Origin of the sequence: Streptomyces sp. NPDC051064 (assembly GCF_044455985.1) — a bacterium.
Classification (GTDB): domain Bacteria; phylum Actinomycetota; class Actinomycetes; order Streptomycetales; family Streptomycetaceae; genus Streptomyces.
Genome location: NZ_JBITFK010000003.1, coordinates 170,119 through 400,804, shown reverse-complemented (window position 1 = coordinate 400,804; position 230,686 = coordinate 170,119). Strand labels below are relative to the sequence as shown.

The window sequence follows — 230,686 nt, the reverse complement described above, 5'->3', positions numbered from 1 at the left end:
AGGTGCGCGGCATCCGCGCCGTCACGGCGCACGACAGCTTCTCCGTCGAACGGGCGGTGCTGAGCAACAACGCGCAGGTCCTCACCATGGGGCAGCGCGTCATCGGCCTCGAACTCGCCCGCCGGCTGGTGCGCGAGTGGCTCGGTTACCGCTTCGACGCGTCCTCGCCGTCGAGCGGGAAGGTCGACGTCCTCGACGCCTATGACACGGCCGAGGCATCCGGTCCCGGGGACAGGCCCGCCGCAGGCTGCTGAGGCTCGCCCCGCACTCCCGTGAGGTCCGCACTCCCCCCGCCACCACTTACAACGACGTAAGGACGCGCCCCCATGCCTCCGCTCGCCCCGCCCGGGACCGACATCCTGGCGGCGACGACCTCGCCCTGGACCGGGCACGACTCCCGGCTCATCGTCATGGTCGCCCTCGCCATCGGCGTGATCATCGCGCTGATAGCGCTGCTCGACTTCCATCCGTTCATCGCCCTCATCGGCGGTTCCGTCGTCCTCGGCATAGGCTCGGGCACCGAACTGGCCGACGTCGTCGACTCGTTCGGTGCCGGTATGGGATCCACACTCGGCTCCACCGGTGGTCTGATCGCCCTCGGAGCGATCCTCGGCAGACTCCTGGCCGACTCAGGAGGCGTCGACCGCATCGTCGACACCATCGGCTCGCGCTCGGGACCCCGTCTGATGCCCTGGTCGATGGCGCTCATCGCCGCTGTCATCGGCCTGCCGATGTTCTTCGAGGTGGGCCTCGTCCTGCTGGTGCCGATCATCGTGGTCATGGCCAGGCGGACGAACACCCCGCTGGTGCTGCTCGCCGTGCCCGCCCTCGCGGGCCTGGGCACCATGCACGCGTTCGTGCCGCCGCACCCCGGACCACTGGTCGCCGTCAGCGCGCTCAGCGCCGATGTCGGCACCACACTGGGCCTCGGCCTGCTCGCGGCCATCCCCACCGTGATCATCGCCGGCCCGTTGTACGGGAAGTTCATCACGCGTCACGTGCGCAGCGAGGCCCCGGCGGAGCTTGTCGCCTCCCTCGTCGAGGAGGCCGACGAGGCGCGGGGCGCGGGCGCGGAGCGCCGCCTGCCCAGCTTCACCACATCCGTCGGCGCGGTCGCCCTGCCTGTTGTGCTGATGCTCGCCAAGTCGGTCGCCGACATCGCCTTCCCGGGAGACGCCTGGTACAACCACCTGCTGGACTTCCTCGGAACACCGCTCATCGCGATGTTCGTCGCCGTCCTCGTGGCCATGGTCGTCTTCGGCTTCCGGCTCGGCCGCAGCCGCGCCGAGGTCCGCACCGTCGTCACCGCCGGGTTGCCGGCCGTCGCCGGCATCCTGCTCATCGTCGGTGCGGGCGGAGGCTTCAAGCAGATCATCGTGGACACCGGCGTGGCCGACGCCATCGGCAAGTTCGCGGCCGAGGCGAACATGCCGCTGCTCGTCCTCGGCTGGCTGCTCGCCGTGCTGATCCGGCTGGCGACCGGCTCGGCCACCGTGGCCACCACCGCGGCGGCGGGCATCATGGCTCCGATGGTGGCGGGCACCCCGCCGGTGGAGGCCTCCCTGATCGCACTCGCGGTGGGAGCGGGATCGCTCTTCTTCTCGCATGTCAACGACGCCGGTTTCTGGCTGGCGAAGGAGTACTTCGGGATGAGCGTCTCCCAGAACATCAAGACCTGGTCGGCGCTGTCGACGATCGTCGCGGTGGTGGGCCTGGGGATGTCCCTGCTCATGTACGCGGTCCTCGTCTGACGGCGGACCGTGACGCGGCCCGCCGTCAGACCCGCGTGCCCCCGGCGGACCGGCCCCGATAAGAGAAGCTGTCCACGCGGCCCACACGCCGTACCCCGCAAGGAAGAAGCATTCGATGTCCCCTGAGATCTCCGTCCCCACCACCGCCGTCCTCGGCCTCGGCGCCATGGGCCTGCCGATGGCCCGTCGCCTCGCCGGTGTGTTCCCGGTCCAGGCCTTCGACGTCTTCGAGGAGCGCCGCGACCTCGCCGCGCAGGGCGGTGCCACACCCGCCGCCACGCCCGCCGAGGCGGCGAAGGGTGCCGACGTCGTGGTCATCGCCGTACGGGACCAGGAGCAGCTGGAGTCCTGTCTGTTCGGCGGCGGCATCGTCGAGCACGGCGCCGCCGAGTCGCTGCGCAGCGGGGCGGTCGTCGTGGTCACGTCGACCGTCGGCGTCGACGCCGTCCAGGAGGTCGCCGCGCGCCTCGCCGAACAGGGGGTCGGCCTGGTGGACGCCCCCGTCAGCGGCGGCGCCGTACGCGCAGGGACCGGCGACCTGCTCATCATGGCCGGCGCGGACGACGCGGCCCTGGAAGCCGCCGGGGCCGTCCTGGCCAGGCTCGGCTCCACGCTGCACATCGTCGGACCGCGCATCGGCGACGGCCAGATCATGAAGACGGTCAATCAGCTCCTGTGCGGTATCCACACCGCGGCCGCCGCCGAGTCCCTCGCGCTCGCACGCGCCCTCGGTATCGACCTGGGCCGTGCCGTCGACGTCCTCGGCCAGGGCGCCGCCGCGTCCTTCATGCTGGCCGACCGCGGCCCGCGCATGGCCCAGCAGTACGAGGTGAAGGCGGACGGCACCGGCGGTCCGGAGCTGCGTTCGCGGCTGGACATCATCCGCAAGGACATGAACATCGTGGTGTCCCTGGCCAAGAAGGCCGGTGTCGCTACCTCCGTGGCCGCCGCGGCCGACCAGCTCTACCAACTCGCCGTCAGCCAGGGACTCGCCGCCGAGGACGACTCGGCGCTGGTCACCCTGCTCTCCCCGCGCACCGCCGGCTGAACAGCCCCGTCGAGGCAGGGGCAGCCGTTCCGACTAGGCTGAGGACGGTCAGCCGGTAGCGTCCGGCGTGTCACAGGGAGAGTCAACGATGGGACCAGCCGGCAGGCAGGTGCGTCCGGCCGGACTCGGCAGGACCGTCCTCATGGACGAGGCGTACGACGCGTTGCTCGCCCTGATCCTCGACGAGGGCCTGGAGCCGGGTACGCCCCTGCGCATCGACACCATCGCCAAGGACTGGGGCGTCTCACCGACGCCGCTGCGCGAGGCCCTGGCCAAGCTGGAGAACACCGGCCTGGTCGTCCGCGTCCCGCACCGCGGCTACACGGTCGCGCCGCTTCTGGACGACGGCGGGTTCCGCGAACTCATGGGCGCCCGGCTGCTGATCGAGCCGTACAGCGCCCGCCAGGCCTGCGAGCGGGACGCGGCGGGGACCGCGCGTGAGCTGGCCGAGAGCCATCGGCTGATGGAAGCGGCGGCGGTGCAGCGCGTGGCGGACGACTTCCGCGCCTACCTCCAGGCGGACTCGGCCTTCCACGCCACGATCGCCCGCGCCGCCGGCAACCGCTTCCTCAGTGCCGCGATCGACCCGCTGGGCGCGCACATACAGCGCTTCCGCCGTTTCACCGGCGGCCGGGTCAGTGACACGGAAGAGGCGCTCGCCGAACACGCCGCGGTCCTGGGCGCGTTCGAGGCGCAGGACGCGGAGGGGTGCGAGACCGCGATGCGCGTGCACCTGGAAGGTGTGGCACACCGGGCGTTCGGCCACTGACACCCGCGTTCCGCGCGGTGGCTCCCCCCAGGCCCGTCTGAGGGCCGAAAGCGGCTGCATGCTGCCCCGAGCGGCGCTGCAGCCGCTCTTCGGCATGCCCGGAATCATTAATTCCGATTCTCTGAGAATGGTGCGAACAACCTCTTGACCTGGCCCTTTTCTCCTGGGCATGCTGCACGCGCCCTTTTGTCAATGGCGTGAACTTATCCGGCCGGCTGTCCGACTCCCGACGCGGTGTGCGGCATCCAGGACCGGGGCCAGGAGACCCATGAATCACTGGAACGACCCTTCGCTCGGCGCCGACGAGCGCATCGAGGCCCTCATGGCAGAGATGACGCAGGACGAGAAGCTCGCCCAACTGGGCAGCTACTGGTCCAAGGCGAACGTCGGCAGCGGCGACGCCCGGGTCGCGCCCATCGAGGAGGCCCTCGCCGCACGGTCCGGTGAGGCCGAGGCCCTCGCCCACGGCATCGGCCACCTCACCCGCCCCTACGGCACCCGCCCGCTCACTCCCGAGGAAGGCCGCGCGGAACTCGTACGCGTGCAACGGCTGCTGACCGACACCACCCGCCTGGGCATCCCCGCCATCGCCCACGAGGAGTGCCTCACCGGCTTCGCGGCATTCGGCGCCACCGTCTACCCCACGCCCCTGGCCTGGGCCGCGACCTTCGACACGGAACTGGTCGAGCGGATGGGCGCAGCGATCGGCCGCGACATGGCGTCCGTCGGAGTCCACCAAGGGCTCGCCCCCGTCCTCGACGTCGTACGGGACTACCGCTGGGGCCGCGTCGAGGAGACCCTCGGTGAGGACCCGTATCTGACCGGCCTCATCGGCACGGCCTATGTGCGCGGTGTGCAGTCCGAAGGTGTCATCGCCACCCTCAAGCACTTCGCCGGCCACGCGGCCTCGCGGGGGGCACGCAACCACGCGCCCGTCTCGATCGGCGCCCGTGAGATGGCCGACGTCATCCTGCCGCCGTTCGAGATGGCCGTGCGCGAGGGCGCCGTGGGCTCGGTGATGAACACCTACACGGACCAGGACGGCGTCCCCGCCTGCGCCGACGAGCACCTTCTGACGACCGTGCTGCGCGAGCAGTGGGGCTTCGAGGGCACCGTGGTCTCCGACTACGGGTCGATCGCGTTCCTCCACACCATGCACCGGGTCGCCGCCGACGAGGCCGAGGCCGCCCGCGTCGCCCTCGGCGCCGGCATGGACGTCGAACTGCCCAACACCCGCTGCTACGGCGGTCCTCTCGCCCAGCAGCTCGACACGGGGCACGTCGCGCCCGAGCTCCTGGACCGCGCCGTGGAACGCGTCCTGCGCCAGAAACTCCGGCTCGGCCTGCTGGACGCCGACTACAGCCCGGAGACCGACGCCGGCACCGGCACGCCCGTCGACCTGGACTCCCCGGCCAACCGCACGCTCGCCCGCGCCCTCGCCGAGCGCTCCGTCGTCCTGCTGGCCAACGAGGGCGCCGCACTGCCCCTGGACGGCGCCCGGACGCCCGGCATCGCCCTCATCGGCCCCGGAGCCGACGACTCCGGCACCTTCCTGGGCTGCTACTCCTTCCCGAACCACGTCCTGCCCAAGCACCCCGGCCACCCCGCAGGCCTCGCCCTGCCCAGCCTGCGCGAGGCACTCACCACCGAGTTGCCGGACATCACCTTCACCTACGAGCAGGGCTGCGCCGTCAGCGGCGACGACCGCTCGGGGCTGCCTGCCGCCGTCCGGGCCGCCGCCTCGGCGGACCTCGTCCTGGTCGTCGTCGGCGACCGCTCCGGGATGTTCGGGAACGGCACATCGGGGGAGGGGTGCGACGCGCCCGACCTCGCGCTCCCCGGCGTGCAGGCACAGCTGGTCGAGGAAGTACTCGCCACCGGTGTGCCGGTCGTCCTGCTCGTCGTATCCGGCCGCCCCTACGCGCTCGGAGGCCTCGCCGAACGCTGCGCGGCCGTCGTCCAGTCCTTCATGCCCGGCGAGGAGGGCGGCCCCGCGCTGGCCCGTGTCCTGTCGGGCCGGACCACCCCGAGCGGCAAGCTGCCCGTCCAGATCCCGGCCACCCCGGGGAGCAGCCCGGGCACCTACCTCAACCCGCCCCTCGGCCGCTACAGCGACGGCATCAGCGTCCTCGACAACACGCCGCTGTACCCCTTCGGGCACGGCATCTCCTACACCACCTTCGGCTACGAGGACCTGCGCGTCGGCCATGACGGGCGCGTCCCCACCGACGGATTCATCGAAATCTCCTGCCTCGTACGCAACACGGGCGAGTGCGCGGGCCGGGAGACCGTCCAGCTGTACTACGACGACCCGGTCGCCCGGGTGGCCCGCCCGACGCAGCAGCTGGCGGCCTTCGGGGCCGTCGACCTCGCCCCCGGCGCGGCGGCCCGGGTCCCCTTCCGGGTGCACGCCGACCAGACCTCCTACACCGCGGACGCCTCGGGCGACGGGCAGCGCATCGTCGAGCCCGGCTCCCTCCGCCTCATGCTCGGCTCCTCCAGCGGCGACATCCGGCTGAGTGCCGACATCGAACTGACGGGACCCCGGCGCCGGGTCGGCGCGGAGCGCCACCTCAGCCACTCGTAAGGCCCGCACCCCCGGCGTATGCCCTGCCCCTCGACAGGAAGCAGTACTCACCGTGACCACGGACACCCTCGGCAGCACCCACGGAGCGCCTCCGCCCGGCGGGCCCTCCGCCACCGCTCAAGACCTTCGGACACCCCGTCCCCGGCTCGTCATCGGCATGGCGGCAGGGCAGCTCGGCCTGTTCCTGGCCCTCCTGACGCCCATCCTGGTCAGCCTGCAGCTCAAGGTGCAGTCGTTCGTCCCCGAGGACGACCAGGTGACCTCGCTGGGCATCATCACCACGACCGGCTCGGTGGCCGCCATGCTGGCGAACCCGTTCTTCGGACGTCTCAGCGACCGCACCACCAGCCGCTTCGGCCGCCGCAGGCCGTGGCTCGTCCTCGGCATGCTCGGCCTGCTCCTCGGACTGATGATCATCGCGACGGCGAACACCGTCGCCGTCGTCACGGTCGGTTTCGTCATCGCCTCGGCGTCCGCCAACGCGGCGCTGGCCGCCTTCGTCGCGACCGTCGCCGACAACGTCCCGGAGCACAAGCGCGGCAAGATCAGCGGGCTGCTCGGCATCATGCAGAACCTGGCGCCCACCGCGGGCACCTGGATCGCCAGGTCCTTCACCGACCAGATGCTGCTGCTCTTCCTGGTCCCCAGCGTCATAGGCGTCCTCCTGGTGATCGGCTACGTCCTGGTGCTGCCGGACAAGCCGCTGGAGGAGAAGCCCGCACGGGAGGGCTTCAGGGCTGTCCTGCACACCTACTGGGTCAGCCCCAAGCAGCACCCGGACTTCGCCTGGGCCTGGCTCTCGCGCTTCCTGCTGACCCTCGCCAACTGGATGTTCACCACCTTCCGCCTCATCTACCTCCAGCACGAGATGCGGCTCACCGCCGCCGAGGCGACCGAGACACTGGCCACCGGCGTCCTCATCTACGGGCTGTGCGTGATGAGCTCCGCGCAGGCCGCGGGATGGCTCTCGGACCGCCTCGGCCGCCGTAAGCCCTTCATCGCCGTCGCCGCGGTGCTGTTCGGCGCCGGGATGCTGATCCTCAGTGGCTCCGACACCATCGCACTGTTCTACTGCGCGGAGATCGTCCTGGGGCTCGGCTTCGGCACGTACCTCGGTGTCGACCTCGCTCTGGTCATCGATGTGCTGCCGGACCCGGAGAACCCCTCCAAGGACCTCGGGATCTTCAACATCGCGATGTCCGCCCCGCAGATCTTCGCCCCCGGGCTCGGGGCCCTGCTCATCTCCGTGGGAGGCGGCCACAACTACTCGATACTGCTGGTCACGGCCTCACTGGTGTGCCTGTGCGGAGCGCTGGCCATCCTGCCGGTGCGCAAGGTGCGCTGAGCCCGACGGCCACCGCACGCACGACGAGGGCCCGGATGCTGGGGAGCATCCGGGCCCTCGTCGATCTGCGTACCGCGGGGTTACGGGAGCTGTGCCGCCCGTGCCTCGCGCCGGTTGTCACGGAAGGTGTTCACCCGCCGCGCCGTGGCGAAGAGCGGGATCACCGCCCCCAGGACGACCTGCAGCGCACAGCCGGTCTGGAGGAGCAGCTGGCCGCCGGGGGCGTCGAACGCCCACGCGGCGAGGAGTCCCATCGCGGCCACGATCCAGCTGAGCATCGCCACCGCGAGGACGCCTCGCGGCTTCGGGTACTCGACCCGGCTGACCATCAGCCACGCCACCCCGACGATCGCGAGCAGCGTCGGCACGAAGGGCAGCTCCAGCAGCACGATCGAGACGACCGTGAGCGCTCCGAAGGGGCTCGGCATGCCCTGGAACATGCCGTCCTTCAAGGTCACGCACGAGAACCGCGCAAGCCGGAGCACCACCGCCAGCAGCACCACGATCGCCGCGAGCGCCGACACGCGCTGGTGTGCGTCGTCCGCGACCATTCCATACACCAGTACGAAATACGCCGGTGCCAGGCCGAAGCTGATCAGGTCGGAGAGGTTGTCCAGCTCCGCGCCCATCGGGGAGGAGCGCAGCTTGCGCGCCACGAGCCCGTCGAACAGGTCGAACACGGCCGCCATGAGCATGAGGATCACCGCGGTCGCCGCGGAGTGCCTGGCCATGCCCGACTCGTCGCTGCCCGTGAGGTGCGGGATGAGGATCCCCGTGGTGGTGAAGTACACCGCCATGAAACCGCACGTCGCGTTACCGAGGGTGAGCGTGTCCGCTATCGACAGCCTCATCGAGAGCGGCATGTCCTCGGCGTCGTCCTGCTCCTCCGCCTCGGGCACCCAGCTCGCCTGGGTATCAGGATCAATCACGGTCAATTCGAGTCACCCCCGCGGTCGTGGCCTGGCCGACCTCGACCGCGACATCGACACCTTCCGGAAGGTAGATGTCCACGCGCGAGCCGAAGCGGATCAGACCGATGCGTTCGCCCTGCTCCACCTTCGTGCCCTGCGGGATGTAGGGGACGATGCGACGGGCGACCGCTCCCGCGATCTGCACCATCTCGATGTCGCCGAGCTCGGTGTCGAAGTGCCAGACAACGCGCTCGTTGTTCTCGCTCTCCTTGTTGAACGCCGGGACGAACCCACCCGGGATGTGCTCCACCGACGTCACGGTGCCGGACAGGGGGGCCCGGTTGACGTGAACATTCAGCGGGCTCATGAAGATCGCGACGCGGGTGCGCCCGTCCTTCCACGGCATGATGCTCTGCACCACACCGTCGGCCGGCGAGATGACGCGGCCCTGGGTGATCTCGCGCTCGGGGTCGCGGAAGAACCACAGCATGCCCGCCGCGAGCGCGGTGGTGGGCACGGCCACGGCCGCCCAGCGCCCGGACCTGCGGGACCGGGCGAGGCTGAGGGCGGCGGTGGCGACGGTCGGGAGGAGCCACGGCGATGCTCCGCGCGCAAGGCGGACCCCGCCGCGGGATGCAGAGATTTGGCTGTCGGGCATGGATGACCTTCGTAGCGGATGATGCCGCGCTGGCAACGGGGGGACGGCGGCTTTCCGGCGATGCTATCGGGTGCGAGCGGCAACTGGGCAAGCCAGCAGCCGAGTCGGACAGCTGAAAGGCTCCCGACGGGGTTGACCGGGTGTGATGTTCTTCGCCACCAAATCACCTCGTAGGGGACATATCAGCCCTGGAACCGGTACTCTTCGAGCAGCCGGCGACCGATGATCATTTTCTGGATCTCGGCGGTACCTTCACCGATCAGCAGCATCGGGGCCTCACGGTAGAGGCGCTCGATCTCGTACTCCTTGGAGAAGCCGTAACCGCCGTGGATGCGGAAGGCGTCCTCGACGACTTCCTTGCAGTACTCGGAGGCGAGGTACTTCGCCATCCCTGCCTCCAGGTCGTTCCGCTCCCCGGAGTCCTTTTTGCGTGCCGCGTTCACCATCATCGCATGCGCCGCTTCGACCTTGGTGGCCATTTCGGCCAGTTTGAACTGAATCGCCTGGTGCTGGGCGATCGGCTTTCCGAAGGTCTGGCGCTGCTGGGCGTACGAAACGCCCAGTTCGAACGCACGTTGTGCGACGCCACAGCCACGCGCGGCGACATTCACGCGCCCGACCTCGACACCGTCCATCATTTGGTAAAAACCTCGGCCGGTCGTGCCGCCCAGCACTCGATTGGCCGGAATGCGTAGTCCGTCCATGATGAGCTCGGTCGTGTCGACGCCCTTGTAACCCATCTTGTCGATCTTCCCCGGGATCGTGAGACCGGGGCGGACCTCGCCGAAGCCCGCCTCCTTCTCCACCAGGAAAGTGGTCATCGACTTGTGCGGGGCGGTGCCCTCGGGGTGTCCTTCGTCACTCCTGCAGAGGACGGCGACCAGCGTGGACGTGCCGCCGTTCGTCAGCCACATCTTCTGACCGTTGAGGACGTACTCGTCGCCGTCCTTGACGCCCTTGGACGAGATCGCGGAGACGTCGGAACCGAGAGCCGGCTCGGACATCGAGAACGCGCCCCGCACCTCGCCCAGCGCCATCCGCGGCAGGAACGTGTCCTTCTGCTCCTGCGTCCCGTGCTGCTTGAGCATGTAGGCCACGATGAAATGCGTGTTGATGATGCCCGACACACTCATCCAGCCCCGGGCGATCTCCTCGACGCACAGCGCGTACGTGAGGAGCGACTCGCCCAGACCGCCGTACTCCTCCGGGATCATCAGCCCGAACAGGCCGAGTTCCTTGAGCCCTTCGACGATGTCCGTCGGATATTCGTCGCGGTGCTCCAGCTGGGTCGCGACAGGGATGATCTCCTTGTCGACGAAATCCCGGACCGTGGAGAGAATCTCCTGCTGGACATCCGTCAGACCGGCGGTCTGTGCGAGTCGGCTCATGGCTACTTCTCCGCGTTCTTGCTCGTCGGCTGATCGATCTCGGGGCGGCCCGGCTGCTCTCCGCCGCGCTCCTTGATGTACGTCCCGGTGGGGACCATCACCTTGCGGCGGAACACGCAGACCAGCGTCCCGTCCTGCTTGTAGCCCTTCGTCTCGACGTACACGATCCCGCGGTCGTTCTTGGACCTCGACGGCGTCTTGTCGAGCACGGTCGTCTCGCCGTAGATCGTGTCACCGTGGAAGGTCGGGGCCACGTGCTTCAGCGACTCCACCTCCAGATTGGCGATCGCCTTTCCGGAGACGTCCGGCACCGACATGCCGAGCAGCAGCGAATAGATGTAGTTTCCGACGACGACGTTCTTCCCGAAGTCGGTCGTCTTCTCGGCGTAGTTGCTGTCCATGTGCAGCGGGTGGTGATTCATGGTCAGCAGGCAGAAGAGGTGGTCGTCGTATTCCGTGACCGTCTTTCCGGGCCAGTGCTTGTAGACGGCACCGACCTCGAACTCCTCATATGTGCGTCCGAACTGCATGATCAGGCCTCCGGAGCTTCGAACTTGGAGGTGCGCTGCATACCGGCGGCGCGGCCCTTGCCCGCGATGACCAGGGCCATCTTGCGGCTGGCCTCGTCGATCATCTCGTCGCCGAGCATCGCCGAGCCCTTCTTGCCGCCCTCCTCCGAGGTGCACCAGTCGTAGGCGTCGAGGATGAGCTCTGCGTGGTCGTAGTCCTCCTGCGAGGGCGAGAACACCTCGTTCGCCGCGTCGACCTGACCGGGGTGCAGCACCCACTTGCCGTCGAAGCCCAGCGCCGCCGCACGGCCCGCGACCTCGCGGTAGGCGTCCACGTCGCGGATCTGCAGGAACGGGCCGTCGATCGCCTGGAGGTCGTGCGTACGGGCCGCCATGAGGATGCGCATCAGGATGTAGTGGTACGCGTCCGCCGGGTAGCCGGGCGGCTGCTGGCCGACGACCAGGGTCTTCATGTTGATCGAGGCCATGAAGTCGGCCGGGCCGAAGATCAGGGTCTCCAGGCGGGGCGAGGCGGCGGCGATGTCGTCGATGTTCACCAGGCCCTTGGCGTTCTCGATCTGCGCCTCGATGCCGATCTTCCCGACCTCGAAGCCCATCGTCTTCTCGATCTGGGTCAGCAGCAGGTCCAGCGCGACGACCTGCTGGGCGTCCTGGACCTTCGGCAGCATGATGCAGTCGAGGTTCGGACCCGCGCCCTCGACGACCGTGATGACGTCGCGGTACGTCCAGTGCGTCGTCCAGTCGTTCACCCGCACGACCCGGGTCTTGCCCGTCCAGTCGCCGTTGTTGAGCGCGTCGACGATGTGGTGCCGGGCTCCCTCCTTGGCGAGCGGCGCACACGCGTCCTCCAGGTCAAGGAACACCTGGTCGGCCGGGAGGCCCTGGGCCTTCTCCAGGAACCGCGGGTTCGAGCCCGGCACGGCCAGACAGGAGCGGCGCGGGCGCAGACGGTTCACGAGGGCAGTCATGCGGGGACCTCCAGAGGGTCGAGCTTGTTCGCTTTCCGGATCTCGTCGACGATACGGCCGATGATCTCGGTGATGCCGAAGTCCTTCGGGGTGAAGACGGCGGCGACGCCGGCTTCGATCAGGGCACGCGCGTCGGCCTGCGGGATGATGCCGCCCGCGATGACCGGGATGTCCGGCGCACCGGCCTCGCGCAGCCGGTGCAGCACGTCCGGCACCAGCTCGGCGTGCGAACCGGACAGGATGGACAGGCCGACGCAGTGCACGTCCTCGGCCAGCGCGGCGTCGGTGATCTGCTCGGGCGTCAGTCTGATGCCCTGGTAGACCACCTCGAAGCCCGCGTCCCTGGCGCGTACGGCGATCTGTTCGGCGCCGTTGGAGTGCCCGTCGAGGCCGGGTTTGCCGACCAGCAGCCGCAGCCGTCCGACGCCCAGGTCCCCGGCGGTGCGGGTGACCTTCTCGCGGACCAGCGCGAGCGGCGTCCCCGCCTCCGCGGCGACGGCCACCGGCGCGGACGAGACACCTGTCGGCGCCCGGAACTCGCCGAACACATCGCGCAGGGCCCAGGACCACTCACCGGTGGTCACGCCGGCCCGTGCGCACTCGACGGTCGCCTCCATCATGTTCGCGGTGCCCGCGGCGGCCTTCTTCAGGGCCGTCAGCGCCTCGGTGGCGCGGGCCTCGTCGCGGTTGTCGCGCCACTCGTGCAGGGCCGCGACGACCCGGGCCTCGTTCTCGGGGTCCACCGTCATGATCGCGGTGTCGAGGTCCGCGGTGAGCGGGTTCGGCTCGGTCGTCTCGTAGATGTTGACGCCGACGACCTTCTCCTCGCCGCCCTCGATCCGGGCCCGCCGCGCGGCGTGCGAGGAGACGAGCTCCGACTTGAGATAGCCGGACTCCACGGCGGCCATCGCGCCGCCCATCTGCTGGATCCGGTCGATCTCGGCCAGCGACTCGGTGACCAGCTCGTCGACCTTGGCCTCGATGACATGCGAACCGGCGAAGATGTCCTCGTACTCCAGCAGGTCGCTCTCGTGCGCGAGCACCTGCTGGATACGGAGCGACCACTGCTGGTCCCAGGGGCGCGGCAGCCCGAGCGCCTCGTTCCAGGCCGGCAGCTGCACCGCGCGGGCGCGGGCGTCCTTGGAGAGCGTGACGGCCAGCATCTCCAGCACGATGCGCTGGACGTTGTTCTCCGGCTGCGCCTCGGTGAGCCCCAGGGAGTTGACCTGTACGCCGTAGCGGAACCGGCGCTGCTTGGGGTTCGCGACGCCGTACCGCTCGCGCGTCACGCGGTCCCAGATGCGGCCGAAGGCGCGCATCTTGCACATCTCCTCGATGAAGCGGACCCCCGCGTTCACGAAGAAGGAGATGCGGGCGACGACGTCACCGAACTTCTCCTCCGGCACCTGGCCGGAGTCGCGCACGGCGTCGAGTACCGCTATGGCCGTCGACATGGCGTACGCGATCTCCTGGACCGGAGTGGCCCCCGCCTCCTGCAGGTGGTAGCTGCAGATGTTGATCGGGTTCCACTTCGGGATGCGGTTGACCGTGTACGTGATCATGTCGGTCGTCAGCCGCAGCGACGGGACCGGCGGGAAGACGTGCGTCCCCCGCGACAGGTACTCCTTCACGATGTCGTTCTGCGTCGTGCCCTGGAGCTTGTCCGGGTCCGCGCCCTGCTCCTCCGCGACCACCTGGTAGAGCGCCAGCAGCCACATCGCGGTGGCGTTGATCGTCATCGAGGTGTTCATCTGCTCCAGGGGGATGTCCTGGAACAGCCGTCGCATGTCACCGAGGTGCGAGACGGGCACGCCGACCCGGCCCACCTCGCCGCGGGCGAGGACGTGGTCGGGGTCGTAGCCGGTCTGCGTCGGCAGATCGAAGGCGACCGAGAGACCCGTCTGGCCCTTGGCGAGGTTGCGCCGGTAGAGCTCGTTGGACGCCTCCGCGGTCGAGTGACCGGCGTACGTCCGCATCAGCCACGGCCGGTCCTTCTGACGTTCGGTCATCGTGGACCTCAGACGTTACGGAAGCGGTTGATGGCGTCGATGTGCTGCTCGCGGAGCTCCGTGTCGCGCACGCCCAGGCCCTCACGGGGTGCCAGCGCGAGCACGCCGACCTTGCCCTGGTGCAGGTTGCGGTGCACGTCGTACGCCGCCTGGCCGGTGTCCTCCAGGGAGTAGACCTTGGAGAGCGTCGGGTGGATCTTGCCCTTGGCGATAAGCCGGTTCGCCTCCCACGCCTCGCGGTAGTTGGCGAAGTGCGAGCCGATGATCCGCTTCAGCGACATCCACAGGTAGCGGTTGTCGTACTCGTGGTTGTAGCCCGACGTCGAGGCGCAGGTGACGATCGTGCCGCCCTTGCGGGTCACGTACACGCTGGCGCCGAAGGTCTCGCGGCCCGGGTGTTCGAAGACGATGTCCACGTCCTCGCCGCCGGTCAGCTCACGGATGCGCTTGCCGAAGCGCTTCCACTCACGCGGGTCCTGGTTGTGCTCGTCCTTCCAGAACCTGTAGTCCTCGGCGTTGCGGTCGATGATCGCGGTGGCGCCCATCTTCCGGCAGATCTCCGCCTTCTGGTCGCTCGAGACGACGCAGATCGGGTTGGCGCCGCCGGCCAGCGCGAACTGCGTGGCGTAGGAGCCGAGTCCGCCACTGGCGCCCCAGATCAGCACGTTGTCGCCCTGCTTCATGCCGGCGCCGTTGCGCGAGACGAGCTGGCGGTACGCCGTGGAGTTGACCAGGCCCGGGGAGGCCGCCTCCTCCCAGCTGAGGTGCTTGGGCTTCGGCATCAGCTGGTTGGACTTGACGAGTGCGATCTCTGCCAGGCCGCCGAAGTTGGTCTCGAAGCCCCAGATGCGCTGCTCGGGGTCGAGCATCGTGTCGTTGTGGCCGTCGGAGGACTCCAGCTCCACCGAGAGGCAGTGCGCGACGACTTCGTCGCCCGGCGTCCAGGCGTTGACGCCGGGCCCGGTGCGCAGGACGACGCCCGCGAGGTCGGAGCCGATGACGTGGTACGGGAGGTCGTGGCGCTTGCTGAGGTCGCTGAGCTTGCCGTACCGCTCCAGGAAGCCGAAGGTCGAGACGGGCTCGAAGATCGACGTCCACACGGAGTTGTAGTTGACCGAGCTGGCCATGACCGCCACCAGGGCCTCGCCCGGGCCGAGCTCGGGCACGGGCACGTCCTCGACGTGGAGGGACTTGCGGGGGTCCTTGTCGCGGCTGGCGACGCCGGCGAACATCTCGGCCTCGTCCTTGTGCACGGTCACCGCGCGGTACGACTCAGGGATGGACATGGCCGCGAAGTCCGCGGCCGTGCTGTCCTGCGATTGGATCGCGTCCAGGATTTCCTTCACGGTGATGCCTCCGGCAGATCGGGTCTCCGGCGTCGAGGGAAACGCTCGGAGGCCCCTGTGGTCAGGGGAGCGGTGCGGTGTGGAGGTGTGCCGTCGGTTCGGCGGGGTGGTGCTCTGTGCCTGCTCGGTGGAGCAGAAGGGGTTGCCTGTGACGCAGGCGTCCGGGCGCGCGGACACGTGGTCTGCGGGGACAGCCGGCGTACGAGAGATCTCTGCACGCCGGCCGCCCGGACACCTTCAACGTATGGCACTGCGTGACAGGTGACAAGGCACCCAGTGCCAACAATTTCTCTCAGTTGTCATCTCGTAGGCACGCATGAGCAACATCATGGTCGGTATGTCGCATTACTCCGCCTTTTGCGGCGGCTACGGCGCGGTGCGGTACACGTACGGCGTCGTCGTGCTCAGGGCCGTGAAGCCGAGCCGCCGCAGGATCGGGGCGGAACGGTCCGTCGCGTCGACCTGGAGGAAGCGGTAGCCGAGCCCGGCGGCGATACGGGCCCGATGGGCGATCAGGGCGCGGTAGATCCCCCTGCCCCGCCATTCGGCCGCCGTACCGCCGCCCCAGAGCCCGGCGAAGCCGGTGCCGGGGTGCATCTCCATCCGGGCCGAGCTCACGGGCTCGTCGCCGGCCAGGGCGACCACCGCGACGAATGTGTCCGGCGGGGCGTCGGCGAGACGGGCCAGGGTCTGATGGCGCAGCCGGGAGCCGTCGGTGCCGAAGGCGAGCTCATGGGCCCGGACCATCAGCTCCACCCCCGCGGCGTCGGTCACGTTCCGCAGCCGCACCCCCTCGGGGAGTTCCACCGCCCCGGCCTGGTCCGCGACCGGTGCCACCAGCAGCGTCTCCGGCGGCTCCGGCGCGAACCCGGCCGCGGTGAGGAGGGCGCCCAGCCCGGGCGGGCCGTCGTGCGCGTACAGCTTCCACTCGAACTCGCCGGTACCCCGGGCGGTGTAGTGCCCCACCTGCGCCGCGATCTCCGACTCCGCGCGGGCGGGGGAGAGGTCCGGAGCCGTCCACACGACGCCGTTCCAGTCGTCCGGGCCACCGGTCTGCCGTACGACGTCACCGACCCGCTCGACGCGCGTGCCGGGGCCGTCCGGGCGGGCGTGCTCGCGCATCTCGTGGTCGAAGAGGGCCAGCATCTCGTCAGGTTCCATGTGCGCATCCGAACACGCCCTCCCCGGCCCGGCCACCGGGTTTTCTTCCGACGGGGCGTCAACCGGCGGCCGTGGGGCACACGTAAGTGATCTTGATAGGGCCGCAACGGACAAGGGGTGGGTACGCGATGGGTATACGGACGCGCGGAACGGCCCGGAAGGGCCGCAGGCCCGAATTCGACGTCAGGCGGACGGCGTTCGGCTTCGCGTTCCTCGCGCTCCTGATCTGCGGCGCCGGACTCGCGGTGCGCACGGCCCTCAGGAGCGCCGAACGGCACCCGGTGGTCGCCGTCGCCTCGGCCGTCGCGCTGGTGGCCGCGGTCGTGGTGCTCCTGCGCCTGCGCCGCAGCCGCAGGGCGGCCGCCAGGACCGCCGCGGCAGCCGTCGAGACCGCCTACGAGGCCGTGGACGCGGCCCTGGAGGAGCTGCCGGAACCCGACGCCGTGCCGCCGCCGCGCCCCGAGCCGGTGCGGACGGCCGACTACGAGGCCATGGACCCGTACGACTTCGAGGAGGCCGTGGCCGCGCTCTGCAGGCGGGACGGCTGTCTGGACGCCGAGGTCGTCGGCGGCGCCGGCGACCTGGGCGCCGACGTGGTGGGCACCACGCCGGACGGCCGCCGCCTGGTCGTGCAGTGCAAGAGGTACACGAGCGACAACAAGGTCGGCTCGCAGGACCTCCAGCGCTTCGGCGGCACCTGTTACGCGGTGCACGGCGCCGAGGCGGCCGTCGTCGTCACCACCGGCGAATTCACCGATCCGGCTCTCGAGTACGCCGAGGAGTGCGGCATCGTCTGTGTCGGTCTCGACGGGCTCACCGCGTGGAGCGAGGGGGCCTCGCCGCCCTGGTACGCGAGCGCGTCCGTGCAGCCCGCCGAGGGGTGAACCCCGCCGGGGCGGGGCTCAGTGCTCCTTCAGCGCCCGCTGGATCGTGCGCATGATCTCGTCGAGCGGTGCGTCGGTACGGGCCACGGTGACCAGCACCTCGCCCTCCCTCGACACGGAGGCCGCGGGGGTCTTCCCGGTCTCGCCCCCCACGGTCCGCCCCGCCCCGATCCCCGTGCCGAAGGTCTCCCGCACGATCGCGAACGCGTGGTCGAGCTGGGACTCCACGTCGCCCTGCCCGTCCGCCCGCAGCCAGCGCCGCAGCACATGGTTGTGCGCGGTCACGACGGCGGACGCGGCGACCTCGGCGAGCAGCGGGTCGTCATTGCCCACCTGGTGGTCACGCTCGTCGAAATGGCCCAGAAGATACCGCGTGAACAGCCGTTCGTAGCGGGCCACCGAGGCGATCTCGGCCTCGCGGAGCGTGGGCACCTCACGGGTCAGCTTGTAGCGCGCCACGGAGACCGCCGGCTTCGCCGCGTACATCTTCATGACCTCCTTGATGCCGCGGCACACGGTGTCGAGCGGGTGCTCGTGCGCGGGGGCGGCGTTGAGGACGGCCTCGGCCCTGACGAGGGTGTCGTCGTGGTCCGGGAAGATGGCCTCTTCCTTGGAGCGGAAGTGGCGGAAGAACGTACGCCGGGCGACCCCGGCCGCCCCCGCGATCTCGTCGACCGTCGTCGCCTCGTACCCCTTCGTGGCGAACAGTTCCATGGCCGCTGCGGCCAGTTCGCGGCGCATCTTGAGTCGCTGGGCGGCCGCCCGGGTGCTCGCGGCACTCTCAGGGGCGTCCGCCGAGGCGGAGGAACGAGGGGACTTGGCGGGTTGGGACATGAGGTGAACGTAACCCATCGGCGCACGGGAGTGCGCCTGTGGGGGCGGGTCGCCCGAGGGTCCCAGCAACCCGCCCCACCCCGCCCCGATGTCAGCGGCGGGCATACTCGCGGAAGCCGCGCCCCGTCTTGCGGCCGAGGCAGCCCGCGGCCACCAGATGTTCGAGCAGCGGCGCCGGGGCGAGGCCCGGGTCACGGAACTCGCTGTGCAGAACCTTCTCGATGGCGAGCGAGACGTCCAGGCCGACGACGTCCAGGAGCTCGAACGGGCCCATGGGGTAGCCGCCGCCCAGCTTCATCGCAGCGTCGATGTCGTCGAGCGTCGCGTAGTGCTCCTCGACCATCTTGATCGCGTTGTTGAGGTAGGGGAACAGCAGCGCGTTCACGATGAAGCCCGCCCGGTCACCGCAGTCGACCGGGTGCTTGCGCACCTTCACGCAGACCGCGCGGACCGTGGCGTGCACGTCGTCGGCGGTCAGCACCGTGCGGACCACCTCGACCAGCTTCATCGCGGGCGCCGGGTTGAAGAAGTGCATCCCGATGACGTCCTCGGGACGCGAGGTCACCCGGGCGACCGCCACGACCGGCAGCGACGAGGTGGTCGTCGCGAGCACCGCACCCGGCTTGCAGACCTTGTCCAGGGTCTGGAAGAGCTCCCGCTTGATCTCCAGGTCCTCGGCGACCGCCTCGACCGCGAGATCGACATCGGCGAAGGAGTCCAGGGAGCCCGCCGGGGTGATCCGGGCGAGGGTCTCGTCCCGCGCCTCCTCCGTCAGCCTTCCCTTGGAGACGGAGCGGCCCAGGGACTTGGCGATCCGGGCCTTGGCCGTGTCCGCCTTCTCCTGGCTGCGCGCGGCGAGGACCACGGTGTACCCGGCCTTCGCGAAGACCTCCGCGATGCCCGAGGCCATCGTCCCCGACCCGGCCACCCCGACCGAGGAGACCTCGCGCCCGGTGACCGCGCCCGTGCTCTCCACCGGTGTCAGGGCGTCCGGCACCACGGTCTGGCCGCCCGGGGCGTCGTACGTGTAGAAGCCGCGGCCCGCCTTGCGGCCGGTCAGACCGGCCTCGCTGAGCTGGCCGAGCACCGGCGCCGGCGCGTGCAGCCGGTCGTGGGAGGCGGAGTACATGGCCTCCAGCACCGTGCGGGCCGTGTCGACGCCGATCAGGTCGAGCAGCGCCAGGGGGCCCATCGGCAGCCCGCAGCCCAGCTTCATGGCGGCGTCGATGTCCTCACGGGAGGCGTAGTTGGCCTCGTACATCGCCGCGGCCTGGTTGAGGTAGCCGAACAGCAGACCGTCCGCGACGAAGCCGGGGCGGTCGCCGACCGCGACCGGCTCCTTGCCCAGCTCACGGGCGAGCCGGGTGACGCTCTCCACGGCGGACGGGGCGGTCAGCACGGAGGAGACCACCTCGACGAGTTTCATCGCCGGCGCCGGATTGAAGAAGTGCAGGCCCAGGACACGCTCGGGGTGCTGAGACTCGGCGGCCAGCCGGGTCACGGACAGGGCGTTCGTGCCCGTCGCGAGGATCGTGGTGGGGGAGACCACCGCGTCCAGCTCCCGGAAGACCTGCTGCTTGATCTCGTAGGTCTCCGGCACGACCTCGATGACCAGCTCCGCCTCCGCGGCGGCCTGCAGATCGGAGAACGTACGGAACCGGGCGAGGATGTCGCGCCGCTCCTGCTCCGTGATCCGCTCGCGGCGCACGGCGCGCTCGGTCGAGGCCTCCAGGGTGGCGACGGCCTGCCGGGCGGCGGCTTCGTCGATGTCGATGCCGATGACCTCGCGGCCCGCCCGGGCCAGGACCTCGGCGATGCCGGTGCCCATGGTGCCGAGGCCGACGACGGCAATGGTGGTGAGCGGGGTGTCCATCACGGGACTCCAGGGTGAGTGACGACTGTGAGGAGCACGGCGGCGCGCAGGGTCGGAATCAACCGGCGCTCGGTGTGCGGGAATGTGCGGGAACTGCGTGTCGTGGTGCACGGTTCCGGGCGCTCGGGCGCACCGGGGGGAAGGGTGACGGGCTCTGTCCCGGAGCCACGTCTCACGAACTGCCGAACCGACAAGCACTCCGGGTGGCTGCGTCACCAGGCCACCGGAGCCGGCGGGTGTGTGTCCCGCTCACCTGAGCCTAACCGGCGAGTAACGAGCGCGCCAGTCCTGGCGGCCTGTGCACTGGCACACAGTTCGTCAACCACAGCGCGTTCACCACCCTAAACTCAGCGTCATGGATGAGGAGTTCCGCTCGCTTACGGACAGGCTCGGGGACGAGGCCGGTGAACCGGAGGTGTTGCGCCGGCTCATCACCACCGAGGACGACGAGGAGCTGGCCAGGGTCCTCGTGGAACGCGAACGCCCTCTCTGGGCCCGCGAGATCGCGGCGTTCCGGCTCGGCTGCCGGGGCGACCGCCGGGCCTTCGAGGCGCTGGTCCTCCTCCTCAACCACCGCGATCCCGAGCGCTGCGTATCCGCCGCGCACGCCCTCCGGCTCCTCGACGACCCCCGGACCCCGAGAGCGGCCGCCGCGCTCGCCACCAACAGCCTCCGGACGGGCTATGCCCTGCATCCGGTGCGACTGCTGACCGACCTGCGCGCACCCGAGTCGGTGCCCGCCCTGGTCAGCACCCTGCACCGGCTGCTGACCCCCGACGAGCCGCACTGGCGCGTCGCGCTCGCCTGCGTCGAGGGGCTGGGGAGCCTGGGGGACGTCCGGGCCCGCCCGGTCCTGGAGGCAGCCCTGCCGCACCCCCGGCTCGGCACGGCGGCGGGGGAGGCGCTCAGCCGGCTGCCGGCGGGGTGAGCGGGCGTACGTACCGGAGTTCGGGGATCACCGCCCCGCCCGCCTCGAAGGTTTCCTCCGTGCCGTCCGGGCGGAAGCCCGCGCGCTCGTAGAAGCGCCGGGCCCGCGTGTTCTCCTTCAGCACCCAGAGGGACATCCTGGCGAATCCGTCCGCTCGGGCCCGCGCGGTGACCTCGGCCAGCAGCGCGCGCCCGGTGCCCGTGCCGATGCGGTCCGGGTGGACGTAGAGCGTGACCGGCTGGGCCTGTTACGGACCCCGCCGCGACGAGAGCGGTAGGCCCGGGAGCGCTGCCGACCGTGCACCCGGATCTCCGCCACGGCGGCGCAGTCGTCGACGGTCATGTCACATATACGTACGCCGGGGGCGTACGCCGGATCGGGGCGTGGGGTCACGCGGTCCATCCTGGCGTACGCCCCGACCTGGGGCCCGGAGTTTTCTCAGCCGCGGAAGCCGAGTAGGCCGTGCAGGGTCCTGCCCTTCATGTTCGCGCCGGCCTTCGTGGCGGGGGCGGGCTTCGGCTCCGGCTGGGCGTCGCAGACGGCGTCCGCGCCGCTGCCGCCGCCGGTCGGGAGGGTGCCGTCGGTGAGGTAGTCCACCAGGTGTCCGTCCAGGCAGTCGTTGCCGCTCAGGGTGATGCCGTGGTTGCCGCCGCCCTGCTCGACGACGAGGCTCGACCCCTTGAGCCTGCGGCTCATGGTGACGCCGCCCTCGTAGGGCGTGGCCGCGTCGTCGGTGGCCTGGAGGATCAGCGCGGGCGGGATCTCGTCGTTGGTGACCCGCACGGGCTCCAGAGGCTCCACCGGCCAGGTGGCGCACGGGGCGTTGTACCAGGTGTTGTTCCAGGACATGAAGGGCGCCTTGCGGTGCGCCTGCCAGGTGTCGTTGCGCCAGATGCTCCAGGTCCGGGGCCAGCCGGCGTCGCGGCACTGCACGGCGGCGTAGACGGAGTAGCCGTTGTCGCCGCTCCTGTCCACGGCTGCGAAGTCCTCGTACGCGGTGGCCAGAGCGTCCTGGTCCTTGTCGTTGACGTACGCCGCGAACGTCTCGGCGAGGCGCGGCCAGTAGCCGTTGTAGTAGCCGCCCGGCATGAAGGTGTCCTCGAGCTCACCCGGCCCGACCTTGCCGTCCGCGGGGTGCTTCTTCACCGCGTCGCGCATCCGGTACCACGCGGCTTCGACCGCGGCCGGGTCCTTGCCGAGTTCGTACCGCGCGTCGTTCTTCGCGATCCACGCCATCAAGGCCTTGTGGCGGGCGTCGAACGCGTGGTCCTGGCCGAGGTTGTCCTCGTACCAGACGCCCTCCGGGTCGACGACCGAGTCCAGCACCAGGCGGCGTACGCGCTCCGGGAACAGCTTGGCGTAGACCGCGCCCAGGTAGGTGCCGTACGAGTATCCGAAGTAGTTGATCTGCTCTGCGCCGAGGGCCCCGCGGATGACGTCGAGGTCCTTCGCGGCGCTGACGGTGTCCATGTACGGCAGCAGGTCGCCGTGCTTCTCACCACACGCGGCGGCGAAGGAGGCGGCTCGGTTGCGGGCGGTCTTCTCCGCCGCGTAGGAGTCCGGCACGGAGTCGGGGCGCACGGGCTCGAAGTACTTCGGCACGCAGTCCAGGGCGGGGGTGCTCTTCCCGACCCCGCGTGGGTCGAACCCGATCACGTCGTACTGCGCGGCGAGCTTCGCGGGCAGTGAGGACGCGACGAAGCCCGCCATGGAGAGCCCGCTGCCGCCGGGGCCGCCGGGGTTGACCAGCAGCGGCCCCTGTGAGGTCTTCGCCGTGTGCGGGATCCGGGAGAGGGCGAGGGTGACCTGTCTGCCCGACGGGTTGTCATGGTCGAGCGGGGCGCGGACGGTTGAGCACTGCAGGGCCGGATACGTCTTCGTCCCGCAGCCCGTCCACTTGAGCGGCGCGGCGGCGCCCGGGGCGGCCGCACCCGTCCCGGCGGTCGCGGTGGACGGCGCGGACGCGGTGGACGGCACGGCGGTCACCAGACCTGCGACCGTGGCGCCGACAGCGACCAGAATTCCTGCACGTTTCGTCATAGGGCCTCCCGGGTCGGGGAACGCGGCTGTGGGTGGCACAGCCCCCGCCGCATGCTTCCCGGATCCGGCCCGGGCAGGTCACATGTCGTCGATAGTTGACCCGTTCGGGCAGGGAGACCGGTGCGGTCAGAGCAGGGTCAGCTGGGTGGGGCCCGGCGCGTGACCGTCCGTGAGGGCCGGCGGGGTCTCGCGGGCGAGGCGGCGGGCGCCGCCCCGGTCGGCCGGGCCGATGCCGAACTCGGCCGCGAGCTCGTGGACCCGGCGGGTGATGGAGCGCTGGTACCAGGTCGGCGCGTACGCCCCGTCCGCGTACATCCGTTCGTACCGTCGCACCAGGTGGGGGTGGTGCTGTGCGAGCCACCGCATGAACCACTCGCGGGCGCCGGGCCGCAGGTGCAGGACGAGCGGCGTGACGGAGGTGGCCCCGGCGGCGGCGATGGCGCGGACAGTGGCGCGCAGCTGGTCGGGGTGGTCGCCGAGGAAGGGGATGACCGGGGCCATCAGGACCCCGCAGCCGATCCCGTTGTCCGTCATGGCGCGGACGACGTCGAGGCGTCGCTCGGGCGAGGGGGTGCCCGGCTCGACCGTGCGCCACAACTCGGGGTCGGTGAATCCGACGGAGACGGAGACGCCGACCTCGGTGACCTCGGCGGCCTGTCGCAGCAGGTCGAGGTCGCGCAGGATCAGAGTGCCCTTCGTGAGGATGGAGAAGGGGTTCGCGTGGTCGCGTAGCGCCGCGATGATGCCGGGCATCAGGCGGTAGCGGCCCTCGGCCCGCTGGTAGCAGTCGACGTTCGTTCCCATCGCGATGTGCTGGCCGTGCCACTGGCGGGAGGCCAGATGACGGCTCAGCAGCTCGGCGGCGTTGACCTTGACGACGATCTGGGAGTCGAAGCCGAGACCGGTGTCCAGGTCCAGATAGCTGTGGGTCTTGCGGGCGAAGCAGTACACGCACGCGTGCGTGCAGCCCCGGTACGGGTTCACGGTCCATTCGAACGGCATGCGGGAGGCCCCGGGCACCCGGTTCACGATCGAGCGGGCCCGGATCTCATGGAAGGTGATTCCCCTGAATTCCGGGGTGTCGAAGGTGCGCGTCGTCACCGCGTCCGCGGCGAAGAGCGCACCGTTACCCGTCTTTGTGGTGTTCTCTGCCAGATTGTCCCAGCGCATGAACGCCTCCTTGGTAGCACTCCGCAGAGAATAGAACATGTGTTCCCTTGATCGTGCGCGGTAGAGCGCGGGGCCCGATTTTGAGGGGCCCTACCCGAGGTGGTTGGCTCAGCAGCACCCCGAACAACCGAGTGCTGGAGGAGCAGGCATGGCGCAGGTCGAGGCCACGACAGAGCGGATCATCGCGGCGGACGCAGAGGCGGTGTTCGATGCGCTGGCCGACTACAAGGAGGTCCGGGGCAAGGTGCTGACCGGGCACTTCAGCGAGTACGAGGTGCGCGAGGGCGGGGACGGTGAAGGCACCCTCGTGCACTGGAAGCTCCAGGCCACGAGCAAGCGGGTCCGAGACTGCCTGCTCGAGGTCACCGAGCCCACCGACGGGCAGCTGATCGAGAAGGACCGGAACTCCTCGATGGTCACCACCTGGACCGTCACCCCGGCCGGTGAGGGCAGGTCCAAGGCCGTCGTCTCGACGGTGTGGAACGGCGCCGGCGGCATCGGCGGGTTCTTCGAGAAGACCTTCGCGCCCAAGGGACTCGGCCGCATCTACGACGAAGTGCTGCAGAACCTCGCCACCGAGGTGGAGAAGTAACGCTGCTCCCCCTGCTGTTGGCGTCGCGGCCGGCCTCACCGGAACGGGTGGTTTTCCGGGGTGGCCGGTTGTGCGTCGCAGTGCCTCCCACCGGCGCATAAGCCCTCTGAATGCGCCCTGCGTGCGCCCGGTCGCGTTTGCCCCGCCTTGCCGCCTGATGCGAGAAATGGGCGGCGCAGCTGCGACGAGGGGAGCGTTACGTGGTGGGTGGGATCACTCTGGTGAAGGACGAGCCGGGAGGCACGGAGTGCGGGGCGCCTGGTTCCCGGGCGGCGCCCGGCACCGAGGCGGAGTACGAGCCGCCCCCGCCGCCGTCCGCCGCCGGACCGTCCGCGCCGCCGGACGGGATCAGCCCCCGCAGGCTCCGGCTGGTCTTCCTCGGGCTGATGCTCACCCTGCTGCTCGCGGCGCTCGACCAGATGATCGTCGCCACCGCCCTGCCGAAGATCGTCGGTGAGCTGCACGGCCTGGACAAGATGTCCTGGGCGGTCACCGCCTATCTGCTCGCCTCCACGATCGGTCTGCCGCTCTACGGGAAGCTCGGCGACCTCTTCGGCCGCAAGGGCGTCTTCCAGTTCGCGATCGTCGTCTTCATCATCGGCTCCGCCCTGGCGGGCTGGTCGCGCACCATGGACGAACTCATCGCGTTCCGGGCCGTCCAGGGCATCGGCGGCGGCGGACTCATGATCGGCGTCCAGGCGATCATCGCCGACATCGTCCCGGCCAGGGAGCGGGGCCGCTACATGGGCCTCATCGGGGCCGTCTTCGGCCTCGCCTCGGTGGCCGGACCGCTCCTCGGCGGCTTCTTCACCGACCACGCCTCCTGGCGCTGGTGCTTCTACATCAACGTGCCGTTCGGCCTCGTCACCCTCGCCGTCATCGCCCTCGTGCTGAAGCTGCCCAAACCGGCCGTCCGCCCCCGCCTCGACGTGCTGGGGGCGCTGCTGCTGGCCGTCGCGTCGACCTGCCTGGTGCTGCTCACCAGCTGGGGCGGGACGGAGTACGCCTGGGGCTCCCGGACCATCCTGGGGCTCGCCGCAGGGGCTGCCGGAACGACGCTGCTCTTCCTCGTCGTCGAACACCGGGCCGCCGAACCCATCATCCCGCTCCGCCTGTTCCGCGACTCCGTCTTCAACATCACCTCGCTGGTCGGCGCGGTCGTCGGCGTCGCCCTCTTCGGTGCGGCCAGCTATCTGCCGACCTACCTCCAGATGGTCGAGGGCGTGTCCGCCACCGAGTCGGGGCTGCTGATGCTGCCCATGATGGGCGGCATCGTCATCTCCTCCGTCGTCTCCGGACAGCTGGTCTCGCGTACAGGCCGCTACCGCGTCTATCCGCTGGTGGGCGGAGCCGTGTCGGCCGTCGGCATGTGGCTGCTCTCCCTGCTCGACACCGGCACCTCGGCGCTGGAGTACGGCATCTGGCAGGCCGTCCTGGGCATCGGGATCGGCCTCGTCATGTCCATCCTGGTGCTGGCCGTGCAGAATTCCGTACGCCCTTCCGACCTCGGCACCGCCACCAGCGCGCACAACTACTTCCGGCAGATCGGCGGCAGCGTCGGAGCCGCGATCTTCGGCACCCTGTTCGCCGGGCGGCTCGGTGACGCGCTCGGGGTGCGGCTCCCCTCCGGCGCCGATCTGCCGGACGCCGAGTCGATCACCCCGCAGCTGGTCCACTCCATGGAGCCCGCACTGCGCGACGCCTACATCCAGGCGTACGCCGACGCGATGCCGCGGATCTTCCTCTACCTGGTGCCGGTGCTCCTGCTCGGCCTGTTCCTCGCCTTCTTCCTCAAGGAGAAACCGCTGGTGTCCCACCACACCCCCCAGACGGCCCCCGACCCGACCGAGGCGCACTCCACGATCCCCGCGGCCCGCACCGACCCCGGCCCGCCGCAGCCCGGCCCGCTCCCCGGGGTCCCGGTGTGCGGATGCGTCCAGCACCCCGACGGCACGAAGGTGGGGCGGGCCGCGCTCACCCTCATTGACGTCCAGGGACGGCAGGTCGGACGCGGAGCGAGCGCCGACGACGGGCGGTACGCGCTGAGCGCGCCAGGAGCGGGGGCCTATGTGCTGATCGCCGCCGCGGGCGGGCACCAGCCGCAGGCCGTCAGCGTCACCGTCAGCGACCGGCCGGTGGAGCTCGACGTGGTCCTGGGCGGGGCGGGACGGCTCGCCGGCGCGGTCGTCACACCCGACGGAGCCCCCGTCCGCGACGCGGCGGTCACCCTCACCGACGTACGGGGCGAAGTCGTCGCGACGACCCGGACCGGACGCGAGGGCGCCTATGTCATCAGCGAGCTGGTGGCCGGTGAGTACACCCTCGCGGCCAGCGCGCCGGCCTTCCGCCCGGCCGCTCTCCCGGTCAGCGTGCAGGCCGCCCGGGAGACCAGGCAGGACATCGAGCTGGCGGGCGGCGCCGTGCTCCGCGGGATCGTGCGCGCTCCCGGCGGGCGGGCCGTCGAGGACGCCAGGGTCACGCTGCTGGACGCGGCGGGCAACGTGGTCGACACCCTGACCACCGGCTCCGACGGGGCGTTCCGGTTCGTCGACCTGTCGACCGGCGAGTACACCGTGATCGCCGCCGGCTATCCGCCGGTCGCCACCGTGCTCCAGCTCCCCGGGGGAGGCCGCACCGAACGCGACCTCCAGCTGGGCCACGAGGACTGACCGTCCGTCCGGCCCGGGGCGGGTGTGCGAGCGGCACACCCGCCCCGCTCACGGCAGCAGCCGGGGCTTCCGCCTCGCCGCGACGTCCTCGGCCCAGCCGAAGCACACCAAGGCTGCGGCGATCAGCACCCAGGCGACGCCGAACTGCCACCAGGGACCGTCCAGCGGCAGGCGCCGCTCCAGCGCCGGCACCTCCCACATGAGGTCGATCAGCGGCACCGCGGCCATCAGCGTGGGCCGCCTTCCGCGACCAGGAGTGCGGCTCGGGCGAGGACACGGAGACAGCCTCGGACGCCTGCAGCGGAGTCGACCAGCAAGCGGGAGCGTTCGCCGAAGCGCTGAGCGGCTGAGAGGCGGCCGGGGTCAGCGCAGCGGAGCCTCCCGGACCAGCGTCATCAGCGCCTTCGCCCCCGGGGTCATGGCCTGGGCCGGCGGGAGGACCACGACACTCTCGTAGGCCGGCCGGTGCGCTCCGTCGAGTTCCACCGCGACCAGGCCCCGGGCCTCCGGCTTACGGGAGAAGTGGTGCGGCACGACCGCGATCCCGAGGCCCTCGTGCACCAGCTCCAGCAGGCTGTGCACGTCGTTGACCTCCAGTGCCACCGTGCGGCGGACCCCCGCCGCGGCGAACGCCTCGTCCGCCGCACGCCTGGGCCCCCAGTCCGGGTGGAAGTCGATGAACGACTCGCCGCGCAGATCGCCCCACGCCACCCGTACGTCGTCCTGGGCGAGCCGGTGACCGGGGGCGCACAGGAGAACCATGGGCTCCCGGGCCAGCGGCACGAGTTCGCCCCGCCACTCCGGCGGGCTCACGGTCGCCGCGAACGCCAGGTCGAGCCGCCCGCCCGCCACCCCTTCCAGCAGGCTGGACGTGCCCTCCTGCCGGAGCCTGATCTCCATGTGCGGATGCTCCCGGTGGAAGGCCGCGAGCAGCCGCGCCGTGCTGACCCCGGCCACGCACTGCTCCACCCCCAGCGTCAGCGTGCCGCGCAGCAGCCCCCGTACGGCGTCGACGGCGTCCCGCGCCGCCCTGGCACCGGCCAGCGTGCGCTCCGCCTCCACCAGCAGGGCAGCCCCCGCCTCGGTGAGCCGGACCGTGCGTGTCGTACGGCTGAACAGCGGCGTCCTCAGCTCGTGCTCCAGCGCGCGGACGGAGGCGGACAGCCCCGACTGGGAGACGGCCAGACGCTCGGCCGCCCGGGTGAAGTGCCGCTCCTCGGCGACCGCGACGAAGTGCTCCAGCTGACGCAGTTCCATGATTGAGCAATCTAACCGATGAATCCCAGCGGAATCTCCTGTTGGACCGCTGGATCGTTCTCCGTCAGTCTTGGGTACGCGCACCGGTCCTGGCGCGCCAGTCCGTGCCCCGTGGAGTGCCCGTATGTACGTTCCGTCCGCCGACCGCTACGCCGCCATGCCCTACCGGCGCACCGGACGCAGCGGCCTGCTGCTCCCCGCGCTGTCGCTCGGGCTCTGGCACAACTTCGGTGGCGACCGTACCCCCGAGAGCCAGGGCGAGATCCTGCGCAGGGCCTTCGACCTCGGCATCACCCACTTCGACCTCGCCAACAACTACGGCCCGCCGCCCGGCTCCGCCGAGACCGCCATGGGCCGCGCCCTGAGGACGGACTTCGCGGGACTCCGGGACGAGATCGTCATCTCGACCAAGGCGGGGTACCACATGTGGGAGGGGCCGTACGGGGAGTGGGGTTCCCGCAAGAGCCTGCGCTCCTCGCTGGACCAGAGCCTGACCCGGCTCGGCCTGGACTACGTCGACATCTTCTACTCGCACCGTTTCGACCCCGACACCCCGCTCGAGGAGACGATGGGCGCGCTCGACACGGCGGTGCGGCAGGGCAAGGCGCTCTACGCCGGCGTCTCCAACTACTCCGCCGAGCAGACCCGCGAGGCCGCCCGCATCCTGAACGAGCTGGGCACGCCCCTCGTCATCCACCAGCCGCGCTACTCCATGCTCGACCGCTGGGTCGAGGACGGACTGCTGGACGCCCTCGACGAGCTCGGCACCGGCTCCATCGCATACTCCCCGCTGGAGCAGGGCATCCTCTCCGACCGCTATCTGAACGGCATCCCGGAGGGGTCGCGCGCGGCGGGGAGCAGCCCCTTCCTGTCGGCCGAGGCCGTCACCCCGGACCTCGTGAGCCGACTGGGCGCACTGAACGAGATGGCCCGCGAGCGCGGACAGTCCCTCGCCCAGATGGCGCTCGCCTGGGTGCTGCGCGGCGGCCGGGTCACCTCCGCGGTCGTCGGCGCGAGCAGCGTCGCCCAGCTGGAGAACAGCGTGGCGACGGTCGGCAACCTGGAGTTCGGCGAGGACGAACTCGCCCGGATCGAGGAGCTCGTCAAGGGCTCCGCCCGCGCCTGACCTCCGAGCCGTCCGCCGCCCGTGCGGCGGACGGCTTCACCGGACTGGACCAGTGGCAGATCACCGACGCCCTGGTCCGGCGCTGTCCCGGCGCGTACCGTGATGCGGCACGAAGATCCTCTTCCCGGGAACGGGCGGGGGAGCGACCGACCAGCGACAGGACCGCGTACGTGAAGATCCTCGTCAGCGCCGACATGGAGGGCGCCACCGGCGTGACGTGGCCGGCCGATGTGCTGCCCGGCACCCCGCAGTGGGAACGGTGCCGTTCGCTCTTCACCTCCGATGTGAACGCCGCCGCACTCGGCTTCTTCGACGGGGGCGCCGACGAGGTCCTCGTCAACGAGGCCCACTGGACCATGCGCAACCTGCTCCTGGAGCGGCTCGACGACCGCGTCCAGATGCTCACCGGCAAGCACAAGTCCCTCTCCATGGTCGAGGGCATCCAGCACGGCGACGTCGACGCCGTCGCGTTCGTGGGCTACCACACGGGCGCCGGCACGGAGGGCGTGCTCGCCCACACCTACCTCGCCAACTCCATCACCGGGGTCTGGCTGAACGGGGTCCGCGCCAGTGAGGGCCTGCTCAACGCCCATGTCGCGGCGGAGTACGGCGTGCCCGTCATCCTGGTCACCGGCGACGACCTGACCTGTGAGGACGCCCAGGGCTACGCCCCCGAGGCGCGTACGGTGGCGGTGAAGGACCACGTCTCGCGGTACGCCGCCGTGTGCCGGACCCCGGCCCGTACCGCCGCCGACATCAGGGCGGCCGCCGCCGGGGCGACCGCGCTCGCCGGCCGCCGCACACCCGTGACGAGCGGCTCGTACACGGTGGAGCTGGAGTTCGACGCCGAGCATCTGGGGGCCGCCGCGACCGTGGTCCCCGGCGTGGCGCCGAGCGGCGAGCGGCGCGTCGTCTATACCAGCGGGACGATGTACGAAGGTATTCGCACATTCAAGGCGGTGACGACGATCGTGTCGGCCGCCGTGGAGGAGCAGTATGGCTGAGGCGGGCAACCCCACCGGACCGGTCGACGAGCGGGCGCTCGAAGAATCGGTGACGTTCACCTCCGAGCTGATCCGGATCGACACCACCAACCGGGGCGACGACACCTGCCGGGAACGACCGGCCGCCGAGTACGTCGCCGAGCGGCTGGCGGACGCCGGACTGGAACCGGCCCTCCTGGAGCGCACGCCGGGACGGACCAACGTCGTCGCCCGGATCGAGGGCACCGACCCCTCCGCCGACGCCCTCCTCGTCCACGGTCACCTCGACGTGGTGCCCGCGATGGCGGAGGACTGGACCGTGCACCCCTTCTCCGGGGAGGTGCGCGACGGCGTCGTGTGGGGGCGCGGGGCCATCGACATGAAGAACATGGACGCGATGGTCCTCGCCGTCGTCCGTGCCTGGGCACGTGCGGGCGTACGCCCGCGCCGCGACATCGTCATCGCCTACACGGCCGACGAGGAGGCCAGCGCGCACGACGGCGCCGGCTTCCTCGCCGACCGGCACCCCGAGCTCTTCGAAGGCTGCACGGAGGGCATCAGCGAGTCCGGGGCCTTCACCTTCCACGCAGGACCCGGCATGTCGCTCTACCCCGTCGCGGCGGGGGAACGCGGCACGGGGTGGCTGAAGCTGACCGCCGAGGGAAAGGCCGGCCACGGCTCCAAGGTCAACAGGGCCAACGCCGTCAGCAGGCTCGCCGCCGCCGTCGCCAGGATCGGCGCGCACGAGTGGCCGGTGCGGCTGACCCCGACCGTACGGGCCGCGCTCACCGAGATCGCCGCGCTCCACCACATACGTGTCGATCCCGACGCCCCCGGGTTCGACGTGGACGAGCTGCTCGGCAAGCTCGGCCCCGCCGCGGCACTGATCGAGCCGACCGTGCGCAACAGCACCAACCCGACGATGCTGGACGCCGGTTACAAGGTCAACGTGATCCCTGGTCACGCCACCGCCCAGATCGACGGACGCATGGTCCCCGGCGGCGAGGACGAGTTCCGCGAGACCCTGGACCGGCTGACCGGCCCCGGCGTCGACTGGGAGTTCCAGCACCGGGAGGTCGCGCTCGAAGCCCCGGTCGACTCGCCGACGTACGCGAAGATGCGCGCGGCCATCGAGCTGTTCGACCCGGACGCCCACGTCGTGCCGTACTGCATGTCGGGCGGCACGGACGCCAAGCAGTTCTCACGTCTCGGCATCACCGGCTACGGCTACTCCCCGCTGAAGCTGCCTGTCGGCTTCGACTACCAGGCGCTGTTCCACGGCGTCGACGAGCGGGTCCCCGTCGACGCCCTGCACTTCGGCGTCCGGGTCCTGGACCACTTCCTGCGCACCGCCTGACGATCCGCACCGCCCGACCGAAGAGGGGGAAACCGACCATGGCGTCCACAGCGGCGTACGGCACATGGCCGTCACCGATCGACGCGGCGCTGACCGCGGCGCACGACGGCAGGCCGGAGTTCGTCGGCACCGTCGGAGACGAGGTGTGGTGGACGGAGCCGCGCCCCGCCGAGGGCGGCCGCCGCGCCCTCGTACGCCGGAGGGCCGACGGCAGCACCCGCTCCGTGCTTCCCGAACCGTGGAACCCCCGCAGCCGCGTCATCGAGTACGGCGGAGTGCCGTGGGCCGGTGCGGCACGGGAGGAGGGCGGGCCCCTGGTCGTCTTCGTCCACTTCCCCGACCAGCGGCTGTACGCCTACGCGCCGGACGGGCCCGGCGAACCGTGGCCGCTGACCCCCGTGTCGGACCTCGGCGGCGGACTGCGCTGGGTGGACCCGCAGCTGCGCCTCGGACGCGGTGAGGTGTGGTGCGTGCTGGAGGAGTTCACCGGCCCGTCGCCCACCGATGTACGGCGCGTGATCGCCGCCGTGCCGCTTGACGGATCGGCTGCGGGGGACCGCGGCGCCGTACGCGAACTCACCGACGACCGGAACCGGTTCGTCACCGGGCCCAGGCTGTCGCACGACGGCCGCCGGGTCGCCTGGATCTCCTGGGACCATCCGGAGATGCCGTGGGACGGCACCGTCGTGAAGATGGCCGACGTCACGGCCGACGGCGACTTCACCGGGGTCCGGCCCCTGGTCGGCGACATCGACGAATCGGTCGTCCAGGTGGAGTGGGACCGCGACGGATCGCTGCTCTTCGTCTCGGACGTCGGAGGCTGGTGGGAGCTCCAGCGCCTCAGGCCCGACGCCGTCGCCGGAGCGGTCGTGCCCACCAGCCGCCTCTGCGGCGGCCGGAGCGAGGAGTTCGGCGGGCCGCTGTGGAAGATCGGACTGCGCTGGTTCCAGCTCCTGGACAACGGGCTGATCGCCGTCATCCACGGCCGGGGCACCACCGCGCTCGGTGTGCTCGACCCGGAGACCGGTGAACTCGTCGACGCCGTGGGCCCCTGGACCGCGTGGGCGGAGACGCTCGCCGTGCAGGACACCAGGGTCATCGGTATCGCCGCGAGCCCCCACAGCTCGTACGAGGTGGTGGAGCTGGACACGGCCACGGGGCACACCCGGACCATCGGCGCCCCCCACCAGGACGCGGTCGACCCCGCCTACCACCCCGAACCGCAGATCCGCACCTTCACCGGACCGGCGGGCCGCGAGATCCACGCCCATGTGTACCCGCCGCGCCACCCCGACCGCACCGGACCCGGCGGCGAGCTGCCGCCCTACGTCATCTGGGCGCACGGCGGTCCCACCGGCCGCGCCCCGCTCGTACTCGACCTGGAGATCGCCTACTTCACCTCCCGGGGCATCGGCGTCGCGGAGGTGAACTACGGCGGTTCGACCGGCTACGGCCGCGCCTACCGCGAACGGCTCCGCGGACAGTGGGGCGTCGTCGATGTGGAGGACTGCGCCGCCGTCGCCCTGGGGCTGGCCGAGGAGGGCTCGGCCGACCGTGACCGGCTGGCGATCCGGGGCGGAAGCGCCGGGGGCTGGACCGCCGCCGCCTCCCTCACGCGCACCGATGTCTACGCCTGCGGAGCGATCAGCTACCCGATCCTCGACCTGGAGGGCTGGGCGACCGGTGAGACGCACGACTTCGAGTCGCAGTACCTGGAGTCGCTCGTGGGTCCGTACGCCGAGGTGCCCGAGCGCTACCGGGAGCGCTCGCCCGTCAACCACCCGGACGGGATCACCGCCCCGTTCCTGCTGCTCCAGGGGCTCGACGACCCGATCTGCCCGCCCGTCCAGTGCGAGCGCTTCCTCGCCGCGACCGAGGGGCGCGGGATCCCGCACGCCTACCTCACCTTCGAGGGGGAGGGGCACGGCTTCCGCCGCGCCGACACCGTGAGGCGCGCGCTGGAGGCCGAACTCTCCCTGTACGCCCAGACGTTCGGAATCGACCGCCCCGACGTGCCGCGGCTGGAGCTGCAGAAGTGACCCTGGAGCCCCTCGCCCGCCCGGCCCGGCTGCGGCCCGGTGCCAGGGTCGTGGTCGTCGCCCCCAGCGGCCCCGTGCCGCTCGAACGGCTGGAACGCGGCCTCGACCTGCTGCGCGGCTGGGACCTCGACCCCGTCGCGGCGCCCCACGTGCTCGACACGCATCCGGAGCTGGACCACCTCGCCGGCACGGACGAGAACCGCGCCCGGGACCTCCAGGAAGCCTGGTGCGACCCCTCCGTGGACGCCGTGCTGTGTGCCAGGGGAGGGTTCGGCGCCCACCGCATGGTCGATCTCCTGGACTGGCCCGCGATGCGGGCGGCCGGGCCCAAGGTGTTCGTCGGCTACAGCGACATCACCGTGCTGCACGAGGCCTTCGCCGTGCGGGCCGGGTTCTCGACCCTGCACGGCCCGATGGTCGCCACCGAGGTCTTCCTGAAGGACGTGGACACCCAACAGGCCCTGCGTTCCACCCTGTTCGAGCCCGAGTCGGTGCAGACCCTGGGGCTGGACACGGCGGTCGCGCTGGTGCCCGGCACGGCCCCGGGGGTCACCTACGGCGGCTGCGCCACGCTGCTCGCCGCCGACGCCGGAACCCCGCGCGCCCGGACCTCGGTCCAGGGCGGGCTGCTGATGCTCGAGGACACCGGGGAGGAGCCGTACCGGCTCGACGGCGTCCTCACCCGGCTGCTGCGCATCGGCGCCCTCGACGGGATATCCGGTGTGGTGTGCGGCTCCTGGGAGGGCTGCGGCCCCTACGAAGGGGTGCGGGCCGTCCTCGCCGACCGGCTCGGGGGGCTCGGGGTTCCGGTGGTCGAGGAGCTGGGCTTCGGCCACGGCCCCACGGCGCTGACCGTCCCTCTCGGTGTGCCGGCGGTGCTGGAGGCCCCGGCCGACGGCGGCCGTTGCACGCTGACCTCCCAGGTCCCGGCGCTGGTCTGACGGCCCGTCGGGCCGGGCGCGGTCGCGGGTCCCTCCCGGAAAACTCCGCCCACGCGCGTTGACAGCGGTATGAGGTGTGTCACAACATGGGCCTGGCCCGGTACTTACCGGTCGGTAATGTGTCCTCGGTGTGGAGGTCCATGTGTCGCGAGCTGTGCCCAGATTCCGCCGTCCACGTCCACTCGCCCTGCTCGCCGGGGCGGCGCTTCTCGCCCCGCTCGCTCTGACCGGCGCCCCACCCGCGTCCGCGGCCGACCAGTACACCGTCACCCCACTGGAGTTCACCGTGCGGGCCGGCGACCGGTCCTGCACGGTCGACGCCGACCTCTACCGGCCGGCCGGAGCCGACGCGCAGCACCCGGCCCCGGCCGTCCTCGCCACCAACGGTTTCGGCGGCAGCAAGTCCGACGGCTCCACGGACGTCATCGGCAAGGCCTTCGCCGAACGCGGCTACGTCGGACTCGTCTACTCGGGGCTGGGCTTCGGCAAGTCCGGCTGCCTCATCACGCTCGACGACCCCGCGATCGACGGCAAGGCGGCCTCCGGGCTCGTCGACTTCCTCGCCGGTACCCGCGCCGCCGACGACGGCACCAGGGCCGACTACGTCACCACGGACGCACCGGGCGACCCGGTGGTCGGCATGATCGGCGGCTCGTACGGCGGAGCCATCCAGATGGCGGCCGCCTCCGCCGACCACCGCGTGGACGCGCTCGTCCCGCTGATCACCTGGAACGACCTGGCGTACTCGCTCGCCCCCAACGCCGCCGGAGCGACCCGGGGCGTCTCCTCCGACACCCCCGGCGTCTTCAAGTGGCAGTGGACCAACGGCTTCTACCTGATGGGCGAAGGGCAGCCGCTGCTGGTCCCCGGCCTCGACCCCTCGCGCTTCGGCAGCCTCGGCTGCCTGCACTTCGCCGCGCAGGCGTGCGACATAATCCGGCTCCTGAACTCCGGCCGCTATCCTGCCGACGCGACCGAGAAGATGCTGACGTACGCCCGGAGCGTCTCACCGGCCTCCTATCTGTCCGGCGTCACCGCGCCCACGCTCCTCGTCCAGGGCCAGGCAGACAGTCTCTTCAACCTCAACGAGGCCACGGCCACCTACCGGGCGCTCGAGGCCCAGGGCACCACGACGAAGATGATCTGGCAGGCCTGGGGCCACAGCGGGGGCTCCGTGCCCGGCGAACTCGATCTGGCCACGGGCAATCTGGGGACCAGCTACGTCGGGCAGCGCATCCTCGCCTGGTTCGACCGCTACCTCCACCACGACGAGTCCGCCGCCACCGGACCCGAGTTCGCCTACTACCGCGACTGGGAGAGCGGTTACGGCACCGCGGCCGCCGTCCCCGCCCTGTCCCGGACCATGTACCTCTCCGGTGACGGCGCCCTGGTGGACAGCCGCTCCAAGGTCACGCGCGGCAGCCGGCAGTACACCAACTGGCTCCTGCCGACCAGCCACTCCGAGAGCTCTCTCGCCGGACTCATCGGGCTGACCGACCCGGCGCCGTACGACACCAAGGGCACCTACCTCGGCTGGACCAGTGAGCCACTGACCGCGCCGGTGGATGTCGTCGGCGCGCCGAAGGCCACCCTGAAGGTCGTCTCCCCGAAGACGGAACGGGTCCAGAACAGCGGCGACGCAGCGGACAAGCTGACCCTGTTCGCGAAGGTGTACGACGTGGCACCCGACGGGACCCAGAAGCTGGTGAACCGCCTGGTCGCCCCCGTCCGCGTCCCGGACGTCACCCGCGCCTTCACCGTCGAGCTGCCCGGCATCGTGCACCGGTACGAGACCGGGCACCGGCTGCGGTTCGTGATCGCCGCGAGCGACACGGCGTACTTCGGCAACCGGGGCATCAAGCCGGTCACCGTGGTCAGCGCCCCGCAGGACACCGGCGTGCTGGAGCTGCCCGTCATCGGCTGACCGTCACCCGTACGGCCCTGCTCCACAGCTCCCCGGACCCGGGACCGCGCCATCCTGGGTCCGGGGACCGCCGTTCCCGGCCCGGCACCAGGACGAGCGAAAGGGCAGTGCATGAGCCCCAAGGACGTATCAAGCGGCACCACGAGCGCCTTCGCGCCGGCCCGGATCGCCGTCATCGTGCTGGCGATTCTGACCATCGTCTTCATCTGCGTGAACACCGCCGAGGTCACCATCCGCGTCATCATCCCCAAGGTCACGATGCCGCTCTGGGCGGCGCTGCTGGGCGTCTTCCTGGCGGGCGGGCTCTGCGGGGCCTATCTGTTCCGCAAGCGGGCGGCGCGCTAGAAGACAGCGGTCCGAACGGCTCGCGGCGCCGACGGCCATCCTCTCCGTCCTCGCACCACCGGGCCGAGGTGCGGCAGCCTGAAAGGTGTCGCCGGGGGTACGCGCGCCTCATCACCCGCTACGCGTACCGGATGGCAGCGGGCGGCTGAGGAGGATGCGAACGTGCGGACTGTCGGTGTCGAGGAAGAACTGCTGCTCGTCGACGCGGAAAGCGGTGACGCCCGCGCGCTGTCGACGGCGGTGCTGGCCCTGGCGGAACGCCGGGCCGAGGGGGACTCCGTCTTCGAGTCCGAACTGCACGACCAGCAGCTGGAGTTCGCCACCGAGCCACGCGGAGTGATGGACGATCTGGCTGAGGAGATCCTCCGCTGGCGGGCGGAGGCCTCACGCAGCGCGGCCGAGGCCGGCGCCGCCGTGGCGGCCCTGGCGACCTCACCGCTGCCGGTCAGCCCCTCCATCGGAGAGGATGAGCGGTACCGGTGGCTGGCGGAGCGGTTCGGCCTGACCGCACAGGAGCAGCTGACCTGCGGGTGCCATGTGCATGTATCGGTGGAGTCGGACGAGGAGGGCGTCGCCGTACTGGACCGGATGCGGCCCTGGCTTCCGGTCCTGCTGGCGCTGAGCGCGAACTCCCCCTTCTGGCAGGGACAGGACACCTCGTACGACAGCTACCGGAGCAGGGTGTGGGGCCGCTGGCCGTCGGCCGGCCCGGTGGAGGTGTTCGGCTCCGCCGACCGCTACCACGAGCAGGTCCGGCAGCTGGTCGGCACCGGTGTCCTGCGCGACGAGGGAATGATCTACTTCGACGCGCGGCTCTCGCACCGCTACCCCACGGTGGAGGTCAGGGTCGCGGACGTGTGCCTGGACCCGGCGGACACCGTGCTGCTCGCCACGCTCGTGCGCGGCCTGGTCGAGACGGCGGCCCGCGCCTGGCGGGCCGGTGACCCGCCGGACCCGGCCCCGGTGAGCGCGCTGCGCATGGCCGCCTGGCAGTCCGCCCGCTCGGGCATGGAGGGGCCGCTGCTCCATCCCCTCACCATGCGCCCCGAGCCGGCCGCCGATGTCGCGGGCGCACTGCTCACCCATGTGGGTGACGCGCTGGAGGACAGCGGTGACCTCGCGTCGGCGGACAAGGCCCTGCGGACCCTGCTGGCGCGGGGGACCGGGTCCCGGGCCCAGCGTGCACTGCTGGCGGGCTCGGACAGCCTCCGGACCGTCGTGACCGAGTGCGCGGCCAGGACCCGAGGCTGACCGCCCGCGCGTGCACGGGGGCGACCGCGGGCGGTCACCCGGCGGGCTGCCCGCCCTCCGCATGGCTGTCGACCGCCTCGGCCAGCCGTCTCAGCATGGTGCGGTGTCTGATCTGGAGGACCGCGTCGAGGGCGACGTTGTGCAAGGTGCCGCCGAGCCCTTGCAGCGGGTGTTCGTCGAGCAGTACCAGGGTCTCGTCACCCCAGGGGCGGATGTCGAACGCGATGCGCGCCGTGCCCAGGAACCCGCTGTGCACCTCCAGCTCGAGCGCTCCGGGCCGCTTCAGACGGCGCACGGTGGTACGGCCCTGGAAGTCCTTCGGGCCGAGCCGCAGGGTGTACTCGATGGAGGAGCCCACCTCGGGCCACCGGCCTTTCAGGAGGCGGGAGTCATGCGTTCCCACCACCCATTTCCCGTACTGCTCCGGTTGTTCCAGTACCGCCCACAGAGCCGAGGGCGGGTGGTGAATCAGCTGGTGGCGAATGGCCATGGACGCCTCCACACACGGACATCGGACGGGTGGGAACGGCGGTGGGTTCACCGGAAATGCTACGTGTCCCGCCCGCAGCCGACATGTCGGAGCCGGTCCCCCCGGGAAGCCGTCCCGGAACTCACCCGAACGGCCTAACGGGGCTCCGGCCGCCCCATCGGCGGGTGGCCGCGCCCGTGCGGCCGCGGCCACCGGTGATCCGCCCGGAGTCCTGTTCACCGTACGAGCGGGCGGGCAGTAGAACGGAAAATGCACCATGCCGGCGAACCCACCCGGAAGAACTGAGGAGGGCGCATGCGCGCACTCACCTGGCAAGGACGGCGGGACGTCCGTGTGGAGACGGTCCCCGACCCCGTGATCCAGGATCCGACGGACATCATCGTCCGGATCACGTCGAGCGGTATCTGCGGATCGGACCTCCATCTGTACGAGGTGCTCGGCCCCTATCTCACGCCGGGCGACATCCTCGGGCACGAACCGATGGGCGTGGTGGAGGAGACGGGCCGCGAGGTCACCGCCCTCAAGCGCGGGGACCGCGTCGTTGTCCCGTTCAACGTCTCCTGCGGTGACTGCTTCATGTGCGACCAGGGGCTCCAGTCGCAGTGCGAGACCACCCAGGTCCGTGAGTACGGGAGCGGCGCCGCCCTGTTCGGATACACCAAGCTCTACGGGCAGGTGCCCGGCGGACAGGCCGAGCTGCTGCGCGTCCCCTTCGGCAACACCCTGCCGGTCAAGGTCCCGGACGGCCCGCCGGACGACCGGTTCGTCTATCTGTCGGACGTCCTTCCGACCGCCTGGCAGGCCGTGGAGTACGCGGCCGTGCCACCCGGCGGCAGTGTGACGGTCCTGGGGCTCGGGCCGATCGGCGACATGGCGGCACGCATCGCCCTGCACCGGGGCGCCGGCCTGGTCATCGGCGTGGACCTGGTCTCCGACCGCCTGCAGCGGAGCGCCGCGCGGGGCGTCCGGACCCTGGACCTGCGGGAGCACGGCAAGAACCTCGGAGACGCCGTGCGCGATCTCACCGACGGACGCGGGACCGACGCCGTCATCGACGCCGTCGGCATGGAGGCGCACGGAGCGCCCGTGGCCAAGGCGGGGCAGTGGGCCGTGGGCATGCTGCCCGACACGGCGGCCCGCGCGCTCATGGAGCGCGCGGGCATCGACCGCCTCAGCGCCCTGCTGACCGCGATCGATCTGGTGCGCCGGGGCGGCACCGTGTCCGTCTCCGGCGTCTACGGAGGCGCCGTGGACCCGCTGCCACTGCTCAAGATGTTCGACAAGCAGATTCAGCTGCGGATGGGGCAGGCCAACGTCAGGAACTGGGTGCCCGACCTCCTGCCGCTGCTCGTCGACGACGATCCGCTCGGGGTGGACGGCTTCGCCACCCACCACCTGCCGCTGGCCGACGGACCGAAGGCGTACGAGACTTTCCAGCGGAAGACGGACGGCATGGTGAAGACCCTGCTCAGGCCGTGACCCCCCGACTCGGGGCAGGAGGAGCGATGACGAACGCACCCCGGGGCCGGCGCGTCGTGGTCACCGGCGCCACCGGAAACGTGGGCACCAGTGTCGTCCGGGCGCTGGCGGAGGACCCCTCCGTGGCCTCCGTCCTCGGCCTGGCGCGACGGCGCCCGGAGCTCGCCGTGCCCGGTGTGGAGTGGGGCACGGTGGACCTCGAACACGGCGACAGCCCACGAAGGCTGGCGGAACACCTGGCCGACGCCGACGCCGTCATCCACCTGGCCTGGCGCTTCCAGCCCACGCACGATCCTGTCGTCACCTGGCGGAGCAACGTCGAGGGCTCACTGCGGGTCTTCGGCGCGGTCCGGGACGCGGGCGTGCCGGTGCTGGTCCACGCCTCGTCGGTGGGCGCCTACTCGCCGGGGCCGAAACAGGAGCCGGGGGTGGACGAGCAGTGGCCCACGCACGGGTGGCCCGATGCGGCGTACTGCCGGGAGAAGGCATACCTGGAACGGGTACTGGACACCTACGAGCTACGGAACCCGGGGATCAGGGTGGTGCGTATGCGCCCGGGGTTCCTGTTCAAGAGGACGGCGGCGAGCGAACAGCGCCGGATCTTCGGCGGCCGCCGTCTGCCGGGCGTCCTGCTCCGCCCCGACCTGCTGCCGTTCGTCCCCGATCTGAAGGGGCTGCGCTTCCAGGTGCTGCACACGGACGACGCGGCCGAGGCGTACCGGCTCGCCGTCACGAACGACGTCCGGGGCGCCTTCAATCTCGCCGCGGACTCCGTGACCGACGCCCGGCAGCTCGGCGAACTGCTCGATGCCCGGGTCGTGCGCGCCCCGACGGCACTGGTGCGGAGCGCCCTGGCCGCCGCGTGGCGGACCCACGCCGTGCCCGCCTCCCCGCACCTGTTCGACGCCGTGCTGCGGCTCCCGGTCATGAACAGCGCCCGGGCCCGGGAAGAACTGGGCTGGCGGCCCGCGTACTCGGCCACCGAGGCGCTGACCGCCTTTCTGCACGGAGTCTCCCGGGGCGAGGGGGAGGACACCGCCCCGCTGGCCGGCAGCCGGTGGGGATGAGCGCACCGGTCTCCGCCGGGCCACTCCTCCGAGGTGACGGAGTGCCGGGGTCCGGCCTCCCGTCGCCGCCCGGTTGCTCGGCTGAGCCGGCCTTTCACGCATCGGGAGACACGCGTGGGCCGGAGCGGTAAGGATGGGCCGCATGCGCACACGTGTGGTCCTCGACGCCCCCTCGAACCTCGGGCTGCGGCCCCCCGCACCCGGCACCGTGCCCGGCTGTTACAAACTGGCCGGCGCGCTCCGTGAGCAGCGGATCGTGCAGCGGCTCGGAGCGTTCGAGGGCGGTGTCGTCGTACCGCCGCGCTACGACCGCGGCGACTGGCAGGAGGGCGACGGCGTCTTCAACGCCGCCGCCATCGCCCGCTACACCAGGACGCTCGCCGACCGTATCGAGGGGCACGTCAGGGCCGGTGAGTTCCCGGTCGTCCTCGGCGGCGACTGCTCCATCCAGCTCGGCGCCACCCTCGCCCTGCGCCGCATCGGACGGTACGGGCTCGCCGCGATCGACGGTTCGGCGGACTTCCGGCACCCGGGCAACAGCGACCGGATCGGCGCGGCGGGCGGCGAGGAACTGGCCCTGTCCACCGGACGGGGTCAGGCCGATCTCACCGACCTGGAAGGGCTGGGGCCGTACCTCAAGGACGAGGACATCCGGCTCTTCGGCATGCGTGACCACGACGAGGACCGCGCCGAGATGACCGCGCTGAAGATCTCCAACGCGACGGTGGGGGAGATCAGGGAACGGGGGCCCGCCGAGATCGCCCGCGCCGTGGTGCAGACCCTGGAGGTCCCCGTCCTCGACGGCTTCTGGGTGCACCTCGACGCCGATGTGCTCGACCCGGGCGTGATGCCCGCCGTCGACAGCCCCGACGACGGCGGCCTGTTCCCCGACGAACTCGCCACGCTCCTGCGGACCCTGGTCCGGTCACCGCGCTGCGTCGGTCTCAACGTCACGATCTACGACCCCGATCTGGACCCGAACGGCACAGCCGGCGCGCTGCTCACCGACCTGGTCGTCGGCGCCTTCGCCGAGGAGCCGGCGGGCTGAGCACGTCAGGCGGGCACGTTCCGGTCGACGTACTCGAAGACCGAGCCGTCCGGGTGCAGGGCGATCAGATTGCGGCCGGCAGGGGTGGGCACCGGGCCCGCGACGACCTTCGCGCCCACCCGCGTCAGCGCCGCGTGCGCCTCGTCGACGTCCTTGACCGCGATGGTCGCCGACACCTTGCGCAACACCTCCAGCTGCGACTCGGGGCCGCTCATCAGCAGGAAGCAGCCGATCGCGGCCACCGAGACCCCGCCGCGCTCGAAGCGCTGTGCCGGAGTGCTGGTCAGGCCCTCGTAGAAGGCCACCGCGGCCTCCAGGTCGTCGACACAGATACGCAGCGTGGTTCCCAGGATCTCCATGCGCACGAGGGTAGTTGCCGACCCCGCCGGATGTGATCGATTCCCGGCGCCGTTGCGCGGATCACGCCCGGCAGAGCACCTCGCCGTGGGGCACCATGAACCACGCGTCGGGCTCCTCGCCCCATGCGCGCCAGGCCTCCGAGATCGCCGTCAGCTCTCCGGCGCTCGCGTGCCCGCCGTCCACCGCCAGCTTCGCGTACACCGACGCGGTCGTGCGGTCCGCCCACAGGCCGCTCCACCAGGCGCGGTTCTCCGGGGTGGCGAAGCACCAGGCCGCCGCTGTCGGGGTGATGTCGGTGAAACCCGCCTGCCGCGCCCAGGAGAGCAGCCGGCGTCCGGCGTCCGGCTCGCCGCCGTTCGCGCGGGCCACCCGGCCGTACAGCTCCAGCCACTCCCGCATCCCGGGCACCTCAGGAAACCAGGTCATGGCCGCGTAGTCGCTGTCGCGGGCCGCGACGATGCCGCCCGGCCTGCAGACCCGCCGCATCTCGCTCAGCGCCAGCACGGGATCACCGACGTGCTGGAGCACCTGATGGGCGTGGACGACGTCGAAGGAGTCGTCGGGGAAGTCCAGGGCGTGGACGTCAGCCGTGGTGAACTCCACGTTGTCCACGCCGCGTTCGGCGGCGTTCCGCGCCGCGCGCTCCAGTACGTCGCTGCTGGTGTCGACCGCCGTCACCCGGCCGGGCGTCACCAGTGACGCGATGTCCGCGGTGATGGTGCCCGGCCCGCAGCCCACGTCCAGAACCGCCTGGCCCGGGCGGAGTTCGCCGATCAGGTAGGCCGCCGAATTGGCGGCGGTGCGCCATTGGTGCGAGCGCAGCACCGACTCGTGGTGGCCGTGTGTGTAGACCGCTGGTTCTTTCGGCATGGCCGTACGTCCTCTCTCGGACCTCAGTCGCAGGCGATGAGTCGACGGTACGCCGCGATGTCGCATCCTGAGATAGGCGTCTCATGATGTGGTCGTCGGTGGTCGCTCGCTACACCGGCATCGGGCAGTACACCGTCAGCGCCTCGGGCAGCTTGTCGATCAGCAACTCCGTTCCGGAGTGGGCCACTTCGCCGTCGTACGCGTAAGGAGTCCCCGGCGTGAGGCCGGCGAGCCGCACCCTGCGGCGCCGTACCGCGGCGTGGACGGGCGACCGGCTGAGCGGTCCGGCGATCGCTGCGGCGAGCAGCCGGAGCCCTGGGGTGCGGCCGCCGTGCACCACGCGAACGTCCAGCAGGCCGTCCGCCAGATTGTGGCGGCGGCCCGGGGCCGGGCCCACCCGCTGGAAAAGCCCGTTGCCCACGAACAGCAGCCACAACGGCCGCCGCCTCCCCTGGAGTTCCGCCGTCAGCGGGCGCGAACCGCGCAGCGCCTCGAAGGCCGCGAGCACCCCGGCGGGCCAGCCGCCGATGCGGGGGGCCCAGTGCTCCCGGGTCCGCACGAGCTCCGGATAGACGCCCAGGCTGAAGGCGTTGAGGAAGTAGCCGTGCGCTCCGTCCGGCCCCTGTGGCCCGGGCCGGAAGCGGCCCAGGTCGACCCGGACCGCGTCGCCCGTGATGAGCGCCGTCACGGTGTCCTGCACGGTCTCGATGCCGAGGTCGTACGCGAAGTGGTTGAGAGTCCCGCCGGGGAACACGGCGAGCGGCACGCTGTGGGTCGCCGCCACGGCCGCCGCCATGTTGACCGTACCGTCGCCTCCGCAGACACCCAGGGCCCTGCCCTGCCCCGCCGCCTTCTCCAGGCATCCCGGCAGATCGGCGGGCGCGCACTCCACCGTCTCCGCGAGCGGCAGCGCGTCGCGGATCATCGTCGCCGCCGCGGTCGCGGAGCCGGACTCCCGGTTGACGACCACCACAAGGCCTCGGCCCGCCGCCAGAGCGGGGGCATCGGCCGGCGGGCGGCCCGGGGCCGGGAGCTGTCCACGGGTCGGTACGACGCCCCGCAGTGCGAACGCGGCTCCTATGCCGAGCGCCGCACCGGCCAGCACATCGCTCGGATAGTGGACCCCCGTGTAGACGCGGGAGGCCGCCACGGCCGCCGCCACCGGGGCGACGACCGCGCCCCAGCCCTTCGACTCCATGGCGACGCCGGTCGCGAAAGCCGCCGCGGACGCGGCGTGTCCCGACGGGAAGGACGTGGTGAACGGCTGCCGCTTCAGCTGCCTGATGACCGGAACCAGATCCACTATCGGGCGCTCCCTGCGCACCGCGCCCTTGCCCACGGTGTTGATGGCGGCCGAGGCGACGGCCAGCGAGGCGACCCCGCGCAGCGCCGCCCTGCGGGACCGCGCGCTGGAGCCCAGCGCCGCCATGCCCGCGGCGGCTCCGAACCACAGCAGCCCATGGTTGGCGCTGCGGCTCAGCCGTGGCAGGACCGGCTCGGCGCCGGGCCAGTGTCTTTCGGCCACGCGCTGGAACGCGGCGAGATCGCGCTGGTGGAACCAGGCCCGCCAGTGGCCGGGGGAGGAGAGACTGCGCGTTGTCGACATGGGACAGCGAATACCCTGCGACCGGGCGGTGAACCAGGAGGCGCGCACAGCGAGCCCCGTCGGATCCCGGCGGAATCGGGTGAGATGCGGGGAATCATCCCCGCCCCGCCCGCTCCGTGGCGCCGAGCACATTGCCCGGACAAGTTTCCTGCGGCTAGCCTGCGTTCGTGATTCCGGTCATTGACCGGAGTGTCGAACGAGATTGGCGGGCGATCATGGGGCGACTCGTCCCTGCGGTGACCAGGGCGCTGGATGTTCTCGAGCTCTTCCTCCAGGGCGAGGGAACCCTCTCGGCTCCCGAGGTCACCCGCAAGCTCCAACTGCCGCGGACCACCGTGCACGAACTGCTCACCACGCTCGCCGCGCGGTCCTACCTGGTCACGGTCCCCGAGCAGCCGGGCCGGTACCGGCTGGGCGTGCGCACCTACCAGCTGGGCAGCCGCTACGCCGAACAGCTCGACCTGGCGGCCGAGGGGCAGCAGGTGGCCCGTGAGGTCGCCGAGACCTGCGGCGAGACAGTACACGTGGCGATCCTGGAGGGCACCGAGGTCATCTACATCGCCAAGGTGGACTCCACCCACGCCGTCCGCATGGTCTCGGCCGCGGGCCGGAAGCTGCCCGCGCACTGCACCTCCGTCGGCAAGCTGCTCCTCGCGGCGCTCCCGGAGGCGGAACTCGACGCCCGACTCGACGGACGCGAGCTCATCGCCATGACCGACAACAGCCTCACCGACGCCACGGAGCTGCGGGAGGCCCTCGCCGTCGTCCGCAAGCGGGGCATAGCGGTGGAGCACCGGGAGTCGAACCCGGACGTGAGCTGTGTGGCCGCGCCCGTCCGGGACCGCTCCGGTCGTGTCGTCGCCGCGCTCTCCATCTCGGTGCCGATGATCCGCTGGAGCGAGGAGCGCGAGGCGGAACTCGCGCAGCTCGCGGCGGGCGGTGCCGACGCGCTGTCCGGCCGGCTCGGACACCACCGGCCGCAGATATGAGGCCGGCCCTGGAGGTGGCCGTGCGTGAGCAGGCCGAGCTGGGTGAAGGCCCCACCTGGGACCCCGCCACCGGGCGGCTGATCTGGGTCGACATCCTCTCGGCCCGCGTCCACACCTACGACCCGTCGACCGGCCGCCGTACGGTCATGGCCACCGGCCAGCACGTCGGGGCGGCGAAACCCCGGGCGGGCGGCGGCCTCGTGGTCGTCCTGCGGGACGGAGCGGGACTGTACGACGCGGCGGGTGCCTTCTCCTGGCTGGTCCACGACCCCGTCCCCGGCCGGCGCGGCAACGACGCGGCCGTGGCACCGGACGGCGCGCTCTGGGCGGGCACCATGCGCTACGACGAGGCGGAGGGGGGCGGCACCCTGTCCCGGATCGCCCCGGACGGCACGGTCAGCCGCGCCCTGGACTCGGTGACCGTCAGCAACGGCACCGGATGGAGCCCCGACGGCCGGCTCATGTACTACATCGACACCCCCACACGGCGCATCGACGTCTTCGACGTGGACGGGGAGCGCGTGCTGAACCGGCGCCCCTTCGCCGGCGTCGAGCAGGGTTCCGGGTGGCCCGACGGGCTGACGGTGGACGCCGACGGCTGTGTCTGGGCCGCCTTCTGGGACGGCGCGGCGATCCGGCGCTACACCCCCGACGGCCGGGTGGACCGGGTCGTGGACCTGCCGGTCCGCCGGCCCACGGCGTGCGCGTTCGGCGGGCCCGGCCTCCGCGACCTGTACGTGTCCACCGCCCGGACGGGCCTGGATTCCCCGCACCCGCTGTCGGGCTCCCTGCTCGTGCTGCCGGACATGGGGCAGGGGCTGCCGGGGACGCCGTTCGCCGGATGAGCGGCGCGGGTGGACGGCGTGCGTATTTCTGCCGCCTCCCTGCCGGTGCGCGGGCGGACCCCGGGGAACCTCCGTATAAAGGGGCCAGAGGGACGCAGGCGGAGGGAGGCCCCGGGATGCACTGGAGCGAGCGGCAGCAGCCCCGCCCGCCCGGGGAGGACCACGGGCCGGTCCGGTACGGGCCGCCCGCCCCCGACCCCGGCCTCCCCGTCCTGCCCGAGCTCGCCGGCGTACTGGCCGCGTCGGCCGCGCGGACCCGGCCCGAGCCGCCCGGTGGCGGAAGGCTCCTGCGCGAGGCGGCCTGCGCCTACTGGGGGCGTCGGGGCCTCCACGGCGGCCCCGAGGATATCGCGGCGGCCCCGGGTGCCCAGCCGCTCCTCCTCGCCCTGATCGCGGCGCACGGCGGCGACGTGCTCATGCCCCGGCCCTGCCCCGCCACCTGGATGCCTCAGGCACGGCTGCTGGGCCGGCCCGCCTACCACGTGCCGACGCCCGCCGAGTGCGGCGGCATCCCCGACCCGTACGCCCTGCTGGAGACCGTGCGCAGGGTGCGCGCCGAGGGCGGCAGGCCCCGGCTGCTCCTGATCTCCGTGGTCGACGACCCGACCGCGACCCTCGCCCCGCCGGAACTGGTCCGCGAGGCGTGCGAGGCCGCCGTCTCCGAAGGGCTGCACATCGTCAGCGACGAGACCTGGCGCGACACCCTGCACCGGCCCCACGACACCGTCCTCCTCAGCCCCGCCGAGATGTGCCCCGACGACGTCACCGTGCTCTCCGACCTGGCCGGAGCGCTCACCCCCTCCGCCTGGCCGGTGGCCGTCGCACGCTTCCCGCCCACCGCGCGCGCCGCCGCGCGCCGCGCCCGGGTCCTCGACATCCTCACCGCGCTCGGCGCCCTCGTGGCGGAGCCGGTCGCCCGGGCCGCCGCCCACGCGCTGGGCGAACCCGAGGCCGTCACGGCCAGGATCCGGCAGGCGGCGCACCTCCAGTCCCACGTGGCCTCCGCCGCCCACCGTGCCGTGCTCACCGTCGGCGCCCTCGCCAGGCCGCCGCAGGCCGGCCGCCACCTCTACGCCGATCTCGGACCGCTGCGCACCCGGCTGGCCGCCCGGGGCGTCACGGACTCCATGGAACTGGAGGAATACCTGACGGAACTGCTCGGTGCCCCGGCCCCCGGCGGGCACCGGTTCGGGGACGAACTGGGGGCGCTGCGGGTGCGGCTGAGCACCGGACCGCTCCTCGGCTCAACCCCGGAGCAGCAGACGGAGTCCCTCACTGCGGTGGAGCCCTTGAAATTGCCCCATGTCGCCCGAGCACTGAGCATTTTCGCAGCAGCCCTCGATGAACTCCGATGACAGGAGCCTCTCGATGACGGAACAGACCCAGCGTCCGTTCGCCGGAACCGGCCGCGCTCCCAGCCGTCCCGTCGACGCTCCACGCCGCCTCGGTGAGCCGCGGACCTGGCCCCGCAGCTTCGCCGACCGCCTCACCGCCCCGCTCCCGGGTGTCAGGGGCATGACCCGTCTGGCCAGGGAGCGTGCCCTGCGGCCCAACGCCGAGGGGCTCCGGGGCGTTCACCGGCTGCCGTACGCCCCCCAGCCGCTCCCGGTCACGGACACCGGCACGACGGCCGTGACCTGGGCCGGACACGCCAGCTGGATCGTCCGCATCGGGGGACTCACCGTCCTCACCGACCCCGTCTGGTCGCGGCGCATCCTGGGAACCCCCGCCAGGATCACCCCCGTCGGAGTCCCCTGGGAGGCGCTGCCGCCCGTCGACGCGGTTCTCATCAGCCACAACCACTACGACCACCTGGACGCCCCCACGCTCCGCAGACTCCCGAGGGACACCCCACTCCTCGTCCCCGCGGGTCTCGGCCGCTGGTGCCGGCGCCGCCGCTTCACCTGCGTCACCGAGCTCGACTGGTGGGAGTCGGTGGAACTGGGCGGAGTCCGGTTCGACTTCGTGCCCTCCCACCACTGGTCCAAGCGCACCCTCCTGGACACCTGCCGGTCCCTGTGGGGAGGCTGGGTGCTCGGCGACGCACAGGGACGGCGGCTCTACTTCGCGGGGGACACCGGCTACGGCCACTGGTTCAAGGAGATCGGCCTCCGCTATCCCGGCCTGGACCTCGCGATGCTGCCGATCGGGGCGTACGAACCGCGCTGGTGGCTCTCGGACGTCCACACCGACCCCGAGGAGGCCGTGCAGGCGTACGAGGACCTCGGGGCCCGCGCCATGGCCCCCATGCACTGGGCGACGTTCCTGCTCTCCGCCGAACCGGTCCTCGAACCGCTGACCAGGCTCCGTACCGCCTGGCAGCGGGCCGGGCACCCGCGCGCCGACCTCTGGGACCTGCCGGTCGGCGCCTCACGCGTCCTGGAGTCCTGACCGGTGCCCCGCCGGCGCACCGGAGACTCAGTCGGCCGTCCGTGCCCGCAGCCGCTTCCAGAGCGCCGGCGTCCCGCTGATCAACAGCGTCAGCACGACCGCCGCGAGCACGCCCTCCCAGGGCTCGGCGAACAGCGAACCGCCGAGGATCCCGATCAGCTGGTACGTCGCCGCCCAGGCCAGACACGCGGGTACGTCACCACGGGCGAACTGCCGCAGCGGCATCTCGCCGAGCAGACAGGCCAGCATCACCGGTATGCGCCCGGCCGGCACCAGCCGGGACAGGACCAGCACCATCGTGTCGTGCTCGTCCAGCTTCCGCTGTGCCTGCGCGAGCCGTTCCGGAGCGGCCCTGCTGGTGATCGCCTCCAGCCACTTCGAGCCGTTCCTGGACCGCACCCCGCGCTGCCCCAGCCAGTACAGGCATATGTCCCCGAGGAACGCCGCGCCCGACGCCACCGCGAACACCACGAGCAGCGCGAACGGTGACGTCTGGTGGAGCGTCACCACGGCCGCCGTACTCACCAGCGCCCCCGTGGGCACCACCGGCACCAGAGACCCCAGCGCCACGAGCAGGAACAGCGACGGATAGCCGACGGCCTGCTGCGTCGACTCCGTCGGCAGCTGCCCCAGCACTTCCTCTATCACCTACGGGCCTCCGGCCTCACATGCTCGCCGTGCCCCAGCCGGTGCACCGCCACTTCCGGTGCCACCCGCGCCGCCTGCCGCACGAACTCATCGCCCGGCGTATGGAACTCGTGCGGCTTGACCCCGTCCATCCCGATCGGCCAGTACGTGCCGTAGTGCACCGGCACCGCGGACCGCGGCTCCAGCATGGTGAGCACCTGAGCGGCGCGGGCCGCGTCCAGATGGTGGTGGCCCAGATTGGGTCCCCAGCCGCCCACCGGAAGCAGCGCCACGTCCACCGGTCCCACAGCGTCGGCCATGCCCTCGAAGAGCCCGGTGTCCCCCGCGAAATAGGTGCGGGCCTCGCCCTCGACGACGTATCCGAGAGCGGGCACCCGGCGCGGGCCGACCGGCAGCCGGCGCCCGTCGTGCAGAGCCGGAACCGCCCGGACCAGGACCTCGCCGACCCGCACCACGTCCCCCGGCGCGACCTCGGAGATCCGCAGCCCGCGCGCCCGGCGCAGCAGCCGGAGGCCCGGGACGGCCCCCACGGCGCCACGGGGCACGATCAGCAGGCTGCCGGGGGCGAGACGGGCCAGGGAGGGAAGATGCAGATGGTCGGAGTGCAGGTGGGAGATCAGGACCGCGTCGGCGACCGCGGCCTCCGGCGGCGGGACCTCGCCCCGGCGCCGGCGCAGATGCGCGAAGCGCCGTGCGAAGAGCGGGTCGGTCAGGAACCGGACTCCGGTGTCCTCGATCGTGCAGGTGGCATGACCCCACCAGGTGACCTCCACCGCCCTGCCTCCTCGTCCTCTCCGGCCCCGTACCCGTACCCGTACGAGAGTAGGCGCTCCGCGCTCCTCCCACGCCGGAGTGCTCCTTCGCGCCCGGCTCGGCACGCCTGCGGGCGATTACGGAGGGCTACCGCAGGGGTAGGGTCATGGCCGGCATCCGAGCCCCGGAGACGGCCCGGGGCCTGGGAAGATCCCGGAACGGCTATGACAGGCTTGATGCGGGCCCATGCCGAACACGGGGCCCGGACGTGAGGTGGAACGGCGTGAGTGGCGGGCGATGGCGCAGGGCGGGGGGAACCCTCATACGCGTGATCTCGGTGTGGGCCGTCTCCACGCTCACCATGCTGGCGCTGGCGGGGATCCTGCCCGACTTCCAGCTCCAGGCCGACGACGGGGACACCGTCACGAGGACCGCCTTCACCGCGGCCTGGGGCGCGGGCGCCTTCGGTCTGCTGTCCGCCCTGGTGTGGCCGGTCCTCGTCAGATCACTGCTCATCGTGCCCGCCCTGGTGCTGGGCGCCCTGGTCTTCTTCCTCAACGGCTCGCTGCTGCTGATCGCCCTGCGGCTGATCCCGGACGGGCGCGGAGACGCGAACCCGGAGACCGCCGTCGTCGTGGCCGCCGTCATGTCGGCCGTCGCCTCCGCGACCTCCACGGCCCTCGCGGTCCGTGACGACGACGCCTACCGGCGCAGACTCTCCCGCCTCGCGGACCGGCGCCGCAGACGCAGCGGCACGCCGCAGACCATGGACGGCGGCCGTGGCGGCCCGCCCGGGATCGTGTTCGTCCAGCTCGACGGTGTGGGCCACGACGTACTCGAACAGGCCGCGGCCGACGGACTCATGCCGACGGTGGCGGGCCTGCTCTCCGACGAGGCGGGCCACCGCCTCACCCCGTGGACCACGGACTGGTCCAGCCAGACCGGCGCCAGCCAGCTCGGCATCCTGCACGGCAGCAACTTCGACGTGCCGGCCTTCCGCTGGTTCGAGAAGGAGACCGGCACCGTCATGGTCTCCAGCAGACCGGCGAGCGCACTCGAACTGCAGCGCAGGGCCATCGCCCGCACCCACGACGGCGGCCTGCTGACCGTCGACGGCGCAAGCCGGGGCAACCTCTTCAGCGGCGGCGCGGACCAGCTCGCCCTGGTCCTGTCGATGGCGGCCAGGCTCGGCAAGGGGCGCCGCTCGCGCGCCGGCTACTTCGCCTACTTCTCCGACCCGGCCAACGCGGTCCGTACAGCACTGTCCTTCGTCGCCGAGGTGGGCCGCGAGATCGGCCAGTCCGTCCGGGCACGGGTGCGGAAGGAGAACCCCCGGGTCAAGCGCGGCGGGCTGTACCCCTTCATCAGGGCCTTCGCGACCGTCGTGGAACGCGACGTGGTGGTCGCCGCGGTGATCGGCGACATGTTCGCGGGACGCACCGCGGTCTACGCCGACCTGGTCGCCTACGACGAGGTGGCCCACCACTCCGGGCCGTTCAGCAGGGACGCGGAGAAGGTCCTGACACGGCTCGACCGTTCGCTGGGGCTCATCCTCAAGATCGCCGACCGCACCCCGCGCGACTACCGGATCGTGCTGCTGTCCGACCACGGCCAGAGCCCGGGGGAGACCTTCGCAGGACGCTACGGCCTCACACTCAAGGACCTCGTACGGGCCGGCTGCGGGCTGCCCGTGCCCCGCAGCGCTCAGCGCACCCGCAGCGCCTCCGAGGCCCGCGACGCCGTGCGCATCGCGCTGCACAGGCCGGTCGCCGGGGAGCAGGAGGCGGAGCACCCGGCCAAGACCTCCGACCCGGTGGTGCTCGCCTCCGGAAATCTCGGGCTGCTGTCGTTCCCGGACATCGAGGGGCGGGCCACGCGCGAGCAGCTCGACCGGCGCTACCCCGCACTGCTCGGCACGCTCGCCTCCCATCCGGGGATCGGCTTCCTGCTCGTGCGGAGCCAGAGGCACGGGTCGGTGGTGCTCGGGCCGGGCGGGGCGGAGGTCCCGGTGGCGGAGCTGACGGACGGGGAAGGGCCGATGGCCGTCTTCGGGGCCGGCGCGGCGGACGCGGTGCGGCGTACCGACGGCTTCCCGCATGTCGCCGACGTCATGGTCAATTCGATGTACGACCCGGAGACCGGCCGTGTACACGCCTTCGAGGAGCAGATCGGCTCGCACGGCGGACTGGGCGGTGAACAGTCGCGGCCGTTCCTGCTGTGGCCGCGGACGCTGACCGACCCCCTCGACGCCGTGGCGGCGGATGCTCCTCAGGGGGCGTCTCAGGCCGGTCCGGTGGGCGTTCCTCAGGCCGGTCCGGTGGGCGCGGAGGCGGTGCACCGGGTGCTGGCACGCTGGCTGAGGGAGCTGTCCGGGCCCCAGGTGCCGCTGCGGCAGGAGGGCTTCACCGGAGCGGTGCGGGTGGACGAACCGTTCCCGGACGGACAACCGTTCCCGGTCGGACCGCATTCGGAGGGGCCGGCCGGCGCGGATGTCCCACTCCGCGCCGATGTCCCGGACCCCGGTGACGCGGTCCCGGGCCCACGCGGGTGAGGCGCCCCTGGCGTCAGGCGGACTCGCGCCGCACCAGTGTCGGGTGGAAGACCACGGGGGGTTCGGGGCCGGCGCCCGGTTTGCCGATCTGCTTCAGGAGGAGCCGGGCCATCTCGGAGGCCATCTCCTCCACCGGCTGACGTACGGTCGTCAGCGGCGGATCGCACGCCACCGCCGCGTTGCTGTCGTCGAAACCCACCACCGCGACGTCCCCCGGCACGTCCTTGCCCGCCCGGAGCAGCACGGGCAGGGCGCCCAGCGCCATCAGGTCCGAGGCGATGAACACAGCGTCCAGATCCGGCCGTTCACTCAGCAGCCGGCGCATCGCCGAAGCCCCGCCCGACTGGGTGAAGTCCCCTTCGGCGGTCACCACGTCCCCGATGCCGTGCTGCTCCAGCGCGTCCAGGAAGCCGGTCAGACGCACCTGCCCCGCGGGCATGTCCTGCGGGCCCGCCACCGTCCCGATACGCCTCCGGCCCAGGGCCGCCAGGTGGTCGGCCGCCATCTGGGCCCCCGCCCGCTGATCCGCCTCGACGTAGGTGAGCGGCGAGGGCCGTCGGGGCCGGCCGGCCAGCACGGCGGGCAGCCGGGTGTCGTGGAGCAGCCCGGGCAGCGGGTCGTCGGCGTGCGAGGAGATCAGCACCACCCCGTCGACGTGCCCCTGGCGGAGGTACGACAGGAGTTGATTGCGGGAGACCTCGTCGTCGGAGAGCATCAGCACCATCTGGATCCCGGCGGGGCGCAGCACGTCCATCAGCCCGCCGACCACGCGTCCGAAGTGCGGGTCGGAGAACATCCGGCCGATGAACGGCTCGGAGACCGGGCGCCGTTCACGCTCGGACACCACCAAGGCGATCGAATCGGTGCGCCGGGTCACCAGCGAACGCGCCGCACGATTGGGGACGTAGCCGGTGGCGGCCACCGCCTCCTCCACGACCCGCCGCAACGCCGGGTCCACCGTGGTCGCGCCGTTGATCACACGGGACACGGTCGCCCGGGAGACGCCCGCCACCGCGGCCACGTCCTCCAAGGTGGCGGGGCGTACGGGCGGCGATACGTCGGCAGTCATGCAGTCTTTATACAAGGTGATCCGACGGGCACGCGAAGGCTTCCGGCACGTCAGCGGGTGTGCTTTCCCGCGTGCAGCGCCGTCAGGGCGGTCAGTTGCTGTAAGCATGTCAAGACTCCGTGCAGAAGCCTCAATTACCTGCTGATTGAACGGAGTTACTGGAATCGAGCATGGGAGAGCGGTTCCCTCGCCGATGGCTCCGGATGGTGCCCGGAGGGCGTTGTCAGTGGTGGACGGCAGGATGGTGGTCATGACGACGAACTCAGTCGGTGTGCTCGCCGACACCGCCGCCTACGCGGCCGCCGTGGAAGAAGCCGAGCGTGCCGCCGCCGCGTATTACGCCACAGGTGAGAGCACGCTCGACGACGACGCGTACGACCGCCTGGTGCGCGGGATCGCGGCCTACGAGGAGGAGCACCCGCAGGAGGTGCTGGACACCTCGCCGACCGGGAAGGTCGCGGGCGGGGCGGCCTCGGGGGACGTGCCGCACACCGTCCCGATGCTCTCGCTGGACAATGTCTTCTCCGCCGAGCAGTTCGTCACGTGGACTGCCTCCGTGGAGCGTCGTATAGGCAGGTGTGTCGCCGCCTGGAGCGTGGAGCCGAAGCTCGACGGTCTCGCCGTCGCCGCACGCTACCGGCAGGGCCGCCTCGACCGGTTGATCACCCGAGGCGACGGGACGGCCGGGGAGGACGTCTCGCACGCGATCGGTACGGTGCTCGGCCTGCCCGAGCGGCTCGGGGCTCCCGTCACCCTGGAGGTGCGCGGCGAGATCCTCATGACCAACGAGCAGTTCGAGCAGGCCAACACCGTGCGCACGGAACACGGAGCCGCCCCCTTCGCCAATCCGCGCAACGGGGCGGCGGGCACCCTGCGGGCCAAGGACCGTCCTTACCGCGTGGAGATGACCTTCTTCGCCTACGGCGCGCTCGCGCTGCCCGAATCCGGCGAGCCGACAGCCACCCTGGCCGAACTCCCGCACAGCGAGGTCCTGGAGTACGTCGCGGGGCTCGGCGTGCACACGGCCGCGGACACCGCGGTCGCCCCACGCACCGTCACCACGGTCGAGGAGGTGCAGGCCGGGGTCGAGGACATCGCGGCCCTGCGCGCGTCCTTGCCGTTCGGGATCGACGGCATCGTGATCAAGGCGGACCTGGCGGCCGACCAGCGCGACGCGGGATCGGGCACGCGGGCGCCACGCTGGGCCATCGCCTACAAGCTCCCGGCGGTGGAGAAGGTCACCCGGCTGCTGGGCGTCGAGTGGAACGTCGGCAGGACCGGCATCATCGCGCCCCGCGCAGTGCTGGAGCCCGTCGAGATCGACGGATCCACCGTCAGCTACGCCACGCTGCACAACCCCGCCGACATCACGCGCCGCGATCTGCGCCTGGGCGACCACGTGATGGTCTACAAGGCGGGCGACATCATCCCCCGCATCGAGGCCCCGGTCGCCCATCTGCGGACGGGTGAGGAGAAGCCGGTCGAGTTCCCCGAGGTCTGCCCCCGGTGCGGGTCGGAGATCGACATGAGCGAGCAGCGCTGGCGCTGCGTCCGGGGCCGCGACTGCCGCCTGGTCGCCTCCATCTCCTACGCGGTGGGCCGTGACCAGCTCGACATCGAGGGGCTCGGCGCGACCCGGGTCGTCCAGCTCGTCGACGCGGGCCTCGTCCAGGACTTCGCCGATCTCTTCACGCTGGAGCGGGACCAGCTGCTCTCGCTGGAGCGGATGGGGGAGACCTCCACCGACAATCTGCTGGCGGCCATCGAGACGGCCAGGAGCCGTCCGCTGTCCCGTGTCTTCTGCGCCCTCGGTGTGCGAGGCACGGGCCGCTCCATGTCCCGCCGGATCGCCCGCTACTTCGCCTCGATGGACCGGATCGTCGCGGCGGACGCGGAGACGTTGCAGAAGGTCGACGGAATCGGCAAGGAGAAGGCGGCGGCGGTCGTCACGGAGCTCGCCGAGCTGGCGCCGCTGATCGGCAAGCTGGTGGCCGCGGACGTCAATATGACGGAGCCCGGTGCGACTCCTCCGCCGGAGCCCGGTGCCGAGCCGGAGGGCGGAGCCGAGGACGGGACGGCGGCCGGCCTGCCGCTCGCCGGGATGACGGTCGTGGTCACCGGAGCCATGACCGGGGCTCTGGAGGAGCTCTCGCGCAATCAGATGAACGAGCTGATCGAGCGGGCCGGCGGGAAGTCCTCCTCCAGTGTCTCCAAGCGCACCAGCCTGCTGGTCGCCGGCGAGAAGGCAGGGTCCAAGCGGACCAAGGCCGAGGATCTGGGAGTCCGGATAGCCGCGCCCGAGGAGTTCGCCGAGCTGGTCGAGAGCTACCTCGCCTCGGAGGCGTGAAAGGTAAACGCGGACCCAAGCCTTGGAATTGTCAAGAGAGTGGCGTTTCCATGCCTTGTATTGCATAGTGAGGACTCGATCATGCCTCGCTATCGGCGGTCGGTGAGTACGGGCGGCTGGGCGGCAGACCTGAGGGTGAGGGCCCGATGCGTTCTTCGCGTGATGGACGGCGGCGCGGCCGGCCGGTTCTCCGGCAGCGGGTCGCACACGCAGGAGCGGTGCACCGTCCCGGTCGCGTCAGGGGACTGGCCATCGACCTGGGCAGCTCCGGGGCCCGTGCCTGGGTCCCCGGGCGGGGTCTTGTCCCTGGCGGACCGGCCGGGTGGGAGGACCACGTCGGCCGGCCGGTCCGGCGGGGGCGCATCGTCGACGCGGCGTCCTGCGCCGGACTGCTGAGCCGCCTGGCCGACACCGCGCTCGGCGATCACCGGCAGGACAGTGTGATCGTGCTGAGCCACCCGGTCCTGGCCGGACGGGAACACCGCACGCTGGCGGGGGAGCTCCTCGCCGCTCTGGGCGCGTCCGGGGCCCTGGTCCTGAACAGCGCCAGCGCCGTGGCCGCGTCCGCCGGGCTGCTGGGCAGCGGTCCCGTGCTGGTCGTCGACATGGGTGCCGAGCTGACCGAAGTCGCCCTGCTCGTGGACGGAAGGGTCGTCGACGCCCGCCAGGCCGACGCGGGACTCAGCGATCTCGAACCTCGGACGCTGCCGGCGGAACTCGTCCGTAGCGTCCTCGATATGATCACGTCCATGTGGCGTGAGGACCAGCACGGCGCGGTGCGGGGAGCGTTGCGCCGTGGGCCCGTGCTCACCGGTGGCGGAGCGCTCCGCCGCGACGTCACCGACCTGATCGCGGGCTGCCTCGGTGTGCCGGTGCGCATCGCCCCCGACCCGTCGACCGCCGTCGTGCGGGGCGCCGCACTGATCCTGGCCTCGGTGCCGGCCCGCTCCGGTGCGGGTGCGGTGTCCTTCCGCCCGGTCCGGCTGAGGTGAGCCCCCTCCCGGGGGCACCCCGGGGGAACGCGCCCCCGAGGGCGCCGCACGGCACACGACCGCACGAGGCGCGGACACTCGGCACGCGACCGCACGACGCGCGAGCGCATGGCACGCGACCGCCCGGCACACCGCGGCACGAGATGCGGCACCTTCTTGCCGCGCTGCTCCTCACCGCCCTGACACTCCTCGGGGGCGCGTCGGCCGCCGCCGGAACAGCACTCCCCTTGCCCGGCCCCGGCGCCGCGCATGCCGTCACCGGCCTCGCGCACGCCGCCCCCGCCGAGCACATCGCCGATCCCGCCGTCGGCCTGGTGCCGCGTGCGGGCGCCGACCGCCCCCACGCCCCGCACCACGTTCCCCCGCCCGGCCACGGCGCCCTGCCACCGCGCCCGCAGGGCCTCCCCCTGCCTCGGGGCATCGCGCCAGGAGCAGTGGGCGCGGGCCCCTTCACCGTCGTCAGGGCGGGGGCGGCGCTTCCCGGTGTGCGGGGTCCTCCAGGGGTGACGGCCGGTCAGCCGGCCCTTCGCCGGTCCTGTTCCACAGACCCGTCGCCCCGCCCTCCCCTCTGAGGCCAGGGCGGACGACGCCCACTCAAGGGGACTCCCATGACTCGCGCCACCACGGTGCGAGCGGTTCTGGCTGCCGCCGTTCTGCTCGTCTCCGTGTTCATCACGCTGACCATGTCACCCAGACTCGGCCTCGACCTCCAGGGCGGCACCCGGATGGTGCTGCAGGCCAAGGACTCCGGCACCGCGAAGGCGGACCGGGAGAGCACCGATCGCACCCTGGAGGTACTGCGGCAGCGCATCGACTCACTCGGCGTCGCCGAACCCGTGCTGACCCGCTCGGGCGAGGACCGGATCATCGTCGAACTGCCCGACGTCCAGGACCCGCGCGAGGCGGCCGAGGTCATCGGCAGAACCGCCCAGCTCAGCTTCCACGCCGTCCAGGGCCCCGGGACCCAGGCGCAGAAGGACGCGGAGACCGACGCGGCCGGGGACGGGCCGACCCTCCCCGACGAACAGGGCGGGCTCCTCGATCTCGGCCCCACGCAGCTCTCCGGCGCCGGAGTCAAGGACGCCACCGCGAACTTCGACGCGCAGCAGGGCACGGGCTGGAGCGTCTCGCTCGACTTCCACAAGGACGCGGGCAGGAAATGGACGGAGCTCACCGGGGAAGCCGCGTGCAACCCGGCCCAGGACGAACGGCGCCGCGTCGCGATCGTCCTCGACGGGAAGGTCATCTCCTCGCCGCAGGTCGACCCGTCGGTCGGCTGCAAGGCGGGACTGCCCTCCGGGTCCACCCAGATCACCGGCTCCTTCAGCGCCGACGAGGCACGCGACCTCGCCCTGCTCATCAAGGGTGGTGCCCTCCCCGTCCCCGTGGAGATCGTCGAGCAGCGGACCGTCGGCCCGACCCTCGGGGCGGCCGCCATCGACGCCAGCGCCCAGGCCGCCCTCATCGGCGCCGCGGCCACGGCGCTCTTCATCACCTTCATGTACCGGCTGTTCGGTGCGCTCGCCGCGCTCGCCCTCGCCGCCTACGGAGTGATCTCGTACGCGGCGCTCGTCGTCCTCGGCGTCACCCTGACCCTGCCGGGACTCGCCGGCTTCGTCCTCGCCATCGGAATGGCGGTCGATGCCAACGTCCTTGTCTTCGAACGGGCCCGGGAGGAGTACGCGGAGCGGCGGAACGGTTCACTGCGCTCCGCGCTGAGCGCCGGATTCCGTAACGCCTGGAGCGCCGTCGCCGACTCCAACGTCACCACACTGATCGCCGCCAGCCTCCTCTTCTTCCTCGGTTCGGGGCCGGTCAAGGGCTTCGGAGTCACCCTCGCCATCGGTGTCCTGGTCTCGATGTTCTCCGCGCTCGTCATCGCCCGGGCGCTCACCGAGATCGCGGCGGGATCCCGGTTCGTCGGTGACTACGCGGGTGTGAACGGCATCGCACGGCCCGGCCGCGTACGCACCTGGCTCAACGCCCGCGACCCCCAGCTGTTCCGGGCTCCGCGCCGCTGGCTGATGATGTCCGCCGCGCTCGTCCTCGTCGCCGTGACCGGCATCCTCGTGCGTGGAGTCGATCTGGGGGTCGAATTCACCGGCGGACGGCTGGTGGAGTACTCCACCAGCCGTCCCGTCGACGTCGAGACCGCCCGCGACACGATCGCCGCCGCGGGATTCGCCGACGCCGAGGTCACCACGGCGGGCGAGCACGACCTCTCCGTACGCACCGGGAAACTGGACAACGACGGGGAACACGCCCTGCGGGCCGCGCTGGCCGAGGAGGGCGGCGAGGCCACGAAGGTGCGCGACGAGCTGATCGGCCCCAGCCTGGGGGACGAACTGCGGCGCAACGCCCTGATCGCCCTGGGCGTGGCCGTGTTCGTGCAACTCGCCTATCTCGCGGCCCGCTTCCGCTGGACGTTCGCCGTGGCGTCGGTCGGGGCCCTGGTCCACGACGTCGTCATCCTGGTCGGCGCCTTCGCCTGGCTCGGACGCCCCGTCGACGGGATCTTCCTGGCCGCCCTGCTCACCGTCATCGGTTACTCCGTCAACGACTCCGTGGTGGTGTTCGACCGGGTACGGGAGCTCTGGGCCAGGAACCGGCGCACCCCGGTCGCCGACGTGGCCAACCGTGCCGTCCTGCAGACCGTCCCACGTACCGTCAACACGGGGACGGGCGCCCTGTTCATCCTGGTCGCCCTCGCGGTGCTGGGCGGTGACTCGCTGGCGGACTTCGCGCTCGCCCTTCTCATCGGCATCTGCGTGGGGACGTACTCCTCGGTGATGACCGCCGTACCGGGAGCGCTCCTTCTGGAGAGGAGCAGCAAGGCCCCGCCGCCCGCCCGCAAGCGGGCACCGGGGCGCAGGAAGGCGGTCGGCAAGCCGCGCCGGGACCCCGCCGACAACGGGGCACGCGTCTGAGGCTCCGTTGTCACCGCGGCGCGTACGGAGAGCACGACTGCCGGGCTGGGGCACAATCCTGACCACCTCGAGTGATCGGAGTGTGCCTCTCATGCCCCTCGTGCTGCGTGAGGCCCGGGACACGCTCGTACCGGACATGGGCGGTCCGCACGGTCCGCTGCCGCCGGTGATGCTCGTCCTGACCGTGCTCACCGGGCTGGTCGACGCGTTCAGCTATCTGCTCCTCGGGCATGTCTTCGTCGCCAACATGACGGGCAACGTCGTCTTCATGGGATTCGCCGTCGCAGGCGCGGCGGGCTTCTCGACGCTCGCCTCGATCGCGGCGCTCGTGTCGTTCGGGGCCGGGGCGCTGGCCGGCGGCATCACCGTCCACCGGGCGAGGGCGCACCGGGGCCGGCAGTTGCAGCACGCGCTCCTCGTCGAGACCGTCTTCGTCACCGCCGCCATGATCGTCACGCTGGTCTCGGGCGGACCGTACACCGGGGGAGTCCGGTTCACCCTCATCGTGCTGCTCGCCCTCGGGCTCGGTGTGCAGAACGCCGCGGTCCGGGCGCTCGCCGTACCCGACCTCACCACCACCGTGCTGACCCGCACCCTGACCGGCGCCGTGGCCGACAGCCGGTTCGCCAAGGGGCCCGGCAGCCGGGCGGGGCGCCGGCTCCTCTCCGCCGCCGCCCTGCTGGCCGGTGCCTTCATCGGTGCTCTGGTCCTGCTGAACGGGCACCCGACGCTGCCGCTGGTCCTCGCCGTGGTTCTCCTGGCCGTCATGAGCACGGCGGCGACCCTGCTGGCCCGGACCGACGCCCCCTGGACGCGGCCGCGCGACGGGGCATGAGGCGGGCCCCGGCCGGCAGCGGCAGCCCGCCCCGTGTCAGGCGCGACAGCCGGTGCACCCGGACCGTAACGTCACAGGCACCCGTCAACCGCACCCGTACGCCCAGGAGCCGCCGAATGCCCGCTGAACCGCTGTCCGCAGACGACATCGAGGCCGGCCTGCGCGAGTTGCCCGGATGGCAGCTGGAGGGGGACCGGATCACCCGTACCTACCGGCTGCCCTCCCACTTCGCCGCCGCCGGGCTGACCGTACACATCGCCCAGATCCAGGATGAGCTCAACCACCACTCGGACCTGACGCTCGGTTACCACACGGTGGCCCTCGCCGTGCACACGCATGACGCGGGTGGCGCCGTCACACGCAAGGACCTCGCGCTGGCGGCGCGGGTGGAGGCGGTCGCCGCCGGGCACGGGGCGGAGTAGGCAGGCATCCTCACGGAGCAGGGCCGAAGCGGGGGTGTGCGGCCAGCCAGTTCGCGTAGCTGTCGCTGCGCCGCACGGCCTCCGCGTACGCCGCACAGGTGTGCCCGCCCACCCGCGGCGGCCGCGGCGCTCGCCGCGGGGGACCGCCGGTCCAGCAGATGGTGCCAGCTCTCAGCGGCGAACCCGCGAGTGGCCGGGTCAAAAGGCCCGGGGCGGCGGGAACGTGGCGCGGCACAGCCCGATCGCCCGGCCCACCTGGACCGGATGCACCACGGACGCCGTGTCCGTCTCGTACACCGACGCCGGGGTGAGGGGGCCGCCGAGCGCCTTCTCGATCCGCCGCAACTGGGCGCCGATCGCGGGCTGCGCGAGCCCGAGAGCCGCCGCGGCCTTGGTGAGATGCCGGTGTCGGCTATCGCCCGTACGGTGCCAGATGGCGTAACTCCAGCTCCATGCGCGCACGTTATGGCCGCCGGCACCCACCGGCAATACGTGGAGCGTGCTCCAGGCCCGTATTCATGAGGCGCTTGGCCGGTCCGTCAGCCGTTCCGGCCCGCGGAGTGCCGGAGCGCGTCGACGACCAGGTCGAGGAGCTGACCGGTCCTCTCCGGCGAGTCGCTCGCCGTGGTGGAGAGGAACACCCCGAGCAGCATCATCGTGACGTCCTCCGGATCGACGTCCGCACGCAGTGATCCGGTACGCGCGCCGCGGTCGAGGATCTCCGCGATGGCTGCCGTGATCCGTTCCCGCGTCGCGGGCGTGGCGATGCTGCCCGACGCCCAGCCCGCGCGCAGCGTGGCCGACATACCGCGCTTGACCTGGAAGAACGCAGCGTACCCGTCCATCCACGCGCGGAGCGCGGCTTCGGGAGGCAGTGCGGAGAGCAGTGCGGGCGCGCTGGAGACCACCTTGTCCAGCTCCGTCGAGTAAAGGGCCTCCACCAGCGCTTCACGGGTCGGGAAGTGCCGGTAGAGCGTGCCGATCCCGACACCGGCCTCGCGGGCGATCGCGTCCAGAGGCACGGCCTCGGCCGTCGAGGCGAAGGCGGCTCGGGCGACGGAGAGGATTCTGTCGCGGTTGCGCCGCGCGTCGGCGCGTACCGGTCGGCCGGGCGCCGCGGCGCCGCGGTCCGTGGCCGGGGATTCGTGCTCTGACAAAGCGGAGGGCCTCCGTTTACTGCTAGTCTGGACTAAGCGGAGTGACTCCGCTTAATTCATCGTCTCACGAGAACGGGACACCGTCATGGCCTCTCCCACCCGATCTCTCCAGCACACGGCCTCCGGCGCGCGGCGCCCCGGAGGGCCCGGACAGCTCGCCGGCCGCACCGTCTCCCGCGTCGGCTTCGGCGCGATGCAGCTCGAACGCCTCGCGGGCGACCGCAAGGCGGCCGTGGCGCTGCTGCGCCGCACCGTCGAGCTGGGGATCGACCACATCGACACCGCCCAGTTCTACGGCCATGGATTCGTCAACGACGTGATCCGCGAGGCCATCCGCCCCGAGGACGACGTCATGGTGGTCAGCAAGGTCGGAGCAGCCCCCGACCCTGATGGCCCCCTTCCCCTGCGCCTCGCGCAGCGTCCCGAGCAGCTGCGCGCGGGTGTCGAGGACAACCTGGCCGCCCTCGGACTCGAACAGATCCCCCTCGTCAATCTGCGCCGTGCGGACAACGGGCCAGGCCTGCGCGCCGAAGGCGACCAGGTCGTCGACCTCGACGACCAGCTCGCCGCGATGACCGCACTGCGCGACGAGGGCAAGATCGGTGCGATCGGCCTCAGCAGTGTCACGCTCGACGGGCTGCGCAGGGCCCTCCCCGCCGGCATCGCCTGCGTGCAGAACGCCTACAGCCTGCTCACGCGCGACGACGAGGACATGCTGCGGCTGTGTCTCGCCGAGGGCATCGCCTGGGTGCCGTACTTCCCCCTCGGCAGCGCCTTCGACGGCCTGCCGAAGGTGTCCGACGAGCCCGCCGTGAGCGCCGCCGCCCGCGACCTGGCGGTCACTCCCGCACAGGTCGGCCTGGCCTGGCTCCTCAGCCACGCCCCGAACCTGCTGCTGATCCCCGGGACGGCCGACCCGGATCACCTGGAGGCGAACGTCGACGCGGGAGCGGTCACGCTCGACGAGGCGACGGTCGCGGCACTCGACGCGGTCCCGCCTCGCCGGGGGGACATCACGCTCGGCTGAGAGAAGCCCGGACCGGAGGTGACGGGCGCCCCCTACTGTGACCGGGAAGGTTCGCCGGGTTGAGAGCGGACAAGCAGTTGGAATGGGCTGGGCAGCCTGTGCACTGGGCGTGGGAACATCGCGCCGTGACTATCGCCCTGCAGGTGAAGCAGAGCTCGACCCTGTTCCGGTCGGCCCAGCGGCGGATCCGCCGGTTCAAGTGCGCGGACAGGTTGTCGAGGATCACGTAGTTCGGGGCGCCGTCCGGGCAGGCCGCGCGGATCGATCGCGAAGGCCGAGTACCAAGACCTCCTGACCCGGCTCACCGCCCGCGTGCCCCGAGTTGACCCAACTGGTAGCCCACATCCGGACCTTCGCCCCACTCCTGAAGCCTCAGCCAGAAAACGCCGACACCCTCGACCAATGGGTCACCGAGGTCCGAGCAGCCGATCTGCCGTATCTGCACGCCTTCACCCGCGGTCTCGAGCGAGACCGCGACGCTGTAATCGCCGCGTTCACACTCCCGTACAGCAACGGCCCGACCGAGGGTGTCAACACCAAGACCAAGCGCATTGCCCGCCAGATGCACGGACGAGCAGGCTTCACCCTCCTTCGCCACCGCATCCTCCTCGGATAACACCACACAGAGTCACCACCGAATGTGAGACAGAGCCGAACGTTTTACAGTCCCTGTCTCAGGCTGGCGCGCATGAGTCTGCGCTTGACGGTCCGGGTTGGCTGGCCGAGGTCGGCGGCAGCGCGGCGAATTCGATCAGGACACTGCGCGTACCCAGTCGCTGCATTGCGACGTCTCGTTGACGCAGACACGGAACTCGACCCCGCGGTCCTCCGGGATGTCACCGCTGCCGTCTGGGGACCCCAGATTGTGCGTCTTGTTGCCGTCGGCCGACGCGACGTAGATCGTGTCCCTGTCCGCGACGAACGCGCTGTCGTAGTAGAAGCCCTTGTAGACGATCATCTCGATACGGTTCGCGTGCCCGTCCGCCATCCGGTCCCACGCCGTCAGGACTTCGCCGTCCGGGTTGAACTTAGCGCCGTACAGGGAGCTATCGTCGGCGATCAGGTGAGCCTCAGCCCACCTGGCGGAGCCAGCATCCGTCAGGCTCTCGCCCGACAGGGTGCGCGACTGATAGACAACTCCGGCGTGGGCCGTACCTGGCATAGCGCACAGGCCTATCGCCGCCACCACCGCGATCGACGATAACGCCTTGGCCGTCCCTCGTATGGTCATGGGAGAACTCTCCTGTTCTGGATCGTGAAACAAGCCGAGAGGCTGGGCCGGTCACGCACAACCGCGGCCCCGCTCTGACAACGCAGCAATGATGCCGTGACGCGATAGCCCTAGCCAGGCTCTTTCGCCACAACGCAAAAGCACAGCTCGCGGGCATGGTTGCGGCCGCGGAAGGGGTCCCACAGGCAACGCTGCCCGCCGCGAAGGGCAGCGGGCGGCGTGTCGCCTCGCCGGGGGGACATCACGCTCGGCTGAGAGAAACCCGGACGGGAGGCGACGGGCGCCCCCTAGGGTGGCGTCGTGCTGGATTACGACACGGAAGCCCCCCGCTACGACAGGACCCGCGGTGGGGAACCCCGGGCCGAGGCCGCCGCGGGCGCTGTCCTCGGACTGCTGCCACCGTCCGCCCGTACGCTGCTGGACATCGGCTGCGGGACGGGGCTGGTCACCCGGCGGATCTCCCAGGGCCGCCCGGCGCTCCGGGTGTTCGGCGCGGACGCCTCGTACGGCATGGCACGGCTGGCCCGGCAGCGGATCGGGGCGGTCGCACTCGCCGACGTACGGCGACTCCCCCTGCGCACCGCCTCGGTCGACGCGGTCAGCGCGGTCTGGCTGCTACACCTGCTGCGCGGTGACGGTCTCGTCCGCGAGGTGGTGGCCGAGGCGGCCCGGGTGCTGCGGCCCGGCGGGGTGTTCGTCGCCACGGTCGACAAGGACGCCGGACACGACGTGGACAGCGACATCGACGCGGTGCTCACCCCCTACCGCAGCTCGCAACCGGCCGACGCGGCGGACCTGGTCACCGGTTACGCGCGATCCTGCGGCCTGGAGCCTGCGGGCGAGGCCGGCTTCACCGGACACGGGCAGGGGCGCTCGCCCCTGCGCACCGCACGGGGGGTGCTGCGGGGCGACTACGCCTCGCGACTGGCGCTGCCCGGAACGGCGGCCACCCGCCTCGCGGCCGAACTCACCGCCCTGCCCGACCCGGACCGCCCACGGGCCGACCCCTCGTACCGGCTGCTGGCGTTCCGGGCGCGCGGCTGACGAGAAGCGCCCCGACCGCCGTTGCCGGAGCCTGGACGGCGGTTCCCCCGGCGGCATCACAGGCAGCCGCAGCCTGTGGCGTAAAGCAGCAGGAACGCCGCCGTCGCTGCGACCAGGGTGAAGCCGGCTGCGGCCACCGCGGTCCAGCTCCGTCGGCGGCGGCCCTTCACGGGATGGCGGAAGGTCCCCCAGGCGCCGTGAGCGAGGAACAGGCCGAGCAGGCCGGCACCCGCGACGGTCAGGAGCGGGCTGAAGGACCAGCTCAGGTAGGCGATCAGAGCCAGACCGGCGAGCAGGGCACAGGCGAGCAGGCCGAGGATCACCTCCGCGACGGCTTCCCCGACAGTCTCCGCCAGGAACTCGCCGACACCCTTCGCCGCTCTGCCAATCCTCAGGACATTCCTCCGGCCTCACGGGCGAGCAGGCCTCGCACGGGGCCCGGGGGAGAGACCCGCGAACGGCCGGAACGGTTGCTCGGGAACACCCTCTGGTGCGGTGAGCGCCGCCGGCCGTGGAGGCAGGACCTTCCGGTCACCCTGCCGGCACTGCTCCCGCCCCGCCCCCGCCGTCCCGCGCCGCCGCCGTGCTGCCCCGCTCGATCAGCCGGGGAAGCGGAACCTGCACGGTGCGGGCCGGCCCGCCGTCGAGCAGTACGGTCAGCTCCCTTGCCGCGAGCCGGCCGAACGCGACCGGGTCCCGGGAGAGCGCAGTCAGCCACGGTGCGGTCAGCCGGCAGAGTGCCGAGTCCTCCCACGACACGACCGATACGTCGTCGGGGACCGCGAGGCCGAGGCCCGTGGCGACCGCGGACCCCGCCGCGGCCATCACATCGTTGTCGTAGATCAGGGCCGTCGGTGGCACCGGCTGCTCCAGCACCTTCCTGGTGACCGCCGCCCCCTCGATGTCGGAGTAGTCCGTGGTCACCGAGTGCGCCTCGGCCAGGCCGCGCCGGTCGGCCTCGATCCGCAGGGACTCGATGCGCCGGTCGGTGTGGGCGAGGCTGGACAGGCCCGCGATGTGCACGATGCGGCGGTGCCCCAGCTCGTGCAGACGGCCGACGACCGCCGCCATGGCGCCCGCGTCGTCCGCGCGGATCTGTGAGAGCCCCGGGTGCGGGCCCGTGTCACCGCCGGGCAGCGTGCCGATGACGACGGCCCGCAGGCCCAGTTCGTCCAGCAGGTCCGCACGCGGATCGTCCGTACGCGGGTCGACCATCAGCACACCGTCGACCCGGTGCTCGGCCCACCAGCGCCTGTAGACCGCGCACTCGGCGGCCACGTCCTCCACCACCTGGAAGAGCAGGCCGAGTTGGCGTTCGGCGAGCACCTCCTGGATTCCGGAGATCAGCTGGAGGAAGAACGAGTCCACGCCCAGGTTGGCCGCCGGACGGGCCACGACCAGCCCCACGGTGGCCGACCCCTCCCCGGACAGTGCCCGCGCGGCTGTACTCGGCCGCCAGCCCAGCTGTTCGGCGACGCGCCGGATCCGGTCGCGGGTGATCTCCGAGACACCCGGACGGCCGTTGAGCGCGAACGAGACGGCGCTCTCCGAGACGCCGGCGCGCTGCGCGATGTCCTTCATGGTCGGCCGGCGTGCCGGTGTGCGTCTGGCCGGTGAGATGTCCTCGGCCGACGGCCCCTTCGGTATCACCCGGTGCCTCTTTCCCGCGTTTCCCCGTGGTCCCCAAGTGAGGTCGGCGCCTTCGCCCGGCCCCGGGGCAGTGTAAGCCTTGCCGAGGGCTGGGTCGAGTGAAGCCAACGGACAACTAATGCGCTTGAGTTGCAGGAGTCTAATGCGCTTTAGTGCACTACGGGGAGTGAGGCATCATGGCCGTCTGACCTGCATGTATCCCGAAAAGTTCGTTCAATCTTCGATGAATGTATTGACTTTCCCTCAGGCGCCTTGCAGTCTCAGCCGAGCGAAGGCGGCCGAGGGGTTCACCACTCCGCTTCCCTTCGCATGCCTGGTCCGAGCAAAGGAGCCGTTCACCGTGCGCATCTCCCGCAGAGCAGCCGCCGCTGCCGTCGTACTCGCCACAGTCCTTCCGTTGAGCGCCTGCGGGGGCGGCTCCGGAGCGGGCTCCACCGACGCGTCGGGCAAGGTCGAAGGGAAGATCACCTTCCAGACCTGGAACCTGCAGGCGAACTTCAAGGACTACTTCAACGGTGTGATCGCCGACTTCGAGAAGAAGTACCCCGGCACCGAGGTCAAGTGGGTCGACCGTCCGGGTGAGGGTTACGCGGACAAGATCAGCGCCGACGCGGCCGGCGGCACCCTGCCGGACGTCGTGAACGTCTCGCCCGACCTGGTGGCGCCGTTGGCCGAGGCGGGTATCGCCCTGGACCTCGACAAGGCGGCGTCGAAGTACCGCGGGGAGTACCTGCCGGAGGCGTGGGCCAGCCATCAGGTCCCGGGTGCGGAAGGTACGTTCGCCTTCCCCTGGTATCTCAACACCGGGCCGATGTTCTACAACAAGCGGCTGCTGGAGAAGGCCGGGCTCGACGCGGCGAAGCCGCCGTCCACCTATGACGAGGTCTTCTCCGTCGGGCTGAAGCTGGCCGAGGCGAGTGACGGGAAGGTCGCGGCCCTCGCGAACGTGCCCACCATCGAGGACTTCGGCCGCTACGGTGGCGGGCTGATGAACGACGAGGGCACCGGCTTCACCTTCAACGATGCCAAGGGCGTCGAACTCCTCACGAAGTACAAGCAGTTGTACGACGCGAAGGCGCTCGACCCGCAGGCGCTGACCGCGACACCCGAGTCCTCGGGGCACAAGTTCCTCACCGAGTCCGTGGCGATGAACCCCGGCAGTGCGCTGGACCTGGCCAACTTCAAGAAGCAGGCCCCGGGGCTCTACAAGAACATCGGCATCACCGACCAGGTCAGCAACACCGGCAAGGCCAACATGTACGTCATGGGGCTCATGGTGAACGCGCAGACCGAGCAGAAGCCCGCCTCCGTGGCCTTCGCCCACTACGTCACCGACGCGACCCGGCAGATGCAGTTCGCGAAGAAGGTCGCCATCTTCCCGAGCACCGCGGGATCCCTGGACGACCCCTACTTCACCGAGGAGGACGGCACGGACGAGACCCGCGTCCGGATAGCCGCGGCCAAGTCGCTGAAGACGGCCGTCAACTACACGCCGGTGCTGTTCAGCGAACAGATGAAGACCGAGCTCCGCAACCAGATCGCCAAGGCGCTCCAGGGGAAGCAGAGCCCCGAGGAAGCCCTTGACAACGCTGTCAAGGCCTGTGACCGGCTCCTGCAGCAGAGCTGAGACCTGATGAAGACCCCTGTCACCCCCTGCGCCGCCACGCGTGCGACGGCCGACGGCGTCCCCGGGCCCCGTACCGCCCCGGCGGCGAGCGGGGCCGCGGCCCCCGGCGGCGGCCGGCCGGCCCGCCGGATCAGCCGCCATCTCCCGCTGAGCCCATGGCTGTTCGCGGCGCCCGGACTGCTGGTCGTCGGCGCCTTCAGCCTGTACCCGTTCTTCAGCACCCTGGTCAACGCCTTCACCGACCGCCGGACGCTGGTGCCCGGCACATTCGTCGGCCTGGACAACTTCCAGGAACTGCTGCACGACGAGATGTTCTGGATCGGCCTCCGCAACAGCACGCTCTACGTCCTCGGCGTCGTACCCGCGCTCGTGATCCTCCCGCTGCTGCTCGCGATGCTCGTCCAACGGCACATCCCGGGCATCACCTTCTTCCGCTCCGCCTTCTACACCCCCGTCGTGGCCTCCATCGTGGTCGTCGGTCTGATCTGGGTGTGGATGCTCGACGACCGCGGGCTGATCAACTCCCTGCTGGAGGCGGTGGGGATCGGCAAGGTCGGCTTCCTCAGCGACCAGTGGCTGCTGCTGCTGAGCGCGATGACGGTCACGGTCTGGAAGGGCCTCGGCTACTACATGATCATCTACCTGGCGGCCCTGGCGAACGTGCCACGGGAGCTGCACGAGGCCGCGTCCGTGGACGGCGCCGGAGCGGTACGCCGCTTCTTCACCGTCACCGTTCCCGCCGTCCGCTCGACCATGGTGCTGGTCGCGGCGCTCGCCTCGGTCTCGGCCTTCAAGGTCTTCTCCGAGGTCTACCTGATGGCCGGCCCCTCCGGAGGCCCGGCCGGCGAGGACACCACGCTGGTGATGCTGGTCCAGCGGGTCGGCACCGGACTGACCGGACGCGTCGGTTACGCCTCCGCGATCTCGGTCGTCATCTTCGTCGTCACCGTCGGGCTGATGCTGCTGGTGCTCCGCGCCGACCGCAAGGAGGACGCGTGAGCATCCTGAGGACCACAGACGCCGAGGGCCGCCGCATCCCGGTATGGCAGCTCGTCCTGCGCTACGTCCTGCTGCTCCTCGTGCTGGCCCTGACCGTCGGGCCGTTCCTGTGGCAGCTCTCGACCTCGCTCAAGGGCCCGGGCGAGGACATCTTCAGCTCCCCGCCGAAGTTCTTCCCCAGCGACCCGACCCTGGACAACTACACCCGGGTCGCCGACACCATCCCGGTCTGGGAGTACGCGCTGAACTCCCTGAAGGTCGCCTCCGCCAACGTGGTGACCAACTGCGTGGGCGCCGCCCTGGCCGGCTACGCGCTGGCCAGACTGCGCTACCGGGGGCGCCGGGCCGCGACCCTGGCGTTCATCCTCGCCATGCTGGTCCCCGTGGAGGGCATCATCATCGCCCAGTTCACCACCATGCGTGACCTCGGCCTGAACAACACCCTGCTCGGGGTGCTCCTGCCGGGCTCCATCGGAGCGATGAACGTCCTGCTGATGCGCAACGCCTTCCTGAACCTCCCGCTGGAGGTGGAGGAGGCCGCGTACGTCGACGGAGCCAACGTCTGGCAGCGCTTCCTGCGGATCGCCCTGCCCTCGGTCAAGGGCACCCTCGCCGTCGTCGCGATCTTCGCCTTCATGGGCGCCTGGGACGACTTCCTGTGGCCGCTGATCGTGCTCAGCGACCCGGAGAACTTCACCCTGACCATCGGGCTGAACTACCTGCACGGCACCTTCGCCAACGACGAACGGCTCGTTGCGGCGGGCACGATCATCGCCGTGGCCCCGCTCATCGCGCTCTTCGCCTGTCTGCAGCGCTTCTTCTTCCGGGGAGTCGGCGAAGGCGCCGTCAAGGGCTGACCGTCCCCCGCCCCCCACCACAGAACCAGGATCACCCGTTCCCATGAGCTCCACCGTGCCGCGTTTCGGCGCCAACTACACGCCCAGCCAGGGCTGGTTCCACCACTGGCTGGACTTCGACCTCGACGCCGTGCGCGCCGACCTGGACTCGATCGCCGGTCTCGGCCTCGACCACATCCGCGTCTTCCCGCTCTGGCCGCTCTTCCAGCCCAACCGCACGCTGATCCGCCCGCGCGCCGTCGAGCAGCTCGTCGAGCTGGCCGACGCCGCGGCCGAACGCGGCCTCGACGTCAACGTGGACGGGCTGCAGGGGCACCTGTCGAGCTTCGACTTCCTGCCCGCCTGGACGCAGACCTGGCACCGCCGCAACCTGTTCACCGACCCGGACGTCGTGGCCGGCCAGGCCGCATACCTGCGGACCCTCGCCGCAGCCCTCGCCGACCGGCCCAACTTCATCGGCATGACCCTGGGCAACGAGATCAACCAGTTCTCCGGAAGCCCGCACCCCGACCCCGACCCCATCACGCCCGCTCAGGCCGCCGACTGGCTGCGGACCCTGCTCGGCGCGTGCGAGGAGGGCGCCCCCGGGAAGCTCCATCTGCACGCGGAGTACGACGCGTCCTGGTACCAGGACGACCACGCCTTCACCCCGGCGCACGCGGCCCGGATCGGTGCGGTCACCGCCGTCCACTCCTGGGTCTTCAACGGCACCGCCCAGCGCCACGGACGTGACGGCACGGCGACCGAGCACCACGCGGCGTACCTGATCGAACTCTCCAAGGCGTGGGCGCACGACCCCCACCGACCGGTGTGGCTCCAGGAGGTGGGCGCCCCCGCGCCCCTGATCCCCGCCGGCCACGCCGCCTCGTTCACGGAGGCGACCGTCGCCAACGCCCTGGACTGCGAGGACGTCTGGGGCGTCACCTGGTGGTGTTCCCACGACGTCTCACGCTCCCTGGCCGACTTCCCCGAACTGGAATACGGCCTCGGGCTGCTGACCAACGACCGGCAGGTCAAGCCCGCCGGGCAGGCCATCGCCAGGATGGTCGAGGAGCAGCGAGCGGCCGCCCACCGCCCGGCGCCCCGGACCACCGCGCTCGTCGTCGACACGGGGGACGACGACGCGGCGCCCCGTCGGTCGGTGTGCGCGCCCGGCGGCGCGGTCTTCGAGGCGTTCGCCCGGCTCACCGCGGACGGCGCCCGCCCCACCACGGTCCTCGCGAGCCGTGCCGAGGACCGCCACCACCTCGCCGACCGCGGAATCACCGAGGTCGTCACCCCCGGCCAGGTCCTGTGACCTGCTGACGCCCCGCCGCCCACCCAGCACCGGAATCGCACCTCGCACGATACGGAGCAGACCATGACCCAGCCTCACCCACGACCCGCCGCCCTCAGCCGGCGCACCGTCGTCCTCGCGGGCGCCGGTACCGCGGCCGCTCTTCTCGCCCCCGCCTTCCCCGGACGGGCCGCGGCCGCCACCCCCGGAGAGCTCCAGCCCTACGCCTCGTACTGGTTTCCCGACTCGTTGCCCCCCGGCACCCCCGGGGACGGTGTCACCTGGCGCAGCCTGAAGAGCTGGCGTGCCGAGGACGACCGGGACCTCGCGTTCAACACCGCGACCGTCCCGCTCGCCGACCGCTTCACCCCCGTTCCGGTCAACACCACCGCCCGGACCGGTCAGGCACGCAACACCTCGCTGGTCGCCTTCGGGCACACCGCGGGCAACCCCTCCCAGGGTTCGGCCACCGCCGACCACTACGCGCTGAGCCAGTGGGCCTACCTCGACGAACTCGTCTTCTGGGGCGGCTCGGCCGGCGAGGGGCTGATCCTCGCGCCCAACGCGCCGGTCGTGGACGCCGCCCACCGCAACGGTGTGCCCGTACTCGGCACCGTCTTCCTTCCCCCGGTCCACCACGGCGGTGACCTCCGCTGGACCCGCGACCTCGTGCAGCGGGACGCCGCGGGACGCTTCCCCCTGGCCGCGAAGCTGGTGGAGGTCGCCACCGTGTACGGCTTCGACGGCTGGTTCCTCAACGCCGAGACCGAGGGCGGGGACGCCGGACTCGGGGCCGACATGCTGGCGTTCGTCACCGACCTGCGGGAACGCGGGGAGGCCGCCGGGCTCCGCACCACCTGGTACGACGCCATGACGGTCAGCGGCCAGGTCGGCTGGCAGGGCGCCCTCAACGAGGAGAACGCCGCGCTGTTCCAGCAGGCGGACTCGATGTTCGTCGACTTCCGCTGGACCCCGGACACCCTCACCGCGTCCGGTGAGCGGGCCGACGCCATCGGACGCAGCCGCTACGACCTGTGGGCCGGGGTGGACGTCGAGTCCACCGGGTGGAACAAGGCGGTCGACTGGGACGCGATCGTCCCCACCGCCCGCCCGCACACCGTGTCGTACGGCTTCTACCGCCCCGAATGGACGCTGAACCACCTTCCCGAGGGCCGCACGCCCGGCCAGTTCCACGCCGCCGACCAGCGGTTCTGGACCGGCAGCTCGCTCGACCCCGCCAGGCCGGGCCCCAAGGAGGAGTGGCGGGCCCCGGCGGCGGTGCTCGCCGACCGCTCGACGGTCGACCGGCTTCCCTTCGCCACCACCTTCAACACCGGGCACGGCCTGCGGTGGTACGAGAACGGGCGGCCGGTCTCGGACACCGCGTGGAACCACCTGGGGCTCCAGGACCGGCTCCCGGCACGCCGCTGGGTCGTCCGCACCGAGGGAAGCAGGCCCTCCGTCGCCTTCGACTTCGCCGACGCCTGGCGTGGCGGGAGCAGTCTCCTGGTCGACGGCGACCTGAAGGCCCCGGCCACCGTCGAGCTGTTCGGGACCCGGCTGCCGCTCTCCCGGCGTACGGTCGTCGAGCTCACCCACCGCATCGATCCGGATTCCGGTCCGGTCACCGTGGAACTGGCCGTCGCCCCGCACGAACCGGACCGGGCGGGCGACCCGTACGCCTACACCTATGTGCCGGCCGGAGAGCTGATGCCCGGCGCGGCCGGCTGGACCACCGCGACGCTGCGGCTGGGCTCCCTCGGCGGCACGGTCCACGCACTGGGCATCCGGCTCACGGGCACGGGCGCGGTGCGGTGGCGGCTCGGTGCGCTGGCCGTACGCGATACCGTCAGGAAGCCGCACGCGCCGACCGCACTGCGCGTCACCGACGCCGCCGCCGACGGCACGGAGCTGCGCCTGCGCTGGCACCCCGCACCCGGCCCGGTGCGTCACTACGAAGTGCACCGGATCCTTCCCGACGGCACCCTGCGCTTCCTCGGAGGCACCTGCCAGACCGCCTTCTTCCTGTCCGGCATCCGCAGGGAGGCGGACGAGAGGTCCGCGCGCTTCCAGGTCCGGGCCGTTGACGAGCTCTACGACCTGTCCGGCGCCGCAGTCGCCGCGCACCGCTGGTAATCCGCCCGCACCCGCCCCCACATCACAAACGGAGTCACCCTCATGCACGACGACCGCAGCCTGGTGGAAGCCCGTCTGAAGCGTGTCCTGGACGAACGCATCCGCCCCGCCGTGTACCCGGAGTCCGTCCCACTGGACGTCGCCGTCTGGAACGCCCCGGGCGAGCCCGTCCCGGTCGCCGAGGGCCTGGCCGGCCCCGTCGAGCCCATCGCGGTCGGCGACCGGTGGGGCGCCCCGTGGAGCACCTGCTGGTTCCGTGTCTCCGGTACGGTCCCCGCGCACTGGGCGGGCCGCACCGTCGAGGCACTCCTCGACCTGGGCTTCGACGAGAACATGCCGGGCTTCCAGTGCGAGGGCCTGGTGTACCGGCCCGACGGCACCCCGGTGAAGGGCCTCAACCCGCGTAACCAGTGGGTGCGGGTGGGGGCTCCAGTCGAGGGCGGCGAAGAGGTCCTGCTACACGTCGAGGCCGCCTCCAACCCCGTCATCCTCGACTACCACCCCTTCCTCCCGACCCGTCTCGGCGACAAGGAGACCGCCGGCAGCGAGCTCCAGTACACCCTCGCCCGGATGGACCTCGCCGTCTTCGACGAGCACGTGTGGAACCTCGTCCAGGACCTGGAGGTGCTCGGGGAGCTGATGGCGGAGCTGCCCGTCGAGGGTGCCCGCCGCTGGGACATCCTGCGCGCCGTCGGCCGGGCGCTCGACGCGGTCGACCTCCAGGACGTCAACGGAACCGCGGCGGCCGCCCGCGCGGAGCTGGCCGAGGTGCTCGCCACCCCCGCGCAGTCGTCCGCACACCGCATCAGCGCGGTGGGGCACGCCCACATCGACTCCGCCTGGCTGTGGCCGCTGCGTGAGACCGTCCGCAAGGTGGCGCGGACGACGTCCAACATGACGGCCCTGCTGGAGGACGAACCGGAATTCGTCTTCGCGATGTCCCAGGCACAGCAGTTCGCCTGGATCAAGGAACACCGACCCGAGGTCTACGCCAAGGTCAAGAAGGCCGTCGCGGAAGGCAGGTTCGTGCCCTCCGGCGGCATGTGGGTCGAGTCCGACACCAACATGCCCGGCTCCGAGGCGATGGCCCGTCAGTTCGTGCACGGCAAGCGCTTCTTCCTCGAAGAGTTCGGCATCGAGAACGACGAGGCCTGGCTGCCCGACACGTTCGGCTTCGCCGCCGGACTGCCGCAGATCATCAAGGCCGCCGGTTCCAAATGGCTGCTCACCCAGAAGATCTCGTGGAGCCAGACCAACAAGTTCCCGCACCACACCTTCCGCTGGGAAGGCATCGACGGCACGCGGATCTTCACCCACTTCCCGCCGGTCGACACGTACAACTGCTCCATGAAGGGCAGCGAGATCGCCCACGCGGCCGACAACTTCAAGGACAAGGGGGTCGCCCGTCACTCGCTCGCTCCCACCGGCTGGGGCGACGGCGGCGGCGGTACGACCCGCGAGATGATCGCCAAGGCCGGCCGGATGCGGAGCCTGGAGGGCTCGGCCACCGTCGAGTGGGAGAAGCCCGCCGACTTCTTCGCCAAGGCCGAGGCCGAATACCCGGACGCGCCGGTGTGGGTCGGCGAGCTGTACCTGGAGCTCCACCGCGCCACACTCACCAGCCAGGCGAAGACCAAGCAGGGCAACCGCCGGAGCGAACACCTGCTGCGGGAGGCCGAGCTGTGGGCCGCGACCGCCGCCGTCCAGGCCGGATTCACCTACCCGTACCAGCAGTTGGACCGGATCTGGAAGACGGTGCTGCTCCACCAGTTCCACGACATCCTGCCGGGGTCGTCGATCGCGTGGGTGCACCGCGAGGCCGAGAAGACCTATGCGGCCGTCGCCGGGGAGCTGAACGGCATCGTGGACGCCGCGCAGCGCGCACTGGCGGGTGACCCCTCCGCAGGGCGCGAGCTCGTCTTCAACTCCGCCCCGCACACCCGTGCCGGGGTCCAGGCGGGCGCGGCCGGTGCCGCACACCCCGGCAGCGAGGGACAGCTGGCCCCGCGTGAGGGCGGCGGCTTCGTGCTCGACAACGGACTCCTCCAGGTGGAGATCGACGCGAGGGGCCTGGTCGTCTCGGCGTACGACATCGGTGCCGAGCGCGAGACCGTCGCACCGGGGCAGGCGGCCAACCTCCTCCAGATCCACCCCGACTTCCCGAACATGTGGGACGCCTGGGACGTCGACGCGTTCTACCGGAACACCGTCACCGACCTCACGGACCTCGACGAGCTCACCCCGGTCGAGGGCGAAGACACGGTCGGTGTCCGGATCGTACGGAGCTTCGGCGCCTCGAAGGTCACCCAGCTGCTGACCCTCGCCTCCGGTGCCAAGCGCCTCGACATCGACACCGAGGTCGACTGGCACGAGACGGAGAAGTTCCTCAAGGCCTCGTTCCCGCTGGACGTGCACGCCGAGCGCTACGCATCCGAGACCCAGTTCGGGCACTTCTACCGGGCCACCCACACCAACACCAGCTGGGAGGCGGCCAAGTTCGAGGCGTGCAACCACCGGTTCGTCCACGTGGAGGAGCCGGGCTGGGGCGTGGCACTCGTCAACGACTCGACGTACGGGCACGATGTGACCCGCACGGTGCGCGCGTCCGACGCGGGCACCACCACCACGGTGCGCGTCTCGCTGCTGCGCGCCCCGCGGTTCCCCGACCCGGAGACCGACCAGGGCGTGCACCGCTTCCGCCACGCCCTCGCGCCGGGTGCGGCGATCGGTGACGCGGTGCGTGAAGGCTTTCGCATCAATCTGCCCGAGCGTCGCGTCACCGGAGAGCGCGAGGTCGCCCCGCTGGTGACCGTCGACGACGACGCCGTCGTCGTCAGCGCGGTCAAGCTGGCCGACGACGCGAGCGGTGACCTCGTCGTCCGTCTCTACGAGTCCACCGGGGGCCGGGCCCGGGTCCGCCTCGCCACCGGGTTCGACGCGGCAGACGTCGCGGTCACCGACCTGCTGGAGCGGCCGCTGGACGACGTGACGGCGCCCGTACTCACCGAGGAGGGCGTGAGCCTGTCACTGCGCCCGTTCGAGCTGGTGACGCTGCGGCTGGCCCGCCGCTGAACCGGTGCGTGGGGGCCGGCGTCCGGCCCCCACGCCGCTCCGGAGCCTGAGGCGGCAGGATCAGGCGTCCTTCCCGGCCGCGGCGCGGCGCTGCCGTTTACCGAGGGGCGCCTGGGAGAGGTCCTCGGCGCTGCTCCTGAGGTTCTTGTAGCCGTAGCCGCGTTCGGCCAGCCACGCCCTGGCCGCGTTCTCGGCGCGTTCGGTCGCCTCCAGGATGTGTTCTTCCTCATCGCCCGAGTCCTGGAAGCGGAAGGTGAGGCCGAGCGTGCGGCCAGGTCGTAACTCAGGTGTCCCTCAGGGGTGAAGGCCGCACGCAGGACGTCATGCTCCGCAGCACGGGACAGGAGCTCGGCCCGCTGGGCGGGCCCGAGCCCGTCGAAGACGCCGCGGACCGTGATGCGGAAGGTTCGAGTACTCATCCGGCGACCTTAACCAGCCTGATCGGCGCGGTTCCACCGCGTTTCCCGCGCACCGCTCTCCTGGCCGCGCGGACACAGACGCGCGGGCACACACCGGCGCCCCCACCGGAACGTACAGCGGTGGGGGCGCCGGGGGAGAAGCGGGGGTCAGGCGCCGGCGTTCATCTCGGCCGGGTGGGATCCGATGCGCTTGCCCTCGTCGAGCGCGGCGAACGCGGCGAGGTCGTCGGCGTCCAGCTCGAAGTCGAAGACGTCGATGTTCTCCGCGATCCGCGACGGCGTCACGGACTTGGGGATCACCACGTGGCCGGTCTGCAGGTGCCAGCGGAGCACCGCCTGCGCGGGGCTCCGGCCGTGCTTGTGCGCGACGGCGACCACCGTCGGGACCTCCAGGAGGCCCTTGCCCGAGCCCAGCGGCGACCAGGCCTCGGTGACGATGCCGTGCTCGGCGTGGACGTCGCGCGACTCGGCCTGCTGGAGCTGCGGGTGCAGCTCGATCTGGTTGACCGCGGGAACGACGGAGGTCTCGCCCATCAGGCGCTCCAGATGTTCCGGGAGGAAGTTCGACACACCGATGGCCTTCGCGCGGCCGTCGGCGAGGATCCGCTCGAAGGCCTTGTACGTGTCGACGTACGCGTCCTTGGCCGGCGTCGGCCAGTGGATGAGGTAGAGGTCGACGTAGTCGAGGCCCAGCTTGTCCAGCGACACGTCGAACGCGCGCAGCGTCGAGTCGTAGCCCTGCTCGCTGTTCCACAGCTTGGTCGTGACGAACAGTTCCTCGCGGGCCACACCCGAGGTGGCGAGGCCCTTGCCGGTGCCCGCCTCGTTCCCGTAGACCGCGGCGGTGTCGATGCTCCGGTACCCGGCCTCCAGGGCCGTGGCCACGGCCGTCGTGGCCTCGTCGTCAGGCACCTGCCAGACACCGAAGCCGAGCTGCGGCATCTCGAGGCCGTTGTTGAGGGTGATGGTGGGGACCTGGCTCACGAGCGGTCGATCCTTACGTTGTGGGTGGGTACTCCCAGAGGGAACGATCGGAAAAGCCTAACCATTCCCACCTGCCCCGATCCGGTGAACCGGGGAAAGAGTGCACCTCTGACGGCTCGTCAGGATCGGCTCCGGCTCACCGGTAGAGAGCGTCGACCTCGGCCGCGTACGCCGTCTCGATCGCCTTGCGCTTCAGCTTGAGCGACGGGGTCAGCAGGCCGTGTTCCTCGGTGAACTGCTGCGCCAGGATGCGGAAGGTGCGGATGGACTCCGCCTGGGACACCGCCGTGTTCGCGGCCACCACCGCCCTGCGCACCTCCATCTCCAGGTCGGGGTCGCGCACCAGATCGGCGGGACGCATCGACGTACGGCCCTGCATGGCGAGCCAGTGCTCCACCGCCTCGTGGTCCACGGTGACCAGGGCCGCGATGTAGGGCCTGTCGTTGCCGACGACGATGCACTGCGCCACCAGCGGATGCGCGCGCACCCGTTCCTCAAGGCCGCTCGGAGCCACGCTCTTGCCCCCGGAGGTCACCAGGATCTCCTTCTTGCGCCCGGTGATGGTCAGATAGCCGTCCTCGTCGAGCGCGCCCAGGTCGCCGGTGGCCAGCCACCCGTCGTGCAGTACGGCATCCGTGGCCTTGGGGTCGCCCAGGTAGCCGGAGAACACGTTCGCGCCGTGCACCCAGATCTCGCCGTCCCGGGCGATGTGCACCGAGGATCCTGGGATCGGCTGGCCGACGGTGCCGTAGCGGGTGCGCTCGGGCGGGTTGGCCGCCGCCGCGGCGGTCGTCTCGGTGAGTCCGTAGCCCTCGTAGACCGTGACGCCCGCACCCGCGAAGAAGAGCCCGAGCTGCCGGTCCATGCCGGAGCCGCCCGACATGGCGTGCCGCACCCGGCCGCCCATCGCGTCGCGGACCTTGCGGTAGACCACCTTGTCGAAGAACTGGTGCTGCATCCGCAGCCCGGCGGACGGTCCGGGGCCGGTGCCGAAGGCCCGCTCCTCCATCGCCTCGGCGTACTTCACCGCGATGTCCACGGCCTTGTCGAACGCCCCCGCGCGGCCCTCCGACTCCGCCTTGCGCCGTGCGCCGTTGAAGACCTTCTCGAAGATGTACGGCACCGCCAGGATGAAGGTGGGCCGGAAGGCCACCAGGTCCGGCATCAGCGCCTTCGCGGACAGCTCCGGCTGGTGCGCCAGCTTCACCCGGCCGCGCAGCGCCGCGATCTCCACCATACGGCCGAAGACATGGGCGAGCGGCAGGAAGAGCAGCGTCGCCGCCTCCTCGCCGGGCTTGGAGAGGAACACCGGATGCCAGCGGCCGACCATGGTGTCGGCCTCGAACATGAAGTGGGAGTGCGTGATCACACAGCCCTTGGGGCGTCCCGTCGTGCCGGAGGTGTAGATCACGGTCGCCACGGAGTCGGGGGTCACCGCGCGGCGGTGCCGGTGGACGACCTCGTCGTCGATCAGCGCGCCGGCGTCGACGAGCTCGGTCACCACGTCGGCGTCCAGCTGCCAGAGTCTGCGCAGGTTCGGCAGCCGGTCTATCACCGAGCCGATCGTCATCGCGTGATCCTCGTGCTCGACCATGACGGCCGCGACCTCGGCGTCGTGCAGCATCCACAGGACCTGCTCGGCGGACGACGTCGGATAGATCGGCACGGACTGGGCGCCCACCGCCCAGAGGGCGAAGTCGAAGAGGGTCCACTCGTAGCGCGTGCGTGACATCAGGGCGACCCGGTCGCCGAACCGGACGCCGTGCGCGATCAGCCCCTTGGCGAGAGCGAGCACCTCGTCGCGGAAGGTGGCCGCCGACACGTCGTGCCACCGGCCCTCCGCGTCCTTGCGGCCGAGGGCCGTGCGGTGGGGGTCCTCCTCCGCATAGTCGAAGACGGTGTCGGCGAGACCGCCGACTTGAGGGGCAGCGGCCATGGGTGGGACAGTGAACTCGCGCAATGACCTGCTCCTTGTGGCGCTCTCCACGGCGCCGCGACGCTACCTCACCGTGCGAGGGTGCGGGAGGATCCGAAGTCTCCGGAAAACGTGGCATCTGGCCATGCCAACCGCAGAAATCGGGCCAGATGGGCAAGGCTCGGGCGGAGTTCTGACCGCGGGGTAAGTAGCTCGGGCGGGAATCTCCACCGAATCTGTACGCGGCACTCACGCCGATTCCGGGTGTGAAGGCATGACCGGACCGCGGTGGAGACGGTCGCCGCCCGCCAGGATCGCGGCCGCGAGGGCGTCCGCCGCCTCCTGGGCGGTGTCCCTGCGGCGCCCGTGCAGCAACACGAAGTCCACATCTCCGAGCTCCGGCAGACCTGCCCGGGACGGGACCGGCACGAGCCCCGGCGGGATGAGCCCCCGGGTGTGCGCCATCACCCCCAGACCGGCACGGGCCGCCGCCACGAGTGCGCTCAGGCTCGCACTCGTACACGCGAAGCGCCAGGACCTGCCGTGCTCCTCCAGCACCTCCAGGGCGCGCGCTCTGGTGATGCCGGGAGGCGGGAAGGCGATCAGCGGGAGGGGACGCTCGGGATCGATCCGCAGTTGCGGGGCGCCGATCCAGGCCAGGGTGTCCTGCCAGACCAGCTCCCCGTGGGTGTCCCCGACGCGGCGCTTGGCCAGCACCAGGTCGAGCCGGCCGGCCGCGAGCTGCCGGTGCAGTGCACCGGACAGCTCCACGGTGAGCTCCAGCTCGACCTCGGGGTGCTCCCGCCGGAAGGACTCCAGGATCTCCGGGAGCCGGGTCAGCACGAAGTCCTCGGAGGCCCCGAAGCGCAGCCGTCCGCGCAGCCTCGTGCCGGTGAAGAACGCCGCCGCCCGCTCGTTGGCCTGCAGGATGGTCCGCGCGAAGCCCAGCATGGCCTCGCCGTCCTCGGTGAGATCGACCCGGTGCGTGTCCCGGTCGAACAGCTGGCGGCCGGCCTCGGACTCCAGCCGGCGGACGTGCTGGCTGACTGTGGACTGCCGGACGCCGAGCCGGCGTGCCGCCTGCGTGAAGCTCAGGGTCTGTGCGACGGCCAGGAAGGTGCGGAGCTGGACGGGGTCGTACATGGGCCGATGCTATCGCGAACCGTGATGACAGTCAGTGCGGTGTACGGGATTCCCGATCGCGGGGATCAGGAGCACGATGGGGAGGGCACGATTCCACCGAGAGAGCACGGAGCACATGAGCCGCCGCACCAGCCGCCGTATCCCCGCACTGCCGTCCTGGCTGCCGGTCGACCCCTACATCCTGGCGCTGATCGGCACGGTGGTACTCGCGGCGCTGCTGCCCGTCTCCGGGACCGGCGCGGACGTGGCGGGCGGCGCGTCGACCGGCGCGGTGGCCCTGCTCTTCTTCCTCTACGGAGCGCGTCTCTCGACCGCCGAGGCGCTCGACGGCCTGAAGCACTGGCGGCTCCACCTCACCGTCCTGGCCTGCACCTTCGTGGTGTTCCCGCTGTTCGGGCTCGCCAGCCACGGGCTGGTGCCCTATGTGCTGACCCCACAGCTCCAGGACGGCTTCCTCTTCCTGTGCCTGGTGCCCTCGACCATCCAGTCGTCGATCGCCTTCACCTCGATCGCCCGCGGCAACGTGCCGGCCGCCATCTGCGCCGGCTCCTTCTCCAGCATCGCCGGGATCCTGCTCACGCCGCTGCTGGCGGCCGTGCTGCTCGGCGGGAGCGGGGGAGGGTTCTCCGCGGACTCGCTGGTGAAGATCGTCCTCCAGCTGCTGGTGCCCTTCCTCGCCGGGCAGCTGCTGCGACGCTGGGTCGGAGGATTCATCAGCCGTCACCGCAAGGTGCTGGGGTATGTCGACCGGGGCTCGATCCTGCTCGTCGTCTACACGGCCTTCAGCGAGGGCATGGTGGCCGGGATCTGGCACCAGGTCACCCCGCTCCGGTTCGGCGCGCTGCTCGGCGCCGAGGCCGTGCTGCTCGCCCTCATGCTCGCGGTGAGCTGGTACGGGGCGAGGCGGCTGGGCTTCGGGCGGGAGGACCGGATCGCCATCCAGTTCGCCGGGTCGAAGAAGAGCCTGGCGGCCGGGCTGCCGATGGCCAGCGTCCTGTTCGGCGCGCACGCCAGTCTCGCGGTGCTGCCCCTGATGCTCTTCCACCAGATGCAGTTGATGGTCTGCGCGGTGATCGCCAAGCGCCGCTCCCGCGACCCGCTGCCGGCCGGCGAGGCGGCGTCGGAGCAGGCCGTACCGGTGGGCTGACGCGGGCAGGCGAGTGCTCCTACGGACTCACCGGCCGTACGGCTGACCCGTGGGCGCTCCGACGAACCTCCGAATCGGGTGGTGGCGGCCCCGGAGCCTGTTGACCAGAGGGGCTGCGACCCCCATGAGTGTCATGACCGAGGCGGCGACCCGGTACCGCCGCCCTTGCCCCGACGTCAGTACCGCCACCGCTCCTACCGCGGCGCCGACGCTCAGGCTCATAGCCGGCCACCACTCGCTGCGGCGCAGCAGACCGGGGACGGAGTACATCGTCACGACGAATCCGTCCGGAGTGCCGACTGCGTCGTCAGGACGATTCGGTCAGCAGAGGGTGGAACCCTGCCGCGCGCCGCGGCGACGTCGGCGGGGCCACCGCGAAGTCCTGGCCGGCCGTCGGCTGATGCGCACGAGAGGCCCGGCCGGCGCAGGGGGCGCTCCCCGCCGGCCGGGCCCTGCCCCGTGCAGCGGGGCGGGCAGTCTCAGCCCCGGCCCACCGTCGCCTCGAGGGCGATGCGGTGGTCACCCGCGTACACGTTCATGGACTGCCCCCGCAGGAAGCCGACGAGGGTCAGACCGCTCTCGGCCGCGAGGTCCACGGCCAGCGACGACGGCGCCGAGACCGCCGCCAGCATCGGAATCCCCGCCATCACCGCCTTCTGCGCCAGTTCGAAGGAGGCCCGCCCCGACACCAGCAGGATCGCCTGCGAGAGCGGCAGACGGTCGTCGGTGAGGGCGCGCCCCACGAGCTTGTCGACCGCGTTGTGGCGGCCCACGTCCTCCCGGATGTCGAGCAGCTCGCCCTCCTGGGAGAACAGCGCCGCGGCGTGCAGACCCCCGGTCCGGTCGAACACCCGCTGCGCCTCGCGCAGCCGGTCGGGGAGGGCGGCGAGCAGTGCGGGCGTCACCCGGACCGGGGGAGCGTCGGCGACGGGATGGCGGGTCGTGGTGCGGACGGCGTCGAGGCTCGCCTTGCCGCAGAGTCCGCAGGACGAGGTGGTGTAGACGTTGCGTTCCAGCGTGATGTCGGGGACCACGACGCCGGGCGCGAGCTTCACGTCCACCACGTTGTACGTGTTCACACCGTCGGCCGTGGCCCCCGCGCAGTACACGATCGACTGCACCTCGGAGCCCTCGCCGATCACGCCCTCGCTCACCAGGAAGCCCGCCGCGAGCGCGAAGTCGTCGCCCGGGGTGCGCATCGTGATGGCGAGCGGCTTGCCGTTCAGCCGGATCTCCAGGGGCTCCTCGGCCACGAGGGTGTCGGGGCGGGTCGTGACCGCCCCGTCCCGGATGCGGATCGTGCGGCGACGCTCGGTGACCCGTCCCATAACCGTCAATCCCGATTCTGTACGTGTTGGTAGCCGAAACGGCCCTTGATACAGAGGTTGCCATGGGTCACGGGGTTGTCGTGCGGCGAGGTGACCTTGACGATCTCGTTCTCCTGCACGTGGAGGGTCACGTTGCACCCCACACCGCAGTAGGCGCAGACGGTCGTGGTCTGCGTCTGGGCGGCCTCGTCCCACGTCCCGGCCGCCCGCATGCCGAATTCCGTGCTGAACGAGAGCGCGCCGGTCGGGCACACCTCGATGCAGTTCCCGCAGAAGACGCAGGCGGAGTCGGGAAGCGCGGCATCGTGCTCGGTGGAGATACGGGCATCGAAACCGCGTCCCGCGACTGCGATGGCGAACGTGTTCTGCCACTGCTCCCCGCAGGCGTCGACGCACTTGTAGCAGAGGATGCATTTGTCGTAGTCGCGGACGTACAGCTCGTTGTCGATCTTCGGCTGTTCGTTCATCCGGGCGGCGTCCGCGCCGAAGCGTTCGGGCTTCGCCTCGTACTCCTTGATCCACTCCTCGGCCCGTGGCGTCGTGGACAGGTCCGTCGACGACGCGAGCAGCTCCAGGACCACCTTCCGGCTGTGCCGGGCCCGCTCCGTGTCCGTACGGACCGTCATGCCCGGCTCGGCGCGCCGGGAGCAGGCCGGGGCGAGCGTGCGGGAGCCCTCCACCTCGACCACACACACCCGGCAGGCGTTCTTCGGGGTGAGCGTGTCCCCCTGGCACAGGGTCGGGATGTCCTTGCCCGCCGACCGGCAGGCGTCCAGGATCGTCGATCCCTCAGGGACGCGGGTCTCCTCGCCGTCCAGCGTGAAAGAGACGAGTCGGCGCGGCGGCTGAAGCGGCACAGTGGTCACTTGTAGACCCCCAGACGGTCGATGGCTGACTCCACGGCGTTCCACGCTGTCTGGCCGAGACCGCAGATCGAGGCGTCCCGCATGGCCTGCCCCACCTCTCTCATGAGCGCGATGTCCTCGGCGGCCCCGGCGCCCGTACGGTCCACGATCCGGTGCAGGGCCTCCTCCTGGCGGACCGTCCCCACCCGGCAGGGCACGCACTGGCCGCACGACTCGTCGCGGAAGAACTCGGCGATGCGCAGCAGCACGCGGGGGAGTTCCACCGAGTCGTCCAGGACCAGGACCACCCCCGAGCCGAGCGTCGTCCCCGCCGCGCGGGTGCCCTCGAAGGTCAGCGGGACGTCCAGCTCGTCGGGGCGTACGAAGCCGCCCGCCGCCCCGCCGAGGAGCACGGCCCGCAGCCGCTCGGGCGGACCCGCGAGGTCGAGCAGCTCCCGGAGGTTCGCGCCGAAGGGCAGTTCGTAGATGCCGGGGCGGGCCACCTGGCCTGAGACGCAGAACAGCTTGGTCCCGGTGGACGTCTCCGTGCCGGTCGCGGCGTACGCGGCGGCGCCGTGCTCCAGGATCGGAAGCACGTTCACCAGCGTCTCGACGTTGTTGACCGCGGTCGGCTTGCCGAAGAGGCCCTTCTCCACCGGGAACGGCGGTTTGGAGCGCGGCTCGCCCCGCTGGCCCTCGATCGAGTTGAAGATCGCGGTCTCCTCGCCGCAGATGTACGCACCCGCGCCGCGCCGGATCTCGATGTCGAAGGCGTACCCCTGCCCGAGGACGTCGGGGCCGAGCAGCCCGCGGGTACGGGCGCTCGTCAGGGCGTGGTCGAGCCGTTCGTACGCGCGGGGGTACTCGCCGCGCAGGTAGATGTAGCCCTGGTGGGCGCCGATGGCGTATCCGGCGATCGTCATCGCCTCGACCAGGGCGTACGGATCGCCCTCCATCAGCACCCGGTCCTTGAAGGTGCCGGGCTCGCTCTCGTCCGCGTTGCACACCAGATAGTGCGGGCCGTCGGCCTGCTGGGCGGTCGCCTGCCACTTGCGTCCGGTGGGGAAGGCGGCGCCGCCCCGGCCGACGAGTCCGGCCTCCAGCACCTCGCGGACCACCCCGGCGGGGCCGAGCGTGAAGGCGCGGCGCAGTGCGGTGTAGCCGCCGGTGGAGCGGTAGTCGTCGAGCGAGGCGGGGTCCACGGTGCCGATCCGCCTGAGGAGCACGAGGGCGGGGTCGCCGGCCTGGGGGACGGCTGCGGCGGCCGGGGGCTCGGCGGGGGCCGACTCGGGGGCCCGGGCGGCGGTGACGAGGGCGGGTGCGGTGGCGGGGGCGAGCACGGCGGAGCAGCGGACGGCGCCTGCGGCGGGCTCCTCCCCTCCCCTCCCCTTCCCGTCGCCGGGGGCTCCGCCCCCGGACCCCCGCTCCTCAAACACCGGAGGGGCCGGATCTGCCCCCGCCTGGAGCAGCAGCGCCGCCGGGGCCCGTTCGCACAGGCCGAGGCAGGGGCTCTCCTGCCAGACCGTGCCCTCGGCCGGGGTGCCCGGAGCACCCAGGCGCTCGGTGAGATCCGCGCACACGGCCGCCGAGCCGCGGGCGGCGCAGGCCAGGTCCGTACAGACGTGGAGCACCTTCGCCGGACGGGGCCGCACCGAGAACATGGCGTAGAAGGTCGCGACGCCGTACGCCTCCGCCGGGGCGACCGTGAGCCGCCGGCAGATGTAGTCCAGGGCGCCCTCGCTGATCCAGCCCACGCGGTCGTTCACCGCGTGCAGTGCGGGCAGCAGCTGGTCCCGGCGGTCCTTGGCCGCGGCGGCACCGCCCCTCGCCCAGCGGAGGTCCTCGTCGGTGCGCTCGGCGGCGCCCTCCCAGCCGGACGGCGGAGGGCCCAACAGGGCGTCCACCGCTTCCCGTTCGGCGTCGGACGGGGCCGCGTCGGTGTACCTCAGGTCCATGCGGGCACCAGCTTCTCTATCCGTACGGCGGAGGCCTTGAATTCGGCGGTGCCGGCGATCGGGCAGTTCGCCTCGATGGTCAGCTGGTTGGTGTCGACCTCGTCGGGGAAGTGCATCGTCATGAAGGCCAGACCCGGCCGCAGCCCGGGGTCGATCCAGACGGGCGCGGTGACGCTGCCCCGCCGCGACGAGACGCGCACCTCCTCGCCCACGGAGACGCCGTACGACTCGGCGTCCTCGGGGCACAGCTCGATGTACTCGCCCCGGCGCAGAGGTGACGCGTAACTCCCGGTCTGTACACCGGTGTTGTACGAGTCCAGGCGCCGCCCGGTCGTCAGCCGCAGCGGGTAGGACTCGTCGGTGAGGTCGACCGGAGGATCGTGCTGCACCAGACCGAAGGGGGCCGCGGGGCCGCGCCGGTCCGGATCGGTCTCCCACAGCCGGGCGTGCAGGAAGCTCGACGGCAGCTTCTCCGTGTCGGGGCAGGGCCACTGCAGCCCCTGGTGCTCCGCGAGCCGTTCGTATGTCATCCCGAAGTGGTCGGGGGAGAGGGATCGCAGCTCGTTCCAGACAGCCTCGGAGTCCTCGAACTTCCAGTCGTGGCCCAACTGTTCAGCCATGGCGCAGATGATGTCGATGTCCTCGCGGGCCTCGCCCGGCGGCACGAGCGCGGCCCGGACCCGCTGCACGCGCCGTTCGCTGTTGGTCGTGGTGCCGTCGGTCTCGGCCCAGGCGGCGGTGGCGGGCAGGACCACGTCGGCCAGTTGGGCGGTCCTGGTCAGGAAGATGTCCTGCACCACCAGATGGTCGAGGGCCTCCAGCCGGCGCACCGCCTGGTCGCTGTCGGCCTCCGACTGCGCGGGGTTCTCCCCGATGCAGTACACCGCGCGCAGTTCGCCGGTCTCCATGGCCTCGAACATCTGGGTGAGGGTCTTGCCGTACCGCGGCTGGATGACGGTGTCCCAGGACCGTTCGAACTTCTGCCGGACGGGTGGGTCCAGGATGTCCTGGAAGCCGGGGAGTTTGTTGGGGATGGCGCCCATGTCGCCGCCGCCCTGCACGTTGTTCTGCCCGCGCAGGGGCTGGACCCCGGAGCCGTACCGCCCGACATGGCCGGTGAGCAGGGAGAGGTTGATCAGCGCGCGGACGTTGTCGGTGCCGTTGTGGTGTTCGGTGATGCCCAGGGTCCAGCAGAGCTGGGCCCGTTCGGCCGTGGCATAGGCGTGGGCGAGGTCCCGGATCGCCTCGGCCGGGACCCCGGTCACCTTCTCGGCGGCGGTCAGGGTCCAGGGTTCGACGAGCGCGGCGTACTCCTCGTACCCGCTGGTCGCGCGGTCCACGAAGGCCTTGTTGACCAGCCCCGCGTGGATGATCTCGCGGCCGATCGCGTGGGCGAGCGGGATGTCGGTGCCGACGTTGAGACCGAGCCAGCTCTCCGCCCATTCGGCGGTCGAGGTGCGGCGCGGGTCGACGACGTGCATCCGGGCGCCGTTGCGGATGCCCTTGAGCACGTGGTGGAAGAAGATCGGGTGCGCGAAACGGGCGTTGGAGCCCCACATCACGATCAGGTCGGTGTGCTCCACCTCCTCGTACGAGGACGTGCCGCCGCCGGAGCCGAAGGCGGCCGAGAGGCCCGCGACGCTCGGGGCGTGGCAGGTGCGGTTGCAGGAGTCGACGTTGTTGGTGCCCATCACGACGCGGGTGAACTTCTGGGCCACGTAGTTCATCTCGTTGGTGGCCCGGGCGCAGGACAGCATCGCGAAGGCGTCGGGACCGTGTGCCTCGCGGGTCTGCCGGAACCCGGCAGCCGCTCGGGCCAGCGCCTCCTCCCAGCTCGCCCGGCGCAGCTCGCCGTCCTCCCCGCGGACGAGGGGGTGGGTGAGGCGTTCGTACGTCTTCGGCTGCCGGCCCTTCCGGCTCCGGCCGCCTGTGCGTTCGGTCTTCATGGTGCGCTCCCTGCCGGTGCCGAGGACGTGGTGGCGAGGAGATCCGCGAGCGCGTGCACGGCGCGCAGCGTCGGTACGGGCGTTCCGGCCAGCTCGGCCAGCTCGACGACGGCCGCGAGCAGCACGTCGAGTTCGAGGGGTTTGCCCTTCTCCAGGTCCTGGAGGGTGGATGTCTTGTGATCGCCGACGCGCTCCGCGCCCGCGATGCGCCGCTCCACGGAGATCTCGGGGCGGCAGCCGACGGCCGCCGCCACTTCGAGGGTTTCGCGCATCATCGACTCCACGAGTGCGCGGGTGTCCGGATGGCGGCAGATCTGGCCCATGGTGGCGCGGGCCAGCGCGCTGATCGGGTTGAAGGAGATGTTGCCGAGCAGTTTGATCCAGATGTCGTTGCGCAGGTCGGACTCCACGGGGCACTTGAGTCCGCCCGCGACCATGGCCTCGCTGAAGTCCAGACAGCGTCTGGACACCGTCCGGTCCGGCTCGCCGATGGCGAACCGGGTGCCTTCGAGGTGGCGCACCACGCCCGGTGCCTCGATCTCGGTGGCGGCGTAGACCACGCAGCCGATGGCGCGTTCGGGCGGCAGCGTGGCGCTCACCGAGCCCGCCGGGTCGACGCTGTGGAGCCGGCGGCCGGTGTACGGGCCGCCGAGGCCGTGGAAGTACCACCAGGGGATGCCGTTCTGGGCGGCTATCACCGCGGTGTCGCGGTGCATCAGCGGATGGACCAGCGGCCCCGACACCGCGTACGAGTTGGCCTTGAGGCCGAGGAACACATAGTCGACGGGCCCGACCTCCGAGGGGTCGTCGGTGGCGGCGGGCCGTGCGGTGAAGTCACCGCGGGGGCTGAGCACGCGCACACCGTCACGGCGCATGGCCGCCAGATGCGGGCCCCGGGCGATGAGATGGACGTCGGCGCCCGCGCGGTGGAGCGCGGCCCCGACATAGGCGCCTATTGCTCCGGCGCCGACAACTGCGACTTTCACGGGGCTCTCCGTTCGGTGAGAGGACCGAGCGAGGGTGTCAAGTCGACAGAATATTGTCTACAGTATGCCTTCAGGGAGGGTCAATACTCGTGACAGCGGGTGCCTGGCCCGTACGCGATTCCGGCAGGTACTCCGGAGTGTCCGCGAGAGTTCCCGGGGGGCTGTTCGAGACGCTCCAACCTCGGGCCCGTATTCCTGTGGGGTTAGGTGCCCCCGTACCGGTCGGTAGCAACCAAGACTGGATAGTTCCTGCCAAACGTAGCGAGGGGAACCCGTACATGACCGGCTCACGTGTCGTGGCGCTCGGCCACTACCAGCCTGCCAAGGTCCTCACCAACGACGATCTGGCGGCCATGGTCGACACCAGCGACGAGTGGATCACCAGCCGGGTCGGCATCAGGACCCGGCATGTGGGCGGGCCCGACGAACCCGTGGACGATCTGGCCGCCCACGCCGCGGCCAAGGCCCTCGCTTCGGCCGGACTCCAGCCGGCGGACATCGACATGGTCCTGGTCGCCACCTCCACGGCCATCGACCGGTCGCCGAGCATGTCCGCCCGGGTCGCCGCCCGCCTGGGCATGGGCTCACCGGCCGTGATGGACATCAACGTGGTCTGCTCCGGGTTCACCCACGCGCTCGCCACCGCCGACCACGCCATCCGGGCCGGAGCCGCCACCCGGGCCCTCGTCATCGGCGCCGACAAGATGGGCGACATTGTCGACTGGACGGACCGCTCCACCTGCGTCCTGATGGGCGACGGTGCGGGTGCGGCCGTCGTCACCGCCGACCCCGAAGGGGGCGACAGGCCCGGGATCGGCCCCGTCCTGTGGGGTTCGGTGCCGGAGATGGGCAACGCCGTACGGATCGAGGGCACGCCCCCGCGATTCGCGCAGGAGGGGCAGTCCGTCTACCGCTGGGCCACCACGCAACTGCCGCCGATCGCCCGCGCGGTCTGCGAACGGGCCGGTGTCACGCCCGAGGACCTCGCCGCGGTGGTGCTGCACCAGGCCAACCTGAGGATCATCGAACCCGTCGCCCGGAAGATCGGGGCGGTCAACGCCGTCATCGCCCGGGACGTGGTGGATTCCGGCAACACTTCGGCCGCTTCGATCCCGATGGCCCTGTCCAAACTGGTGGAAAGAGGCGAGGTCGAGAGCGGTGCGCCGGTCCTGCTCTTCGGCTTCGGCGGAAATCTTTCGTACGCGGGTCAGGTGATCCGCTGCCCTTGAGGCCCCCGGCGTGGCATTGTGCTCGGTAGACTGTAGACGATAAGCAATGGCCCGGGCGCCCGGAGGGGGACCGCGATGTTGTCCGCAGGACTGCCGCAAGGAACGGTGCCGAAGCTGGAGCGGCCGGGACCGTTGCGCGAGCGCGTCTACGAGGCGCTCCTCGAGCTGATCACCACGCGCGCCCTCAGCCCCGGCCAGCACCTGGTCGAGAGCGAGCTCGCGGGCCATCTGGGAGTGTCGCGGCAGCCGGTGCGCGAGGCGCTCCAGCGGCTGAACACCGAGGGCTGGGTCGATCTGCGCCCCGCGCAGGGCGCGTTCGTCCATGAACCCACCGAGGAGGAGGCGGACCAGTTGCTCTCGGTCCGCACCCTGCTGGAGGCGGAGGCCGCCCGGCTGGCCGCCGCCCACTCCGGACGGCCGGGCATCGAGGCCCTGGAGGAGCTGTGCTCAAAGGGGGAACGGGCCGTCGCCGCCGACGACGTGGACCTCGCCGTCGCCACGAACGCCGCTTTCCACGCCAAGGTCATGGAGCTGGCGGGCAACGTCGTCCTGTCCGAGCTCGCCGCCCAGGTGGACCGCCGGGTCCGCTGGTACTACACGCCTGTGGCCCGCCAGCGCGGCACCCAGTCCTGGATCGAGCACCGGGAGCTGATCGCGGCGATCGCCTCAAGGGACGAACAGCGGGCGACCACGATCATGCGGGCACACACCGAGCACACGCGCCAGACGTACCACCGGCGCGAACAGGCCTGATCACCGTCCGACCGGACACCACCGCCTGACCGAAGGCCGGGGCAGCAGGACGCCCCGGCCTTTTCGCGCGCTCCCGACCCGGCACCCCGCACACCGGGGTCATCGGATGCTGCTCGCGAGCCGCATCTTTGTCCTGAGTGTGGAGAAAGTTGGAGCGGATTCATGCGCAACTTCTTCCCACTCCGGTAAACCGCTGCTACGTTCCCCTCGAAAGCCCGACGGACTGGCCGATGTGGCGGGGAGGGACACGTGAGACGTATGACGGCACGACCCGCGAACACGCACCAGGCGCGACTGCTCCGGCTGTTGCGCGACGGAGGGCCCAACTCCCGCGCACAGCTGGGCGATCAGGTCGATCTCTCACGCTCCAAGCTCGCCGTCGAGGTGGACCGGCTCCTGGAGACCGGACTCGTCGTGGCCGACGGGCTCGCCGCGTCCCGCGGCGGGCGCAGGTCCCACAACATCCGGCTCGCCCCGGGACTGCGCTTCCTCGGCGTCGACATCGGTGCCACGTCCATCGATGTGGCTGTCACCAACGCCGAGTTGGAGGTCCTCGGGCACCTCAACCATCCGATGGACGTACGGGAAGGACCCGTCGCGATCTTCGACCAGGTGCTGGCGATGGCGGCGAAGCTCCGGGCCTCCGGGCTCGCCGAAGGCTTCGACGGCGCCGGTATCGGGGTACCGGGACCCGTCCGCTTCCCCGAAGGCGTACCGGTCGCTCCGCCGATCATGCCGGGCTGGGACGGCTTCCCGGTCCGCGAGGCGCTCAGCCAGGAACTGGGCTGCCCCGTCATGGTGGACAACGATGTGAACCTGATGGCACTGGGGGAGCAGCACGCGGGCGTCGCCCGTTCCGTGGGCGACTTCCTCTGCGTCAAGATCGGTACGGGTATCGGCTGCGGCATCGTGGTGGGCGGAGACGTCTACCGCGGCACGACGGGCAGCGCCGGAGACATCGGACATATCCAGGTGGAACCGGACGGACGCGCCTGCGCCTGCGGCAACAAGGGCTGCCTGGAAGCCCACTTCAGCGGCGCCGCCCTCGCCCGCGACGCCGAGGACGCGGCCCGGGCCGGACGGTCCCCGGAGCTGGCGGCCCGGCTGGAAGCTGCCGGAAAGCTCTCGGCCATCGATGTGGCCGCCGCGGCCGCGGCCGGCGACCCCACGGCGCTCGACCTGATCCGCGAGGGCGGAAACCGGGTCGGTCAGGTCATCGCCGGACTCGTCAGCTTCTTCAACCCGGGCCTCGTCGTGATCGGCGGCGGGGTGACCGGGCTCGGCCACAACCTGCTGGCCAGTGTCCGCACCCAGGTCTACCGGCAGTCCCTGCCGCTGGCCACGGGCAACCTCCCCATCGTCCTCGGTGAGCTGGGGCCCGTCGCCGGGGTGACCGGCGCGGCCAGGCTCATCAGCGACCACCTGTTCTCGCCGGCCTGATGTCCGGGCCGGCGCGCCGTTCGGCACGCGTTCCGCAGTCACCTCCGTAAGCAGCCTGTTCCGAGCTCCGCCCGCAGGACCGCACAGCACGCGCACAGCGGTACCACCCAGCAGTTCCGTCAGCAGTACGGCACCGCCGGCACTGCCCCCTGCCCGCTCACCGGCCTTCCCCGGAATCTCGGCCTCGTCCGAGCAGGGGAGAACCCACCCGCCGAGGGGATTCGTCATGGCACCAGAACCACCTCTGCTCACGATGTCCGGCATCACCAAGTCGTTCCCCGGTGTGCGCGCCCTCGACGGCGTGGACCTGGAGGTGCTGGCCGGTGAAGTCCACTGCCTCCTCGGCCAGAACGGTGCCGGCAAGTCCACCCTCATCAAGGTGCTGGCCGGGGCCCATCAGCCCGACGACGGCGCCATCACCTGGCGCGGCGAGCCCGTCCAGCTGTCCTCGCCGATCACCGCGATGCGGCTGGGAATCGCCACCATCTACCAGGAACTCGACCTGGTGGAGGGCCTCTCGGTCGCGGAGAACGTCTTCCTCGGCCATGAACCGACCAGCGCGGGCTTCGTCGTCCGGACCCGGGAGGCCCGCACCACGGCCGCCGCGCTCCTGAAGCGGCTGGGACACCCGGAGATCGACCCGGCCCGCCTGGTCGGCGACCTGTCCGCGGCCCACCAGCAGATCGTCTCCATGGCGCGGGCGCTCTCCCACGACGTACGGCTCATCGTGATGGACGAGCCGTCCGCGGCCCTTGACCCCGACGAGGTCGACAACCTCTTCCGCATCGTCGACGGGCTCACCGCCGACGGGGTGGCCGTCGTCTACATCTCGCACCGGCTGGAGGAGATCCGCCGCATCGGCGACCGGGTGACGGTGCTCAAGGACGGCAGGGCCGTCGCCGTCGGGCTGCCCGCCCACTCCACCCCCACGAACGACATCGTCGCCATGATGACCGGCCGCAACGTCGAGTTCGTCTTCCCGGAGCGGCCCGGCCCCGGCACCCGGGCCACGGCCGAACCCGTACTGAGGGTCGAAGGCCTCTGCCGCAAGGGGGAGTTCGAGCCCGTCGACCTGGAGCTCATGCCCGGTGAGATCGTCGGCCTGGCCGGCCTCGTCGGCTCCGGGCGCTCCGAGATCCTGGAGACCGTCTACGGTGCGCGCAAGCCGACCGCCGGCCGTGTCGTCGTCGACGGCACTCCGCTGCGGGCCGGCAGCGTCCGGGCCGCCGTGGCCGCAGGAATCGGCCTGGCCCCCGAGGAACGCAAGGCGCAGGCGCTGCTGTTGACGGAATCCGTCACCCGCAACGTCTCGATCTCCTCCTTGTCCCGGTTCGCCCGCGGCGGCTGGCTCGACCGGGGCGCCGAGCGCACCGCAGCAAGGACCGCGACCCGGGAACTCTCCCTGCGGCCCGACAACCCGGACGCCGCTGTCCGCACCCTCTCCGGCGGCAACCAGCAGAAGGCGGTCCTGGCCCGCTGGCTGCTGCGCGGCTGCCGGGTCCTGCTGCTCGACGAACCGACCCGCGGCGTCGACGTCGGCGCGCGCGCCGAGCTCTACGCCGTGATCCGCCGGCTGGCCGACGAAGGCCTCGCCGTTCTGCTCGTCTCCAGCGAAGTGCCCGAAGTGCTGGGCCTCGCCGACCGGGTGCTGGTGCTCCGGGAGGGCCGTGTCGTGCACACGGCCGATGCCAGGGAGCTCGACGAGCACCGTGTCCTCGACCTCGTCATGGAAGGGAGCCCGACGTCATGACACAGCCCGCACCGTCGGCGCAGCACCAAGGGCCCGACAAGGGGACCGCGACCGGCCCCGTGGCCGCGCCGCCCTCGAAGCAGGGCGGCGGACCGCGCGCACTCGGCCTGCGAGCCGATGTCCGAAACCTGTCGCTGCTCGGCGTACTCGCCGTCCTGGCACTCGTCGGCGGCATCACCGAACCCGACGCGTTCCTGGACACCGGGAACCTCCAGCTGATCCTGACGCAGTCCTCCGTCATCGGGGTCGTCACCGTCGGTATGACCCTCGTCATCATCGGCGGCGGCATCGACCTCTCGGTCGGCGCGATGGTGGCCCTCGCGTCCGTCTGGGCCACGACGCTCGCCACCCAGGATTTCGGCTTCGCCGGTATCCTCTTCACCGCGGTGATCGTCGGCCTCGCCGCCGGGCTCGTCAACGGGGTCCTCATCGCCTACGGGCGGATGGTGCCCTTCATCGCGACGCTCGCCATGCTCGCGTCGGCCCGTGGACTCGCCCTTCTGATCACCGACGGCAAGACACAGATCGTCACCGTCCAGTCCGTCCTCGATCTGGGCCTGCCCGACTCGTACGTCCTGGGCATCCCACCGCTGGTCCTGGGCTTCGCCGCGGTCACGGTCGTCGGCTGGCTCATCCTGAACCGGACCACGTTCGGACGCCGTACGGTCGCCATCGGAGGCAACGCGGAGGCGGCCAGGCTCGCCGGCATCGACGTACGCCGCCAGCGGCTCTACCTCTATCTGCTCTCCGGCGTGTGCTGCGGCATCGCGGCCTTCATGCTGATCATCCTGTCCGGCTCCGGGCAGAACACCAACGGCAATCTGTACGAACTCGACGCCATCGCAGCCGCGATCATCGGAGGCACCCTGCTGAGCGGCGGCAGGGGCACCATCGTCGGATCCGTGCTCGGGGTCCTCGTCTTCACCACGATCACCAACATCTTCGCCCTGAACAATCTGCAGAGCGACGTCCAGCAGATCGCCAAGGGCGCCATCATCGTCGCCGCCGTCCTCGTCCAGCACCGCACACTGCGCGGCGGCGAGACCTGAGTTCCCCCTGCCTGACAGAGCACTGATCACCCACCCGCTGTTCCGTACGTATCGCACCGGATGAAGGGTTTGACAGCCATGCCAGAAACCAGCCGCAGAGGACTGCTCTTCGGCACCGCGGCCGTCTCCGCGGGAGCCCTCCTCACCGCCTGTACCAGCAACGAGCCCAAGGAGAAGGAGACAGCCCAGAACAACCAGCCCGCCGCCGACGACAAGCCCGGCAAGCCCGTCACCATCGGCTTCGCGGGACCCCAGGCCGACCACGGCTGGCTCAACGCCATCAACGTGAACGCCAAGTCGCGGGCGGAGAAGTACTCCGAGGTGACCCTGGAGATCACCGAGGGATCCAACGACACCGCGGCTCAGATCGGCCAGGTCAAGACCCTCATCAACAAGAAGGTCGACGTCCTCGTCATCCTCCCCGCCGACGGCAAGGCACTCACCCAGGTCGGCCTGGAAGCGATGAAGGCGGGCATCCCCGTCGTCAACCTGGACCGCGTCTTCGCCTCACCGCAGGCCTACCGCTGCTGGGTCGGCGGCGACAACTACGGCATGGGCCTCAACGCCGGGCACTACATCGGTGAGCAGCTCAAGGGCAAGGCGAACGCCAAGGTCGTCGAGCTCGCCGGCATCGACAACCTGGAACTCACCAAGCAGCGCAGCCAGGGCTTCGCCGACGCGCTGAAGAACTACTCCAACATCAAGCTGGTGGCCCGTCAGGCCGCAGACTTCACCGTGGAGTCGGGCCAGGCGAAGATGGCGCAACTCCTCCAGGCGCAGAAGCAGTTCGACGCGATGTGGAACCACGACGACGACCAGGGTGTGGGCGCGCTGCGGGCCATCCAGCAGGCCGGCCGCGACGAGTTCATCATGGTCGGCGGTGCGGGTGCCAAGTCCGCGATGGACGCCATCAAGGCCGACAACAGCGTCCTGAAGGCCACCGTGCTCTACCCGCCCACGATGGCCGCCTCCGCGATCGACCTGGCGCGCGCACTCGGCCAGGGCAAGGGCGTCGCCGGCCTCTCCGAGATGGAGATCCCGACCTCGCTGACCCTGTACTCGGCCGTGGTCACGAAGGACAACATCGACCAGTACCTGCCGACGGGCTTCAGCTGATCCCGCACCGCCGCAGCCACCGAACCACCGACGAGGAGGAAGCCCGCATGGCCCGCAGGGATGAAACGGAGCAGGAGACCGAGGGGCCGCCGCCGACGGCGACGCTCGGTGTCGGCATGGTCGGATACGCGTTCATGGGTGCGGCCCACTCCCAGGGGTGGCGCACCGCGGGACATGTCTTCGACCTGCCGGTGCGACCCGCTCTCGCCGCGATCTGCGGACGTGACCGGACGGCCGTCGAGGCCGCGGCCGTCCGGCACGGGTGGGCTGCCGCGGAGACCGACTGGCGCGCCCTGATCGCCCGGGACGATGTGCAACTGGTCGACATCTGCACCCCGGGCGACAGCCACGCGGAGATCGCCATCGCCGCCCTGGAGGCGGGCAAGCACGTCCTCTGCGAGAAGCCGCTCGCCAACACGGTCGCCGAGGCGGAAGCCATGGCTCAGGCCGCGGAGCGGGCGGCGGCCCGCGGCCAGGTGGCGATCGTGGGCTTCAACTACCGCAAGGTGCCGGCTCTCACCTACGCCCGCCGGATGATCGAGGAGGGCAGGCTGGGCGCCCTGCGGCACGTACGGGCCACCTACCTCCAGGACTGGCTCGTCGACCCCGGATCACCGCTCACCTGGCGGCTGGAGCGGGAGCGCGCCGGATCCGGCGCACTGGGAGACCTCGGAGCGCACATCGTCGACCTCGCCCAGTACCTGGCCGGGGAGACGCTGGTCGGGGTGTCGGCGATGAGCGAGACCTTCGTACGCGAGAGGCCCGTGCTCGCCGGGGCCGCCGCCGGGCTCTCAGGGGTCGGTGACAGTACCGCGCGGGGAGCGGTCACTGTCGACGACGCGACCCTGTTCACCGGGCGGCTGGCGTCGGGGGCCCTGGCCTCCTTCGAGGCGACCAGGATGGCCGCCGGGCGTAAGAACGCCCTGCGCCTGGAGATCAACGGGGAGCTCGGGTCGATCGCCTTCGACCTGGAGCGGCTCAACGAGCTCTCCTTCCACGACCACACCGAACCCGCGACCAGCGCCGGCTTCCGACGGATCCTCGTCACCGAACCCCAGCACCCCTACCTGGAGGCGTGGTGGCCGCCGGGCCACGGTCTGGGCTACGAGCACACCTTCGTGCACCAGGCCCATGACGTGGTGCGCGCCATCACCGAAGGGCGCGCCCCCGTGCCGTCGTTCGCCGACGGGCTTCAGGTGCAGCGGGTGCTCGCCGCCGTCGAGGAGAGCGCCGCCAAGAACTCCGTATACACCCCGGTTCCCTTCTAGGAGGTTCCGCGCATGCCCCGTCCCTTCACTCTCTTCACCGGCCAGTGGGCCGACCTGCCGCTGGAGGACGTCTGCCGGCACGCCCGGGACTTCGGTTACGACGGGCTCGAACTCGCCTGCTGGGGCGATCACTTCGAGGTGGACAAGGCGCTGTCGGACCCCGGCTACCTCGACGGCCGGCGACAGCTCCTCGACAAGTACGGTCTCACATGCTGGGCGATCTCCAACCACCTGGTCGGCCAGGCCGTCTGCGACAACCCGATCGACGAACGCCACCAGGGGATCCTGCCCGCCCGCGTCTGGGGGGACGGGGAGCCGGAAGGCGTCCGGCAGCGGGCCGCCGAGGAGATCAAGAACACCGCCCGGGCGGCGGCGGCCTTCGGCGTCGACACGGTCATCGGCTTCACCGGGTCCTCCATCTGGCACCTGGTCGCCATGTTCCCGCCGGTCCCGCCGCACATGATCGAACGCGGCTACGAGGACTTCGCGGAGCGGTGGAACCCGATCCTGGACGTCTTCGACGCCGAGGGGGTGCGCTTCGCCCACGAGGTGCATCCGAGCGAGATCGCGTACGACTACTGGACCACGCACCGCGCCCTGGAGGCCGTGGGCCACCGGCCCGCTTTCGGGCTGAACTTCGACCCGAGCCACTTCGTGTGGCAGGACCTCGACCCGGTCGGCTTCCTGTACGACTTCCGGGACCGGATCTACCACGTGGACTGCAAGGAGGCCCGCAAGCGCCTCGACGGCCGCAACGGGCGCCTCGGCTCCCATCTGCCCTGGGGCGATCCACGGCGCGGCTGGGACTTCGTCTCGGCCGGGCACGGCGACGTTCCCTGGGAGGACGTCTTCCGGATGCTGCGGTCCATCGGGTACGAGGGGCCGGTCTCCGTGGAGTGGGAGGACGCCGGCATGGACCGGCTGACGGGGGCGCCCGAGGCGCTGGCGTCGCTGAAGCGGTTCGACTTCGACCCGCCGAGCGCGTCGTTCGACGCGGCGTTCGGCGGGGGCGACTAACCGGGGAGAGGGGCGGGGCTCTCTTCGAGGGCTCCGCTTCCCGACCCCGCGCCTCGCCACCCCCGCGGGCCGGTCCGCCCGGCGGGGCGGTCAGCCATGCCCTGGACCGCCTTTGTCCTGACGTGGGTAAAAGTTCAACTCGGCACCTGCGCAAGGGCTTTCCGTACGGGACGAACACAGCTACGGTCCCCTACGTGTACACGACATGACTCGCGTCACCGGGGGTCCCGTAAGGAGCCCCCGGAGGCCGGCGCGGCAGTCCCCGCGCGGAACGGCACAACGCACCCGCCCGTACAACCGGCACACTCCGGAGGACGCACGTGCACAGAAGCAGCAGACGGCTCCGCGCCCGAAAAACACTCGCTCTCTTCACCGGCGGGCTCCTCGCCGCCGCCACCCTCACCCTGGGCTCCTCGCCCGCCGCCACCGCCGACGCCCCGAAGGCGACGGCCGCGCAGGCAGCCGCGGAGGACTTCCAGCAGGTCACCCTCGCGAAGGGTGCGGCCGAGACCGGCGAACCCATCTCGCTGGCGGTGCTCCCCGACCGCAGCGTGCTGCACACCTCGCGCAGCGGCGAGCTGCGGATCACGGACAGCGCCGGCAACACCCGGGTCTCCGGCACCATCCCCGTCTACTCGCACGACGAGGAAGGCCTCCAGGGCGTCGGGATCGACCCGGACTTCGCGGAGAACCGCGCGATCTACCTCTACTACGCGCCCCCGCTGGACACCCCCGCCGGCGACGCCCCGGAGAACGGCACCGCCGCCGACTTCGCGAAGTTCGACGGCGTGAACCGGCTCTCCCGGTTCGTCCTCAAGGAGGACGGCACCCTCGACAACGCCAGCGAGAAGAAGGTCCTCGACATCCCGACCACGCGCGGCATGTGCTGCCACGTGGGTGGCGACATCGACTTCGACGCGCAGGGCAACCTCTACCTCTCGACGGGCGACGACTCCAACCCGTTCTCGTCCGACGGTTTCTCCCCGCTGGACGACCGGGCCGACCGCAACCCCGCCTTCGACGCCCGCCGCACGTCCGGCAACACCAACGACCTCCGCGGCAAGATCCTCCGCATCAAGGTCGCCGACGACGGCTCGTACACCGTCCCCGAGGGCAACCTCTTCGCCGCGGGCACGGACAAGACGCGCCCCGAGATCTACGCGATGGGCTTCCGCAACCCCTTCCGCTTCAGCGTGGACCAGGCCACCGGCATCCTGTACGTCGGTGACTACGGCCCCGACGCGGGCGCGGCGGACCCGAACCGCGGACCGGCCGGGCAGGTCGAGTTCGCCCGGGTGACGAAGCCCGGCAACTTCGGCTGGCCTTTCTGCACCGGTGACAACGACCCGTACCGGGACTACGACTTCGCGACGCAGACCTCCGGACCGGCCTTCGACTGCGCCGCCCCGAAGAACGAGTCGCGGTACAACACGGGCCTGGTCGACCTGCCGCCGGCGCAGGCAGCCTGGATCCCGTACGACGGCGCGTCCGTACCCGAGTTCGGCACCGGCTCGGAGTCCCCGATGGGCGGGCCCGTCTACCACTACGACGCGGACCTGGACTCACCGGTGAAGTTCCCCGAGGAGTACGACGGTGACTTCTTCGCCGGGGAGTTCGGCCGGCAGTGGATCAAGCGCATCGAGCAGGACGCGGACGGCGCGGTCCAGTCCATCAACGACATCCCGTGGACCGGCACCCAGATCATGGACATGGCCTTCGGCCCCGACGGCGCGCTGTACGTCCTGGACTACGGCCTCTCCTGGTTCGGCGGCGACGAGCACTCGGCGCTGTACCGCATCGAGAACGCCACCGGCGGACGCTCGCCCATCGCCGAGGCGTCCTCGGACAAGACCTCCGGCACCGCGCCCCTCAAGGTGAAGTTCTCCTCCGAGGGCACGACCGACGGGGACGGCGACGCGCTCACGTACGCCTGGGACTTCGGCGACGGCGGCACGTCCACGGCCGCCAACCCCACGTACACGTACAAGAAGAACGGCACCTACACCGCCACCGTGACCGCCGAGGACCCGACGGGCCGCACCGGTTCGGCGAGCGTGCACGTCACCGTCGGCAACACGGCGCCCACCGTCGTGCTGCAGGCTCCGGCCGACGGGCAGCCGTTCGAGTTCGGCGACGAGGTGCCCTTCAAGGTGACCGTCACCGACCCGGAGGACGGCACCATCGACTGCTCCAAGGTCGAGGTCAAGTTCACCCTGGGCCATGACAGCCACGGCCACGACATCACCAGCGAGCACGGCTGTGAGGGCACCATCAAGACCGCCATGGAAGGCGGCCACGACCCGAACGCCAACATCTACGGCGGGATCTCGGCGTCCTACACCGACGGCGGGGGCGGCGGACAGGCCGCGCTGACCGGCCGTGACGGGGCGAAGCTCCAGCCCCGCCACCGCCAGGCCGAGCACTTCGACAACTCCTCCGGTGTCACCACGCCGAGCAAGACCAGCGCGCACGGCGGCAGGACCGTCGGTGACATCGACAACAACGACTGGATCTCCTTCACCCCGTACATCCTCGACGGCTCCACCAAGCTCACCGCCCGGACCTCCTCGGCCGGCGCGGGAGGCTTCCTCGAGGTGCGGGCCGGATCGCCCACCGGCAAGATCCTCGGCTCCGCGCCCGTCCCGGTGACCGGCAGCTGGGACACGTTCCAGGACATCGACGTGCCGCTGCGCGGCGCACCCAGGAAGGCCACCGAGCTCTTCCTGGTCTTCAAGGGAGGCTCCGGAGCCCTGTACGACGTCGACGACTTCGAACTCTCGAACAGCCCGGCCGACCGGACAGCGAAGCGCGTCCTCGTCTTCTCGAAGACGGGCGGCTTCCGGCACGACTCGATCCCCGAGGGCATCTCCGCGCTCAAGGAACTGGGCAAGGACACCAACATCACGGTCGACTCCACCGAGGAGGCCGGACAGTTCACCACCAGCAACCTGGCGCGCTACGACGCGGTCGTCTTCCTGTCGACCACCGGTGACGTCCTGAACGCCGACCAGAAGAAGGCGTTCGAGAACTTCGTCTCCACCGGCGGCGGTTACATGGGCGTCCACGCCGCAGCCGACACGGAGTACGACTGGGAGTTCTACGGTGGGCTCGTCGGGGCGTACTTCCACTCGCACCCGCAGATCCAGCCCGCGACCGTCCGTGTGGAGAACCACGACCACCCGGCGACCGCGCACCTGGACGAGGCGTGGGACCGTACCGACGAGTGGTACAACTACCGCACCAACCCCCGGGACAAGGCCCAGGTCCTCGCCACCCTGGACGAGACGACGTACACCGGCGGCAACATGAAGGGTGACCACCCGATCGCCTGGTGCCAGGCGTACCAGGGCGGCCGCTCCTTCTACACCGGCCTCGGCCACACCAAGGAGTCCTACGCCGAACCCGCCTTCCGGCAGCATCTGCTGGGCGGTCTGCGCTACGCGGCCGGGCAGGTGAAGGCCAACTGCCAGCCGGACACCGGCTACCGGTCGATCTTCAACGGCAAGACGCTCGAAGGGTGGAAGCAGGCCGGCCCCGGGAAGTTCGCCGTGGCCGACGGTGAGCTCCGCTCCGAGGGCGGCATGGGCCTCCTGACCTACCAGGCCAAGGAGCTGAAGTCCTACTCGCTGAAGCTCGACTGGAAGATGGCGGGCGACGACAACTCCGGCGTCTTCGTCGGCTTCCCCGAGTCGGACGACCCGTGGTCCGCGGTGAACAACGGCTACGAGGTCCAGATCGACGCCACCGACGCGGCGGACCGCACGACCGGCGCCGTCTACACCTTCAAATCCGCCAACATCAAGGCCCGTGACCAGGTTCTGCGGCCGCCCGGCCAGTGGAACAGCTACGAGATCAAGGTCCAGGGCGAGCGGCTCCAGGTCTTCCTCAACGGGGTGAAGATCAACGACTTCACCAACACCGACCCGGCCCGCAGCCTCAAGAACGGCTACATCGGCCTCCAGAACCACGGAGCCGACGACCAGGTGTCCTTCCGTGACATCCAGCTGAAGGAGCTGCCCTCCACGTAGGGCGGCGACCTCCTGCGCCGGTGGTGGGCGGGGAAGCGTTCCTCTTCCCCGCCCACCGTCCACCATCCCTCTTCAGCCCCCAGGGAGGCAGCCCGTGACCGCACGTGCCGTTCGTACCGGAGTCTGGTTCATCGGAGCACGCGGCTCCGTCGCCACCACCGCCACCGCCGGGTGCGCGGCCGTCGCGGCAGGGCTCCACCCGCCGACCGGCATGGTCACCGAGACACCACCCTTCGCCGACAGCGGGCTGCCACCGCTGACCACCCTCGTCTTCGGCGGCCACGACACCCTCGACTGTCCCCTGCCCAAGCGGGCCGAGGCCCTGGCGGCCGGGGGAGTGCTCCCGCACGGGCTTTCCTCCGCCGTCGAGGCCGAACTCACCGCCGCCGACGCGGAGATACGCCTCGGAGGGCCGCTCCAGGGTGACACCCGCACCGACGAGGAGCTCATCGCCGCCTTCGCCGCCGACATCGAGGACTTCGCGCACCGCCACGAGCTGGCCCGCACGGTCGTCATCAACGTCGCCTCGACCGAACCGGCCCCCGGCGAGGACGACTCCCGCCTGCCCGCCAGCTCCCTCTACGCGGCGGCCGCGCTCCGCGCCGGCTGCCCGTACGCCAACTTCACCCCCTCCACCGGGCTGCGCAGCCCGCACCTCCAGGACGCCGTCGACTCCTGCGGACTTCCCCACGCCGGACGCGACGGCAAGACGGGCCAGACGCTGCTCCGCTCCGTGCTCGCACCGATGTTCGTCCAGCGCGCACTGCCGGTGCGGGCGTGGTCGGGCACGAACCTGCTGGGCGGCGGGGACGGGGCGGCGCTGGCCGACCCGGCCGCGGCGGCCGCCAAGAACGCGGGCAAGGAACGCGTGCTCGCCGACACGTTCGGGTCGGCCCCCGAGGGCGAGGTCCACATCGACGACGTACCGGCGATGGGCGACTGGAAGACGGCGTGGGACCACATCGCCTTCGACGGCTTCCTCGGCTCGCGGATGATCCTCCAGACGATCTGGCAGGGCTGCGACTCCGCTCTCGCCGCACCGCTGGTCCTGGACCTGGCCCGGCTGCTGGCACGCTCCCACGAGGCGGGCCTGAGCGGGCCCCGGCCCGAACTCGGCTTCTACTTCAAGGACCCCGACGGCGGACCGGCCGCACTGTCCGAGCAGTACGCCGAGCTGCTGGCCTTCGCCGAACGCCTGCGGGCCGCCCGGTGAAGGCGCTGCGGCTGCTCGCGGCGGTGACCGGCGCCGCGCGGCTGCTGGGCTCCCGCCCGGCGGCGCCCCCGTACAGCCTGTCCGGTGCAGGCGGGACTGCGCCCGCACCGGACAGGCCCCCCGCCCGCGCGCGCCTGCGGGCCTGGGCGGAGCTGCTCCGGGTGTCGGCGCTGTTCACCGTGCCCGGTGACGCGCTCGCCGGGGCCGCGGCCGCGGGGCGGCGTCCCGGCCGGGGCACGGCACTCGCGGTCGGTGCCTCGCTCTGCCTCTACGAGGCGGGCATGGCGCTCAACGACTGGGCGGACCGGGAGGAGGACGCCGTAGACCGCCCGCACCGGCCGATCCCCTCGGGCCGTGTCGCGCCGGAGGCCGCCCTGGCCGCCGCGGGCGTCCTGACGGCGGCGGGCCTGGCCCTTGCCGCACGGGCGGGCCGCCCCGCACTGGCGGTGGCATCCGGCCTGGCGGCCACGGTCTGGGCCTACGACCTGCGCCTCAAGCACACGAAGCTCGGGCCGGCCGCGATGGCCTCGGCCCGCACCCTGGACCTGCTGCTCGGCGCGACCGCCGCGGTGGCAACGATGTCGAAGGCGACTGCTGCCGGGGGAGGGACAGCCACGGCCACCCGGCCCGCACCCGGCCGCACCCCCGCCGCGGCGCTCCCCGCCGCTCTCCTGCTCGGCGCGCACACCTACGCCGTGACCGCAGTCTCCCGCCACGAGGCGCACGGCGGATCCACCGCCGCACCGCTGGCGGCGCTGGCCGGTGTCGCCGGCCTCGGGGCCACCGTCCTGCGCGGCCGGACAGCTCCGGGGGAGCCAGCAGGCCCTCCCGCCCACGCCGTACGGCTCCTGCTCCCGGCCTTCGCCGGTGCCTACCTCCGCACCTCCGCGGTCCCCCTTCTCCACGCCGCACTCAACCCCTCCCCGCCCCTCACCCAGCGCGCCGTCGGCGGCGGTATCCGGGCGATGATCCCGCTGCAGGCAGCGCTCGCGGCCAGGGCCGGGGCGCCCGTCAACGGGCTCGCGGTCATGGGGCTCGTCCCCCTCGCCCGCGCGCTCGCCCGGAAAGTGAGCCCGACATGACCCTCCGCCTCGGTTACGGCACCAACGGGCTGACCGACCTCCGGCTCGACGACGCCCTCGGGCTCCTCGCCGACCTCGGTTACGACGGGGTCGGCCTGACCCTCGACCACATGCACCTCGACCCGCTCGCGCCGGACCTCGCCGCCCGCACCCGCCAGGTGGCCCGCAGGCTCACCGGACTCGGCCTGGGCGTCACCGTCGAGACCGGGGCGCGCTACGTCCTCGACCCCCGGCGCAAACACGGTCCGTCCCTCCTCGACCCCGACCCGGACGCCCGCGCGGCCCGCACCGCCCTGCTGGTCCGCGCCGTCGAGGTCGCCACGGACCTCGGTGCGCACGCCGTGCACTGCTTCAGCGGCATCACCCCGGCGGACACCCCCACGGACACCGCGTGGCAGCGGCTGGCCGAGGCCCTCGCCCCCGTACTGGAGGCCTCCGACCGCGCGGGTATCCCGCTCGCCGTCGAACCCGAACCGGGCCACCTCCTCGCCACGCTCGCCGACTTCCACCACCTCCGCACCCTCCTCGGCGACCCGGGCCCGCTCGGACTCACCCTCGACATCGGCCACTGCCAGTGCCTCGAGCCGGCCTCGCCCGTGGACTGCGTGAAGGAAGCCGCCCCCTGGCTGCGCCACGTCCAGATCGAGGACATGCGACGCGGCGTCCACGAACACCTGCCGTTCGGTGACGGCGAGATCGACTTCCCGCCGGTGCTCGAAGCGCTCGCCTCCACCGGATACTCCGGCCTCACCGTCGTCGAACTGCCCCGGCACTCCCACGCGGGCCCCGAACTCGCCCGTAGCTCCATCGACTTCCTGCGCCGGGCCACCGGGGCGACGAGCGGAGCCGGACCATGCTGATCAGCCGTAAGGAACTCGACGACCGGCTCCCGGGGGCGGCCAGGGCCTGGCTGGACGAAGCGCTCGCCGAGGCCGCGCACGCAGCGGCACACCCCGGTGCGGACAGCGGCAACCCGCCCTGGGAGCTGCGGTTCGCGTCGGCGGGAAGGCACTGCGGCCTCGAGCACGCCGACTCCGTGCGCGCACTGCTGCTCGTCGAAGCCCGCGCGGGGCTGCGCGCCGTGACCAGGCTCTACGAGCAGGGCACCGCCGCCGAACGCCGCGCGGTCCTCCTCACCCTGCACCGACTCGACCTCGGCGCCGCCGCGCTCCCGCTCGTCGAGGACGCCCTGCGCACCAACGACACCCGGCTGGTCGCCGCGGCCGTCGGCCCGTACGGCGCGGCCCACCTCGACGCGCACGGCTGGCGGCACGCCGTCCTCAAGTGCCTCTTCACCGAGGTCCCCGTCGAAGCACTCGACCGGCTCGGCGAACGCGCCCGCGGAGACGCCGAACTCGCCCGGATGCTCGGCGACTTCGCAGCCGAACGCACTGCCGCGGGGCGTGCCGTCCCCGCCGGTCTGCGGACCGTCCTCGACCTCACGGCCCCGGCGCCCGCCACCGCCCCCACGTCCACGGAGGAAGCCCGATGAGGATCTTCGACCCCCACATCCACATGACCTCCCGCACCACGGACGACTACCAGGCGATGTACGACGCCGGAGTCCGCGCCCTCGTCGAACCCTCCTTCTGGCTCGGCCAGCCCCGCACCTCGCCCGCCAGTTTCTTCGACTACTTCGACGCCCTCCTGGGCTGGGAGCCCTTCCGCGCCTCCCAGTACGGCATCGCCCACCACTGCACCCTCGCCCTCAACCCCAAGGAGGCGAACGACCCCCGCTGCACCCCCGTCCTGGACGCGCTGCCCCGCTACCTCGTCAAGGACTCCGTCGTCGCCGTCGGCGAGATCGGCTACGACTCGATGACCCCCGCCGAGGACAAGGCACTCGCCACCCAGCTGCAGCTCGCCGCCGACCACGGTCTTCCCGCGCTCGTGCACACCCCGCACCGCGACAAGCTCGCCGGCCTGCACCGCACCATCGACGTCATCCGTGAGTCGGTCCTCGCCCCGGAGCTGGTCCTGCTCGACCACCTCAACGAGACGACCGTGAAGGACGCGCTCGACAGCGGCTGCTGGGCCGGATTCTCCATCTACCCGGACACCAAGATGGACGAGGACCGCATGGTCACGGTCCTGCGGAACCACGGCACCGACAGGATCCTCGTCAACTCCGCAGCCGACTGGGGGAAGAGCGACCCGCTGAAGACCCGCAAGGTCGCCGACACCATGCTGAAGGCCGGATTCGACGAGGACGACGTGGACAAGGTCCTCTGGCGCAACCCCGTCGCCTTCTACGGGCAGAGCGGCCGGCTCCAGCTCGGCCTCGACGCACCGGGCCCGCTCCACGAGGGCAACTCCATCCTCCGCGGCGGGGAGTGAACCATGCGCTTCCGCCACCCCGACGGCTCGACCGTGCACCTCGCCTACTGCACCAACGTGCACCCCGCCGAGACCCTCGAAGGAGTCCGCGCCCAGCTGCGTGACCACTGCGAACCCGTACGCAAACGGCTCGGGCGGGACCGGCTCGGGATCGGACTCTGGCTCGCCAAGGACGCCGCACGTGCCCTGATCAACGACCCCGCCGCCCTGCGCTCCCTGCGCGGCGAACTCGAACACCGCGGCCTCGAAGTGGTTACCCTCAACGGCTTCCCGTACGAGGGCTTCGGGGCCCAGGAGGTCAAGTACCGCGTCTACACGCCGGACTGGACCGATCCCGAGCGGCTCTCCCACACCACGGACCTGGCCCGGCTGCTCGCCGCGCTGCTCCCCGACGACGTCACCGAAGGCACCATCTCCACCCTGCCGATCGCCTGGCGCACCCCGTTCGCCGACGACCCCACGGCCGCGGTCACCGCGCGGAAGGCGTTCACCACGCTCGCACAGCGGCTCGACGCCCTCGACGAGCTGACCGGCAAGGCCATCAGGATCGGCCTCGAACCCGAACCCGGCTGCACCGTGGAGACCACCGCCGACGCCATCGGCCCGCTCACGGCGGTGGGCCACGACCGCATCGGCATCTGCGTCGACACCTGCCACCTCGCCACCTCCTTCGAGGACCCGGACACCGCTCTCGACGCCCTGCGCGCGGCCGGTATCACCGTCGCCAAGGCCCAGCTCTCCGCGGCACTGCACGCCGAACACCCCCATCTGCCCGAGGTGCGTGCCGCTCTGGGAGCCTTCGCCGAGCCCCGCTTCCTGCACCAGACCCGCACCCTCACCGGTGCGGGCCTCCGCGGGACCGACGACCTCGACGAGGCGGTCTCCGGCGGTGCGCTCCCCGACAGCACTCCCTGGCGCTCCCACTTCCACGTCCCCCTGCACGCGCCCCCCGCACCCCCGCTCACCTCCACACTCCCCGTGCTCCAGTCCGTGCTGAACCGGCTCGTCGGCGGACCAGCGCCCCTCACCCGGCACCTCGAGGTCGAGACGTACACCTGGCAGGCGCTCCCCGCCGAGCTGCGGCCGCGCACCCGCACCCAGCTCGCCGACGGCATCGCCGCCGAGCTCACCCTCGCCCGCGACCTCCTCGTCGACCTCGGACTCAAGGAGCTCCCATGACCGCGCCCGGCGCCGGAACGCGCCCCACCCCGCTCCTCGTCCTCGACGTCGTCGGACTCACCCCCCAGCTGCTCCAGCACATGCCGAACCTCCAGGCCATGGCCGGAGCCGGCGCGCAGGCCCCCCTCTCCACCGTCCTGCCCGCCGTCACCTGCGCCGCCCAGTCCACCTTCCTCACCGGCACCACCCCCTCCGAACACGGCATCGTCGCCAACGGCTGGTACTTCCGCGAGCTCGGCGACGTCCTCCTGTGGCGCCAGCACAACGGGCTCGTCGAAGGGGACAAGCTCTGGGACGCCGCCCGGCGCGCCCACCCCGGCTACACCGTCGCCAACATCTGCTGGTGGTACGCGATGGGCGCCGACACCGACTGGACCGTCACCCCCCGCCCCGTGTACTACGCCGACGGCCGCAAGGAGCCCGACTGCTACACCCGGCCCCCGGCGCTGCACGACGAACTGACCGAGAAGCTGGGCACCTTCCCCCTCTTCCATTTCTGGGGCCCCGGCGCCGACCTCGTCTCCTCGCAGTGGATCATCGACGCCACCCGGCACCTCCTCACCACCCGCAGCCCTGACCTGGCCCTCTGTTACCTCCCGCACCTCGACTACGACCTCCAGCGCTACGGCCCCGACGACCCCCGCTCCCACCGGGCCGCGGCCGACCTCGACCGCGCCGTGGCACCCCTGCTGGACGACGCCAGGGCCGAGGGCCGCACCGTCGTCGCCCTCTCCGAGTACGGCATCACCCGCGTCGACCGGCCCGTCGACATCAACCGCGCCCTGCGCCGCGCCGGACTCCTGGAGGTGCACACCCAGGACGGCATGGAGTACCTCGACCCGATGGCCTCCCGCGCCTTCGCGGTCGCCGACCACCAGCTCGCCCACGTCTACGTACGCCGGCCCGAGGACCTCGACGCCACCCGGGAGGCCCTCGCGGACCTCCCCGGCATCGCGGAACTCCTCGACGACGAGGGCAAGAAGGCGAACCACCTGGACCATCCCCGCTCCGGCGAGCTCGTCGCCGTGGCGGAGAAGGACGCCTGGTTCACGTACTACTACTGGCTCGACGACGACCGCGCGCCGGACTTCGCGCAGCTCGTCGAGATCCACCGCAAACCGGGCTACGACCCCGTGGAGCTCTTCATGGACCCCCAGGACCCCTATGTCCGGGTCAAGGCCGCCTCGGCGGTCGCCCGCAAGAAACTCGGGATGCGCTACCGCATGGCGGTCGTCCCCCTGGACCCCTCACCTATCCGCGGCAGCCACGGCCGCCTGCCCACGAGCGACGACGAAGGTCCGCTCATCCTCTGCTCCACCCCCCACGCGTTCAACGGCCGAGTCCAGGCCACCGAAGTGAAGTCCTTGCTCCTCCAGCTTGCCGGACTCCACTGACAATCCGCCCCGCCCGCACGTTCACAGGGAGATTCGTGATCATGAGCCGCACCCCGAAGGACCCGGAGCTCGCGCGCAGACTCAGCCGCCGCAACGTCCTGGGCGTCGCCGCCGGAGCCACGGCCGCGACCCTCCTCAGTGGCGCCGCCGCCCAGGCGGCCGGCCCGCACAGCGGCCAGGGACACGGCAAGGGCCGCGCCGTCCTGCCTCCGGGCCGCCTCGGCATCCAGCTCTACAGCCTCCGGGACAAGGTCTCCACCCTCGGCTTCGCCCCCGTCTTCGCCGAACTCGAGAAGTACGGCTACGACGAGATCGAGTTCGCCGGATACACCCAGGGCTCGGCCGGAGCCATCACCCTCGCCCAGCTCAAGAGGCTGGCCAAGGACCACGGGCTCAACCCCATAGGCAGCCACGTCAACTACTACGACGACAACAACCCCGACGCCTACTCCTTCGCGCAGAACCTCACCAAGGTCCTCGACGAGGCGGAGGCCCTCGGCCTCAAGCACATCGGCACTGCCTCCGGCCCGTTCCGCTACGGCGCCACCGTCGACGGCTGGAAGCGGGCGGCCGAGGACTTCAACACCTACGGCGCCGCCGCCCGTGAGCGCGGCATGAAGTTCTACCAGCACAACCACGCGGAGGAGTTCTCCTTCGCCACCGACAAGCCGAAGGTGCGCCTCTACGACGTCCTGCTCGCCGAGACCGACCCCGACCTGGTCTACCTCGAGATGGACATCTACTGGGCGTTCTGCGCCCAGTTCCGCTTCGGCAAGCGCGTGGACGGCACGCCGGCCCCCTTCAACCCCATCGACTACGTACTCAAGCAGCCCGACCGCTACCCCCTCTTCCACGTCAAGGACGGCACCCGCAACGACGCCGCCCGCGACGGCTACGACATGACGGACGTCGGCGACGGCGACATCGACTACAAGAACTTCCTGAGCCGGGTCACCGCGCGGACCCACCGCGGCCGTACCTATCACCACTGGCAGACCGAGCACGACAACCCGGTCGAGTCCTTCGCCTTCGCCCGGAAGTCCAGCGAGCACCTGCACTCGCTCCGGGAGAGCCGCTGCGGGGACTGAAGCCCGACAGCACACAACGCGTGGGGCCCGGTTCAGGAGGAACCGGGCCCCACGCGTGTGCTGCGGTGTGCGATCAGTCGGTCTCCCGTATGGGCGGGGCCGTATGCGCCTGCGCCAGCGGGTTGCCCTTCCGGTCGCGGCCGGGGGCCGCGAGGAACAGCGCGAGGAATCCCGCGAAGAACGAGATGCTGCCCGCCAGGATGAACGCGCCGTTGAGCCCCCAGGCATCGACCACCAGGAAGCCCATGCCCGCTCCGAGGCCCGAGACGAGCTTGGAGCTGTAGACCATCCCGTAGTTGGTGGCGTTGTTGTTCTCACCGAAGTAGTCCGCGGTCATCGCCGCGAACATCGGGAAGATGGCGCCGCCGCCGAAGCCGGAGATCGCGGAGAAGAGCAGGAACAGGGGCAGGCTCTTCATCTCGGCCGACCAGATGATGCCGAACTGGGCGAGCCCCAGGATCACACAGACGTAGAGCAGGCACTTCTTGCGGCCGTAGAGGTCGGAGAGCCAGCCGATGACGCCGCGCCCCGTGCCGTTGACGATCGCCTTGAGCGACATGGCCGTGGCCACGATGCCCGCGGCGAAGCCCGCGTCCTGGCCGATGTCGACCTGGAAGGCGATACCGAAGATGTTGACGCCGGAGGTACAGGCGAGGCAGCACCACATCAGCGCCACGCGGCCGGTCCTCCAGGCCTCGCCGGGGGAGTACTGCTTGATGGCCGGAGGGTTCTTCTCCAGCGCACGGCGGGCCCGTGGGTCCTCGGGCGGGTTGAGCGGGTCGATCTCCGCCGGCCACCAGTTCTTCGGCGGGTCCCGGAAGAAGAAGCCGGCGCAGGCCACGAGCGCGGCGAGGAAGAGGCCGGCCGAGACCAGGACCCACCGGAAGTTGGTGATGTCCATGTACCCGGTGAAGATGAAGACGAACGGCACCGAACCGTAGGCGAAACCGCCGTTGACGAAGCCCGTCTTGCCACCCCGGCGCTCCGGGTACCACTTGCCGACCATGTTGACGCAGGTGGCGTACACCATGCCCGCGCCCATGCCGGAGAACACACTGAAGCCGATGTACGCGAAGATCACATGCGGCGCGTACGCCAGTGACAGATAGCCGAGGAGTGTGCCCGTCGCACCGAGCATCATCGCCCAGCGGGCCGGCAGCCTGCCGGTCTCCCTCAGTCTGCCCGCGGGCATCGCGACCGCGGCCTGGAAGAACACCCAGACGGTCATCATCCAGTAGATGTGACCGCTGTCCCAGTTGTGCGCGTGGTGCAGCGTGTCCTCCGCCGACGCGAAGGCGTACTCGGCCGAGCTGATGCCCATCATGCCGACCCACGGCAGGATGACCATCCACTTGCGCTTGCGCCCCATGATGTCGATGTCGCTCTCGCCAAGGCGGTAGGTCCTGCCGTTGGCGTCCGTCACCTCCCTGTAGGGGACGGAAGTCGAGATGTCGGTTGTCGCCATGTAGATCGAACCCCTTGCGTGGAAGAAGTCTGGCCAGCGCCCCCTGCCCGTTCTCACTTCGCGCGGGGGTCCGCGGCCGAGCGGTACGCCGCAGACCCCGTGGTTCGAGCCGTCGTCATCAGGTCATCGGCCACCGCCCAGCAACCCGGCGGCCCTGGCCCACCTGTACTTCGCGCCGAGTACGGCGACCGGGCGCTCCGTGGTGTACGGATACGCCACGACGCCCCTCTCGAACAGGTATGCGCACGCCTCCTCGACCTCCGTGTCACCGGCGAGCGACGCCACCACCGGCTTCTCGATCCCGCGCGCCCGGAACTCCGCCACCACCCGGGCCGTGAGCTCCGCGAAGACCATCGGCGGGGTGACGATCGTGTGCCAGTAGCCCAGCACCAGCGCGTGGATCCGCGGATCCTCCATCCCCAGCCGGATCGTCGCCTCGTACGTCGACGGCGGCTCACCGCCCGTGATGTCGATCGGGTTCCCGGCCGCTCCGAACGGCGGGATGAACGCCTTGAACGCCGTGTCCAGGTCCGGCGGGATCTCCATCAGCGAGAGCCCGTTGTCGACGATCGCGTCCGACAGGAGCACCCCGGAACCGCCCGCCCCCGTGATGATCACGACGTTGTCGCCCTTGGGAGCCGGCAGCACGGGCAGCGCCCGCGCGTACTCGAGCATGTCGTTCAGCCCCGGGGCCCGGATCACCCCCGCCTGCCGCAGGATGTCGTCGTACACGGCGTCGTCCCCGGCCAGCGCGCCCGTGTGGGAACCAGCCGCCCTGGCGCCCGCGCTCGTCCGGCCCGCCTTGAGGACCACGACCGGCTTCTTCGGCACGGTCGCCCGCGCCGCCTCCACGAACGCCCGCCCGTCCTTGAGGTCCTCCAGGTGCATCGCGATGCACTTGGTGTTCGGGTCCTCGCCGAACCAGGTCAGCAGGTCGTCCTCGTCGATGTCCGACTTGTTGCCGAGCCCGACGATCGCCGACACTCCCGTCTTCGTCGACCGCGCGAAGCCCAGGATCGCCATGCCGATGCCACCGGACTGCGAGGTCAGGGCCACCGGGCCCTTGACGTCGTACGGGGTGCAGAACGTGGCGCAGAGGTCCTGCCACGTCGAGTAGTAGCCGTAGATGTTCGGCCCGAGAAGCCGCACACCGTACTCCTCGCCGATCGCCACGATCTCGTCCTGGAGGGCCTGTTCGCCCGTCTCGGCGAAGCCGGACGGAATGAGCACGGCGTTGGGGATCCCCTTGCGGCCCACCTCCTGGAGCGCCGACGCGACGAACTTGGCGGGTATCGCGAAGACCGCCACATCCACCTCACCGGGAACGTCGGTGACACTCTTGTACGCCTTGCGGCCGAGAATGTCATCGGCCTTGGGGTTCACCGGATGGATCTCGCCCGCGAATCCGCCGTCGATGAGGTTGCGCATCACCGAATTGCCGATCTTCCCCTGCTCGTTGGACGCACCGATGACCGCGACCGAACGCGGCTCCATCAGCCGGCGCATCGATACGAGGATCTCCTCCCGGCTGTAGCGCCGCCGCGCCTTCACCTCCTCCGTCGTCAGCAGGATCCGGATGTCGGCGGCGACAGCGCCGTCCGGAGACGCGATGACGGGGTTGAGGTCGACCTCCGCGATCTCCGGGAAGTCCGTGACCAGTTGGGAGACCCGCCGGATCTGCTCCGCCAGCGCCCACCGGTCCACGGCCGGCGCTCCGCGCACCCCCTTGAGGATCTCCGCGGCGCCGATCGAGTCGAGCATCGACCGCGCCTCGTCCGCCGTCACCGGTGCCAGCCGGAAGGTGATGTCCTTGAGTACCTCGACCAGGACACCGCCGAGGCCGAACGCCACCACCTTCCCGAACGTGGGGTCGGTGACCGCCCCGACGATGACCTCCTGGCCGGGCGGCACGAGCTGCTGCACCTGTACGCCCTCGATCCGCGCGTCGGCCGCGTAGGCCTTCGCGTTCTTCACGATGGTGCAGAACGCCGCGCGCACCTCCTTGGCTCCCGACACACCGACCACGACGCCGCCCGCATCCGTCTTGTGCAGGATGTCGGGGGAGACGATCTTGAGGACCACCTGCCCGCCGAGACGGTCGGCCAGCGCCACCGCCTCGTCCACGTCCCGGGCCAGGCCCTCGCCCGGCACCGTGATCCCGTACGCGTCGGCGACGACCTTCCCCTCCGGCGCGGTGAGCGCGCTGCGCCCCTCACCCCGGACACGGTCGAGCAGTGCCCTGACGCGCTCATGCTCCTGGTTCTCGACTGTTCCGGCCATGCTCAGATGACTCCGTTCGTCTTGAGAAGCCGCAGTTCCTCGTCACCCAGGCCCAGTTCGCCGACGTAGACCTCCGCGTTGTGCTCACCGAGCAGCGGGGAGGTGACGATGTCGACGGGGGAGTCGGACAGCTTCAGCGGGCTGCCGACGGTGGTGAAGGTGCCGCGCTCGGGGTGTTCGACGCGGACCACCATCTCGTTGGCGGCGAGGGACTCGTCCTCGACGATCTCCTTGGTGGAGAGGATCGGACCGCACGGGATGTTGTGCGCGTTCAGCTGTCCCAGGACGTCCCACTTGGGGAGCGTCGCCGACCACTCCTCGATCAGCTGGAACATCTTGCCGAGCTTCGGCAGCCGGGACTCGGGCGTCGCCCACTCGGGGTCGTCCGCCAGCTCCGGCCGGCCGATCAGTTCGGACAAGGGCTTCCAGCCGACCGGCTGCACGATGACGTACACGTAGTCGTTGGGGCCGCCCGGCGCGCACTTCACCGCCCATCCCGGCTGGCCGCCGCCGCTGGCGTTGCCGCTGCGCGGCACCTCGTCGGCGTCGGCGGTGTCCTGCGCGTTCGGGTACTCGGCGAGCGGCCCGTGCTCCAGGCGCTGCTGGTCGCGCAGCTTGACCCGGCAGAGGTTGAGCACCGCGTGCTGCATCGCCACGTTCACCCGCTGGCCGCGTCCGGTGTTCTCCCGCTGGAAGAGGGCGGCGAGGATGCCGGCGACCGCGTGGATCCCCGTACCCGAGTCGCCGATCTGGGCGCCGGTGGCGAGCGGCGGGCCGTCGGCGAATCCGGTGGTGGACATCGAGCCGCCCATGGCCTGCGCGACGACCTCGTACGCCTTGAAGTTGGTGTACGGGCCCTCGCCGAAGCCCTTGATCGAGGCGTACACGATCCGGGGGTTGATCTCCTGGATCCGCTCCCAGGTGAACCCCATGCGGTCCACGGCGCCCGGGCCGAAGTTCTCCACCATCACGTCGCTGCGGCGGATGAGCTCGGTGAGGATCTCCTTGCCGCGCTCGCTCTTGGTGTTGAGGGTGATGCTCCGCTTGTTGCAGTTGAGCATCGTGAAGTAGAGGGAGTCGACGTCGGGCAGATCGCGCAACTGCTTGCGGGTGATGTCACCGCTCGGTGCTTCCAGCTTGACCACGTCCGCCCCGAGCCAGCCGAGCAGCTGGGTGGCGGAGGGACCGGACTGTACGTGCGTCATGTCGAGGACGCGCACGCCCTCAAGAGCCTTGGTCATGCCAACCGCTCCTCTGTCACTTGTACATGGTCTGGTTCATCGTTCCGGGGGCGTACGCGTCCGGGTCGACCCAGACGTTGATGAGCGAGGGCAGACCCGATTCACGGGCCCTGCGCAGCGCGGGTGCGATGTCGGCGGGGTCGCGTACCTCCTCGCCGTAACCCCCCAGCATCTGGGCGAACTTGTCGTAGTGGACGTCGCCGAGGGTGTTGCCGACCCGCTCGCGCTCGTCGCCGTACTTGGCCTTCTGGCCGTAACGGATCTGGTTCATCGAGGAGTTGTTGCCGACGATGCCGACGAAGGGCAGGTTGTAGCGGACCAGCGTCTCGAAGTCCCACCCGGTGAGGGAGAACGCGCCGTCGCCGAAGAGCGCCACGACCTCCTTGTCGGGCCTGGCCTGTTTGGCTGCCAGCACGAACGGCACCCCGACCCCGAGCGTGCCGAGCGGGCCCGGGTCCATCCAGTGGCCCGGGGTGCGGGGCTGGACGACCTGTCCGGAGAAGGTGACGATGTCGCCGCCGTCCCCGATGTAGATGGAGTCCTCGGTCAGGAAGTCGTTGATCTCGCTCACCAGCCGGTAGGGGTGGATGGGCGAGGCGTCCGACTTCAGCTGGGGGAGCCGCTTCTCGATCGACGTCTGCTCGGCGGCCCGCAGTTCGTCCAGCCAGGCCTTGCGCAGTGCGGATCCGCCGTTGAGCCGGCCGCTCGCCGCCTCCGTGACCGCCTTCAGGACGAGCGAGGCGTCGCCGACGATGCCGAGGTCGACGTCGCGGTTCTTGCCCACGGTGCGGTAGTCCAGGTCGATCTGGACGACGGTGGCGGCCGGGGAGAGGCGCTTGCCGTAGCCCATCCGGAAGTCGAAGGGGGTCCCCACGATCACGATCAGGTCGGCGTTGGAGAACGCGTAGCGCCGCGAGAGCTGGAAGTGGTGCGGATCGCCGGGCGGGAGAGTGCCGCGGCCCGCCCCGTTCATGTACGCCGGGATGTTGAGCGTCCGGACGAGCTCGGTGGCGGAGTCCGTCGCGCGGGTCGTCCAGACCTGACTGCCCAGCAGGATGGCGGGCTTCTCGGCGTGGACAAGCAGATCGGCGAGCTTCTCGATGTCGGCCGGATCACCCGCCCCGCGGGTGGACGCACGGTACCGCCCCGCCTCGGGGACCCGCGCCCGGTCCGCCGGGACCTTCGCGTCCAGCACGTCGCGCGGGATCTCCAGGAACGACGGGCCGGGCGCCCCGTGGTAGCACTCCCGGAACGCCATCGACACCATGTCCGCCGCCCGCGCGGTGTCCGGCACGGTGGCCGCGAACTTGGTGATGGGGGTCATCATGTCGACGTGCGGCAGGTCCTGGAGCGAGCCCATCTTGTGCTGGGTGTGCGCTCCCTGACCACCGATCAGAAGCATCGGTGACTCGGCACGGAAGGCGTTGGCGACACCCGTGACGGCGTCGGTCGTCCCGGGGCCCGCGGTGACGACGGCGCACCCCGGCTTCCCGGTGATCCGGGCGTAGCCGTCGGCCGCGTGGGCGGCCACCTGCTCGTGCCGTACGTCGACGACTTCGATGCCCTCGTCGACGCAGCCGTCGTAGATGTCGATGATGTGGCCGCCACAGAGGGTGTAGATGCGTTCCACCCCCTCCGCCTTGAGTGCCTTGGCGACCAAGTGCCCACCGGAGATGAGGTTCTGGCTGTCCTGGCTGTCCTCGGGCATGGCGATGTCCTGTCCCTTCGTAGGGGGTGCGGGAGCCGCTCCGCCGCTCTCGCGGTACATTGCATACAGTCGACGAATACTGTATGAAGCTTGTTATCCCGCATCCGGTGGGTGGTGTCCAGGGGGCGTGCGGCACTTTCACAATCGGCACGATCGGGAGTGGCTATGGATCTGTACGAGCACCAGGCAAGGCAACTCTTCGCGGATCACGGCATCGCCGTACCGGACGCCGAGGTCGTGGACCACCCGTCCGCAGTGCACGCCGCGGCCGAACGGCTGGGCGGCCGGGTCGTCGTCAAAGCGCAGGTCAAAGTGGGTGGCCGGGGCAAGGCCGGCGGGGTGAAGGTCGCCGCGGACCCGGCGGCAGCCGTCGTCACCGCGCGCGGCATCCTCGGCATGGACATCAAGGGTCACCTCGTCCGGACCGTGATGCTCGCTCAGCCCGTGGACATCGAGGCGGAGTTCTACGTCAGCTACGTGCTGGACCGGGCCGCCGGGACCTTCCTCGCCATCGCCTCGGCAGAGGGCGGCATGGACATCGAGGAGGTCGCCGCCACCCGGCCGGAGGCCGTGGCCCGGATCCCCGTGGACCCGGCCGAGGGGGTCACGGCGGCCAAGGCGGCGCAGATCGCTCAGGCGGCCTTCCTCCCGCCGGAGACCGCACCCGTGCTCCAGGCGCTGTGGCAGGTGCTCACCCAGGAGGACGCCCTGCTCGTCGAGGTCAATCCGCTGGTCCGCACCACGGACGGCCGGATCCTCGCCCTGGACGGCAAGGTCACCCTGGACGACAACGCCGCCTTCCGGCAGAGCCGTTGGGGTGCGGACACCGCCGACCCCCACGGGGACCCGCTGGAGACGGCGGCCGCCGCCAAGGGGCTCAACTACGTCAAGCTCGACGGCGAGGTCGGCATCATCGGCAACGGTGCCGGACTCGTCATGTCCACCCTCGACGTCGTCGCCGGCTGCGGAGCGCGCCCGGCCAACTTCCTCGACATCGGGGGAGGAGCGTCGGCCCGTGTCATGGCCGACGGACTCACGGTCATCCTCTCCGACCCGTCGGTGAAGTCCGTCTTCGTCAACGTGTTCGGCGGCATCACCGCCTGCGACGCGGTCGCCGACGGCATCGTCCAGGCCCTCGACTCGGTCCACCTGACGAAACCGCTGGTCGTCCGCCTCGACGGCAACAGCGCGGCACGCGGGCGGGCGATCCTCGACGACCGTGCGCACCCGATGGTCCAGCAGGTCACCACGATGGACGGCGCGGCGGACCGAGCAGCCCGACTCGCCCTGGGAGGGCACTGATCATGGCCATCTTCCTCAGCAAGGAGAGCAAGGTCCTCGTCCAGGGCATGACCGGCGCCGAGGGCATGAAGCACACCAGGAGGATGCTCGCTGCGGGCACCCAGATCGTCGGCGGCGTCAATCCGCGCAAGGCGGGCCGCACCGTGGACCTCGACGACCGTACGGTCCCGGTCTTCGGCTCCGTACGCGACGGCATGGACGCCACCGGCGCCGACGTCACCGTCGTCTTCGTCCCGCCGCCATTCGCCAGGGCGGCCGTCGTCGAGGCGGCGGACGCGGGCATCGGTCTGGCCGTGGTCATCACCGAGGGCATCCCCGTCCACGACGCCGTGGCGTTCCACGCCCACGCGAAGGCCCGCGGCACACGCGTCCTCGGGCCCAACTGCCCCGGGGTGATCAGCCCGGGGCAGTCCAACGCGGGCATCATCCCCGCCGACATCGCGACGAAGCCCGGCCGTATCGGCCTGGTCTCCAAGTCGGGCACCCTCACCTACCAGCTGATGCACGAGCTGCGCGAGACGGGCTTCTCCACGGCGGTGGGCATCGGCGGCGACCCGGTGATCGGGACGACACACATCGACTGCCTGACGGCCTTCGAGAACGACCCGGACACCGAGCTGATCGTCCTGATCGGCGAGATCGGCGGCGACGCGGAGGAACGCGCCGCGGCCCACATCGCCCAGCACGTCACCAAGCCGGTTGTCGGCTACATCGCCGGCTTCACGGCCCCCGAAGGCAAGACGATGGGTCACGCCGGAGCGATCGTCTCGGGGTCGAGCGGCACGGCCGCGGCGAAGAAGGAGGCGCTGGAAGCCGCGGGAGTCGCGGTGGGCGCCACCCCGACGGAGACGGCCCGCCTGGCGGAGGACAGGCTGCGCGGCTGAGAACCAGGTCCGTCCTCCCGACCCCACGCTCGCAGAGCCACCGCAGTGCGGCCGCACATATTTCAGCCGGTCCGGCGTGTGCGGGCCGTGTCGGGAGCAGAGCCGCGCACATTCAGCCCGTCCGGCGTGTGAGGACCGGGGTCCGGGGCGGAGCCCCGGTTACGGGAAGGGCGGACAGGGGAACAGGTCCGCCGCAGGCGCCCCCGCCCGCCCCGCTCCACCCGCGCCCGTTCCACCGCACCCCGCACCCAGAGCGGAGACCCGATGACACAGACACCAGCACAGTCGCCCACCCCCACCCCTCTCACCCTCAAACCAGGAACCGCCTGGCAGGACGCCTGGAACCGCTGCCTCACCGCCGTCCCCGAGGCCTTCCAGGACGACCGGGCCCGCAACCTCTGGGCCGCCACCTGGCACCGGGACGGCCGCACCCTCCCGGCCACCAGCCCCGTCGACAACACCCCCATCACAGGCCCGCCCCGCCTGGACGCGGATACCGCCCGAATGGCCGTACGAGCGGCTCTCGACTCCCACCGGGCCTGGCGCCACATCCCGCTCCCCGAACGCCGTGCCCGCGTCTCGGCCACCCTCGACGCCCTCACCGAGCACCGCGAGCTCCTCGCACTCCTCCTGGTCTGGGAGATCGGCAAGCCCTGGCGCCTCGCCCAGGCCGACGTGGACCGCGCCATCGACGGCGTCCGGTGGTACGTCGACCACAGCGACCGCCTCCTGGCCGGCCGCACCCCGCTCGCGGGCCCCGTCTCCAACATCGCCAGCTGGAACTACCCCATGTCCGTGCTGGTCCACGCGATGCTCGTACAGGCGCTCGCCGGCAACGCGGTGATCGCCAAGACGCCCACCGACGGCGGTGTCTCCTGCCTCACCCTGGCGTGCGCGCTCGCCGCCCGCGAGGGCGTCCCGCTCACCCTCCTCAGCGGCAGCGGAAGCGAACTGTCGGAACCGCTCGTCCGGTCGGCCGAGATCGGCTGTGTCTCCTTCGTCGGCGGCCGGGACACCGGCGCCCGGATCGCCACCACCGTCGCCGACCTCGGCAAGCGGCACATCCTCGAACAGGAGGGCCTCAACACCTGGGGCATCTGGAACCACACGGACTGGCCGTCCCTCACCGCGGTCATCCCGAAGCTCTTCGACTACGGCAAGCAGCGCTGCACCGCCTACCCCCGCTTCGTCGTCCAGCGCACGCTCTTCGCGGACTTCCTGGCGGCCTACCTCCCCGCCGTACGGTCTCTCCGCACCGGGCACCCCCTCGCCGTGGAGCACCCCTCCGACCCCCTTCCCGTACTGGACTTCGGCCCTCTGATCAACGCCGCCAAGGCCAAGGAGCTGCACGACCAGGTCACGGAGGCCATCGACCGCGGGGCCGTCCCCCTCCATCAGGGATCCGTGGCGGACGCCCGCTTCCTCCCGGGCCAGGACACCAGCGCGTACCTCCACCCGGTCACGCTCCTCAACCCGCCCCCGTCCTCCCCGCTGCACCACGCGGAACCCTTCGGCCCGGTCGACACGATCGTCCTGGTCGACACCGAGGCCGAGCTCCTCGCCGCCATGAACGCGTCCAACGGCGCCCTGGTCGCCACCCTGTCCACCGACGACCCGGCGACGTACGCGCGACTGGCCCCGCAGATCCGCGCCTTCAAGACCGGTCACGGCAAGCCACGTTCCCGAGGTGACCGCGAGGAGCTCTTCGGCGGCTTCGGAGGCTCCTGGAGAGGCGCCTTCGTGGGCGGCGAACTACTCGTACGGGCCGTGACCGAGGGCGCGCCGGGGGAGCGGCTGCCGGGCAACTTCCCCGACTACCACCTCATGCCCTGACCGATCGCGGTGGCCCTCGCGGCGCGGGGGCCACCGCCCTCCGGCCATGCCGCGGCCGGGCCCGCTACAGCACGCCCGCCTCCCGCGCCGTCCACACCGACGGGATCAGCGGGCGGTAGCCCAGTTCGTGACGGATGCGGGTCGTCGACATCACGCCGTGCCAGGGGTCCGGGACCTCCATGTCGAGCGCCTCCTGGGGCACCGGCAGCCCATGGAACTGGAAGAGGTCGACCATCGCGACCGGGGCGTCGTCGGCGATGTTGTAGACGCCGTGCGCCCCGGGTGCGTACAGCAGCCGCCGCAGGCCTTGCGCCACGTCCACGTGGTGTCCCATGTGCAGGCGCTGCATGGCGGGCCACTTCGGCGCCCACTTCATCACGTCGGCGAGATGGGGGTCCCCGTCGCCGTACACGAACGGCAGACGCCCGATGCGGAGGTCGTTCAGGCCCTCCATGGATCCGAGCGCCTGCTCGGCCTCCCACTTGGACTCCGGGTAGGCGCCCCACAGGTGGGTGCCGGGCACCGTCTCGTCGCTCTCCACCAGCGCTCTGCCCTGCCCCGCGCCGTACGCGAGTCCGGTGCTGACCTGCACGAAACGCCGCACGCCGGAGGCCACCGCGGCCCGGCCGAGCTCGATGGCCGCGTCGCGGTTCACCGCCCGTGCCTCCTCGTCCGGCACCCCGCGGAACGCGGCGGCGACGTTCACCACCGCGTCCACGCCGGCCGTCGCCTTGGCGAGCACCCCCGCGTCGCGCAGATCACCGACCAGCACCTGCGCGCCCAGCTCGGCGAACCGCTCGCCACGCGCCGCGTCACGCACCAGGACCCGCACCTCGTCGCCGGCCGCCGCGCTCTGCAGCAGCCGCGGCACGAACCGTCGCCCGACCTGGCCCGTCGCTCCTGTCACCAATGTCAGCATGGCCGCCTCCTCGTCTTCGTAGCCATGCCGCCACCTTGGGCGAGCCGCGGTGACGACGGGAGAGACGCGTCTGTCCAGGGACCGGCACTCCCTGGATACGGGTCCGGATCCGAGGGATCCTGAAACGGTGGACCGAACCGAACTCGCGGACTTCCTCCGCCGCGCCCGTGCCCGGCTGACCCCCGGCGACGTGGGCCTGAGCGCGGGCCCGCGGCGCCGCACCCCTGGCCTGCGCCGCGAGGAGGTGGCGCAGCTCGCCGGGATGTCCACGGACTACTACACGCGGCTGGAACAGCGCCGCGGTTCCCACCCGTCGCGGCAGCTGCTCACCGCCCTCGCCCGCGCCCTGCGGCTCACGGACACGGAGCGCGACCACCTGTTCCACCTGGCCGGCGAGGAGCCGCCCCGGCCGGGCGGCTCCTCCGACCACGTCCGCCCGGGACTGCTGCTGATCCTGGACCGGCTGCACGACCTCCCGGCGATGGTGGTCAGCGACTGGGGCGAGGTGCTCGCGCAGAACACCATGGCGGTGGCCCTGGCCGGTGGTGACCACACCGGGACGAATCTGATCCGCCGCTGGTTCACGGTGCCGGGTGCACGGGAGCTGTCCCCGCCCGAGTACCACGAGCAGCACGCCCGCGCGCACGCTGCGAGCCTGCGGTCGGTCGTCGGGGCCCGTCCCGACGACCCCGGCCCGGCCGCACTCGTGGCCGAACTCCGGGCCGCATCGGAGGAGTTCGAAGCGCTGTGGAAGTCGCACGACGTCCTGGCGCGGCGTCCGTCGCCGAAGCGGTTCCTGCACCCGGTGGTCGGCCTCCTCGACCTGGACTGCGATGTCCTGCTCAGCGACGGCCACAGTCAGCAGCTCGTCGTGCACTCTGCGCGGCCGGGCACGCCGACGTACGAGCGCCTCGAACTCCTGCGGGTCATCGGCCTCCAGGACCTGAGCCCCGGCCCGCAGGAGCAGCCGCCGCCCCGTCACCCGATCCCCTGACGGTCCGGCCGCAGCGCGAACGCCCGCCCGGCGGCCTCGGGGACCGTGCGCTCCACCGCTTCCACGAGGAGTACACGGTGTCTGAGCAGCGGTTCCTTCCGCTCCTCGGAGGCGAGGAGCAGCAGATCGTCGAGCCCGGCCAGCAGCCGCCGCGTGACCTGAGGGCTCGCGGCGGCGCACCACCGGATCTCCTCGAACGCGAGATCCACGAGGTCCGTCCACCCCGGCACCTGCTGGACGAGCCGCACGTAGCCCCGCCGGTCCCGGTGGTGCAGCGGGGTGAGCGGCAGACGGACGGCGACGGCGAGGTACTGCACGATGCGGTCCAGGCACTGCACCGCGGTGGTCGGATCGTTCATTGAGGACGACAGGGCACGCAGAGCGATGTCGGACAGCTGCCGCAGACCGAACGCGGGGTCCTGGAACAGGGTGCGCTCGACGCCGACCGAAACCGTGTACCTCAGGGCGCGCCGGGACGGCGCCGCCCCACCGTGCACGGCCAGCACCGGCGTGCCCGGCACCAGGAAGTCCCCGGTCCGGGGCACCAGCCGCAGCACGACCCCGTGCCGACGCGCGGCCCGCACCAGTCGTGGGACCGCCACGCCCCGGAGCACCCCCGCCCGGTCCCGGTGCGCCACGTGCGCGGTGACCGGGCCCAGCGACAGCTCGTCCACCGTCCCTTCCGGCTGCCGCACGAGCGCACGGAGCGACTCGCCGGCGATGTGGTCCAGAACGGGCCCGACCTGCATCAGCCGCAGGGTGGAGGAGACGTAGGCGACGAACAGCAGCAGACTCAGTCCGACCAGCCCGAGAGTCAGCAGGCTCTGGAGCAGGGGCGCCGACGTCACCCGGTGGGGATCGGGCTCCGCCCCGCCCTCGTACGAGGTCAGCACCAGGAGCGAGAACGCGAAGGTCGCGAGGAACACAGCCAGCGTGAGCTTGCTGATCCTGCTCCGTACGAAGATCCGGACGACACGCGGGGTCAGCTGCCCGCTCGCCATCTGCACCGCCACCAGCGAGATGCTGAACACGACACCGATGAACGTCATCATGGCGGCGCTGACCGTGGTGACGATCGTCCGGGCGTCCCCGGCGAACGTGAGAAGGTCCCCGAGCTCCTGGTAAGCCCCCTCCTCCTTGAGATGCGCGACGATCCGCGTGTCCAGCTCGGAGAGGACCAGCCACAGCGCGAAGGCGCCCACGAGCCCCGCGGCCGGCGCGCACCAGAAGGTGTCCCGCAGCCGCTCCCGCAGCGAGGCCAGGGCGCGGGGCGCCCGCGGGACGGACGCGCTCGTGCCACTCGTGCCACTCTTGCCGCTCATGCCCGCGAAGGTAGCCCGGCGGCACGCCGCGTACACGGCACGCCACGGAGTGTACGCAACGTGACGTCAGGGGCGCTCGGGCGTGCCGGCACCGCACTGACCACCTAAAACGCAGGTGAGAGGCACCCCAAACCCCTGGTATTGTTTTCTTTGTCGCCACGGGGAGGACCCCGGGACGACAGACACCTTGTCCGGGTGGCGGAATGGCAGACGCGCTAGCTTGAGGTGCTAGTGCCCTTTATCGGGCGTGGGGGTTCAAGTCCCCCCTCGGACACATATCCGTACCGTGCGGTTCACGCGCGGACGGCATCGACGCCCGTTCCCGGCCTTCGGCCGGGGCGGGCGTTCGTCGTTTCGCGCTCCTGCCCGAGATCGCCCCGAGGTCGAGCCCGGAGCCGGCCGATGGAGTGCAGGCTCCCACAGTGCGACGCATGCCGGGGCTGCGCGTTCGGAGATCGAACACCCATTGTGCGGGCGAGAGTTGGCTGTTAGCCTCCCGGGCGATCGGTCGTTTGTTGCGGAAATGATAAGTGGGGTCCGCGACTTCGGGGGAGGATCGTCACCGTGGGGGGTGGAGTGGATCCGCGTTGTGTTGCCGGAATTCTGAACTTCGAACGACATGTGGTCCCTGCCGTCGACCGGTTCAGGGACGCCCAGCACGACCCAGGCGCGGAACGAGCGCTGGCTGATGTGATCGGAGCGGTCGCAGGACTGTCCGGCCTCATGCCCGACTCTCAGCTCGCGGCAACACTGCGGGACTTGACGGCATGGCAGGAGTCCGGGTGTACCGGCGTACCGGACTTCGATGCCACGCGGGACGCCGTGCCTGCTCCGCAGGACGGTGAGGCGGCCGCGTTCGTCGGGCCCGTGATCCTTCCCAACAGCGACCGCCGCGAGGTCAAGCTCGAAGCGTTCTCCGTCGTCCGGCAGGACCCCGACTGCACTCCGTACCTCCAGGCCGCGTATCCGCACCCGAAGGCGATGTTCCAGTCCACCCGCCTGCTGTCCGCCTCCCGAGGTCTGCGGGAGGGGAACTGCGTGGTGTTCTTCCCCGAGAACATTCCGGCGGCCACGCCCTGCACGCAGCAGAACTTCGCATGGTTCTTCTTCAGCCGGCACGTGGACATCTACGCCGACACCCTGGCGATCACGAGCCGGCTGTGCGGTCCCGGATCACCGTTCGCCGGTGAGTCGCGGCTGGTCTCCGCGGAGGTCGACCCCGAGGACGTCTACCAGGCCCGGTGCATCTGGGGTTACCTGCACGACTACTTCCACCACACCGGCCCCCGGCCTCTCGACCAGCACCTGGCGTTGAAGACGACCTGGCGTCCCGGGCTCCTCGAGGAGCTCAAGGTCGACATGAAGTCGGCGATCGCCTGCTTCGAGGAAGAAGTGCCTTTCGGGCCCGTCGTCTTCGAGTACATCCTGCTGGAACGTCTCTTCCGCTACCCGGCGCAGCCCGACCCGCTCCGCAACTTCGACGCGGGCACCGGCTTCGCGCTGGGTACCTGGCTGGCCGAGCACGGACTGTTCACCGACGACGGCCGCGGCCGGCGCACGCTGGGCCCGAAAGCGGAGATCGTGGCGAGCGTCCGCGAACTCATCGGCCTGATCGAGGAGATCGAGACGATCGAGGAGGACGACGCCTACCGGAAGGCGGCCGTCGACTTCCTCTACGGGAAGCTGCTACGCCGTCCCGAGACCAAGCCCTACCGGTACGGTGGCCCCCTGGCACCACTCAGTCTCTGGGGTGCCGAGGTCCATGTCTGACGAACCAAGGTCCAGCACGGCCGAGTTGGACCGTATACGCCAGGACCCGGGCTTCTGCCGCTACCCCACGAGCCATATGGCCGTGGTGGAGTGGGACGCGGACACCGGCTGGTCCGGTCCCGCCGTCGAGCCGTACGGCGCGTCTGCGATGGACCCGAGGACCCTCGGCCTCCACTACGGACTGGCCGTCTTCGAAGGACTGAAGGCGTTCCGAGGCCAGGACGGGTCGGTGTCCCTGTTCCGCCCGGACGACCACGGCAACAGGCTCGGGCGCTCAGCCGAGCGGCTGGCCATGGCCGAGATGCCCGCCGACCTCTTCACCCAGGCCTGCGCCCGCCTGGTCGCCACCGTCGAGCACTGGGTGCCGGGTGGCTACGGGCAGAGCCTTTACATCCGGCCGCTGCTGCTCGCCACCGAGGCCGAGCTGGGTCTCAGGCCGTCGCGGAACTACCGCTGCGTCTTCCTGGCCTACCCCGCCGACCCCTGCTTCGGCGCCGGCTTCCGTCCGCTCGCGGTCACCACCGCGACGGAGGAGGTACGCGCCGTGCGCGGCGGCACAGGTGAGTCGAAGTGCGCCGGCAACTACGCCGCGAGCCTCTACACACGAACGCGGGCCCAGGCCGCGGGCTACGACGAGGTCCTGTGGCTCGACGGACTGGAGCGCCGGTGGGTCGAGGAACTCAGCACCATGAACGTCTTCCTCGTCTGGCGCGACGAGCACGGCACGCGACTGACCACACCTCCGTGCGAGGGAACGATCGTCCGGGGTCTCACACGTGACTCGCTGCTCACACTGGCGGGGGACCTCGGCCTGCCCGTCACGGAGGAGCACACCGCGATCGACGCCGTACGCGAAGGAATCCGCTCCGGCCGCCTGACCGAGCTGTTCGCCTGCGGGACGGCCGGCGTGGTCATCGCCGTGGGCCGCCTCGGCACCGGAGGCGAGGACATGACCATCGGCGACGGCGACGAGGGCCCGGTGACCGGACGTCTCCGGGGCGCCCTGCTCGACGTACAGCAGGGACGCACACCCGACAAGCACGGGTGGCTGTTCCGTGTCACCGGAGCCGCTGCCACCACCACCCACACAGACGAGAGCGGAGGGCGGCACACATGAACCACCGCTCGGGAGCGACAGTCGACCTCGACCGCACACTGTCGGGAGTCACCCGGATCCACACACTCGGCCCGACCGGCACGAACCTGGAGAAGGCGGCCCACCACTGGTTCGCCGACCGGCGGGTCACCGGCACGGTCGTCCTCCACGCCGAGGTGGAGGACGGACTCGACGCCATGAACTTCGACGGCACCGAGGCCATCCTCGCGTGCGCCGTCTATCCGCGCCTGCATGACCTCGTCTTCGGCAACCTGCACCGCCTGGAGATGGTGGACAGCTTCATCCTCGACACCCACGACATGGTCCTGGCCAGCCGCCCGGACCAGGGGACGGTCACCACGATCGTCACCCACCCGGCCCCCAGCTGCCTGGTCACAGGACGAGGTAACGTCTCCCTCACGAGCAGCAACTCCCGCGCGGCCGCCCTCTGCGCCGCAGGGGAGTTCGACGCCTGCGTCACCACCGACGCGGCAGCCCTCGCCGAGGGGCTGCGGGTCGTCCAGAACTTCGGGCCGGTGCCCATGGTCTTCACACTGCACTCGGGCAAGGCCGTCGAGGGCCCCCCGCCCGGGGCGGCGTGATGCGGAGCACCGCCTCGCCGTCCGGCCGCCGTATGCCCGGGGCCTTCCGGGCCCTCATGGTGAGCGAAGCCGTGTCCTCGGCGGGCTCGCAGTTCACCCTCGTCGCGCTGCCCGTGCTCGCCGCGGCGGGCCTGGGCGCGTCCCCGTCGCAGATCGCTCTGCTGAGCGGGGCGCAGTTCGTCCCTGTCCTCATCGTCACGCCCTACGCCGGGAAACTGGCCGACATGCGGGACCGGGCCCCTCTGCTGTACATGTCCCACTTCGCGCGCGCCGTCGTCCTGCTCCTCGTGGTGACGATGTCCGCGGCGGAGTTGCTGAACTACGGGACGCTCTTCGCGGCCGCCGTACTGCTGGGTGCCTTCACCGCACTGTTCGACACCTCCCTGCTCGCCTACGTCCCGGACACCGTCGACTCCCCGGAGCTGACGCGGGCCAACGGACAGCTGGCATCGGTCAACGCGGTCTCCCAGACCGCGGGGCCGGCCGTGGGCGGTCTCGTCGTCTCCGGGTTCGGCCCGCTGCTCGCCGTCGCGCTGGACGCCGTCTCCTACCTGGTGGGCGGAGCGGCCCTGCGGATGCGTCCGAAGCCTTCCCGGCACCGGGCCCTCAAGGAGGACGCGACCATTCGCGCCGGGTTCACCGCCGTCGCCGCGTCGGACCCGCTGCGCCGCCTGGTGGCATCCGGCTCCCTGTTCAACCTGGCTGAACAGGTCGCTCTGAGCGTGCTGTTCATTGCCGTCGTGCAGGAGGCGGACCACTCCGTCGCGTTCCTCGGCTTCGGCTTCAGCGCCGCCGGCATCGGCAGTGTGATCGGCGCCAGAGCGACATCCAGGTACGGAGGCGGTGACGCCGGCCGGTCCTGGGTGTGGGCCCTGCTCCTGTCACAGGCCGCGTTGCTCGCCGCTCTCTGGTCACTCGGCCTGGGCGTCTGGGGCGCCGCGGCGTTCATGGCGGGCATGTTCGTGTACGGCACCGCCATCGCCTACTACAACGTACACGCCCTGACTCGCCGTCAGATCGTGTCGCCCACAGGGATGCTGGGCCGCGTCAACGCCGTCTACCGCACGTTCGCCTTCGGTGCCATCCCCGTCGGATCAGGCCTCGCCGCGCTCCTGCTGCTCTTCACCGACGCTCCGACGGCGGCCACTCTGGTCGCCGTGCTGAGCGTGGCGGCCACCTGGATCCTCATCAAGGGGAACTACTCGATCGAGAGGAGGGACGAGGCATGGACCACCGGCTGACCTCCTTCGTGGTGAGCGAGCGGTCGCGGCTCGACGCCTCCGGCACCGACGAGTCGTGGCTCGACGAGGGCGGTTTCTACACCTCGCGACGCTGGACGGTCTCCCAGGAGGGCGACCGCGGATTCAGCACGGCCTATCTGGTCGGACACGACGAGGAGACCGGCCGGACCGCCGCGCTCGTCCCCTTCCACATGGCTCACGGCGGCGACAGCAACCCGCTCTACAACGAGACCACACTGCTGGGGCGGACCCCGGACATCCAGCTGCTCGCCGGCTCGCGCACCGGGTACGACAACCGGATGCTGCTGCGCCCCGGCCTGTCGGGCGCCGACAGGTCCCGGCTCATGACCACCCTCTGCACCCGGCTCCTGGAATGCGCCGAGGAGTACGGGGCCCGGCACGTGTCCTGGTGGTACCTGCCGGACGAGGAGGCCCGTGAGCTCGGGGAGCTGCCCGGGTTCGCCACGGTCACGACACCCTGCCTGCCGACCGCGGCGGTCCGCCCGCGCGGCGCGACGTTCGACGCCCACGTCGCCGCCCTGCCGGCCTCGCGGCGCTCACTGGTCCGGCGCGACCTGAAGCGGCTGACCGCGGGCGGCTACCGGACCCGGACCCTCCCCGCCGAGTCGGTCCCCCTGGAGAGGTACGCGCCTCTCGTCGTCCAGGTGCAGGTCCGGCACGGCGAGGAGCTGAGCGAGGAGGGCGCGGTCCGCTACCTCCGCCGCTGTCTGAGTATCGGCTCCGGCGACGACGTGGTGATCACCGAGGTGCTGGACAAGCAGGAACGCCCTGCCGCCTTCGCGCTGGGGATCATCCATGGCGGGACGCTGCACATGCGGGTGTTCGGCTGCGACTACCGGGCCGGCCACGGCACCAGCGGCGAGTACTTCGAAGCGACCGTGTACGAGCCGCTGAGGATCGCCCTGGAACGGGGCCTCGACGCGGTCCACCTGGGGGTCACCTCCTACCGGGCGAAGTCACTGCGGGGCGCCGAACTGCGGCCACGCCGGACGCTGTTGATGTCCCGCTCGGAGCAGGACCTGCCCACGCCCGCACCCGACTGGAGCTTCCTCGGGGACGATGAGCGATTCCTCGCAGGCGGACCATCGGAGGTCATCCCGTGCTGATCGTCGTACAGCCCCTTTCCGCCGGTGCGCGCCTCGTCTCCAGAGTCGTGCAGTCCGGGGTCCCCTGTCTGATCCCCACCCAGTTCCCCGAGCTGCTGCCCCCGGAGGTCACCGCGGCCGCCACCGTCGTCGACTGGCACCCCGACCAGGGGGTACCCGGTCTGCTCCGCTGCGTCGAGGAGTCCGGGGGCCGGCCCACCGGCGTCGTCGCGGGCTTCGAGTACGTGGTGCCGGAGAGCGCGGAACTGGCCAGGTCGCTGGGGCTTCCGGCGCTCGGCGCGGACGCGGCGGAAGCGGTCCGTCAGAAGGACGTGATGCGCCGGCGGTGTGCCGAGCGGGCCGTCTCCTTCCCCCGCTCCGTCGCCGTCCCCCCTGAGGCCGCGGGGCCGTGCCCGCTGCCGTTCCCGGTCGTGGTCAAGCCGGTCGACTGCGGGGGCAGCCTGCTGGTGAGTCTCTGCCGCGACCAGGAGGAGTACGAGCAGGCCTGCGCGTCCGTGCACTACCCCGGGGAGGTGAAGTTCCACCCCAGCCCCCGGCGGATCGCCCTCGTCGAGGAGTACGTCGAGGGACCGGAATTCTCTCTCGACGGCTGGGTGGACGCGGGCGGGCCGCACGTCGCCAGTGTCACGACCAAGTTCGTCTCGGACCCGCCCTACTTCTTCGAGACGGGCCATATAGCCACCGCTCCGGCACATTCCCCGTACGGCGAGGTCCTCGAGGAGTTCGCACGGAGCGTCGTGGCGGCGTTCGACCTGTCGGTCGGTCCGTTCCACATCGAGACCCGGATCGACCGTGAACGCGGGCCCGTGCTGATCGAGGTCGGGGCCCGGCTGGCCGGCGACAACATCCCCGAACTCGTGCTGGCCGGACCCGGGGTGGACCTCTGCGCGGCGGCGGCGGACGCCGCCCGTGGCCGGCGGCACCCGGAACCGCCGGTGTCGCCGGTCAGCGCGGGCCTCGCCTTCGTCACCACCGCCCGGCCCGGCCCGTACGCCGGCACGCTCACCGGCTTCGAGCCGTTCCCCGAGGCCCCGGAATTCCGGGGCCTCGTCCCGGAGGCGGACCCGGGAGCGGTGCTCGACCCGGACGACATCTTCAGCAACCGGGTCGCCCGGATCCACTTCGAGGGAACTCTCGACCGGGTCGAGCACCTGGTCGCCTCGGTCATCAAGGACGTCATGGTCGACATCGAGGTCGACAACGAGAACGGTGATCTCAAGAAAGAGGAAGCTGCCCGCGTATGAGCAACGAACTGACCGTCACGCCGACCGCCGCCCCCCGCCCCAAGCCGGAGGCGGGCTCGTCCACCGGGACGATCCTCACCGACCACGCGTTCTTCATGCGCTCCGGGAAGCGCCGCAGCTGGCAGGGACTGACCGTCGCCGACCGGGACGCCATCCCGGCGCTGCGGCCCACCGCCGCTGCCCTGCAGGGCGGCCAGGTCGTGGTGGACGGGCTCAGGGCATACCGGATGACGGACGGGACGGTCTCCGTGTTCCGCCCCGACAGCCACATCAAGCGGCTCAACAACGGCGCCCGTCGGCTGGCCCTGCCCCAGGTCGACTTCGACCGTGTCTGGAGCTCCGTACGTGCCCTGGTGCAACTGGACCAGGAGTGGCTCCCCCAGGAGCCGGGCGGAGCCATGGACCTGCGCGCGGTGCTGGCCGCCAACGGTACGGGACTGACCGCGGGCCCCGTGGACGACTGTCTCTTCTACGTACTGGCATCCGTGGCGGACCAGGACGAGGCGGGAGGGAAGGCCGTACGGGCGATGACGCTCGACGGCTACGTCCGCGCCTGGCCCGGAGGTTTCGGCGACATCAACGCCGTCGGCACCCTCGCGATGGGCGTGGTGCCGGGCGAGATCGCCGCCAACTACGGCTACGACCACGTGCTGTGGCTCGACGGTCCGCAGGGCCGCCTCGTCCAGCAGATCGGGAACCTCAACGTCTTCTTCGTGATCGACGGGGCGCTGACCACGCCGCTGCTCGACCGTTCCGTCCTTCCCGGAATCACGCGCGACTCCATCGTCAAGCTGGCGCGCGACTCCGGGACGAGGGTCGTCGAACGGCCGGTGGAACTGGCGGAGGTCCTCAAGGGCATCGCGGACGGCACCGTCACCGAGTGCTTCGCCGCCGGGACGGAGGCCGGGGTGGCGCCGGTGACCTCGCTCGGTCACCAGGGCGAGGAGTACCGCCTCGCCGACGCGGCGGGTCCCGTCACCACGCGCTTCCGCGATCTGCTCCAGGGCCTCCACCGGGGTGAGGCGGTCGACCGCTTCGGGTGGATGCGCCGGGTGACCGAGATCGCGCCGGTCCATGCCTGAGGGCGCCCCTGTTTCCTGTGGTGAGAGCCGCACCGAGAACGACCTGGAAGAAGAAGCCTGGAGGTACCGCTGACATGGCCTATGTCGTCACCGACGAGTGCATCGGCTGCAAGTACACGGACTGTGTGGACGCCTGCCCCGTGGACTGCTTCCACGAGGGCCCCGACATGCTCTACATCAACCCCGAGGAATGCATCGACTGCAACGCGTGCGTCGCCGAATGCCCGCCCGAGGCCATCTGGGCGGACGTCGACCTGCCGGAGGACAAGCTCCAGTGGATCGAGATCAACGGAGAGATGAGCGGCACGTACCCGGTCCTCTTCGAGAGCCGTGGTCCCAAGGGACAGCCAGAAAGCCAGCCTTCCTGACCAGAGAGCGGGAACCGACGTCATGACGACCCAAGTCGAAAACCCCTTCATGCTCGGACTGGACTCGAACTTCTACCTGAAGGACGAGTTCGAGAGCCCGGAGAAGCGCACCAACGTCACCTGGTTCTACCCGAAGATCTGCGGCTTCCAGGACGCCCTCGACGACGAGGCGAAGAAGGCGGAGTACTTCTCCTTCCTGGACCGTCAGTCCCACCCGGAGCAGACCGACATCCTGCTCTACTTCCACATCCCCTTCTGCGAGGCGTTCTGCAACTTCTGCGCGTGCTTCAAGGAGTCCGCGGCGAAGTACCAGGGGGAGCGGCAGAAGCGTTTCGTCAAGGCGATGGTGCGGGAGATCGAGCGTAACGCCCGGTCGAAGTACTTCCAGGGTACGAAGATCAAGTACGTCCAGTTCGGCGGCGGCACGCCCTCCGCGCTGGAGCAGGAGTCGATGGCCGACATCCTGGAGGCCGTGCACCGTGAGTTCGACCTCAGCGAGGTCGACGGCATCTCCCTGGAGGGCAGCCCGCTCGGCCTCTCCAAGGACGGGTACATCGAGATGCTCAAGTCCCTGGGCATCACCCGTATCTCGTTCGGCGTGCAGACGCTGGACGAGGAGATCCGGCGGAAGCTGACCATCAAGGCCACCGTCGAGCAGGTGCACCAGACGGCCGAGAACATCCGCCGGGCCGGCATCCGCACCTTCGCGCTGGACCTGATGTACAACCTGCCGGGGCAGGACGACGAGGTCCTCGCCCGGGACCTGGAAGGCATCTGCGCCGAGCTGCGGCCCAGCTTCGTCCAGACCTACCGCTTCAACCAGTGGGAGGGGACGCGGCTCGACCAGCAGATCCGCGCGGGCAAGGTGGCCGACGTCAAGCCCTCGGGCAGCATCGAGCGGGTTCAGTACCGGCAGATCAAGGACGGGCTCGCGGCCTACGGCTACGACAAGCAGCTCCTGATCAACTTCTTCACCCACCTGGACGACCCGGGCGAGATCGGCCTGAACCACGCCTGCGGAGGCAACGGCTACCGCGCCAGCTACACGCTGGGCATCGGCCCCGCCGCCGAGAACTACATGGGCGAGCGGAGCTACCGGAACCACACCGACGTCGAGCGGTGGATGCGTGACGTCGAGGCCGGGATCCTCCCCATCGAGCAGGGCCGGATCTGCAGTGACGACGAGGTCGAGAACCGCGTCATGGTCTTCTTCCCGGTCTTCGGCAGCGTCCGCAAGGAGGACGTCGCCAACTTCGAGAAGTACCGCCGGGAAGTCGACTGGCTGGTCGAGGGCGGCTACGCCGTGGAGACCGACGAGGAGCTCACCCTGACCGAGTCCGGCCGGGAGAACGCGGGCAACATCGCCTTCCTCTTCTACTCCGACGAGGAGAAGGCCAGGGCCCGCCGCACCATGTACCTCTCGCTGAAGAACAAGCGGAACCCGTTCCACCAGGACCAGCAGAACATCCCGCGGACGCCGCTCTTCCTGCAGACCCGCCCCAAGACGCAGGACGAGAAGCCTGCCGCCCCCGAGAGGAGCTGAACCGAGGGTGAACGACCGCAAGACCCAGGCGGATATCGAGAACGACCTCCGTGAGGTCATCGCCCAGATCTTCCCGCACCAGAAGGTCGACCTGACCTCCAGCACCCCGCTCTTCAACGGCGGGCTCTCGCTGAACTCGACCCAGATGATCGAACTCACCCTGGCCTTCGAGACGTTCTACGACATCGAACTCGAACCGGAACTGCTGACGGTGGAGAACTTCGCGTCCCTGGGCTCCCTGTCCGAGCTGATCCAAGAGCTCCTGGACGACGAGGTGTCCACTGTCTGACATCGCCACGACGGGACCGGCGGAAGCCGGTTCCCGCTCTCCAGCGGACGTGCGGATCGTCCTGATCCACGGAAACGCCGGGGCGAGCGTCGAGGGCATCTGGTTCCCGTACCTCAGACGGGAGCTGGAGGCCCTCGGCCACCGGGTCGTGGCCGAGACCTTCCCCGACCCCATCAAGGGCCGCATGCGGTACTGGCTTCCGTACCTCACGGACGTCATCCGCCCGGACAGGAACACGGTGATCGTCGGGCACTCGTCCGGGGCGCTGACCGCCTTCCGGTACGCGGAGACGGCGCCGCTGCTCGGCACCTTCGCCGTGGCCGGCCACCACAACGACTGCGGCTTCGAGCTGGAGCGCCGCAGCGGGTTCTTCGACCGGCCGTGGGACTGGGACGCGATCCGGCACAACCAGCGATTCATCGCACAGTTCCACTCGAAGGACGACCCCTGGGTCCCCTTCGAGGTGGCGGAGGAGCTGCACCGTCTGACCGGCAGTGACTTCACGGTGATGGACGACATGGGTCACTTCGGCTCGTACGACCAGCAGATGGACACCTTCCCGGAGTTGCTGGACGCCATCCGGTGCCGGCTGGAGGACCCCTTGACCTGGCAGGAGGAAGGATGAACGGCTTCGAGGACGGCACCGTCCCGCGGCTGGCGGACGGCATCCTGGAACGCCGGTGCGGGAGCGATGCCACGGCGGTGGTGGACCTGAGCACCGGGGAGCAGGTCTCCTACCGGACCCTGGCACGGCGGACCCAGGCGCTGGCGGACCTCCTCGCCCGGCACGGGGTCGGCAGGGGCACGACCGTCGCCATGGTCATGGACAAGTCCGCCGCCTCCGTGGCGGTCATGTGGGCCGCCCTCCGGCTGGGCGCCCGCTACGCGCCGGTGGACGAGTCACTGCCCTCGGCGAGGGTCGCACTGCTGCTCGGCATGTGCGCACCCGCCGTCACCCTGGTCCACCAGCGGCACCGCGGCCTGCTCGACGGCGCGCCCGCCGGTACGGTCCTCACCGTCGGACCGGAGTTTCCCGAGGAACCCGGCGGCAGGCAGTGGGACCCCGCGGCCGAGACCGACGTCCGCCCCGCGGACTCCTCGGACCGGAGCCCCGAGGACCACGCCTATGTCGTCTTCACCTCGGGATCGACCGGCCTTCCCAAGGGGGTCGTGATCAGCCACCGCTCCCTGTGCGCCCTCCTCGAAGGAGTGCAGCGGGTGGTCGGCTTCGACGACGGCATGCGTTTCCTCAACGTTGCGCCGCTCTTCTTCGACGCATCGGTCGTCGACCTCTGGTCGACCTTCCTGGTCGGGGGCAGCGTCCACCTGCTGCCCCGGCTGCGCGTGCCCTCACAGATCACCCGGGCCTGCGAGGAGTGGCGGATCACCGACACCCTGCTCGTCTCCTCCGTGGTCCGCATGCTGGTCGGCCGTTTCAGCGATGCCGGCCGCCGGGATCTGAGCTCCCTGCGACGGCTCTGGTTCGGCGGCGAGTCCTGCCCCGTTCCGGTGCTGCGCGCGTTCGCCGCCCTGGTGCCCGGACTCACCTACGTCCACGGGTACGGGCCGACCGAGACGACACACAGCGCGACGCTCTTCCTCACCGACGACATAGCCGGTTACGACGAGGAGTTCCTGCCCATCGGAAGCCCCCTGCCGTCCGTCGACCTCCTGGTCGTCGACGACAGCCTCCGGCCGGTGCCCGACGGTGAGGCCGGGGAACTCCTGATCGGCGGACCGCAGGTGATGACGGGTTACTGCGGCGACCCGGAACGCACCGAACGCGCCCTCGTCAGCCCTCCGGACTCCGGCGGCGCCCGCTACTACCGGTCCGGCGACTACGTCCGCCTCCGGGACGACGGTGCTCTCATGTTCCTGGGCCGGCGCGACGACGCTCTGAAGATCAACGGCAACCTCGTCCACCTGTCCGAGGTGGAGGCGGCGGCACTCGCCGTGGAGTGGGTGACGGACTGCTGCGCGGTTCCGGCCGAACACCCCGTGGCAGGGAAGGTGATCGGCCTGTTCGTCCTGGGCCGACGGGACGGCACGGGCCCGGACGAGGAAGAGCTGCGCCGGGAACTGGCTCTGCGGCTGCCTCCCTACATGATCCCGGCCCGGATCGACTTCCTGTCCGACGAAGACGTCGACCTGACCGCTTCCGGCAAGCTCGACCGCACACGCCTGCGGGAACTCACGAACAAGTGAAGGGAAGTCACCACATGGTGGAGGACGAGCTCGCCTCCTTCGGGCGGCGCGGCACGGTGACCGTCGTCCCCCGCTCCGCCAGGGGCCTCAGCCTGGGCGACGACCCCGCACAGCTCCTGCTCCACCCCGTGGAGGACTTCCTCCCGGAGCCGGCCGTGGTCGACCGGCTGGCCGACGCCTTCACCCGCGAAGGGCTGACCGTCGAGGCGCGCTCCGACGCCGGCCTCACCGTCAGCGGTGAGAACGGACTGGTCGAAGAGGTCTTCGGCAGCACGGTGGTACCCGTACGCAACAAGTACATCAGGGAGTCGGTCCGCTACGAGCTGTCCGCGACGGGCACGCTCCGGCCCCGTCTGCACCCCGAGCTGATCACCGAGGTCCGGGCGCCCCGCGCGGGCTTCGAGCTGGCGCCGAGCGCCGTTCCGCCACCGCCGCACACCGCCGGGTACCTGAGACTGCCCGAGGACGCCGCGCGGCTGGCCGGTGCCGACCGGCTGCACGCGTCCGGCATCCGGGGCGACGGCGTCCGGGTGGTGATGGTGGACACCGGACTGTACGACCACCCGCACCACCGGGCGCACGGCTACACCACGGCCGTGGTCCCGGCGCTGACTCCGCTCGACCCCCGCAGCGACGAGCGAGGCCACGGTACGGCGATGTCGGCGCTGCTCCTGGCAGTGGCTCCGGGGGTGTCGCTCACCATGGTCAAGATGGCGGGCGAGGCGTTCTCCTTTCCGGTCGCGGCCTTCCAGCGGGCGGTGCAGCTGGAGCCGGACATCATCTCGTGCAGTTGGGGAACCCTGCGGGAGGAGCCCCACCTGCACCTGGAGGTGGCCAACGCGGTCCGGCGGGGGATCACCGTTCTGTTCGCCGCCGGAAACGGCTCCACCGACCGGCGTGAGGCCATGTTCCAGTCGGTGGCGACGCCCGGGGTTCTCACGGTCGGCGGCGTCCACGTGGGCCCCGGCGGGGAGCTGCGCGCCTCCGATCTCGCCTCCAGCTACCGGTCGGCGGTCTTCCCCGGCCGGACCGTACCGGACGTGTGCGGCCCCTGCGGGATGCTGCCCCACGGCGACTACATCGTGTTCCCGACCCAGCCGGGCTGCCTGTTCGACCGGCGTAACAGCAGCTACGACGGAACGGCTCCCGACGACGGCTGGCTGGTCTCCAGCGGCACGTCGGGGGCGACGGCCTACGCGGCCGGTGTGGCGGCGCTCGCCGTGCAGCAGGGCATCGGCCAGGGCCGGGCCCTCAGGACGGAAGACCTGGTGAGCGCCTGCCTCCCGGTGACCCGAGGGCGTTCGATCACCGGGGACGACTGCGGCGGAGTCTGCCCGAACCACGCGGTCGGCCACGGCCTCCTCACCGTCTGAACCGCCCGGCCGCCGACAGCGGCCGGGCGGTCGCACCGCGAGTGCCGGGGGATGTCGGACGAGGCGCCGCATCCACCCATGGGGGTCGTTCGCCCGGCCGAACTGGATGTCCACCAGCCGCCGGCGCAGACGCATGGTCACCGAGTCCTCGGCCCCCGTGTCCGGCGCGGTCACCTCGCCGTCCCTCCAGACCAGCCGCCCCACGGGAGTCACGGCGGCGCCGGTGCCGCAGGCGAACACCTCCCGGATCGCTCCCGTCCGCGCGCCCTCCTGCCATTCGGAGATCTCCACCGGACGTTCCTCCACGTCCAGCCCGATCTCCTTGGCGAGGTCGAGGATCGAGGCCCGGGTGACACCTTCCAGGACGGTTCCGAGCTCCGGGGTGAGCAGACGCCCGTCGCGCGTGACGAGGTAGAGGTTCATGCCGCCCAGCTCCTCGACGTAGCGGCCCTCCGTCGCGTCGAGGAAGCAGACCTGGTCGCAGCCGTGCTCGGAGGCTTCCAGCATCGGCGCCAGGCTTGCCGCGTAGTTTGATCGACACCGGCTGCACCCCGCCGGAGAAGTACGGGCCGACCGGCGAGGCGATGACCATGTACGTCACCTCGGCGGCGGGCCGCACCCCCAGGAAGGGCTCCGAAGCGAACATGAACGGCCGCAGATACAGGCTCTGTTCGCCCTCGGCCGGCACCCACGCCCGGTCGGCGCGGACGAGCTCACGAACCGATTCGAGGAGGAGGGACTGCGGGAGTTCGGGAAGCGCCAGGCGCCGGGCGGAACGGGCGAACCGCTCACCGTTGGCTTCCGGACGGAAGGTCCAGACAGACCCGTCGGAGTGCCGGTAGGCCTTCATCCCCTCGAAGATCTCCTGCGCGCCATGCAGGACCGCCGCGGCCGGATGCATGGGAATCGGAGCGAACGGGACCACAGCGGCGTCGTCCCAGCCACGTTCCTTCGTCCACACCGCCCGGGCGATGTGGTCGGTGAAGTACCGGCCGAACCCGGGGTCCGCCGGGATCTCGGCGCGCCGGGCGGGGCTCGCCGGGTCGGGGTTGGGCTGAACAGTGAACCGCAGACTCATCGCGGAGATTCCCCCGGTCGTCATTCAGGATCGTGGTGGTGGCCCATCATGGAGTGACGGTTCGGAACCCCAGCGGTCGATCAGTTTGCGGAGCAAGAGAATTGGATCTTGGAATGGCGGGCGGTCGGGCCACCGGGAACGAGGACGTCAGAGGGCTCGGAGAGGCCGCCGCCGCTGCCGCCGCCGGTCTCGTCGGCAGGCCGGTGCTGTGTGTGGGGACCGACCTGGTCGACGTGGACGAGATGCGGGCCACCCTGGCCCGCCAGCCCCGCTTCGCCGGTCATGTCTTCACACCCGCCGAGCGCGCCTACTGCGAGATCCCCGACGACTCCGCCGAGCGCTATGCCGTGCGGTTCGCCGCCAAGGAGGCGGTCCTCAAGGCCCTGGGCGTGGGCCTCACCGGTTCGGTCCTGACCGAGATAGAGGTGCTGCACACCCGGTCCGGCAGCCCGGCCCTCCAACTCACCGGCCGCGCGGCGACGTTGGCCGAGGAGGCCGGTGTGCGGTCCTGGCTGGTCACTCTCACCCACAGCCGGAGCCTGGCGCACGCCTTCGTCGCCGGCCTCCCGGGCTAGGCCTTTCGTCCGGATCAGGCCGGATCACGATCCGGTCTCGGGCGACCCTCAGGGTCTTGCTTTCGGTCGTGTAATCGATTCCAATCATCCGTGTAATCGATTCCACGGCTCGTTCCGCTGGTCTCGAGGGTCACGGAAACCACAAGGAGGTGGTCCGGAAATGGCGAGCATCAAGGATGTCGCGGCCCAGGCGGGAGTCTCTGTCGCCACGGTCTCACGCGTCCTCAACAGTCATCCCTCCGTCAGCCCGGACGCACGCAGACGTGTCCTCGCCGCCGTCGACGCCCTCGGCTACCGGCCCAACGCCGTGGCCCGCTCGCTGCGCACCGACCAGACACGCACGCTCGGCCTCGTCATCAGCGACGTACTCAACCCGTACTTCACCGCGCTGGCCCGCTCCGTCGAGGAGGAGGCGCGCGGACTCGGCTACAGCGTGATCATCGGCAACGCCGACGAACGGCTCGAACAGCAGGACCACCACGTCCGTACGCTCCTGGACCGCAGGATCGACGGGCTCCTGGTCTCGCCCGCCGACGGCGACTCCCCGCTGTTGCTGGACGTCGCGCGCACCGGCACCCCGATGGTCTTCGTCGACCGCTGGATCCCCGGGGTGGACATCCCCGTCGTGCGCGCGGACGGACACCGGGCCATCCAGGACCTGGTCGCCCATCTGTACGCCCTCGGCCACCGCAGGCTCGCCATCATCGCGGGCCCGGCCGCCACCACGACCGGCAACGAACGCGTCGAGGCCTTCCGGGTAGCGATGCGGGCCCACGGCCTCGCCCTGCCCGACGCCTACATCGGGCAGGGCGACTTCCAGGCCGCCAGCGGCCGGCGCGCCACCGAGAGCTTCCTGTCGCTGGCCGAACCGCCCGAGATCGTGTTCGCCGCAGACAACCTCATGGCGCTCGGCGCCCTGGACGCGATCCGCGCACGCGGTCTCCGTGTCCCCGAGGACATCGGGATCGCGGCCTTCGACGACATCCCGTGGTTTCTCCACACCGCCCCGCCGATCACCGCGATCGCCCAGCCGACCGGCGATCTCGGCCGAGCCGCCGTGCGTGCGCTGATCGACATCGTCGAGGGCCGGCCCCCGCAGTCCGTGACCCTGCCCGCCCGCCTCGTCGTACGCAGCTCCTGCGGCGAGCGCCCCTCCACCCCCGGGAGCAACGAGTGAGCGAATCAGTCGAGTTGCTGCGCATCGAAGGCGTACGCAAGACCTTCCCCGGTGTCGTCGCCCTGGACAGCGTCGACTTCGACCTGCGCGGCGGCGAAGTGCACGTCCTCCTCGGTGAGAACGGTGCGGGCAAGAGCACCCTCATCAAGATGCTCTCCGGCGCCTACCGCCCGGACAGCGGCCGGATCTTCGCCGGCGGCCAGGAGGTGCGCATCCACGGAGCGCAGGACGCCGAGAGGCTCGGGATCGCCACGATCTACCAGGAGTTCAACCTGGTCCCCGATCTCACCGTCGCCGAGAACATCTTCCTCGGCCGCCAGCCGCGCCGCTTCGGCATGATCGACCGCGGGCGCATGGAGGCCGACGCCGAGGTGCTCCTGCGCCGTGTCGGCCTGCACGTCTCGCCCAGGGCCAGGGTCCGTGAACTGGGCATCGCCCGGCTGCAGATGGTCGAGATCGCCAAGGCGCTCAGCCTGGACGCACGTGTCCTGATCATGGACGAGCCGACCGCGGTCCTCACCTCCGAGGAGGTCGACAAGCTCTTCGCGATCGTGCGGCAGCTGCGCGCGGACGGCGTCGGCGTCGTCTTCATCACCCACCACCTCGACGAGATCGCCGCCCTCGGCGACCGCGTCACCGTCCTGCGCGACGGCCGTAGCATCGACCAGGTGCCCGCCTCGACGCCGGAGGCGGAGCTCGTCCAGCTCATGGTGGGACGCAGCATCGACCAGCAGTACCCGCGCGAACGCCCGGAAACGGGGCCGTCGTTGCTCTCCGTGCGCGGGCTCACCCGGGACGGGGTCTTCCACGACATCAGCTTCGAGGTGAAGGCCGGTGAGGTCGTCGGTCTCGCCGGACTCGTCGGAGCCGGCCGCACCGAGGTCGCCCGCGCGGTCTTCGGCGCCGACCCCTACGACGCCGGAACCGTCGAGGTGCGCGGCGAGCGGCTGGGCAAGCACGACGTGACCGCCGCCATGGGCGCCGGGATCGGCCTCGTCCCCGAGGACCGCAAGGGCCAGGGCCTCGTGCTCGACGCCTCCGTCCAGGAGAACCTCGGCCTGGTCACCCTCCGCTCGGCGACCCGCTCCGGAATCGTCGACGTCAAGGGCCAGCGCACCGCCGCAGCCCGCATCGCCGAGCAGCTCGGCGTACGCATGGCGGGCCTCGGTCAGCACGTCCGCACCCTGTCCGGCGGCAACCAGCAGAAGGTCGTCATCGGGAAGTGGCTCCTGGCCGACACCCGGGTCCTGATCCTCGACGAGCCGACCCGTGGCATCGACGTCGGCGCGAAGGTCGAGATCTACCAGCTCATCAACGAGCTGACGGCCTCCGGCCACGCCGTCCTGATGATCTCCAGCGACCTGCCCGAGGTCCTCGGCATGAGCGACCGGGTCCTGGTCATGGCCCAGGGCCGCATCGCCGGAGAACTCCCCGCCCACGAAGCCACCCAGGACGCCGTGATGGCCCTCGCCGTCAGCGCCGCGCCTGTGACCGACCCCACCGAGCACGCAGAGAACGCAGAGGAGAGCCCCCGTGGCCACTGACACGCATCCGAGCAAGACGGGCGCGGGCGGCGCCGGACACGCCCTCCGCCGCCTCCTGCTCGACAACGGCGCGCTCAGCGCGCTGGTCGTCCTCCTGGTGGCGATGTCGCTGCTCTCCGGCGACTTCCTCACCACCCAGAACCTGCTGAACGTCGGTGTCCAGGCCGCGGTGACCGCGATCCTCGCGTTCGGTGTCACCTTCGTCATCGTCTCGGCGGGCATCGACCTCTCCGTCGGCTCGGTCGCCGCCCTCTCCGCGACCGTCCTCGCCTGGTCGGCGACGTCCGCGGGTGTACCCGTCTGGCTGGCGGTCATCATCGCCGTGGCCACCGGCATCGCGTGCGGCTTCGTCAGCGGGGCCCTCGTCGCCTACGGCAAGCTGCCGTCGTTCATCGCGACGCTGGCCATGCTCTCCGTGGCGAGGGGGCTGTCCCTGGTCATCTCCCAGGGCCGGCCGATCCCCTTCCCCGACTCCGTCTCCGTGCTCGGTGACACGCTCGGCGGCTGGCTGCCCGTCCCCGTCCTCGTGATGATCGCGATGGGCCTGATAGCGGCACTCATCCTGGCCCGCACCTACATCGGCCGCTCCATGTACGCCATCGGCGGCAACGAGGAAGCGGCCCGGTTGTCCGGACTGCGCGTCAAGAAGCAGAAGCTGGCCATCTACGCCCTCTCCGGCCTCTTCGCCGCCGTGGCCGGCATCGTCCTCGCCTCCCGTCTGGTCTCCGCACAGCCGCAGGCGGCACAGGGGTACGAACTCGACGCGATCGCCGCGGTCGTCATCGGCGGCGCCAGCCTCGCGGGCGGCGTCGGCAAGGCGTCCGGCACCCTGATCGGCGCACTGATCCTCGCCGTGCTGCGCAACGGTCTCAACCTCCTGTCCGTGTCCGCCTTCTGGCAGCAGGTCGTCATCGGCGTCGTCATCGCCCTCGCGGTGCTGCTGGACACACTGCGCCGCAAGGCGGGGTCCGGCGCGTCCGCAGGAGGCGCGTCCGCCGCACCCGGATCACCCGGAAAGGGCCGCAAGGGCGCGATGCAGCTGGGCATCGCGGTGGTCTGCCTGGCCGCCGTCATCGCCGCCGTGACCTTCTTCAAGTCCGGTTCCTCCGGCACCACCACCAAGGTGGGCATGTCGCTCTCCACCCTGAACAACCCCTTCTTCGTCCAGATGAAGGAAGGCGCGCAGCAGGAGGCCGAGAAGGCGGGGATCGACCTCACCGTCACCGACGCCCAGAACGACGCCTCGCAACAGGCCAACCAGCTGGAGAACTTCACCAGCTCCGGGGTGGACTCCGTCATCGTCAACCCGGTGGACTCCGACGCGGTCGGCCCCGGTGTCCGCAACGCCAACAAGGCGGACATCCCGGTCGTCGCCGCGGACCGGGGCGTCAACAAGGCGGAGACGGCGACACTCGTCGCCTCCGACAACGTCGCGGGCGGCAAGCTCGCCGCGAAGACACTCGCCGACCGGCTCGGCGGCAAGGGCAGCATCATCGTCCTCCAGGGCACCGCCGGCACCTCCGCCAGCCGTGAGCGCGGCGCGGGCTTCGCCGCAGGCATGAAGGCGTACCCGGACATCAAGATCGTGGCGACGCAGCCGGCCGACTTCGACCGCACCAAGGGCCTGGACGTCATGACCAACCTGCTCCAGTCCCACCCGGGCATCAACGGCGTCTTCGCCGAGAACGACGAGATGGCGCTCGGCGCGGTCAAGGCACTGGGCAGCAAGGCCGGGAAGTCCGTCCCGGTCGTCGGTTTCGACGGAACCCCCGACGGCCTGACGGCTGTCGAGGCGGGCACCCTGTACGCCTCCGTGGCCCAGCAGCCCGGGGAACTGGGGAAGATCGCCGTACAGAACGCCGTCAAGGCTGCCGACGGCAAGAAGATCGACAGCATGGTGAAGGTGCCGGTCAAGGTCGTCACCCGGCAGAACGTCGCCGACTTCTCCTGATCACGAAAGGCACTGCCCTGATGCACGCGACCGATGCCTCCGCAGCCTCCGCACCCTCCGGGCACGACCTCCTGGTCGTCGGGTCTGCCAACGCCGACCTGGTCGTCGGTGTCGACCGCCGCCCCGGGCCGGGGGAGACGGTGCTCGGCTCCGACCTCGTCGTCCACCCCGGCGGCAAGGGCGCCAACCAGGCGGTCGCCGCCGCCCGACTCGGCGCCCGTACGGCGCTCCTGGCCCGGGTCGGCGACGACGCCCACGGGCGGTTGCTGCGCGCCTCGCAGCAGGAGGCGGGTGTCGACACCGGCGGAGTACTCGTCGGAGGGGCGCCCACCGGCGTGGCCCTCATCACCGTCGACCCCTCGGGCGACAACAGCATCGTCGTCTCCCCGGGCGCCAACGCCCGGCTGACCCCCGATGACATCAGGGCCGCGGGACCGCTCTTCGCGTCGGCCCGCGTGGTCTCCGTACAGCTGGAGATCCCGTTGGACACCGTCGCGGCGACGGCCCGTGCCCTCGGCCCGGGCGCGCGGCTGGTCCTCAACCCCTCCCCGCCCGCGCCGCTCCCCGACGAGGTGCTGGCCGCCTGCGACCCGCTGGTGGTCAACGAGCACGAGGCGCGTTACATCCTGGGGGAGGGCGCGGGCAGCACCCCGGAGTCCTGGGCCCGTGGACTGACCGCCCTCGGCCCGCGATCGGTGGTGATCACCCTGGGTGCCGAAGGCGCGCTGGTCTCCGACACCCGTGGGGGCGACCCCGTACGCGTACCGAGCCCCCGGGTCGACGCCGTGGACACGACGGGCGCGGGCGACGCGTTCACCGCGGCCCTGGCCTGGCGGCTCGGCCTGGGCGAGGAACTCGCCGAAGCCGCCGCGTTCGCCGTGCGGGTCGGCGCGGCAGCCGTCACCAAGGAGGGCGCGCAGGCGTCCTTCCCGACAGTGGAAGAGGTCGCCGCGCTGTGAAGAAGTCAGGCATCCTGAACCGCCATCTGGCGGGAGCGCTGGCCGAACTCGGTCATGGCGACGGCGTGCTGATCTGCGACGTGGGCATGCCCATCCCCCGGGGGCCCCGCGTGGTCGACCTCGCCTTCCGGGCGGGCGTCCCGTCCTTCGCCGAGGTCCTGGACGGCCTGCTGGACGAACTGGCCGTGGAGGGCGCGACGGCGGCCGAGGAGATACGGGAGGCGAACCCCGAAGCCGCCCGCCTCCTGGCCGCCCGCCTCCCGGACCTCACACACGTGACCCACGAACAGCTGAAGGCGCTCACCGCGTCCGCCCGTCTAGTGGTGCGGACAGGGGAGGCCCGGCCGTACGCCAACGTGCTGCTGAGGTGCGGCGTCTTCTTCTGACACCGGTCCCGGCCGCGGCCCTTGCTCCGGTGGGGCCAACCGGTCGAGGATCTCGAGGTGGGCGGGGGTCAGACGGACACTCCCCGCCGCGGCGTTCTCCTCCAGGTGGTCGATCCGGGCCGTGCCCGGGATCGGGAGGACGACCGGCGAGCGGTCGAGCAGCCAGGCCAGGGCGACCTGTGTGGGGTGGCCTCCAGCTCGGCCAGTTCCTCGTTGGCGCCGCCGCCGTACATGTGCGCGGTGTCGATCAGTGTGATGCCCAACTCGACCGCGTGGCGGGCGACCGAGAGACCGGTCTCGCGGGCGGTCCCCGGTTCGGTCGGCAAGCGCATGGCTCCGAATCCGAGCCGCCGTACCTCTGGATCCCCACCGATGCGAAACGGTGTCGCTGTCATGTGCCGCGTAGATCCCTTCGATTCAACGTGACACGCCAGCAGCTCAGTTGGCCGGATCGGCCGGGACTGCGAGCGTGCTCGTCGTGCGTCCCCAACTCCGTTGCGGCCGGATTCCCGAACCCTTAGGGTCGGGCCTGTGACTGCCGGGTCGGCCTTGGGCCATGGACGAGAGAGAAGCCCGGCTCCCGCATGAGCGCGTGGCGGGCGCGAGCCCCGCCACCCTGTCGTGTTCTCCCGCCCGGCGCCCTGCGTGGCGCCCCCTTCCCAGCGGAATCCACGACACGGAGAAGCAGCAGACATGTCCCACACACAGCAGCACGACCCGCACGGAAGCGAGCAGGGCGTCGACGTCGTCCAATTGGACCACCACGCCGTGTTCGCCAGAGACCGCAACCTGTCGGCGGAGTTCCTCGCCACCGTCCTGGGCCTTGAGGTCGGCCGCCCGTTCGGGGCGTTCCTCCCCGTCGACCTGGGCAACGGCGTGACGCTCGACTACTACGAACTGCGGGGCGAGCCGGTGCAGTCGCAGCACTACGCCTTCCTCGTCCCCGACGCGCAGTTCGACACCATGGTCGCCCGGCTCGGGGCGCTCGACGTCACGTATTACGCCGACCCCCATCACAAGGAACCCGGCCGTATCAACCGGCTCTTCGGCGGCCGCGGGGCCTACTTCAAGGACCCGGACGGCCACAACATGGAGATCATGACCCGGCCCTACGCCCGGCCCAGGTAGCCGCCGCCGTCATGCGTCCGTGAGCCCGTCGACCAGCGCGGCCAGCGCCGTGGCCAGCGCGTCGAGCCCCGGGCCGGCCGGGCCGCCCGGCTCGCTCATGTACAGGTCGCGCCGGATCTCGATCATCAGCGCGCCGACCCGCCGGTCCGCGCCGTAGTGCTTGAGCGGCACGTACGTACCGGGGAACGGGCTGTTCAGCCCTGTGCCGCCGAATCCCGCGAACGCCGCCTCCGCCCGGGCCAGAAGCCCGGGCGGAGTGTGGAAGCCGTCGGTGCCCAGACAGACCGGAGGCCGCGGGCCGGTGCCGTGCAGCTCGTACGGGAGCGCGGTGGTCGGGTAGGAGTGGACGTCGATGACGACGGCACGACCCGTGGCGGCCAGCCGTCCGTCGACGGCGGCGGTCATCGCCCGGGCGTACGGGTGGAAATAGCGGTCGAGCAGCGGCGCCGGATCCGCACCGGGCGGGCGGAGCCGCTCCCGGTGCGTGGTGCGGGTGTAGACCGCGCCCATGCCCACCGCCAGCATCTCCTCCCGGTCGTCGGGGAACCGTTCCGGGTCGACGACCAGCCGCGACAGGCCGTTGACGAAGCGCCAGGGGGTCACAGCGCAGGCCGCGGACGCCCTGGCGGCCAGGTCGGCCGTATGGGAGTCCGTGATGTGGTCGAGTTCGGCGCCGAGGGCCTCGTCGTCGAGCACGATGCCATGGCGCACGCGCTCGGGGACGATCCGGGAGGAGTGTGGGACATGCAGCAGCACCTGAGACCCGGCGGCGCCGGGCAGGAGCTGGAAGGGGGACGGCTCGGGGCTCAAGAGTCGGTCCTCGTACGTGAGGCCTCGGGGTGGGGGGCGGTCGCGTAGCCCGCGAGGGCCGGTTCCAGCAGATCGAAGGCGGCGGCGGCCTCTTCCCCGATGATCGCGGCGATCTCGGGGTTGCCCCTGCCCGCCAGTGTCAGTTCCTGGATGCGTCGGAACAGGACGCGGTGCACCCCGCCGAGCAGGGTGGCCGCCGTGCACGGGGTGATGTCGTCGGCGGAGGTGCCGGTCGCCTCGGCGAGCACCTCCGCCAGGGCGTCCTCGCGCCGGTCGTGCAGGCCGCGCAGGCACGTCGAGAGCGTCGGGCTGTCGGCGATCATCCGGGAGAACCGGCGTCCGGCGAATCCCGCCACCGGGTCCTGGGCCGCGGCGGAGGCCAGGAAGGCGCGACGGAGCGCGGCGAGAGCCGATTCACCGGCGGCGCGGCCGGCGACCGTACGCGCCAGGCTCGCAGCGAACTCGTCCTGGTGGTCCAGCGCCAGATCCTCCTTGCGCGCGAAGTAGTTGGTCACCGTCTTCTTCGCGACCCGGGCGGCGGTGGCGATCTCGGCGATCGTCGTCCGCTCGAAGCCCTGCTCGACGAAGAGCCTGGTCGCGTGGTCGGAGATCGACTGCCGCGTCTCGCGCTTCTTCGACTCGCGGAGTCCGACGGTCTCGGTGCTCGCCTGGATGCTCATGAGTGAAGTTTATACTCGTCGTATCTTTCTGCGCCGACCGGTGTGGGGCGCGGCGCGTGCGGACGGAGAGATCAGTTCGCCCAGACCTCGGCGTCGTCGGCCGGGACGGTGGTGGCGAGCTTCAACTCCTTGCGGGCGGCGACCGTCCCGTTCGGGTCGATGCCGGTGAAGGCGAGGTCATAGGCGATGTAGAAGTCGTCGATGCTCCCGGCCGAGGCCGCCTCCTCCCATGCGTCCGCGGTCTCCTTCAGCCGCGTGCGGAGCTTGGTGGTCTCCGGCTGTTCCATGCTCTTCAGGCCGGTCACGTGGGCGTTCAGAGCCGCGGACACGGCCTCGGCCTGCTCCTTGTAGCCGGCAAGGTCGTCCTCGATCTGGTCCGCCTCGGGCTGGTTGTTCCAGAGCGCCTCGTAGACGGCGTTGGAGCCCTTCAGGTAGGCCAGCTGGTCGGCGTTCAGGGACTTGTTCTCGAGCGATCCGGAGAACGTGCCCGACTCCTTGGCGTACGTGCAGCTCACCGCCCGGTCGCCGGTCTTCCAGGTCTCGCTGGTGGGGTAGTAGTAGAAGAGGCCGACGCCCGCCGGGACCGCCCAGGTGTCGGAGATGAACTTCTGCGTCTCCACCGGGCACTGCTTGTCGGCGATCTTCGTCGCTCCGGCGTCACCGGGGTATGCCGACTCTCCCTTGATGGTGAACTCGCCGACGACCTGACCCTTGTGCGCCTCCCCGCACGGGACGATCTCGACGCTGAATTCCTGGCTCGCCGTCGCCCCGCTGTTCGGGTTGTAGCAGTCGCCCGGAGTGAGGGAGAAGACCGACCGCTGACGCATCGCCTTCTTGGCACCGGCCTTGGCGCTGTCGATGGCATCGCCGCAGCCCACCGCGCCGATCGCGAGAAGGGCGACGGCGGCGGATATGCCGCGCGCTGAACGGGACGTGACACCGAAAAACATGACGTGGGCATCCTCAAGCGGAAGAGCTGTGAACAGATGTGCGCATCGTATGACATGCGTGTGACGGCTCTGTGCGCAGGTTGAACTTACGCTCGTAGCATTTTTATGTTGACCGACTGTGTGCACCGGAGCTAAAGTTATGCCCATGGTAAATATGCTCTCGTCGTGAAGCGCAGGGAACGGCCCCGGCGGGCGTCAAGGCCCCCCCGGTCGTCCCCTAACTGACGTGCCGTCGTTTTACCGCCCACTCGCACGACTTCGGCCCGGGAGCCCGCATGCAGATCACCACGTCCACCGTTTCGCTCACCGTCGACGACGTCGCCGCGTCCAAGGCCTTCTTCACCACCCACCTCGGGTACAGCGAGACCGTCGCCACCGAGGACTTCGCCTCCCTCGCCCGCGAGGACGCCGCAGTCGATATCGTTCTCCTGCGCCGCGGCATCGACGTCCTGCCCGACGCCCAGCGCGACCAGCATGCCTCCGGACTGATCCTCGCCTTCACCCTCACCGGTCTGGAGGACGAGGAGAAGCGGCTGCGCGCGGAAGGCGTCGAGATCACGATGCCGCTGCGCGAAGAACCGTGGGGCGAGCGCCTGTTCCAGATCACCGACCCCAACGGGGTCGTCGTCCAGTTCGTCGAGTGGGCCGCAGCGCCGGATTCGGAGCACGCATGAGAACACTGCAGACCGTGGCACTTCTCGCCTCGGCCGTAGGAGCGGCCCTGATGGCGGGGCTGTTCTGCGCCTTCTCCTACGCCGTCATGCCGGGCCTGTCCCGTGGCGACGACCGGGCGTTCGTCCAGAGCATGCAGCGCATCAACCGGGCCATCGTCAACGGCTGGTTCCTCACCCCCTTCCTGCTGCCGCTGCCGCTGCTGGTGCTGGCGACGGTCCTCGCCGCGAAGGGGCACAGCGGGGGAGCCCTTCCGTGGATCATCGCCGCCCTGGTGCTCTACGGGGCGGCGTTCCTCGTCACCGGAACGCAGAACGTCCCGCTCAACGACACACTCGACAAGGTGCCGCTCGACTCGGCCCCCGACCGGCTCAGGGAAGCCCGCGCCGCGTTCGAGGACCGCTGGGTCGCATGGAACACCGTCCGCGCCGTCCTCCACACCGCGTCCCTCGCCGCCCTGCTGTGGGCGCTCTACGTCCATGGCACGGCCGTACGGGAGTTGAGCTCGTAGGGGATCCACGCGGCCCGGGGGATCAGGCCGCGATCACGACCGCCGGCCTGGTCAGGGCGGGGGAGTCCGACGGCACGGGAGCCTGGGTGAAGACGACCATCCGCAGCAACGCGAACCGCCCGACCCCGGCCGCCGCGGACGCCGACAGATAGACGGTCTGCTCGACGAGCGCGGAGGGGGCGGACTGCGCGGCGTGCAGCACGAGCAGCGCACCGGTGGTGAACGCGTAACTCACCACCACCGTCAGCCCGGACTGCAGGTGGACCCGCCACCCCCTGCGGTCGCTCCGGAAGGAGATCCGGCTGTGCAGCTCCGTCGCGATCACCGTGGAGACGACGGTGATCACGGCGTTGGCGAGGACCAGCGGTATCCGCCCGCCCAGCAGCACCAGCGCACCACTGGCGGCCAGTCCGACTCCGCCCCCGCAGACGACGAAGCGCACGAACGCCGCGACCAGCGGATGGGCGGTGCGCTTCGTCGGCAGGTGCGATCGGGCGGTCACGGGGTTCCTCCGGGAGGAGTGCGGGGACGGTCCTCTGATTCCACCCCACAAGCTGGGGCCGGCACGTCCCCCCAGCGATGCAGCCAGGCCCCGACTTATATGGGGGGTATCCCCCAGGGCGACTGGGGGACACCCGTCCCACCGCCGGTCATGGCGCACAGCACCGACACCCGGTCATGGCGCACCCCTCCGCGTGACTCCCGGCGTACCTCTCTCGTTGACCAAGGCCGCGCACCTCCGCCCTGCGGCCCCGGTGAGGAGAGGAGCGGTCATGCACGAATGCCCGCCACTGAGCCCGTCGCAGAAGACGCCGGCCGCCCGGCCGAGCCCGCGGGCATCCGGCCCGCTGCCGTGGCTGACGGCGGTCGCATCGGTCTTCGCCGCAGTGCAACTCGCCTTCGTCGTACCGGGTTCAGGGCTGGCGTGGGACGAGACGGTCTACGTCAGCCAGGTCGGCGGCAACGCCCCTCCCGCCTTCTTCAGTGCCCCCCGCGCCCGGGGGATCTCCTACCTGGTCGCTCCGGTCGCCGCACTCACCCCATCCACCACCGCGCTCCGGATCTACCTCGCCCTGCTGTCCGCCGCCGCACTGGTCCTCGCCCTGTGGATCTGGCGGAAGGTGCTGCCCACGCCCGTGCTCGTAGGCACGGGCGCACTGTTCGGGGGCCTGTGGCCGACCCTGTTCTACGGCCCCGCGGCCATGCCCAACCTGTGGTGTGCACTGGGGGCACTGGCCGCGACCGGATGGGTGGTGAGGGCCCTGCGCGAGGGTGCCGGGCCGACGGAGACGGCAGGCGCGGGGGTGGCCGTGGCGCTGGTCGCGCTGATGCGGCCGGCCGACGGCTTCTGGCTCGCGCTGCCGCTGGCCCTCGCCGTCTCCGTGGTACCCGGCCGACGCCTGCCACGCATGTGCGCCGCGCTCGTCGGCGGACTCGTGGCAGGCTGCGCGCCCTGGGCCGCCGAGGCGTACGTCCGTTACGGCGGCCTCCGCGCCCGACTGCACCGGGCCGGTGAGATCCAGGGCGGGCTCGGGTGGAACTTCGCGGTCGACGACCACCTGCGTTCGCTCGCCGGCCGGACCCTGTGCCGCCCCTGCGACATCGGCTGGGAGAACCCGGCCACGGCCGTGTGGTGGGTGGCGCTGCCCCTGCTCACGGCCGGCGGGATCGCGGCGGCCCGGCGTGCGGGCCGAGGTGCCACGGCACTGCTGGCGACGGCGACGGGCCTCTCGACGGCTGTTCCGTATCTGTTCCTGGTCGAATACGCCGCGCCCCGATTCCTGCTGCCCGCCTACGCGTTGCTGGCCGTGCCCGTGGCGGAACACGTGGCGCACCTCTACGCCCGGACACGGCACTCACGCCGCCCCGCGGGAGCCGCCGCGCTGACGCTGGCCCTGGCCGCCCATCTCACCGTCCAGCTCTCCGTGCTCAGTCATGTCGTCCGCATCAGCCACGCCACGACCGCGGAATTCGCCGCCGTCGCCGGGGCGTTGAACCGGCTGGGCGTGCGCCCGCCCTGCGTGGTCAGCGGGGACCACGCCGTACCGATCGCCTACTACGCCGGCTGCGCCTCGCGTCAGACCGACGGGCACGACGCGAGCATCACCCCCGAAACCCTCCACGACCTCGCGCGGCGCGTACCCACGGCTGTCCTGGCGCCCCAGGGCGGCGCACCGCCCCCGGGCGCCGGCGGCACGCGGGTGGTCCCCCTGCCGGCCGGCCGTGGCCCCGGCCCCCACCGGACCTATCTGCTGCCGGGCCCCGCCACCGGCCGGCCGGCGGCCACCGGACAATCCAGCTGACCTGGCCGCCGGACTCGCCTATCGTCGACGTGTTTCCCACCGGGAAGCCATGTCACGACGTGGAGGATGACTGTGCGTTATCGCAAGCTGGGGCGTAGCGGACTCATGGTGTCGGAGATCGGATACGGCGCCTGGGGTATCGGCGAGTCCAGCTGGGTCGGGGCCACCGAGGACGAGTCCGTACGCGCCCTGAACCGGGCCGTGGACCTCGGAGTGAACTTCATCGACACGGCGCGAGGCTACGGCGAGAGCGAACGCATCGTCGGCCGGGTCGTCCGCGAACGCACCGGCGACGACGTGCTGGTCGCGACCAAGGTGCCGCCGAAGAACAGGGTGTGGCCGGCGCCCGACGGGGTGGACCCCGCCGAGGCGTTCCCCGGCGAACACATCCGTACGAGCCTGGAGACCAGCCTCCGCGCCTCCGGCCTGGACCACTTCGACGTCCTGCAGTTCCACGTCTGGAACGACGAGTGGATGGGCCGCGGGGACTGGCTGGAGACCGTCGCCGACCTGAAGCGGGAGGGCAAGATCCGCCTCTTCGGCGTCTCCGTCAACGACCATCAGCCCGACACCGCCCTCGCGCTCGTCCGCAGCGGCGCCGTCGACAGCGTCCAGGTCATCTACAACGTGTTCGACCAGGCGCCCGCCGACGCGCTCCTGCCGGCCTGCGAGGAGCACGGCGTCGGCGTCATCGTGCGGGTGGCCCTGGACGAGGGCGGGCTCACCGGGCGGATCACCGCCGGCACGACCTTCCCGGAGGGCGACTGGCGCAACCGCTACTTCCGGGGCGACCGCCCCGCTCAGGTGGAGCGGCGGGTGGCCGCGATCGTCAGCGACCTCTCCATCGCACCCGACGAGATCGCCGAGAACGCGCTGCGGTTCGTGCTGAGTTCACCGGCGGTCTCCACCGTGATCCCGGGCATGCGCTCCGTACGCAACGTCGAGCGGAACACCGCGCTGAGCGACGGCCGCACCCTCACGGAGGACCAGCTCGCGATCCTCGCCGAGCACCGGTGGCAGCGCGACTTCTACGCCTGACGTGACCGGGGACGGCCGCCGCTCCGCGACCGGCCTGCCCCGGTCATGCGCGGCCCAGCTCTCCGGGGGCGTCCGGATGCGCTGCCCGCCACGCAGCCATCGAGCGGTCCCACTCGTCCCCGGAGAGCGCCGTGAGGGAGGCCGGAAAGAGGCCGTCCTCCTCCTTGGTGATGTGGCGGTGCAGCTCGTCGACGGCCTCCCGCAGCTGTACGACGTCCTCGGCGCGGCCCAGATCGACCCGGTCGAGGAACGCGGCGAGCTCGCGGTGCTCCCGCATCAGCGCGTCGACGTATCCGGCGTACTCAGGGTCGCCGCCCATCACCGCGAAGAGCCCGTCCTCCTCGCCCTGCCAGTGGGCGAGGAGCTCCCGCTCCATCCGGGCGACCAGCTCCCCGGCGAGTGCCGGATCGCCGTGGTCGAGGGCGCGCACGGCGTCCCCCGCGGTGTCGGTGACGGACTCGTGCTCCGCGATGAACTCCTTGATCAGCGGAATCTCACGGCAGCCGCAGTAGTGGCACATGCGGCCACCGTAACCGGGCCCGCGGCTGACGGGCGGCACGTGGGGGCATGCCCCTATGAGCCGGTCGCCTCCGGCTGTTTCGCGACGATCGGGTGGATCCGCGCCTCCACGCGACGGAGATGGTCCCGGTAGTCCCGCGTGTCCAGGGCCAGGGAACGGTCGAGCCGCGCGGCGTTGAAGTAGATCTCCTCGTGCTCCAGGACCCCCGGGTCCACGACGAGTTCGAGATCCGGGTGGAAGCTGAACGGCAGAATGGTGCCGCTGACGCTCCCGGACAGCGCCTCTGCCCGGTCCGGTGAGGCGAACGACACGTAACTGCCCTCCGCCAAGGCCTTCAGGCCCGGCAGGTCGACCCGTGCGTCGCCCGGGACGACCGCGAGGAAGTACCGCTTGGTGCGCTTGCCCGTCTTGACCATGACGACCAGGCACTTGGCCCCCTGCGCCACCGGATGCCCCCGGTACCGGCTGACCTCCTCGGTGCGCCCTTCCGGGGCGTGGTCGATGACGCGGTACCGCGCACCGCTCTCGTCGAGCAGCGCGATGAGCCGCAGATAGGCGGCGTCGCCGCCGGGGTCTTCCGCCGGCTCCTGCGAGACGGACGCGAACTGTTCGGGCACGTGCACCAATCCTTCGTCGGACATGCGCTTGTTCGGTGATGAGTCGCTGCCACGCCGGCAGCTCAGGATGTCGCCTTGCCTGTCGAGGTGAAGGCCATGAGCCCCTTCGGGCCCGTGACGTACACCAGGCCGTCCCCCGCGAAGAGCGGAAGCTGGCCGTAGGTCACGGCGGAGTTCAGCTCGGCCTTCCAACGGGCCTTGCCGTCGCCGGCGTCGAGAGCCCACAGCCAGTCGCCCGTGCACAGGTAGACCGTGTCGTCGGCGCACTGCAGATGCGGGAGGCCGGAAAGGTCGTCGAAGAGGGAACCTGCCCAGCGCACCTCGCCGCTGTGGGCGTCCAGGGCGTAGACGACCATCGCGGCGCCTGTGCCGGCGGCCGCGTAGACCGTCTTCCCGTCCGGGCTCGCGACCACGGCTTTGAACGCGACCTCCGGCGACTTCCAGGCCACTTGCCCATTGGCCGGGTCGATGGCGTAGAGCCGGTCGGTCACATGGAGGAAGAAGCCGCCGGCCCAGGAGTGCGGCCCGTCCCGCCACGGCCCGTAAACCCCCTGGGACATCACGTCCATGGTGCTCGCCCCGCCGCCGGGCGAGGGCTGTTCCCATACGACCTTGCCCTTGGCCCTCGCGTCGAGGCCCGCGATGGTAGGGGCGCTCCCGTCGGTGTTGGCGCTCGCCCACAGCAGACGTGTCCCCGAGGACGGCAGGAAGAGGTCACCCTTGTTCGCCTGCGTCTCGGTGCTCCTGAGCACCATCTGCCAGCCGACCTTCCGCTTCTTCGGGTCGACGGCACACACGAACGTCCCGTTCTTGGCCATGTCCTCAGGATCGAGGGAGGGGTCGAGAGTGAGGGACAGCCAGTTGCCCGTGACGTAGACCTGCCCGTCGAGGATGCCGGGCACGGTCACGCCGGAGGCCGACTGGTGCGTCAGCTGCAGCTTCCAGGCGACGGCCCCCGTGTCCAGCCGGATGGCCCGGAGAGTCCGTTTCTGCTCGCCGGCCCCATCGCGTACGACGCTGTACACGAAGCCGCCGCCGACGGCGGCCACCAGGCCACCGAACGTCGTGTTCACCGGGTCCGGCAGGTTGGCCAGCGGACCCCACAGGCGCTTGCCCGCCCGGTCGAACGCCCAGGCTCGCTTGGCGCTGAAGCCGACGACGGTTCCGTCCTCGCCGCAGACCTGCACAAGAGGTTCGGACACCGCGGCCGTCCACAGCGGGGTGGCGGAGACGTCGGTGTCGAGAGGGCGCTCTGCAGCGGTGAGACCGGGAGCATCCGGCTTCGCGTCCGCCGGGGGAGCGGGGGAGTCGTCTCCTCCCAGCCACATACCCAGGGCTGTGCCGCCCCCCGCCAGGGCCACCGCTCCCGCCGCGAGCCCCACGATCAGCCCGCGACGGCTGGGTCCGGCGGCCGGTCCCGGCGGAAAGGACGGCGGTGGGTATGAGGGCGGCCCCGGCGGCGAGGCCATGACGAACGGCGCGGCGGCGTCCACCGGCCGCGCGCTCACGGACGGTGCCATCACCGCCGTCGCCTCCTCGATCGCGTTCATCACGGCGGGCGGCAGCCACGGCCCGTCCGTGCGCGGGGCCGCGCTCCGCTCCACGTACTCGACGATCTGACGCGGGGCGGGCCGGTCGGCCGGGTCCTTCGCCAGGCACGCGGCCACAAGGAGACGCAGGCTGTCCGGCATGCCCGTCAGGTCCGGCTCCCCTCGCACCACCCGCCTGAGCACCTCCACGGGCTGCCCGCCGTCGAACAGACCTCTGCCGAGGGCGGCGAACGCGAGCGTCGTACCGAGCGAGAACACGTCGCTCGGCGGGCCCACCTCGCCGTCCGTGGCCTGCTCGGGCGACATGTACGCCGGGGTGCCGAGGATGGTGCCCGTGGCCGTCAGCGCCGTACCGTCGGCGGCGCGCGCGATGCCGAAGTCGATGACGTGCGGGCCGTCGAGGGCCAGCAGCACGTTGCCCGGTTTCAGGTCGCGGTGAGTCAGTCCCGCCGCGTGGATCGACGTCAGGGCTTCGGCGATGCCTGCCGCAAGTGCCCCTAGCGCGGGCGCAGGCAGTGGCCCCGTGGAAGCCACCGCGGCGCCCAGCGAGACACCCGGTACGAAGGCCGTCGCCAACCACGGCACCGGGGCGTCGGGATCCGCGTCGACCACTGGAGCGGTGAAAGCACCGGAGACCCTGCGGGCCGCCGTCACCTCGGCGCCGAAGCGCGCCCGGAAACCCGCGTCGGAGGCCAGTTCCGGCCGTACGGTCTTCACGGCGACGGTCCGGCCGCCGGCGGAGCGCCCGAGATACACGGTGCCCATGCCGCCGGAGCCGAGCCTGCCGAGCAGCGTGTACGGGCCGGTCCGACGCGGATCCGACGATTCCAGCGGCTCCAACGCTGCCATGTTCAAGCTCCGTTCGCGTTCAGGGCGGCAACCGTCGAGGTGTTCGGTTTCGATACGCAGAGCCTGCCGTCACCGGCACTCCAGGCGAGATCCATCGGATTGGTGCCCTTCCAGCCGGAGTACTTCCACCGGGGCTTGCCGTCCGACGCACTGAAGGCCCACACCACTCCGTCCGCCCCCATCCGGTACACGTTCCCGTCCGCGTACAACAGCCGGGAGCCCAGGTAGGCCGAGCCCTTGGCGTCGGCAGGAACCGGCGCCTTCCACCTGACCTCGCCCGTCGCGCAGTCGAGGGCCCCGAGCGAAAGACCGCCGTCGTCGTCGTCGCTCCACAACGCGTACAGAACCGTGCCCTTCGCGTCGGTGGCGATGCCGTCACCCCGGACAGAGGCGCCGACGACGCCCTCCGCCTTCCACGTCTGCCGCCCTGTCTCCGGTTCCCGGGCGGACAACGTCCCCTTGCTGTCGATCAGCACGAGGTAGGGGCCGGCCGCGGCCAGGCCGGTCGTCCTCATCTGCTTCGACCAGGTGACAGCGCCCTTCTCGCCGAGCGCGACCACCCGGTCCACACCGGCGTACACCACGCCTCCTCCTGTGGCGGGCAGCGCATAGGAGACGGGCGTCGCCCGTGCCGGCTCGTACCACGCGGTCCGGCGGGAGGAGAGGTCGACGGCCCACACGCCGAACCCTGACGCCCCCGTGCCCTGGTCCGTCATGGCGATGACGTGAGCGCGGCCGTCGCGTACGCCGCAGAAAGCGGAAAGCCCCATGCCGCCCGTCTCGGTCAGCGTGGCCAGGCGCGGATCCTTGCCGTCGGACACCCGGAAGCCGAGCAGGGCGGCCCGGGTGGTGGCCTGCGGGTCGGACAGCGTGACATCGGGCATCACGCTCAGACCGACGTGGAGGCGGCCGTCGTGCAGTCCCGCCACCGGCCTGGGCACATTGCCGACCGCGGAGAAGGCGAGCCCGTGGTCCTGTGCCTTCACCGTCCATTTCGTGCTGCCGCTCCCGTCGATCCCCGTGACCTGGCTCAAGGACACGCAGGCGACGACACCGCTCGCGGAGAGCACCTGTGTGGCGGCCATGGACTGGCGTACCTGCCAGGCCAGTTTCGCGTCCATGACGTCGTCCGCCGCAGGGCGTGAGGGCGCGCCCTTCCCCTTCCCGGACGTGGCGCCCCTGCCCTCACCGGTGGTCTTGCGGTTCCGGAGGAGCGCCCATGCCGTTCCGCCTCCGGCGGCCGCGGCCGTGCCGCCGGCCAGCCCGAGAAGCAGCGTGCGCCTGCTCGGACGCCTGCCGGGGCCTTCTGGGGAGTCCGGGACGCCCGGGAGTACCCCGGTCGGGCCGGTCAACGGCACGGTGGGAGCGGGGGTGGGAAGCGCCGTGAGGGCCGCCCGCACCGCGAGCACGTCCGCCGCCACCGGTTCGGGGAGCCAGCCCGCCCAGCCCTCCGACGGGCGGGCGCGCTCGGCCAGTTCGGCGTACGTGATCACCTCGCGCGGGCCCGGCCGCTCGCGGGGGTCCTTGGAGAGGCAGCGCCGGATCAGTGGACGCAGGCTCTCCGGGACGAAGGACAGGTCAGGTTCGGTGTGGACGACCCGGAAGAGGACGGCGGCCCCCGCGCCGTCCCCGAAGGGGCTGGCGCCCCCCGCGGCGAAGGCGACCGTCGAGGCGAGGGAGAACACATCGCTCGCCGGGGTGAGTTGCTGCCCGACCGCCTGCTCGGGCGACATGTACGGCGCCGACCCGATCACCGAGCCGGTCGAGGTGAGGACCGTCCCGTCGGTCGCCCGCGCGATGCCGAAGTCGATGACGTGCGGCCCGTCGAGAGCCAGCAGGACGTTCGCCGGCTTCAGGTCCCGGTGGATCACGCCGGCGCCGTGCACGGAGAGCAGCGCCTCCGCGAGTCCGGCCGTCAGCATCCGGAGCGCGTCCTCGGGCAGCGGGCCGTGCTCGGCCACCGCGGCGTGCAGCGAGAGGCCGACGACGAACGACGTGGCCATCCAAGGGATTTCGGCCTCCGTGTCGGCGTCCACGACGGGAGCCGTGAAGGCCCCCGACACCTGCCGCGCCGCCGACACCTCCCGCTGGAACCTCACCCGGAAGGCCGGGTCGTGCGCCAGATCCGCGCGCACCACCTTCACCGCCACGGTCCGGCCACCGGCCGACCGTCCGAGATACACCTCGCCCATCCCGCCCGCACCGAGCTTCCCGGCCAGCGCGTACGGCCCGATCCGTACCGGATCGGCGGCACCAAGTGGCTTCATGAGACGGTCTCCTCCCCCGTGGCCCCACAGATTAGTGGTGCGGCCACGGGGCCGGCCCCGATCTCTGTCTGTTCCACCCGGGAACAGCACCTGAATTCCGCCGCGACGCGCCCCCACCCGGGGGACGCGCGCGAACGGAGTGATCGGGTCCGGCGGAGCCGGCGTTACGCCTTGCGGGCGACCCCGCACCACATGGGCAGGGCGTCGTCCGGAGTGTCGGACGGCCCGGGACGCCAGCGGGTCAGGGTGACCACGCCCGGTTCCAGGATCTCCAGGCCGTCGAAGAAGCGTTCCACTTCCTTCTGCGTGCGCGGGGTCGCGGAGGCGTGGCTGGCGGCCCGCTCGTTGTAGATCCGCATGGATTCGGCGACCTCGGGAGCGGTGACGTCGGCGGCCGGGTGGGACAGGACGAGGTGGCTGCCCGGGGCGAGGCGGTTCAGCAGCCGGCGGGTGATGTCCCACGGGTCCTCGGCGTCCTTGATGTACTGAAGGATCGCCACGAGCATCAGGCCGACCGGCCGGTCCAGATCCAGGGTGCGCGAGGCCGCGTCGAGAATCGTGTCGACGTCCCGCGCGTCGGCCTGCACGTAGTCCGTCTGCCCCTTGGTACCGCTGACCAGCAGCGCCCGGGCGTGGGTGAGGACGATCGGGTCGTTGTCGACGTACACGACACGCGATTCCGGAGCGGCCTGCTGGGCCACCTCGTGCGTGTTCGCCGCGGCGGGAATGCCCGTACCGATGTCGAGGAACTGGCGGACCCCGGCCGCCGCCAGGTGATGCACGGCACGGCCGAGGAAGGCCCGGTTCGCCCGGACCGACGGCACGATGGTGGGGTTCGCCGCCGCGGCGAGTTCGGCCGCCTCCTGGTCCACCGGGTAGTGGTCCTTGCCGCCCAGCCATGCGTTGTAGACGCGGGCGGGATGCGCGTCCGTGGGATGGGGCGTGGGCAGCGGGTATGCGTTCATCGTGCGTCACCTCGTGCGGCCAGGAGGCCAGGTCGGACTCGTGTGCGATCACGGTACTCCTTGACCGGCTGTCCGACGGAGACCGAGGACCACCGCGACCGCACCGCCAAGTCCGGCGGCACGTACGCGTGCTGACCGTCGGCCGGATCCGGCGGACGCGCAGTACGGTGGCCGGATGTGCTTCTACGGCATGACCTCCTACAAGGTGCACTACGCCTGCGTCCCGTGCCGCGTCAGCTTCAAGCAGCACGCGTACCAGGGACGGGAACACCGATGCCCGAACTGTGCTCGGCCCCTCACCTGCGCCGGCCACGACTTCGCCCCGCCGCCCAGGCGCGATGTCCGCGGCTGGTCCGTGGTGGCCGCCGTCCTCGGGGAGGGCCTGCGCTACGAAGGGCGGTCGGCCTGCGGGTGCGACAGGGAGCCCCGTTACCGCCCGCGGACGCGCGCCGAACTGCGCGCGCGCCGGGCCGCCGCCGCCCGGGACGCGCTGCCCCTGGCCGAGGCCCTGTCCCGGCCGGATCCGCTGGTGCCGACGGCCCGCTGAACCGGCGCGGTCCCTTCGGCGGCCCTTCGACTGACATCGCCCGCCCGACGCGGCGGCGCTGGAGGCGGCGGTGCGGCGTCTCGCACAGGGGGGCCCGGAAGGTACGTGCGAAGTGGGCCGGGGACACATGGGCGATCCGGGCCGGCGCCGGGACGTCCAGCGGCTGCGCGTACGCGCGGTCCATCGCGTCCCGGGCGCGAGCATACGGCGATTGGTGTCCTCCACAGCGCGGCTCACGGCACCATCGCGCCACCGCGGCCGGGCAGGGGACGCGTCACGGCTTGCGGGCGAGACCTCCGTGCTCACCGATCGGCCGGGGCGTGGGCGCGGACGGGTCCGGGCGCCAGAAGGGCACCGACACGACTCCCGGTTCCAGGAGTTCGAGGCCGTCGAAGAACGCCGTGATCCTGTCGACGGGGCGCAGGAAGTACGGGATGGCCCCGGTTTCGTTGTAGGCGTCCTGGGCCTGCTCGTAATCGGCGTCGACACCCCGTGAACCGTCGTTGATGGAGAGGTAACTGCCGGACGGCAGCCCGTCCATCAGGCGGGAGACGATCGTGCGCGCCTGTTCGTGGTCGGCGATGTGGCCCAGGATGTTGCTGAGGATCAGGGCGGTGGGACGGCTCAGGTCCAGTGTCCCGGCGGCGGCCGACAGGATGCGGTCGGGGTCGGCCAGGTCGGCGTCGATGTAGGCGGTCGCGCCCTCGGGGGTCGAGGTGAGCAGGGCGCGGGCGTGCGCGAGAACCAGGGGATCGTGGTCGACGTAGACGATCCTCGCTTCCGGGGCGAGGCGCTGGGCGACCTCGTGGGTGTTGTCCTCGGTCGGCAGTCCCGTCCCGACGTCCAGGAACTGACGGATGCCGGCCTCGGTGACCAGGTGGGCGATGTTACGGCCCAGGAAGGCGCGGCTGCTGCGGGCCACGGTCACGATGCCGGGGAAGACGGCGCTGTACGCGTCACCGGCCTGCTCGTCGACGGGGTAGTTGTCCTTCCCGCCCAGCCAGTAGTTCCAGATCCGGGCCGAGTGCGGCACCGAGGTATCGATCTCCTGCTCCGCGGAGCCGGGCACTGTCGCGTGGTCGGTCATGAGTACCGTTCCGTCTTTCACCGAGGCGTGAACCGTTCATCGCACAACCTACGCCCCCAACGACCGTGATGGGCACGCCAGTTCGCCTGGGCGGCAGGTCAGGACGGCGGTACGGCAGGAGACCGGCCGGGGTCCCCGGCGGGGCGGGCTCCCGGTGCGTCCACGCTCTCGGCCGCCGGTGGGGACGAGGGCGGCCTGACCAGCCGGCGCTGTGCGCAGGCGACTTCGCGGACGCACTCGGTGAGTCACAGGTGGTCTACGGCGGATAGGCACGGCCCGGCAGCCCGATCGGCCGGGACGGCGCGCCGGACGAGCAGCGACAGCAGCGCCGCCCCGGCGCACAGCGCGCCGAGCGTCACCCAGACGGGAGCGTACGAACCGAAGGCGTCGCGGGCGGCGCCGCCTCCGTACGCGGCCGCGGCGGCGCCCACCTGGTGCGCCGCGCCGACCCAGCCGAAGACCACGGCGCCGGCGTCCCCGTAGAACTCACGGCACAGCGCGATGACCGGCGGGACGGTCGCGAGGTCGAGCAGGCCGAAGGCGACGACGAAGACCATCATCGACGGCTGCACCGTGGCGCTCATGAGCAGGGGCAGGCACATCAGGAGCAGGCCGCGCAGGGCGAAGAACACCGCGAGCAGCCGTCGCGGGTCGCGCCGGTCCGTGGCCCAGCCGGACGCGACGGTGCCGATCACGTTGAAGACCCCGATCGCCGCGAGCAGCGAGGACGCGGTGGTGGCGGGCATGCCGTGGTCGTGGGCGGCCGGGGTGAAATGCGTCCACATGATGCCGTTGGTGGAAGCCCCGCAGATCGCGTACGCGACGGCCAGCAGCCGGAACGGGGCGGTGCGTGCCGCGTCGCGCAGCACGGCGACCGCCCTGCGGCCGGCGCCTTCGGCGGGCAGGGGCTTCGGCACATGACGTGCGGCGCCGTAGGGCTCGCGGCCGACGTCGGCGGGGTGGTCCCGCAGCACGAGCCACATCAGCGGCGCGGTGGCGCACGCCGCGAGCACGAGGGTGACGAGGGACGGACGCCAGCCGTGGTGGTCCACGGTCCAGGACAGGGCGGGAAGGAACACCATCTGCCCGAAAACGCTGCCGGAGGCGAGCGCACCGGTGACCAGCCCGCGCCTCCGCACGAACCAGCGCTGGGTGACGGTGGCGCCGAAGGCCGTGGCCATGGAGCCGGTGCCCAGGCCGACGACCATGCCCCAGAACAGGGTGAACTGCCAGGCCGTGGTCATGGCGGTGGTGAGTCCGGCCCCCGACGCGATGACCAGGAGGGCGGCGACCACGACGCGGCGGATGCCGAAGCGGTCCATGAGCGCGGCTGCGAACGGGGCGGTGAGACCGTAGAGCACCATGTTCACCGAGGCCGCCAGGCCGATCGAGCCCCGGGACCAGCCGAACTCCCGGTTCAGGGGCCCGGTGAGCAGGCCGGGCAGGGTCGAGAAGGCTCCGGCCACGACGATGGCGAGCAGCGCGGCGGCCGCCACCCACCAGGCGCGGTGCCCGAGGCGGCTGCGCTGCGAGAGGCCCTTGACTGCATCCATGCGTTCGATCGTCGACGTGTCCAGGGGGACCGACCACTGGCGAGATGGACGACTTCTGCAAGAATCTGGCCATGACGTTCTTGACCCAGGAGAGGCATCGGGTGGTCGTGCTCGTGCGGCCCGGGCTGCTCCCGATGGAGCTCGGGATCGTGCACCGGCTGTTCGGGCAGGCGGTCTCGGACTCCGGCGAACCCCTGTACGAGGTCGTCACGTGCACACCGAAACCGGGCGTCGTCCCGACGGACACCGACTTCACCGTCAACGTGGCCATCGGCCCCGAGGCGCTGGAGAACGCGGACACCGTCGTCGTACCGGCCGCCGAGGAGGACTACGAGCCGCAGGAACGCGGTCGGATAAGGACCGATGTGGAGCGGGCGCTGGCCCGTGTCCCCCGGGGAGCGCGGGTGGCGTCGATCTGCACCGGCTCGTTCGTCCTGGCGGCGGCGGGGCTGCTGGCGGGGAGACGGGCCACGACGCACTGGAAGTCGTGCGAGGAGTTCCGGACGCTCTACCCGGAGATCGAGGTGGACGCCGACGTGCTGTACACCGACGACCGCGGGGTCCTGACCTCGGCCGGTGTGGCCTCGGGCATCGACCTCTGTCTCCACATGATCCGTACCGACCACGGTGCGGAGGTCGCCAACCGCGTCGCCCGGGGGACCGTCGTACCACCGCACCGGGAGGGCGGCCAGGCCCAGTACATCGACCGCCCGGTCTCCCCGCCCGAGCAGTGCTCCACGGGCCCGGCCCGGGAGTACGCACTGCGCAACCTGGAGCGGCCCCTGAAACTGGACGAGTTGGCGGGGCGAGCGTCCATGAGTGTGCGTACGTTCAACCGCCGCTTCCGGCAGGAGGCCGGGCTCACGCCCATGCAGTGGCTCACCCAGCAACGCATCGACAGAGCAAGGCAGTTGCTGGAACGGACCGACCTGCCGGTGGACCGCGTCGCCGCCGACGCCGGATTCGGGACCGGCACCGCCCTGAGGCAGCACTTCCACGCGGCGCTGGGGGTGTCGCCGCGCGCCTACCGCCGCACGTTCAGGGGTGCGGCCGGCGGCCCGGTCACCTGAGGGGGAAGGCCGGCGGCCTGAAGGGGTCAGCCGGCGGAAGGGGTGCGGATGGCGGCGATGTCGAACTGCAGGCGGAGCCTCTCGCTGACCATGGCACCGCCCTCGGCCAGGCGGGCGTTGTAGGTCAGACCCCAGTCGGAACGGTTGATGGTGGTGGTCCCGTCGAACCCGACACGCTCGTAACCGAACGGGTCGGTGACGTAACCGATGTACGTGAGGTCCAGGACCACGGGGTGGGTGATGCCCCGGATGGTGAGGTCGCCGGTCATGCGGTAGACGTCCTTGCCGATGAGCTGTACGACGGTGCTCACGAAGCTGATGCGCGGGTACTTCGCCGCGTTCAGGAAGTCGCGGCCGACGAGGTGCGCGTCGCGCTGCTCGACCCCGGTGTCGACACTCGCGGTTGCCAGTGAGATCTCTGCCCGGGAACGTGCCGGGTCGCGCCCGTCGAAGTAGAGGCGGCTCTCGTACTCCAGGAACGCGCCGCGCACCGTGGTCACCATGGCGTGCCGCACGGAGAAGCCGATCCTGCTGTGCGCGGGGTCGATCATCCACTGTCCGGAGAGAGCCGCCAGCCGGGGATCGGTCTGAACCGAAGTACCTGCGGCCGCCGGGGCGGGGGAGGGCTCCTCCGTGCGGGGCTCCGGACGGCGGAGCAGGGAGCTGCGGCTGAAGAGGTTCATGAAACGTTAGTTACTCTGAGCTAAGTGACGCCCGCAAGAGATGATCAAGGAACCCGAACATTCGTGGTCAGACCTTCACAGCGTGGCGCGTCGGCGAAGCAGTGGTGGTCGCGGGGCGTCAGGTCGCGGTTCCGTCGAGGCGGGCCGACAACCGGTGGGCGGCGGTGACCACCGCGTCCACCACCTTCGGCACCGCGTCCGGCGGCAGCCGGAACACGGGGGCGGAGACGTTGAGCGCGGCGACGACATCGCCTCGGTGGTCGCGCACGGGAGCGGCGACCGCGATCAGACCCGGCTCCATCTCCTCGACGGCCATCGCATGACCACGCGCCCGCTCCGTGCGCAGGCGTTCCGGCACGGCCGGTACGTCACGGGCGCGAGAAAACCCCTTCTCCGCCAGGAATTTGAGGGTCCGGGACACCTGTGTCTTCTCCCGGCCCACCGCCTCGGCCACCTCCTGGACACCCAGGGGCCCCTGCCCGAGGACGCGCAGCCATCCAGTGCTCTGCGCACGCTGCTCAGGTTCTCGCTCACCATGACACCCACTCCGGCGTGGCCGTGCGTATGCAGCAACTGGCGTCGTTCTCCTCGCACCGACCCCTCCATGGTCTACGGCAGGTGCGGAATCGCAGCGATATACAGCCCCCAGGAAGACATCCACACCGAGTGCGCCTGCTCGGCCGCGGAGGAGATGCTCGACCGGCCGGCCCACCGTGGTCCGGATGACCGCGGGACGCGGACGGCCGGCGGCCACGCCTGGCTCGGACACCGCCGAACTGCGCGCCTTCACGCCCGAGGTGCGGCCGAGGGCCGAGATCTTCCCGCCGGGTCACCGGTGGTCACCCGAGGAGGCCTGCGGCGTTTCGCGGAGCCGGTCCCCGAGCACGCCGGAGCGGCGGACCGGAGCGGCGTGCCGCAGGAGGTCGCCGAGAAGGCCACGTTCGAGGCCGTCGCCGACGCCGAACGGTGAAGAACGACTCCCAGCTGATGCGTTCGTCCCGCCCAGTGCTACGGCGAGGTGGGCAGGTGCGGTGAGCGGAGCACGAGCAGGGTGATCTCGCTGGGGGCGAAGACGCGGAACGGCGGGCCCCAGAAACCGGTGCCGCGGCTGGTGTAGAGGAGAGTGCGGGCGCCGTGGCGGCTGAGGCCGGCAAGGGCGGGCTGGTCGATGCGGACCAGGTGGTGGAAGGGCCAGATCTGGCCGCCGTGGGTGTGGCCCGAGAGCTGGAGGTCGACGCCGCCGGCTGCGGCCCGGTCGACGAACTTGGGCTGGTGGGCCAGGAGCAGGACGGGCAGGTCCGGGTCGGCACCGTTCAGGGCTCCGGCGAGGTGGGCGCGGTGGCCGGCCAGGCCGGAGGACTCGGCGGTGACGTCATCCACGCCGGCGACCACAAGGGTGTCGCCGCCGCGTTCGAGCAGCAGGTGACGGTTGCGCAGAGGCTCCCAGCCCAGCTCGTCCATCAGGTCGACCCAGCCCTGGGCCTCGCTGTAGTACTCGTGGTTCCCGGTGACGTAGACCCGGGCCCGAGTGGCTCGCACGGTGCCGAGCGGAGCGGCCTGGGCGCGGCGGCGCCGAGCCGTGCCGTCCGCGATGTCGCCGGTGTGGCAGACCAGGTCGGCCTCCAGCGTGTTGACCTTCGCGCAGACCCGCTCCGACCAGCGGGCGCGGTCGAGCGGGCCGTAATGGGTGTCGGTGATGAGGACCACGCGGGTGCCGTCCAAGCCAGCTCCCAGGCGCGGGAGTTGTACGTCGAGCCGGCGCACCCGTGGCACCCGGCGTGCCTCGGCGTACCCCCAGGCGAGCAGCACGGCGGCTACGCCGAGGACCGCACAGGTGACGATCCGGGCCCGGTTCTGCCCGTCGCCCACGCCGGCCACGGTCAGGGCGAGCCGCAGCAGGACGCCGAACAGGACGGACCAGGTGAACAGTACCCAGCCGGCCCCGAGGAGGGTGTCCCCGACGATCGCCGCCCGGTCCTGCTGGCGCCTGCCGTGGCCGCGCACCATCGCGAGCGGCATGGTGACCAGACCGAGGACGAACAGGGCGGTGCCGCCCAGCGCCACGGGGAGCGGCCAGTGCTGGCCGGCGTGCAGCAGCACCCAGCAGGGCACAGCCCACAGCAGGATCGGGGCGATCAAAGGGATGAAGCGCATCAGGCGGCTCAGTCGGCTCTGCTGGGTCGCAGGAGCCGCACCGTCCGCGGATCGGGCTTCGTCGGTGTCGGTCACGCTTCCCCTCCTCAGGAACCAGGCTGCCGGCGCGCACTGTACCCGGTCGTCCTGGTGACCTGAGTCGGAGCTCAGTCGGCGAGCTTGTCGATGACCGCGTGGTGCGGGCCCGTACGAGGAAGCGGAGCTGCCCGGACTGATTGTCACTGGGGGCGCCTAGAGTCTCTCCCACTCGTCACGGTGCGTTGCCGCCGACGGGTCTCATCAGCGTGCCGCCGGTTCGGTGGCCGTCCGTACAAGGGGGAGAACAGCGCATGGGGTGGGTTCCGGCGGGCGACTACGAAGTCGCCCTGGAGGCGGGCAAGGTGGTCTGCCGCAACGGGAAGGGCCGGCGGCTGAAGTCCGTCCCGGCCAGATTGAAGGACGACCCGGCGGTCGTCGGACTCCGGCAGTTGACCGAGTGGCTGGAGCGGCACGAACGCCGGTGCCTGACCGACGTCGAGCAGTGGATGGTGCGTTCGCTGCCCGTCCCCACGGCCGTGCTCGCCCGGGTCTGGCCCGACCCGGCGTGGCAGACGGCCCTGCGGGACGTGGTGGTCACCGGCCAGGACGGCGGGGTCGCCGGGTTCCTGCGCGATGTCGACCCCGACCGCGGTCTCGGCCTCGTCGACCTGGACGGCGACACGGTCCGCATCACCCCGGACGTCGTCAGCGTTCCCCACCCCGTCCTCCTCGACGACCTCGACGACCTGCGGGAGTTCGCGGTCGAACTGGGGGTGCGCCAGAACGCGGAGCAGTTGTTCCGCGAGGTGTGGCGCCGTCCGCAGGGCCTCGCCCCGGACACCACCTCCGTGGACACCTATGCCGGCGGCGTGTTCAAGGAACTGCGCTTCCTGCACGGCCGCGTCACCCAGCTCGGGTACCGGTCGCGCGGCGGATACGCGGTCTGCCCGGTCGTCGAGGACGGCGGCACGGCCGAGGCGCGCATCTGGATCGGCGAGCACGACGGATACGACGAGTACGGCACCGAGACGGGCCCCCTGGGCTGGACCGACCCCACGGGGCGCGCGCTGACGGCAGCCGAGGTCGGCCCCGTCGCATGGTCCGAGGGCATGCGCATGGCGGCGGCGCTCCATGCCGGCCGCGACGTGGAGGACGAGGAGCGGGCGGCATGAGCACCACGACGACGAACACCGACACGAACACGGCGGCAGCGGGCACGGCGCCCGTTCCCCGACAGGCCCGGGGCGAGGCCACCTCCACCCTCGCCGCCGACGCCCGCGCGGCGGCTCTGCTGGACGCCGGCGCGATCCTCGCGGCGGGCACCACCGACGCGGACGACGCCGACACGCTGACGGCCCGCACCTACACCCACCACACCCTCGGCGACCGCCCCGTGGTCCGGCTCGTGCCCGGCACCCTCGGCGAAGCCGAGGACCTGGCCCTGGAGTTCCTCGGGCTGGCCCGGACCACCGAGGCCCCCGTCGTGGGCCAGGTGCGTCGCGAGACGCTGGGTTTCCCGGCCTGGGCCCTGGTCAACGACCCGGCCAACGGGCATCACGCCCTGGCCCTGGTCAAGGACATCGAGCGGCTGGGCCGGCAGGCCAGGACCCGCGCCGGGGCGGCCAAGGACGGCTTCGACGCGCTCGGCACCCGTCTCGGCCGGGCCGTGCCGCACTTCCTCCCCACCTACTACGAGCAGGTGGCACGCCTCTTCCTCCAGGCGGAGAACACGACGTACGCCGCCTCCTTCTTCGGCAAGGCCCGCGAGGCCGAGCGGGTGCACGGGCTGGTCGTGGACGAGGACCGGCAGCGGGCCGTCTTCCTGGAGTTCGCCTTCGCCGGCGCGTTGACGGTCAAGGCGCTGCGGCAGTACGTGCGGGACTTGGTGGCCCGGCTCGCACCGGCGGACGCCTGGGCGCAGTTCCGCCGTCTGCTGGTCGAGCGCTGCGCTGCCGGCATGCCCCCGTACGCGGCGCTGCCGCAGGACGTGCGCGCGCTGGTCAAGGCCGCCGGGCTGGACCGCGAGGCCGCCGAACGCGACCTGGTGGCCGATCTGATCGGCTCCCCGGGGATCGTCCGCGCCCCCGCTTCGTTCTGGGCGTCCTACCGTTCCGCACTCATCGCCCTCGCCCGGCGGGACGCGGCCGTGCGGGCGAGGCTCCTCGGCTTCTTCCCGGAGACCTTCAGCGAGAGCGGCCGGGACACGGACGGTGAATCCGGCTGGCTCGCGCTGCTGGCCGAGGCTGGTGCCCAGGACCTGCTCACCGCTCTCCCGGACACCTCCGGCCACGCTCCTTCCGGCTCTGCCGCCCCCTCCGACACATCCGTCTCCCCGGCCGACTGGCTCGCTCGCTGGGAGGCCCACCGCCGGCGCAACCGTGTCACCTCGGGCCGCAGCACGCAGACCCTCGGTCTCGCCGCCCGGATGGCGGACCGGCTGCGCGCCGACGGGCGCCCCGTCGAGCTGTTCCAGGGCCGCTGGCAGCGCACGGCCGATCTGGACCTCCTCGACCTCTGCCTGGCCTCCGGCGTCCCCGTCGCCGAGCCGGCGGACCAGGACACGGGCGCACAGCCCCTCGGCGTCTCCTTGGGCCCGTGGCTCACCGACACCACGCCCGGCGCGCGGGATCTCACCGCCGTCGCCGGACGGCCCGTCTTCCGCGCCCTGCTGAGCCGGACCGTCGGCGGACTCGGTGGCGGACGCGGACAGCAGCTGGGTGACGCCGGCATGGCGAAGCTGGCGGAGCATCCGGTGCTCTCCGTAATCCTGCGGGAGTGGCTGACCGCCTGCGCGGCGGAGTACACGGCCGCGCGGGGGCTCCCCGGGCTGCAAACCGCTCTCCACAAACTCTCGGCGTTCCGCTCCGTGGTCGCGGACGTCGCTCCGGAGGCCGTGCGGCTCCTCGAGGGCCACGATGTCGTGCCGCTGCTCGCTTCCACGCTGCGCACCGGTGTCCTCGACGAACTGGGCTGGTCCGCCCTCGACGAGGCCTACGCCGAACTCGCCGCCGAGGCCGCCGCCGCGGGTCCGCGGCACCGGCGCTCGGAGGGCGTCGGCGTCACCGGCGCCTGGCCCGCGCTGATCCTGAACACGCTCGTCCGGGCCGTCGTCGTCGGCCCGGACGGCGTTCTGCTGCGGCACACCCTGCGGCTTCCCGCCACCGTGGACCACTGGCGGATGCTCGCCTTCCGTCACGTCGACGGCGAGTTGCTGGTCATGTGGTGGGAGGACGGCAAGCGGCGCGGCTATTGGTCGCACCGCCCCGCCGAGGTGTTCACCGTGGGCGGCGAGCAGATCCCCCGCTGGGGCGGTTCCGGCGCCTCGGACGAGGTCTGTCTGCCGCTGCCCGGCGGTGGCCGTGCCACCGGTGGGAAGGCCCTCCATGCGGGCGACACCTCCCTCCCGCCCCAGCGCGCCGTCATCGCCGACGGCACGGGCCACTGGCGGGAAGGCCACCAGGGAACGCAGCGGGTGTGGCTGGAGTACGACCCGGCCGGTGGCACGCACGGCCGCGCGTCCCTCCCCGCCTTCCTCCGATCCGGGGTGCGGGACGGCAGCCGGCTGCTCACCGAACACTGCCAGGTGCTGCCCCTCCAGCCCGGTCTGGAGACCACCCCGTTCGGCACGGACGGCACGGTCCTCGGCCGTTGGGTCCGCCGCACCGTGACCGAGCCTGGCACGGCCGCCCCCGCCGACGGGCACCGAATCGCCGTCGGCACCCCCGACGGCCACACGGTCACACTGCCGCACCCGCTGCCCGACGGTGGCTCCCCGGTGCCGCTCGGCGCCCTCACCCTGCCTGGTGGGTCACGGCCGGTCGTGGCCCTGCGTCACCGCTCCGTCGAGGCGCACCCGGCGGACACGGACGGCATCGGCGGCGGCCTGTGGTCCGTCAGCCCGGGCTCCTCCGGCGGGAACGTCGCCGCGGGCACCCCCTACCTGCCTCCCGTCGCCTACTGGCACGCCCTGCGCCCGAGGGACGAGCGGGGCTCCGCCGCCCTGCGCGACATGACGGACTCCCGCGCGGACGAGCTGTTGAAGGTGGTGGTCGACGCGGTCGCCCAGCACACGGAGGCATTCCGGGCCGCCGAGGAGTACACCGGGCCCTCGGCGCGGGAACTGAGCCAGGAGGCCGTCGCCCGGGTGCTGCCAGAGGTGTCCGACGCACGGCTCCTCGCGGGCGTCACCGCGCTCGTCCGCAACGCCGTGGACCGGGCTGTCGCAGTCCTCCGGTATCTGGAACCGCCCCTGCCCGCACAGCCGGCCACCCCCCGGAACACCGCGCGCACCCAGGGCATGTTCTTCGACCACTCGCCCGAGCACGGCGACGACATGACCCTGCGGAACGCCTCCGCCTGGGGCTCCGAGCGGATGCACGGCAGCTGGTGGGGAGGCGGGCTCCGGTGGACCGCGATCCGGCAGATCCTCGCCGTCAACCATGTCCTCGGCGGCGAACCCGCGTTCGGCCCGCCCACGCCGTCCAAGGTCCCGTTCACCCCTGCGGACGGCTGGCAGCGGGACGAGTACACCGTGCCCGGCGACGCCTCGGCCTGGACCTCCCTTCTCGACAAGCTGCCCGAACTGGCCTACCGGGCCGCCTCGGCGACCACCTCGCCCGAGCACCGCACCGGTCTCCTCGTGCTGCTGGAAACCCTCGCCGCAGGCCCGCTGGCCGACCCGGCGGGCACGGTCCGGCAGGTGGAGCTCGTCGAGCCGTTCGTCGGAGGGGCACCCGGACCGGGACGCCCCGAGGCCGTGCACCGGCTCGGCCAGGTGCTGCGCAAGGGCGCCCGCACCGTCGTGGTCGTCGCCAACCGCGGCCGGAACTCCCGGAACGACGCGGAACGCTGGCTTGCCCTGGACCACGACCCGACGGGCGCCTTCGGCCCCGTCCCCGGCTTCACCCTGGACCACGAGCACGTTCACCGGCAGGGCATCGCCCGAGACCGGCTCACCCGGCTCACGGCCCTGGTGCGGGAACAGGGCCCGGCACCCTGGCGTCCGGAGGCCGCAGAGGCGTTCCACACGGCCACCGGAATCGGTCCCCTCCAGTCCGCCGCCCTGCTGTCGGCAGCCGTCGAGGAGCCCGGTGCCGAGGCGCTCGCGCTGCTCGGGGCGAAGACACGTGCCTTCGAGGGGACCCAGGCCAGGCTGGCCGCCCTGCCCCGTGACGACCGGCACGCCGTTCTCCGAGCACTCCTGCCCGCGGACCCGGCCGAGCTGTGGTCCACGGGTCCCGACGTCCAGGCCGCCGCCGAGGTCTGGCAGAAGCGCCTGGCCTCCCTCGTCCGTGTCCCCGAGGAACTGGACCTCGACCTCACGGGCACCACTCCGGGCGCCGTCGATCTGATCCTCAACGCGGGCCACCGGACCTGGCTCGCCCACGGCACCGACGTCCAGGACGGCACCGGTCGCCCGGGCCTGCGCCGGGTGAGCGCATGCGGTGCGGTCCACGCGGCCCTGACCGCCCTGCGCACCCTCGCCTACACGCTGCCGTACGGGCACCCCCTGCGGGCGCACCTGCCCGTCGGGCTCGCGGCCCTGCGTGGGCGCCTCGCCGACCAGGACCTGGTGCTGGACCTCGGTCTGGACTGGAGCGACTCGGGGGGCTCGATCGGCTCCGCGGTCCGTGCCGCCCACGGGCTCCCCGAGTCCGGCGGTGCCGACGCCGACGGTCTGGTCCGGGCCGGCACGGCGCTGCTCCTCGCCCCCGGCCACGGCAGTAACGAGAAGCTGCTGATTCGCCCGGCCGGTCTGACAGGCCCCGACGACCCGGCGTTCGGCCTCGTCGAGGGCACCGTCAGCCCTTACAGCACCGGCGATCTCCTCGCCCTGCGCGCGCTGCTGGGCCAGGAGACCGACGCGTTGGTCTCGGCGGGCGCCACCGACGGCTCCCCGCACCACCCGGCCCAGGACCCGACGCGTGCGGTGCCCGACCTGGTGGCCGAGGTCGTCGACGTCCTCGGCCTGAGCGCGGACACCGCCGCTCTTTACCTGATGCTGCTCGCCCTGCCCGACCCGACGGACCGCAACTGCGTCCGCTGGACCGGGTGGAAGCCGGCACGGGTCAAGAAGGCCAGGGCTGAGCTCGCCGCCACCGACCTCGTGGTGGAGGCGAAGCGCTCCCGCGCCGGCCGCACCCTGTTCCTCCCCTGCGGCTGGCTCGAACGCGGAGCCCCCGGGCTGCCGCTGGAGACCTGGAAGGAACGCCTGTACCCCGTGGCCGGGTCCACCCGGATCCTGCCCCACCTCCCCGTGCCCGCGCTGTTCGCAGCCGCCTGGGCACGGGTCCGGGGCGGCGACGCCCCCGCCTTCGAAGAACTGGACACCCGCGCAACCCGGAAGGGCCGCCGCCGATGACGAACGACACCACGACCACCCTGGACAGCACCACCACGGGCCGCGTCCCGGACCAGGCGACGGCGCCCGGCCGGGAGCACCGCCAGATCACGCCGCCCGAGGACAGGTACGCCACCGAGCTGGCCTTCCTCGCCGCCCACGACTCCGGGCCCCGCCCACCCGGCTGGCTGCTCACTCCACGCGCCGTCGTCACCTTCGTGATGGGCAGCGCGGGCGAGGCACTGAGCCTGCCGAAGGGCGCCCTGCCCGGAGACGGGGTGCCGCGCCGCCTGGCGATCGAGCAGAAGTTCGTGGGCGAGCGCGCCCTGGTCGAACGGTGCGTGGTCACCCTCGCCGGAGAGCGCGGACTCCTCCTCGTGGGCGAACCCGGCACCGCCAAGTCCATGCTTTCCGAGCTGCTGTCGGCGGCCGTCTGCGGGACCAGCGCGCTCACCGTGCAGGGCACCGCGGGCACCACCGAGGACCAGCTCAAGTACGGCTGGAACTACGCACTGCTGCTCGCCCAGGGCCCCACCGAGCAGGCCCTGGTGCCCTCCCCGGTACTCACCGCCATGACCCGGGGCGCCGTCGCCCGCGTCGAGGAGGTCACCCGCTGCCTGCCGGAGGTCCAGGACGCCCTCGTGTCGCTGCTCTCCGAGCGGCGGATCGCGGTCCCCGAACTCGCGGGCGGCAAGGGCGCCCAGGTGCACGCGGCCCCAGGGTTCACCCTCATCGCCACCGCCAACCTGCGGGACAAGGGCGTCTCGGAGATGTCCGCAGCGCTGAAGCGGCGCTTCAACTTCGAGACCGTGGGCCCCATCGGGGACGTGGACGCCGAGACCGCGCTCGTCCGGCGCCAGTCGCGGGCCGCCGTCGAACGCGTGGGCGCCGCCTACCAGGTGGACGACGCGGTCCTCGAAGCTCTCGTCACCGCCTTCCGGGACCTGCGGGAGGGCCGCTCCGTGGAGGGCTGGGAGGTCGAGCGCCCCTCCACGGTGATGAGCACGGCGGAGGCGGTCTCCGTCGCGGGCTCCCTGGGCCTGGCCGCCGCGTACTTCCCTGGTGACCGGGACGTGCTCTCCCTTCTGCCCGGGCATCTGCTCGGCGTCGTACGGAAGGACGACCCCGCCGACGCGGCACGGCTGCTGGGGTACTGGGACGGGCCGGTGCGCAGGCGCGCGGAGCAGGGGTCGGCCACCTGGCGTGCCCTGTGGGACCTGCGCGCGGTGCTGGAGAACTGACGGATGAGAGAGTCGACCACCCCCGAGACGCGGTCCGCCCCCGAGACGCGGTCCACCCCCGAGACGCGGTCCACCCCCGAGGTGCCGCCCACCATCGGTGCGCCGGACGCTTCCCCGGCGCAGGACCCGGCGGCAGGGGCCGCCACCCCGGAGGCCGCGGTGGCGGCCCTCGCGGCGGCCGGCCCGGGGTCACCGTTCCTGATCGGGGTGCGCCACCACGCGCCCTCGCTGGCGGCCGCCCTCCCGGCCCTGCTGGACACGGCGGCCCCCGACGTCCTCCTCGTCGAACTGCCCGCCGAGTTCCAGCCCTGGCTGGGCTGGCTCGCCCACGAGGAGACCGAGGCCCCGGTGGCGCTGGCCGCCGTGCCCGCCGACGGCCCCAGCTCGGCAGGCGAACGGGCGCCGGCCTTCTACCCGTTCGCGGACTTCTCGCCCGAACTGGTGGCTCTGCGCTGGGCGGCTGGGAACGGGGTCCCGGCCGTGGCCTGCGATCTGCCGCTGGCCGACCGCGCGTGGGCGGGGGGCGGCCCGGACACCCCCGCCCCTGTCCCGGGCGCCGACTCCGCGCCCGTGCCGGGGGAGGGGCACGGGCTGTCCGCCGCGCTCCGGTCCCGGCTCACCGGCCGGGACGGTGACGACCTGTGGGACCGGCTGGTGGAGGCCCTCGCGCCCGGTTCGACACCCGAGGCGCTCCGCCGTGCCGCCCTGCTCACCGGCTGGGCGCTGCGGTACGAGGCCGAGGCGCGGGGCGGGGTGAGCAGCACGGACCTGGCGCGCGAGGCATGTATGCGCGGACATGTCGCCGAGGCCCTGGCGAGCGGTCGGCGGCCCGCCGTGGTGGTGGGAGCCTTCCACACGCCGGCGCTGCTGCCGTCCGCCGCCGGGGGCCCCGCGCCGGACCCGCCAGGCGCGTCCGGTGCCGCGCCCGAGCCGGGCGCGGACGGCCACGTGAACGGCGCTGCCGGGACGGCCGCGTGCACGGTCTCCCTGGTCCCGTACACGTACCCGCTGCTCGACTCACGGTCCGGCTACCCGGCCGGCATCCGGGACCCGGAGTGGCAGCACACCGTCCTGGGCGCCGCCGGGGACCCGGCCGCGCTGCACGAGGCGCTGATCCGCACCGCGGTCCGCGTCTGCGCCGCCCTGCGCGAACAGGGCCACCCCTACGGCCCGGCGGACGGCCGGGAGGTCGTCCGGGTGGCCGGTGACCTCGCCCGTCTGCGTGACCTGCCCGCCCCCGGCCGCGGTGAACTCCTGGAGGCGGTGCAGACGGTGCTGGGGCGCGGCGAGACCTACGGGACGGGCCGCGCCGTCGCCCAGGCCCTCGAACGCGTACTCGTCGGAGCCCGCACCGGACGGCCCGCGCCCGCCGCTCCGCGCAGCGGACTGGGCCCCGCCGTCGAGGCCGAGACCGCGGCGCTCTCCCTCCCCGGCCCGGAGGACGCGTACGAGAAGACACCGCGCGACCTCAGGCTCGACCCGGCCCGCTCCACCCTGGACCGGCGCCGTGAACTGCTGCTGCGCAGGCTGACGGTGTGCGGCATCCCTTACGCGCGGGAGCAGGGGGTGACCGGCGCGGCGGGCTCGGAAGGACTCACCACGCGCTGGCAGGTGCGGTGGACCCCGGCGACGGCCGCGATGCTCACGGCGGCGGGGGCCCGCGGCGTCACCCCGGCCCAGGCGGCCGAGGGCGTGCTGCGGCAGCGCCACGCGGCCGAGCGTGCTGAGGGCGGCCCGACGGCTGCCCAGGTCGTCCGCGGACTCACGGAGGCCGCCGGGTGCGGGCTCCCCGCCCTGGCCGACGAACGGCTGACGGAACTGGCGGCCGTACTCCCCACGAGCGGCACCCTTCCCGAACTCCTCACCGGGCTCGACCTGCTGGATCGCATCGACGCGGGCCACCTGCCGGGCCTGGCCGCACCCGACGACCCCTCGGCCCCGGACGCCACCTCCACTGCCCGTGCCGCCGACACCGCGCGCGCGGCCGAACTCCTGACCTCGGCTGCGGTCCGCCAGGTCGACGGCCTGACCGGCTCCGAGGAGCCCGAGGACGCCCGGGCGCTGCTCGAACTGGCCCAGCGGGCCGACCGGGTGGGCGGCATCCGGCTCACCGACGCCCTCGCGCGGCTGGCCGCCGACGGCACCCCACTGATCGCCGCAGCCGCCGGTGGAGTCAGGGTGCTCACCGGCTACGAAGAGGCCGAGACCTTCGGGAGGCGCGTCGCCTCCTGGGTGGACGGAGCCGTGGACAGCGCCTCCCGGGCCGCGCTCACCGCCCGCCTCACCGGCGTCCTCACAGTGGCGGGCCCGCTCCTGACCGTCGGCGCCGGCGCCCTGGACCCGCTGCTGCACCGGGTCGTCGAGCTGGACGACACCGCGTTCCTGGCCCGGCTGCCTGCCCTGCGCGGCGGCTTCGACACGCTGAGCCCGGCCGCCCGGGACCGGCTGCTGGACACCGTCGAGGAGCGGCTGGGCGAACGGGTGGACACCCTCGACGCGGACGATCCGGCCGAGCAGGCACGTCGAACGGCCGCCGACCTCGCGGCCCGTGAACTCCTGACCGGCCTCGGTCTGCCCGTTCCGCCGCCCGCGTACGACGACCGGTTCCCACCGCTGTCCGGCCACCCCGCCGCGACGCGCCCCACCGCCGCACCCTCCACCGAGGCCACCCCCGCACGGACCATCGCGCCCGCCGACCGGTGGCGGCTCGTGCTCGGCCGACGTCCCGACCAACTGCCGTCCGGCGCCGTCCGCCTGGCGACGGCTCTGGACGAGCTCTACGGCGCGGGACACGGCGAGGGATCCCGCAGCGGCCTGCCCGGCCCCGGTCATGGTGGCGGCGGCCGGGAACCGTCGTTCCCCGGCGTCCGCGAGTGGTCCGAGGAACTGGCCGCGCTGTTCGGCCCCGGCGTCCGCGAGGAGGTCCTCGCCGCCGCAGCCATGACAGGGCGGCAGGACGTCCTCACCGAACTCGACCCGGCGGCCGCCACTCCCTCCGTGGAACTGCTCCGCACGATCCTGAGGTACGCCGGCGGCCTCCCCGAAGCCCGCCTCGCGGCGCTCCGGCCCCTGGTCCGCCACCTGGTCGACGAACTGACCCGGCAGCTCGCCACCCGGCTGCGGCCCGCCCTCACCGGCACGATGTCGGCCCGGCCCACCCGCCGCCCCGGCGGCCGGCTGGACCTGCCGCGCACGGTGCGCGCCAACCTCGCCACCGCACGCCGGGCAGCCGACGGAACGGTCCAGGTGATCCCCGAGAAGCCGGTGTTCCGCAGTCGCGCACGCCGGTCGGCCGACTGGCGCCTGATCCTGGTCACCGACGTCTCCGGATCCATGGAGGCGTCCACGATCTGGTCCGCGCTGACCGCCTCCGTGCTCGCCGGGGTGCCGACCCTGAGCACCCATTTCCTGGCCTTCTCCACGGAGGTCGTCGACCTCACCGGCCATGTGCACGATCCCCTCTCCCTCCTGCTGGAGGTGAGCGTGGGCGGGGGCACGCACATCGCCGCCGGGCTGCGGCACGCCCGCAGCCTGATCGAGGTGCCCACCCGCACCCTCGTCGTCGTCATCAGCGACTTCGAGGAGGGCGCGCCGCTCGGCGGACTGCTGGCCGAGGTGCGGGCTCTGGTGAACAGCGGCTGCCACGTCCTCGGGTGCGCGAGCCTCGACGACGCCGGCCGGCCCCGTTACTCGACGGCCGTCGCCGGGCAGCTCGTGGCCGCCGGCATGCCCGTGGCGGCCCTCAGTCCACTCGAACTGGCCCGCTGGATAGGGGAGAAGACCGCATGAACGCCGACCGGTTGCCACCCGTCGCACCGGAGGTCACGGCCACGCTCGTGGAGGATCTCTCGCCCCGGCTGCGCAAGCGGCTGGACGCGGCGGTCACCAAGCTCGGAGCCCGCCCGGCGCACCGCGACGGGGACACGGTGACGATCGCGGTCGACGACGAGACCGAGTTGCGCCTGCATGCCCCGGGCGGCGTGGTGGCGACGGCGGACGCCATCACCTGTGGTTGTCTCCTCGCCCCGGCATGCGTCCACCGCGCGGCAGCCGCCTGCGCCGCCCCCACGGCGGACCCGGCGCCGGAGCCCGCCGATGAGCCCACCCGGGCGTTCCCCGGACCCACCTCCGCAACGGACCCCGCCCCCACCCCGGACTCCGCCCCCTCGCCAGAGGTGGCGAGCCCGGCGCAGCGTGGAGCGGCCGATGCCCTGTGGTCGGCGGGCGCCGCCGTGCTGGAGGCCGGCGTCGACGGGGCCGGCGCCGTCACCCAGTCGGCCCTCCTCCGCGCCGCGCACACCGCCCGGCTCCGGCACCTGCCGCGCGCCGCGGGCACAGCACTGTCCGTTGTCACGCTGCTGCGCGCGGCCCGCGCCGGGGACCCGTCCTACCGCACCGCGGACCTCGTCACGGCCCTGGCCGAACTCCTGGGCACAGCACACCGGGTCGGGACGACGTCCGGGGCGGAGCTGGCCGCCGTCAGAGGCCGTGTGCGCCGTCCGTACAGCCCGGACGGCTCGTTGCGCCTGTACGGCCTGTTCACCGAACCCGTGGTCACCGACTCGGGGCACGGCGGCGTCCGAACCTGGGTCGCCGGGGCCGACGGCCGTCTCCTCACGGTCGGCGACGTGGCACCCGGCGGCGTCGGGCGCGCCCTGGGCGTGGCCGACCGGGCCGTGCGCCTGGGGGACAGCGCGCTCACCCACCGGGAGCTGGGCCGTGCCGGCCTGGCGGTCTCCGGGGCGACGGTCTCGCCGGACGGCAGACTGGGCGCCGGGAAGGGCGTCAAGGCCGTTACCGCCCGGGGTGCGGCGTGGACGGAGCCGCCGCTCGCCGCCCTGTGGGAGACGCCGCCGTCCGAACAGGCCGCCCGCGCCCTGCGGTCCACCTCCCGCTACGCGGACCCGGACGGCGGCGGCAGCGACCTGCTCTTCCTGGACGTCGAACTCCTCGGCGCGGTCAGGGAGTCGGGCGGCACCTGCCTGCTCGCGCTGTGCGAGGGAGGCATCCGCGTCCGGCTCACCGTCGCCGACGACGACCCCGCGCTGGCCCACCGCGACAACCTGATGCTGCTGGCCACGGCGCCGGGCACACGGCTGAGGATCGTCGGCCGCCTGGTGACCGCCCAACACCCCCGGCTCACCCTCCTCGCCTGCTCGCACCCCACCGGCGAGGGCACGGTCGACCTCGGCCTCGACCGCCTGCGCCGAGCCGACCTCCCGGACCCGGCTGCCCCCGTGCACCCCGCCCCGCCAGAGCCCGGAGGGGCCGGAGCGCACTCGCCCCTGTATCTCCTGGAGCGCAGGGTCGAACAGACGGTCCCGGCGGGCCGCGCCGCCCTCGGCATGCTGGGCGACGTCACCGCCGAGACCCGCCGCATCCGCCGCGCGGGACTTCCCACGGCCGCCGGACTCCTCACCGCCCTGTGCGCCTCGGCGGCCCGACGCGATCGCGACCTCTTCGGCCGCCTCCTCCCTGCCGACACCGACGGCTTCGCCACCCACTGGCTCGCCGCCGCCCGTTACACGGCCGCCGTGGCCGAGTCCCTGTGCGCGGCGGCCTGGGAACCGGCGCAGGACGCGGTGTCGGCCCGCGGGCTCAGCCGAGGCCGGCGACCAGCAGGGTGAAGGCCGCGATGATGACGGCGACGCGGACGTAGTGGAAGCGGTCCCAGCGGTTCATCTGCTGCTTCCAGTCGGCGGGGCGGTTGTCAGGGGTCCACGTCTTGCCCCGGTTGTTGATCGGGACGAGCAGCAGGACCGACATGATCACGCTGAGGAGCAGCAGCGCGCCGGCGGTGACGACGAGGCCGGCGCCGTGGTGCTGCCATCCGGCGACCGCCCATATCGCGACGAGGACGAGCGAGGTGATGTACCAGACCGGCATCACGGCGCCGAGCATCCGGCCACCGTGGGCCCGGCCCAGCTGGCCGCTGTCGTCGGGGAGTGCGTTGAAGATCCGGTTCATGACGAAGGCGACGGAGAACTCCACCCCCACCATCACGCCGACGACCACGGTGGTGAAGACCTCGAGTGCGTTGAGCATGGGTGATCCCTCCCGACATCTAGCGCTGACAGCCGATGTGGCAACGCTAGACCTACTGCCGCTCAATTGTCTAGCGGTGCTAGGATCTAGCCATGTCGGTACAGGAACGCAAGGAGCGCGAACGGGCGGCCCGCGAACGGCTCATCTTGGCGACGGCCCGCGAACTAGCCGAGCAGCAGGGCTGGGACGCGGTCACCACCCGCCGGCTCGCCGAGCGCATCGAGTACAGCCAGCCGGTCCTCTACAGCCACTTCCACGGCAAGCGGGAGATCATCGGCGCCGTCGCCCTCGAAGGCGCCGCCGAGATGGCTGCGGCGCTGAGAGCCGCGGCTCGTGCCGCGGACGGCCCACGCGCCCGGGTCACCACCCTCGCCCGCGCCTACCTCGACTTCGCCGAACGCAACCCGGCGGTCTACGACGCGATGTTCCAGCTCGACGGCGGCCTGGCCTTCGCGAAGGAGGACACCCCCGAGCCTCTCAAGGACGCCTTCGCCGCCCTGCTGGAGAGTCTCGGCGAGGTCGCCGGGGACGGCGTCCACCCGGGGCTGTTCACCGAGGTGTTCTGGGCGGCCCTGCACGGCCTTGCGACCCTGGCCCGGGCGGGACGACTGCCGCCGGAGGACACCGAGCGGAGGATGGAGCTGCTGGTGGACCGGCTCGCCATGGTCTGACGTACCGCCCCGGCGGGCACGCAGCGGGAGCCCTCGGCCCGGCCGGCTGCGCTCGAGATGCGGTGCCTGCCGGGAGGCGGTATCGCTGAGTATCCGGATCCGGTTCCGTGTGACGCGGAATGATGTGGAAGGACCACGGCATGGATGACTATCCGCTGCTGAATCTGTTCCTCACGATGCTGTACTTCTTCCTGTGGGTGATGTGGTTCTTCCTGCTCTTCAAGGTGATCACGGACCTGTTCCGGGATCACTCGTTGAGCGGATGGGGCAAGGCGGCCTGGCTGATCGCCGTCCTGGTCCTGCCCTACCTCGGCGTTTTTCTCTACCTTGTCCTGCGGGGGCGGAGCATGCGGGACCGGGACATCACCGAGGCGAAGGAGCAGGAGAGGGCGTTCCGTTCGTACGTGAGGAAGGCCGCCGGGCCGGGCGGCAGCGAGCATGTGGAGGAGCTGGCCAAGCTCGCCGAGATGAAACGGAACGGGGATCTGAACCCGGAGGAGTACGAGAGGGCGAAGGCGAAGGTCCTCGCCTGAGCCTGGGCCGCCCGTCGAGGAGGCCGACACCGACCCGCCGGAGCTACGGGCGACGTCCCGTCCCCGCCTCGCTATGGACGCAGTTCCAGGGATATGCGCGGGGACAGGGCGCGGAGGAAGTCGGGTGCGTCGAAGATCTCTCCTGCTGATACGACGCCGACCGCGCGGGTCCGGCCTGTCAGTACGCGGCCGAGCGCTTCCACCACGAGGGGAGCGGTGACCGCGTAGATGTCCTGGCCGCGAGCCACGGCGCGGCGTTCGGTGCCGCCCGAGCGCACCACGACGTCGACGAGGAAGGTCTGGGCGGACCGTCCGTGCTCGTCGACCGCGGTCGGTGCCGGGGTGTCCGGGCCGACCTGTATGCGACCCGACGGTCAGCAGGCCGCCGAAGTCGCGACTCGGTTCCTGGCTGATGAGCTGCAACCCCACGTCGCCTGCGGCCCGCAGGACGCGCTCGCGCTGCCGGCCCGTGGGGCATGCAGAGTGTTCCTCGTGATGGCCGCAGCAGACGCACCAGAGCTTGAGGTCGTGGGGGAGAGCCGTGCTGGTCGCGCCCCAGCCGACCAGACGGACACCGGCTCGTTCGGCGGCGCCGGTGACGGTCGTTGACGGGTTTCGGTCGTGCCGCACGACGTCGGCCAGGCCGGCGCCCGGGACCGCCGTCCGTGACGGACCCAGGCGCCTGCTTGCGGCATCGATGGTCGAGCGGGTGCGCCCTGCCGGACAGGGTGAGGAGCATGGCGCCCCTGCTACCCGGCGCCCGTGTGCGTCACCGTGCCGCAGGTGGTGACGACCTCATCGCGCCTCCCGCGCGTACGGCGCGACGGTGATCCGGTCGATCAGGGGTGCGTAGCGGGAGCGAAGCAGCACGCCGGGGAAGGCGTCCGAGGCGTAGGTGGTGCCGTCGAAGTTCGGCAACTCCTCGGAGCTGAAGGAGACCGTGTTCTGTCCCTTCTTGAGGTGGACCGGGATGGTCAGCTCCCAGAAATTGTTGCGGTGGAAGCTGTGCGGAAAGCCGACGCGCCGTTTCTCGCCGCCGTTGACGGTGATGTCGGCGTGGCGGGCGAGCGGGTCCGGGTTGTAGTGGGTGGCTTCGGACTGTTCGGGGTTGGAGTAGCGGACGCGCAGCGCGTACAGGCCGGCCCGGTCGGCGCCGACGGTGAACGTCGCGGTGTTGCCGTTGCCGGGTTCGCCGCCGATTCCGGTGACGGCCGTGTTGTCGGTGGCCAGGGAGAGCGGGGCGAGCGTGGCCGAGCCCGCGAGTTTGGCGTCGCCCGCCTCGTACGTACGCGTCGGAAGCGCGCCCTTGGTGGGCGTGACCGTGAGCCGGTCCACGAGCGTGCTGGACGAACCTCCGGTCAGAGTCACCTTGTTGACGCCTCCCGAGAGGGAGACCGCCACGCTGTTCTTGCCCTGGGACAGGCGCAGGACATCGTGCCCGTTGACGGCGAGCCGGGCGTTCGCGCTGCCGAGAGTGTCGACCTTGAAGGTGGCCTCGCGGTCGGCGGGTGAGTAGACCCAGAACGTAGCGGTCTGGCCCTTCTTGAGTTGGACCGCGCCCGAGCCGGTGGCGGGGGCTTCGGCCTGCTTCGGCAGCGTGTACGTGGGCTGTGCCCCGCCGTGCAGCCAGGCCAGCTCGCCCTCGTACACCTGGGTGGTGGCCGAAGCCCCGGGAAGGGAGAGGAGGAGGCGGTCGATGATGGCGTCACCCTGGGTGGCGCGCTTGCCGTCGGCGCTCTTCGCGGCGAGCGTCAGGGTGTGCTTGCCCTTGGTGAGCTTCACCTTGGTGTCGGCGTGGTCCCACACCACCCACTTGTAGCCGAGCGGCAGGTGCACCTCCTGCTCGCTGTCCGCCTTGCCGTCGACGCGCAGGAAAACGTTGGTGGGGCCCTGTTCCTTCACCTTGTCGAAGGTGTTGAGGGAGTTGGCGAAGACACTCAGGTCGTACGTGCCGTCCTCGGGAACGTCCACGGTGAAGTCGAGCGTGAGGTCCGAGCCGGTGCGCAGGCCCCCCACGCCGTAGCCGCCGGAGGTGTAGAACTTCGACACGTCTCGGGGCGAGCCCTCCGGGCCGTTCTTCGAGTAACCGGACCCGGTGTGGGCGGCGTCCTCCGCCTCGTACGACGACTTCCAGCGCGTGGACGGTGACTGTGTGCCCGCGGTCTTCCCGGCCGGGCTGAGGATGATCTCGTACGACGAGGACTCCTTCAGCTCGGGCAGTCCGCCGTCGCCGAAGTCGACGACGACCGTGCCGTCGTCACCGACCTGCACGTCCTGCTCCGCGAGCAGCTGCGGCCCGGGGGAGTCTCCCAGCTGGCCACTCCACTCGATCTCCCGCACCCAGGCGTGCACCCGGTCGCCGAAGATCTTCGCCGGTACGTTGTCGAAGGTGATGTGGCCCTTGCCGGTGGACCCGCCGAAGAGCAGCCGGGACTGCTTCTTCTTCTCGTCGAGCGTGGCGACGCCCTGCATGGTGTAGTTCTCGCCGGCGAACGGCGGGGCCACACTCACCGTGTGCCCGCTCATCGAAGCGTACGAGTTGAGCAGCCACCACTGGCCGTTGCCGCGGTTGGACTGCACCGCGGAGTCGGAGAGATTGCCGTCGATGTTCCAGTACGCGATGTCGGCGTCGACCTTGGACTCCTCGATCGCGGACACCCACTGGACCATCTGGCCGGGCACGGAGGTGTGGTAGTTGAACGCGTACTCATTGATGTTGATGGGGAGTCGGGTGCCCTCCTCGGCGGTGCCCTTGAAGAGGTCCTTCTCCCACACCCGGTACTTGGCGACGCTCTCGCGCACCGCCTCCGGGTGGCTCAGTTCGTGCCAGGTGATGACGTCCGGGAGAGTGCCGGCGGCCTGGGCGTGCGTGAGGAAGCCCTTCACCTGGTCGAAGAGGATGCTGGTGTTGGGACCCGCGATGCGGGCGTCCGGCATCTTGCTCTTGATGAGCTGGTGGAAGTCGTCCCAGGCGGCGAAGTAGTCGTCCGGGTCGTCGAGCCAACTGACCTTGTCGTAGCTCCACTCGCCGGTGCCGAACATGTTGCCCTCGGGCTCGTTGAACGGCACGAAGACGACGTTGTCCTGGTACTCCTTCGGCAGCTTCAGGACCTGGTCGACCTGCTTGACGATCTTCTCCCGGTAGAGCTTGAGCTTCTGTTCGGGGGTGTCGCCCGGCCACTGGTACGGGAAGCCGCGGTGGATGTCGGTCATATAGATGTACACGTCACCGTCGGTGGAGTCGGCCAGCGGCTTGACCACCTCCAGGGCGTCGGCGCCGGGGTGCTGCGGGCCGTCCTGCGCCTTCGTGGAGACCGTGCGCAGGCCCATGCCCTCCATGAGGTTGTTGGTGGGGACGTCCGGTCCGTACACGCCGTAGAGGGTGCCGGAGGCGCCGCCGTGGAACGCGCCGGTGTCCGAGCCGAGGTCGACGGTGAGCTGCCCCTCGCGGACCACGGTGACGGTCGCCTTCACCGTGCGCCCGGCTGCCGTTCCCGCCACGGTGAACGTTCCCGGCCGGGCGTACTTGTCGGCCGGTACGTCGTCCCAGGTGACCGGTGTGTCGCGGTCGTAGTCGTCGGAGAAGGAGGAGCGGACGGCGGCGGGGAGGGACGGAGCGGTCCCGGACGTCGTACGGACCTCGAAGGACGTCTTCGAGAGCTCCTTGAGGGTGGGCAGGGTTCCGACCGTGCCGGCCACCTGCTCGGCACTGAGCGCCGCGTGCCACACGGTGAAGTCGTCGATGGCGCCCTTGAACAGGGGATCCGGATAGAAGGACTTGCCGATGTAGCCGGCCGTCGTGGCCGAAGCGTCAAGCAGCTCCTCGGCCTTGATGCTGGTCGCGGCGGAGGAGACCGCCACACCGTCCAGATAGGTGGTGACCCGGCCGGCGGTGGAGTCGAGGGTGACGGTGACCGTCCGCCACTCGTCTGCAGGCAGCATCGCGTACCCGCGGGTCTGCGCCTCCGCGCCTCCTCCGCCGGTGGTCACCGAGGTCTGCAGCACGCCGCTGTTGTTGGACGGGGTGGCGAAGAGGTACTTCGTGTTGTTGCTGCCAAGATCGAAGATCCGCTGCCAGGCCGACTTGTCGCCGACCCACTTCACGCGGGTGGACACAGTCAAGTCGTGTGTCCCGCCCACCACTTCGCGAGGCAGGCGGACGTACGCACCCTCGGAGGTGGGTGCCCCGCCCGGCAGGGCCAGCGCCTTGCCTCCGTCGGTGCCGGTGACGGACTGCGCGGTGGATCCGTTGAGCAGGCTCGCGGTCAGACCGTTGCCGGAACTGTCGCTGATCTTTCCGGAGGCGAGGTCGTCCTGGTCGAAGGTGTAGTGGGCGGCAGGCCGGGGTGCGTCGGCCGCCTGCGCCGGCGCGGCGGGTGTGGCCAGCAGGCCCGCGCCGAGAGTCAGGGCCACGGCGGCCGAGCTTCGGCGCCAGGCGGATCTGTCAGCGGATGGCATGGATTGCGTCCTCAATCCTTCAGTCAGGGGTTCCGGTCGGCCCTCCTCGGTCGGCAGCTCGCCCATGTGCCGTTCCCGTGCGGAGAGTCTGGGGAGGAGTACGTCGAACCCGTTTGGTCAGCTGCGCTCCAGGGAGCGGAAGGGCAGTTCCAGGCTCCGGGTTCCGCGGAGGATACGGATGGGGCCCAGGGAGTTCTTGCCCCGTCGGTTCGCCGGAAGGATCGCTTCATCGAACCGGTTCGGCGAAGCTAGCACCGGACATAGGGGCCAGCAATCCCCTCGACGCAAGGAACTTTCCCTTCCCCTGACGGGATTTGGTGAAGTGCGTCCCGGGTGTTGACAGCCGCTCCGGCGGTTCCTACCTTCGCTCCATGCGAACCGGTTCGATAAAGGAGTCGCCGTGAACATCGGTGAGATCGCCCGCCGGGCCGGTGTCTCGCGGAGCACCGTGTCCTACGCGCTGAGCGGCAAGCGTCCAGTCTCGGAGGGCACCCGCAGGAAGATCCAGCAGGTCGTCGACGAGCTGGGCTACCAACCCAGCGCCAGCGCCCGCGCCCTGGCCAACGGGCGGACCAGCACGCTCGGGCTGGTCTTCCCGCCGGCCGGGAACCACTACACGGGCATGCAACTGGATTTTATCGGCAGCGTGGTGGAGGCCGCTGCGGCCTGCGACTACGACGTACTGCTGTCCCCCAGCGGGGTGGACAGCGACCGCTCCTTCCAGCGGTTGCTGGGGGAGCGGCGGGTCGACGGCGCGATCCTGATGGAAATCCGCCTCGAGGACGACAGGGTGAACCCTCTGGAGGCTGTGGACTTCCCGTTCGTCGCCATCGGCCGTACCGCGCGTCCCGAGGGCGGCTGGTGGGCGGGCCTCGACCACACCGCGCTGGTGGAGGCGTGCGTGCACCATCTGGCGGACCTCGGCCACCGCCGAGTCGCCTTCGTCAACCGCCCCGAGCAACTGCTGCGGACCGGGTACGAGTCCGCGCACCGCGGTCTGGACGGCTTCACGAAGGCGGCGGCCGAGCGCGGGCTGACGGTCCGGACGTACTGCTGCGGGGACGACCCCGCTTCGGGCCAGACGTGTCTGGAACAGATCCTGCACGACGATCCGGCCACCACGGCCCTCGTCACTCTGAATGAGGCCGCGCTCGGCGGCCTCTACCGAGGGCTGGTCGAGGCCGGCCTCCATGTGCCGCGTGACTTCTCCGTCACCGGCGTCGTGGCCAGCCGCTGGGCCCAGACGGTGACCCCGCAGCTCACCGCGGCGGACGTACCGGCGGCGGAGTTGGGCCGTCTCGCCGTCGACCTCCTGGTCGAGCGGCTCGACAACCCCGGCGCACCGCCCCGGCACCACCTCCTTGTGCCACCGATTTCCCTGCGGGCCAGCACCGGGCCGGTCGGCACCACGCCCCCGGCGGACACTGGGCCCCGTACGCCCTGACCACGCCCCACGCGCCACACCACTGGACACCCGAACCGGTCATCCGCGCCGTTCGGCATGCCCGCGCTCTCCACCTGCTCACCGCCCTCGGCACCCGCATGCTCAAGACAAAGGAACCCGCGATGAACAGCTCCGCCAGAAAGCGCCGTCTGACGACCGCGGCTGCGACCGCCCTGGTCGTCGCCCTCAGCGCCACCGCCTGCGGCTCGGGAGGCACCGGGGCGAAGAGTGCCGACGACGGCACGTACACCGTCTGGGACCCCTACCCGCAGTTCGCCGAGGGCTCGGCCTGGGGCAAGCTCCTTGATTCCTGCGGCGCCAAGGCAGACGTAAAGATCAAGCGGACCGGCTTCGACACCAGTGACCTGGCGAACAAGGCACTCCTTGCCGCGCAGCAGGACAACTCCCCGGACATCCTCATCGTCGACAACCCGGTGGTGTCGACCCTGGCCGAGGCGGGCGTCCTCACGACCACCGACGAGAACAAGCTCGACACCTCGGGCGTGAACCCCAACCTGCTCGAGGCCGGCCAGTCGGAAGGCAAGACCTACGGCACTCCGATCGGGGCCAACACTCTTGCCCTGTACTACAACAAGGAGGTCCTGAAGGAGGCCGGGGTGGAGATCGCCTCGGTCAAGGACTGGCCGACCATGACGGCGGCGCTGGCGAAGGTCAAGAAGGCGGGCAAGAAGGGCATCACCTTCTCCGCGATCGGCACGGAGGAGGGCAGCTTCCAGTTCCTGCCGTGGTTCTGGGGCTCGGGCGCGGAACTGACCGACATCGACTCCTCCGCGGCCGTCTCCGCGCTGTCCCTGTGGACGGACTGGCTGGGGAAGGGCTACGCCCCCAACTCCGTACTCAACAACACCCAGACCACCAGCTGGCAGGAGTTCGCGACCGGCGACTACGCATTCGCCGAGAACGGCACCTGGCAGCTCGCCAACGCCAAGAAGGCGGGATTCGACTACGGCGTCCTGCCCATACCGGGCGCCGACGGCGGCAGCGCCGCGGCCCCGACCGGCGGCGAGTTCGTCACCCTCCCGGTGCACAGCGACGCCGGCCGCTACACCACCGCGCAGAAGCTCGCGGCCTGTCTGACCAGCACCCAGAACCTGTACGACACCGACACCACCCTCTCCTACGTCGCCCCCACCACCGAGGTGCAAGGCAAGCAGATGGCGGCCGACCCCGAGCTCAAGCCGTGGGTGGATGCGGTCAAGGCGGCCAAGGGCCGCACCAGCGACGAATTGGGCACCAAGTACCCGAAGATCTCCGAGCAGTTGTGGAAGGCCGTCCAGTCCGCCCTCAGTGGCTCGAATTCCCCGAAGGACGCGCTTGCCGCCGCCCAGTCCGCCGTCAAGTAGCCGAATCTCAGGGTCTGTTGATGAGTCACGTGACACAAGTGCCGCTTCCCGGGTCCGAGACCGGCCCCGGCGAGGCGGCCCCTGCCGCACCGTCCCGGACACGGCGCCGCCCCATCTCCCAGCAGTGGGCCGCCTGGGCCTTCCTCACCCCGGTGACCCTCTACCTCATTCTCTTCTACGCCTATCCCCTCTACCGCAACATCGACCTGAGCCTGCGTAACTACACCGTCCGCTCCTTCGTCCAGGGCGACGCCCCGTTCACGGGCCTGGAGAACTACAGGACCGTCTTCGCCGACGCGACCTTCCTGCCCGCCCTGCTCCACACCGTCCTCTTCACCATCGTGTGCCTGGCCTTCCAGTACGTCATCGGGCTGGCGCTCGCGGTCTTCTTCCACCAGCACTTCCGGCTCTCCGCCACGCTGCGGGCCCTGTTCCTGGTGCCCTGGCTGCTGCCCCTGATCGTGTCGGCCTCCACCTGGTCGTGGATGTTCAACAGTGACTCCGGCATCGTCAACACCGCCCTGCACGGGGTGGGCATCGACCCGGTGAACTGGCTGACCTCGCCGAGCTGGTCGCTGACCTCGGTGATCATCGCGAACATCTGGATCGGCGTACCGTTCAACCTCGTTGTGCTCTACAGCGGCCTGCAGTCCATTCCGGCAGGGCTGTACGAGGCCGCGGCCCTGGACGGGGCGGGCGCCTGGCGGCGGTTCTGGAGCATCACATTCCCGCTGCTGCGCCCGGTGTCCGCGATCACCCTGCTTCTTGGCCTGGTCTACACACTCAAGGTCTTCGACATCATCTGGATCATGACCAAGGGCGGCCCTGCGGAGTCCTCCACCACCTTCGCCACCTGGTCCTACCAACTCGGATTCGGCAACCTGCTCCCCGCCTTCGGCCCGGGTGCGGCCGTCGGCAACCTGCTGGTGGTCGCCGCCCTGGTCTTCGGCGTGGTGTACATCCGGGTGCAGCGAAAGCAGGCATGGTCATGAACCGAAACACCACGCACACCCGGGGAAAGAGTAAGCGCACCTGGGGAAAGACGGCCGTCGGTCTGCTGCTGACCGGACTCATGCTCTTCCCGGTCTACTGGATGCTGAACGTGTCCTTGACCCGCGACCAGAACATGCGCAAGAGCCCACCGGACCTGTTCCCCGTCGACGGCACCCTGGACGGCTACCGTACCGTCCTCGCCGAGCAGTTGCCCTACCTGGGCACCAGCCTCGTCATCGGCCTGGGCACCGTCGTCCTGACCGTGGCCCTGTCCGCTCCGGCCGGCTACGCCCTGGCCAAGCTGCGCCCGCGCGGCGGCGGCGTCCTCGGCTTCGTCCTGCTGGTCGCCCAGATGATCCCCGGCATCATCATGGCGATGGGCTTCTACGCCATCTACCTCAGCCTCGGCCTGCTCCAGTCCGTCCCCGGCCTGATCGTCGCCGACTCCACCCTGGCCGTTCCCTTCGCGGTGCTCATCTTCACCGCGTTCATGTCCGGCATCCCCGGCGAGCTGATGCAGGCGGCGAAGACGGACGGCGCCGGGCCCCTGCGTACCTTCTGGTCGATCGTCGTGCCGATGAGCCGCAACGCCGTCGTCACAGTGTCCCTGTTCGCGTTCCTGTGGTCCTGGTCCGACTTCGTCTTCGCCGGAACCCTGGTCAACGGCGGCCCCCACGAGCCGATCACCCTCGGCATCTACCACTACATCGGCAACAACAACCAGGAGTGGAACGCCATCATGGCCACCGCGGTCGTGGCCTCGCTGCCGGCCGCGGTCATCCTCGTCCTTGCCCAGCGCTACGTAGCTGCCGGGGTGACCGCCGGTGCCGTCAAGGACTGACCCCTTTCACCACTCCTTCCCCCTCGCCACGGCCGTGCCGTCCGCCGGACGGCCGGCACCCCCTGCCCGAGAAACGAGTGACATCTCATGACCGCCGCCCGATCCGGCCCGGCCTTCTCCGTCCAGGACATCCCGTTCAGCACGTACGGCTCCTGGTTCGACATCTCCCCGGTGCTGGCGGAGAAGATCTGGGCCGAGGACCTCCACCTCGTCTCGCACCAGAACGGCATGCACGCCGTGTTGAGCCTCGTGCCGCTGGACGCCGCGACGGGGGAGCGGGCCGAGACCTGCGTGGCGGCGACTCCGGGCCTGCTGAGCTGGATCGGCGCCGCCGACCGTGTCGATCTCGCCTACGAGTCGCCGGACACGGTGCGCCTGCGCGGTGCGGGGCTGGCGCTACGCGTCTCCGCAGCGGCCCGGACGCTGACCCCGTTCAGCGGCACCTACTTCTTCCACGACGCGTCCGCCGACGCGCACGTGTTCACCTCGTACGAGACCGGTCGCCGTTACCGCGTCACCGTGCTCTCCGGCATGGTCACCGACACTTTCGGCAGCCAGGCCCTGGGCAGCGGTGAGCGCGGCCTGACCGTCGCCGCCGACGCGGACGGCCCCTGGGAGATCGCGATCGAGGAACTCGACACCGCCCGCCCCGCGTACGCCCGGGCGGCAGCCTTCGACAAGATCGTCGAAGCCGCGCAGAGTTCCTTCGCGGACTTCGTCGACACGGTGGCCCCCTGGCGGTCGTCCGCCACCCCGGCCGCCGAACTCGCCGCCTACGTCGTGTGGTCCGCGACCGTCCACCCGGCGGGGTTGGTTACCCGGCCCGGCGTCCTCATGTCCAAACACTGGATGGACAAGGTCTGGAGCTGGGACCACTGCTTCAACGCCCTGGCCCTGGCACCCGGACAGCCCGAACTGGCGTGGGACCAGTATCACTTGCCCTTCGACCACCAGGACGGGACCGGGGCACTGCCCGACTCGGTCACCCACTCCGAGGTCCTCCGCAACTTCGTCAAACCGCCCATCCACGGCTGGGCGTTCGGCCACCTGCGGCGTCGGCTGACCATGCCACCCGGCCCGGCGGAGCTGGCCGAGACGTACGACAGGCTGACACGCTGGACGGACTTCTGGCTCACCACACGCCGTGAACCCGGGGCCGCACTGCCCCACTACCAGCACGGCAACGACAGCGGCTGGGACAACGCCACCACCTTCGACCCCGAACGCGTGGTCGTCACCGCGGACCTGGCTGCCTTCCTTGTCCTCCAACTCCGTGAACTCGCCGAGCTCGCAACGTACTTGGGCATACCGGAGGACGTCCATCGGTGGACACGAGCCGCCGAGGCGACGCAGGCGGCGATGCTCGACCAGCTCTGGAGCGGCGACCGATTCGTCGCCCGAGGAGTTGACAGCGGCAACACCTGGCACAGTTCCAGCCTCCTCGACCTGATGCCCATCGTGTTGGGCGAGCATCTGCCGGATGACGTCAGCGGCGTGCTGGCCGCCCGCATCGAGGCCCACCTGACCCCGTACGGACTGGCCACCGAACTGCCGGCCTCGCCGCACTACCTCTCCGACGGCTACTGGCGCGGCCCGATCTGGGCCCCCGCCACGGTCCTCATCGAGGACGGGCTGCGCCGCGCCGGGCAGCACCGGCTGGCGGACGAGATCAGCGCCTGCTTCCGCGCCCTGTGCGAGAACCATGGCTTCGCCGAGAACTTCGACGCCCTGACCGGAACGGGCCTGCGGGACCGCGCCTACACCTGGACCGCCAGTAGCTACCTCCTGCTCGCCGAAGCACACGTGAGCCGCAGCGGCGACTCGTCGGTGCCCGTGTCGAGCACGTCTTCGCCCGGATGAGGCACCGCAAGAACCTCCGCGACTGCCGACAGCTCGACCGGCGCCGCGCCGTCCGGGCATTCCTCAACGTTGCGGCACCATGCCCGAATGTGACCAGGGGTAACGCGCTGTCACGGAGTGGCTGTACGTGGCGCGCGCAGGGCCTGTACGCAGGCGGGGCAGGCGGCGGTGACCCATCCGGGTGTCCCGCCTCTGCCTCTCCGATGGTCAGACCTTCGGCTGGGTGAAGCGGAGGTTGTTGCCGAAGGGGTCGCGCAGGCCGCAGTCGATCCCGTACGGGCGCTCCGTCGGTTCGTCGGTGAACTCCACGCCACGGGCCAGGAGTGTCTCGTACGTCTTGCGGCAGTCGTCCGTGGTGAGGATGAGCGCGGCGCCCATCGCGCCCTTCGTCACCAGCTCGCGGACCTGCTCGGCTGTCTCCTCGGACAGCGCCGGCGGGCCCGGCTTCTCCAGCAGGACCTGGCGGTCCGGATGGCCGGGGACACTGACCGTGAGCCAGCGCATGAAGCCCATGTCGACGTCGGCGTTGACCTCCAGACCGAGCTTGCCGACGTAGAAGTCCAGGGCCTCGTCCTGGTCGAGGACGTAGATCTGTGAGTGCGTGATTGCGTTGAACATGTGCATCACGCTAATCGGCAGGCCGGGCGAAAACTTATCCGAAACTGCTCAGCCGACGACCGGGTGCGGTGCCTCAGTCGTTCGGCCGCGTCCACGCCTTCGTGAAGCACGTGGGTACGTTCGCGGGCGCCGCTTCCTTGCGGTACGTCCGCGGTGACCGGCCGACGATGTCGCTGAACGTGCGGCTGAAGGTTCCGGTGCTGCCGAATCCGACCTCGTAACAGATGTCCGTAACGCTCCTGTCCGTCTCGCGCAGGAGGAACATCGCCCGCTCGACGCGGCGGCGTTGCAGATAGCGGTGCGGCGTCTCGCCGAAGGTGGCCCGGAAGGTACGCGCGAAGTGCGCCGGGGAGACGTGGGCGATCCGCGCCAGGGCCGGCACGTCCAGCGGCTGCGCGTAAGCGCGGTCCATCGTGTCCCGTGCCCGGAGCATGCGGCGGTTGGTCTCCTCAACGGTGCGGCTCACGTCACCATCCCACCACAGGGAAAGCCCGGTGCCGGTCGGCTCTGTCGTACCCCCTCGCTACGCTCGGACCATGAGCGTCTCCCTCTACTACTGTGCGAGCCGGGCCACGCCGCTGACGGATGCGGAGACGGCCGCTGTCGAGCGCGTCGTCGCTGCCCACATGGCGTCCTTCCCGTACGAGGACCAGGAAAGCCTGTACCTGTACGACAGCGATGACAGCCGACCGGACGAGGTCGTTGCCGGGTCCACCAAGATGCCGTTCGACCCGGGCAAGGTACTGCCGGTGCTCGACCATGTGCTGGGCTCGGTCACCGAGTTGCGCCGTGCTCTGCCAGGAGCGGAGTGGCGCGTGCACATGGACGACCTCGACGTGCCGTGGGACGAGACCGAGGGCTACGCCTTCCCCGGCATGCGCGATCCGGACCTCGCGGCCGAGCTGGGCGGCCTCTGAGGTCCCGGTCCGCCAGGAGGCAGCGTCCCGGAGCGACGGCCGTCGCAAGGGCTGGGCTGCCGGCCACGCGCGGCGGCAGCTTGTCGGTGAGACGGCGGCGTACGAAGCCGACGGGGGAACCGACCTGGGCGGGGAGGCCCGCCGTCAGGGCCTGGGTGGGTTCAGGGGCGAGGCCGGGGTCTCTGGAGCGGCGTCGGCAGGCGGGGGAGCGGGCGTCGCTTCCGGCGTGGGGTGGCTGCCCTCGGTGGTCGGGAACGCGTCCCACCACTCGTTGTCCCGGGCGGTACGCGACCAGTAGGTGCGGGAGACCCAGCGAACTTGGCTCCCCTCGCCGGCCAGGCAGCGTACGCGCCGCAGGTGCCCGGCCACCCCGAGGGCCTTCAACGCGCTGGTGACGGCCATCTGGCCGTACAGCGGCAGGTGTTCGGCCGGCGACTTGATGTCCATCGCCCCGCCGTCGGGGAGCCGGTCGATATAACCGGCGATGTGCCGCTCGCGCTCCGGCATCAGGGCGAAGTCGTCGGCACGGGGCGTTCGTTGATCCGGTGCGGTCCGTTTGCCGTAGCCGGGGCGCGCTTTCGCGTACCGAACCGCGCCGCCATCATGGGCGGGAGCCTTGCGTCAGCTCAGCGTCCGGCCGTGCGGTCCAGGGCGCCGGTGTGCTCCAGGATCGCGGCGGTCAGTGGGGCGTGGACCTCTCGGGGAAGTGCGTGGCCCATGCCGGGGATCTCGACCGTGCGCGCCCCGCGGATCACCTGGGCGAGATGCTGCGGGTGCGGGGGAGGGAAGACCGGTTCCGCCGGGGCCGAGATCACGAGCGTGGGCACGTCGGTCCTCGCCAGTTCCTCGGTGCGCAGCATGCCGGAGGTGTCGGCGCGGCCGTGCGCGGTGCTGGAGGCGTGATGGCCGGTGTGTTCGATGATCCTCCGCTCCAGTTCGCGGGCGCTCTCCGCGTCGAACGGGAGCTGGTCGCCCGCCAGTGCCCGCCAGTGCGCGACGCGGGCGTCGAGCTCGCCCTCCGGGCCGCGCTCCTCGGCCGGCCGGGACCAGATCTCCAGCACGTGGGGTGCGATGCCGGGGAGTTCCTCGGGCGGGACGTGCGTTCCGTCCGGCCGCACGTACGGACTGGTGCTGAGCGCGGACGTCCCGATCAGGGTCGCGCTCAGCAGGCGGTCAGGGTGGTCGGCGACCAGCAGCTGGGTGAGCATTCCGCCGAGGGACATGCCCACGACGTGGGCACGGTCGACGCCCAGGCCGTCCAGGACCGTGATCGCGTCTTCGGCGAGGTCGGTGACGGCGTACGGCTGCTGGTCGAAGGCCCAGGTGGACCGGCCGGTGTCACGGTGGTCGTAGCGGATCACCCGATGGTGCGCGGCGAGTGCTTCCACCAGGTCGTCCGGCCAGCCGAGGCCGGACGTCTGCGCACCCATGATCAACAGGAGCGGAGGGGCCTCGGCGGACCCTCGCTCCTCCGCCCACAGACGCACACCGGGTGCCGCGTCGATGGAGTGGTGGTTCAGGTTCATGGTGCTCCTCCTGCCACGGAACGCATTAGATAAGCCGAGACGTATCGTCTCGTTTCTACTGTAGCGCACGTGCTGCCTCGTCGGGGGTGTCATTCGGGCCGTGGGGTCTCCCGTGTCCGGGCCTGGTGCCGACGGGCTTTGAGCCGGTTCCCGCAGGTCTTCATCGAGCACCACCGTCCGGCGTTGGCGCGACTGCGGTCCAGGAGGAACAGGCGGCACTCGGGGTTCTCGCACGGCCGCAGGCGGCCGGGCATGCGCTCCTCGACGTCCGCCCACGCGAGCACGAGTTCGACGGCCAGCCGGCGCTCCGGCTCCACCTCCAGGTGCCACTCGATGCCTGGCGCGCTGAACTGCGGCACTTTGCGAACGCCGGCAAGAATCTGCTGCAGGTGGGGTTCCGTCGATGTGCCCGAGGCCAATTCCTGGAGCGCGTCCCGGGCGGTGCGGAGCCATCGGCGCTCCTCCTTGTCGCCGCCGAGCCCTCCATGCTCGCGCGCCCACCTGTCCATCTCATGGTCGTCACGCCACAGGTCCTGACGTCGGCCGTCCGCGACAGGAGTGCTGTTCAGGGCCTGCAGCAGTGCCTGGTCGTCCAGCATGGGCCACACCTTCTCAACTAACTCCATCAAGCCGTTTGACAGGTTACCCCAAGAGCGGTCTACTGAGTGGCGAGAGGTAACCGTCATGATGGATCGAAGGGGTTAGTCATGGTTGAGATTCTTCACCGATACGCGACGGTCCAGGGACACCGCGTCTTCTATCGCGAGGCTGGAGCCCGCGAGGCGCCCACGCTCGTACTCCTGCACGGGTTTCCCACCAGCTCACGCATGTTCCGCCACCTCATTCCGGCGCTGGCCGATCGATTCCACGTCATCGCTCCCGACCACCTCGGTTTCGGCAACTCCGATGCCCCGCCGGTGGACGCGTTCACGTACACCTTCGATTCCTTGACCGACATCACCGAAGCCCTGCTGACCCACATCGGCGTCACCCGCTACGCCTTGTACGTCCAGGATTACGGTGCACCCGTCGGCTGGCGGCTGGCCCTGCGCGCCCCGGACGCGATCACCGCGGTGATCACGCAGAACGGCAATGCCTACGAGGACGGCTTCGTGCCGGACTTCTGGAAGCCCGTGTGGGCGTACTGCGAGAACCCGGGCCCCGTCACCGAACCCGCCGTCCGCTCCGCCCTCTCGCTCGACGCCATCCGCTGGCAGTACCTGCACGGAGTGGACCGGCCCGAGCTGGTCGACCCTGATACCTGGGCCGCTGACCACCGCGAGGTCAACCGGCCGGGCAACGACCTGGCGCAGCTCGCCCTGTTCCGCGACTACGCCACCAACCCGCCCCTCTACCCCCAGGTGCACGCCTACTTCCGGGAACGCCAGGTTCCGCTCCTCGCGGTCTGGGGTGCGGGCGACGAGATCTTCGGCCCGGACGGAGCGCGCGCCTTCACGAGGGACCTGCCGGACGCGGAGATCCACCTGGTTCGAGGAGGCGGACATTTCCTGCTCGAAAGCCACCTGGACACCGTGGCCGGCTACATCCGCGGCTTCCTGACCGCCACCGTCCCGCCGGCGTGAGCCGCGCGGCGTCGCCCTACCCGGTCGTCGGGAGGTTGGTGACAGGCAAAGGGGCCATTCCGGGCGTGATTCCGTCCGTGGCCTCACCATGACGACCGCATCGCCCCCCCCGCGTGGCTACTGGGCGGCCGTCATCCACAGCTCGACGTCGGAGATGATCAGGCGCCCCGGCCGCTGGGTGGCGCTGTCGGGGACGACGGCGCGCACCAGCGGCTGGTCGCCCTTCTCCACGGTCACCTTCGTGCCGTCGAACTTCGGTGACTCGGCGCTGACGACCGCCCGCAGGTCGGACTCCAGACTGCTGGCCGCCGCATCGTCCTTGACCACGAAGCAGAGGATCTCGGTGTTCTCGGCCGCAGAGGACGCCTGCTGGCCCAGAGCCGCCAGGCGCACCGGGTTGGGGGAGCTGAGCGGGTTGAAGTCCGCGCGGTAGACGTCCCCCAGGCACTCGGCGGCCCGGCGGAACTCCTTGTCGTCCGCCAGGGAGGAGCCCTCCTTCGGGTCGACCGCCGCCATGGGGTCGGAGTCGCGGGTGGAGTAGGAGATCTCTTCCTCCGAGACCTGGAGTGCCGCCCCTGTGCCCCCGGGGTGCGCCCAGACCTTAGGGCCGTCCTTCTCACTCTGCGTATAGCCGCTGGACTTCAGCGACTTGGTGACCGCCGCCGCGTCGAACGACCCCGACCAGTGCCCGGCCTCGCCGGTGTCGATCGCGGTGTTGATCCGGGTGACCTTGAACTGCTGTCCCAGGAGACCGGGCTGGTACGGATTCAGCAGGGGACTGGCCGGCTGCGAGACATGGATGAACCGCTTGGCGTCGCCCTCGCTCAACTTCCGTACGCGGGCGGCGTCGAGGAAGGTCACCTCTTTCGTGCCGCTGTCGTCGGCGAGGCTTCCGAGCGCGGTGAGCAGCTTGGAGCCGTTCTCGCCGTCGGAGGGGCCGGAGGACGAGCAACCGGTGACCGCGACGAGCAGGACAGTGACGAGAGCGGTGGCGCCGGCGGCCGGCCCGCGTGCTGGTATGCGCATGATCAGGCAGCGTATACCGATGCCCGGCCGGGGTACACGTGCGACGAAAGGGCCTGCGGCCAGTGGTGGTACGGCGGGCAGGGACCCGCTCCCGCGGGTACGGAAGCCGGCGGGAGGCACGGTGGCCGACCGCGCCGCGACTACGCGCGAAGGAGTCCGATCATGGCCCTGGTGCAGCTCGATCTTCCCGACCCGATGGCGTTGCGAGGGCGTTGGGCGGCTCTCGCCGCCGTGCAGGCCGCCTCAGGGCACGGCGAGCGGTGCCGGGCGCTCTGGCCTTTGTGGCATTACGGCGACGGGCATGGCAGCTGGGCCGACCTGCACCACCTCGACGAGGGCCGTGCGGTGTTGCTCGGACAGGACCGGAACGACTCCGAGACCTATTACGCCGAGGCGTCCGACTTCTTCGAGGAGAAGGAGACCGACCTGCTGGCCGGTGCGCCCGAGTGGTGGGAGCCGCCCGTCCGCCGGGTCCGGGACGCGGAGCTCTTCCTCGGGTTCGTGTACGGCTTCGACGGCAGCGCCTGGTATCGCGCCGAGTACGAACTCGACGACGGGTTCACGAGCGTGGGGCTGCCCGTGCTGGCCACAGCGTTGACCCGGGGAAAGATCGTCGCCACCGTCCAGCGTATGCCGGGCTCCGAGGGCGGCCGGCCCGCCTACGAGGCGATCGACGCGCTGATCGCCGCCGACGGCGAGGCCGATGCCGGCCTGGTGGCCGCTGTCGCCCCCTCCGCGGGCTGGGACGCCGAAGCCGGGGCGGCGGCGGCGCGGGCGTTCCTCGCGGTCTGACCGGTGGGTTCGCGGAACCTCGAACGGCGGGTCCGGCCGGGCGCGCTGCCCGGCCGGACCGTGTCACCGGGTCACCAGGCCCGGAAGGTGGCGTCGGGGCGCTCGGCGGCGGGGACGCGCTCGGCGTACAGCAGTGCGTCGCGGTGCCGCAGGTAGTGGCCGGGTGCGCTGTAGGACTCGAAGGATGCCAGGGACCGGTCCGAGAGCCCGGGCACGCGTCGCCACGTCGCGTCCGCGCGGAAGCGGGCGTCGTCCGTGCGCGTGTCGATCCACACCTCTCCGTCCCGCTGTCGCAGGAAACTTCCGGGGAAGTTGACCGACTCCAACGACACGGCCGACGGGTCCGCCAGGCCGGGGACGACCTTCCACTGCATGTCGGCGTACGGCGTGACATCGGGATCGACCCGGCCGCGGCTCCACGCGTGACGGATGAACCGGTTCGGGGCGTCAGCGGCCTCGAAGCTGAACACGTCGGAGCGGATCGAGACGTTGTCGAAGCGCGCGAGGGGCTTGCCCGGCGCTGCCGTACCCGCCTTCGGCGACAGCCGGCCGGCGTGTACGCCGTTGGAGCCTGAGGCGAACGTCGAGTCCGTGGTGCTGATCCTCGGCTCGGCCATGTCGTCGACGTAGACCTTGATGGATGACCCGATCGCCTCGATCTTCACCCGGTGGGTCCCGCCGACCGCACCCGCGAGCCGCGCTGTCGCCAGGGGCGTCCGTTCGTCGCCGGTCGCCCTGCCGAGGACCAGGCCCTTCGCGGTGAGGTCGGCGTAGTACCCGTGGAAGCCCTCGGTGCCGGCCTCCGGTGGGGTGGCGCGGAAGGCGAGGCCGGATTCGCTCCGGCCGTGCCGCAGGGTCACGTCGGCCTCGTAGATCAGGTCCGAGAAGTCGGTGTCCTGCAGGGCCACACCGCCGGAGGACGATGTGACGGAGTAGGCGCCGTGTTCCGCGGCCCAGTCGGCGTCGCCGTAGGTGCGCCAGCCGACGGCGTTGCCGTCGTCGAAGTTGTCCTTGACCTTCATGGTGACCGGCCGGATCGTGCCGTCCTCGTTGAAGTGGATCCGGTCGTAGGCCAGAGCCCGGTGGTTGCCGTCGGTCTCGCTCAGCGGGCGGCGGTGGTAGACGATGTACCAGATGTCGGTGCCCGGCACGTTCAGGACCGAGTTGTGCCCGGAGCCGCGGGCGACGGCGGGGTCCTGGGACAGAACCCTGTCGATCTTCTTGAACGGGCCGGTGGGGGAGTCCGACATGGCGTACGACACGGAGTAGTCCGGGCCGGTCCAGCCGCCCTCGGACCACATCATGTAGTAGGTGCCGCCGCGCTTGAACATGAACGAGCCCTCGGTGTAGTTCTCCGGGGTGATCTCCTTGTAGGTCGACCCGTCGGGGAAGGTGCCGAGGCTGGTCATGTCCGGATTCAGCTTGACGACGTTCGCGTGGCCCCAGCCGCCGTAGTACATGTACGCCTGGCCGTCGTCGTCGATGAAGACGTCCTGGTCGATCGGCTGGGCGCCGTTGTGGAACGCGTCGATGAGGGGCCCGCCGATGGCGTCCTTGTACGGGCCCTCCGGGCGGTCGGAGACGGCGACGCCGATCCCGCCGAGCTCGGAGTCGTCCTGGATGTCGTTGGCGGCGAAGTAGAGGTAGTACTTGCCGTCACGGAATACCGGCGCCGGTGCCCAGAGCGCGTACTTCGCCCAGGGGACATCGGCGATGTCGAGCACCTTCGGGTGCTTGGTCCAGTGCACCATGTCCGTCGACGAGAACGCGTCCATGAAGGTCTGTTCGCCGTAACCGCGGGACGTGGTCGGGTAGATCCAGAAGCGGTCGCCGTAGACCGCGACATCCGGATCGGCGTACCACCCCTCGACGATCGGGTTCCCCGCCTCAGCCGTGCTCTGTGCCGGTGGGGCGGTGGCCCGGGGCGCGGCCGGTTGCCCGGCACCCGCGGGGGAGGGCCCGAAGCCGAGCAGCAGCGCGGCGGCGGCCAGGACGACGGAGAGCTTGCGGAAGGTGCGCACCATGAGGACGGAGAGCCTTTCTCGTGTTCGACAACGTTGTCGGGTGAGGTGCGTGGCAAGACGTCGGGCGTTCTCAAGGGGTGAGGCGGGACGGAGGTGAGGAGCCGTCACTTCGGGGCGGGCCCGCTTCTACTACGTTGGAAATTGAAGCGACGTGCAGCATGAGAACATGGGTGTGGAGCGCTGTCCACCCCGCGCGTGCCGGAAACCCGGGGCCTCATGGCCGGGTTTCGCCGAGGGAGTCAGGGCCGGCATCCTCATGGCTCACAGAGGTCCCGCCGCCGTCCTGCCGACCGATACAGCGGGAGTCGCCGCCATCTCCGCGTTCCCCCGGCGGCCACGGCCCCTCCCCGTGCGCGGTGGTCAGTCGTGAAGGACCGACGGTCCGATCAGTGCCCAAAGCTTCACTCAACCTCCCTATAGTGGTGCCGCGTTGATCGTATGGCCGCAACGCGCGAAGCCGTCTCCCAGGAGTCCGTACGATGACGACCCCCTCCTTATCCGCCGCGTCCGCCCCCGGCGGTGGCTGCCCCGCGCATCCGGCCACCACGCCCGTGCCGCTCAGCGGGCCCGCGTTCCACACAGAGCCGCAGGCCCTGTACCGGACGATGCGCCACTCCTACGGGCCCGTCGTGCCGGTCGAGCTCCCTGGCGGGTTCCCGGCCTGGCTGGTCGTCGGATACCGCGAGCTCCACCAGGTCACCAGCGACGGCGAACTCTTCCCCAGGGACGTCGGGCTGTGGAACCAGTGGGAGCACATACCCGAGGACTGGCCGCTGCTCCCGATGGTCGGACGGCCCATGCCGTCGATCTACTTCACCGCGGGCGCCGAGCACCGGCGCCATTCCGAGCTGGTGGTGCCCGCGCTCGAGGCCGCGGACCCGTTCGAGATCCGGGGGCACTGCGAGCAGCTGGCCGACCGGCTCGTCGACGGCGTCTGCGCCCGAGGCACCGCCGATCTCGTCGCCGACTTCGCCGAGCCGCTCCCGGTGCTCGTCCTCGCCCGCCTCGTCGGCTTCCCCGACGCGGAGGGTACGGACATCGCCCGGGTCCTGAAGGACCTCGCCGACGGGGGACCCGGCGCCCAGGAGGCGTACGGCCGCTTCGGCGAGCACATGCGGCGGCTGGTGGAGGCCAAGCGGGCCGTGCCCGGCGACGACATCACCTCCCGGATGCTCGCGGACCCGGCGCCCTTCACGGACGAGGAGTACGCCCTCGACCTCATGGCCATCACCGCGGCCGGGCACCTCACCACCGCCGACTGGATCAGCAACTCCCTGCGGCTGATGCTCACCGAGGACCAGTTCGCCGACTCCCTCGCCGGCGGGCGGCGCAGCGTCGGAGACGCGATGAACGAGGTCCTCTGGGAGGAGAGCCCGACCCAGATCCTCGCCGGCCGCTGGGCGGTACGCGACACCCGGCTCGGCGGCCGGACCATCCGTGCCGGGGACATGCTCCTGCTCGGCCTGGGGGCGGCCAACACCGACCCGCTGATACGCCAGGAGGCGGTCTCCGGGGGTGCGGGGCAGCACGCGGCCAACGGGGCGCACCTGGCGTTCAGCCACGGGGAGTACCGCTGCCCCTTCCCGGCGCAGGAGATCGCGGAGACCATCGCCCGTACCGCGATCGAGGTCCTCCTCGACCGGCTGCCCGACCTCGAACTCGCCGTTCCCGCCCAGGAACTCGTCAGGCGGCCCTCCGCCTTCCTGCGGGGCATGAACGCGCTGCCCGTCCGGTTCGCTCCCGTACACACGACAGGAGACCTGCTGTGAACTGCCCGCACGCGACCGTGGTGATCGACCCCATGGTCCAGGACCTCGACGGTGAGACGGAGGCGCTGCGGGCTTCCGCCCCCCTCGCGCGCATCGAGCTCCTCGGCGTCCCCGCATGGACCGTCACCCGCCACGCCGAAGCACGCCAACTCCTCGTCGACACACGCCTGGTGAAGGAGCTGAACGCCTGGAGCCTCTGGCGGAGCGGGGAAGTCACCCACGCCTGGCCGCTGATCGGCATGATCGACGCCGGACGTTCCATGTTCACCGTGGACGGTGCGGAGCACCGCCGGCTGCGGACGAAGACCTCCCAGGCACTCACCCCGCGCCGGCTGGAGGCCATCCGCCCGGCCATCGAGAAGTTCACCGAGGAGTTGCTGGACGCGCTCGCCGCGCAGGGCGAGGACGGGGTCGTCGACCTCAAGGCCGTGTACGCACAGCCGCTCCCGATGAAGGTCGTCGGTCTGCTGATGGGGGTGGACGAGGCGCTGCACCCCATGCTGACCCGGCAGTACAAGGCCTTCTTCTCGATGCTCACTCCGCAGGAGGACCGGCTGGCGCTGATCGCCGAGCTCGATGTCTTCTACGCCGAACTGGTGCGGGAGAAGACCGCCCACCCCACGGACGACCTCACCAGCGCGCTGATCCTCGCCGACGAGGGCGGGGAACCACTCACCGAGGAGGAGGTCGTCGGCAACCTCAAGGCGATGGTGGCTGCCGGGCACGAGACCACGATCGGGCTCATCCTCAACGCCGTACGCGCCCTGCTCGCCCACCCCGACCAGCTCCGCAAGGTGCTGGAGGGGGAGATCCCGTGGGACACGGTCGTCGAGGAGACGCTGCGCTGGGACACGCCCACCACCCACCTGCTGATGCGGTTCGCCACCGAGGACATCCAGGTCGGCGACCAGGTGATAGCCAAGGGGGAGGGCGTGGTGATCTCCTACCGGGCCATCGGCCGTGACGTCACCCAGCACGGCGACGACGCCGATGCCTTCGACGTCACCCGGCCGACGCCGATCCGGCACATGACCTTCGGCCACGGGCCGCACATCTGCCCCGGTGCCGCGCTGTCCCGGGTCGAGGCCGGCATCGCGCTGCCGGCGCTGTTCGGGCGATTCCCGGAGTTGAAGCTCGCGATCGCCGACGACGAGATCCGCAAGCTGCCCGTCATGACGCAGAACGACATGGAGGCATTCCCCGTGCTGCTCCACGGCTGACGGCCGGCGGGGGAGAGCTTCAGGCCGGACGCGCGCCCCGGACGGGCGGTGTCCGGCCGTGCGACTCATCGGGCACGTGGGGTCGTTCGGGATATCGGACGGTGTCCGGCTCTTCGAAGAAAGTGGGTGGCGCGCGGCAACCGATGTGGTGCGGGCGGCGACTGCGGGATGCACCCCCATCCCCGACCCTCGAAGGAGTTTCCTCGTGAGCCGCACTCTGAGGAGAAGCCTCGCCGTACTCCCCGCCGCGCTCCTGCTCGCCCTCGTGCCGGGCAGCGCTTCCGCCTACCCCAACCCGGGTGTCGTCAACGGTGACATCGTCGTCCACGACCCCAGCATGATCCGCGGCTCGTCCGGCCAGTACCTGCTCTACTCGACCGGTGAGGGCATCCAGCTCCGCACCTCCACCGACCGCACCGCCTTCGGCCGCTCCGGGAACGCCTTCACCACCAAGCCGAGCTGGTGGAAGAACTACTCCTCGGCGTCCGACCCCTGGGCCCCGGACATCTCGTACCAGGGTGGCAAGTACCTGATGTACTACGCCGTCTCGTCCTTCGGCTCCAACACCTCCGCCATCGGCCTGGCGGCCTCCACCACCGGTCAGGCCGGCAGCTGGAGCGACTACGGGATCGTCTACACCTCGAACTCGTCGAGCGACTTCAACGCCATCGACCCCAACCTGTTCGTCGACGACGACGGCAAGTGGTGGCTGTCCTTCGGTTCCTGGTGGACCGGGATCAAGATGATCCGCATCGACCCGTCCACGGGCAAGCAGTACGCCGGGGACACCGCCCGCCGGTCGCTCGCCTCCCGGCCCACCGGGACCAAGGCCGTCGAGGCGCCCTCCATCGTCAAGCGCAACGGCTACTACTACCTCTTCGCCTCGTACGACACCTGCTGCGCCGGCACCAGCTCGACGTACAAGATCAAGGTGGGCAGGGCGACCAGCGTCACGGGTCCCTACAAGGACAAGAGCGGCGTCAGCATGCTCAGCAACGGCGGCACACCCGTCATGGAGTCGCACGGCCGCTACATCGGCCCCGGCGGCCAGTCGATCCTGGCGGACTCCGACGGCGACCTGCTCGTCTACCACTACTACGACGGCCAGGACAACGGCACCCCGAAGCTCGGCGTCAACCTTCTGAACTGGAGCAGCGGATGGCCCGTCGCCTACTGACCCTGCTGAGCGCCCTCCTGCTGGCGCTCGCCCTGGGGCAGCCCACGTCCGCGTCCGCCGCCGAGGGCCGTCCCTACACCAACCCGGTCAAGGCGCAGAAGGGCGCCGACCCCTGGATCTCGTACCACGACGGCAACTACTACCTGGTGTCGACGAGTTGGACCGACGTCATCACCATGCGGAAGTCGCCCACGCTGGCCGGGCTCGCCACCGCGCCGAGCGTGCAGGTGTGGCAGGGCGACTCCGCGTCGCGCTGCTGCAACATCTGGGCACCCGAACTGCACTACTCGGGCGGCCGCTGGTACCTGTACTACGTGGCCGGGCAGAACATCACCGACTACAACCCCACACAGCGCGTGCACGTGCTGCAGAGCGCCGGGTCCGACCCGATGGGGCCCTACACGTACAAGAACCAGCTCGGCAGTACCTGGATGCTCGACCCCAGCGTCCTCACGCTCAACGGCTCGATGTATCTGCTGGGGAGCGCGAGTGGCGGCGGGACGCAGAATCTCGTGATCGCGCCGATGTCGAACCCGTACACGCTCAGCGGGTCGTTCTCGACGATCTCCACACCCACCTACGCCTGGGAGAAATCCGGAGGCACGGTCAACGAGGGGGCCGAGGTGCTCCAGCGGGGCGGGAAGACGTTCATCGTCTACTCCGCCAGCGGCTGCTGGACCCCCGACTACAAGCTGGGGCAGCTCACGCTGACCGGGTCCAACCCCCTCTCCGCGTCCTCGTGGACGAAGAAATCCAGTCCGGTCTTCCAGCGGAACGACGCCGCCGGGGTCTACGGGCCCGGGCACAACGGCTTCTTCACCTCGCCGGACGGCACGGAGAGCTGGATCGTCTACCACGCCAACGACTCGGCGTCCGACGGCTGCGACAACGGGCGTACGGCGCGGGCGCAGAAGTTCAGCTGGAACTCCGACGGAACACCGAATCTGGGCACGCCCGTCGCCCTCGGCACGACACTGGCGGGGCCCTCCGGCGAGACGGCGGCGACCCCGACCGCGTACACCGTGGTCAACCGGGCCACCGGGAAGTGCCTCGACGTGAGTGGTGCGTCGACCGCCGACGGGGCGAACGTCCAGCAGTGGACGTGCGACAGCAGCGCGAAGCAGCGCTGGCGCATCGACGACCGGGGAGATGACACGAGCAGGCTGGTGAACGTCGCGTCGGGCAAGGTGCTCGACACCGCGGACTGCTCGACGGCCGACGGCGCCGACCTGCGGCAGTGGTCCTGGCTCGACAACACCTGCCAGCGCTTCCGCTTCGTCACCACCGAGGCCGGGGGATGGGTGCGCATCGTCAACCAGGCCACCGGGAAGGTCGCCGACGTGGCGGACTGCTCGACGGCCGACGGCGCCGACGTACGGCAGTGGACCTGGCTGAACAACACCTGCCAGCAGTTCAAGCTCGTCCCGGCCTCCTGAGGACGCCCCGGGCTGGATCCACGTCCGCCGCAGCTCACGGGACCAGGCGCCCGTGAGCTGCGGCGGCATGGCTGCCCTCCTCGCCCTCGCCCCCCACCGGCGCCCGGGCGCGGGGTACGCGGTTCCGGCGGCAGGGGCCTCGGAGCGTCCGGCAACCTTCGAGGAGGCTGCGGCGACTACCGCGTGGAACCCCACTTTCCCCGACGAACGGATCAGGCCATGGCAGCCAGTCGACGACGCACCTCCCACCGCCCGGGGCCGCGCACAGCGATGACGGCGGGTGTGGCGGCGCTCCTGGCCGCCGCCTCGGCCTTGACCTCCGGGCCGGCGTCCGGGACCGAGGCGGCGACCACCGTCACCGTCGCCAAGGACGGCAGCGGGCAGTACACCACCGTGCAGGCGGCGGTCGACGCGATCCCCGCGGGGAACACCGCACGGGTCGTCGTCTCCATCGAGCCGGGTACCTACCGCGAGCTGGTGAAGATCCCCTCCAACAAGCAGAACGTCACCCTCCAGGGCAGCGGCTCCAGCCGCAAGGACACCGTCATCGTCTACGACAACGCCTCCGGCACCCAGAAGCCCGACGGCTCGGGCACCTACGGGACCAGCGGCAGCGCGACCGTCGCCGCCGAGGCCGACGGCTTCCAGGCCCGTAACCTCACGATCTCCAACGACTTCGACGAAGCCGCCCACCAGAACATGAGCGGGCTCCAGGCCGTGGCCCTGCGCACCGCCGCGGACAAGGTCTTCCTCGACTCCGTGATCGTCACCGGCGACCAGGACACCCTGCTGCTCGACACCGCTTCCAAGGCGACACCCGGCCGCGTCTACATGAAGAACTCCTACGTCATCGGCAACGTCGACTTCATCTTCGGACGCGCCACCGCGGTGATCGACGCATCCGTCATCACCCTGAAGAAGCGCTGGGACGGCAGCTCCGCCGGCTACATCGCCGCACCCAGCACGGCCGCCGGCCGCAAGGGCTTCCTGGTCACCGGATCCACCGTCAACGGCGATGTCTCGGCGTCGTCCTTCTACCTCGGCCGGCCGTGGCACGCGGGCGGGGACGCCTCGCTCGACCCGATGGCCACCTTCCGCGGCACGACACTCAGCTCGGCGGTCAGGTCCGCCCCGTGGACGGACATGAGCGGATTCTCCTGGAAGGACGACCGCTTCGCCGAATACAAGAACACCGGGCCCGGATCCGGCTCGGCGAGCAGCGACCGGCCGCAGCTCACCGAATCCCAGGCCGCGGAGCAGGAGACCGCCGACTGGCTGGCAGGCTGGACACCCTCCGCGTCCTGAGCCACGGTGGGTGGCAGCGAATCGCTGCCGACGATGCGGTCGAAGCGCTTCGACTCCCACTCTGGACAGTCCCTGTGAGCGAGTCTAGGCTCCACGGTGTCTGTGCATGTCAGAGTGCGAAGGGGAGCACCGCGCGGCGCTGTCGAAGCGCTTCACCCGCTCTCCCCTCCGGTCGCCATCTGTAGGGGAGAAGCCGAATGGTCACGCTTGCCGAGGTCGCCCAGCACGCCGGAGTCTCCGCGAGCACGGTGAGCTACGTCCTCAGCGGCAAGCGGTCGATCTCGGCATCCACCCGGGAGCGGGTGGAACACAGTATCCAGCAGCTGGGGTACCACCCCAACGCCGGTGCGCGCGCCCTCGCCAGCAGCAGGTCCAACATCGTCGCACTGATGGTGCCCCTGCGTACGGACATGTATGTGCCGGTGATGATGGAGATCGCCATCGCCGTCGCCACCAGCGCGCGCACGCACGGTTACGACGTCCTCCTGCTCACCGGGGAGGAAGGGCCGGCGGCCGTCCGGCGGATCGCGGGCAGTTCGCTGGCCGACGCGATGATCCTGATGGACGTCGAACTGCACGACGAACGGCTGCCGCTGCTCCGTGACTCGGGCCGGACCGCCGTCCTCATCGGCCTGCCCGCGGACACCTCCGGGCTGACCTGTGTGGATCTCGACTTCGAGGCCACCGGGGCGCTCTGCGTGGACCACCTCGCCGGCCTCGGCCACCGCGAGGTGACGGTGATCGGTGAAGCGGCCGCCGTCTACGAGCGGCACACCGGTTTCGCCGAACGGACCGTGGACGGCATACGGGCCAAGGCGCAGGAGACCGGGATGCGGATCCTGCACCGCCCCTGCGAAGGCGGTTACGCCGCGATGGCCGGCACCCTGGGGCGGATCTTCGACGAGCGGCCGGGGACGACCGGCTTCATCGTCCAGAACGAGGCCGCCGTCGAGCCGCTGCTCAACCTGCTCCAGCAGCAGGGGCGGGCCGTGCCGGAGGACGTGTCCGTCGTGGCCATCTGCCCGGAACAGGTGGCCACGCAGGCGTCGGTGCGGCTCACCTCCGTGGCCATCCCGGCACAGGAGATGGGGCGCCGGGCGGTGGAACAGGTGGTTGCGAAGCTCGCGGGCCGGGGCACGGACGAAGTGGAGCTTCTGGAGCCGGTCCTGACGGTGCGTGCGAGCTCGGGACCGGCGCCGGTGTGACCGGTGAGGGGCGGCGCTCACTCCGTCCGGGTGGAGTGTCTCCCGGGCGCCCTGCCATGGGCCCGCCGGGGTGCGGCGAGTGTGTGTCACAGGTGGTCAACAGGGCCTGTAGTGAACCTGGTTGCTGAATATCCGGCGTGATAACTTCGCGATCTGTCATGAAGGTGGTACCGGCTCGACGGGGGTGGTCGGTGGTGGGGAACGGGCTGTCCGGAGGGGATGGGCCGGGCGAGGCCAGGACGCGACTCATCGTCGCGCTGGTCGACTTCCTGTGCGAGCAGGACTTCGTGACCGACCGCGACCAGTGCGGACAGTTCATCGCCTTCGCCGCGGAGCATGTCGGCACGGAGATCGTCTACCGGCGGCAGAACCCGCGGGCCGACATGCTGTCCTTCCTCCGGGAACTGCTGAAGCACGAGAAGGGCCTCGAAGCGCTGATCTCCGCCGTGCGCGCCATCGCCGGCCACGAGTGCGCGACCCAGCTGACACGGATCGTGGAAGCCGCCCTGTCGGCCGAGGAGTTCACTCCTGAGGCGGTGCGGGAGGCCCACCGGCTGCTCGGAGAGGTGTGGCGCGTCGACGAGGCCCGCCTGCACGCGATCCTGAACCACGAACTCGGGGCCGACGTGCCGTTCGGCCGGACGCCGGTCCAGCTCTTCGACCACCTGTGCACCGTGAACACCCAGGCCGACGGTCTGCCCCCGGCGCTGGTGCTCGTCGAGGCCACCGCGTCGCTGGCCCAGCCGGTGCTTCGCGAGGAGCTCAGGGACTGGTCGGACGCGTGGGTCCGTGAAGCCGGCCCGGACACCGTGCGGGCGCTGGAGGAGCGGAGGCGCGCGATGGCTGCCCGGCCGGCGGCCGACCCGTACGTGTCACGTTGTCTCGTCGTGATGGTGGAGCCCGCCGACGACAGTTCGGCTGATGTCTATGTACGTCACTGGGTCAATGCCGCGCCGGGGTACTGGGAGCCCGTGGCGGGAGACATCGAACGCACCAGCCTCGACGCCCTGGCCGGTGCGGTCGAACGGGCGATCAGCCAGGGCGCCTCACGCTGGGCGGATGTCTCGGAGAGCGAGAACGATCCCCCGGTGCAGATCGAGTTCGTCCTCCCCCTCCAATTCCTGAATCACGACATGGCGGGCATCACATTGGGTACGCGGTCTCATGTCCGGATGCCGATCGCCCTTCGCTACCATGTCCATCTGCGGAGCCTCGAGCGCATGAGGGCCCGTGACACGGTGGAGCTCGGCCGGTGGCGGGCCCGGTGGACACAGCTCAAGAAGGTCGGCGTGGCGGAGACCCACCGGTGGCACGGGCAGCAGGGTGACCGTCTGGAGCACTGGCATGCCAGACTCGCGGGGAACCCGCGTCTGACCGCGGTCATACTCGATGTTCCCGCCCTGCCGGGCCACGGTATGGACGCGCTCAGCATCGCCATCGAGCAGGGGATCGGGCTGGCGGCCTGGGACCGCAGACCGGACAGCCCGGACCTGTGCGGCCAGGTGCTGACCCTCCTGCTCGCACATCCGCCGGCCCAGCTCCCGTCGAAAGTCAGTCAGATCCGTCAGGAGGCCGAGGAGTTGGGGCGTGACAGCCTTTCCGTGGGTAAGTACATGGCGTTCTTCTGGGACGACCCGTACCGCCTGGTCGACTGCGAGGAGTTGACAGCATGACCGAGCAGGCCTCGGCAGCGCAGTCCGTCACGCCACCCTCCTGGAGGGTGTTCCACGCGACGGGGCAGCCCCCGGCCGGTGAGCCGCCGGAGCTGCCGCAGCCGCCGCCCTGGCGGGTGTTCGCCGGAAGCCCGCTGCAGCAGGACCCCCCGGACGACGCGCAGTCGGCGCTGCGCCGGCTCGGCACCGTGCAGGAGGGCCCGCAGTTACGCGAGGAGGAGATCAACGCGGTCAACGCCGCGCTTCTGCTGCGGCGCCCCCTGCTGATCACCGGGCCTCCCGGAGTGGGCAAGTCGACCCTCGCGTATCTGATCGCCCAGGAACTGGGGCTCGGCCGGGTGCTGCCCTGGAGCATCGTCAGCCGCACCACACTGCGCGGCGGGCTCTACGAGTACGACGCCATCGGGCGTGCCCAGGCCATCGCCGCATGGCGTGCCGGAGGCACCCCGGAGGCGGAGAGCGGCACGGGCAGCGCCCCCGACCTGGGGGACTTCGTGACCCTCGGCCCGCTCGGCACGGCCCTGCTCGCCTACGGACGCCCCAGGGTGCTGCTCGTCGACGAGCTGGACAAGAGCGACATCGACCTGCCCAACGACCTGCTCCACGTCCTGGAGAACGGCAGCTACGAGATCCCCGAACTGGTACGCGCCGGCGTGGCCGAGCTGTCCGTCTTCACCGACGACCCCCAGGGCCGGGCCGTGATCGAGGCGGGCCGGGTCGAGTGCGCGGAGTTCCCCGTGGTCGTGATCACGAGCAACGGCGAACGTGAGTTCCCGGCCGCCTTCCGGCGCCGGTGCCTGCCGCTGGAGATGCGCCCGCCCAGCCGCGAACACCTCGTGTCCATCGTCATCAGCCATCTGGGCCGGCGCCCCGAAGGCGTCGACGGCCTCGTGGACGACTTCGTCAGGCGCCTGGAAGGCGGAGGCACCCAGTCCGTCGACCAGCTGCTGAACGCCGTCCAACTCACCACGGCCCACGGATTCCGGGACGACAGTGACGGGCGTAAGCTCATCGAGATGCTTCTCCGCGACCTCTCGAAAGGCCGCTGATGCACGGCTCGCCACGGGAACGCGCCCCGGACACGACGCCCGCGCCGAGCGGCGGCGGCGACCTCCACCATACCGACGGCGAGGCGAGCTGGCAGGACCTCGCCGACGCCGTCTGGCTCGCGGCGGCCTGGCACCGCGCGGGCGGTGGAGCGGACGGGGGGACCGACCCGGACCCCGCGCCCTTACCGGACGATATGGACAGTGCCCTCCCCGAGGTCGCGGCTCCTCCGTTCGAGCAGGGCGCGGAGGACACGGTGCCCGCCGCGAGCCACCCGGGAGCCGACCCGCGGGACATCGAACTGCTCGACGCCTTCGCATCGCGGCAGGGCCGGCCCGACACCCTCGCTCCGGATGATGCGCGCCCCACGCGGCGCGTCGTCCCGCTGCCCCTGGCCAAGGCCCTGCGAGGCCTGGGCCGGCGCGTGCCGTCGCGCCACGAAAGCCGGCTGGACGAGGCCCGCACCGCCGAGAACGGTGTGATCGACGGACTGTGGATCCCCTACCTCGACCCGGTCCAGGAACGCGCCTTCGACCTGATGCTGCTCGTGGACAGGGCGCCCACCATGCCCGTCTGGGACAGCTCCTTACGTCAGCTGACCGACGAGGCGGTCCGCAGCGGTGCCTTCCGGGACGTCCGTACGGTCGATGTCCTGCTGCCCGGCGCGGCACCGCCCGAGCTGCGCTGGCCCGGCAACAGGAGGGCCGACCCGGCCGAACTCCTGGACGGCAGGGGGACACGGCTGTTCCTCGTCGTGACCGACGGGCTGGCACCCGGATGGGCCGAGGGCGGCGCCGACGAACTGCTGGGGCGGCTCTCCGCGGCCGGGCCGACGGCGCTCGTCCATCTGCTGCCGCCGTACCTGCGCCACCGCTCCTCGGTCTACCCCTTCCGGGCGCGGCTCGACGCCGCCGGATTCGGGGCGCTCAACCGCCACTTCCTCTGCCACCCACCACACGGAGTACCGGAGCACGCGCACATCCTGCCCGACACGGGTGACGGATCCGTGGCTGTACCGGTCCTCAGCCTGCGCCCCGGCTCGTTCCGCGCCTGGGCGGACCTGGTCACCGGCGAACGCGGCGTGCGGCGGACACTGCCCGTGGTCCTGGCCGGCGCGATGGCCAAGGGAGTGGCGGCGGCCGGGCTGCGGGCGCCGAGGATCGAGGGCCCGCGCGAGGCGGCCGACGCCGTCCGCAGATTCGTCGCGCTGGCCAGCCCGCTCGCACGGCACCTCGCCGTCCTGCTGGCGGTGGCGCCCCTGCGCTTCGACGTCATCGAGGAGCTGCGCGCCCAGGCCTTTCCCGAGTCCCGCCCCGAGCACCTGGCCGAGGTGATGATGGGCGGCCTGATCGACTGGGAGCGGGACGGAGAAGGCGGTCCCGACTTCGCCGACGGCATTCGCGAGGCACTGCTGGCCACCGGGAACCGCACCCAACTCGCCCGGGCCGTAGGCCTGCTCGCGGAGTCGCGGGCCAGCCGGGCACAGGGCGTACGGCTGCGCGCCGCGCTGCGCGATCCGGCGCAGGCCGCGCTTCCGGACGCGGGGGGCGGCCCCGCGTGGCTGCGCATCGAACTGGCCGTACTCCGCGCGCTGGGAGGCATGCCGTACCGGAGGCGCGCGGCGCTCGTCAACAGCGAGCTGCTGCACGGCGCGGGAGGGTCGGCGGGGGCGACAATAGATGATAAAGAGGCATCTGATGTGAACGAGATCGGCCCCGCTTCCCCGTCGCATCCGACGGTTCCACCAGGAGGATCTGTGTCGTCGACGACACCACCCGTAGACACCGAGCAGGATCGGGTCGAGGCGGGCACGCGCGCCCTCACACCGGAGCTCCGGTTCGTCCGTACGGGCCAGCCGAAGATCATGGGCAACGTGCCCCCGAAGAACCCGAACTTCACCGGGCGGGAGAGTCTTCTGGCGGCAGTGGAACGGCAGTTGCGGGAGGACGAGACCACAGCCGTTCTCCCGCACGCGCTGCACGGCATGGGCGGTGTCGGGAAGTCGCAGATCGCCGTCGAATACGTGTACCGCCACAGCGGCGAGTTCAATGTGATCTGGTGGATCCCCTCGGAGCAGGAGAACCTGATCCTGGGCGCTCTCGCCGACCTGGCCCGCAGCCTCGGCCTGGAGGTGGGACCGCAGGCCAACGCCGCCGTGCCCGCCGTGCGCGAGGCCCTTCGTACGGGCAAGCCGTTCGACAACTGGCTGCTCGTCTTCGACAACGCCGAGGACATCGAGGCCGTACGCTCCTACTTCCCCAACGGCGGGCCGGGGAAGATCATCGTGACCTCACGCAACCGCGAGTGGGAACGCGTCGCCACCCCCCTGAGCGTCGACGTCTTCGACCGCGAGGAGAGCATCGCACTCCTGCAGCGCCGCGCCCGCGGCCTCAGCTCCGGGGACGCGGACCGGCTCGCCGCCGCGCTGGGCGACCTGCCCCTCGCGGTCGAGCAGGCGGGCGCCTGGCACGCCGCCACCGGGATGCAGGTGGACGAATACCTCACCCTCCTGGACGAACGCCGGCCCGAGATCCTCGAGCTCGACCCGTCACCCGACTATCCGCTCCCCGTCGCAGCGGTCTGGGACATCTCCCTCGGACGCCTCTCGCAGGACAACCCGGCGGCACGTCAACTCCTGGAGATCTGCGCCTGCATGGCGCCTGAACCCATCCCGCTCAACCTCTTCAGGGGCGGGCGCAACGTCGAGGTCACCCCCGAGCTCGACCCGGTCCTGCGCGACCCCCTGCTGCTGGCCCGCGCCACCCGTGACCTGAGCAAGCTGTCGCTGGTGAGGCTGGACCACAAGACCTCCACCCTGCAGATGCACCGGCTGATGCAGAACGTGATCGTGGCCAGGATGGACCCCGAGGAGCGGGCCAGGATGACGCGGGCGGCCCACCTGCTGCTCACGACGGCCAAGCCCGGCGCACCCGCCTCGCCGGACCAGTGGCCCGCCTACCAGGCGATCCTCCCGCATGTGATCGCGTCCGGGGCGGTGGAGAGCTCCGACGCGTGGGTCCGTGACCTCGTCTACGACATGGTGTTCTTCCTCTACTACTGGGGCGCGCACGAATCGGGCGCCGCCCAGGCGCGGCTTGCCTGGTCCGCGTGGCGTGCCCAGTCGGGTGACGAGGACCTGCACGTCATCAGGATCACCAAGCTCCTCGGTTTCTACCTGCGGCTGCTCGGGCGACCCGCTGAGGGCGTCGTGCACAACGAGCGCGCGCTGACGATCTCGCGCGGTGCGGACATCCCGGACGAGGAACTCGTCGACTCCATGTGGCAGATGGCGGGGGCGCTGCGGCACCGCGGTGAATTCGCCCAGGCTCGCGAACTGGCCGAGGAGGCGTTCACCCGGGCCAGTGATCTGTTCGGGCCCGAGGACCCCACCACGCTGAGCGCCGCGCACGACTACGGTGTGACACTGCGGCTGATCGGCAATTTCGCAGCCGCACGGGAGATCGACGAGGAGACCGCGCGACAGAGGGAACTGCTGTACGGGCCGGTGAACGCGCTCACGCTCAACACGTTGAACGGGCTGGCCATCGACATGCGTGAGGCAGGGGACTTCCTGGGTGCCCGTGCGCTGCAGGAGTCCAACTATCTTCCCTATGTGACCCACTTCGGTGAGACCAACGCGGCGACCATCCGCGCGGCATTGAATCTCGCCGTGTGCCGGCGCAGGGCCGGCGTGGTGGAGGGAGGGGCCGACCTCGCGGAGCAGACCCTGGAACGGTTCACCACCCGCTACGGTCTGAACAACACCGACGCGCTCGGCGCCGCGATCCACGCCATGGTCGAGCGCAGGCTGAACGGTGACCTGGCGGGGTCCAGGGAGCTCGGTGAGCAGACGCTGGCCGCATACCGCAAGGTGCTCGGCGAAAATCACCCGTACACCCAGTTCGCCAGGGTCAATCTGGCCGCGACCCTTCGGGCTCAGGGAGACACGGACCGCGCGGAGGCACTGGACGCTCCGGCCTTGGAAGGCCTGGAAAGCACTCTGGGGCCGAAGCACATCAACACACTGACTGCCGGAATGTGCCGGGCCAACGACCATTACGCGCGCCTGGACTTCGCTCAGGCCATGGCTGCCGACTCGGCCCTGCTCCCCATGCTCACCGAGACGGCCGGGCCCGAACATCCGCTGACCCTCGCCTGCATGGCCAACCTGGCGCTCGACCGGCGCGGGCTCGGTGAGTCCGACGAGGCCGACCGACTCAACCGCGCCGCTGTGCAGGGACTTTCGCGTCTGCTCGGAGCGAACCATCCCTGGCACACCTCGGCCAGGCTCCACCAACGCATCGAATGCGACATCACACCGCTGCCGATGTGACGACCGGGTAACCGCCGTCCTTGCCCACCACACCACCTCGTGGCGGCGGGCAAGGACGCAGCGAAGAGGCAACGGGAGCGGACACATGACCACGGTGGTCTTCATCCACGGCACAGGCGTGCGTGAACCACACCTCGGCGAGCTACTCGGGCGGATCACATCAGGGCTGGCGTCGGCAGCGCCCGGTGGGCGTCTGGTCGCGTACGACTGGGGCGGGCGGTACGGGGCGAGACTCGCGGCGGACGGTGCCAGCATCCCGGCCGCCCCCGGCGCCGGGACCGGCCGGAGCACCGGAGATCCCGACGACCTTGACGAGACCGACGAGTGGGCCCGGCTGTACGAGGACCCCTCGGCCGAACTGGCCATGGCATCGGCCGGGTCCGGCCCGCGCGTCACGCCGCCCGGTGCGGCGTTTCCGGACGAACGTCCGCGGTCGCTCCTCCGTGCGCTCGCGGCACACGGCGAGCCGCAGGCGGACGCGCTGGGCCCCGGACTCCGGGAAAGGGCAACGGAGTTGGCGCACAGCCCCCTGATCGGCCCCGCCGCCGAGGCCCTGGACCAGGAGACCCTGGCGTGGGTGCTTGCCCGGGCGCTGGCCGCTACCGTGATCGGCTCCGAACTCGCCGCAGACCGACCCGTGTTGACCGGCGGCGACATGAGGGACGCAGCCGTCGCCGCGTTGGCCGGTCGCCTGGGCGCCGCACCGGCGGGCACGGACCGCGGCCCGCTGCTCCGGATGGCGGGACGGCCGCTCGTACACCTCGGATCCCGCTACGCCGTACGACGCCGCCGTGCGCTCACGGACGCAGCGCACCCCGCCGCCGGCGACATCCTCAAATACCTCGCCCGGGGTGGGGACATGCGCCAGGGTCTGCGTGACCTCGTCGCCGCACTGGAACCGCCCGTCGTCCTGCTCGGGCACAGCCTCGGCGGCATCGTCTCGCTCGACACCCTCATATCCGGCCCGCTGCCCGGTGTCGAGCTCCTCATAACCGTCGGCTCGCAGGGCCCCTTCCTGTACGAGACGGGGGCGCTTCCCTCGCTCGCCCATCCGGATCCGCTGCCCGATCACGTGCCACCGTGGCTGAATCTCTACGACCGCCGGGATCTGCTGGGGTATGCCGCCGAGCCGCTCTTCCCCGGCCGGGCCCAGGACGTCGCCACCGACAGCCGGCAGCCCTTCCCCGTGGCACACAGCGCCTACTGGACCGACCCTGCTGTCTACCGTGCGATCGGGGAGCGGCTGCCGTGAACCGCGGAACGATCCGACCGGACCGCATCTTCGCCCTGGTCGTCGGAATCGAGCAGTACGCCGCCGGCTCCGGCTGGGACCTCCCGGGCCCCGCCCGGGACGCCCTGCGCTTCCGCGACTGGCTGCTGGCCCGCGGAGTGCCCGGCACCAACATCCAGCTGCATCTCGCACCCCTGCCGGGCAACGCTCCTGACGACGTGCCGTTCCGGCAGGCCGACCATGACTCCCTGAGGCGCGCCTTCATCAAGGACGCCCCGGACAGCGGGGCGCAGGCGCTGTGGGTGTGGTGGGGCGGCCACGGCGTGCTGGACACGAACGAGAACACGGCGCTCTACACAGCCGACGCCACCCTCACCGACCGGCGTGCCATAGACGTCGATTCCGCGCTCACGCGGCTGAGGAGCGATGCGACGCCCGGCCTCGGAGTGCAGATGTGGATGGTCGACGCCTGCCGCACCTTCGACGAACAGCACCATTTCCCCCAGTCGCCGTCCACCGAGCGCTTTCCCACCGGGGCACGGGTGGCCGCGCACGAGCAGACCCTGCTGTTCGCCGCTGGTCGCGGGCAGCGGGCGGGCAACGATCCCGAGCGTCGGCTCGGCTTGTTCTCGGACATCGTTCTGCGCGAGCTGGAAGACGATCCGCTGCCGGAACCCCTGCCCCTCTTCGGTGCGGTGAAGGCGAGGATGAGCGCGCTCCGGGAGGCGGGCCTCACCGATCAGACCCCCGGCCTCCGCCTGGAGGCGCCGGGGTACTCCGAGCGCGTTCCGCCGCTCCCGCCCTTCGGCCGGGCACCGTCCGGCAGACCCGCGGAGCCTCCGGCCGCCAGGATCGTCACGGCCCTGATGGCGTATCCGCTGATGAGTGACCGTGACGAACGGCAGACGCTGGTCAACGAGTTGCCTGCCGCCATCGTCGGCCGGATGCCTAGGCACCTCGTGCCGCGCACGGATGTGATCGGGATCTTCCGCGCCCTCAAGGCGCATCCGGACGGTCTCCAGCGCCTGTACGAAGCGGTGACGCTGATCGATGACGACCCCGTCCGCGCGGCCGAACTCACGTCAGCCATACAGGACTTCCTTGCGAACCCGGGGCCTGGAATGTGATCTGCTGGCGTGATCACACGGGTTTCGGGAAGGGGTCTCAGTCGTCATGATGGAGTAAACGGTGGCATCCTGTGCCACCGCTCGCGAAGGGGGAGCGCGCCTTGTACCAGCCGGTGCCCGCCGACGGCCTGCCCGATCACCTCGAGTCCGACCTGATGGACCTGACCTCCGTAGGCGTTGCCGACCTGAGGCGCCTGCCTGCCCCGGAGGGGGCGGCACGGCTGCTCGCTGAACTCCGGCGTGAGCGCACGAACGCGATGGGAGGCGGTGAACCCGGGCGGGCCGAGTAGTGAGGCGGCCGCCGCGAAGAAGCCCGTCCACGACAGGGAGCGAGATGTACGCCCCGATCCGTATGCCCGGCGCCCTGTTCGACGAGATCGCCACGGGCGGCGGCTCGCCCGAGGCCGTCGCGTTCCTGGTCCGGGGCGAACGTACGCGCCGTCTCCTGCTCCTGCGTGAGCTCTTCGACCTCTTCGAGACGGACCCCCGCATTCTCGGCCCTCTGGACGCACGGACGGTCTGGCTCACGCTGGAGGCCGCCGCCGACCGTGCCCCCGAGCCGGTCGAGACGCTCCTGCTGACCCCCCAGGTCGGCAGCTGGCTCGCCCACACACTCCGCCGGCTGCACGGCTCGGCCTCCGGGCCGCCCCTGTGGGCCGACGCCGGGCAGATCGCCGCGGTCGCCGCGGCGGCGGCCGTCCACGCGGGTACGGACGCCGAACTCCTCCTGCCCGCGCGGGGCAGAACCGTGGGACTGCCCGCCCTGGGAATGGTCCGGCTGCCCGGCCCGGACGAGGACGACTACCACCCGGTGCGGGTCTCGGTGTCCGGCGGAACCTTCACCGTACGGACCGGGCGCGGGCCGGACATCGCCGTACGCCCGCTCACCGAGCTGGAATCGCCGCACTGGCTTCCGGTGCACCGGCTGGACACCGGCGCGGGGACGCGCACCGTCCAGCTCGACGACCTCGATCCCTACCGCGACCTGGACGAGCCGATAGCCCCCGGCCGTCTCGAACCGGATGAACTGCGGTCCTGGCAGCGGCTGTTCCGCGATGCCGTCGCCATCCTGGGCCGGGGTGCGACGAGCGGCCCCGGGGGGCTGCGGCCCGAGGAGATCAGCCGCATCGTGCCCTGGAACGCCAAGCACGGCGACGTGGAGCTCCCCGTGCCGGCCGAGGGGCTCAGCGCCTCGACCGGTGACGCCTTCGCCTCCATGGTGATCGCCCGGCCGCCGGACGGTCTCGCCCTCGCGGAAACCCTCGTCCACGAATTCCAGCACAGCAAACTCGGCGCCCTGCTCCACCTCTTCCCACTCCTCGACGACGACCGGACCGAGCGCCACTACGCGCCCTGGCGCGCCGACCCCCGGCATCTGCCCGGTCTCCTCCATGGTGCGTACGCCTTCGTCGGCGTCACCGGATTCTGGCGGGAGCGGATCGGGGACACCGGGGCGGACCCGCACGGGCGGGCGCCGTACCTCTTCGCCATGCGCCGGCTCCAGACCCGTATGGTCCTGCGCACCCTGGCGACACAGGCCCGGCTCACCGAACCCGGCCTGCGGCTGGTCACCCGGCTCTCCGAGACGGTCGACAGCTGGCTGAGGGAACCGCTGGAACCCGCGACCGTGGCCAGGGCGCGGGCGTCCGCCGTCAGCCACCGGGTGGAGTGGCGGCTGCGCAACCTGCGGTGCGGCGAGGACGACCGGGGGAGACTCCTCAAGGCGCTGCGCGCGGGCGCCGTCCCCGTGCGGGGCGGTGAGGCGCTGGTCGTGCGGAATCCGGGCCGTGCGTACTGGCAGGACGACCGCGCCCGTCTCTACCAGCTGCGGGAGTTCGAGGCCGGCCGGTCACCGTCGGCCGACGAGCTGCTGGTCGCGGGGGACCCGGAAGCGGCACGTGCGGCGTACACCGTGCAGCTGCGCGGGCCCGGCCCGTTCGATCCGCACGCGCTGTCCGGCTGGCTCCTGGCGCACACGGCACTGCACCCCCGCGACCGCCGGCTGCTGGCCCGCCCCGAGCGGTTCGCGGCGCTTGTGGAGGGGACCCCGCCCGACGACTGGACACGGACCGCCCGCTGGCTGGCATACGGCCCCGACACGCGCTGACACCGGTCACCCCTACGGGCGAAGACGCCGGTTACGGAGACGGCCGCCCCGTCTCATGCGCGTTCGCGGAGGTACGCCTCCAGCTCCGCCGCCCCGGCCAGCATCGCCCGTCCCCGGGCGGACAGCCGCCCGTGCCAGTCGCGCAGCGTGGCCTCCAACGGCTCCGGGCCTCCCGCCGTCCGTACCTGGGCGATCAGCGGGGCGATCTGCTCCAGCAGATAGCCGCCGCGCCTGAGCTGGTGGGTCATTCCGGCGTCCTGCACGGCGGCCTCGTCGTAGACGCGGTACCCGGTCCGCGGGTCGCGGCGCGGGTGCACCAGCCCGGCGCTCTCCCACTTGCGGAGCGTCGCGGGCCGGATGCCGAGCTTCCCCGCCAGCGGACCGATGAACGTTCCGCCGGGGCCGGACACCGCGGCCGCCCCGGACGCGGCGGCGGGCTCCAGGTCACGGAGGGCGCTCTCCACGGCCCGGAGCGTCCGCCGGTCGTCGAGGAGCTGGGCGTGGCTCTCGTCGATGAGGCGGAACGCCTCCTCGGCCGCGCCCTCGTTCACGGCCCGCATGATCGACGTCGCCGTGCGGTGACCGTGGGCCGGCACCAGGGCCAGGAACGCGCGCAGCGCACCCGCGTGCAGCGGCGTGTAGGTGCGGTAGCCGTGGGGTGTGCGGTCGGCTGCCGGAAGGATGCCGGCCTCCTCGTAGTTCCTCACGGCCTGCGTGGACAGACCGTGCCCGCGCGCCAGATCGACCGGCCTGAGCCGTGCACCGCTTTGAAGGTTTCGCCCCATAGCGCCGACGATAACGCGTAAAAGTTTCCACCGAAGGTTCAAAGATAGCGTTGAAGCCATGGCTACTGACATCAAGGACACCGTTCATGCCGTCGAGGCCGCCGCTGTGCTGAGGCTGCTCCCCGCCCGGCCCCGGCTGCTCGCCCTGGGCGAGCCCACCCACGGCGAGGAGACCCTGCTCGACCTCCGCAACGAGCTTTTCCGCCAGCTCGTCGAGCAGGAGGGCTACCGGACGATCGCGATCGAGAGCGACTGCATGGCTGGCCTGTTCGTCGACGACTACGTCACCTCGGGCACGGGCACCCTCGACGAGGTCATGGACCACGGGTTCAGCCACGGCTGGGGCACCTCCGCCGCCAACCGCGAGCTCGTGCGCTGGATGCACGCCCACAACGACGGCCGGCCCGCGTCCGAGCAGCTCCGCTTCGCGGGGTTCGACGGCCCCCTGGAGATCACCGCCGCCGCGAGCCCACGCCAGGCCCTCATCGCGCTCCACGGCTACCTCGCGGCCCAGGTGGACACGGAACTGCTCCCGTGCACGGCCGAAGCGCTGGACGGTCTGCTCGGGGCCGACGACCGCTGGACCGATCCTGCCGCGATGACGGAGCCGACACGGTCCGTGGGGCAGTCGGCCGACGCCAGCCGGCTGCGGCTGATCGCCGACGACCTGGTGACGCTGCTCGACACGCAGACGCCGCATCTGGTCACGGCGACCTCGCGGGACGACCTGGACCGGGCGCGCCTGTACGGCCGGACCGCCACCGGCCTGCTGCGCTACCACCACTGGATGGCCGACACCTCACCGGCCCGCATGACCCGGCTGTGCGCGCTGCGGGACGGGATGATGGCCCACAACCTCCTCGCCGTCGCCGCGCGCGGACCGGTCTTCGTCCACGCCCACAACTCCCATCTCCAGCGGGAGAAGAGCACGATGCAGATGTGGCAGGGGCCGGTCGAGTGGTGGAGCGCCGGTGCGCTGGTGAGCGCCCGGCTGGGCCAGGATTACGCCTTCGTGGCCACGGCTCTCGGCACGATCCGGCACCAGGGAGTGGGCACCCCGCCCCCGGACACCGTCGAGGGGATCCTGTACGGGCTCCCGGAGGACCGCTGCGTCATCGACGCCCCGCGGTTGGCCACCGCCCTCGGCGGCACACTGCCGGCGCGCCGCGCATCCCCCTGGTTCGGCTACGCCCCGCTCGACCCGGCCCACCTGGCGGCAGGCGACGGCCTCGTGTTCGTCAAGGACGTCCCGCCGAGCCGGTGACACAGGCCCGGGAGACGGGCCGGGGGCGTCCCCCCGGCCCGTCCCGACGGCATCAGCCCGACGAGACGTTGAACCCATTGGTCGTGAAGTTCAGCCCGCCCGACGACGAGGTGATCTCGTAGCCGAACTGGACGTCGCCTATGGTCTCGTTGCCCCACCAGCCCTTGGTGTCCTTGATCCATTTGAGGATCGGCAGGATGTTCACGGTGCCGGAGGACGAGTCGGAGGTCCGCAGGAACGAGAAGACCTCGTTGGCGCCGTTGTCGCCCTTGTAGACGGCCCAGGTGTGGCCGCCGAGGGTGACGGTTCCCTGGGAGGTGCCGAGCGGGCCGACGGCACCGTTGTAGTTCACCCAGAGCATGACCTCGTAGTCGTAGTCCGTGTCCCAGATGTCGTACGACGTGTTGTACGCGCCGGACGAAGGAACGGTCACGTTGTAGTCGCTGGCCAGCGACGAGAGCGACGTGATCGGCTTGTTGACGATCTTCTTCGCGTTCGGGTACGACTTGATGCCACCGGTGTCCGGGTGGTTCGCCGTCACGCCCCAGTTGCTCGACGAGTTGGCCCAGATGGTCTGGGTGCCCGCTCCGGAGCCCCAGATGTTGTTGTAGAGGATGTAGTTGTCGGACGTGGTGTAGTTGCCCCACTGCTCCGACGAGGTCCAGATCGCGGCGTGGGCCGGAGCCGCCGCGAAGCCGATCAGCGCGGCCACGGCCGCCGTCGGCGCCAGGAGCAGCCTGGTCAGGGTGGATCGTGCCATGGGGTGTTCCTTCCATGTGGGGATGGAGGACTGCTACCGCGCCCCCAGGGTGAGGACGCGGTCCACGCCGGCCGTCAGCTCCAGCGGAGCCGGGGAGGTTCCGGCGGAGGTCTCGGTGAGGGCGAGCCCGTCGCCCGTACGCAGATCGACGCGGGCGTCGCGGGTGGGACGCAGCACGGCGGTGGCGCCGTCCTCCGACCACCGCAGGTCCAGGTGCGCGCCGAACCGTGTACGCACGCCCCTGAGTTCGCCCGCCGGGTAGGCCGCCGGCAGGGCCGGCAGCAGCACCAGGCGGCCGGGCGCCGACTGGACGAGTGACTCGATCACGGCCGCGGGCAGGGTGTGGGCCGCGTCCGCGTTGTAGACGTTCCGGGAGGGGTAGTGCGCGCTCATCAGGGAGTCGTGGAAGAAGTCGCCGCCCAGCACCGCGTCCAGAGCCGCCGACACCCGGGACGGGTCCCGCAGCCGGGCCGCGATCAGCGCGTGGTGCAGATGGCCGTGCGCGGAGTCGTTCTCCGAACCGCGCAGCTCCAGCGCGCGGTGTGCGGCCGCGGCCAGCTCCGGGGTGTCGTACGGGTTGATCCCGTCCAGCGGCCACACCGGGTAGAGGTGGCTCAGGTGGCGGTGGTCGTACGTCTCGCGCAGACCCGGCCACGCCCACTCGGCGAGCGCCCCGTCCTCGTTCACCAGGTACGCCGGGAGCCTGGCCGCGAGCGACCGCCAGAGTCCGGCCGACGGGTGACCGGGGGCGTGCTCGGCGGCCGTCGTCAGGGCGTGGCGGGCGGCCGCGATGTCCATCGTGGCGTTGACCGTGCCCCAGCTCGCGTTGGCCGGCCGGTTCTCCGGGGAGTACGAGGGCACGACGGCCACGTTCCCGTCCGGGCCCTCGCGGCTGAGGAAGTCCTCGTAGAACAGCGCCGCCTCGACGAGAGCACCGGTCAGAGCGGCGTCCGGGGAGCCCGTCGTCACCTCGGCGTGCTCCAGCAGCGGCTGCAGCAGCCAGTCCGCGCCGGCCGTCCACAGATGCAGCGGATAGGCGCGCTGGAAGTGCCGGGTGTGACCCGACGCCCCGTCCGTGTGGGACGGCGCGACGATGCCCCGGGAACCGAAGAGCGCCCGTGCGTTGTCCCGCCAGTCGGCCAACTGCCCCTGTATCAGGGCTGAGTGGGCTTCGGTGACCTCCGGGAGGGCGGCTGTCGCGGCGGAGGAGATCTGCAGGTTGAGGTTGGCGTTCGTGGTGAAGGCTCCGGACCAGGCGGTGTCCCAGTCCCCGGTCCACAGGCCGGTCAGCCGGGGCGGCAGCACCCCCGAGGAGGAGAGCAGGTGGTAGCGGCCCGCCGCGAAAAGCCGTTCCAGCAGCGCCGGAGACTTCGGGGCGCGCAGCAGCTCGCTGCCGGACAGCTCCCGCTCCGGCGCCGCGTCCCGCAGCACGAGGGAGGCCCGGCCGTACGCGGCCCGGTGCAGCGGCCGGTGGCGGTCCAGGAGCGTCGCGTAGTCCTCGCGGGGCAGCGCGGCCCACAGCTCCCCGAGGTCCGGACGGCCCGGCCCCCTGACGACCCGGGTCGTCAGGGTGAGGCTCTGCGCCCCCTCGATCCGGATTCCCTCGCCGGCCACCGACACCCGGCCGCCGTCCACCCGCGCCACCGTGACGCCCGTGTACCCGAGCTCGCTGCCCGGATAGCCCACCCGCAGAGCCAGGTGCGCGCCCTGCGGAGTCAGCACGGTGGAGCGGCCGACCGCCAGATGCGCGGGGGCGCCCGGCAGCGAGTGGTCCAGCACGAGGTCGGCGGTCAGCCCGAGGTCGGTGACGTGCTGCACGATCACGTCGTCGGCCCGTGACACGAAGACGCTGCTGCGCCACGCCTCGTACGACGCGGTCACCTCACCCGTCGTGAAGTCGACCTCGCGCCTGTATCCGGCGACCGCCTCGTGCAGCCCCCGGGCCCGCCGCACACGCGACCGGAACGCCGGGTGGAACGGCTGGACCCACACCAGCGGACGGCCCGCGCCGAAGTCCTCGGCCGCGGTCGTGTCCCCGGCCAGAAGCGCGTCCTGGAGGCGGCCGAGCCCGTCGGCGAGCTCCGGCGGACGCAGGTCCTCGCTGCCGTTGGGCCGCACGAGACCGTGGTGGTTCACTATCACCCGGTCGTCCGCGGGATCGCCGTACACCATCGCCCCGTGACGGCCGTTGCCGCTGAGGAACGCGTCCTCCCAGCGGGTGGCGGGGCGGGGCTCCCACGTGCCGTCGATCATGCGGACGCGTCTCTGAGCACGGCCACGCCGTAGCGCTCCAGCTCGACGACGCCGTCGGACTCGGCACCCGTGAGCAGATCGACGTGGAGGCCCGGCAGCTTCACCCCGGCCGGGGAGCGGCCGTGGTTCAGGAGGAAGAGCAGCTCGCCGCGCCGCACCGCCTCGACACCGGCCGGAAGCCCTTCCAGCACGGGGCGCACCCCGGCCCCGGCCGCCGCCCGGCCGAGCAGGCCGCGCAGCGCCTCGGGCTCGGGCAGAGTCGAGACGTACCACGCGGTGCCCTTGCGCAGCACGGCCGGAAGCCCGTCCAGCTCCCCGCCGCGGTACGCGGACACCGTCTCCGCGCTGCCGTCGGGTTCCAGCTCCTCCGACCACAGGGTGGAGCGGAAGCCGTCGCACTCCACCGTCGCGCCCTCGTCCAGGGGCCACCACTCGTGCACCGTACGGATGCCGAACAGCTCACGCAGCCGGCTGTCCATACCACCCGGCCTGATCCGGTCGTCCACGTCCGCGACACCGGTGAAGAACCCGCACACCAGGGTGCCGCCGCCCCGCACGTAGGCGACGAGGTTGTCCGTCGCCGCGTCGGAGAGAAGCTGGAGCTGCGGCACGAGCACCATGCGGTACGCGCTCAGATCGGCGTCGGGCCGGGCGAACTCCGTGCTGAACCCGCCCTCCCACAGGCCTCGGTGCCACGCCTGGACCAGCTCCGTGTACGAGACGAGGGAGGACGGCCGCCCCTCCTGGGTGCTGGACCACCAGGCGTCCCAGTCGTGCAGCACTGCGACCTCGGCGGGAACCTCGGTGCCGCTGACCTCCCCGCCGATCAGGGCGAGTTCGGCGCCGATGCGCTTGACCTCGCGGAAGGTGCGGCCGTGCTCACCGGCATGGCTCAGCATCCCGGAGTGGAACTTCTCGGCGCCCTGCCGGGACTGCCGCCACTGGAAGTAGCAGAGGGCGTCCGCGCCCCTGGCCACCGACTGCATCGACCAGAGCCGGTTGAGACCGGCCGGCTTCGGGTGGTTGACGGTGCGCCAGTTGACCGGCCCGGCCGCCTGCTCCATCACCATCCAGGACCCACGGGCCTGCGAGCGCGTCATGTCGGCGAGCATCGCGTTGTACTGGCCG

185 protein-coding genes, 1 tRNA gene and 11 pseudogenes (2 of these 197 running past the window's edge) are annotated in these 230,686 nt (G+C 71.2%); 120 read left to right on the top strand and 77 right to left on the bottom strand.

The annotated features are described in order from the left end of the window. The 6 genes from ACIBCU_RS13645 to ACIBCU_RS13620 all read left to right on the top strand — a co-directional run. Positions 1-254, top strand: the 3' portion of a protein-coding gene (locus ACIBCU_RS13645; protein WP_399231357.1) for a ribose-5-phosphate isomerase. The gene continues 262 nt to the left of window position 1, outside the view; only the last 254 of its 516 coding nucleotides appear in the window; the start codon falls outside the window, past its left edge; the stop codon is at positions 252-254. A gap of 72 nt (positions 255-326) precedes the next feature. Further along, positions 327-1,751, top strand: coding sequence for a gluconate:H+ symporter (locus ACIBCU_RS13640; RefSeq protein ID WP_399231355.1), 1,425 nt, complete (start codon positions 327-329; stop codon positions 1,749-1,751). A gap of 115 nt (positions 1,752-1,866) precedes the next feature. Continuing rightward, a complete protein-coding gene (locus tag ACIBCU_RS13635; RefSeq protein WP_362939953.1) occupies positions 1,867-2,799 on the top strand; it encodes an NAD(P)-dependent oxidoreductase in 933 nt (310 codons plus the stop codon). 88 nt (positions 2,800-2,887) lie between these two features. After that, positions 2,888-3,568, top strand: a complete 681-nt coding sequence (locus tag ACIBCU_RS13630) for a GntR family transcriptional regulator (protein WP_399231352.1) — start codon at positions 2,888-2,890, stop codon at positions 3,566-3,568. 268 nt (positions 3,569-3,836) lie between these two features. After that, positions 3,837-6,155, top strand: a complete 2,319-nt coding sequence (locus ACIBCU_RS13625; RefSeq protein ID WP_399231350.1) for a beta-glucosidase — start codon at positions 3,837-3,839, stop codon at positions 6,153-6,155. Between the two features lie 52 nt (positions 6,156-6,207). After that, a complete protein-coding gene (locus tag ACIBCU_RS13620; protein ID WP_399231348.1) occupies positions 6,208-7,500 on the top strand; it encodes an MFS transporter in 1,293 nt (430 codons plus the stop codon). 80 nt (positions 7,501-7,580) lie between these two features. On the opposite strand, the gene pssA is transcribed toward ACIBCU_RS13620, so the two are convergent. The 8 genes from pssA to ACIBCU_RS13580 all read right to left on the bottom strand — a co-directional run bounded on the left by pssA (position 7,581) and on the right by ACIBCU_RS13580 (position 16,471). Next, on the bottom strand, positions 7,581-8,399 hold the full coding sequence (gene pssA, locus ACIBCU_RS13615) for a CDP-diacylglycerol--serine O-phosphatidyltransferase (protein ID WP_325749121.1): 819 nt from the start codon (positions 8,397-8,399) through the stop codon (positions 7,581-7,583). 22 nt (positions 8,400-8,421) lie between these two features. Further along, positions 8,422-9,069, bottom strand: coding sequence for a phosphatidylserine decarboxylase (locus ACIBCU_RS13610; protein ID WP_362939965.1), 648 nt, complete (start codon positions 9,067-9,069; stop codon positions 8,422-8,424). A gap of 182 nt (positions 9,070-9,251) precedes the next feature. Next, positions 9,252-10,457 (bottom strand): acyl-CoA dehydrogenase family protein, encoded by a 1,206-nt coding sequence (locus ACIBCU_RS13605; RefSeq protein WP_399231345.1) that lies wholly within the window; start codon positions 10,455-10,457, stop codon positions 9,252-9,254. A gap of 2 nt (positions 10,458-10,459) precedes the next feature. Beyond that, positions 10,460-10,987 (bottom strand): MaoC family dehydratase, encoded by a 528-nt coding sequence (locus ACIBCU_RS13600; RefSeq protein ID WP_362939971.1) that lies wholly within the window; start codon positions 10,985-10,987, stop codon positions 10,460-10,462. 2 nt (positions 10,988-10,989) lie between these two features. Next, positions 10,990-11,955 carry an HpcH/HpaI aldolase/citrate lyase family protein gene (locus tag ACIBCU_RS13595; protein WP_399231341.1) on the bottom strand — a complete coding sequence of 322 codons (966 nt, stop codon included), beginning with the start codon at positions 11,953-11,955 and terminating at the stop codon, positions 10,990-10,992. Beyond that, positions 11,952-13,964 (bottom strand): protein meaA, encoded by a 2,013-nt coding sequence (locus ACIBCU_RS13590; protein WP_399231339.1) that lies wholly within the window; start codon positions 13,962-13,964, stop codon positions 11,952-11,954. Before ACIBCU_RS13590 ends, ACIBCU_RS13595 begins: the two co-directional genes overlap by 4 nt. 8 nt (positions 13,965-13,972) lie before the next feature. Continuing rightward, positions 13,973-15,310, bottom strand: coding sequence for a crotonyl-CoA carboxylase/reductase (ccrA, locus tag ACIBCU_RS13585; RefSeq protein ID WP_362939980.1), 1,338 nt, complete (start codon positions 15,308-15,310; stop codon positions 13,973-13,975). Positions 15,311-15,676: 366 nt separating this feature from the next. Continuing rightward, complete coding sequence (locus ACIBCU_RS13580) at positions 15,677-16,471, bottom strand: GNAT family N-acetyltransferase (RefSeq protein WP_362939983.1); 795 nt, start codon at positions 16,469-16,471, stop codon at positions 15,677-15,679. Positions 16,472-16,599: 128 nt separating this feature from the next. Here ACIBCU_RS13580 and ACIBCU_RS13575 point away from each other — a divergent pair, with 128 nt between their 5' ends. Continuing rightward, on the top strand, positions 16,600-17,355 hold the full coding sequence (locus ACIBCU_RS13575) for a restriction endonuclease (protein WP_362939987.1): 756 nt from the start codon (positions 16,600-16,602) through the stop codon (positions 17,353-17,355). Between the two features lie 18 nt (positions 17,356-17,373). Here the strand turns inward: ACIBCU_RS13575 and ACIBCU_RS13570 are convergent, their stop codons facing one another. After that, on the bottom strand, positions 17,374-18,189 hold the full coding sequence (locus ACIBCU_RS13570; RefSeq protein ID WP_362939990.1) for a TetR family transcriptional regulator: 816 nt from the start codon (positions 18,187-18,189) through the stop codon (positions 17,374-17,376). A 91-nt stretch (positions 18,190-18,280) separates the two neighbouring features. Next, positions 18,281-20,062 (bottom strand): 3-hydroxyacyl-CoA dehydrogenase family protein, encoded by a 1,782-nt coding sequence (locus tag ACIBCU_RS13565; RefSeq protein WP_399231335.1) that lies wholly within the window; start codon positions 20,060-20,062, stop codon positions 18,281-18,283. A 355-nt stretch (positions 20,063-20,417) separates the two neighbouring features. Between ACIBCU_RS13565 and ACIBCU_RS13560 the strand changes: the two genes are divergently transcribed. Beyond that, entirely contained in the window at positions 20,418-20,990 is a 573-nt protein-coding gene (locus ACIBCU_RS13560) for an adenylosuccinate lyase (RefSeq protein ID WP_399231333.1), read from the top strand. Here the strand turns inward: ACIBCU_RS13560 and ACIBCU_RS13555 are convergent. The 3 genes from ACIBCU_RS13555 to ACIBCU_RS13545 all read right to left on the bottom strand — a co-directional run bounded on the left by ACIBCU_RS13555 (position 20,968) and on the right by ACIBCU_RS13545 (position 24,200). Then, positions 20,968-21,171, bottom strand: a complete 204-nt coding sequence (locus ACIBCU_RS13555) for a GNAT family N-acetyltransferase (RefSeq protein ID WP_399231681.1) — start codon at positions 21,169-21,171, stop codon at positions 20,968-20,970. The genes ACIBCU_RS13560 and ACIBCU_RS13555 overlap by 23 nt on opposite strands. A 257-nt stretch (positions 21,172-21,428) precedes the next feature. After that, the gene (locus ACIBCU_RS13550; RefSeq protein WP_399231331.1) at positions 21,429-23,030 is read right to left on the bottom strand and encodes an alpha/beta hydrolase; all 1,602 of its coding nucleotides are present in this window, start codon (positions 23,028-23,030) and stop codon (positions 21,429-21,431) included. Positions 23,031-23,156: 126 nt separating this feature from the next. Continuing rightward, positions 23,157-24,200 carry an Rv2578c family radical SAM protein gene (locus tag ACIBCU_RS13545; RefSeq protein ID WP_362940002.1) on the bottom strand — a complete coding sequence of 348 codons (1,044 nt, stop codon included), beginning with the start codon at positions 24,198-24,200 and terminating at the stop codon, positions 23,157-23,159. Between the two features lie 148 nt (positions 24,201-24,348). Between ACIBCU_RS13545 and ACIBCU_RS13540 the strand changes: the two genes are divergently transcribed. Further along, positions 24,349-24,792, top strand: coding sequence for an SRPBCC family protein (locus tag ACIBCU_RS13540; protein WP_399231328.1), 444 nt, complete (start codon positions 24,349-24,351; stop codon positions 24,790-24,792). Positions 24,793-24,992: 200 nt separating this feature from the next. Beyond that, on the top strand, positions 24,993-27,461 hold the full coding sequence (locus tag ACIBCU_RS13535) for an MFS transporter (RefSeq protein WP_399231325.1): 2,469 nt from the start codon (positions 24,993-24,995) through the stop codon (positions 27,459-27,461). Between the two features lie 48 nt (positions 27,462-27,509). Here the strand turns inward: ACIBCU_RS13535 and ACIBCU_RS13530 are convergent. Next, positions 27,510-27,692, bottom strand: a pseudogene (locus ACIBCU_RS13530) (acyltransferase); the annotation flags it as partial. Positions 27,693-27,824: 132 nt separating this feature from the next. Beyond that, entirely contained in the window at positions 27,825-28,718 is an 894-nt protein-coding gene (locus tag ACIBCU_RS13525; RefSeq protein WP_399231323.1) for a LysR family transcriptional regulator, read from the bottom strand. A 124-nt stretch (positions 28,719-28,842) separates the two neighbouring features. On the opposite strand from ACIBCU_RS13525, the gene ACIBCU_RS13520 reads away from it, so the two are divergent. The 8 genes from ACIBCU_RS13520 (at position 28,843) to ACIBCU_RS13485 (ending at position 38,684) form a co-directional block, all read left to right on the top strand. Further along, positions 28,843-29,844, top strand: coding sequence for an aldo/keto reductase (locus tag ACIBCU_RS13520; protein ID WP_399231321.1), 1,002 nt, complete (start codon positions 28,843-28,845; stop codon positions 29,842-29,844). A 170-nt stretch (positions 29,845-30,014) separates the two neighbouring features. After that, positions 30,015-30,848 carry a M55 family metallopeptidase gene (locus ACIBCU_RS13515; RefSeq protein ID WP_362928286.1) on the top strand — a complete coding sequence of 278 codons (834 nt, stop codon included), beginning with the start codon at positions 30,015-30,017 and terminating at the stop codon, positions 30,846-30,848. After that, positions 30,841-32,184 carry a M20/M25/M40 family metallo-hydrolase gene (locus tag ACIBCU_RS13510; RefSeq protein WP_399231319.1) on the top strand — a complete coding sequence of 448 codons (1,344 nt, stop codon included), beginning with the start codon at positions 30,841-30,843 and terminating at the stop codon, positions 32,182-32,184. The genes ACIBCU_RS13515 and ACIBCU_RS13510 overlap by 8 nt, the downstream gene beginning before the upstream one ends. Positions 32,185-32,222: 38 nt before the next feature. After that, positions 32,223-34,223, top strand: a complete 2,001-nt coding sequence (locus ACIBCU_RS13505; RefSeq protein ID WP_399231317.1) for a prolyl oligopeptidase family serine peptidase — start codon at positions 32,223-32,225, stop codon at positions 34,221-34,223. Then, entirely contained in the window at positions 34,220-35,164 is a 945-nt protein-coding gene (locus ACIBCU_RS13500) for an LD-carboxypeptidase (protein ID WP_399231315.1), read from the top strand. The genes ACIBCU_RS13505 and ACIBCU_RS13500 overlap by 4 nt, the downstream gene beginning before the upstream one ends. Before the next feature lie 142 nt (positions 35,165-35,306). After that, the gene (locus ACIBCU_RS13495; protein ID WP_362928268.1) at positions 35,307-37,088 is read left to right on the top strand and encodes a CocE/NonD family hydrolase; all 1,782 of its coding nucleotides are present in this window, start codon (positions 35,307-35,309) and stop codon (positions 37,086-37,088) included. A gap of 111 nt (positions 37,089-37,199) precedes the next feature. Continuing rightward, positions 37,200-37,433, top strand: a complete 234-nt coding sequence (locus ACIBCU_RS13490; protein ID WP_399231313.1) for a DUF1049 domain-containing protein — start codon at positions 37,200-37,202, stop codon at positions 37,431-37,433. 162 nt (positions 37,434-37,595) lie between these two features. Next, complete coding sequence (locus ACIBCU_RS13485; RefSeq protein ID WP_399231311.1) at positions 37,596-38,684, top strand: glutamate--cysteine ligase; 1,089 nt, start codon at positions 37,596-37,598, stop codon at positions 38,682-38,684. 34 nt (positions 38,685-38,718) lie between these two features. Here the strand turns inward: ACIBCU_RS13485 and ACIBCU_RS13480 are convergent, their stop codons facing one another. Then, positions 38,719-39,174: an SRPBCC family protein gene (locus ACIBCU_RS13480; RefSeq protein ID WP_399231309.1), complete on the bottom strand. Its 456-nt coding sequence runs from the start codon at positions 39,172-39,174 to the stop codon at positions 38,719-38,721. Between the two features lie 294 nt (positions 39,175-39,468). Here ACIBCU_RS13480 and ACIBCU_RS13475 point away from each other — a divergent pair, with 294 nt between their 5' ends. The 3 genes from ACIBCU_RS13475 to ACIBCU_RS13465 all read left to right on the top strand — a co-directional run bounded on the left by ACIBCU_RS13475 (position 39,469) and on the right by ACIBCU_RS13465 (position 42,768). Next, positions 39,469-40,653, top strand: a complete 1,185-nt coding sequence (locus ACIBCU_RS13475; RefSeq protein WP_362928260.1) for an alcohol dehydrogenase catalytic domain-containing protein — start codon at positions 39,469-39,471, stop codon at positions 40,651-40,653. Positions 40,654-40,679: 26 nt separating this feature from the next. Further along, positions 40,680-41,720: an NAD-dependent epimerase/dehydratase family protein gene (locus ACIBCU_RS13470; protein ID WP_362928258.1), complete on the top strand. Its 1,041-nt coding sequence runs from the start codon at positions 40,680-40,682 to the stop codon at positions 41,718-41,720. A gap of 142 nt (positions 41,721-41,862) precedes the next feature. Further along, positions 41,863-42,768 carry an arginase family protein gene (locus ACIBCU_RS13465; RefSeq protein WP_399231304.1) on the top strand — a complete coding sequence of 302 codons (906 nt, stop codon included), beginning with the start codon at positions 41,863-41,865 and terminating at the stop codon, positions 42,766-42,768. A gap of 5 nt (positions 42,769-42,773) precedes the next feature. Here ACIBCU_RS13465 and ACIBCU_RS13460 read toward each other — a convergent pair whose 3' ends face one another. From ACIBCU_RS13460 to ACIBCU_RS13450, 3 genes are all read right to left on the bottom strand, one after another. After that, a complete protein-coding gene (locus ACIBCU_RS13460; protein WP_362928254.1) occupies positions 42,774-43,127 on the bottom strand; it encodes a VOC family protein in 354 nt (117 codons plus the stop codon). 61 nt (positions 43,128-43,188) lie between these two features. Then, positions 43,189-43,998 (bottom strand): class I SAM-dependent methyltransferase, encoded by an 810-nt coding sequence (locus ACIBCU_RS13455; RefSeq protein WP_399231302.1) that lies wholly within the window; start codon positions 43,996-43,998, stop codon positions 43,189-43,191. A 109-nt stretch (positions 43,999-44,107) separates the two neighbouring features. Continuing rightward, positions 44,108-45,604: a phosphatase PAP2 family protein gene (locus ACIBCU_RS13450; RefSeq protein WP_362928250.1), complete on the bottom strand. Its 1,497-nt coding sequence runs from the start codon at positions 45,602-45,604 to the stop codon at positions 44,108-44,110. A 215-nt stretch (positions 45,605-45,819) separates the two neighbouring features. Here ACIBCU_RS13450 and ACIBCU_RS13445 point away from each other — a divergent pair, with 215 nt between their 5' ends. The 4 genes from ACIBCU_RS13445 (at position 45,820) to ACIBCU_RS13430 (ending at position 49,829) form a co-directional block, all read left to right on the top strand. Beyond that, positions 45,820-46,593 carry an IclR family transcriptional regulator gene (locus tag ACIBCU_RS13445; RefSeq protein WP_362928284.1) on the top strand — a complete coding sequence of 258 codons (774 nt, stop codon included), beginning with the start codon at positions 45,820-45,822 and terminating at the stop codon, positions 46,591-46,593. Beyond that, positions 46,590-47,438 carry an SMP-30/gluconolactonase/LRE family protein gene (locus ACIBCU_RS13440; protein WP_399231300.1) on the top strand — a complete coding sequence of 283 codons (849 nt, stop codon included), beginning with the start codon at positions 46,590-46,592 and terminating at the stop codon, positions 47,436-47,438. Before ACIBCU_RS13445 ends, ACIBCU_RS13440 begins: the two co-directional genes overlap by 4 nt. A gap of 116 nt (positions 47,439-47,554) precedes the next feature. Then, on the top strand, positions 47,555-48,793 hold the full coding sequence (locus ACIBCU_RS13435) for an aminotransferase class I/II-fold pyridoxal phosphate-dependent enzyme (protein ID WP_399231298.1): 1,239 nt from the start codon (positions 47,555-47,557) through the stop codon (positions 48,791-48,793). 13 nt (positions 48,794-48,806) lie between these two features. Further along, entirely contained in the window at positions 48,807-49,829 is a 1,023-nt protein-coding gene (locus ACIBCU_RS13430) for an MBL fold metallo-hydrolase (RefSeq protein ID WP_362928244.1), read from the top strand. 27 nt (positions 49,830-49,856) lie between these two features. Here ACIBCU_RS13430 and ACIBCU_RS13425 read toward each other — a convergent pair whose 3' ends face one another. Together ACIBCU_RS13425 and ACIBCU_RS13420 are read right to left on the bottom strand one after the other, a co-directional pair. After that, positions 49,857-50,477: a VTT domain-containing protein gene (locus tag ACIBCU_RS13425; RefSeq protein ID WP_362928242.1), complete on the bottom strand. Its 621-nt coding sequence runs from the start codon at positions 50,475-50,477 to the stop codon at positions 49,857-49,859. Continuing rightward, on the bottom strand, positions 50,474-51,250 hold the full coding sequence (locus tag ACIBCU_RS13420) for an MBL fold metallo-hydrolase (RefSeq protein WP_399231295.1): 777 nt from the start codon (positions 51,248-51,250) through the stop codon (positions 50,474-50,476). The genes ACIBCU_RS13425 and ACIBCU_RS13420 overlap by 4 nt, the downstream gene beginning before the upstream one ends. Before the next feature lie 263 nt (positions 51,251-51,513). Between ACIBCU_RS13420 and ACIBCU_RS13415 the strand changes: the two genes are divergently transcribed. Then, positions 51,514-53,781, top strand: a complete 2,268-nt coding sequence (locus tag ACIBCU_RS13415) for an alkaline phosphatase family protein (protein WP_399231293.1) — start codon at positions 51,514-51,516, stop codon at positions 53,779-53,781. Between the two features lie 13 nt (positions 53,782-53,794). Here ACIBCU_RS13415 and ACIBCU_RS13410 read toward each other — a convergent pair whose 3' ends face one another. After that, complete coding sequence (locus tag ACIBCU_RS13410) at positions 53,795-54,850, bottom strand: LacI family DNA-binding transcriptional regulator (protein ID WP_399231290.1); 1,056 nt, start codon at positions 54,848-54,850, stop codon at positions 53,795-53,797. A gap of 250 nt (positions 54,851-55,100) precedes the next feature. Between ACIBCU_RS13410 and ligA the strand changes: the two genes are divergently transcribed. From ligA to ACIBCU_RS13380, 6 genes are all read left to right on the top strand, one after another. After that, positions 55,101-57,197 (top strand): NAD-dependent DNA ligase LigA, encoded by a 2,097-nt coding sequence (gene ligA, locus ACIBCU_RS13405; RefSeq protein WP_399231288.1) that lies wholly within the window; start codon positions 55,101-55,103, stop codon positions 57,195-57,197. 146 nt (positions 57,198-57,343) lie between these two features. Then, positions 57,344-58,189 carry a rod shape-determining protein gene (locus ACIBCU_RS13400; protein WP_362928232.1) on the top strand — a complete coding sequence of 282 codons (846 nt, stop codon included), beginning with the start codon at positions 57,344-57,346 and terminating at the stop codon, positions 58,187-58,189. 143 nt (positions 58,190-58,332) lie between these two features. After that, positions 58,333-58,761 (top strand): hypothetical protein, encoded by a 429-nt coding sequence (locus tag ACIBCU_RS13395; RefSeq protein ID WP_399231286.1) that lies wholly within the window; start codon positions 58,333-58,335, stop codon positions 58,759-58,761. Between the two features lie 36 nt (positions 58,762-58,797). Further along, complete coding sequence (secD, locus tag ACIBCU_RS13390; protein WP_399231284.1) at positions 58,798-61,116, top strand: protein translocase subunit SecD; 2,319 nt, start codon at positions 58,798-58,800, stop codon at positions 61,114-61,116. Positions 61,117-61,207: 91 nt separating this feature from the next. After that, positions 61,208-61,951 (top strand): YoaK family protein, encoded by a 744-nt coding sequence (locus ACIBCU_RS13385; RefSeq protein ID WP_399231282.1) that lies wholly within the window; start codon positions 61,208-61,210, stop codon positions 61,949-61,951. Between the two features lie 116 nt (positions 61,952-62,067). Then, positions 62,068-62,373: a 4a-hydroxytetrahydrobiopterin dehydratase gene (locus ACIBCU_RS13380; protein WP_362928224.1), complete on the top strand. Its 306-nt coding sequence runs from the start codon at positions 62,068-62,070 to the stop codon at positions 62,371-62,373. A gap of 10 nt (positions 62,374-62,383) precedes the next feature. On the opposite strand, the pseudogene ACIBCU_RS13375 reads toward ACIBCU_RS13380, so the two are convergent. The 3 genes and pseudogenes from ACIBCU_RS13375 to ACIBCU_RS13365 form a co-directional block, all read right to left on the bottom strand. Next, a pseudogene (locus tag ACIBCU_RS13375) lies at positions 62,384-62,682 on the bottom strand (LysR family transcriptional regulator); the annotation flags it as partial. A gap of 48 nt (positions 62,683-62,730) precedes the next feature. Next, positions 62,731-62,835 (bottom strand): annotated as a pseudogene (locus tag ACIBCU_RS13370) (hypothetical protein); the annotation flags it as partial. Between the two features lie 77 nt (positions 62,836-62,912). Further along, entirely contained in the window at positions 62,913-63,530 is a 618-nt protein-coding gene (locus ACIBCU_RS13365) for a TetR/AcrR family transcriptional regulator (protein ID WP_399231280.1), read from the bottom strand. Between the two features lie 85 nt (positions 63,531-63,615). Between ACIBCU_RS13365 and ACIBCU_RS13360 the strand changes: the two genes are divergently transcribed. Then, a complete protein-coding gene (locus ACIBCU_RS13360; protein ID WP_399231278.1) occupies positions 63,616-64,557 on the top strand; it encodes an aldo/keto reductase in 942 nt (313 codons plus the stop codon). A gap of 142 nt (positions 64,558-64,699) precedes the next feature. Here the strand turns inward: ACIBCU_RS13360 and ACIBCU_RS13355 are convergent. Continuing rightward, a pseudogene (locus ACIBCU_RS13355) lies at positions 64,700-64,825 on the bottom strand (IS630 family transposase); the annotation flags it as partial. On the opposite strand from ACIBCU_RS13355, the pseudogene ACIBCU_RS13350 reads away from it, so the two are divergent. After that, positions 64,786-65,173 (top strand): annotated as a pseudogene (locus ACIBCU_RS13350) (transposase); the annotation flags it as partial. The pseudogenes ACIBCU_RS13355 and ACIBCU_RS13350 overlap by 40 nt on opposite strands. 135 nt (positions 65,174-65,308) lie before the next feature. Here ACIBCU_RS13350 and ACIBCU_RS13345 read toward each other — a convergent pair. Continuing rightward, positions 65,309-65,788: a hypothetical protein gene (locus tag ACIBCU_RS13345; protein ID WP_399231276.1), complete on the bottom strand. Its 480-nt coding sequence runs from the start codon at positions 65,786-65,788 to the stop codon at positions 65,309-65,311. A 300-nt stretch (positions 65,789-66,088) separates the two neighbouring features. On the opposite strand from ACIBCU_RS13345, the gene ACIBCU_RS13340 reads away from it, so the two are divergent. Beyond that, complete coding sequence (locus tag ACIBCU_RS13340) at positions 66,089-66,832, top strand: class I SAM-dependent methyltransferase (RefSeq protein WP_399231274.1); 744 nt, start codon at positions 66,089-66,091, stop codon at positions 66,830-66,832. A gap of 56 nt (positions 66,833-66,888) precedes the next feature. Here ACIBCU_RS13340 and ACIBCU_RS13335 read toward each other — a convergent pair whose 3' ends face one another. After that, entirely contained in the window at positions 66,889-67,155 is a 267-nt protein-coding gene (locus ACIBCU_RS13335) for a lysine transporter LysE (RefSeq protein WP_399231272.1), read from the bottom strand. Positions 67,156-67,363: 208 nt separating this feature from the next. After that, the gene (locus tag ACIBCU_RS13330) at positions 67,364-68,413 is read right to left on the bottom strand and encodes a LacI family DNA-binding transcriptional regulator (protein ID WP_362928212.1); all 1,050 of its coding nucleotides are present in this window, start codon (positions 68,411-68,413) and stop codon (positions 67,364-67,366) included. A gap of 409 nt (positions 68,414-68,822) precedes the next feature. Between ACIBCU_RS13330 and ACIBCU_RS13325 the strand changes: the two genes are divergently transcribed. The 6 genes from ACIBCU_RS13325 (at position 68,823) to ACIBCU_RS13300 (ending at position 78,449) form a co-directional block, all read left to right on the top strand. Further along, positions 68,823-70,109, top strand: coding sequence for an ABC transporter substrate-binding protein (locus ACIBCU_RS13325; protein WP_399231270.1), 1,287 nt, complete (start codon positions 68,823-68,825; stop codon positions 70,107-70,109). A 6-nt stretch (positions 70,110-70,115) separates the two neighbouring features. After that, positions 70,116-71,108 (top strand): carbohydrate ABC transporter permease, encoded by a 993-nt coding sequence (locus tag ACIBCU_RS13320; protein ID WP_399231268.1) that lies wholly within the window; start codon positions 70,116-70,118, stop codon positions 71,106-71,108. Further along, positions 71,105-71,965 carry a carbohydrate ABC transporter permease gene (locus ACIBCU_RS13315; protein ID WP_362928206.1) on the top strand — a complete coding sequence of 287 codons (861 nt, stop codon included), beginning with the start codon at positions 71,105-71,107 and terminating at the stop codon, positions 71,963-71,965. The genes ACIBCU_RS13320 and ACIBCU_RS13315 overlap by 4 nt, the downstream gene beginning before the upstream one ends. 43 nt (positions 71,966-72,008) lie before the next feature. Then, positions 72,009-73,262: a glycosyl hydrolase gene (locus ACIBCU_RS13310; RefSeq protein ID WP_362928204.1), complete on the top strand. Its 1,254-nt coding sequence runs from the start codon at positions 72,009-72,011 to the stop codon at positions 73,260-73,262. Between the two features lie 63 nt (positions 73,263-73,325). Next, the gene (locus tag ACIBCU_RS13305) at positions 73,326-75,377 is read left to right on the top strand and encodes an endo-beta-N-acetylglucosaminidase (protein ID WP_399231265.1); all 2,052 of its coding nucleotides are present in this window, start codon (positions 73,326-73,328) and stop codon (positions 75,375-75,377) included. A 42-nt stretch (positions 75,378-75,419) separates the two neighbouring features. Further along, on the top strand, positions 75,420-78,449 hold the full coding sequence (locus ACIBCU_RS13300; protein WP_399231263.1) for an alpha-mannosidase: 3,030 nt from the start codon (positions 75,420-75,422) through the stop codon (positions 78,447-78,449). Between the two features lie 60 nt (positions 78,450-78,509). Here ACIBCU_RS13300 and ACIBCU_RS13295 read toward each other — a convergent pair. The 4 genes and pseudogenes from ACIBCU_RS13295 to ACIBCU_RS13280 form a co-directional block, all read right to left on the bottom strand. Next, positions 78,510-78,868 (bottom strand): annotated as a pseudogene (locus ACIBCU_RS13295) (DUF6204 family protein). Between the two features lie 147 nt (positions 78,869-79,015). Next, the gene (locus tag ACIBCU_RS13290) at positions 79,016-79,852 is read right to left on the bottom strand and encodes an aldo/keto reductase (RefSeq protein WP_362928196.1); all 837 of its coding nucleotides are present in this window, start codon (positions 79,850-79,852) and stop codon (positions 79,016-79,018) included. Positions 79,853-79,988: 136 nt separating this feature from the next. Further along, positions 79,989-81,788: a long-chain fatty acid--CoA ligase gene (locus ACIBCU_RS13285; RefSeq protein WP_362928194.1), complete on the bottom strand. Its 1,800-nt coding sequence runs from the start codon at positions 81,786-81,788 to the stop codon at positions 79,989-79,991. Between the two features lie 228 nt (positions 81,789-82,016). Next, a complete protein-coding gene (locus ACIBCU_RS13280) occupies positions 82,017-82,910 on the bottom strand; it encodes a LysR substrate-binding domain-containing protein (protein ID WP_362928192.1) in 894 nt (297 codons plus the stop codon). A 115-nt stretch (positions 82,911-83,025) separates the two neighbouring features. On the opposite strand from ACIBCU_RS13280, the gene ACIBCU_RS13275 reads away from it, so the two are divergent. Next, on the top strand, positions 83,026-84,057 hold the full coding sequence (locus tag ACIBCU_RS13275; RefSeq protein WP_362928190.1) for a bile acid:sodium symporter family protein: 1,032 nt from the start codon (positions 83,026-83,028) through the stop codon (positions 84,055-84,057). 27 nt (positions 84,058-84,084) lie between these two features. On the opposite strand, the gene ACIBCU_RS13270 is transcribed toward ACIBCU_RS13275, so the two are convergent. The 6 genes from ACIBCU_RS13270 to ACIBCU_RS13245 form a co-directional block, all read right to left on the bottom strand. Continuing rightward, positions 84,085-84,333 carry a hypothetical protein gene (locus ACIBCU_RS13270; RefSeq protein WP_362928188.1) on the bottom strand — a complete coding sequence of 83 codons (249 nt, stop codon included), beginning with the start codon at positions 84,331-84,333 and terminating at the stop codon, positions 84,085-84,087. A gap of 203 nt (positions 84,334-84,536) precedes the next feature. Continuing rightward, positions 84,537-85,385 (bottom strand): formate dehydrogenase accessory sulfurtransferase FdhD, encoded by an 849-nt coding sequence (gene fdhD / locus ACIBCU_RS13265; RefSeq protein ID WP_399231259.1) that lies wholly within the window; start codon positions 85,383-85,385, stop codon positions 84,537-84,539. Between the two features lie 5 nt (positions 85,386-85,390). Further along, positions 85,391-86,251, bottom strand: a complete 861-nt coding sequence (locus tag ACIBCU_RS13260; RefSeq protein ID WP_362928184.1) for a 2Fe-2S iron-sulfur cluster-binding protein — start codon at positions 86,249-86,251, stop codon at positions 85,391-85,393. Then, positions 86,248-88,185 carry an NAD(P)H-dependent oxidoreductase subunit E gene (locus ACIBCU_RS13255; protein WP_399231256.1) on the bottom strand — a complete coding sequence of 646 codons (1,938 nt, stop codon included), beginning with the start codon at positions 88,183-88,185 and terminating at the stop codon, positions 86,248-86,250. The genes ACIBCU_RS13260 and ACIBCU_RS13255 overlap by 4 nt, the downstream gene beginning before the upstream one ends. Further along, positions 88,176-90,131: a molybdopterin oxidoreductase family protein gene (locus tag ACIBCU_RS13250; RefSeq protein WP_399231254.1), complete on the bottom strand. Its 1,956-nt coding sequence runs from the start codon at positions 90,129-90,131 to the stop codon at positions 88,176-88,178. Before ACIBCU_RS13250 ends, ACIBCU_RS13255 begins: the two co-directional genes overlap by 10 nt. Next, positions 90,128-91,117: a 2-dehydropantoate 2-reductase gene (locus tag ACIBCU_RS13245; protein WP_399231252.1), complete on the bottom strand. Its 990-nt coding sequence runs from the start codon at positions 91,115-91,117 to the stop codon at positions 90,128-90,130. Before ACIBCU_RS13245 ends, ACIBCU_RS13250 begins: the two co-directional genes overlap by 4 nt. Before the next feature lie 278 nt (positions 91,118-91,395). On the opposite strand from ACIBCU_RS13245, the gene ACIBCU_RS13240 reads away from it, so the two are divergent. The 17 genes from ACIBCU_RS13240 (at position 91,396) to ACIBCU_RS13160 (ending at position 113,060) form a co-directional block, all read left to right on the top strand. After that, the gene (locus tag ACIBCU_RS13240) at positions 91,396-92,346 is read left to right on the top strand and encodes a beta-ketoacyl-ACP synthase III (RefSeq protein ID WP_362928178.1); all 951 of its coding nucleotides are present in this window, start codon (positions 91,396-91,398) and stop codon (positions 92,344-92,346) included. A gap of 75 nt (positions 92,347-92,421) precedes the next feature. Further along, positions 92,422-93,099 (top strand): GntR family transcriptional regulator, encoded by a 678-nt coding sequence (locus ACIBCU_RS13235; RefSeq protein WP_362928176.1) that lies wholly within the window; start codon positions 92,422-92,424, stop codon positions 93,097-93,099. A gap of 258 nt (positions 93,100-93,357) precedes the next feature. Continuing rightward, positions 93,358-94,539 carry an ROK family transcriptional regulator gene (locus tag ACIBCU_RS13230; RefSeq protein ID WP_362928174.1) on the top strand — a complete coding sequence of 394 codons (1,182 nt, stop codon included), beginning with the start codon at positions 93,358-93,360 and terminating at the stop codon, positions 94,537-94,539. Between the two features lie 226 nt (positions 94,540-94,765). Then, entirely contained in the window at positions 94,766-96,289 is a 1,524-nt protein-coding gene (locus tag ACIBCU_RS13225; RefSeq protein ID WP_399231249.1) for a sugar ABC transporter ATP-binding protein, read from the top strand. Next, a complete protein-coding gene (locus tag ACIBCU_RS13220; RefSeq protein ID WP_362928170.1) occupies positions 96,286-97,338 on the top strand; it encodes an ABC transporter permease in 1,053 nt (350 codons plus the stop codon). Before ACIBCU_RS13225 ends, ACIBCU_RS13220 begins: the two co-directional genes overlap by 4 nt. Positions 97,339-97,416: 78 nt before the next feature. Continuing rightward, the gene (locus ACIBCU_RS13215) at positions 97,417-98,454 is read left to right on the top strand and encodes a substrate-binding domain-containing protein (RefSeq protein ID WP_399231246.1); all 1,038 of its coding nucleotides are present in this window, start codon (positions 97,417-97,419) and stop codon (positions 98,452-98,454) included. A gap of 47 nt (positions 98,455-98,501) precedes the next feature. Then, positions 98,502-99,722, top strand: a complete 1,221-nt coding sequence (locus ACIBCU_RS13210) for a Gfo/Idh/MocA family oxidoreductase (RefSeq protein ID WP_362928166.1) — start codon at positions 98,502-98,504, stop codon at positions 99,720-99,722. Positions 99,723-99,734: 12 nt separating this feature from the next. Further along, positions 99,735-100,739 (top strand): sugar phosphate isomerase/epimerase family protein, encoded by a 1,005-nt coding sequence (locus ACIBCU_RS13205; RefSeq protein WP_399231244.1) that lies wholly within the window; start codon positions 99,735-99,737, stop codon positions 100,737-100,739. A 320-nt stretch (positions 100,740-101,059) separates the two neighbouring features. Then, a complete protein-coding gene (locus ACIBCU_RS13200; protein ID WP_399231242.1) occupies positions 101,060-104,767 on the top strand; it encodes a ThuA domain-containing protein in 3,708 nt (1,235 codons plus the stop codon). Positions 104,768-104,861: 94 nt separating this feature from the next. Continuing rightward, complete coding sequence (locus ACIBCU_RS13195) at positions 104,862-105,980, top strand: inositol-3-phosphate synthase (RefSeq protein ID WP_399231240.1); 1,119 nt, start codon at positions 104,862-104,864, stop codon at positions 105,978-105,980. After that, on the top strand, positions 105,977-107,062 hold the full coding sequence (locus tag ACIBCU_RS13190; RefSeq protein ID WP_399231238.1) for an SCO3242 family prenyltransferase: 1,086 nt from the start codon (positions 105,977-105,979) through the stop codon (positions 107,060-107,062). The genes ACIBCU_RS13195 and ACIBCU_RS13190 overlap by 4 nt, the downstream gene beginning before the upstream one ends. Continuing rightward, positions 107,059-107,922: a sugar phosphate isomerase/epimerase family protein gene (locus ACIBCU_RS13185; RefSeq protein WP_362928156.1), complete on the top strand. Its 864-nt coding sequence runs from the start codon at positions 107,059-107,061 to the stop codon at positions 107,920-107,922. Before ACIBCU_RS13190 ends, ACIBCU_RS13185 begins: the two co-directional genes overlap by 4 nt. Further along, entirely contained in the window at positions 107,916-108,554 is a 639-nt protein-coding gene (locus ACIBCU_RS13180) for an EboA domain-containing protein (protein WP_399231236.1), read from the top strand. Before ACIBCU_RS13185 ends, ACIBCU_RS13180 begins: the two co-directional genes overlap by 7 nt. Next, positions 108,551-109,399 (top strand): TatD family hydrolase, encoded by an 849-nt coding sequence (locus ACIBCU_RS13175; RefSeq protein WP_362928152.1) that lies wholly within the window; start codon positions 108,551-108,553, stop codon positions 109,397-109,399. Before ACIBCU_RS13180 ends, ACIBCU_RS13175 begins: the two co-directional genes overlap by 4 nt. Positions 109,400-109,402: 3 nt before the next feature. Beyond that, entirely contained in the window at positions 109,403-110,578 is a 1,176-nt protein-coding gene (eboE, locus tag ACIBCU_RS13170; protein ID WP_399231234.1) for a metabolite traffic protein EboE, read from the top strand. After that, positions 110,575-111,972 carry an alkaline phosphatase family protein gene (locus tag ACIBCU_RS13165; RefSeq protein WP_399231232.1) on the top strand — a complete coding sequence of 466 codons (1,398 nt, stop codon included), beginning with the start codon at positions 110,575-110,577 and terminating at the stop codon, positions 111,970-111,972. The genes eboE and ACIBCU_RS13165 overlap by 4 nt, the downstream gene beginning before the upstream one ends. Positions 111,973-112,013: 41 nt before the next feature. Next, positions 112,014-113,060, top strand: coding sequence for a sugar phosphate isomerase/epimerase family protein (locus tag ACIBCU_RS13160; RefSeq protein ID WP_399231229.1), 1,047 nt, complete (start codon positions 112,014-112,016; stop codon positions 113,058-113,060). 73 nt (positions 113,061-113,133) lie between these two features. Here the strand turns inward: ACIBCU_RS13160 and ACIBCU_RS13155 are convergent, their stop codons facing one another. From ACIBCU_RS13155 to ACIBCU_RS13140, 4 genes are all read right to left on the bottom strand, one after another. Then, positions 113,134-114,525, bottom strand: coding sequence for an OFA family MFS transporter (locus ACIBCU_RS13155; RefSeq protein WP_399231227.1), 1,392 nt, complete (start codon positions 114,523-114,525; stop codon positions 113,134-113,136). A gap of 123 nt (positions 114,526-114,648) precedes the next feature. Then, positions 114,649-116,805, bottom strand: a complete 2,157-nt coding sequence (locus ACIBCU_RS13150) for an acetate--CoA ligase family protein (RefSeq protein WP_362928142.1) — start codon at positions 116,803-116,805, stop codon at positions 114,649-114,651. 2 nt (positions 116,806-116,807) lie between these two features. Next, the gene (gene frc / locus ACIBCU_RS13145) at positions 116,808-118,046 is read right to left on the bottom strand and encodes a formyl-CoA transferase (protein ID WP_393760635.1); all 1,239 of its coding nucleotides are present in this window, start codon (positions 118,044-118,046) and stop codon (positions 116,808-116,810) included. A 16-nt stretch (positions 118,047-118,062) separates the two neighbouring features. After that, positions 118,063-119,754, bottom strand: a complete 1,692-nt coding sequence (locus ACIBCU_RS13140) for a thiamine pyrophosphate-binding protein (protein ID WP_362928138.1) — start codon at positions 119,752-119,754, stop codon at positions 118,063-118,065. A 165-nt stretch (positions 119,755-119,919) separates the two neighbouring features. On the opposite strand from ACIBCU_RS13140, the gene sucC reads away from it, so the two are divergent. The 3 genes from sucC (at position 119,920) to ACIBCU_RS13125 (ending at position 123,773) form a co-directional block, all read left to right on the top strand. Beyond that, positions 119,920-121,056, top strand: coding sequence for an ADP-forming succinate--CoA ligase subunit beta (gene sucC / locus ACIBCU_RS13135; RefSeq protein ID WP_362928136.1), 1,137 nt, complete (start codon positions 119,920-119,922; stop codon positions 121,054-121,056). Positions 121,057-121,058: 2 nt separating this feature from the next. Next, on the top strand, positions 121,059-121,940 hold the full coding sequence (gene sucD / locus ACIBCU_RS13130; protein ID WP_362928134.1) for a succinate--CoA ligase subunit alpha: 882 nt from the start codon (positions 121,059-121,061) through the stop codon (positions 121,938-121,940). Between the two features lie 264 nt (positions 121,941-122,204). Then, a complete protein-coding gene (locus tag ACIBCU_RS13125; RefSeq protein ID WP_399231224.1) occupies positions 122,205-123,773 on the top strand; it encodes an aldehyde dehydrogenase family protein in 1,569 nt (522 codons plus the stop codon). 64 nt (positions 123,774-123,837) lie between these two features. On the opposite strand, the gene ACIBCU_RS13120 is transcribed toward ACIBCU_RS13125, so the two are convergent. Beyond that, the gene (locus tag ACIBCU_RS13120; RefSeq protein WP_399231222.1) at positions 123,838-124,692 is read right to left on the bottom strand and encodes an NAD-dependent epimerase/dehydratase family protein; all 855 of its coding nucleotides are present in this window, start codon (positions 124,690-124,692) and stop codon (positions 123,838-123,840) included. 127 nt (positions 124,693-124,819) lie between these two features. Between ACIBCU_RS13120 and ACIBCU_RS13115 the strand changes: the two genes are divergently transcribed. Further along, positions 124,820-125,686, top strand: coding sequence for a helix-turn-helix transcriptional regulator (locus ACIBCU_RS13115; protein ID WP_362928128.1), 867 nt, complete (start codon positions 124,820-124,822; stop codon positions 125,684-125,686). Here the strand turns inward: ACIBCU_RS13115 and ACIBCU_RS13110 are convergent. Then, positions 125,671-127,008: a DUF2254 domain-containing protein gene (locus ACIBCU_RS13110; RefSeq protein ID WP_399231220.1), complete on the bottom strand. Its 1,338-nt coding sequence runs from the start codon at positions 127,006-127,008 to the stop codon at positions 125,671-125,673. The genes ACIBCU_RS13115 and ACIBCU_RS13110 overlap by 16 nt on opposite strands. Positions 127,009-127,197: 189 nt before the next feature. On the opposite strand from ACIBCU_RS13110, the gene ACIBCU_RS13105 reads away from it, so the two are divergent. The 14 genes from ACIBCU_RS13105 (at position 127,198) to ACIBCU_RS13040 (ending at position 140,948) form a co-directional block, all read left to right on the top strand. Next, a tRNA-Leu gene (locus ACIBCU_RS13105) sits at positions 127,198-127,282 on the top strand. A gap of 290 nt (positions 127,283-127,572) precedes the next feature. After that, positions 127,573-128,778, top strand: a complete 1,206-nt coding sequence (locus ACIBCU_RS13100) for a DUF6421 family protein (RefSeq protein ID WP_399231218.1) — start codon at positions 127,573-127,575, stop codon at positions 128,776-128,778. After that, a complete protein-coding gene (locus ACIBCU_RS13095) occupies positions 128,771-129,895 on the top strand; it encodes a branched-chain amino acid aminotransferase (protein WP_399231216.1) in 1,125 nt (374 codons plus the stop codon). Before ACIBCU_RS13100 ends, ACIBCU_RS13095 begins: the two co-directional genes overlap by 8 nt. Continuing rightward, positions 129,892-130,476: a bacilysin biosynthesis protein BacA gene (locus tag ACIBCU_RS13090; RefSeq protein WP_399231213.1), complete on the top strand. Its 585-nt coding sequence runs from the start codon at positions 129,892-129,894 to the stop codon at positions 130,474-130,476. The genes ACIBCU_RS13095 and ACIBCU_RS13090 overlap by 4 nt, the downstream gene beginning before the upstream one ends. Continuing rightward, a complete protein-coding gene (locus tag ACIBCU_RS13085; RefSeq protein WP_399231211.1) occupies positions 130,476-131,717 on the top strand; it encodes an MFS transporter in 1,242 nt (413 codons plus the stop codon). The genes ACIBCU_RS13090 and ACIBCU_RS13085 overlap by 1 nt, the downstream gene beginning before the upstream one ends. Further along, positions 131,702-132,844: a GNAT family N-acetyltransferase gene (locus ACIBCU_RS13080; protein WP_399231208.1), complete on the top strand. Its 1,143-nt coding sequence runs from the start codon at positions 131,702-131,704 to the stop codon at positions 132,842-132,844. Before ACIBCU_RS13085 ends, ACIBCU_RS13080 begins: the two co-directional genes overlap by 16 nt. Continuing rightward, entirely contained in the window at positions 132,838-134,088 is a 1,251-nt protein-coding gene (locus ACIBCU_RS13075; RefSeq protein WP_399231206.1) for an acetyl-CoA carboxylase biotin carboxylase subunit family protein, read from the top strand. The genes ACIBCU_RS13080 and ACIBCU_RS13075 overlap by 7 nt, the downstream gene beginning before the upstream one ends. Next, complete coding sequence (locus tag ACIBCU_RS13070; RefSeq protein ID WP_399231204.1) at positions 134,085-135,170, top strand: aminotransferase class IV; 1,086 nt, start codon at positions 134,085-134,087, stop codon at positions 135,168-135,170. The genes ACIBCU_RS13075 and ACIBCU_RS13070 overlap by 4 nt, the downstream gene beginning before the upstream one ends. 74 nt (positions 135,171-135,244) lie before the next feature. Next, positions 135,245-135,538 carry a ferredoxin family protein gene (locus ACIBCU_RS13065; protein ID WP_362928110.1) on the top strand — a complete coding sequence of 98 codons (294 nt, stop codon included), beginning with the start codon at positions 135,245-135,247 and terminating at the stop codon, positions 135,536-135,538. Between the two features lie 22 nt (positions 135,539-135,560). Next, on the top strand, positions 135,561-137,081 hold the full coding sequence (locus ACIBCU_RS13060; RefSeq protein WP_362928108.1) for a radical SAM protein: 1,521 nt from the start codon (positions 135,561-135,563) through the stop codon (positions 137,079-137,081). Positions 137,082-137,088: 7 nt separating this feature from the next. Beyond that, a complete protein-coding gene (locus tag ACIBCU_RS13055) occupies positions 137,089-137,370 on the top strand; it encodes a phosphopantetheine-binding protein (RefSeq protein WP_362928106.1) in 282 nt (93 codons plus the stop codon). 49 nt (positions 137,371-137,419) lie between these two features. Then, positions 137,420-137,995, top strand: coding sequence for an alpha/beta hydrolase (locus tag ACIBCU_RS13050; protein ID WP_362928104.1), 576 nt, complete (start codon positions 137,420-137,422; stop codon positions 137,993-137,995). Next, the gene (locus ACIBCU_RS13045; RefSeq protein WP_399231200.1) at positions 137,992-139,575 is read left to right on the top strand and encodes an amino acid adenylation domain-containing protein; all 1,584 of its coding nucleotides are present in this window, start codon (positions 137,992-137,994) and stop codon (positions 139,573-139,575) included. The genes ACIBCU_RS13050 and ACIBCU_RS13045 overlap by 4 nt, the downstream gene beginning before the upstream one ends. A gap of 14 nt (positions 139,576-139,589) precedes the next feature. Next, positions 139,590-140,948 (top strand): S8 family serine peptidase, encoded by a 1,359-nt coding sequence (locus ACIBCU_RS13040; RefSeq protein ID WP_399231198.1) that lies wholly within the window; start codon positions 139,590-139,592, stop codon positions 140,946-140,948. A 57-nt stretch (positions 140,949-141,005) separates the two neighbouring features. On the opposite strand, the pseudogene ACIBCU_RS13035 reads toward ACIBCU_RS13040, so the two are convergent. Continuing rightward, positions 141,006-142,026, bottom strand: a pseudogene (locus ACIBCU_RS13035) (branched-chain amino acid transaminase); the annotation flags it as partial. Positions 142,027-142,139: 113 nt separating this feature from the next. On the opposite strand from ACIBCU_RS13035, the gene ACIBCU_RS13030 reads away from it, so the two are divergent. The 6 genes from ACIBCU_RS13030 to rbsD all read left to right on the top strand — a co-directional run bounded on the left by ACIBCU_RS13030 (position 142,140) and on the right by rbsD (position 148,618). Beyond that, positions 142,140-142,601, top strand: a complete 462-nt coding sequence (locus tag ACIBCU_RS13030; RefSeq protein ID WP_399231196.1) for a holo-ACP synthase — start codon at positions 142,140-142,142, stop codon at positions 142,599-142,601. A 160-nt stretch (positions 142,602-142,761) separates the two neighbouring features. Continuing rightward, entirely contained in the window at positions 142,762-143,778 is a 1,017-nt protein-coding gene (locus tag ACIBCU_RS13025; protein ID WP_399231194.1) for a LacI family DNA-binding transcriptional regulator, read from the top strand. Beyond that, positions 143,775-145,322 (top strand): sugar ABC transporter ATP-binding protein, encoded by a 1,548-nt coding sequence (locus ACIBCU_RS13020; RefSeq protein WP_399231192.1) that lies wholly within the window; start codon positions 143,775-143,777, stop codon positions 145,320-145,322. Before ACIBCU_RS13025 ends, ACIBCU_RS13020 begins: the two co-directional genes overlap by 4 nt. Beyond that, positions 145,312-147,273 (top strand): substrate-binding domain-containing protein, encoded by a 1,962-nt coding sequence (locus tag ACIBCU_RS13015; protein ID WP_362928092.1) that lies wholly within the window; start codon positions 145,312-145,314, stop codon positions 147,271-147,273. The genes ACIBCU_RS13020 and ACIBCU_RS13015 overlap by 11 nt, the downstream gene beginning before the upstream one ends. A gap of 20 nt (positions 147,274-147,293) precedes the next feature. Then, positions 147,294-148,232, top strand: coding sequence for a ribokinase (locus ACIBCU_RS13010; protein WP_362928091.1), 939 nt, complete (start codon positions 147,294-147,296; stop codon positions 148,230-148,232). Then, positions 148,229-148,618 carry a D-ribose pyranase gene (gene rbsD, locus ACIBCU_RS13005; protein ID WP_399231190.1) on the top strand — a complete coding sequence of 130 codons (390 nt, stop codon included), beginning with the start codon at positions 148,229-148,231 and terminating at the stop codon, positions 148,616-148,618. Before ACIBCU_RS13010 ends, rbsD begins: the two co-directional genes overlap by 4 nt. Here the strand turns inward: rbsD and ACIBCU_RS13000 are convergent. Both ACIBCU_RS13000 and ACIBCU_RS12995 read right to left on the bottom strand, forming a co-directional pair. Next, a complete protein-coding gene (locus tag ACIBCU_RS13000; RefSeq protein WP_399231679.1) occupies positions 148,550-148,780 on the bottom strand; it encodes a hypothetical protein in 231 nt (76 codons plus the stop codon). The two genes, rbsD and ACIBCU_RS13000, sit on opposite strands and share 69 nt — an antisense overlap. Beyond that, the gene (locus ACIBCU_RS12995; protein WP_399231187.1) at positions 148,687-148,950 is read right to left on the bottom strand and encodes an aldo/keto reductase; all 264 of its coding nucleotides are present in this window, start codon (positions 148,948-148,950) and stop codon (positions 148,687-148,689) included. The genes ACIBCU_RS13000 and ACIBCU_RS12995 overlap by 94 nt, the downstream gene beginning before the upstream one ends. Positions 148,951-149,311: 361 nt before the next feature. Here ACIBCU_RS12995 and ACIBCU_RS12990 point away from each other — a divergent pair, with 361 nt between their 5' ends. Then, a complete protein-coding gene (locus ACIBCU_RS12990) occupies positions 149,312-149,746 on the top strand; it encodes a VOC family protein (protein ID WP_362928087.1) in 435 nt (144 codons plus the stop codon). Positions 149,747-149,755: 9 nt separating this feature from the next. Here ACIBCU_RS12990 and ACIBCU_RS12985 read toward each other — a convergent pair whose 3' ends face one another. The 3 genes from ACIBCU_RS12985 to ACIBCU_RS12975 form a co-directional block, all read right to left on the bottom strand. Beyond that, positions 149,756-150,556, bottom strand: a complete 801-nt coding sequence (locus tag ACIBCU_RS12985) for an N-formylglutamate amidohydrolase (RefSeq protein WP_399231184.1) — start codon at positions 150,554-150,556, stop codon at positions 149,756-149,758. Beyond that, on the bottom strand, positions 150,553-151,236 hold the full coding sequence (locus ACIBCU_RS12980) for a TetR/AcrR family transcriptional regulator (RefSeq protein WP_399231182.1): 684 nt from the start codon (positions 151,234-151,236) through the stop codon (positions 150,553-150,555). The genes ACIBCU_RS12985 and ACIBCU_RS12980 overlap by 4 nt, the downstream gene beginning before the upstream one ends. Positions 151,237-151,307: 71 nt before the next feature. Next, positions 151,308-152,186, bottom strand: a complete 879-nt coding sequence (locus ACIBCU_RS12975; protein ID WP_362928081.1) for a septum formation family protein — start codon at positions 152,184-152,186, stop codon at positions 151,308-151,310. Positions 152,187-152,461: 275 nt separating this feature from the next. On the opposite strand from ACIBCU_RS12975, the gene ACIBCU_RS12970 reads away from it, so the two are divergent. Next, a complete protein-coding gene (locus ACIBCU_RS12970) occupies positions 152,462-152,860 on the top strand; it encodes a VOC family protein (RefSeq protein ID WP_362928079.1) in 399 nt (132 codons plus the stop codon). Continuing rightward, entirely contained in the window at positions 152,857-153,369 is a 513-nt protein-coding gene (locus ACIBCU_RS12965; RefSeq protein ID WP_399231180.1) for a DUF1772 domain-containing protein, read from the top strand. The genes ACIBCU_RS12970 and ACIBCU_RS12965 overlap by 4 nt, the downstream gene beginning before the upstream one ends. A gap of 22 nt (positions 153,370-153,391) precedes the next feature. Here ACIBCU_RS12965 and ACIBCU_RS12960 read toward each other — a convergent pair whose 3' ends face one another. Then, positions 153,392-153,871 (bottom strand): GtrA family protein, encoded by a 480-nt coding sequence (locus ACIBCU_RS12960; protein WP_362928075.1) that lies wholly within the window; start codon positions 153,869-153,871, stop codon positions 153,392-153,394. 271 nt (positions 153,872-154,142) lie between these two features. Here ACIBCU_RS12960 and ACIBCU_RS12955 point away from each other — a divergent pair, with 271 nt between their 5' ends. Next, positions 154,143-155,672 carry a hypothetical protein gene (locus tag ACIBCU_RS12955; protein WP_399231178.1) on the top strand — a complete coding sequence of 510 codons (1,530 nt, stop codon included), beginning with the start codon at positions 154,143-154,145 and terminating at the stop codon, positions 155,670-155,672. Positions 155,673-155,744: 72 nt separating this feature from the next. Beyond that, on the top strand, positions 155,745-156,710 hold the full coding sequence (locus ACIBCU_RS12950) for an aldo/keto reductase (protein WP_362928278.1): 966 nt from the start codon (positions 155,745-155,747) through the stop codon (positions 156,708-156,710). Positions 156,711-156,753: 43 nt separating this feature from the next. On the opposite strand, the gene ACIBCU_RS12945 is transcribed toward ACIBCU_RS12950, so the two are convergent. The 5 genes from ACIBCU_RS12945 to ACIBCU_RS12925 all read right to left on the bottom strand — a co-directional run bounded on the left by ACIBCU_RS12945 (position 156,754) and on the right by ACIBCU_RS12925 (position 163,478). After that, positions 156,754-157,230, bottom strand: coding sequence for a hemerythrin domain-containing protein (locus tag ACIBCU_RS12945; protein ID WP_399231176.1), 477 nt, complete (start codon positions 157,228-157,230; stop codon positions 156,754-156,756). Positions 157,231-157,283: 53 nt separating this feature from the next. Further along, positions 157,284-157,847 (bottom strand): YbaK/EbsC family protein, encoded by a 564-nt coding sequence (locus tag ACIBCU_RS12940; RefSeq protein ID WP_399231174.1) that lies wholly within the window; start codon positions 157,845-157,847, stop codon positions 157,284-157,286. A 62-nt stretch (positions 157,848-157,909) separates the two neighbouring features. Beyond that, on the bottom strand, positions 157,910-160,246 hold the full coding sequence (locus tag ACIBCU_RS12935; protein WP_399231172.1) for a PQQ-binding-like beta-propeller repeat protein: 2,337 nt from the start codon (positions 160,244-160,246) through the stop codon (positions 157,910-157,912). 2 nt (positions 160,247-160,248) lie between these two features. Next, positions 160,249-162,513, bottom strand: a complete 2,265-nt coding sequence (locus ACIBCU_RS12930; RefSeq protein WP_399231170.1) for a PQQ-binding-like beta-propeller repeat protein — start codon at positions 162,511-162,513, stop codon at positions 160,249-160,251. Positions 162,514-162,677: 164 nt separating this feature from the next. Continuing rightward, positions 162,678-163,478, bottom strand: a complete 801-nt coding sequence (locus ACIBCU_RS12925; protein ID WP_362928063.1) for an SAM-dependent methyltransferase — start codon at positions 163,476-163,478, stop codon at positions 162,678-162,680. 175 nt (positions 163,479-163,653) lie between these two features. Between ACIBCU_RS12925 and ACIBCU_RS12920 the strand changes: the two genes are divergently transcribed. Beyond that, positions 163,654-164,025 carry a hypothetical protein gene (locus ACIBCU_RS12920; protein WP_362928061.1) on the top strand — a complete coding sequence of 124 codons (372 nt, stop codon included), beginning with the start codon at positions 163,654-163,656 and terminating at the stop codon, positions 164,023-164,025. A 34-nt stretch (positions 164,026-164,059) separates the two neighbouring features. Here ACIBCU_RS12920 and ACIBCU_RS12915 read toward each other — a convergent pair. From ACIBCU_RS12915 to ACIBCU_RS12905, 3 genes and pseudogenes are all read right to left on the bottom strand, one after another. Next, positions 164,060-164,229: pseudogene (locus tag ACIBCU_RS12915) on the bottom strand (AraC family transcriptional regulator); the annotation flags it as partial. A 70-nt stretch (positions 164,230-164,299) separates the two neighbouring features. Then, positions 164,300-165,112, bottom strand: coding sequence for an SAM-dependent methyltransferase (locus ACIBCU_RS12910; protein ID WP_362928059.1), 813 nt, complete (start codon positions 165,110-165,112; stop codon positions 164,300-164,302). Between the two features lie 245 nt (positions 165,113-165,357). Then, positions 165,358-166,665 (bottom strand): MFS transporter, encoded by a 1,308-nt coding sequence (locus ACIBCU_RS12905; RefSeq protein ID WP_399231167.1) that lies wholly within the window; start codon positions 166,663-166,665, stop codon positions 165,358-165,360. Positions 166,666-166,736: 71 nt separating this feature from the next. Here ACIBCU_RS12905 and ACIBCU_RS12900 point away from each other — a divergent pair, with 71 nt between their 5' ends. Further along, positions 166,737-167,735 carry a GlxA family transcriptional regulator gene (locus tag ACIBCU_RS12900; protein WP_399231165.1) on the top strand — a complete coding sequence of 333 codons (999 nt, stop codon included), beginning with the start codon at positions 166,737-166,739 and terminating at the stop codon, positions 167,733-167,735. A 26-nt stretch (positions 167,736-167,761) separates the two neighbouring features. On the opposite strand, the gene ACIBCU_RS12895 is transcribed toward ACIBCU_RS12900, so the two are convergent. After that, positions 167,762-168,418, bottom strand: coding sequence for a YceI family protein (locus tag ACIBCU_RS12895; protein WP_362928055.1), 657 nt, complete (start codon positions 168,416-168,418; stop codon positions 167,762-167,764). A gap of 118 nt (positions 168,419-168,536) precedes the next feature. Next, positions 168,537-168,839, bottom strand: a complete 303-nt coding sequence (locus ACIBCU_RS12890; protein WP_399231162.1) for an IclR family transcriptional regulator C-terminal domain-containing protein — start codon at positions 168,837-168,839, stop codon at positions 168,537-168,539. Positions 168,840-169,253: 414 nt separating this feature from the next. Between ACIBCU_RS12890 and ACIBCU_RS12885 the strand changes: the two genes are divergently transcribed. Next, the gene (locus ACIBCU_RS12885; RefSeq protein WP_399231160.1) at positions 169,254-169,388 is read left to right on the top strand and encodes a hypothetical protein; all 135 of its coding nucleotides are present in this window, start codon (positions 169,254-169,256) and stop codon (positions 169,386-169,388) included. Between the two features lie 38 nt (positions 169,389-169,426). Here ACIBCU_RS12885 and ACIBCU_RS12880 read toward each other — a convergent pair whose 3' ends face one another. Continuing rightward, positions 169,427-170,647 (bottom strand): metallophosphoesterase, encoded by a 1,221-nt coding sequence (locus ACIBCU_RS12880; RefSeq protein ID WP_362928052.1) that lies wholly within the window; start codon positions 170,645-170,647, stop codon positions 169,427-169,429. A 254-nt stretch (positions 170,648-170,901) separates the two neighbouring features. Between ACIBCU_RS12880 and ACIBCU_RS12875 the strand changes: the two genes are divergently transcribed. Genes ACIBCU_RS12875 through ACIBCU_RS12855 form a run of 5 tightly spaced genes read left to right on the top strand, consistent with a single transcriptional unit; the run spans position 170,902 to position 183,798 of the window. Further along, on the top strand, positions 170,902-171,762 hold the full coding sequence (locus ACIBCU_RS12875; protein WP_362928051.1) for a DUF4132 domain-containing protein: 861 nt from the start codon (positions 170,902-170,904) through the stop codon (positions 171,760-171,762). Next, positions 171,759-176,951 carry a hypothetical protein gene (locus ACIBCU_RS12870; RefSeq protein ID WP_399231158.1) on the top strand — a complete coding sequence of 1,731 codons (5,193 nt, stop codon included), beginning with the start codon at positions 171,759-171,761 and terminating at the stop codon, positions 176,949-176,951. Before ACIBCU_RS12875 ends, ACIBCU_RS12870 begins: the two co-directional genes overlap by 4 nt. Continuing rightward, entirely contained in the window at positions 176,948-178,171 is a 1,224-nt protein-coding gene (locus ACIBCU_RS12865) for an AAA family ATPase (protein WP_362928049.1), read from the top strand. Before ACIBCU_RS12870 ends, ACIBCU_RS12865 begins: the two co-directional genes overlap by 4 nt. A gap of 3 nt (positions 178,172-178,174) precedes the next feature. Next, positions 178,175-181,960, top strand: coding sequence for a DUF5682 family protein (locus ACIBCU_RS12860; RefSeq protein ID WP_399231156.1), 3,786 nt, complete (start codon positions 178,175-178,177; stop codon positions 181,958-181,960). Next, positions 181,957-183,798 (top strand): hypothetical protein, encoded by a 1,842-nt coding sequence (locus ACIBCU_RS12855; RefSeq protein ID WP_399231154.1) that lies wholly within the window; start codon positions 181,957-181,959, stop codon positions 183,796-183,798. Before ACIBCU_RS12860 ends, ACIBCU_RS12855 begins: the two co-directional genes overlap by 4 nt. Here the strand turns inward: ACIBCU_RS12855 and ACIBCU_RS12850 are convergent. Further along, complete coding sequence (locus ACIBCU_RS12850) at positions 183,770-184,216, bottom strand: DUF1772 domain-containing protein (RefSeq protein ID WP_362928046.1); 447 nt, start codon at positions 184,214-184,216, stop codon at positions 183,770-183,772. The genes ACIBCU_RS12855 and ACIBCU_RS12850 overlap by 29 nt on opposite strands. Positions 184,217-184,308: 92 nt before the next feature. Between ACIBCU_RS12850 and ACIBCU_RS12845 the strand changes: the two genes are divergently transcribed. Beyond that, positions 184,309-184,887: a TetR/AcrR family transcriptional regulator gene (locus ACIBCU_RS12845; protein ID WP_399231151.1), complete on the top strand. Its 579-nt coding sequence runs from the start codon at positions 184,309-184,311 to the stop codon at positions 184,885-184,887. Positions 184,888-185,027: 140 nt separating this feature from the next. Next, entirely contained in the window at positions 185,028-185,420 is a 393-nt protein-coding gene (locus tag ACIBCU_RS12840) for a PLDc N-terminal domain-containing protein (RefSeq protein ID WP_362928044.1), read from the top strand. Between the two features lie 71 nt (positions 185,421-185,491). On the opposite strand, the pseudogene ACIBCU_RS12835 reads toward ACIBCU_RS12840, so the two are convergent. Then, a pseudogene (locus ACIBCU_RS12835) lies at positions 185,492-185,770 on the bottom strand (saccharopine dehydrogenase); the annotation flags it as partial. 445 nt (positions 185,771-186,215) lie between these two features. After that, on the bottom strand, positions 186,216-189,878 hold the full coding sequence (locus ACIBCU_RS12830; protein WP_399231149.1) for a LamG-like jellyroll fold domain-containing protein: 3,663 nt from the start codon (positions 189,876-189,878) through the stop codon (positions 186,216-186,218). Between the two features lie 400 nt (positions 189,879-190,278). On the opposite strand from ACIBCU_RS12830, the gene ACIBCU_RS12825 reads away from it, so the two are divergent. The 5 genes from ACIBCU_RS12825 to ACIBCU_RS12805 all read left to right on the top strand — a co-directional run bounded on the left by ACIBCU_RS12825 (position 190,279) and on the right by ACIBCU_RS12805 (position 196,380). Continuing rightward, positions 190,279-191,322: a LacI family DNA-binding transcriptional regulator gene (locus tag ACIBCU_RS12825; protein ID WP_399231147.1), complete on the top strand. Its 1,044-nt coding sequence runs from the start codon at positions 190,279-190,281 to the stop codon at positions 191,320-191,322. A gap of 122 nt (positions 191,323-191,444) precedes the next feature. Beyond that, a complete protein-coding gene (locus ACIBCU_RS12820) occupies positions 191,445-192,686 on the top strand; it encodes an extracellular solute-binding protein (protein ID WP_399231143.1) in 1,242 nt (413 codons plus the stop codon). 20 nt (positions 192,687-192,706) lie between these two features. Continuing rightward, positions 192,707-193,678: a sugar ABC transporter permease gene (locus tag ACIBCU_RS12815; protein ID WP_362928040.1), complete on the top strand. Its 972-nt coding sequence runs from the start codon at positions 192,707-192,709 to the stop codon at positions 193,676-193,678. After that, positions 193,675-194,520: a carbohydrate ABC transporter permease gene (locus tag ACIBCU_RS12810; RefSeq protein WP_362928039.1), complete on the top strand. Its 846-nt coding sequence runs from the start codon at positions 193,675-193,677 to the stop codon at positions 194,518-194,520. The genes ACIBCU_RS12815 and ACIBCU_RS12810 overlap by 4 nt, the downstream gene beginning before the upstream one ends. An 87-nt stretch (positions 194,521-194,607) precedes the next feature. Further along, positions 194,608-196,380 (top strand): amylo-alpha-1,6-glucosidase, encoded by a 1,773-nt coding sequence (locus ACIBCU_RS12805; RefSeq protein WP_399231140.1) that lies wholly within the window; start codon positions 194,608-194,610, stop codon positions 196,378-196,380. Positions 196,381-196,587: 207 nt separating this feature from the next. Here the strand turns inward: ACIBCU_RS12805 and ACIBCU_RS12800 are convergent, their stop codons facing one another. After that, positions 196,588-196,998 carry a VOC family protein gene (locus ACIBCU_RS12800; protein ID WP_399231138.1) on the bottom strand — a complete coding sequence of 137 codons (411 nt, stop codon included), beginning with the start codon at positions 196,996-196,998 and terminating at the stop codon, positions 196,588-196,590. Positions 196,999-197,071: 73 nt separating this feature from the next. Beyond that, positions 197,072-197,464, bottom strand: a complete 393-nt coding sequence (locus tag ACIBCU_RS12795; protein ID WP_399231136.1) for a helix-turn-helix domain-containing protein — start codon at positions 197,462-197,464, stop codon at positions 197,072-197,074. A gap of 70 nt (positions 197,465-197,534) precedes the next feature. On the opposite strand from ACIBCU_RS12795, the gene ACIBCU_RS12790 reads away from it, so the two are divergent. Then, positions 197,535-197,915 carry a hypothetical protein gene (locus ACIBCU_RS12790; RefSeq protein WP_399231134.1) on the top strand — a complete coding sequence of 127 codons (381 nt, stop codon included), beginning with the start codon at positions 197,535-197,537 and terminating at the stop codon, positions 197,913-197,915. On the opposite strand, the pseudogene ACIBCU_RS12785 reads toward ACIBCU_RS12790, so the two are convergent. The 3 genes and pseudogenes from ACIBCU_RS12785 to ACIBCU_RS12775 form a co-directional block, all read right to left on the bottom strand. After that, positions 197,812-198,500: pseudogene (locus ACIBCU_RS12785) on the bottom strand (MarR family transcriptional regulator); the annotation flags it as partial. The gene ACIBCU_RS12790 and the pseudogene ACIBCU_RS12785 sit on opposite strands and share 104 nt — an antisense overlap. 41 nt (positions 198,501-198,541) lie before the next feature. Continuing rightward, complete coding sequence (locus ACIBCU_RS12780) at positions 198,542-199,441, bottom strand: alpha/beta hydrolase (RefSeq protein ID WP_362928034.1); 900 nt, start codon at positions 199,439-199,441, stop codon at positions 198,542-198,544. 89 nt (positions 199,442-199,530) lie between these two features. Beyond that, entirely contained in the window at positions 199,531-200,040 is a 510-nt protein-coding gene (locus ACIBCU_RS12775) for a CGNR zinc finger domain-containing protein (RefSeq protein ID WP_399231132.1), read from the bottom strand. A 108-nt stretch (positions 200,041-200,148) separates the two neighbouring features. Between ACIBCU_RS12775 and ACIBCU_RS12770 the strand changes: the two genes are divergently transcribed. Then, the gene (locus ACIBCU_RS12770) at positions 200,149-201,024 is read left to right on the top strand and encodes an alpha/beta fold hydrolase (protein WP_399231130.1); all 876 of its coding nucleotides are present in this window, start codon (positions 200,149-200,151) and stop codon (positions 201,022-201,024) included. A gap of 117 nt (positions 201,025-201,141) precedes the next feature. On the opposite strand, the gene ACIBCU_RS12765 is transcribed toward ACIBCU_RS12770, so the two are convergent. After that, entirely contained in the window at positions 201,142-202,050 is a 909-nt protein-coding gene (locus tag ACIBCU_RS12765) for a hypothetical protein (protein WP_399231128.1), read from the bottom strand. A gap of 162 nt (positions 202,051-202,212) precedes the next feature. On the opposite strand from ACIBCU_RS12765, the gene ACIBCU_RS12760 reads away from it, so the two are divergent. Continuing rightward, positions 202,213-202,842, top strand: coding sequence for a proteophosphoglycan 5 (locus ACIBCU_RS12760; RefSeq protein WP_399231126.1), 630 nt, complete (start codon positions 202,213-202,215; stop codon positions 202,840-202,842). Positions 202,843-202,913: 71 nt separating this feature from the next. Here the strand turns inward: ACIBCU_RS12760 and ACIBCU_RS12755 are convergent, their stop codons facing one another. Beyond that, entirely contained in the window at positions 202,914-204,866 is a 1,953-nt protein-coding gene (locus ACIBCU_RS12755) for a family 43 glycosylhydrolase (protein ID WP_362928029.1), read from the bottom strand. A 479-nt stretch (positions 204,867-205,345) separates the two neighbouring features. Between ACIBCU_RS12755 and ACIBCU_RS12750 the strand changes: the two genes are divergently transcribed. The 13 genes and pseudogenes from ACIBCU_RS12750 to ACIBCU_RS12690 all read left to right on the top strand — a co-directional run bounded on the left by ACIBCU_RS12750 (position 205,346) and on the right by ACIBCU_RS12690 (position 224,496). After that, positions 205,346-206,635: a cytochrome P450 gene (locus ACIBCU_RS12750; RefSeq protein WP_399231124.1), complete on the top strand. Its 1,290-nt coding sequence runs from the start codon at positions 205,346-205,348 to the stop codon at positions 206,633-206,635. Continuing rightward, positions 206,632-207,855: a cytochrome P450 gene (locus ACIBCU_RS12745; protein ID WP_399231122.1), complete on the top strand. Its 1,224-nt coding sequence runs from the start codon at positions 206,632-206,634 to the stop codon at positions 207,853-207,855. Before ACIBCU_RS12750 ends, ACIBCU_RS12745 begins: the two co-directional genes overlap by 4 nt. A gap of 205 nt (positions 207,856-208,060) precedes the next feature. After that, positions 208,061-209,032 (top strand): arabinan endo-1,5-alpha-L-arabinosidase, encoded by a 972-nt coding sequence (locus ACIBCU_RS12740; protein ID WP_399231119.1) that lies wholly within the window; start codon positions 208,061-208,063, stop codon positions 209,030-209,032. After that, positions 209,014-210,468 (top strand): family 43 glycosylhydrolase, encoded by a 1,455-nt coding sequence (locus ACIBCU_RS12735; RefSeq protein ID WP_399231117.1) that lies wholly within the window; start codon positions 209,014-209,016, stop codon positions 210,466-210,468. The genes ACIBCU_RS12740 and ACIBCU_RS12735 overlap by 19 nt, the downstream gene beginning before the upstream one ends. 276 nt (positions 210,469-210,744) lie before the next feature. Then, positions 210,745-211,773, top strand: a pseudogene (locus ACIBCU_RS12730) (pectinesterase family protein); the annotation flags it as partial. A gap of 197 nt (positions 211,774-211,970) precedes the next feature. Continuing rightward, a complete protein-coding gene (locus ACIBCU_RS12725; protein WP_362938547.1) occupies positions 211,971-212,978 on the top strand; it encodes a LacI family DNA-binding transcriptional regulator in 1,008 nt (335 codons plus the stop codon). Between the two features lie 158 nt (positions 212,979-213,136). Then, positions 213,137-214,651, top strand: coding sequence for a hypothetical protein (locus tag ACIBCU_RS12720; RefSeq protein ID WP_399231114.1), 1,515 nt, complete (start codon positions 213,137-213,139; stop codon positions 214,649-214,651). Beyond that, on the top strand, positions 214,648-215,700 hold the full coding sequence (locus ACIBCU_RS12715) for an AAA family ATPase (protein ID WP_399231113.1): 1,053 nt from the start codon (positions 214,648-214,650) through the stop codon (positions 215,698-215,700). Before ACIBCU_RS12720 ends, ACIBCU_RS12715 begins: the two co-directional genes overlap by 4 nt. Next, the gene (gene fxsT / locus ACIBCU_RS12710) at positions 215,700-220,031 is read left to right on the top strand and encodes an FxSxx-COOH system tetratricopeptide repeat protein (protein WP_399231111.1); all 4,332 of its coding nucleotides are present in this window, start codon (positions 215,700-215,702) and stop codon (positions 220,029-220,031) included. Before ACIBCU_RS12715 ends, fxsT begins: the two co-directional genes overlap by 1 nt. Positions 220,032-220,116: 85 nt before the next feature. Beyond that, entirely contained in the window at positions 220,117-221,283 is a 1,167-nt protein-coding gene (locus tag ACIBCU_RS12705; RefSeq protein ID WP_399231109.1) for a hypothetical protein, read from the top strand. Then, on the top strand, positions 221,280-222,389 hold the full coding sequence (locus ACIBCU_RS12700; protein WP_399231107.1) for a caspase family protein: 1,110 nt from the start codon (positions 221,280-221,282) through the stop codon (positions 222,387-222,389). The genes ACIBCU_RS12705 and ACIBCU_RS12700 overlap by 4 nt, the downstream gene beginning before the upstream one ends. 101 nt (positions 222,390-222,490) lie before the next feature. Continuing rightward, positions 222,491-222,679: an aldo/keto reductase gene (locus ACIBCU_RS12695; RefSeq protein WP_362938565.1), complete on the top strand. Its 189-nt coding sequence runs from the start codon at positions 222,491-222,493 to the stop codon at positions 222,677-222,679. Positions 222,680-222,723: 44 nt separating this feature from the next. Continuing rightward, a complete protein-coding gene (locus tag ACIBCU_RS12690; protein ID WP_399231105.1) occupies positions 222,724-224,496 on the top strand; it encodes an HEXXH motif domain-containing protein in 1,773 nt (590 codons plus the stop codon). A 53-nt stretch (positions 224,497-224,549) separates the two neighbouring features. Here ACIBCU_RS12690 and ACIBCU_RS12685 read toward each other — a convergent pair whose 3' ends face one another. Further along, a complete protein-coding gene (locus tag ACIBCU_RS12685) occupies positions 224,550-225,281 on the bottom strand; it encodes a TioE family transcriptional regulator (RefSeq protein ID WP_399231103.1) in 732 nt (243 codons plus the stop codon). 58 nt (positions 225,282-225,339) lie between these two features. On the opposite strand from ACIBCU_RS12685, the gene ACIBCU_RS12680 reads away from it, so the two are divergent. After that, positions 225,340-226,545 (top strand): erythromycin esterase family protein, encoded by a 1,206-nt coding sequence (locus ACIBCU_RS12680; protein WP_399231099.1) that lies wholly within the window; start codon positions 225,340-225,342, stop codon positions 226,543-226,545. A gap of 52 nt (positions 226,546-226,597) precedes the next feature. Here ACIBCU_RS12680 and ACIBCU_RS12675 read toward each other — a convergent pair whose 3' ends face one another. The 3 genes in view from ACIBCU_RS12675 to ACIBCU_RS12665 are tightly spaced (at most 33 nt apart) and all read right to left on the bottom strand, a layout consistent with a single transcriptional unit that may run on beyond the window. Then, the gene (locus ACIBCU_RS12675; RefSeq protein WP_399231097.1) at positions 226,598-227,305 is read right to left on the bottom strand and encodes a hypothetical protein; all 708 of its coding nucleotides are present in this window, start codon (positions 227,303-227,305) and stop codon (positions 226,598-226,600) included. A 33-nt stretch (positions 227,306-227,338) separates the two neighbouring features. Then, on the bottom strand, positions 227,339-229,558 hold the full coding sequence (locus ACIBCU_RS12670) for a glycosyl hydrolase family 95 catalytic domain-containing protein (protein WP_399231095.1): 2,220 nt from the start codon (positions 229,556-229,558) through the stop codon (positions 227,339-227,341). Further along, a protein-coding gene (locus ACIBCU_RS12665; protein WP_362938582.1) for a beta-galactosidase crosses the window boundary here: on the bottom strand, positions 229,555-230,686 show its 3' portion. 845 nt of this gene lie beyond the right edge of the window; only the last 1,132 of its 1,977 coding nucleotides appear in the window; its start codon lies beyond the right edge, outside the window; the stop codon is at positions 229,555-229,557. Before ACIBCU_RS12665 ends, ACIBCU_RS12670 begins: the two co-directional genes overlap by 4 nt.

Excerpts from the sequence above, each read along its gene's own strand:
- ACIBCU_RS13185 (WP_362928156.1), top strand. The coding sequence starts at position 107,059 with ATGACCCTCCGCCTCGGTTACGGCACCAACGGGCTGACCGACCTCCGG.
- ACIBCU_RS13595 (WP_399231341.1), bottom strand. The coding sequence starts at position 11,955 with ATGACTGCCCTCGTGAACCGTCTGCGCCCGCGCCGCTCCTGTCTGGCC.
- ACIBCU_RS13240 (WP_362928178.1), top strand. The coding sequence starts at position 91,396 with ATGACCGGCTCACGTGTCGTGGCGCTCGGCCACTACCAGCCTGCCAAG.
- ACIBCU_RS13160 (WP_399231229.1), top strand. The coding sequence starts at position 112,014 with ATGAGCCGCACCCCGAAGGACCCGGAGCTCGCGCGCAGACTCAGCCGC.
- ACIBCU_RS12905 (WP_399231167.1), bottom strand. The coding sequence starts at position 166,665 with ATGGATGCAGTCAAGGGCCTCTCGCAGCGCAGCCGCCTCGGGCACCGC.
- ACIBCU_RS13465 (WP_399231304.1), top strand. The coding sequence starts at position 41,863 with ATGCGCACACGTGTGGTCCTCGACGCCCCCTCGAACCTCGGGCTGCGG.
- ACIBCU_RS13220 (WP_362928170.1), top strand. The coding sequence starts at position 96,286 with ATGACACAGCCCGCACCGTCGGCGCAGCACCAAGGGCCCGACAAGGGG.
- ACIBCU_RS13205 (WP_399231244.1), top strand. The coding sequence starts at position 99,735 with ATGCCCCGTCCCTTCACTCTCTTCACCGGCCAGTGGGCCGACCTGCCG.
- ACIBCU_RS12990 (WP_362928087.1), top strand. The coding sequence starts at position 149,312 with ATGTCCCACACACAGCAGCACGACCCGCACGGAAGCGAGCAGGGCGTC.
- ACIBCU_RS12705 (WP_399231109.1), top strand. The coding sequence starts at position 220,117 with ATGACCACGGTGGTCTTCATCCACGGCACAGGCGTGCGTGAACCACAC.
- ACIBCU_RS12980 (WP_399231182.1), bottom strand. The coding sequence starts at position 151,236 with ATGAGCATCCAGGCGAGCACCGAGACCGTCGGACTCCGCGAGTCGAAG.
- ACIBCU_RS13280 (WP_362928192.1), bottom strand. The coding sequence starts at position 82,910 with ATGTACGACCCCGTCCAGCTCCGCACCTTCCTGGCCGTCGCACAGACC.
- ACIBCU_RS12945 (WP_399231176.1), bottom strand. The coding sequence starts at position 157,230 with ATGTGCCACTACTGCGGCTGCCGTGAGATTCCGCTGATCAAGGAGTTC.
- ACIBCU_RS13445 (WP_362928284.1), top strand. The coding sequence starts at position 45,820 with ATGGGGCGACTCGTCCCTGCGGTGACCAGGGCGCTGGATGTTCTCGAG.
- ACIBCU_RS13635 (WP_362939953.1), top strand. The coding sequence starts at position 1,867 with ATGTCCCCTGAGATCTCCGTCCCCACCACCGCCGTCCTCGGCCTCGGC.
- ACIBCU_RS12805 (WP_399231140.1), top strand. The coding sequence starts at position 194,608 with ATGACCGCCGCCCGATCCGGCCCGGCCTTCTCCGTCCAGGACATCCCG.
- ACIBCU_RS13360 (WP_399231278.1), top strand. The coding sequence starts at position 63,616 with ATGGCCTCTCCCACCCGATCTCTCCAGCACACGGCCTCCGGCGCGCGG.
- ACIBCU_RS12850 (WP_362928046.1), bottom strand. The coding sequence starts at position 184,216 with ATGCTCAACGCACTCGAGGTCTTCACCACCGTGGTCGTCGGCGTGATG.
- ACIBCU_RS13250 (WP_399231254.1), bottom strand. The coding sequence starts at position 90,131 with ATGAAGACCGAACGCACAGGCGGCCGGAGCCGGAAGGGCCGGCAGCCG.
- ACIBCU_RS13580 (WP_362939983.1), bottom strand. The coding sequence starts at position 16,471 with ATGGAACCTGACGAGATGCTGGCCCTCTTCGACCACGAGATGCGCGAG.
- ACIBCU_RS13625 (WP_399231350.1), top strand. The coding sequence starts at position 3,837 with ATGAATCACTGGAACGACCCTTCGCTCGGCGCCGACGAGCGCATCGAG.
- ACIBCU_RS13460 (WP_362928254.1), bottom strand. The coding sequence starts at position 43,127 with ATGGAGATCCTGGGAACCACGCTGCGTATCTGTGTCGACGACCTGGAG.
- ACIBCU_RS13570 (WP_362939990.1), bottom strand. The coding sequence starts at position 18,189 with ATGTCCCAACCCGCCAAGTCCCCTCGTTCCTCCGCCTCGGCGGACGCC.
- ACIBCU_RS13550 (WP_399231331.1), bottom strand. The coding sequence starts at position 23,030 with ATGACGAAACGTGCAGGAATTCTGGTCGCTGTCGGCGCCACGGTCGCA.
- ACIBCU_RS12670 (WP_399231095.1), bottom strand. The coding sequence starts at position 229,558 with ATGATCGACGGCACGTGGGAGCCCCGCCCCGCCACCCGCTGGGAGGAC.
- ACIBCU_RS13275 (WP_362928190.1), top strand. The coding sequence starts at position 83,026 with ATGAGCCGCCGCACCAGCCGCCGTATCCCCGCACTGCCGTCCTGGCTG.
- ACIBCU_RS12920 (WP_362928061.1), top strand. The coding sequence starts at position 163,654 with ATGTGCTTCTACGGCATGACCTCCTACAAGGTGCACTACGCCTGCGTC.
- ACIBCU_RS12970 (WP_362928079.1), top strand. The coding sequence starts at position 152,462 with ATGCAGATCACCACGTCCACCGTTTCGCTCACCGTCGACGACGTCGCC.
- ACIBCU_RS13640 (WP_399231355.1), top strand. The coding sequence starts at position 327 with ATGCCTCCGCTCGCCCCGCCCGGGACCGACATCCTGGCGGCGACGACC.
- ACIBCU_RS13380 (WP_362928224.1), top strand. The coding sequence starts at position 62,068 with ATGCCCGCTGAACCGCTGTCCGCAGACGACATCGAGGCCGGCCTGCGC.
- ACIBCU_RS13565 (WP_399231335.1), bottom strand. The coding sequence starts at position 20,062 with ATGGACACCCCGCTCACCACCATTGCCGTCGTCGGCCTCGGCACCATG.
- ACIBCU_RS13605 (WP_399231345.1), bottom strand. The coding sequence starts at position 10,457 with ATGAGCCGACTCGCACAGACCGCCGGTCTGACGGATGTCCAGCAGGAG.
- ACIBCU_RS12875 (WP_362928051.1), top strand. The coding sequence starts at position 170,902 with ATGGGGTGGGTTCCGGCGGGCGACTACGAAGTCGCCCTGGAGGCGGGC.
- ACIBCU_RS13165 (WP_399231232.1), top strand. The coding sequence starts at position 110,575 with ATGACCGCGCCCGGCGCCGGAACGCGCCCCACCCCGCTCCTCGTCCTC.
- ACIBCU_RS13155 (WP_399231227.1), bottom strand. The coding sequence starts at position 114,525 with ATGGCGACAACCGACATCTCGACTTCCGTCCCCTACAGGGAGGTGACG.
- ACIBCU_RS13010 (WP_362928091.1), top strand. The coding sequence starts at position 147,294 with ATGCACGCGACCGATGCCTCCGCAGCCTCCGCACCCTCCGGGCACGAC.
- ACIBCU_RS13320 (WP_399231268.1), top strand. The coding sequence starts at position 70,116 with ATGAAGACCCCTGTCACCCCCTGCGCCGCCACGCGTGCGACGGCCGAC.
- ACIBCU_RS13610 (WP_362939965.1), bottom strand. The coding sequence starts at position 9,069 with ATGCCCGACAGCCAAATCTCTGCATCCCGCGGCGGGGTCCGCCTTGCG.
- ACIBCU_RS12725 (WP_362938547.1), top strand. The coding sequence starts at position 211,971 with ATGGTCACGCTTGCCGAGGTCGCCCAGCACGCCGGAGTCTCCGCGAGC.
- ACIBCU_RS13630 (WP_399231352.1), top strand. The coding sequence starts at position 2,888 with ATGGGACCAGCCGGCAGGCAGGTGCGTCCGGCCGGACTCGGCAGGACC.
- ACIBCU_RS12770 (WP_399231130.1), top strand. The coding sequence starts at position 200,149 with ATGGTTGAGATTCTTCACCGATACGCGACGGTCCAGGGACACCGCGTC.
- ACIBCU_RS12855 (WP_399231154.1), top strand. The coding sequence starts at position 181,957 with ATGAACGCCGACCGGTTGCCACCCGTCGCACCGGAGGTCACGGCCACG.
- ACIBCU_RS13590 (WP_399231339.1), bottom strand. The coding sequence starts at position 13,964 with ATGACCGAACGTCAGAAGGACCGGCCGTGGCTGATGCGGACGTACGCC.
- ACIBCU_RS12765 (WP_399231128.1), bottom strand. The coding sequence starts at position 202,050 with ATGCGCATACCAGCACGCGGGCCGGCCGCCGGCGCCACCGCTCTCGTC.
- ACIBCU_RS13255 (WP_399231256.1), bottom strand. The coding sequence starts at position 88,185 with ATGGACCTGAGGTACACCGACGCGGCCCCGTCCGACGCCGAACGGGAA.
- ACIBCU_RS13480 (WP_399231309.1), bottom strand. The coding sequence starts at position 39,174 with ATGGCCATTCGCCACCAGCTGATTCACCACCCGCCCTCGGCTCTGTGG.
- ACIBCU_RS13470 (WP_362928258.1), top strand. The coding sequence starts at position 40,680 with ATGACGAACGCACCCCGGGGCCGGCGCGTCGTGGTCACCGGCGCCACC.
- ACIBCU_RS12675 (WP_399231097.1), bottom strand. The coding sequence starts at position 227,305 with ATGGCACGATCCACCCTGACCAGGCTGCTCCTGGCGCCGACGGCGGCC.
- ACIBCU_RS12815 (WP_362928040.1), top strand. The coding sequence starts at position 192,707 with ATGAGTCACGTGACACAAGTGCCGCTTCCCGGGTCCGAGACCGGCCCC.
- eboE (WP_399231234.1), top strand. The coding sequence starts at position 109,403 with ATGCGCTTCCGCCACCCCGACGGCTCGACCGTGCACCTCGCCTACTGC.
- ligA (WP_399231288.1), top strand. The coding sequence starts at position 55,101 with ATGACGACGAACTCAGTCGGTGTGCTCGCCGACACCGCCGCCTACGCG.
- ACIBCU_RS12995 (WP_399231187.1), bottom strand. The coding sequence starts at position 148,950 with ATGCGCTTGCCGACCGAACCGGGGACCGCCCGCGAGACCGGTCTCTCG.
- ACIBCU_RS13070 (WP_399231204.1), top strand. The coding sequence starts at position 134,085 with ATGAGCAACGAACTGACCGTCACGCCGACCGCCGCCCCCCGCCCCAAG.
- ACIBCU_RS13395 (WP_399231286.1), top strand. The coding sequence starts at position 58,333 with ATGCGGCACCTTCTTGCCGCGCTGCTCCTCACCGCCCTGACACTCCTC.
- ACIBCU_RS12690 (WP_399231105.1), top strand. The coding sequence starts at position 222,724 with ATGTACGCCCCGATCCGTATGCCCGGCGCCCTGTTCGACGAGATCGCC.
- ACIBCU_RS13525 (WP_399231323.1), bottom strand. The coding sequence starts at position 28,718 with ATGGAACTGCGTCAGCTGGAGCACTTCGTCGCGGTCGCCGAGGAGCGG.
- ACIBCU_RS13045 (WP_399231200.1), top strand. The coding sequence starts at position 137,992 with ATGAACGGCTTCGAGGACGGCACCGTCCCGCGGCTGGCGGACGGCATC.
- ACIBCU_RS13090 (WP_399231213.1), top strand. The coding sequence starts at position 129,892 with ATGAACCACCGCTCGGGAGCGACAGTCGACCTCGACCGCACACTGTCG.
- ACIBCU_RS13430 (WP_362928244.1), top strand. The coding sequence starts at position 48,807 with ATGACGGAACAGACCCAGCGTCCGTTCGCCGGAACCGGCCGCGCTCCC.
- ACIBCU_RS12975 (WP_362928081.1), bottom strand. The coding sequence starts at position 152,186 with ATGTTTTTCGGTGTCACGTCCCGTTCAGCGCGCGGCATATCCGCCGCC.
- ACIBCU_RS13330 (WP_362928212.1), bottom strand. The coding sequence starts at position 68,413 with ATGAAGGACATCGCGCAGCGCGCCGGCGTCTCGGAGAGCGCCGTCTCG.
- ACIBCU_RS13600 (WP_362939971.1), bottom strand. The coding sequence starts at position 10,987 with ATGCAGTTCGGACGCACATATGAGGAGTTCGAGGTCGGTGCCGTCTAC.
- ACIBCU_RS13450 (WP_362928250.1), bottom strand. The coding sequence starts at position 45,604 with ATGTCGACAACGCGCAGTCTCTCCTCCCCCGGCCACTGGCGGGCCTGG.
- ACIBCU_RS13435 (WP_399231298.1), top strand. The coding sequence starts at position 47,555 with ATGCACTGGAGCGAGCGGCAGCAGCCCCGCCCGCCCGGGGAGGACCAC.
- ACIBCU_RS13230 (WP_362928174.1), top strand. The coding sequence starts at position 93,358 with ATGACGGCACGACCCGCGAACACGCACCAGGCGCGACTGCTCCGGCTG.
- ACIBCU_RS12925 (WP_362928063.1), bottom strand. The coding sequence starts at position 163,478 with ATGAACGCATACCCGCTGCCCACGCCCCATCCCACGGACGCGCATCCC.
- ACIBCU_RS12965 (WP_399231180.1), top strand. The coding sequence starts at position 152,857 with ATGAGAACACTGCAGACCGTGGCACTTCTCGCCTCGGCCGTAGGAGCG.
- ACIBCU_RS13150 (WP_362928142.1), bottom strand. The coding sequence starts at position 116,805 with ATGGCCGGAACAGTCGAGAACCAGGAGCATGAGCGCGTCAGGGCACTG.
- ACIBCU_RS13575 (WP_362939987.1), top strand. The coding sequence starts at position 16,600 with ATGGGTATACGGACGCGCGGAACGGCCCGGAAGGGCCGCAGGCCCGAA.
- sucC (WP_362928136.1), top strand. The coding sequence starts at position 119,920 with ATGGATCTGTACGAGCACCAGGCAAGGCAACTCTTCGCGGATCACGGC.
- ACIBCU_RS13225 (WP_399231249.1), top strand. The coding sequence starts at position 94,766 with ATGGCACCAGAACCACCTCTGCTCACGATGTCCGGCATCACCAAGTCG.
- ACIBCU_RS13210 (WP_362928166.1), top strand. The coding sequence starts at position 98,502 with ATGGCCCGCAGGGATGAAACGGAGCAGGAGACCGAGGGGCCGCCGCCG.
- ACIBCU_RS13490 (WP_399231313.1), top strand. The coding sequence starts at position 37,200 with ATGAGCCCCAAGGACGTATCAAGCGGCACCACGAGCGCCTTCGCGCCG.
- ACIBCU_RS13180 (WP_399231236.1), top strand. The coding sequence starts at position 107,916 with ATGCTGATCAGCCGTAAGGAACTCGACGACCGGCTCCCGGGGGCGGCC.
- sucD (WP_362928134.1), top strand. The coding sequence starts at position 121,059 with ATGGCCATCTTCCTCAGCAAGGAGAGCAAGGTCCTCGTCCAGGGCATG.
- secD (WP_399231284.1), top strand. The coding sequence starts at position 58,798 with ATGACTCGCGCCACCACGGTGCGAGCGGTTCTGGCTGCCGCCGTTCTG.
- ACIBCU_RS12720 (WP_399231114.1), top strand. The coding sequence starts at position 213,137 with ATGAAGGTGGTACCGGCTCGACGGGGGTGGTCGGTGGTGGGGAACGGG.
- ACIBCU_RS12900 (WP_399231165.1), top strand. The coding sequence starts at position 166,737 with ATGACGTTCTTGACCCAGGAGAGGCATCGGGTGGTCGTGCTCGTGCGG.
- ACIBCU_RS12935 (WP_399231172.1), bottom strand. The coding sequence starts at position 160,246 with ATGGCAGCGTTGGAGCCGCTGGAATCGTCGGATCCGCGTCGGACCGGC.
- ACIBCU_RS12860 (WP_399231156.1), top strand. The coding sequence starts at position 178,175 with ATGAGAGAGTCGACCACCCCCGAGACGCGGTCCGCCCCCGAGACGCGG.
- ACIBCU_RS13505 (WP_399231317.1), top strand. The coding sequence starts at position 32,223 with ATGGCGTCCACAGCGGCGTACGGCACATGGCCGTCACCGATCGACGCG.
- ACIBCU_RS12790 (WP_399231134.1), top strand. The coding sequence starts at position 197,535 with ATGAGCGTCTCCCTCTACTACTGTGCGAGCCGGGCCACGCCGCTGACG.
- ACIBCU_RS12830 (WP_399231149.1), bottom strand. The coding sequence starts at position 189,878 with ATGCCATCCGCTGACAGATCCGCCTGGCGCCGAAGCTCGGCCGCCGTG.
- ACIBCU_RS13510 (WP_399231319.1), top strand. The coding sequence starts at position 30,841 with ATGGCTGAGGCGGGCAACCCCACCGGACCGGTCGACGAGCGGGCGCTC.
- ACIBCU_RS13040 (WP_399231198.1), top strand. The coding sequence starts at position 139,590 with ATGGTGGAGGACGAGCTCGCCTCCTTCGGGCGGCGCGGCACGGTGACC.
- ACIBCU_RS13120 (WP_399231222.1), bottom strand. The coding sequence starts at position 124,692 with ATGCTGACATTGGTGACAGGAGCGACGGGCCAGGTCGGGCGACGGTTC.
- ACIBCU_RS12760 (WP_399231126.1), top strand. The coding sequence starts at position 202,213 with ATGGCCCTGGTGCAGCTCGATCTTCCCGACCCGATGGCGTTGCGAGGG.
- ACIBCU_RS12800 (WP_399231138.1), bottom strand. The coding sequence starts at position 196,998 with ATGTTCAACGCAATCACGCACTCACAGATCTACGTCCTCGACCAGGAC.
- ACIBCU_RS13215 (WP_399231246.1), top strand. The coding sequence starts at position 97,417 with ATGCCAGAAACCAGCCGCAGAGGACTGCTCTTCGGCACCGCGGCCGTC.
- ACIBCU_RS13455 (WP_399231302.1), bottom strand. The coding sequence starts at position 43,998 with ATGCCGAAAGAACCAGCGGTCTACACACACGGCCACCACGAGTCGGTG.
- ACIBCU_RS13025 (WP_399231194.1), top strand. The coding sequence starts at position 142,762 with ATGGCGAGCATCAAGGATGTCGCGGCCCAGGCGGGAGTCTCTGTCGCC.
- ACIBCU_RS13080 (WP_399231208.1), top strand. The coding sequence starts at position 131,702 with ATGGACCACCGGCTGACCTCCTTCGTGGTGAGCGAGCGGTCGCGGCTC.
- fdhD (WP_399231259.1), bottom strand. The coding sequence starts at position 85,385 with ATGGGACGGGTCACCGAGCGTCGCCGCACGATCCGCATCCGGGACGGG.
- ACIBCU_RS12685 (WP_399231103.1), bottom strand. The coding sequence starts at position 225,281 with ATGGGGCGAAACCTTCAAAGCGGTGCACGGCTCAGGCCGGTCGATCTG.
- ACIBCU_RS12680 (WP_399231099.1), top strand. The coding sequence starts at position 225,340 with ATGGCTACTGACATCAAGGACACCGTTCATGCCGTCGAGGCCGCCGCT.
- ACIBCU_RS13235 (WP_362928176.1), top strand. The coding sequence starts at position 92,422 with ATGTTGTCCGCAGGACTGCCGCAAGGAACGGTGCCGAAGCTGGAGCGG.
- ACIBCU_RS13560 (WP_399231333.1), top strand. The coding sequence starts at position 20,418 with ATGGATGAGGAGTTCCGCTCGCTTACGGACAGGCTCGGGGACGAGGCC.
- ACIBCU_RS12775 (WP_399231132.1), bottom strand. The coding sequence starts at position 200,040 with ATGCTGGACGACCAGGCACTGCTGCAGGCCCTGAACAGCACTCCTGTC.
- ACIBCU_RS13385 (WP_399231282.1), top strand. The coding sequence starts at position 61,208 with ATGCCCCTCGTGCTGCGTGAGGCCCGGGACACGCTCGTACCGGACATG.
- ACIBCU_RS12820 (WP_399231143.1), top strand. The coding sequence starts at position 191,445 with ATGAACAGCTCCGCCAGAAAGCGCCGTCTGACGACCGCGGCTGCGACC.
- ACIBCU_RS12755 (WP_362928029.1), bottom strand. The coding sequence starts at position 204,866 with ATGGTGCGCACCTTCCGCAAGCTCTCCGTCGTCCTGGCCGCCGCCGCG.
- ACIBCU_RS13440 (WP_399231300.1), top strand. The coding sequence starts at position 46,590 with ATGAGGCCGGCCCTGGAGGTGGCCGTGCGTGAGCAGGCCGAGCTGGGT.
- ACIBCU_RS12840 (WP_362928044.1), top strand. The coding sequence starts at position 185,028 with ATGGATGACTATCCGCTGCTGAATCTGTTCCTCACGATGCTGTACTTC.
- frc (WP_393760635.1), bottom strand. The coding sequence starts at position 118,046 with ATGACCAAGGCTCTTGAGGGCGTGCGCGTCCTCGACATGACGCACGTA.
- ACIBCU_RS13475 (WP_362928260.1), top strand. The coding sequence starts at position 39,469 with ATGCGCGCACTCACCTGGCAAGGACGGCGGGACGTCCGTGTGGAGACG.
- ACIBCU_RS13540 (WP_399231328.1), top strand. The coding sequence starts at position 24,349 with ATGGCGCAGGTCGAGGCCACGACAGAGCGGATCATCGCGGCGGACGCA.
- ACIBCU_RS13060 (WP_362928108.1), top strand. The coding sequence starts at position 135,561 with ATGACGACCCAAGTCGAAAACCCCTTCATGCTCGGACTGGACTCGAAC.
- ACIBCU_RS13110 (WP_399231220.1), bottom strand. The coding sequence starts at position 127,008 with ATGAGCGGCAAGAGTGGCACGAGTGGCACGAGCGCGTCCGTCCCGCGG.
- ACIBCU_RS12910 (WP_362928059.1), bottom strand. The coding sequence starts at position 165,112 with ATGACCGACCACGCGACAGTGCCCGGCTCCGCGGAGCAGGAGATCGAT.
- ACIBCU_RS12870 (WP_399231158.1), top strand. The coding sequence starts at position 171,759 with ATGAGCACCACGACGACGAACACCGACACGAACACGGCGGCAGCGGGC.
- ACIBCU_RS13400 (WP_362928232.1), top strand. The coding sequence starts at position 57,344 with ATGCGTTCTTCGCGTGATGGACGGCGGCGCGGCCGGCCGGTTCTCCGG.
- ACIBCU_RS13545 (WP_362940002.1), bottom strand. The coding sequence starts at position 24,200 with ATGCGCTGGGACAATCTGGCAGAGAACACCACAAAGACGGGTAACGGT.
- ACIBCU_RS13140 (WP_362928138.1), bottom strand. The coding sequence starts at position 119,754 with ATGCCCGAGGACAGCCAGGACAGCCAGAACCTCATCTCCGGTGGGCAC.
- ACIBCU_RS13310 (WP_362928204.1), top strand. The coding sequence starts at position 72,009 with ATGAGCTCCACCGTGCCGCGTTTCGGCGCCAACTACACGCCCAGCCAG.
- ACIBCU_RS13065 (WP_362928110.1), top strand. The coding sequence starts at position 135,245 with ATGGCCTATGTCGTCACCGACGAGTGCATCGGCTGCAAGTACACGGAC.
- ACIBCU_RS13345 (WP_399231276.1), bottom strand. The coding sequence starts at position 65,788 with ATGACCATACGAGGGACGGCCAAGGCGTTATCGTCGATCGCGGTGGTG.
- ACIBCU_RS13410 (WP_399231290.1), bottom strand. The coding sequence starts at position 54,850 with ATGACTGCCGACGTATCGCCGCCCGTACGCCCCGCCACCTTGGAGGAC.
- ACIBCU_RS12845 (WP_399231151.1), top strand. The coding sequence starts at position 184,309 with ATGTCGGTACAGGAACGCAAGGAGCGCGAACGGGCGGCCCGCGAACGG.
- ACIBCU_RS12955 (WP_399231178.1), top strand. The coding sequence starts at position 154,143 with ATGCACGAATGCCCGCCACTGAGCCCGTCGCAGAAGACGCCGGCCGCC.
- ACIBCU_RS12715 (WP_399231113.1), top strand. The coding sequence starts at position 214,648 with ATGACCGAGCAGGCCTCGGCAGCGCAGTCCGTCACGCCACCCTCCTGG.
- ACIBCU_RS12750 (WP_399231124.1), top strand. The coding sequence starts at position 205,346 with ATGACGACCCCCTCCTTATCCGCCGCGTCCGCCCCCGGCGGTGGCTGC.
- fxsT (WP_399231111.1), top strand. The coding sequence starts at position 215,700 with ATGCACGGCTCGCCACGGGAACGCGCCCCGGACACGACGCCCGCGCCG.
- ACIBCU_RS13285 (WP_362928194.1), bottom strand. The coding sequence starts at position 81,788 with ATGGCCGCTGCCCCTCAAGTCGGCGGTCTCGCCGACACCGTCTTCGAC.
- ACIBCU_RS12865 (WP_362928049.1), top strand. The coding sequence starts at position 176,948 with ATGACGAACGACACCACGACCACCCTGGACAGCACCACCACGGGCCGC.
- ACIBCU_RS12780 (WP_362928034.1), bottom strand. The coding sequence starts at position 199,441 with ATGAACCTGAACCACCACTCCATCGACGCGGCACCCGGTGTGCGTCTG.
- ACIBCU_RS13030 (WP_399231196.1), top strand. The coding sequence starts at position 142,140 with ATGGCGGGCGGTCGGGCCACCGGGAACGAGGACGTCAGAGGGCTCGGA.
- ACIBCU_RS12895 (WP_362928055.1), bottom strand. The coding sequence starts at position 168,418 with ATGAACCTCTTCAGCCGCAGCTCCCTGCTCCGCCGTCCGGAGCCCCGC.
- ACIBCU_RS13300 (WP_399231263.1), top strand. The coding sequence starts at position 75,420 with ATGCACGACGACCGCAGCCTGGTGGAAGCCCGTCTGAAGCGTGTCCTG.
- ACIBCU_RS13095 (WP_399231216.1), top strand. The coding sequence starts at position 128,771 with ATGTCTGACGAACCAAGGTCCAGCACGGCCGAGTTGGACCGTATACGC.
- ACIBCU_RS13305 (WP_399231265.1), top strand. The coding sequence starts at position 73,326 with ATGACCCAGCCTCACCCACGACCCGCCGCCCTCAGCCGGCGCACCGTC.
- ACIBCU_RS12930 (WP_399231170.1), bottom strand. The coding sequence starts at position 162,513 with ATGAAGCCACTTGGTGCCGCCGATCCGGTACGGATCGGGCCGTACGCG.
- ACIBCU_RS13125 (WP_399231224.1), top strand. The coding sequence starts at position 122,205 with ATGACACAGACACCAGCACAGTCGCCCACCCCCACCCCTCTCACCCTC.
- ACIBCU_RS12810 (WP_362928039.1), top strand. The coding sequence starts at position 193,675 with ATGAACCGAAACACCACGCACACCCGGGGAAAGAGTAAGCGCACCTGG.
- ACIBCU_RS13520 (WP_399231321.1), top strand. The coding sequence starts at position 28,843 with ATGTACGTTCCGTCCGCCGACCGCTACGCCGCCATGCCCTACCGGCGC.
- ACIBCU_RS13175 (WP_362928152.1), top strand. The coding sequence starts at position 108,551 with ATGAGGATCTTCGACCCCCACATCCACATGACCTCCCGCACCACGGAC.
- ACIBCU_RS13085 (WP_399231211.1), top strand. The coding sequence starts at position 130,476 with ATGCGGAGCACCGCCTCGCCGTCCGGCCGCCGTATGCCCGGGGCCTTC.
- ACIBCU_RS12735 (WP_399231117.1), top strand. The coding sequence starts at position 209,014 with ATGGCCCGTCGCCTACTGACCCTGCTGAGCGCCCTCCTGCTGGCGCTC.